We start from the raw sequence: 230,686 nt of genomic DNA on the forward strand, positions 1-230,686 counted from the left end.
CAGCCGGACGCGGTGAGCTCGGCGATCTGCTGCAGCGTCGCGTTGATGTTCGTCGTCGGGGTCGTGGTCATCGACTGGACGGACACCGGAGCGTCGCCGCCCACGAGCACCTTGCCGACCCGGATCTGGCGCGACTTGCGTCGGGGGGCGAGGGTTTCGGGCGACTTGGGCATACCGAGGTTCACAGCGGGCACGTGAGCACTCTACGCGCTCGCTCTGATCAGCCAGCCCCGGTCACACCGGACGTTCAGAGCCGCGAGGCGTCGTCCACCACGGTGATGAGCGGCGCGTACAGCCGCATCACGTCCAGCGCCCGCTCGTGGTCCGCGTCGCTCGCCCCGGCGCACGCGTCCGCCACGACCGTCACGGCCGCTCCGGCGTCCGCCGCCGCCAGGGCGGTCGACAGCACGCAGCAGTCGGTCGAGACGCCCGTCAGCACCAGGTGCGGGTGGTCACCGACGACTGCCTGGAGGCCCGTCCCCCACTTGCCGAACGTCGGCTCGGTCACGACGGGGTCGTTGCGATCCCCTGCCGCACTCGCGAAGGGTTCGGTCAGCGCGTACAGCGGGTCGGCGTCCGGCACGAGGGCGAAGGGCCACTTGCGGTAGTACGGCACCCAGGCGCCCTGCGGGCGCTGGGGCGCGACGAACCGGGTGAACACCGTGCGGCCGGTGAACCGGGGCAGCAGACGTTCGATGCCGGCACCGGCGTGGTCGTACCGCGGGGCGGCCCACGGGGACTCCCCCGTGAAGACCTGCTGCATGTCGATGACGACGAGCCAGGCATCGTCGCGGACGATCGTGCTCACCGCTGTGCTTCCTGGCGCCGGACGGAGCCCCGGGCGAACAGCAGGGTGCCGAGGAACCCGACGACCAGGGCGACCAGCACTCCGAGGTTCGCGTACGCCCAGGCACCGTCGCGTCCGCCGAGCCCGAACGGCTCGAGCAGGTACCCCTGCCACGACAGCCACGCCGGCGACGCCAGCGTCACCAGGCCCCACCCGAGCGCCGTGCCGACCGCGACCAGGGCGATCGCACCCCACCGGACGTCGCCGTACCGGCCGTGACGGTCGTCGAGCTCGCCCTCGGCGTAGGCAGTGCGCCGGAGCAGGACGTCGGCGACGAAGATGCCGGCCCACACCGCGATCGGCACGCCGAGGGTGATGAGGAACGCCTGGAACGGCTTGGCGAAGCCCGTCGCGAAGAAGACGATGTAGATCGAACCCGCGACCATGAACACACCGTCGACCCCGGCGGCGACCGGCCGCGGGATCTTCACGCCGACGCTCAGCAGCGCGAGGCCCGACGAGTAGATGTCGAGCACCGCGCCGCCGACGAGCCCGAGGATCGCGACGAGGGCGAACGGGATGAGGAACCACACCGGCAGGATCGTGGTGAGCGCGCCGATCGGGTCGTCCTGGATCGCGGCGTTCAGGTCTGGTGACGAGCCGGCGAGCAAGACACCGAAGACCACGAGGATCGCTGGTGCCAGCGCTCCACCGAAGGTCGTCCAGCCGACGACTCCCCCGGTGGACGACGAGCGCGGCAGGTACCGCGAGTAGTCGGCCGCGGCGTTCACCCAGCCCAGCCCGAAGCCGGTCATCACGAGCACGAGCGCGCCGATGAACTGCTGGGCACTGCCCGTCGGCATCGCGGCGACCGCGGCGAAGTCGATGGACGGCACCGCGAGCACGACGTAGACGACGGTGAGCACCCCCGTGATGACCGTGATCCAGGTCTGCAGGCGCATGATCACGTCGAAGCCCGCGACGCCGGCCCCGACCACGAGCGCGGCGACCACGACGAGGGCGACGACCTTCGTCAGCACCCCGCCGTCCCAGCCGAGCTCGGTGAAGACCGTCGAGGTCGCGAGGACCGCCAGTGCGGCCAGCGAGGTCTCCCACCCGACGGTGAGGATCCAGCTGAGGAACGAGGGCACCCGGTTGCCACGGACTCCGAAGGCCGCGCGGCTCAGCACCATCGTCGGCGCCGACCCGCGCTTGCCGGCGATCGCGACGATGCCGCACAGCAGGAACGAGAACACCACCCCGATGACCGAGACGACGGTGGCCTGCCAGAACGAGATGCCGAAGCCGACGACGAAGGACCCGTAGGCGATTCCGAGGACGGAGATGTTCGCCGCGAACCACGGCCAGAACAGTCCCCGCGGGGTGCCCTTGCGGTCGGACTCGGCGATGACGTCGAGGCCCTGCCGTTCGACGGTGCGGACCTCGGGCGCGGCGGTGGTGGGCCCGGAGTTCGTGGGCGCTGTGCTCATCCGCTGAGCGTAGCGCCGGAGCGACTACCCGAACAGGTTCACGGGCCGCACGATGTCGGCGTAGATCAGCAGCGCGCTCATCCCCGCCAGCAGCACCACGACGACCATCGTGAGCGGCATCGTCTTCGCCAGGTCGATGGGGCCCGGGTCCGCCTTGCCGACGAGCTTGAAGGATCGTCGCTTGATCGCCTCCCACAGCGCGCCGGCGATGTGCCCGCCGTCGAGCGGCAGCAGCGGCACCATGTTCAGCACGAACAGGCCGATGTTCAACGAGGCCAGCAGCCCGAGGATCGTGTACGCCTTGTCGACCACCGGCACGCCGCTCATCGACGAGACCTCGCCGATCGCGCGGCCGACACCGACGACCGACACGGGGCTGTCCTGCGACCGCTCCTGCGCGCCGAACGCAGCGTTCCAGACGGCCACGAGGCGCTGCGGCAGGTCGATGATGAGGTGCGCCGACGCGGAGATCTGCGCACCCGTCGCGGGCAGGACCTCGGCCGGCGACTGCCGCACGAGCGACTGCCCGATGCTGACGCCGACGACACCGACCCGCTGGGTCTTCGTCGTGCCGTCGTCGTTCGTGACGACCTTGCCCTCGGCGTCGTAGACGTCACGGGTGGCGGTCGTCGGGGTGATCTCGAGCGTCTTCCGGGCGCCGTCGCGCTCGACGACGACCGTGACCTGCTCGCCGGCGGACTCCTGGAAGACCTCGGAGACGCGCGCGATGGTCGGGTCCTGCTCGCCGTTCACCGAGAGCACGACGTCGCCGGACGCGATGCCGGCCTGCTTCGCCGGCGACTCCGGGTCGCCCGAGGTGCACTCGGTCGCCTGGCTGGTCGGCAGGACGCAGTCGACGCTCGACGTGAAGGTCGTGGTCGGTGATCCGAAGCCGCACAGCAGCACGCCGAACAGCACGATGCCGATCACCAGGTTCATCGCGGGGCCCGCGACCATCACGATGATGCGCTTCCAGGGGGTGAGTCGGTAGAAGGCACGGGAGTCGTCGCCGCCCGAGTCCGCGATCTGCTCGGCACTGGCCTGGCGGGCGTCCTGCACGAACGCCCCGTACATGCCGGTGTTCGTGATCGCACTCGGACGGCCGGAGGCACGCGGCTTGAGCATGCCGACCATCGAGATGTACCCGCCGAGCAGGATCGGGCGGATGCCGTACTCGGTCTCGCCCCGCTTGAACGACCACATGGCCTTGCCGAACCCCAGCGAGTACTGCGTCACCTTGACGTTGAACAGCTTCGCGAAGGACAGGTGTCCCAGCTCGTGGAGTCCGATCGAGACCAGCAGGCCGATGATGAAGACGACCACGCCGAGGACGAAGAGCAGGACGGATTCGACGGTCACCGGGAAAGGGTACGGGACGGTTGCCATGACGGAGCCGAGCGCCGTCTGAGAGGCGAGCTGGGCCTCCAGGCCTGTGCGTCACGTCCGCGGTCTGCCGCCTCCGCGTCGGACGGGAGGCGCGACTCGGGTCAGCGGGGCAGCGCGCGGTCCGCCGCGGCGCGGGCCCAGTGCTCCGCCGCCAGCACGCCGTCGAGTGACGGCTCCCCCGCCGTGTGCTCCTCGACGACGCGCTCCACCGTGTCGACGATGTCCAGGAAACCGATCGCGCCGGCGTGGAACGCGGTGACCGCCTGCTCGTTCGCGGCGTTGAACACGGCCGGGAACGTGCCGCCCAGCTCACCCACCCGCTTGGCGAGGGCGACGGCACCGAAGGCGTCCTGGTCGAGCGGCTCGAAGGTCCAGGTGCTCGCCGTGGTCCAGTCGAGCGGCACGCCGACGCCGGGCACCCGGTCCGGCCAGGCGAGACCGAGCGCGATCGGTAGGCGCATGTCCGGCGGCGAGGCCTGGGCGATGGTGGAACCGTCGACGAACTCGACCATCGAGTGCACGATCGACTGCGCGTGCACCGTGACGTCGATGCGGTCGTAGGGCACGCCGAAGAGCAGGTGCGCCTCGATGACCTCGAGGCCCTTGTTGACGAGCGTGGCGGAGTTCGTCGTGACGACGAGTCCCATGTCCCACGTCGGGTGCGCCAGCGCCTGCGCGGGCGTGACGTCGCGGAGGTCCGCACGCGTGCGACCACGGAACGGTCCGCCGCTCGCGGTCAGGACGAGGCGCTGCACCTCGGCATCGGCACCGGAGCGGAGCGCCTGCGCGATCGCCGAGTGCTCGCTGTCCACGGGGACGATCTGGCCCGGCGCTGCAGCCTGCTGCACCAGGGAGCCGCCCACGATGAGGCTCTCCTTGTTGGCGAGCGCCAGCGTCGCGCCGGTCTCGAGTGCCGCGAGCGTCGGTCCGAGGCCGACCGAGCCCGTGATGCCGTTCAGGACGACGTCGGCCTCGACGCTGCGGACGAGCTGCTCGGACTCCTGCGCCCCGAACGCCGTGTCGCGCACACCGAACCGGGCGGCCTGCTCGGCGACCAGGTCGCGGTTGCTGCCGGCGGTCAGGCCGACGACCTCGAACCGGTCGGGGTTGCGGGCGACGACGTCGAGCGCCTGCGTGCCGATCGAGCCGGTGCTGCCGAGGACGACGATGCGGCGCCGCGCCACGGTCAGCCCTTCGCGAGGATGTCGACCACGAAGACGAGGGTGGCGTTCTTCGGGATGCCCGAGCCCTCCTGCGGGTTCGCACCGTAGGCGTCCTCCGGCGTGGCGACGATCAGCACCTGGGAACCGACCTTCTGGCCGACGAGCCCGGTGACGAAGCCCTTGATGAGCGCGCTCTCGGAGACCGTGAAGGTCGTCGGGGCGCCCTTCGACCACGAGGAGTCGAACTCCTTGCCGGTGCTGTAGACGACGCCCTTGTACTGCACGAGGGCGGTGTCGCCGTCGGCGATGGACGCGCCGTCGCCCTGCTTGAGGACCTCGACGGTCGTCTTCGTCGGGGCCTTCACACCGTCGGGGATCGTGATCTCCGGCTCGCCGGACGCCTTGTCCTTGACCGTCGGCAGGCCGGGATCCTGGTCCTGCGGGGTGCCGTTCGCCTTGGTGGGGGTCTGTGCGACGACGTCCGCGACCACGACGATCTCGCCGCCGGTGTTGAATCCGAGCGCCGACGACTGGCCGACCGCGGCGACGCGGTCGCCGACCTTCGAGCAGGCGAGCAGGGCTCCGAAGCCCGAGCCGCCGACGGACAGGACCTGCGGGTTGCCCTCGTCGAAGCCGACGGTGCCGAGCTTCTTGGCGTCGGACGCCTCGTAGACCGTGTACGACACCTGGGCGTAGTCGCCCTCGTCCAGCGACGCGCCCTTGCCCGTCACGAGCTTGGTGGCCTGCGGGGTCTTCGCCGACAGGCCGGCCTCGAACTTGACCGTCGGGGCCTTCGCGCCGCCGAACGAGCCGGTCGCACGGATCGCGTCGGACGACTTGCCCGGGTCTGGGCAGGACGTGATCGCCGAGGCGGTGGCACTGGCGGTCGGGGTCGGCGACGCCGTGGACCCGTCCGAACCGGAGCCGGAGCATGCGGCGAGTCCCAGCACGACGGCGGGGACGAGGGCGATCGGGAGCAGGCGCAGACGCTTCACGGGACCCTAGTCTGCCCCACGTGCCGAAGAGTCCCCTGCCAATGTCGCGGCACGGACGACCGTCTCGGCCTCGTGGTGCACCGGGAAGGCGACGGAGCGTGCGATGAAGCAGAGCTGGCTGGCGGTGGCGTGCGCGGCTTCGGCATCGGCGACGCGGTCGGCCTCGAGGATCGTCACGACCGGGTGCAGGGTCGCCCCGGTGAGCTCGCCCGAGCCGTCGCGGTTCAGGTTCAGCGACGCCGTGGCCGTGTCACGGTAGTCGACGACGGTGAAGCCCTGGGTGACCGCGACGTGCAGGTAGCTGAGCATGTGGCACTGGGCCAACGCCGCGACGACGAGTTCCTCCGGGTTCCAGCGGTCGCGGTCACCGCGGAACGTGGGGTCGGCGGAGCCGGGCACGTCGGGCTTGCCGACCGCCGACACGACGTGGTCACGGCCGTAGTCGCGGTAGCCGGAGGTACCGGTGCCGCGGTCCCCCGTCCAGCTGACGGAGACCTCGTAGGTGTGGTCCTGCACGCGGGTGCCCCTTCGTCGGCGTCGCTGGCGGTCGTCCGCCCTGGCTAGCATGGCGGCATGACGGTGAGCCACGAAGTCCGCACTGATCGCCATCCTCTCACCGCCGACGGGTCGGTCGAACTCGCGGTCCTCGACCGGTCCGGGTTCGACGAGAGCCGGCACATCGGCGCCGGGGTCGTGGTCGACTCCGCGGGAGCCGTGGTCGACTCGGTCGGCGACGCCACCGCCAGCATCTACCCGCGCTCGACGATGAAGCCGTTCCAAGCCCTCGCCGTCCGCCGCGCCGGTGCCCTGTTCTCCGACGAGGAACTCGTCCTCACCACCGCGAGCCACGCCGGCACCGCCGCGCACCAGGCCCTCGCCCTGCACATGCTCGAGTCGTTCGACCACGTCGAGGCCGACCTCGGGTGCCCGCCGGACATGCCCTTCGACCGCGCGACCGGCCGGACGATGGACGGTCCCCGACGCCTGGCGATGAACTGCTCGGGCAAGCACGCCGGCATGCTCGCCGCCTGCCGCGTCAACGGCTGGGACGAGGCGACGTACCTGGACATCGAGCACCCCATGCAGCAGCGTGTCCGCTCGGTGGTCGAGGAGTACACGCACGAGACGGTGGACCTGGTGGGCACCGACGGCTGCGGCGCCCCCGTGTTCCCGCTCACGCTGACCGGACTCGCACGCGGCTTCGCCGGTGTCGTCGCCCGTGCCGACGACGACTCCGCGGCGCTGACCGACGCCGTCCTGGCGCACCCGTGGGCGATCGACGGCGTCGGGCGGGCGAACACCGTCACGATCGAGCGACTGCAGGTCCTGGCGAAGCTCGGTGCCGAGGGCGTCATGGTCATGGGGCTCCCCGGCGGTGCCGCGGTCGCGGTGAAGGTGTTGGACGGATCGCAGCGCGCGGGCACCCTCGCAGCACTGGCCCTGTTGCAGCGGAACGGGTTGGTGGGTGCCGACGGCGTGGCCGAGGTGCTCGCGGCGACCGGTGAGCAGGTGCTCGGCGGTGGTGTGCCGGTCGGCGCGGTCCGGGTCGGCTCCGGCCTGCGCTGAGGCCCTCACCCGACGAGCTCCGGCAGTAGCGGGAGCACCGGTGTGAGCGTGACTCCGCGTCGGTCGGGTGGGCGACGGACGGTGCAGCCGTAGCGGGTGACCTCGACCGCGGCGTCCCAGAGCCGTGGCATCGTGCCGAGGCCCGGCACGAGCACGACCGTGCCGCTCGGACGTCCGGACCGGTCGAGCCGCGCGAGCACCGCCGTTCCGTCAGGCACCGCTGCGCCGTCAGGTACGGCTGCGCCGTCAGGTACCGCCGCGCCGGCGGGCAGCGCCGCGGTCTCGCCGGCGGGGGTCTCGAGTCGGCCGGCCGTGCGGAGGTCGTCGCACGGGTCGGCGGTGGCACGGAGCTGTTCGGCGATCGCCTGGAACACCGCGGCGGCCAGTGCCCCGGTGCCGACGACCACGACGTGACCGGTCGTGTCGGTCTCCCACGGGACACCGTCCGGGCCGTGGCCGAGCAGAAGCCGTCCGGGTGCGCTCGGACGGAGGGGCTCGACCGTCGCTGCGGAGTCGTCGCCGGACAGCGACTCCGGTTCGTGGCGTCCGTCCGCACTGGACCGGTACAGCAGGACGTCGAGCACCGCGCAGCACCCGGCGGCTGCGAACGCCACCGGACGGGACGCGCCGTCGAGGGGCGCGAACACCCCGGCGAGCACGAGCACGACGGCGGTCCCGACCAGGACGCACCGAGCAGCGAACGGGGTCATGCCTCCATCGCACCAGAAGCGCGACGGTGCCGGGGCGGCCCCGACCGATCTGTGGAGAAGGTCGGGACCGCTACTGCACGAGGAAGAACTGCTCGCCGATGTCCACGCGTGCACCGCGCTCCACGCGGTAGCGGCGCCCCGGCTCGCACCGGCGGATCGAACCGTCGATGTGCCGGACGACGGTGCCGTTGCCGGAGAACCGATCGGACACCCACAGGTCGTCGCCGTCACGACCGAGTTCGAGGTGGGTCTTGGAGACCGACTTGCCCGGGTCGTGGACGGTCAGCAGGTCGTCGTAGCGCTCCCCCGGCTGCGGACGCGGCAGACGGCCGAGCAGTCCGGTGCCGTGCACGCCGAAGCGCTCGCCCGTGCTGAAGTGCAGCAGGAACGGCGCGCGCGTCGGGGTCTTCGAGACGATGCGGGTCTCATCGACGTCCTCGTCGAGTTCGTCGTCGTCAGCACGGGCCTCGGGGCGCTCCGACGGCGGGAGCGGGACCTCGGGCGTCATCGCCCCGGGGACCGGTGGCAGCGGCGCGGCGAGCGGGGTCTGCGCCGTCGGAGCCCAGGACCGTTCGGCTCCCTGCGACTCGCCGGACTCTGCCGCATCACCGGGCTCGGCCGGCTCCGTGACCGGTGCCGCGTGTGCGCCGCGGGGATGCCCACCCGGTCGCGATGCCTCGCTGTCCGGCAGGGCCGACTCGTCGTCGGCAGCGCCGTCGTCGGAGGCGCCGTCGTCGGAGACGCCGTCGTCGGTCGCGGCCTCGTCGAGCGTGATCTCGTCGGCAGCGGTCTCACCGGCAGCAGTCTCGTCGACCGGGATCTCGTCGTCCGGCACGGCTGCCGACGACGATCCGCCCGCTCCAGCCGACTCCTCGCCGGAGTGCTCGGTCGCCCAGTCCGGACGCGCCATGGGCAGCGGCACGACCGGCCCGGTGAAGGCGGCGGTCACGGCAGGCCGGACGGCACCGCACTCGCCGCAGAAGATGTCGTCCGGCTCGAGGCGGTTGCCGCAGACGTGGCAGATGGTCGTGGCGTGCATTCCCGGCGTCACGAGGGGTGCGGGCCGCGGCGGTCGGCGGTCGATCAGCGGCTCGACCACGGCGGTGTCCCCTGGCTGTGGCGGGGACACGACGGGCACAGCGGTGGACTGTTCGCCGGCGCCGTTCGGTCCGGGCGCATCCGCGTCGGGCCCCGCGGGGGCAGACGCGTCCTGCGTGGCGTCAGCCGAGGAGGTGTCGGCGTCGCGACCAGACGTGGTCGGGATCGGCGGCACGACGGGTACGTCGGGTTCCGACGGCGCCCCGGGTTCCGCTGCGGCGTCCGGCTCGACTGCGGCGCCTCGACCGACCCACCACGAGGGGCCGCTCGGAGCGGCGGTCGGGGCGGGAGCGACGGGCGGCGCCCACACCGGGGCCGGGGCCTCGTCGGGCGCCGGGGTCGCGGGGCGCTCGTCCACGGGGGCCAAGCGCGTGCGCTCGGGGTCGTCGGCCAGGGCGTCCGCGGGCTCGGACCGATAGGCGTCCGGGTCGAGCGGCGGTTCGTCCTGAACAGGTGCGGCGCCAGGCTGCGCGGCCGCGTTCGACCAGTCGCCGAGGCCCGAACCCGAACCGTGCACGTGCGACGGTGCCTCGCGCGGGGCGAGGTCGTCAGGGCGCTGGACCGGCACGGCAGCCGGGGGCTCGGTGTCGCGGCAGTCGGCACCGGTCAGCCAGGCGCGGGTGGCGGGGTCGAGGGTCGACTCGGGCAGCCACGCGTCGGCGGCCGGATCGGAGCGACGCCCGTGGGCGTCGGGCTGCTGCAGGGGCGGTGGCGGGGCCTGCTCGACGGGGGTCGGAGCGACCGGCCGGCGGCTCGCCCCGGCGGTCACCGCGCGTCCGCACTCACCGCAGAAGATCGCCCCGTCCGGGAGCATCGATCCACAGTGTTCGCATCTGATCACGGTCTGCCTCTGTCCTCACTCGGCCGTCCACGACGCTCGTCAGGCCTCCGGCCATCGTAGTCACCGCGTCTCGCCGAGCCCTGACCGGTCGTCCCGCGCGGTCGATCGGGTCCGCGCAGGGACCGGAGCGACACGGCGGTGCGGAACCGCTCACGCCGCGTCCGACCGGCACGCAGGGTCCCGACGGCGTCGTCCGTCGCCGACCACATCCGGTCGGCAGCGACCTGGTCGACGTCGCTCGGTCCGAACACCGCCCGGTCCGCGAGCGCGGCCAGTCCAGTCCCGCCCTCACCCGGGGCACCGGCGACGGTCTCGCGCCGGGTGGCCGATCCGGCGACGTCGTGCCCGCGGTCGAGGAGCGCGTCGCGGTACTCGTCCCACGCGCCGACGATGCGGCCGCGTGGCGTCGGTGCGCGACGACGCCGACGACGACGGATCCGCTTCAGCAGGACGATCACGCCGAACGGCAGGAGGACGAGCGCGATCAGCCCGAGCGCACCGAGCACCCAGGGCAGTGCCGCCAGCAGGATCTGCAGCCACAGCGGCTGCACGGGCGGCGTGTTCCGGTCGCTCTGCGGCGGCGCCTGCTGGTCCTGGTCCTGCTGGTCGACCGGGGGTGGCGGCACGACGGTCTCGGGGCGGGTCACCGGCTGCGGCGTCTGCTGCTGCTCGTTCGGGATCTCGCGGACGCTCGGGTTCGGGTTGAGCATCACCCATCCCCACTGCGCGGTGTCGACCTCGATACGGGCCGTGACATCCGAGCCGCGGAAGGTGGTGGTGCCCCCACTCGCCGACGCCCCGGCGGACCCGGAGTCGCCGCCGGCGGTGAAGCCCATGACGACCCGGGCCGGGAACCCGAGCTCGTCGGCCATCAGCGCTGCGGCGGCCGCGTACTGCTCCTGGTCGCCGATCATCAGCGGCGACGTCAAGAGCTCCTGGATGCGGTCGGCACCGTGCCCGGAACGACTCATCCGGTCGTCGCCGACGCCGTGGCTGACGTAGCCGTTGCGCTTGAGGGCCTGGATCACCGCGACCAGCTTCGCGCCCGACGACGCATCGGCGTCGGTCGTGGCCTCGACCGTCTCGCGGACGGCGTCCGGCACGTCGCGCACCGTCGGGACCGCTGCGCTCCCGGGGCGGGCCGCCTCGAGCTGCGCGTCAGTCGGCTGGTCCGGCACCACGGCGGTGAGGTCGTACGCGGTGCCGTCACGGACCCCGCCGACCACGGCGCCGGTCTGCGTCGAGCCGTTGTAGAAGAAGGACCCGCGCTCGTCATCGGCGTCGGCACCGGTGAACTCGACGCGCTCCAGGTCGCCCACCGTCGGCAACCAGACCCCGCTGTAGCCGTCGACGGTCACCCCGACGCGCACCCTCGTGCCGGTCACGCCGCGGACGTCGACCGACGTCGGCACGCGCTCGAACGTGCCCGACGCCGAGGAGCCGTCCGACCCGCCGACGCGGTAGACGACGCCGTCGTAGGTGTCGAGCGTCGCGATGCGCACGAACCCGGTCTCCGGCAGTCCGGTGACCCGGAGCTGCGCCGTGTCCGCGGCGCTCCGCTCCTCGTACGCCCGGAACCCGCTGAGCGGGCTGACGTAGTCGCGCGGGTCGAAGGGCTTGACGACGTCGGTCCGGGCGACGGTGCGCTCGTTCCCGGGCGGTGCGACCAGCCCGAGTCCGGTGGCGACGACGGCCGCCGCCACGATCGTGCCCGTGCCGACGAGCGCAGGGCGCACGACGGACCGTGCGATCGGCACCGCCGACCCGATCGTGGTCGCGACGGCGACCGCGCGACGCGCGTGCCGCACCGTCAGCGCCCAGACGAGCGCGATGGCGACGAGCACGACGGCCGTCACGATCGACGTGTCCAGCCGACTCGGCCCGACGACGACCCCGACCGCGAACAGCACCAGTGCCGGGATGCTCGCGAGTTCCTGCCTGGAGGCTCGGGTCGCCACGCTCACGGCCGTCACCGTGGCGACGAGGAGCGTCACGAAGTACGGCACGAGGAGCGCCTCGTACGACCCGACCGGCAGGCTGATGGTCACCAGCTGCTTCCACCCGAGCGCGACACCGGCGAACAGCGCGAGCAAGCCCGGCCCCGTGGGCAGGACCCCGTTGGCCTGGCCGGGCACGGCCGCGGGCACACCGGCGAGCGTGAACGCCGCCACCGTCGCGATCGCCACGACGACGAGCGGCAGACGCAGGACCGCGCCGACGAGGGCGACGAGCGTGCCGAAGACGATCGCGGTCACCGCCGCGACGATCATCGAGTCGTCGCGGTAGACCGGCCACCAGGACACGCTCGCGACCGCGAGCAGGAGCCACACGACGAGGGTCCCGCCGGCGAGACGGAACGGCGCGAGCCGTCGGGCATCGCGCCGATGGGAACGGCGGGTCGACCGGCGAGCACGCTCTGGCGGCGGCGTCGGAGTGGTCACCGGAGCGGCGCTCACGCGGCGGCCGATCGGTGGAGGGCGTGCCGGAGGTCGTCCAGGTACCCGATGGTCATCACGGTCAACCCTGCGACGCGCAGGAACCGCGGCTGCGCTTCGGGCTCGCAGATCACCGCGACGACCTCGACCCCGACCGGGAAGCGCGTCGCCGCGAGCCGGAGTGCCGGCAACCCGATCGTCGAACCGACGACCAGGAACGCCACCGAGATGCCCTCGGTGTCGCTGCCGACGATCCGCGAGACCTCGGCGATGGGCAGGCAGGCATCGGCGAGTCCGACAGAGGCGAAGTCGTCGAGGAGGCGAGTGGGGGTGACGGTCGGCAGGGTCCGTACCGCGTAGACCGCGCGCTTCGCGAACTCCGGAGTGCGCTCGGACACGACGACCGAGACCTCCCGGCCGTCGCGGATCGCGCGGGCACCGAGCGACGCCGCCGCGCTCACCGCGAGCTCGAACTCCTCGTCGTCGCCGAACTCCGACCGGGCGATCCCGAGCGCCACGACCAGGTGCGAGCGGCGCGTGTCCTCGAACTGGCGCACCATCAGGGCGCCCGACTTCGCCGTCGACTTCCAGTGGATGGTTCGGGGGTCGTCACCGGGCATGTACTCGCGGATGGCGTGGAAGGCGATGTCGGCCGGTGACAGGTCGGTGGTCGCCTGCCCCTCGAGGTCGCGCACCAGCCCCGTGCTCGTCGACGGGATCGCGATCGTGCGCGGGTGCACGATGACCTGCTCGCGCGCTGTCCACACGACCTCGCGACGGACGAGACCGACCGGGTCGGCGCGGACACCGGTGACCGGACCCACGTCGAGCACGCCGCGGCGCACGGTCGGCACCGGCACCAGCTGCTCGAACGTGCCGTGCGCGCCGATCGCCGGGATCGCGACGTCGACCAGACCCGGACCGACCGGCACCTCGACCGTCGTCGGCACCGAGGGCAGGCGCGTCGGGTTCTCCGCGGTGACCACCACACCGGCCTCGTCGCCGACCGCCACCCGGTGCTGCGGCAGGCGCATCCGGATCACCAGACGAGTCCGGCCGATGAGCGCGATCGCCGCCACGACGACCAGCACCGCCCCCGCGAACCCGACGACGACGATCTCGCGCAGGCCGAACCGGTAGCCGGCGACGAACGCGACGAGCGTGAGCGCGGCGACCGTCCAACCGAGCCCGGTGACGACGGACGAGACCTCGCCCCAGGAACGCTTGACGAGCCTCCAGACCGTCGCCCAGATCCGGACGATCCCGACGACCGCATCCGCGGCGACGCCTTCGCGGTCACCGACGATCCGCGAGCGGACGTTGGTCAGGCCGGCGACCGTCCCCGTGCGCTCGTACGCCGTCGTCCCGCGACGCGACCGCGTCGAGGACGGACGGCGCGAGCGCGTGGAGACGGGCCGGCGGTCCGTCACGTCGTGACTCGGTCGGCGGGCGGCGGCGTCTCCACCAGCAGCTGCGCGATGACGCTCGGCGCGCTGACACCGTCGAACTCCGCCTCGGCGTCGAGCACCAGGCGGTGCGCCAGCACAGGCACGGCGAGGGCCTTGACGTCGTCCGGGGTGACGTAGTGGCGGCCGCTCAGCGCAGCGAGCACACGTGCCGACCGGATGAGACCCATGGCGCCGCGGACACTGACGCCGAGGCGGACCTCGCTGGCCGAACGCGTCGCGTCGACCAGCCGTGCGACGTAGTCGGCGATGACGGCGTCGACGTGCATCGTGCGCGCCAGCGCGGCCATCTCGGTGATCGTCGCCGCGGGCACCACGCTCGCGAGCGGCACCGATGCCGACGGCGCCGACGAGGTCTCGAGGATCTTCACCGTGGCGGCGTGGTCGGGGTAGCCGATCGAGGTCTTCATGAGGAAGCGGTCGAGCTGCGCCTCGGGCAGGCGGTACGTGCCGGCCTGCTCGATCGGGTTCTGCGTCGCGATGACCATGAACGGGGCCGCCAGGCGGTGGCTCACGCCGTCGACGGTGATCGCCGACTCCTCCATCGCCTCGAGCAGGGCCGACTGCGTCTTCGGGCTCGCACGGTTGATCTCGTCGGCGAGGACGATGTTGGCGAAGACCGGGCCGCGGTGGAAGTCGAACTCCTGGGTGCGCTGGTCGTAGACGCTGATGCCGGTGATGTCGCCGGGCAGCAGGTCGGGGGTGAACTGGATGCGGTTCGTCGTCCCCTGCACGCTCTGCGCCATCGCCCGCGCCAGGCTCGTCTTGCCCGTGCCGGGGACGTCCTCGAGCAGCAGGTGCCCCTCGCTGAGCATCGCCGTCACCGCGAGGCGGATCACGAACGTCTTCCCGAGGAGCACCTGCTCGACGTTGGTCACGATGCGGCCTGCGACGTCGGCGAACCAGGTGGCCTGCTCCGGGGTCATGCTCATGCGTGGTCGTTCCTCGTTCTCGGGGATGGCGGTGTGTGCAGCGTACGGTCCGCGGGCCGCGGAACCGGGTCAGCCGGGCGCGGGTTCCGGATCGGGCTCACCCGGAACGGGCTGCGACGGCTCGGGGTCGGGTGCCGGCGCCGCTGCGATCCGTGCGCTCGGCGGGTTCGGGTCCTTGTGTCCATCGACGATCGCGGCGACGTACACGAGGCCGGAACTGATGGAGCTGTCAATCACGGGGAGATTCTGGGGGTCGTAGTCGGCCGCGGTCCCACAGTCGAGCGAACCAAGCAACGTGCGTGTGCAGATTGTGACGCTGTAGGCCGTCGGCTGGACACCGGCGTTCTGCGGCGCCGCGCTCACCGTCACCTGGGTGCCAGCGGTCATCGAATCCGGCAGCGTTGCCCGCGTCTGGACCGGACGGAGCCCGTTGACCGTGGTGCCGTCTCCGCAGAAGTTCGAGGTGCCGTCGGCACACGCCACCACGGTCACGTTCACCGCAGAGCCGAAGGCCACGCCGCTCACCCACGAACCGTTGGCGCCGAACGACACGAGGCCGCCGCCGTTCACCGAGTACGCGTAGTGGTCGATCGATCCGTTCGGGCTCGCCTGGGCGCGCGGGTTGCGGATCCGGATCGCGTAGGTGCCGTCGTCATCGCTGAACTTCTCCACGGCGATGTCGGCGGACGCGGTACCCGGTGCCGCGTAGCCCTGGACGGACGCCGCACGGCTCGGCGTGCAGAACAGCCCGTTGTCGGCCAGTGCGACGTACTGGAAGTTCCCGTTCGAGCTCAACGTGTCCGTCGCGCTGCTGCCGTCCCACTTCTTGTCCGAGCCCGTCGTCGTGCAGCCGCCCGGGATGTCGACGCCGGGCGGGTAGCGGACGATCGTGAGCGTGCGACCGCTGCCGGCCCAGTCGCTCTCGGACGCGCTCAGCGCGACCGTCGTCTTCCCCGGGGACTGGTCCCGCGTCGCGTTCAGGGTGGGGGCTGCGGGCGTCCCGACGGCCGTGCCCGTGGCCGACCCCGAGTTCCACTGCACGACCGTGCCGTTGCGGTCGGCGTCGTTCCGGGCCGAGATCGTCACCTTGTACTGCGCGGCGCTCTGGGCTCCGGTGAACGAGGTGCTCGTCGCCGTGCCGGTGTGCCGGGTGCCGGACAGACCCGGCCCCTCGATGGTCACGATGTAGTCGTCGACCGCGCTCCCCCGGTTCGGAGCAGCCACGGCGTTCCACTTGACGTCGAGCTGGTTCGGCGTCGACCTGCTCGGCGTCACGGTGATGCCCTTCGGCGGTGCCGGCACGAAGTCCGCGCTGATCGGGGCGGAGCGGCCCGACGGCTTCGAGTCGCCGATGGCGTTGGTGGCGATGACCTGGAACCGGTAGGACGCCTTCGGGTCGAGCCCGGTCAGGGTGCACACCGTCGCGGTGCCGCAGTTCTTCGACACGCCGTCGGTGCCGGTGACGCGGTACCCGGTGATCGGCGAGTTGTTGCCCTGCGGGGTGGACCAGGTCAGCGTGGCCTGCCCGCCGTCGTAGGACCCGGTACGGGTCGGTGTCCCGGGAGCGTCGGGGACGTCCTGCACCGAGATCGTCACGTCGCCCCACACGTACCGGTCCGGGTCGTTCGTCGCGTCGGCGACCTGGTACTGCAGGTGGGCGTCCACGGGCTTGGCGCTGTCGGACACGCGGACCTGCAGGCGGGTGCGGTCGGCGCTCGGCGTCACGGAGACACCGCTCGGCAGCCCGCCGGACAGACCGCGGATGTTCACGACGCGCAGCCGCTGCCCGGGGAACGGGTTCGTCGGCTGGTCGTTGGTCAGGACGTCGATGGTGGTCGTCGCGCCGCGCTTGGTGATCGAGCGGTCGGCGCCGGGTTGCACGAGCGGCCGGGTCGAGGCCACCACCCCGACGGTGACGGTGCCGGCACGACCGGCGTTCGCGTCGTCCTGCACGCCGATGCCGATCGACGCCGTGGTGTTCTTCTTCGCGGTGTCGGCGACCGTGATGGTCAGCTGCTGCTTGGAGATCGTCGCGGTGGTGCCGGCCGTGGGACGACCGACGACGGAGTAGCGCAGCTCCGGCAGGTCCTTCGGGTACGGGTAGTCGGTGAGCTTCGTCAGGTCGACGGTGCGGGTCTCGCCCGGCTGCATCTCGACCGCCGAGCCGGTGAACGCCGGCGGCTGGTTCGACCGTGGCGTCACGGTGACCGGCAGCACGAGGGTCGCCACGCGGCCCTTCCCGCCGTTGGCGGCGGACCCGTCCGTGACCTCGAACGAGATGGACGCGTTGCCGTAGTAGAGCTTCGACGACGTGAACTGCAGCGTCGACGAGTCCACGACCAGGCTCTGGCCGTTCGCGTGCGTCGCCTTCACCGTGCCGCGGTCCGTGATCGTCGCCGTCTCGCCGTTCGCGGTGACGACGTAGTCCTCGAGCGGGATCCGGACGGTGGCTTCGCTCTTCACGGTGACGGCGCCGGCCGAGCGGTTGATCTGCGGCAGGGCGTCGTCGAACCCGGGCACGTTGATGAAGCCGTAGGACACGATGTCGGGGTGGTCGACCCGTGCGACCGAGAACGGGATCACCTGGGACTCGTCGGTGAGCCGGACCGTGATCCGTCCGTCGTCGGTGAGCCGTGCGGTGTCGCCGTAGCCGTCGACGACCCCGACCTGCAGATCGGCGGCGGTGCCCTCGGCGAAGAAGACGTTGTCGAGCACGTCGACGGTCACGCTCTCACGCCGCAGGATGTCCTGCAGGTCCAGGGTGGTGTCGTCCACCTCGGGACGGAGGGGCTGCGCGTCCGGGTCGACGGTGACGGTGAGGAACGCGGTGCTCGACCCCCCGCTGGCGTTCGCGACCGTGTAGAGCACGGCGTAGTCGCCCGACCTCGCGGCCTTCGGGGGTGTCACCCGGATCTGCTGCTTCCGCAGGATCTTCGCCGACACGTCGTCGGCGGTGGGCTCGGCCGCCGACACGGTGAGCTGGCCGCCCTCGGGGTCGGAGTCGTTCTGCAGCACCCGCACGGTCACTGAGCCGCCGGGTCGGATCGTCACGTGGTCGGCCTCGGCGACGGGGTTCGACGCCTGCTCGGCCCGTGGCGCGATGCCCACGCGAACGGTGCCGGTGGCGCGTGCGCCGAGGGCGTCGACCACCGTGTAGGTGAACTCGTCGGTGCCGGCTGAGTAGTCGCCCGCCTCGTAGGTCAGTGCGTCGGAGGCCACGTCGGTGACCGAGCCCTTGTCGGGGTTGGATCCGACGCCGACGAGCTGCACGGAGTCGCCGTCCGGGTCGATCCCGTTCAGCGGCACCGTGATCCGCACCGACGAGCCGGCCACGACCCGGGCGGTGACCGTCTGCGGCACCGGCGGGTTGTTCGTCGCTGCGTCCCGCTCGCGCACCGAGATCGAGACGGCCGCGTCGGCGTACTGGCCGTCCGGACCCGCGACGCGGTAGACGGCCGTGTAGTTGCCGGGGGTCTTCGGCGCGAGGTAGCGCAGGTGGTCGCCCGAGGCGAACAGCAGACCGCCGTCGCCGGGCACGTTCTGCACGAGTTCGGGCTCGAGGGTCAGGGGTTCGCCCTCGGGCTGGGTGTCGTTGTCGAGCACGTCGATGTTCGCGACGTCACCGACCCGGACGGTGGCGCTGTCGGGCTGGGCCACGGGCGGCTGGATCCGGTCGGGCTTGGGGATCTCGACGACGGTGATCGTGCCGGTGGACGACGCCAGGCCGTTCGTCTCGGTGTAGCCGAACGACACCGGCCCGTCGAGCGGTGCGGTCAGCGTGACGCGCACGGTGTGCTGGTCGAGGATGCTCGCCTGCACGCCACTCCCCCGGACCGGACCGTCGAGGGCGGTGACGAGCAGCACGCCGCCCGCGGGGTCGATGTCGGTCGCGGTGACGTCGGTGTCCTTGGTCGACAGCGTGTTGACGAAGACCGTCTTCGGGGTCGTGATGGGGGCGGTCGAGGCGTCCGGGGGCGCGAGCACCGTGACGCGGACGATGCCGCTCGACGTCTTCACGCCGTCGGTCACGGTGTACTCGAGCTGGTGGTCGCCGGCGCTCGCGCCCTGCACCCGGAAGGTGCCCGCGTCGTAGCTCGGGGTGACCGTCAGGCCCGACGCCGACGACACGCTCGTCAGGGTCACGGTGCCGTTGCCGCCGCGGACGTGGTCGAGCGGTTCCACGGTGAAGGCCTTGCCGGCGTAGCCCTGCACCGGGAACGGGTCGGCACGCAGGGGCACGCTGCCCTGCTTCGCGACGTGGACGGTCACCGAACCGCGGCCGTCGGCACGTCCGTCGCTCACGACGAGCTGCACGGCGCGGTCGCCGGTCCGTCCGCTGTCCGCCCGGAAGTCCAGCAGGCCGTCCGGTGTGGTGGACACCCGGTCGCCGTCGGAGGCGGTCGCGGACTTCAGGTAGACCGGGTCACCGTCGGGGTCGACCCAGTCGCCGAGCACGCTGCTGACGACGTGTCCGTTCTGCACCACGTCCGCCGAGGTGTCGCGCACCTGCCGCGGGGCTTCGTTCTGCGACTCCGGCCGGACGCTCACCCGGACGGTCGCGGTGTCCGATCCGCCGTTGCCGTCGGTGATCGTGTAGGGGAAGGTCACCGTGCCGCTCGCCCGCGACGACAGCGTGACCTGCAGTCGTTGACCGTCCCCGACGATCGCCACGCGACCCGCCGACTCCGGGAAGGACCCGACCTCGCTCACGATGATCGGGTCGCCGTTCGGGTCGTAGTCGTTCAGCAGGACCGGGAGGCTCGTGGTGCGTCCGGGACGAGCGCCCAGGTCGTCGTCGACCGCCACCGGCGGCTTCTGGTCCTTGTCGACCTCGGGGTCGTCGTCGGAGACCTGCTCCTGCTGCTGCTCGTCGTCCTGCTTGATGAGGTCGGCCCAGTTGTCGATGAGCTGGCCGCTGCGGTCGATCGCCCAGGACCGCCCGCTCGCGGGGTCGTTCGCGACGATCGTCTGCCCGTTGTGCAGGATCTGCAGCGTGCTGGTCCCGCCGGTGCTCGCGAGCCGCTGGAGCGCGTTGCCGTCGCAGGTGTCGATCGCCTGACCACCGGCCCACGCCGCGTAGGTGCAGCTCCCGTCGACGTACGGTCGCGCCGCACGGCCGGACACCTGGAGGGCCGTGGCGTCGACGGAGCCCGAGGCGCTCACGCGCACGAGCCCGGCGGTCCCGGCGACGGTGACGTCCGACGAGGTGTCGGACGATCGCTGGAGCGCGGGCGACGCCCCCACCCGGTCTCCGAGCTCGACCGTGCGGCCGTCGATCGACAGGGCACCGCTGGTGCGGTCGAGCACGGCCAGGTGCCCGTCGAAGGTCGCCACCTGGAAGTCGTCGGTGCGGTCCATGTCGACCTTCCACCGCTGGTCGACGGAGAGCGTCGACCCGACGTCGACGAGCGACGCGGTGCCGGTCTTCGCCGAGTACACGGCGACGTGTCCGTCCGAGGCGTCGAACACGGTGTCCGCCCCGAGCGTCAGGTCGGCCTTGGTCGAGGCGTCGAACTCGGTCAGGTCCGCAGCGGGCGTCGCCCAGAGCTCGCCGGTGTCCTGGTTGCCGATCACCGCCGTGTCGCCCGCGAAGAAGACCTGGGGTGTCCCGGCGGGCAGCGTCACGGCATCGCCGACGGTGGCGTCGGCGACGTCGACCTTCGCGACGGTCCCCTTGGTCTGGTCGACGCTGTAGACCATGGACCCGCGCTGCAGCACGGACAGGTCGTCGCTCGCGGTCTCGACGGCGGTGTTCAGCTGGAGGACCCCGGTGTTGGCCCGGCCGACCGCTCCGTACTCCGCAGAGGGCACCCAGACGGTGCCGTCGCCGAGGTCGACGCGCTGCGTGTGGTACCCGGTCGAGACGATCGCCGTGGTCGCGACGACCGCGGCGACCAGGACGGAGACCCCGGTGGTGACGGCGGCGGAACGGTGCTTCGCGACGAGCGCGCGGATCACCCGGCGCTCCCGACGGTCGCGCACTTCTGCGCGCTCGCGGCGCCGGTCTTGCCGTCACGGTTCACCGCGACCGCGATGCACTCCTCGTCACCGCGTTGGCCGGAGACGACGAACGTGGTGCCGGTCTGCTGGCTGGACGACCCGTTCGACGAGATGACGTACGTGTCGCCGCTCCGCAGCCCGGGGTCCGCCCACGAGAAGGACACCGACTCCGCCGAGGTCTGCGCGCGGACGTCGGCGACCACGGGGATGGCCCCGGCGCCGAGTCGCCCGACGACGACCACGGTGGCGATGGCCAGGGCCGCGACCACGACGACGGTCAGGGACGTCGCCCAGACGAGCGTCGAACGGGTGCGGCGACGCGCACGCGTGACCGACCCGGTGCGGTGGACCGTCCCGACGCTCTGCGAGCCGCCGGCGACCACCCCGCCCTGGACCGCACGACGCGTTCGGCGCCGGGCACCGACCCGTGACGGCGGCTGGAGCTCGCGGATCATGGTCCGGTCGCCCTCGGGCGCCGGGGTCGCGACGGCCCAGGCCTCGACCGCGACGTCGGCGGCGGTCTGCGGGATCCCGAGCTCGGCCTCGACCTGCTGGAACCCGCGCACCAGTTCGAGCACGGTCGTCGGCCGCGACGGCACCTTGCGGGACAGCGCGGTGGCGAGCAGACGTTCGAGCGACGGCGGCACGTCGGTGCGACCGGTCGGCTTGACGCCGCCCTTGTCGATCCGGGCCATCAGGTCGCTCGCACCGTTCTTGCCGCCGCGGACCTCGAAGGGGCTGCGGCCGGCGAGCAGCGAGTACACGGTGGCGGCGAGGGAGTAGACCTCGGACTGGATCGTGCCGCGGGACTCGTCGATGAGCACCTCGGGCGCCGACCACGGGATCGACATGCCGACGGGCTCGTCCGGGTCGGTCCCGCCGATGGTGGCCGCGATCCCGAAGTCGGACAGGACGGGGTTGCCGTACGCCGTGAGCAGGATGTTCGACGGTTTGATGTCGCGGTGGAGCACGCCTTCGCGGTGCGCGGTCTCGAGGGCGGACCCGATCCGGATTCCGATCGAGAGCACCTCGGACACCGGGATCGGCTCACGCCGGTAGCGCTCGCTGAGCGACGAGGAGCAGAGCTCCATCACCAGGTACGGACGGCCGTCCGCCGCGACGCTCGCCTGGAACACGGTCAGGATGGACGGGTGGGTGCTGAGCCGGGCCATCAGGTTGGCCTCGGCCTGGAACATCTGTCGGACGCGGTCGTCGACGACCTCGTCGAGCAGGACCTTCACCGCGACCTGACGGCGCGGCATGTCCTGCTCGTACAGGAAGACGTCGGCGAAGCCACCGGAGCCGAGGACGTGCACGGGGCTGAACCCGCCGATCACCGGCGGGTTGGACGGCAGGCGTCGAGCCATCGTCGTCTCCTCCCCGGCCGAGCGGCCAACTCTCTCGTCGTGGCACAGTCATTGTACGAAGCGCCGATGACCGTCGATCCGCCCACCGACCGCCTGTGGACGGGTGCACTCCCCCAGTTCGGGGGGTCCTGACAGTGGTCAGTGCCGCGGGAGCGTGTCCTCGAGGTCGCCGTCGTCGGGCGCGGCATCGACCTGGAGCACGACGACGGTGACGTTGTCCCGACCGCCGGCGACGACCGCGTCGCCGACCAGGCGTTCGGCGAGCTCCTGCGCGCCGGCTTCCCGCGCGGCGATGCGGGCGATGCCGGCGTCGCCGAGTTCCTTCGTCAGTCCGTCGGAGCAGACGATGTAGCGGTCACCCGCGCGGAGCGGCAGCGTCCACCAGTCCGGTGCCGGTGGCTCGCCGAACCCGACCGCGCGGGTGATGACGTTGCTGTCCGGGTGCTGCTCGGCGTCCTCGGCGCGCAGCAGGCCGGCGTCCACCATCTCCTGCACCACGGAGTGGTCCACGGTGACGCGTCGCAAGACGCCGTCCTCGATGCGGTAGGTCCGGGAGTCGCCGACGTTGAAGACGAGTGCGGCGGGCTGGCCGAGCGACGCGACCAGTGCGATGCCGGTGACGGTCGTCCCGGCGCCGATCGCGTTGCCACCGGCTGCGCGTTCGATGTCGGCGGTGGCGAGCAGCAGCGCCCGCTGTATGCCCTGCCGCGAGGTGAAGGACTCCTGCGTCACCTGCTCGAGCCGACGCACGACGGCGTCGCTCGCGCGGTCACCGGCGAGGTGACCGCCCATGCCGTCGGCGACGACGAAGAAGGGCGCCCCGACGATGTAGCTGTCCTCGTTGTGGTCACGCCGACGACCGACGTCGGTCGCGGCTCCCCACGAGAGCGTCAGGGTGGCACCGTCGGCACCGGGGACGTCGATGGCGTGCGCAGTCGCTGCTCGGCCGAGTTCGGTCACGTTTCAGGATCGCTCTCTGGGGGGTCGGGGCGTGCCGGGTGCTGTCTGGTCGGTGGGCCACGGGGGAACCGGTGGGAACCCGTCCGCCGTCGGTGCGACCCGGAGGTACGGCGACAGGACCTCGATGGCGTTGCCGTCACCGACCTCGACTACCGTACCCGTCAGTGCGACGATCGACGCACCCGATGCCATGCGGTACACCGGCGCGCCGGCCGGTCGGACGACGGTGCCGTTCGTGGACCGGAGGTCCTGCACGACCACGGCTTCGCCCTCGGCGTGGATGCGGACGTGCGAGGACGACACCTGCCCGTTGGCGGAGCGCACCGTCACGAGTTCCGGTTCGGGGCCGCTGGTGATCCGCGGCAGCGACGGGCGCCGCCCGATGATCACCGGGTGGTCCAGTCGGAAGGTGCGGTCGCCGATGCGGACGGACGGCACACGCGCCGCGGGCGCGGCAGGGACGGACGGGAGGCCCGGCACGGCTCCGACGGGCACGCTCGGTCCGGCGGTGCTCCGGACACGGGCGCGGACGATCGTGTCCTCCGGGTCGGCTCCGTCGACGGCCGGCTCGCCGTCGGGCGCCGACGGCTCCGTGCGCGGCCGGATGACGGTGTCGCCGAACAGGTCGTCGACACGGTCGCCGCCGCCCGTACCGTGGGGTCGACGGATGACGGTGTCGTCGATGTCGTCGTCGCGCAACCGGAGCCCTTCGGATGTGGTCCCATCCACCGTAGACGATCCGGTCGACCCGTCACACCGTGTCGTCCGACGTGCGGGTGACCGGGGCCGGGGCCGGGGCCGGGGCCGGGGCCGGGGCCGGGGCCGGTCACGATCGGCGCCGGTCACGAGCGGCGCCGGTCACGACGGGGGTCACTCCACGTCGGGGAGCTACCGGCCAGCACGGAGCGCAGGACCAGGCCGGCGAGCGGGTCGTCTGCGCAGGTCTCGAGGGCGTAGCGCGCACGGGTCTCTGCTCGGGCCGACGACCCGAGCGCCCACGCGCACCAGGCTCCGAGCGCGAGCGCACCGGCGGCCCCAACCGCGCTGTCCCCCAGCCGGTCCTCGGCGCGCCAGACCCGCCACGCCTCGGCACACCGGTCGCCAGCCGTCCGCACACGGTCGCGGTCCGGTCCGGGCCCGAGACCCAGTAGCGCTGGCGGCACGGGGCCGTCGGACGGGTCGAACCCGCGGACCGACCGTGGATCCGGCAGATCGCGTGCCACCAGGAACGGCACGAGGGCCAGACGTGTCGCGAGGGCACCACACGCCGTGACGATCGCGATCGCCCCGGTCCTGGTGCAGGGGCCAGCGCCGGGCGCGACCAGCGATGCCGCGGCCGCGGGCAGTGTGACCGCCGCCGCGATCTCGCGAGGGAAACGGACTGCGGTCTGGTCGGGGGAACGTACCGTCGAGGGGATCATGCACGCCATCGAAGCGTGATCCGGGCCTCCCGGCAGGCACGAGCCGACCACCTGTGGACAGCACCGCCCCGGCCCGACCTGTGGAGGACGGACCGGGGCGATGGTCAGACGGTGACGGGTTCGAGGCTCTCGGCGACCAGGTCCCACCCGGAGTCGCTGCGCTCGACGACGACACCGTTGGCCGCGGCCCAGTCGACCAGCTCGTCCATGGTCGCGACGACCGCTCCGGTGCGCGCGAGCAGCGCGACCAACCGCCCCTTCGCGGTCTTGTTCCAGTGGTTCAACGCTCGCCGTCGACCGGAGCCGTCGACGCTCACGACGCGCGGGGCGACGGAGTCCGGGACGGGACCGAGCTGGCGGTAGCCCTCCGACCGGAGGTCGAGGACCAGGCCGTCTGCCCGCTCGTCCAGGACCCGGGCCGAGACCGCCGGCCAGTGCGACGCGAGCCGGAGGTTCCCGAGCCGGGAGTCGTGCGACAGCCGGTACGCCGGGATCGGGTCGCCCGCGCCGATCGGACCGAACATCGCCGACTGCACGACCACGTGGTCGAACCACCACGACCGCATCGAGTCGTCGGCCGTCTGCGCACCGAGCGGGTCGTAGAGCACCCCCGTGTAGCGCTCGATCGCCGGCATCGTGCCCGACGTGTCGAGCTCGAGGTTCCGGAACCGTTCGGCGATCGACTTCGGGCCGAGCTTGAGAGCCGTCCTGGCTGAGGACTCCTCGGAACTGACAGAGCGGGCCGCGGTGATCACCGCGGCCCGCTCATCGGCCAGTTCCGGGAACGAGAGTGCACGCAGATCGAGCGTGCGGCTCGTGTCCCCACCCTCCCGCTTCGTCTCCGAAGGCGGGAGGAGGACGGTCAGTCCGGTCAGGACGCCAGCGCGGCCTGCCGCGCGACGATCGTCACCGTGTCGTGCTCCACCGACAGGAAGCCGTCTTCGGCGTCGACCGCGACGGTCGACCCGTCGGCCCGCGTGATGCGGACCTGACCCTGCGCGAGGATCGCGAGCATCGGCTCGTGTCCCGCGAGGATACCGATCTGGCCCTCTGTCGTGCGTGCGACGACCATGGTGGTGTCGCCCGACCAGACCTCACGGTCGGCCGAGACGACGCTCACGCTGAGACCCGCCATGTCAGCGGTTCTCCTTCTGGATCTGTGCCCACTTCTCTTCCACGTCGTTGATGCCACCGACGTTGAAGAACGCCTGCGTCGCAACGTGGTCGAACTCGCCGTCGGCGATGGCGCGGAAGGACTCGATGGTGTCCTTGAGCGGCACCGTGGAGCCCTCGACGCCCGTGAACTTCTTCGCCATGTACGTGTTCTGCGAGAGGAACTGCTGGATACGACGAGCGCGCTCGACCGTGATCTTGTCCTCTTCGGAGAGCTCGTCGACACCGAGGATGGCGATGATCTCCTGCAGTTCCTTGTTCTTCTGGAGGATCTGCTTGACGCGCGTGGCCGTCTCGTAGTGGTCGGCGCCCAGGTACCGCGGGTCCATGATCCGCGACGTCGAGGTCAGCGGGTCGATCGCGGGGTAGAGACCCTGCGACGCGATCTCACGCGAGAGCTCGGTGGTCGCGTCGAGGTGCGCGAACGTGGTGGCCGGAGCCGGGTCGGTGTAGTCGTCAGCCGGCACGTAGATCGCCTGCAGCGAGGTGATCGAGTGACCACGCGTCGAGGTGATGCGCTCCTGGAGCACACCCATCTCGTCGGCGAGGTTGGGCTGGTAGCCCACGGCGGACGGCATGCGACCGAGCAGCGTCGAGACCTCGGAGCCGGCCTGCGTGAAGCGGAAGATGTTGTCGATGAAGAGGAGCACGTCCTGCTTCTGGACATCGCGGAAGTACTCCGCCATCGTCAGCGCCGACAGGGCCACGCGGAGACGCGTTCCCGGCGGCTCGTCCATCTGGCCGAACACGAGGGCCGTCTTGTCGAAGACCCCCGCCTCTTCCATCTCACCGATGAGGTCGTTGCCCTCACGGGTGCGCTCACCGACACCGGCGAACACCGACACACCGCCGTGGTCCTGCGCGACGCGCTGGATCATCTCCTGGATGAGGACGGTCTTGCCGACGCCCGCACCACCGAAGAGGCCGATCTTGCCACCCTGCACGTACGGGGTGAGGAGGTCGATGGACTTGATGCCGGTCTCGAACATCGAGGTCTTCGACTCGAGCTGGTCGAAGGCCGGGGCCTTGCGGTGGATCGGCCAGCGCTCGGTGATCTCGAGCTTCTCGTCCGTGTTGAGCACGTTCCCGAGGACGTCGAACACCTTGCCCTTGGTGACGTCGCCGACGGGGACCGAGATCGGAGCGCCCGAGTCACGGACCTCCTGGCCACGGACCAGGCCGTCGGTCGGCTTCAGGGAGATGGCACGGACCAGGTCGTCACCCAGGTGCTGGGCGACCTCGAGGCCGATCTCCTGCGACGAGTCACCGATGGTGATGGTCGTGAACAGGAGGTTGTACATCTCCGGGATTGCGTCGTGGGGGAACTCGATGTCGACGACGGGACCCGTGACACGGGCGATCCGGCCGACACCGGGCGCCGACGACGTCTCGACCGCGGTGGTTGCGGTGTCGGTCATGGCTGGTGCCTTCCTGAGGGTGGGTATCTGTCCGCGAACGACGCGGACTACTTCTTCTTCGACGAGAGGGCGTCGGCGCCGCCGACGATCTCGGAGATCTGCTGCGTGATCTCCGCCTGACGCGCGTTGTTCGCGAGTCGGGTGAAGTCACGGATCAGCGAGTCCGCGTTGTCGCTGGCCGCCTTCATCGCCTTCTGACGGGCGGCGTGCTCGGAAGCAGCCGACTGCAGCATGGCGTTGAAGATGCGGCTCTCGATGTAGACCGGGAGCAGCGAGTCGAGCACCGCATCGGCGTCCGGCTCGAACTCGTAGAGCGGCAGGGGCTCGTTGCCTTCGGGCTCCTCGACCCCTTCGACGACCTCCAGGGGCAGCAGGCGAACGACCTGCGGCTCCTGCGTCGCCAGGCTGAGGAACCGGTTGAACACGATGTGGATCTCGTCCACGCCGCCCTCTGCGGTGTCCTGGAGGAACTTCGCCACGACGGCGTCGCCGATCTCCTTGGCCGTCGAGAACTCCGGCTGGTCGGTGTTGCCGACCCACTGCTGCTCCGACGCGCGCTCACGGAACGCGAAGTACCCGACGGACTTGCGACCGACCAGGTAGTAGACGACGTCCTTGCCCTCGCTGCGGAGCAGGGAGGCGAGCTCCTCGCCCTGCTTGAGGACGTTCGTGCTGAACGCACCGTTCAGGCCGCGGTCCGAGGTGAAGAGCACCACGGCCGCACGGGTCGAGGACTCCGGCTCGGTGGTCAGCACGTGGTCGACGTTCGAGAACGTCGCCACGGCCGACACCGCACGCGTCACGGCTCGCGAGTACGGGCCGGACGCAGCCATGCGGGCCTGCGCCTTCTGGATCCGCGACGCCGAGATCAGTTCCATCGCGCGAGTGACCTTCTTCGTGGTCTTCGCGGACTTGATTCGCTGTCGGTAGACCCGGACCTGCGCTGCCATCTAGCGACGACCCTTGACGATCTGCTCCTGGTCGACGTCCTCGGCGTCTGCCGCGTCGAACTGCTCGGAGCCGAGGGTCTTGCCGTCGCTCGTCTGGAAGCTCTTCGAGAACTCGTCGATCTGCTTCGACATCTCGGCGACGGTCTCGTCGCTGAGCTGGTTCGTCTCGCGCAGGGTCGTGAGGACCTCGGAGTTGCGACGCAGGTGGTCGAGCAGTTCGGACTCGAAGCGCAGCACGTCCGGCACCGGAACGGTGTCGAGCTTGCCGTTGGTGCCGGCCCAGATCGACACGACCTGCTCCTCGACCGGGTACGGCGAGTACTGCGGCTGCTTGAGGAGCTCGGTCAGGCGGGCACCACGGTCCAGCTGACGACGCGACGCCTGGTCGAGGTCGGACGCGAACATCGCGAACGCCTCGAGGGAGCGGTACTGCGCCAGCTCGAGCTTCAGCGTGCCGGAGACCTTCTTGATCGACTTCACCTGGGCGTCACCACCGACGCGGGACACCGAGATGCCCACGTCGACGGCCGGACGCTGGTTCGCGTTGAAGAGGTCCGACTGCAGGAAGATCTGGCCGTCGGTGATCGAGATGACGTTGGTCGGGATGTACGCCGAGACGTCGTTCGCCTTGGTCTCGATGATCGGGAGACCCGTCATCGAACCGGCGCCGAGCTCGTCGGACAGCTTCGCACAACGCTCCAGCAGACGGGAGTGCAGGTAGAAGACGTCACCCGGGTACGCCTCGCGCCCCGGCGGACGACGCAGGAGGAGCGACACGGCGCGGTAGGCCTCGGCCTGCTTCGACAGGTCGTCGAAGATGATGAGGACGTGCTTGCCGGAGTACATCCAGTGCTGGCCGATGGCCGAACCGGTGTACGGGGCGAGGTACTTGAAGCCGGCCGGGTCGGACGCGGGAGCGGCGACGATGGTGGTGTACTCCATCGCACCGGCGTCCTCGAGCGCGCCCTTGACGGAGGCGATCGTGGAGCCCTTCTGGCCGATGGCGACGTAGATGCAGCGGACCTGCTTGTCCTCGTCGCCGGACTCCCAGTTGGCCTTCTGGTTGATGATCGTGTCGATCGCGATGGCCGTCTTGCCGGTCTGGCGGTCGCCGATGATCAGCTGACGCTGACCACGGCCGACGGGGATCATCGCGTCGATGGCCTTGATGCCGGTCTGCAGCGGCTCGTGCACCGACTTGCGGGACATGACGCCGGGAGCCTGGAGCTCGAGGGCACGACGTCCTTCGGCTGCGATCTCGCCGAGGCCGTCGATCGGGGCGCCGAGGGGGTCGACGACGCGGCCGAGGAAGCCGTCACCGACGGGGGCCGAGAGGACCTCACCGGTACGCGTGACTTCCATGCCTTCTTCGATGCCGGCGAACTCGCCGAGCACGATCGCGCCGATCTCGTCTTCGTCGAGGTTCTGGGCCAGGCCGAGCGTGCCGTCCGCGAAGCGGATGAGCTCGTTGGCCATGACGCCGGGGAGGCCCTCGACGTGCGCGATGCCGTCACCGGCGTCGGTGACGTGCCCGACCTCGGCCGTGGAGGCCTTCGTCGGCTCGTAGTTCGAGACGAAGTCCTTCAGGGCATCACGGATCTCATCGGGGCTGATGGTGATGTCTGCCATGGGATTTTCCTTGTGGTTTTCCGGGGCCCTTCGGCTCCGAGAGGGTGACGCTGCCGGACTCGGCAGTTCCCGTTGTGGACTTGGGAGGAGCGGCTTCGACCGTACGCCTAGCCGGCGAGCTGGAGCCGGAGCTCCGAGAGCCGCGTGGACACGGTGCCGTCGATGACGTCGCCGCCGATCTGCACCCGGACCCCGCCGACGACCGTGGGGTCGACGACCTGGTTGATGCTGATGTCCTTGCCGTAGCGCTCGGCCAGACCGCGTGCAACGCGTGCCGACTGGGCGGTCGTGAGTGCCGTGGCGGTGACCACGGTCGCGACGAGCTTGCCGTCCTGCTCGGCCACGATGCGCGAGGCATCGCGGACGAGTTCACCGATGCGGCGGCCGCGAGGCTGCTGCACGAGCGCGGAGACGATGGTCACGGTCTGCTGCGACGCCTTCGGGCCGAGGAGCCGCTCGACGAGCGCGCCCTTCTGCGCCGGGCTGCCGAGCTTCGTGCCGAGTGCCAGCTCGAGGCCGGCGTCCGAACGGACGGCGGTCTCGAAGGCGAACAACTCGGACTCGATCGGCGAGCCCGGACCCGCGGTGGCGGCGACGGCGCGGATGCCCGCGTCCTCGATGCCTGCGAGCAGATCCTGCTGCGAGGACCAGCGCGAGCCGGCCACCGCGGTCAGGACCGCGCGCGTCGCGTTCGACTGACCGGCGAAGACGCGGTCGATGAGGACCTTCTTGCCGGCCGGGTCGGCCGTCGGGTCGGACAGCAGCCCGAGCAGCTGCGGCGCACCGGCGATCGCACGCCCGGAGGCGAGGATCTCGGCACCCGCGGCCAGGTCGGCGCTCGAACCGAGGTCCGAGAGCACCGCCCTGGTGGACGCGAGTGCTTCTCTGGTAGCGCTGCGCATGCTCAGTGCTCCCCCGTCTTCGTGGCCTGCGAGGCCTCGAGGTCGGCGAGGAAGCGGTCGACGACTGCCGACGACTTGGCGTCGTCCTTGAGCGATTCGCCGATCACGCCGGACGCGAGGTCGAGGGCAAGGGTGCCCACCTCGGACCGGAGGGACTGGACGGCGCTCTGGCGCTCGGCTTCGATCTGCGCCTGGGCGTTGGCCGTGATGCGTGCTGCATCGGCCGCTGCCTGCTCGCGGACCTCGTTGCCGATCGCCGTGGCGTCGGCGCGGGCCTGCTCGCGGATGCGGGACGCCTCGGAGCGGGCGTCGGCGAGCTGCTTGTTGTACTCGTCGAGCGCAGCAGCGGCCTGCTCCTGAGCAGCCTCTGCCTTCTTGATGCCACCCTCGATGGCCTCAGTGCGCTCATCGAGCATCTTCGTGATGCGCGGCGTGACGACACGCCACATCACCACGAGGATGATGAGGAAGGCCACCGCGGACCACACGATGTCGTACACCGGCGGAATGAGGGGGTTGTGCGTCTCCTCCGCCGCGATGATGAGTGCGTTGTGCATCGAGGAACCTTAGTTGGTGAAGATGAAGTACGTGGCGATGCCGATGAAGGCCAGGGCCTCGGTGAAGGCGATACCGATGTACATGAGGGTCGTCAGGCGGCCCTGGAGCTCGGGCTGGCGGGCGACGGACTCGATCGTCTTGCCGACGACGATGCCGACACCGATGGCCGGGCCGATCGCAGCGAGGCCGTAGCCAACCGTCGCGATGTTGCCGTTGATCTCCGCGAGAACGGTCGTTGCGTCCACGTGTTTTCCTTTCGAGGTGCGGGTCCGACGGTCGCCGGTCCCGTAGGGGGTCAGTGAGGAATCAGTGCTCGTCAGCCAGCGCCAGCTGGATGTAGACGGCGGTGAGGAGCATGAAGACGTAGGCCTGCAGCAGCGCGACGAGGATCTCGAAGAAGCTGAACGCGATGCCGAACGCGAGGGTCCCGACGCCGAAGGCCTTGAAGCCGAGCGAAGCGTCGAAGAAGAAGAACTGCGTGGCCGAGAAGAACAGGACGAGCAGCAGGTGCCCGACGACCATGTTCATCAGGAGTCGCAGCGTCAGCGTGACCGGACGGAGCACGAAGGTCGAGACGAGCTCGATCGGCGTCACGATGATGTAGAGGAACCACGGCACCCCGGGCGGGAAGAGCGAGTTCCGGAGGAACGTGCCCGGGTGCTTGCGGAGACCCGCGTAGATGAACGCGACGTAGGCGACGATCGCGAGGATCATCGGCATCGCGATGCGACTGGTGCCGGCGAGGTTCATGCCCGGGATCAGACCGGTCAGGTTCATGAACAGCACGCCGAAGAAGATCGTCGCCAGGAGCGGCAGGAATCGCTTGCCGTCCTTCTCTCCGAGGTTGTCGAAGGTGTTGCGACGAACGACGTCGAACGCGTACTCGATGAACGCCTGACCGCGGTTCGGGACGAGCTTCAGCGCGCGGGTTCCCACGAAGGCGAACACCAGGAGCACGGCGACGGCGAAGAAGCGGATGAGGACGACCCGATCGATCTCGAACGGCGTCCCGGCGAAGAAGATCGCATCCGGGAAGAACTCGTTGATCGACGGACCATGGAACTCGGCGGCCTTGCTGCTCCCCGCCGCAACGGTGTCAACCGCAGCAGAGAGGGACAGGGGAAGAGCGTGGGATAGCAGCGCTGTCTCCTGTGTCGGCGCGCGCACATCATGGCACGCGATGGTGGACGTTGTGGAGGCTTGCCCGCTCCGAGCGAAAGGCTCCGGTGGCGGACTCCGAGAAGCCTATCAGGTGCGAGAGGCTTCCCGGCTTCTCAGTTGCGGGGGGTCGGGTTCTCAGCGTCCGCGGAGCCACCGGCCCCGTCGCCGGGCAGCTGCACGCCGATCGGGATGCGGGCCTTCGCCACCGCGACGACGTCGATGACCAGGGACCCGACGACACCCGCGATGATCACGATCGCGAGCACCGGGAAGTCCACCCAGGTGCGGTCCTTCAGCGCCACGAGCAGCACGATGAAGACGATGAACTTGAGCAGCCAGGTGCCCATCACGATGCCGAAGAAGGCACCCGAGATCATCTGTCCCTTGGAGACGCGCAGCGCGACGAGGACACTGACGGCGGTCAGCCCGAGGAACACGACGCTGAGCACGGCACCGAGCAGGCCGCCGACGAGCCCGGGAGTGTCGGCGACGAGCAGTCCCACGACTCCCCCGACGATCGCCAGGGCGACGGCGAGGACCGCTCCCCAGGTGATGATGCGGCGGAACACCGGCCGGACGTGGTCGAGCGCGTTCGGTGCGGTCACGTGATGTCTCCTGGGATCGTGCGGTCGTTGGCGGCCCGGTCGAGCGGGTCGAGGCTGGCGTCCACCACGGCGGCGGAGCGGTTGGCGGTCTGGGCGGCGATCTCGGTCCGCTTCCGGCCGAGCGGCGCGAACGTGGCGACCGCGCACACGGTGAAGCCGACCGCGACGAAGGTGACCACCCAGTACCAGTCGACGAACAGGAACAGCAGGCACCCGACCGCGACGGTGGCGGTCCACGCGTAGAAGATCAGCACGGCGTGGAAGTGCGAGTGCCCCATGTCGAGCAGGCGGTGGTGCAGGTGCTTGCGGTCGGCCGAGAACGGGGACTTCCCGGCACTGAGCCGCCTGGTGACCGCCAGGCCGAAGTCGAGGATCGGCACGATCAGGATCGCGAAGGGCAGCAGGATCGGGATGAAGGCCGGCAGCAGTGCCTGGCGTGTCTGCACCGCTGCCGGATCGATGTTGCCCGTGACGGACACCGCGCTCGTGGCCATCAGGAAGCCGACGAGCAGGGCTCCGGCGTCACCCATGAAGAGCTTCGCGGGGTGCCAGTTGAGGATGAGGAACCCGAAGCAGGACCCGACGAGCACCGCCGTCAGCAGGGACGGCAGGTTGAAGAAGAACTCGGTCTGCACGACCACGCGGTTGATGAAGAACGTGTAGAGGAAGAACACTCCGCCGGCGATGATCGCGACCCCCGCGACCAAACCGTCGAGTCCGTCGATGAAGTTCACCGCGTTCATCACGAGCACCACCGCCAGCACCGTGAAGATCAGGCTCATGTACGACGAGCCGACCCCCAGGGTGTTCCCGATCGGCAGCGACACGATGGCCACGCCCTGCCAGGCGAGGATGCCCGCGGCGATGATCTGCCCCGCGAGCTTCGTCATCCAGTCGAGGTCCCAGATGTCGTCCGCGACCCCGAGGACCACGATGATCGTCGCTCCCCCGAGCACCGCCAACACGCGGCCCGGCTCGGAGAACACCAGCCGGAAGTAGTCGGTCCCCGCGATCGAGGGGAACAGGAACCACGCCGCCAGCAGCGACACGATGACGCCGATGTACATCGCGATCCCGCCGAGGCGCGGCGTGGGCGTGCGGTGCACGTCCCGCTCGCGGACCTGGGGGTACCACTTGTACTTCAGCCCGAGCTTCCAGACGAGCACGCTGACCAGGAAGCTCACGACCGCGGCGATCGCCCCCGCCAGCAGGTAGTACTTCATCCGACGAGGTCGGCTCCGACGACCCGGGTGATCTCGTCGTCGGAGATCACCCCGTGCCGGACGATGCGGAGCTTCCCGCCGTCCGACAGCCCCGTCGCGTCGACGATCGTCGACCCGGTCGAGGCCTCGAAGCCCTCGTGCTCCCCGATGGCGCCACCGTCCAGGTACACCGCGACGCTGTCCCCGAGCATCCGCTCGGCGGCGTCGACGTCCATCGCGGCCGGGTCACCGGTCGAGTTCGCGGAGGAGACCGCGAGCGGACCCACTTCTTGCAGGAGCTCGAGCGCGATCCGCGAGTCCGGCATCCGCAGGGCGACCGTGCCCCGCGTCTCGCCGAGGTCCCAGTCGAGCGACGGCTGTGCACGCAGGATCAGGGTCAGCCCGCCGGGCCAGAACTCGGCGACGAGGTCGCGCACCTGCTGCGGCACGTCGCTCGCGAGCGCGTCGAGCGTCGGCGGGCCGGGGATGAGCACCGGCGGCGGCGACTGCCGCGTCCGGCCCTTCGCGTCGAGCAGCCGTTGGACGGCGGCCGCGTTGAAGGCGTCCGCGGCGAGGCCGTAGACGGTGTCGGTGGGGACGACGACGAGGTCTCCGCGCCCGAGGGCGGCACGTGCGAGCCGCATCCCGGTCAGGAGCCCGTCGGAGTCGGTGCAGTCGTATCGGGATGCCATGACTCGACGATGATAGTGCGACACAATGGAGGACATCGTGAACGAGACCCCTGCGCCCCACCTCCTGTTCCTCTTCGACATGGACGACGTCCTGGTCCGGTACGACTGGCAGGTGCGGATGGCCGCACTCTCCGAGTTCACCGGACACGAGTTCGCGGAGCTCCGCCGGCGCTGGTGGGACTGCGGCCACGAGATGCGTGCCGAGGCCGGTGGCTTCGCCGACGGTGACGAGTACCTCGCCGCGTTCGAGCGGGCCATGGAGTGCGACGTCCCCGAGTCCGAGTGGGCGCGGATCCGCGGTGCTGCCATGACCGAGCTGCCCGAGCGCATCGAGGCCGTCCGCATCGCGAGCGAGCACGGGCGTGTCGGCCTGCTCACGAACAACGGGCCGCTCGCCGGTCGGTGGATCCACCAGTGGGCCCCCTCGCTGCCCGGGCTGTTCGGCGAGCACCTGGACACGTCGAGCAACTTCGGCGCCCGCAAGCCCGAGCCCGAGGTCTTCCTCCGCGCGGTCGAGCACCACGGCGTGCCCGCCGAGCGCACGTTTTTCGCCGACGACATGCCCGAGAACATCGCGGGCGCCCGGAGCGTCGGCATCCACGCCGTCCTGGTCGAGCGCGACACCGATCTGCGCGAGCACGTCCGCGCCTTCGTCGCGCAGCAGCGCGAGGCCGCCCCCGTCGCCTGACCGACACACCGACCGGGAGGCCCGTGGTGCGTCCGACTACCGCGTCGCGGTGGTCGTGCGGTCGCGTCCCGTCAGGTCGACGTGCGTCTCCGGGGTCCGGAACCCCCGGCGCGCGAGCACGTCGCGGACGCCGGCGCCCTGCGGCTCGGCGTGCTCGATGACGAGCACCCCGCCGGGCACGAGCAGCCGCCACGCCGTCTCGGCCAGGGCACGCACGGCGTCGAGGCCGTCCGGTCCGCCGTACAACGCCATCGCGGGGTCGTGGTCGCGCACCTCGGGATCGATCGGGACCGCGTCGTCCGGCACGTACGGCGGGTTCGACACCACGACGGACACCGTGCCGTCCAGTTCGGGCAGCGCGTCGGCCAGGTCACCCTCGACGAGTCGCACCGTGCCGCCGTGGGCATCGACGTTCCGACGGGTCCAGGGCAGTGCCTCGGGCGAGGCCTCGACCGCGTAGACCACGGCGTTCGGCACCTCGGTGTCCATCGCGATGGCGATCGCACCACTGCCCGAACCGAGGTCGACCGCGATCGGCGCCGGCACCGCGACCGTCCGGAGCGCGTCGATGCCGAACTGCACGACGCCCTCGGTCTCGGGCCGCGGCACGAACACGCCGGGCCCGACCGCCAGGGTCAGCGCGCGGAAGTACGCCTGCCCGGTGATGTGCTGCAGGGGTTCGCGGGTGCTCCGACGCGCGATCGCGTGCCGGAAGCGCTCGACGTGCTCAGCCGCGATGGCGCCACCGGTCATCGCGCGGGCCTGCACGGCGCCGCGCGACGTGTCGGTCGCCCACGCGAGCAGCAGCTCCGCGTCGACCTGGGGTGTCGGGACGCCGGACGCGACGAGCGCCGCGGCCGCCTGCTCGAGCAGGCGATCCGCGGCGTACGTGACGGGCGTGTCGGCGGTGATCGGTGCCTCCAGGGCTACGCGTCCTGGTCGCCGATGGCGGCCAGACGTGCCTCTTCGTCCGCCTGGATGGCGGACTGGACGACGGGCTCGAGCGCACCGTTCATGACGCGGTCGAGGTCGTACGCCTTGTAGCCGGTGCGGTGGTCCGCGATCCGGTTCTCCGGGAAGTTGTACGTCCGGATGCGCTCCGAACGGTCCATCCCGCGGATCTGCGACTTGCGCGCGTCCGAAGCGATCGCGTCGAGCTCCTCCTGCTGCCGCGCGAGGATGCGTGCGCGGAGCACGCGCATGCCGGCCTCACGGTTCTGCAGCTGCGACTTCTCGTTCTGCATCGCCACCGTGATGCCCGTGGGCAGGTGGGTGATGCGGACCGCGGAGTCCGTCGTGTTGACGGACTGGCCGCCGGGACCGGACGACCGGTAGACGTCGATCTTGAGGTCGTTCTGGTTGATCGCGACCTCCTCCGGCTCGTCGACCTCGGGGAACACCAGCACGCCGGTCGTCGAGGTGTGGATGCGCCCCTGCGACTCGGTCTGCGGCACGCGCTGCACGCGGTGCACGCCGCCCTCGTACTTCAGGTGCGCCCAGACGCCCTGCGACGGGTCGGTGGTGTTCGACTTGATCGCGACCTGGACGTCCTTGTAGCCGCCCAGGTCGGACTCGGTGCGCTCGAGGAGCTCGACCTTCCAGCCCTTGGTCTCGGCGTAGTGCGAGTACATGCGCAGGAGGTCGGCCGCGAACAGCGCCGATTCCTCGCCGCCCTCGCCGCCCTTGATCTCCATGATCACGTCGCGTCCGTCGTCGGGGTCGCGCGGGATGAGCAGCCGGCGGAGACGCTCCTGACGCTCCGCCAACTGCTCCTCGAGCCCGGGGACCTCGTCGGCGAACGCCGAGTCCTCGCGCGCGAGTTCCTGGGCGGCGGCGAGGTCGTCCCCCGCCGCCTGCCAGGACTCGTACGCGGACTTGATCTGGTTGAGCTCGGCGTAGCGCCGGTTCACCTTCTTCGCCCGGGCCGCATCGGCGTGGAGCGCGGGGTCCGACAGCTGCTGCGTCAGGTCCTCGTGTTCCGCCAGCAGCCCTGCCACCGACTCGAACACGCGTTACTCCTGGTGACCGTTGTGGTGGGCGCCGCCGGTCGTCGGGACCGACTTCTGCACCTGCACCAGGAACTCGACGTTCGACTGCGTCTCCTTGAGGTTCCGCAGCACGATCTCGAGGGCCTGCTGCGGGTCGAGCCCGGCGAGGGCCCGACGCAGACGCCAGGTGATCTTGACCTCGTCGGCGGAGAGCAGCTGCTCCTCGCGACGGGTGCCGGAGGCGTTGACGTCGACGGCCGGGAAGATCCGCTTGTCCGCCAGGTGACGGTTGAGGCGGAGCTCCATGTTGCCGGTGCCCTTGAACTCCTCGAAGATGACCTCGTCCATCTTGGAACCGGTCTCGACGAGCGCGGTGGCGAGGATGGTCAGCGAGCCGCCGTCCTCGATGTTGCGCGCCGCACCGAAGAAGCGCTTCGGCGGGTAGAGCGCCGCCGAGTCGACGCCGCCGGAGAGCACGCGGCCCGACGCCGGGGTCGACAGGTTGTACGCACGGCCCAGACGGGTGATCGAGTCGAGCAGGAGCACGACGTCGTGGCCGAGCTCCACCAGGCGCTTCGCGCGCTCGATGGCGAGCTCGGCGACCGTGGTGTGGTCCTCTGCCGGACGGTCGAAGGTCGAGGCGATGACCTCGCCCTTCACCGTGCGCTGCATGTCGGTGACCTCTTCGGGCCGCTCGTCGACCAGGACGACCATGAGGTGCGCCTCGGGGTTGTTCTTCGCGACCGCATTGGCGATGGCCTGCAGCACGACGGTCTTGCCGGCCTTGGGCGGCGAGACGATCAGGCCGCGCTGGCCCTTGCCGATCGGCGACACGAGGTCGATGATGCGGGTGCTCAGCTTGCCGGGCTCCGTCTCGAGGCGCAGGCGCTCGTTCGGGTACAGCGGGGTGAGGTCGGAGAAGTCGACGCGGGCCGCTGCCTCTTCGGCGGTCTGGCCGTTGACCGAGTCGACGGTCACGAGCGCGTTGTACTTCTGACGGCTCTGCTGCTCGTTGTCACGGGGCTGCTTGATCGAGCCGACGACGGCGTCGCCCTTGCGCAGGTGGTACTTCTTCACCTGGCCGAGCGAGACGTAGACGTCGTTCGGTCCGGGCAGGTAGCCCGTGGTGCGGACGAACGCGTAGTTGTCGAGGACGTCGAGGATGCCCGCGATCGGGATCAGGACGTCGTCCTCGGTGACCTCGGGCTCGAAGTCGTCGTTCTGGCCGCCACGGCCGCGCTTGCGGTCCCGCTGGCGACGGCTGCGGCCACCCTCGGAGTCGTCGGCGTTCTGCTGGGCCTGCTGGCCCTGCTTCTGCTGACCGTTCTGCTTCTGCTGGTTGGCCGCCTGCTGCTTCTGCTCGGCGCGGTCGTCCTGCTTCTGGTCGCGCTGCTTGGCGTCGTTCTGCTTGGCGTCGTTCTGCTTGGCGTCGGCCTGCTTCTGCTGGTCGCCGCCGTTCTGCTTCTGCTGGCCGCCCTGCTGGTGCTGCTGGCCGTCCTGCTGCGGCTGCTGGTCAGCGTTCTGCTCGCCGTTCTCGGCGTTCTGCCCACGGCCACGACCGCGACCACGGCTGCGACGGCCGCGACGCGAACCGCTCTCGCCCTGCTGGTCGTTCTGGTCGTTCTGCTCGCCGGAGTCGGCGGCAGCGGACTGGTCCTGCGACGCACCCTCGGTGCTCTGCTGGTCGTTCCGCGCCTGCTGGTCGTCCTGCGCAGGTGCCGAGGTCGGCGTCTGCTGGTCGGCCGACTCGTTCGGCTGCTGGGCCTGCTGGTCGGAACCGCGCTGGCCACGGCCGCGACGCTGCCCACCGGTCTGCGTCTGGGCGGCTTCCTGGGCGTCCTTCTCGGCACGCACCTGGTCGAGGCCCGCGAGCAGGTCCTCGGTGCCGGTGTGGCCGGCGTTGGTGTGCTCGGCGGCCGAGGTCGGGCCGGCGTTCACGGTGCCCCCGGACGACGCACGACGCGAACGGCGGGCACGCGACGGCGCGGCCGGCTCGGACTCGACGGCGGGGGCCTCGGGGTCGGCGACCGGAGCGGTCGGCGCCTCGGCTGCGGGTTCCGGCAGCGTCGGCTGCTCGGTCACCGGGGCCGTGACGGGGGTCGCGGCGGGCGCTGCCGCGGCGGGCGCTGCCGCGGCGGGGGCGTCGTCCGTCACGGGGCGCTTGTCCTCGATCGAGGCGATGAGGTCGCCCTTGCGGAGCTTGGAGAGCCCGGTGATGCCGAGCGAAGAGGCGATGCGCTGGAGTTCCGGCAGTCGGAGGGCGCGCAGGTCGCTGGGGATCTCCACCTGGGCGGAGTTGTTGTCGGTCAAGGTCGGTGTTTCCTTTCGAACCGCAGAACGCGGAGAGTTTCCACCGTCCCGGATGCACGGGTATGCATCGACCGCCGTTCAGACGACGGACCGGGATTCGGTGATCAGAAAGAGAGTGCCCCCGCGCACCGGACCCTGCGCTGCGTCGGAGCTGGCCACGGGATGGACCCCATGGCACGAGCAGTCCGGGCGACTACGCGGGTTCGGCTTCGAGCGCCGAGTGCGCCACCACTGTAGCACCACCGAGATCGACGGCCAGCATGAGCGCCCGCCAGTCGGATTCCCCGTGCCGGGCGACGAGATCCGCGGCGGTGAGCCGTTGCGCCGGGTCGCTGCCGAGCACGAGCAGGCTCGGTCCCGCCCCGGACACGACGGCCGCGAGCCCGTGCTGACGGAGCAGTCCGATCAGTGCGTCGGTCTCCGGCATCGCGCTGGCCCGGTAGGCCTGGTGCAGACGGTCCTCGGTCGCGGCGAGCAGGAGCTCGGGGCTCTGGATGAGCGCGGCGACGAGCAGTGCGGAGCGGGAGACGTTGAACGCGGCGTCGGCGTGCGGGACGTTCTCGGGCTGCAGGGAGCGGGCCAGCTTCGTCGACAGCGTGGACGTCGGCACGAACACGACCGGTGCGACACCGCGGTGCACCAGGAGCCGCTTGTAGGCGGGTCCTTCGGCCGTCATCCACGCGATGGTGAGACCACCGAACAGCGCGGGGGCGACGTTGTCCGGGTGCCCCTCCATCTCGGTGGCCAGGCTGAGCAGCGTCGAGGCGTCCAGGTCGACGACGCCCTCGAGCAGCCCGCGGGCCGCCATCAGGCCGGCGACGATCGCGGCCGCCGAGGAACCGAGTCCACGGCCGTGCGGGATCGCGTTCGTGGCGTGCAGTTCGAGGCCGGGCTGGTCGACGCCGGCGTGCTCGAGACCGCGGCGGACGGCGCGCACGACCAGGTTCGTGTCGTCGGTGGCGACCTCGCCCGCACCGACGCCCTGCACCGTGACGGTGGCGCCGGGTTCCGGGCGGACCCGGACGACGACCTCGTCGTACAGCGAGAGCGCGAGGCCGAGCGAGTCGAACCCCGGGCCGAGGTTCGCGGACGTCGCCGGCACGCGGACGCGCACGGCCCGTCCGGCGGGCACAGCGTGGACCGCCCGTCCGGCCGGTACACCGCTGTGGGCGGTGACGCCCTCCCCCGGTCCGGACGAGCGGTCGAGGCTCACTGCGCCGAGACCAGTCCGAGCACGTCCGCGATCGACTTGGTGTCGACCGGCACGCTCGTCGGGGTGACCTCGCTGCCGTCCTCGGTACGAAGGGCCCACTGCGGGTCCTTCAGGCCGTGGCCGGTGACGGTGATGACGACCTTCGCGCCCTTCGGCACGATGCCGGCGTCGGCGCGCTCGAGCAGCCCGGCGACACCGATCGCCGACGCGGGCTCGACGAAGACGCCGACCTCGGCCGACAGGATGTGGTGCGCGGCGAGGATGGCCTCGTCCGAGATGGCGCCGAAGTAGCCATCGGTCTCGTCGCGGGCCTCGAGGGCGAACTGCCACGAGGCCGGGTTGCCGATGCGGATCGCCGACGCGATGGTGTCCGGGTTCTTGACGACCTCGCCGCGGACGATCGGCGCGGAGCCGGCGGCCTGGAAGCCGAACATGCGCGGGAGCTTCGTCGTGCGGCCCGCGGCCACGTCCTCGCGGTAGCCGCGCGAGTACGCGGTGTAGTTGCCCGCGTTGCCGACCGGCAGGAAGTGGAAGTCCGGGGCGTCGCCGAGCACGTCGACGACCTCGAACGCGGCGGTCTTCTGGCCCTCGATGCGGTCGTTGTTGACCGAGTTGACGAGGTGCACCGGGTAGTTCGCCGCCAGGTCGCGGGCGATGTCGAGGCAGTCGTCGAAGTTGCCCTGGACCTGCAGCAGCTGCGCGTCGTGCGCGACGGCCTGGCTGAGCTTGCCCATGGCGATCTTGCCCTCGGGCACGAGCACCGCGGCGGTGATGCCGGCGTGCGTGGCGTACGCGGCGGCCGAGGCGCTCGTGTTGCCGGTCGAGGCGCAGATGACGGCCTTCGCACCGTGCTCGACGGCCTTCGAGATCGCCATCGTCATGCCGCGGTCCTTGAAGGACCCGGTCGGGTTCATGCCCTCGAACTTGACGTAGACCTCGGCGCCGGTGCGCTCGGAGAGCCGACGAGCCGGGATGAGGGGCGTACCGCCCTCACCGAGCGTGACGATCGGCGTCGCCTCGGTCACGTCGAGTCGGTCGGCGTACTCGCGCAGGACTCCCTGCCACTGGTGGGCCATCAGGCTTCTCTCTCTGTCCGGTGGGTCGGTCTGGTTTCGGTTCGGGGTCGGCCTGGAGGCCCGTGGTGCGTCAGGCGCCGACGAAGCGCAGGACGCTGGTCACGTCCAGGACCACGTCCTCGCCGCGGAGCGTGCGGACGGTGTCCGCCAGGTCGGCTTCGCGCGCCAGGTGCGTGCCGATGACGAGCGCGGCAGTCCCCTCGGAGGCGCCCGCGGTGGTCTGTTCGACGGTCTCGACGCTCACACCGTGCTTCGCGAGCACGCCGGCGACCGTCGACAGCACGCCGGGGGCGTCCGTGACGTGCAAGGTGATCTGGTAGCGCGTGCGGACGGTGCCGATCGGGAAGACGGGCAGGTCCGACTGGGTCGACTCCGCGACGCCCGGGCCGCCGATGACGTGCCGACGTGCGGCGGACACGAGGTCACCGAGCACGGCGGAGGCCGTCTCGACGCCACCGGCACCGGCACCGTAGAACATGAGGTCGCCAGCTGCTTCGGCCTCGACGAACACCGCGTTCTTCGCACCGTGCACGCTCGCCAGGGGGTGCGACTCCGGCACGAGGGCCGGGTACACCCGGGCGCTGACGCCCTCGCGGCCGTCCTCGTCGGTCAGTCGCTCGGCGGTCGCCAGGATCTTCACGACGTAGCCGGCCTTGCGCGCGGCACGGACCTGCTCGATCGTGACCGACGTGATGCCCTCGCGGTGCACCGCAGCCAGCGGCACCGAGGTGTGGAACGCCAGCGAGGCCAGGATCGCGGCCTTCTGCGCGGCGTCGTAGCCCTCGATGTCGGCGGTCGGGTCGGCCTCGGCGTACCCGAGGTCGGTCGCGGTGGCCAGGGCGTCCTCGAACGTGCTCCCCTGCCGGTCCATCAGGTCGAGGATGAAGTTCGTGGTGCCGTTGACGATGCCCATGATCCGCTCGATGCGGTCACCGGCGAGCGAGTCGTGCAGCGGTCGGATGATCGGGATCGCACCGGCGACGGCGGCCTCGTAGTACAGCTGCGCGCCGACCTGCTCGGCCACCGCGAAGAGCTCCGGACCGTGGGTCGCCAGGAGCGCCTTGTTGCCCGTGACGACGTCCGCGCCGGACTGCAGCGCCTGCAGCACGAGCGTGCGCGCCGGCTCGATGCCACCGATCAGCTCGACGACGATGTCGGCACCGAGGATGAGCGATCCGGCATCGGTCGTGTACAGCTCACGGGGCAGGTCGACGTCCCGCGGGGCGTCGACGTCGCGCACGGCGATCCCGACGAGTTCGAGGCCGGCACCCGCGCGGGAGGCGAGTTCGTCGGCGTGCTCGAGCAGGAGCCGGGCGACCTGGGACCCGACCGAGCCGGCCCCGAGCAGCGCGACGCGGACGTTGCGGTATTCGATCATCTGGTGTGGTTCCTGTCGGTGGGGGTGAGCCCTGTTCATCGGGTCAGTGGCCGGTGCCGGCGTGGGGTACGGGCACGACCCCGGTGTCACGGGCGAGGAGGTCGTCGATCGACTCGCCCCGCACGAGGATACGGGCTGCGCCGTCCGCCACGGCGACGACCGGCGGGCGGCCCACGTGGTTGTAGTTGCTCGACAGCGCCCAGCAGTACGCACCGGTGGCCGCGACGGCGAGCAGGTCACCGCGCTGGACGTCTCCGGGCAGGTACTCGTCGTTGACCACGATGTCCCCGCTCTCGCAGTGCTTCCCGACGACGCGGGTGAGCACGGCCGGCGACTCGGACGTCCGGGCGAGCCGGGCGGTGTAGTCCGCGCCGTACAGGGCCGGGCGGGCGTTGTCGCTCATGCCGCCGTCGACGGACACGTACGTGCGCGTCGCGTGACCCGCGTCGTCGCCGGTCTCGAGCGTGACGGGCTTGATCGTCCCGACGCGGTAGAGCGTGATGCCCGCCGGGCCGACGATGTAGCGACCGGGCTCGACCGCGACCTCGGGCACGGGGATGTTCCGCTCGGCACAGGCCTCGGCGATGATCGCGGCGAGGGCATCGGCGACGTCCTCGGGCGCGAAGGCGGAATCGGCCTCGGTGTAGTCGATGCCCCAGCCGCCGCCGAGGTTCAGCTCGGGCACCGGACCGGTCTCGACCAGGGTCGCGTGCACGTCCATCAGGCGCCGGGCGGCCTCACGGAACCCGGACTCGTCGAAGATCTGCGAACCGATGTGCGAGTGCAGTCCGACGAACACGAGCGACGACTCGGCGCGCACCGCCTCGGCCGCGGCCACGGCCTCGGTGAGCGGGATGCCGAACTTCTGGTCCTCGCGCGCGGTGGCCAGGTACTCGTGGGTGGACGCGTGCACACCGCTGTTGATCCGGATGCGCACGCGCTGCACGACCCCGGCGTCCGCCGCGGCACGGGCGACACGCTGGACCTCTTCGTGGCTGTCGAGCACGATCGTGCCCACGCCGACCTCGACCGCGCGGGCGATCTCGGCGTCGGACTTGTCGTTGCCGTGGAAGCCGAGCATCGCCGGGTCGATGCCGGCGGTCAGGGCGACCGCGAGCTCCCCGCCGGTGCAGACGTCGACGCGCAGGTCGGCCTCGGCCATCCACGCCACGACCTGGGTCGTCAGGAACGCCTTGCCGGCGTAGTAGACGTGGGCGCGGGTGCCGATGCCCTCGAACGCCTCGGTGAACGCGTTGCGCACGCGGACCGCACGGGACTGCACGTCGCGCTCGTCGACGACGTAGAGCGGGGTGCCGTACTGCCGGACCAGGTCCGTCGCGGTGACACCGCCGATGGCCAGGTCGCCGTCGTCGGTCCGCGTCGCGGACGCGGGCCAGATCCGGTCCACCAGCTCGGAGGCGTCCGTCGGGAACCGCAGTCGCGGCGGTGCAAGGGGGTTCTCGCTCACGGGACCCGATCCTACCGACGCTGGACGGGCCTCCCGGCCGCGTTACGCAGCCACGGGATCAGCCGCAGCTGCCGACCGTCTGCAGACCCTCCTCGTTGAGCGGCAGCGCGTCCGCGGTGACGCGGACCGTCGCGTCGGCCTTCGAGACGTCGAGCGAGCGCACGCGGAGCGATTCGGGCAGGAACTGCGCTGTGCAGACCTGCACCGGCACGTTCGTGACGCCGGGGATCGAGTCCACCTTGAGGCCGAGGTCCGAGTTGGTGATCCGCACGCTCTTCGGGGTGATCGTGATGCCGCGGCCGTCGTCCTGCGCGACCACGTCGCCCTTCGCCGCGTAGGTGATGTCGTAGCCGAGCACCGCGGTGGAGCCGGACAGCTCGACGCCGCCGTCCACCAGGGAGAGCCGGTCGAACAGCGGGCTGTACTTCGACAGGTCCTTCACGCTCGACGACGCCAGCGTGACGGTGCCGTCGACGTCGCGCACGTCGCCCTTGCCGTCCACGGGGACGTCCCGCGCGGTGACGTCGGCGGCGAGCGGGATGCCGTCGACGGTGAGCTTCGACGAGGAGATCTCGACCCGGTCGAGCGTGCCGCCGATGAGCTGCGGGATGACGATGCCGTCGGCGTGCGCCTCGACCTGGCCCGTGGTGCCGTCGGGCAGCGACTGCTCGACCTGCTGCGCGATGATGCGGTCGACGACCCCGCGGAGCACGAACTCGGCGATCACGACGAGGGCGGCGAGCACGACGACGACCACGATCAGGACGACGGGCCAACGGCGGCGCTTGCGGGGGCGTTCGGTGGCGGCGGACATGCCTCCCACCCTGCCAGGTGGTCCCGTCAGCCCGCCTGGAGGCGCGGGGCGGCGGTCTTCCACACCGTGGAACGGACACAGCACCGCGGGATTCCGCGGTGCTGTGTCCGGAACCTGGTTCCGGGGGGGGCGGGCGCTCCGCTACATGCGGGACGGAGCGCTCACGCCGAGCAGGCCGAGGCCGTTGCGGACGACCTGGCCGGTGGCGTCGTTCAGCCACAGGCGCGTGCGGTGCAGGTCGGTGACGGGCTCGTCACCGAGCGGGGTCACGCGGCAGGCGTCGTACCAGCGGTGGTACAGGCCCGCGAGCTGCTCGATGTACCGGGCGATGCGGTGCGGCTCACGGAGCTCTGCGGCGTGGCGCACCACGCGCGGGTACTCGGCCAGGGCACCGAGCAGCGCGCCCTCGGAGTCGTGCGTCAACAGCGAGGCGTCGAACGCGGACCGGTCGACCCCGGCGGCCTCGGCGTTGCGGGCCACCGACTGGGTGCGCGCGTGGGCGTACTGCACGTAGAAGACGGGGTTGTCGTTCGTCCGCTTCGTGAGCAGGTCGAGGTCGATGTCGATCGCGGTGTCGCTGGCGAACCGGACGAGCGAGTACCGGCCGGCGTCGACCCCGACGGCGTCGACGAGGTCCTCCATCGTGACGATGGTGCCGTTGCGCTTCGACATGCGCATCGGCTCGCCGTCCTTGAGCAGGTTGACCATCTGCCCGATCAGGATCTCGAGGTTCGTGCCCGGCTCGTCACCGAACGCCGCGCACATCGCCATCATCCGGCCGACGTAGCCGTGGTGGTCCGCGCCGAGCATGATCAGGTTGCGCTCGAAGCCGCGCTCGCGCTTGTCGAGGTAGTACGCCAGGTCGCCGGCGATGTACGCGGGTTCGCCGTCGGACTTGATGACCACGCGGTCGCGGTCGTCGCCGAAGTCGGTCGTGCGGAGCCACTCGGCACCCTCGGCCTCGTACATCACGCCGGCCGAACGCAGACGGGCGATGGCGCGCTCGACGGCCTTCGACTCGTGCAGGGCGTTCTCGTGGAAGTAGACGTCGAAGTCCACACCGAAGTCGTGCAGCGACGACTTGATGTCCGCGAACATGAAGTCCACGCCCTCACGTCGGAAGACCTCCTGCGCCTCGTCGCGCGGCAGGTCCTTGACGTCGGTCGACGGGTCGAGCGTCGCGATCACACGCGCAGCGATCTCGGAGATGTACGCGCCGCCGTAGCCGTCCTCCGGCGTGGGCTCACCGAGCGCCGACGCGACGAGCGAGCGGGCGAAGCGGTCGATCTGCGCGCCGTGGTCGTTGAAGTAGTACTCGCGGGTGACGAGGCCGCCCTGCGCCTGGAACACGCGGGCCAGGCTGTCGCCCACCGCGGCCCAGCGCACGCCGCCCATGTGGATCGGGCCGGTCGGGTTCGCCGACACGAACTCCAGGTTGATCCGGACGCCGTCGTACAGGTCGCCGCGCCCGAAGGACTCGCCGCCCTCGACGATCGTGCGCGCGATCTCGCCGGCCGCCGCCGCCTCGAGCGTGATGTTGATGAACCCCGGGCCGGCGACGTCGACCGAGGCCACGCCGTCGAGCTCGGTCAGCTCACCGGCGATCTCCGTCGCGAGCTCGCGCGGGTTCGTGCCGATGCGCTTCGCGAGCTGCATGGCGGCGTTCGAGGCCCAGTCGCCGTGCGCGCGGTTCTTCGGCCGCTCGAGCACCACGTGGGAGTCCCCGATCGTCACGGTCTCGGACGCGCCTCGTCGCTCGACGATCCCGGTCAGGATCGACAGGTACGCGGCGGAGAGTTCGGCAGGAGTCACGGCGGACGAGTCTACCGGGACACCCAGGTGCACGCCGGACGATGGGCCATCATGTCGGCATGACCACCCGAAGCCGTGCCCGGGCGTGCTCCGTCGCCGTCGTCACCGCCGCAGCAGCACTCGCCCTGTCGGCCTGCTCGAGCGGCGGCGACAGCGACCCGACGCCCAGCGCGACCCCGGTCGGTACGGCGGTGGCCCAGACGTGCGCTGAGCTCCTGCCGGCCGAGGCCCTGTCGGTGTACGGCACGACCTTCGCGCTCGACGACTCCTTCACCCCGGCGAAGGGCTCCCCCGCCGCCACCATCGCGAAGCAGCGGGGTCGTGTCTGCCAGTTCGTCGCCACCGACGACGACACCGAGACGATCACCCTCGCCGTCGCCCACCTGCCTGAGAAGTCGCTCACCAACCTGAAGGACGCCCTGTACGACCGGGGCGGCTCGGTCCCCACCTACCGCGTCGAGGGCTACTTCGCGCTGAACGACGGCGTCGGCCGCGCGGACGCCTTCGCGGACCCGTACTGGATCACCACGCAGTCGACGCTGTTCACCGAGCCCGGCGGTGCACAGCCCGTCGTCGACGCGGTCCGCGCCGCGCTGCAGCCGACGGCGTCGGCGACGGCGACGCCGGCCGGCTGACGCGGGCACGCACGGCGCCGGGTCCGCCATAAGGCGCGAGGTTGCACGCGTGGTGCGCGCCTACAGCGCCGCACGGAACACGCAACCTCGCACCAGCCCGCAACGCACGCACCGTGCGGACGGGAGGCCCGAGGCGGGCCCGCACCGCGCCTCCCGTCCAGCGGCGGGCACGCACGGCGCCGGGTCCGCCATCCGGTGCGAGGTTGCACACGTGGTGCGCGCCTACAGCGCCGCACGGAACACGCAACCTCGCACGGGCCCGCAACGGACGCACCGTGCGGACAGGAGGCCCGCGGCGGGCCCGCACCGCGCCTCCCGTCCGCCCTGCAGTCGCGTCCCCTGCGCGACACGCGCTGTCCGGGACCGCGCGCCGGACCTGCTACGGTTGTTGCACCCCTTGGCCCCCATAGCTCAGGGGATAGAGCACTGCCCTCCGGAGGCAGGGGCGGAGGTTCGAATCCTCCTGGGGGCACCAGAACAACGCCGCAGGGCCGCGTGACGCAGACCACGCGACGGGCGCGGACGGGGTGGTCACCGGGGCTCCGCTCGCACCGCGAACAGGTTCCCGAACGGGTCGAGCAGCTGGCAGAGCCGCTCCCCTGTGAACACCGTCTTCGGCCCCCGGTGCGCGACGGCACCGTTCGCGACCCAGTCCTCGACGACGGCGTCGACGTCCGGCACCGTCCAGTACGGGACCGTGCCCGAGGGCCCCGGTGTGTTCAGCTCGTCGGCCCGGTGCAGCGTGAAGCGGACGCTCCGAGTACCGCACGTCGCGGTCGATGCGGGTCGGATACGGGGCGCCAGGCCGCGCGACGACGGTCGGGTCCGCCCGGTAGCGTGCCGGCATGACGATGACGTTCCCCGAGCCCGAGGTCCACGCACTCCGAGGCGGGCCGACGCTCGGGTGGGGCGTGATCGGCCCCGGGGAGATCGCGAACGACTTCACCGCCACGATGCACGCGAACTCCGACCAGCGCGTCGTCGCCGTGGGGTCCCGCTCCCCCGGGCGTGCCGCCGCCTTCGCCGCCCGCCACGGCGTCGCCGGGGTGCACGGCTCGTACGAGGCCCTCGTCGCGGACCCCACCGTCGACGTCGTCTACGTCGCCTCCCCGCACCCGCAGCACCTCGGGCACGCGCTGCTCGCGATCGCCGCGGGCAAGCACGTCCTCGTCGAGAAGCCGATGACGACCTCGGCCGCGGACACCCGCACCCTCGCCGAGGCCGCACGGGCCGAGGGCGTCCTGGCGATGGAGGCGATGTGGACCCGGTACCTGCCCGGCTCCACGGTGATCGCCCGTCTGCTCGCGGACGGCGCCCTCGGCGACGTCCGGCTCGCGACCGTGGACGTCGGCTGGCCGCACGACCCGGACCCGGCCGACCGCATGTTCGACCCCGCCGCCGGCGGCGGCGCACTCCTCGATGCCGGTGTCTACGGGCACTGGTTCGCACGGTTCGCCGCCGGCGCCCCGGTGACCAGCAGCACGACGGGAGCGGTCTCGGATCGCGGGGTCGACCTCCAGTCCGTCACCGTGTCGACGGCGGACGGTGGCGCACAGGCCGTGGTGGCCACGTCGATGACGGCGTGGACGCCGGGGCTGGCGGCCATCGCGGGCAGCCGGGCCACCGTGCGGTACACCGACCACTTCGTGTTCCCGGCGTCGTTCGCGGTGCACCACCGGGGTGGGGAGGACCGCTGGTCGGAGCCGACCGGGCTGCGGGGTCGACAGGGGCTCGTCTGGCAGGCGGCGGCGCTCGCCCGGTACGTGGCGGACGGCCGGACGGAGTCGCCGGTGCACTCGCTCGACGACTCGATCGGGATCGCGCGGGCGCTCGACGCGGCGCGTGCGGACCTCGGCACAGGGGCCGTGGCGTCTGTTTCCGAGCGCGACACCTCGACCCCCTAGGATCACGGGCCGGTCGACCACCCGGCCGGGAAGAGGGAACCGATGACCACCGGCACCGGGAACGCGCAGCTCGAACTCGCCCGCGGCGGGGACGCCCCCGCGCCACGGACGCTGTTCGACGTCCTCGCGGCGACCGCGGCCACCCACCCGACCGCCACCGCGCTCGAGGACCCCGCCGGCACCGTCGACTACGCCGCGCTGCTCGACCTGGTGCGCGCACAGGCCGACGACCTCGCCCGTCGCGGTGTCCGACGGGGCGACCGGGTCGGCGTGCGGATCCCCTCCGGCGGACGCGACCTGTACCTGTCGATCCTCGCCGTCCTCTCCGCCGGAGCCGCGTACGTGCCCGTCGACGCCGACGACCCCGAGGAACGCGCGACCCTGGTGTTCGGCGAGGCCGGCGTCGTGGGCGTCATCGGAGCCGGCGGCGTCCTGCGCGACCGCGACGGCGGCGAACTGCCCGTGACGGACCCTGCGGCGAGCGCCGCACTCCCCCACGAGGACGACGATGCGTGGATCATCTTCACGTCCGGGTCCACGGGTGTGCCGAAGGGCGTGGCGGTCACCCACCGCAGTGCTGCAGCGTTCGTGGACGCCGAGGCGCGGATGTTCCTGCAGTCGGCGCCGATCGGTCCGGGCGACCGGGTGCTGGCGGGGCTGAGTGTGGCGTTCGACGCGTCGTGCGAGGAGATGTGGTTGGCGTGGGGGCACGGTGCCGCGTTGGTGCCGGCGCCACGGTCGTTGGTGCGGACGGGGGTGGACCTGGGGCCGTGGCTCATCGCGCACACGATCACGGTGGTGTCGACGGTGCCGACGCTCGCGGCGCTGTGGCCGGACGACGCGTTGGAGCAGGTGCGGCTGGTGATCTTCGGTGGTGAGGCGTGCCCGCCGGAGCTGGCGGCGCGCATCGCGAGTCGTGACCGTGAGGTGTGGAACACGTACGGGCCGACCGAGGCGACGGTGGTGGCGTGCGGGTCCCTGCTCGACGGGAGCCAGCCGATCCGGATCGGGCTGCCGCTGGACGGGTGGGACCTGGCGGTGGTGGACGCTGCCGGGCAGCGGGTGGAGCCCGGTGGGGTCGGTGAGCTCGTGATCGGTGGTGTCGGGTTGGGTCGGTACCTGGACCCGGCGAAGGACGCGGAGAAGTACGCGCCGTTCCCGGAGCTCGGGTGGGCGCGGGCGTACCGGAGCGGTGACCTGGTGCGGTACGACCCCGAGGGACTCGTGTTCCAGGGACGTGCGGACGACCAGGTGAAGCTCGGGGGCCGACGGATCGAGCTCGGTGAGATCGACGCGGCCCTGCAGGCGCTCGACGACGTGGCGGGTGGTGCGGCGGTGGTGCAGCGGACCCCTGCGGGGAACCAGGTGCTGGTCGGGTACGTGGCCCCGGTCGCGGGGGCCACGGTCGACGTCGCTGCGGCGAACGCCCGGTTGCGGCAGGAGCTGCCCGCTGCGCTCGTGCCGCTCGTCGCGGTGGTGGACGCGCTGCCGACGCGGACGTCGGGCAAGGTCGACCGTGCCGCCCTGCCGTGGCCGTTGCCCGGGGCGACCGACGCCGCGATGCTGCCGGACACCGTCGCCTGGATCGCGGAGCGGTGGGCGGCGATCCTCGGGGTGCCGGTGTCGAGCGTCGACGACGACTTCTTCGCGCACGGCGGCGGGTCGTTGACGGCGGCGCAGCTCGTCTCGGCGATCCGCGAGCGGTTCCCGACGACGACGGTGGCGGACGTGTACGACCACCCGCGCATCGGTGCGCTGGCGGCCGCGCTGGACGAGTCCGGTCCGGTCGCGGCGGCGTCGCGCGACGTGACCCCGGTCCCGCCGGCGACGGGGCTCGCGATGACGGTGCTCGGGCTGCCGGTGCAGGTGCTGCGCGGGCTGCGGGTCCTGACGTGGACGGCGTCGGTCGCGGCGGTGCTGCACGCGACCACGCTGCCGTTCCTGCCGGTGCTCCCCTGGCCGGCACTCGTGCTCGCGTTGGTGGTGTTCGTGACGCCGATCGGCAAGATGGCGGTGACGGTCGTGCTCGCCCGGCTGCTGCTCGTCGGGGTGCGGCCAGGCGACCACCCCCGTGGCGGTTCGGTGCACCTGCGGGTCTGGCTGGCGGAGCGGATCGCCGAGGCGGTCGACGGCCCCTCGACCGCCGGGGCGCCGTGGATCAGCTACTACGCCCGTGCGCTGGGGGCGCGGATCGGCGCCGACGTCGACCTGCACACGCTCCCGCCGGTGACCGGGATGCTCACGATCGGCAAGCGTGCGTCGATCGAGCCGGAGGTCGACCTCGCGGGGCACTGGGTGGACGGCGACGTGTTCCGACTGGGTCGGGTCCGCGTCGAGGACGACGCGGTCGTGCACAGCCGCACCACGCTGCTGCCCGGTGCGCACGTGGGCGCGGGCGCCGAGGTCGAGGCCGGTTCGGCCGTCGCCGGCCGGGTGCCCGCCGGGGAACGCTGGGCGGGTTCGCCCGCCGAACGCGTCGGCTCGGCCAGGCACGACCGGGAGGCCCGTCCCCCGTCGCGTCGACGCTGGCTGCTGGCGTACGGGGCCGGCTCCGTGGCCGTGGCCGGGTTGCCGGTGATCGGTGTCGCGGTCGGACTGCTGGTCGCCGCCGCCCTGGTCGGGCGCGCGCCGACGCTCGGTGACGCCGTCCTGCGCGCCCTCGCGACGGTGCCGCTCGCGACCGTGGTCGCCGGGGCCGTGTACGCCCTGCTCGTGGTGGGGTCGGTGCGGCTCCTGGGCATCGGCTTGCACGAGGGACGCCACCCCGTTCGCTCGCGGATCGGCTGGCAGGCGTGGTCGACGGAGCGGGTGCTCGACGCGGCCCGTACGCTGCTGTTCCCGCTGTACGCCTCGCTCGTGACGCCGGTGTGGCTGCGGCTGCTCGGAGCGAAGGTCGGCCGGAACACGGAGATCTCCACGGTCCTGCTCATCCCCGCGCTGACGCAGATCGCGTCCGGGGCGTTCCTGGCCGACGACACCATGGTCGCGACGTACGAGCTCGGCGGGGGCCGGGTGCGGATCGGCCGGTCGAAGGTGGGCCGTCGGGCCTTCCTCGGCAACAGCGGGATGACGGGCGCCGGACGCTCCGTTCCGCGCGAGGCCCTGGTGGCGGTCCTGTCCGCCGTGCCGAAGAAGGCCAAGCGCGGGTCGTCGTGGCTCGGCTCGCCCCCGGTGCGGCTCCGCCGTGCGGCGACGCAGTTCGACGAGGAGCGCACCTTCCGTCCGCCGGTGCGGCTCAAGGTCGCCCGCGGCTGCTGGGAGCTGCTGCGGCTCGTGGCGCCGATGGTGTCCGCGGGCGTCGCCCTCGGCGTGGCCGGCACGCTGCTCGCCCTGTGGTCCGCGGTCGGTGTCGGGTGGACGGTGCTGCTCGCCGGGCCGGTGCTGATCGTCGCCGGCGCCGTCGCCGCGGTGGTGTCGACGATCGCGAAGTGGGTCTTCGTCGGCCGGATCACCGCCCGCGAGCACCCGCTGTGGTCGTCGTTCGTCTGGCGCAACGAGGTGCAGGACACCTTCGTCGAGACGGTCGCCCGGCCGTGGTTCGCCGAGCAGGCCACCGGCACCCCGGCCCTGGCGGCGTGGCTGCGGAGCCTCGGTGCGACGATCGGCCGCGGCACCTGGCTCGAGACCTACTGGCTCCCCGAGGCCGACCTCGTGACGATCGGCGCCGGCGCCTCGGTGGCGCGCGGGACCGTCGTGCAGACCCACCTGTTCCACGACCGCGTGATGCAGCTCGACACCGTCCGCCTCGACGCCGGGGCGACCCTCGGCCCGCACAGCGTCGTCCTGCCCGCCGCGGGCATCGGCACGGGCGCGACGGTGGGTCCGGCCTCGCTCGTGATGCGCGGCGAGCATGTGCCCACCGGGTCGCGTTGGTCCGGCAACCCCATCGCTCCGTGGACAGCCGAACCGGTCACCGTGGCGGACTGACCGGCGCCATGGGGTTGACTGAGACCGTGCCGAACACCTCCGCTGCCGACCCGTACACCCCGCACAGCGGCGACCGACGCTGGAGCGCCGAGCACTACGACCTCCGCCTCGACTACCGCGTCGCCACGAACCGCCTCGACGGCACCGCGACGATCACCGCGCGCGCCCTCGAGCCGCTGGACAAGATCGTGGTCGACCTGCACGGCCTGAGCGTCGAGCGCGCCGACGTCGACGGTGCCCGCGCGAAGAAGATGTCGAACGCCGTGCACAAGGTCACCGTCACCCCGGCGTCCCCGATCGCGGCCGGCACGACGTTCACCGTGCACCTGAAGTACCGCGGCAACCCGCGCCCCGTGCGCAGCGCCTGGGGTCAGGTCGGGTGGGAGGAGCTCACCGACGGCGTCATCGTCGCGGCCCAGCCGACCGGGGCACCCTCGTGGTTCCCGTGCAACGACCGACCGGACGACAAGGCGACCTACCGGTTCGAGATCGCCGCCGAGGCCGCGTACGACGTGCTGGCGAACGGCGAACTGCTCGGCAAGGAACGCGACCGGATCGGCACCCGCTGGACCTACGCCACCACCGAGCCGATGGCGACGTACCTGGCGACGGTGCAGATCGGCCGGTACCGCACGACGAGGCTCCGCGGCGCCGTCGTCCCCGTCACCCTGCACCACCCCGCCGACCTGGCGACCGCCGCGAAGACCGACTTCGGTCAGGTGCCGGAGATGCTCGCGCTGTTCTCCGACCGCTTCGGCCCGTACCCGTTCGCGGCGTACGGCGTCGTGGTCACCGACGACGAGCTCGAGATCCCGCTCGAAGCCCACGGGCTGGCGGTGTTCGGCCGCAACCACGTCGACGGCGAGCACGGCACCGACCGGCTCATCGCGCACGAGCTCGCACACCAGTGGTTCGGCAACTCGGTGACGGTCGCGCGCTGGCAGGACATCTGGCTGCACGAGGGGTTCGCCTGCTACGCCGAGTGGCTCTGGTCCGAGGAACGCGGTGGCGACACCGCCGACGCGCTCGCGGTGGAGTACCGGCAGGGCCTGCTCGACCAGCCCGAAGACCTCGTCGTCGGGGACCCCGGTGCGAAGGACATGTTCGACGACCGCGTCTACAAGCGCGGCGCCCTCGCCCTGCACGCCGTCCGCCGCACGTTCGGCGACGACGCGTTCTTCACCGGGCTGCGCAGCATCACCGAGCGGCACCGGCACGGTTCGGTGACGGTGCCCGACGTGCTCGGGGCGTTCGCGGACGCCGCCGGCCGTCCCGTCGCGGACGTCCGTGCGGTCACCGGCCCGTGGATCGACCAGGCGTCGGTTCCCGCGCTGCCCGCGCCGCGCGTCGACTAGCGGGCTCCGCTGCCCGGTCGGTGAGCGGGCTCCGCCGCCCGGTCGGCGAGTGGGCTCCGCCGCCCGGTCGGCTAGCCCGCCAGTTCGCTGTCGGCCGGGTCGCAGCTGACCTCGGACCACACCGCGTCGAGCGACAGTCCGACCACACCCGCGACGGACGCGATGGTCGAGAACGCCGGCGTCGCGATGCGCCCGGTCTCGATCTTCCGGAGCGTCTCGGGCGAGATCCCGGCAGCGAGGGCGGTGTCGACGATCGACCGTGGACCACGGGCACGACGGAGCAGCGCACCGAGGCGGCGGCCGCGCGCGACCTCGTCGGGGCTGAGCGGGAGACGAACCATGCCCACATAGTAATACCGGTATGATCATCCGCGTGATCGAGATCCTGACGCCCGCCGAGGTCGACACGGCCCGCGCCACCGGAGCCCTCGTGGGCACCATCCTGCAGACCCTGCGCGAACGGACCCGCGTCGGCACGAACCTGCTCGAGATCGACCGGTGGGCGAAGCGGATGATCGAGGACGCCGGTGCCGACTCCTGCTACGTCGACTACGCACCCTCGTTCGGCCGCGGTCCGTTCGGCCACCACATCTGCACCGCCGTGAACGACGCCGTGCTGCACGGGCTGCCGCACGACCGGGCCCTGGCCGACGGCGACCTGCTCACCCTCGACCTCGCGGTGTCCCTCGACGGCATCGCCGCCGACGCCGCCGTCAGCTTCGTCGTCGGGACCCCGCGCGACGAGGACCTCGCCCTCATCGACGCCACCGAGCGCGCCCTCGCCGCCGGGATCGCCGCTGCCGGACCCGGTGCGCGCACCGGGGACCTGTCGCACGCCATCGGCACCGTGCTCGAGGCCGCGGGCTACCCGGTCAACGTCGAGTTCGGCGGCCACGGCATCGGTTCGACCATGCACCAGGACCCGCACGTGTCGAACACCGGCCGCGCGGGTCGCGGCTACACGCTCCGGCCGGGGCTCCTGCTCGCGCTCGAGCCATGGGTGATGGCCGACACCGACGCGCTCGTCACCGACCCCGACGGCTGGACGCTGCGCAGCGCCACCGGAGCCCGGACGGCCCACACCGAGCACACCATCGCGATCACCGAGGACGGCGCAGCAGTGCTCACGCTCCCCCGCTGACCGTCCCCTCGACCACGACGGGCAGCCCGCCGGCCGCGACGACGAGCACCAGGTCGGCTGCCGGTCGGAGGACCGTGACGGCGTGGTCGACCCCCTCGAAGCGCGCGGACGCGGCCGCGACGTCGACGTCCACCGCGCTCGGGTCGACGCGCAGGCCCCGGCCGTCGCGCTTCAGCACGGCCTCCTTCGCCGCCCAGCAGGCCGCGAGCAGGCCGACGTCACCCGCCGAGCGATCGCGTTCACCGGACGTGAAGGCGTCGAGCGGCGCCGCGGCGACGCGAGACACGCGCTCGACGTCGACGCCGACCGAGCCGGGAGCGACCGCGATGGCGACTGCCCCGGTCGTGCGCGACAGGCTGACGCCGTAGCCGGTGCCGCGCACCGTGGCCCACGGACGACCGTGGTCGGTCCCGCCGCAGTGCGGGCAGACGCGCCCCGCGCGCACCTCGGCCGTCTCGGAACCGGACGCCGACGCGACGGCGGCGATCAGGGCCTCCCCGTCGGCAGCGCGGTCCGGACCGGGCGCGCACAGCGTCACGACGACGGTCTGGAGGCCCGACTCACCCACGCACGCAGCCTACGGTGCGCGGATGGCCGGTCCAGAGCCGTGTCGCTACGCGTGCGTGAGCGCGATGAGTGCGACGTTCATGGTGCTGTAGAGACCCTCGGATCGGGTCGCCTGGCGGACGCGTCCGCGCAGCACCTCGTAGCGGCCGTCGTGCTCGCGCACGAAGCCGATCACGCCGGTCGCCGGCGTCGACACGCGGTGGTAGCCGTCCTCGAGCGGGACGACCTCGGTACTCGTGGTGCGCTCCATTGCTGTTCCCTTCCGTTCGTCGTCGAACAGTGCCGTCAGCATACCCCGGCTCGGGGGACAAGACACCCATGGATCGGCTTGTCCACAGGGTTCACCGGGAGTCTGTCCGTGCGCTCCGGGGCCTGGATAGACTCCGGGCGACGGCGCACACAGGGCGCGGTTCGGTGCGGTGTCGACGGCGCCGACCGGTGACGGACGGAGGACGGATGCGAACGGTCCAGCACGGATCGGGCACAGGCGGGTCGAGCACGGAACGGGGGACAGCGCGGCTCTGGGGTCGCGTCACGGCAGCGGTCGTGGCGATGCTGATCGTCCTGGCTCCGGCAGCGACCGCGCAGGCCACGGCACCCGTCGACCTGGGTGGGGCGTACGTCCTCGACGAAGCCGACGCCCTCAGTTCGTCGCAGCAGGCGCAGGTCGAACAGGCGGTGCAGGACCTGTACGCCGAGACCCAGACGCAGCTGTACGTGGTGTTCGTGCCGACGTTCACCGATCCGACGGACCACACCGCATGGGGCTCCGCGGTCATGGACCGGAACCAGATCGACACGGACGGCATCCTCCTGTCCGTCGCGGTCGACGAGCGCAACTACGACGTCCAGCAGACCAACGAGACCGCCATCTCCGAGTCCGACGTGCAGAGCGCCGTGAACGACGCACTGCTCCCCGAGCTGAAGCAGGGCGACTGGTCCGGCGCGGCCGTCGCGTTCGCGAACGGCCTGACCGACACCCAGGCGCCGCCGGACCTGACCTGGCTCTGGATCCTGCTGCTCGTCATCGTCGTCGGCCTGGTGGTCGTCGTGATCGTCATCCGCACCCGCAACAAGCGCAGGACCGCCGCGGCCACCAAGGCGCAGCAGGAGTCCCTCGCCGACCTCGAACGCACCGCGGGCGGAGCGCTCGTCACCATCGACGACGAACTCCGCACCGCCGAGCAGGAGGTCGGGTTCGCCACGGCGCAGTTCGGTCCCGACGCCGCGAAGCCCTTCGCCGACGCCGTCGCCGCCGCACAGCAGGCCGTACGGAAGGCCTTCACGTTCCGGCAGCAGCTCGACGACGAGATCCCCGACTCCCCCCAGCAGCGTGCCGACTGGGCGAACCAGATCATCGCGATCTGCCAGCAGGCGCACGCCTCGATCGAGGAGCAGACCGAGGCCTTCGACCAACTCCGGTCGCTCGAGGACGGCGTCGAGGACGCTGCGGTCGCACTGGCCCAGGCAGTGGCGGCCGCCCCGGCTTCGGTCGGCGCGGCAGCAGCAGCCCTCGACCGCGTCCGGTCGCGGTACACCGGCCGAACCCTCGCCACCGTGTCCGACAACGTCGACCAGGCCCACCAGGTCCTCGCCTACGCCACCGAGCGCTCGAACGCGGCCACCGCGGCGATCGCCGCGGGCGACAAGGGCGAGGCCGTGGTCGCAGTGCGTGACGCCCAGCACGCACTGGCGCAGGTGCAACAGCTCACGAACAGCGCGATCGCCGCCGAGGGGTCGTTCGCCGAGGCAACGGCGCGCGCCGAGGCGATGCGCATCGACATCGAGGGCGACGTCGCGGCGGCCCGGACGTTCACGGTCGGCGGTCCCGACCTCGCCGCCGCCGTCACACGGGCGCAGACCGTGCTCCGACAGGGCCTCGACCCGAAGGACCCGGTCGCCGCGGTCGACGCCCTCACCAAGGCGAACACCGAGATCGACCAGGCCATCGCCGCAGCCCGCGGTGCCGAGGAGCAGCAGCGCCGGGCGTCCCGAGCGCTCGACGACGCCCTGCGCGACGCCCGGAACCGGATCAGCCAGGCGCGGGAGTACATCTCGCTGCACCGCGGCGGCATCGGGCCGACCGCCCGCACCCGGTTGTCCGAGGCCGAGCGCGCCCTCGACGACGCCGTGCAGCTCGCCACGACCGATCCCGGACAGGCCCTGCAGGCCGCACGCGCCGCAGAGCAGTACGCGGCCGCCGCGATGGACGCCGCCAACGGCGACATGGGCGGCTGGGGCGGCGGTGGCGGCGGCTTCGGCGGTGGCGGCGGCAACGGGGCACAACTCGGCGGCCTCGTCACCGGCATCGTGCTCGGCGGCCTGCTCGGCGGCCGCGGCGGCAGCTTCGGCGGCGGTTCCTTCGGGGGCGGCGGCGGGGGCTTCGGCGGGGGCGGCGGCTTCGGTGGTGGGGGCGGCGGAGGCGGCGGAGGCGGGTTCTCCGGCGGCGGCCGCTTCTGACCCCGCCCCAGCCGACGAACAGACAACACACCCGACAGACCAGACACACCACGTCAGACCTTCCAGGAAAGGGAACAGCAATGGCAAAGCAGACGATCTTCGGCCGCATCTCCACCCTCGTGCGGGCGAACATCAACCAGCTCATCGACGATGCCGAGGACCCGCAGAAGATGCTGGACCAGCTCGTGCGCGACTACACGAACAACATCGCCGACGCGAAGACGGCGATCGCGCAGACCATCGGCAACGTCCGTCTGCTCGAGCAGGACCACGAAGAGGACAAGCGGGCCTCGACCGAGTGGGGCCAGAAGGCGGCCAACGCGTCCTCCGCCGCGGACAAGTACCGCGCCGAGGGCAAGACGGCCGAGGCGGACAAGTTCGACAACCTCGCCAAGATCGCGATCGGCAAGCAGATCGCCGCCGAGCAGGAGGTCAAGGACGCCGAGCCGAACCTCGCCTCGCAGAACGAAGCGGTGGAGAAGCTCAAGACCGGGCTCGCCGGCATGGAGCAGAAGCTCGAGGAACTCCGGGCGAAGCGCGACAACCTCGTCGCCCGCTCCAAGACGGCCGAAGCGCAGTCCAAGGTCAACGACGCGCTCGGCAACATCGACGTGCTCGACCCGACGAGCGACCTCGGTCGCTTCGAGGAGAAGGTCCGTCGTGAAGAAGCGAAGGTCCTCGGGCAGCAGGAGCTGCAGTCGTCGAGCCTCGACGCCCAGTTCGAGAGCCTCGAGGACGTGGGCAAGGACGCCGAGGTCGAAGCACGACTCGCCGCGCTGAAGTCCGGCGGCTCGTCGAGCCTCTGACCTTCCCGGACGACGCCGGACCCCACCTGACAGACTGAGACGATGCAGTTCCTCGTGGTCGGTCAGTGGCAGGGTTCGGCGTCGTCGCGCGCGATGCGCCTCGGGGACGGAGCGACCGCGATCGCGGCCGACCTCCCCCGAGCGTCCACCACCGTGGTCGACGTCCCCACCGGTGCCGGCGACCGCCTCGAGACGGCCGTCGCCCGCTACACCTCCGTGCTCGCCGTCGCCGACCGCGTGGCAGAGGAGACCGGCGTCGCGAGCGAACCGGTCCTCGTGGTCGGCGGGGACGGTGCGAGCGTCCTCGGCGCGACCGTGGGCCTCGGCCCCGACACCGCGTTCGTGCGGATCGCGGGGTCCAGCGGGTACCGGCCGCTCAACCGCGCGCAACCCGTCGCCGCCGAGACCGCAGCCCTGCGGATCCTCGTCGACCGCGCCGACGAGCTGTTCCCCGCCCTGCCCGTGCTCCCCGCCTCGTCGGTCGTGGTCGCAGGGGTCCGGGGTCTCGACGACGCCGAGGAAGCAGCGCTCGACCGTGCCGGGATCGCCCGGCTCGACGTCGACGCCGCCACCCCGGACGCCCTCGCCGCCGCCGTCGACGCGACCGGAGCCACGTCGGTGTTCGTGCACGTCGACCTCGACGTCCTCGACCCGTCCGAGGTCGACGGCCTGCTCGAACCCGTGCCGTTCGGACTCGACGGCGCCGGTCTGGTCGAGCGGATCCAGGCCGCGACCCGCGGCCGGCGCCTGGCCGGCGCCGCGCTCACCGGATTCGCTCCCGTCGACCCGGACCGTGCAGTGGACGACCTCGGCGTGATCCTGCGCGTCGTCGGGGCGTTGACCAGCGCCTCCCGGGTGGCCTGAGAACCGACCCGGCGCGCCGGGCGCACCCCATGCCGGTCCGCGTACGCTCGGGCCCATGACGGACTACGACCTCATCGTGATCGGCGCCGGCGCAGTCGGCGAGAACGTGGCGGACTACGCCCACAAGCGCGGCCTGGCGGTCGCGATCGTGGAGTCCGAACTGGTCGGCGGCGAGTGCTCCTACTGGGCGTGCATGCCGTCGAAGGCACTGTTGCGCAGCGGCCACGCCCTGGCCGCGGCGAAGCGCCTGGACGGTGCGAAGCAGGCCGTCACCGGCGAACTCGACGCGGCCCACGTGCTCGCGCGCCGCAACTCGTTCACCTCGGACTGGAAGGACGACGGCCAGGTCTCCTGGCTCGAGTCCGCCGACATCGCCCTGATCCGCGGCCACGCCCGCATCACCGGCGAGAAGACGATCGAGGTCGGCGGCGAGACGCACACGGCCCGCGCCGCCGTCGCGGTCGTGACCGGGTCGCTGCACGCGCTCCCCGACGTGCCGGGACTCGCCGACGCGAAGCCGTGGGGCACCCGCGAGGGCACCAGCGCCCAGCAGGTTCCCGAGAGCCTGCTCGTGATCGGCGGCGGCGTCGCCGGCTCCGAGCTCGCCACCGCCTGGGCGTCGCTCGGTGCGAAGGTCACCCTCGTCGCCCGCCACGGGCTGCTCGGCGGCATGGAGCCGTTCGCCGGCGAGCTCGTCACCGACGCGCTCCGCGAACTCGGCGTCGACGTCCGCACCGGTGTGAGCCCCGTGCGGGTCGACCGCGACGAGCACGGGCTCGTCACCACCACACTCGACGACGACACCACCGTCATCACGAGCGAGGTCCTGGCCGCCACCGGCCGCACCCCGCACACCGCCGACCTGGGGCTCGAGTCCGTCGGGCTCACCGCCGGTGACTGGCTCGAGGTCGACGACACCATGCTCGTTCACGGCACCGACTGGCTGTACGCCGTCGGCGACGCCAACCACCGTGCGCTCCTCACCCACCAGGGCAAGTACCAGGCCCGCGCAGCCGGCGAGGCCATCGCGGCCCGGTACCAGGGCACGCCGCTGCACACCGAGCCGTGGGGTGCCCACGTCGCGACGGCAGACCACGCCGCGGTCCCCCAGGTCACCTTCACCGACCCCGAGGTCGCGAGCGTCGGCCTGACCGAGCGTGCCGCCCGCGAGCAGGGGCTGAACGTCCGTGCCGTGGAGTACGACCTCGGCGGGGTCGCGGGGTCCGCACTGCAGGCCGACGGGTACACCGGGCGGGCCAAGATGGTCGTCGACGAAGACCGCGGGGTCGTCGTCGGGGTCACCTTCGTCGGCCAAGACGTCGCCGAGATGCTGCACGCGGCGACGATCGCGGTCGTCGGCGAGGTCCCGGTCGACCGCCTCTGGCACGCGGTGCCGGCCTACCCGACGATGAACGAGATCTGGCTCCGCCTGCTCGAGACCTACGGTCGCCCGGAGTAGGGGTGCGCAACCCGCTCCTGGACTCCCCGGTGTCCCGCGCGGGCTGGCTGTTCGCGACCGCGGTCGGCCTCGCGGTGGGCCTGCCGCTGTCGACCGGGCCCGTCCGGGTCGTCGACGGGTTGATCGTCTGCACGGGGCTGCCGCGGTGGGTGTTCCGCCGCGGTGGCACCTGCGTGGGCTCGGTCTACCTGACCCGCGACAACGACGGGCCCAGGGTGCTCCGGCACGAGCGGGTGCACGTCGCGCAGTGGCGGCGGTACGGCATGCTCATGCCCGTGCTGTACGCCGCCGCCGGCCGTGATCCACTCCGCAACCGCTTCGAGGTCGAGGCCGGTCTGGAGGACGGCGGCTACCGCTGAGCCCCTGCGTCGGCGAGGGCGACGGCTCCCCCTGCCGCCGAGGTTCCACGACATGCCGCGTGCGTCCCGCCGAGGTTCCACGGGCGACTCGTGGGCGCGGTGAGATGCCGAGATTTCGGAACCTCGGGGAACCGGACCGGGCGTGGCGCGGCGGGACCGGGCGCGGCGGGGCGGGGCGTCGTCAGGCTGCGGCGGGGCGACGCGGGACGATGAGGGGCGTGCCGGTCTCGGGGTCGGGGACGACCACGCACGGCAGACCGAAGACGTCCTCCACCAGGTCGGCGGTGAGCACGGACGACGGCGGCCCCGCGGCCACGATCGACCCCTGGCGCATCGCGATGACGTGGGTGGCGTAGCGCGCCGCCTGGTTCAGGTCGTGCAGCACCGCGACCACCGTCCGACCGGCGGCGTGCAGCGCGGAGGCCAGTTCGAGCACGTCGTACTGGTGGGCGATGTCGAGGAACGTCGTGGGCTCGTCGAGCAGCACGATGTCGGTCTCCTGCGCCAGGACCATCGCGATCCACACCCGTTGCCGCTGCCCGCCGGAGAGCTCGTCGACGCTGCGGTCGGCCAGGTCGAGGGTCTCGGTCTGCTCGAGGGCGGCCTGCACGGCCCGCCGGTCGGACCCGGAGGACGGGTGCAGCAGGTCCTGGTGCGGGAAGCGCCCGCGGGACACCAGGTCGCGGACGGTGATGCCGTCGGGGGCGATCGGCGTCTGCGGGAGCATGCCGACCCGCCGGGCCACGGCCTTCGGTCGGTACGAGTCGATCGGCGCGCCGTCGAGGTACACGGTGCCGGCGCGCGGCTTGAGGGTGCGTGCGAACGACTTCAGCAGCGTCGACTTGCCGCACGCGTTCGGGCCGACGATGACGGTCAGCTCGCCGTCGGGGACGTCCACGTCGAGCGCGTCCACCACGACGCGGTCGTCGTACGCGAGCGTCAGCCCACGCACGCCCAACGCGGTCGTGGGGAGTTCGGCTGCGGCGTTCAGTTCTCGGCCTTGCCGTGCCGCCAGTACCCCATGAACGCGACCTGCTTCCGGTCGATCCCGACGCCGCGCACCAGGTGCCGACGGAGCTCCTTGACGCAGCCGGCCTCCCCCGCGATCCACGCGTACACCGGACGCTCGTCCACCGGCGCGGGGACGTCCCAGAGCACCTGCTCGTCGACGTCGACGTCGGTCAGCTCGACGGCGTCCCCGCAGGCGGGACCGGCGACGGACGCAGGACCGGCGACGGACGCGGAACCGGCCACGACCGTCGACGCCCAGGCGTGCACCTGGTCGGTCATGCGGACGCCGTGCGTCGCGCCGTTCCGGGCGATCCAGCGGACCTCGACCCCGGCGGGCGCGGTCACCGGCAGCCGGTCGGCGTCGGTCGGCACCTCGATGAAGACGTGACCGACGGTCGAGACGTCGAGCGCCTCGAGGATGGCGCAGATGGCCGGGGCGGCGGTCTCGTCCCCGGCGAGCAGGATGCGGTTCGCGTGCCCGGGTGCGAACTCGGCGGCACCGGTCGGCAGGTCCTCGGGCGACTCCGGCACGCGGGGCCCGACGATCCGGAGCTCGTCACCGACGCGGCAGGACGACACCCACCGCGATGCGGGTCCGGCGTCGCCGTGCGCGACGAAGTCGATGTCGAGCTCACGGGCGTCGGGCCGGAACGAGCGGACCGTGTACGTGCGCAGCGGGTTCCGTTCCGCGTCCGGCAGGGCACGCCAGGCGGCGTACCAGTCCTCGTCCTCCGGCAGTTCGGAGAAGCCCACGCCGTCCAGCGGCAGCACGACCTTGATCCGTTGGTCGAGCCCGACCGAGGAGAAGTCCGCCAGCGCATCGCCCGTCAGCGTCACCCGGACGAAGTGCGGGGTGAGGGACGTGACCGCTGCCACACGGACGGAGAAGACGCGGTACCGGGTTGCCACGGATCCGAGTATGGCATGCCTTACCTAACGTCTCCAGAGCCCGCGGACGGTGCGAAGATCGCTTCCGTGCCCGATGCCCCCGACGACGAATTCGCAGACCTGGCCGCCCTCGCCCGCGCGAGCGGCGTGACGGAGCCGCTCCGCGCCTCCAGGCAGGTGGTCCGCACCCACGACGGACAGGAGACGTCCGCCATCCGGTGGGGAGACCGGGAGGCCCGGATCACCTACCTGCACGGCCTCGGCATCGACGCCCACAGCTTCGACCAGACCGCGCTCGCCGTCGGCGAGCCGGCGGTCGCCCTCGACCTGCCGGGGCACGGCCGGTCGTCGTGGCGGGACGACGCGGACTACGGGGCGTCCGTGACGGCGCCGACCGTGCTCGCCGCGCTCGACGCCCTGCAGGTCCCGCCGGGGATCGTCGTCGGGCACTCCCTCGGCGCGATCCTGTCGGCACGGCTCGCGGCCACGGCACCGGAGCGGGTCACCGGGCTCGTGCTCGTCGACATGTCGCCGGACTTCGCGCAGCGGGCGGTCGACCGGATCGCCCGGGCACTCGAGGCCGAAGAGCCCTTCGCGACGTTGGACCAGGTCGTCGACCGGGCGATCGAGGCACGCGTCGGCGACGACCGGCACGTGCTGCTCCGCGAGGCCCGCCACACCACGCGGCTCGGCGACGACGGCGCGCTCGTCCGGCGGCACCACTTCCCGCACCTGCCCGCCGGCCGCACGTCGTCGGTGGGGCGCTTCGCCGACGCCTGGCCCGACCTCGAGGCACTGCGGGTGCCGATCCTGCTCGTCCGCGGCGACCGCGGGTACGTCTCACCGAAGCTGCACGCCGCGTTCGCCGAGCGCCTGCCGGACGCCGAGATCGTGACGGTCACCGCACGGCACGCGGTGCAGAACCAGGCGCCGCTCGAACTCGCTGCGGCGATCCGGGCATGGGCGGGACGTCACGGTTTGTTGCACCGGATCGATGAACCGTCGCGGGACCGTACCGGCCCCCGGTAACCTCGTGCGAGCGCGAGCTGTGACCATCGCCTCGCGTCCGGAAGGAACCCACACCCCATGAGTCCGCTCCTGCACCGCCGTACCGCCCGGGCTGCGCGCACCACGCGCATCGGACGTGCTGCCCTCGCCGCCACCGCGGTCGCCGTCGTCTCCGCCCTCGCGCTGACCGGCTGCTCCGGCTCGTCGAACGAGAACGGCGGCGCCGACGCCACCGTGCGCGTCGGCCTGGTGCTGGAACCGACCAGCCTCGACATCCGCACGCAGTCCGGTGCAGCGCTCGACCAGGTGCTCATCGACAACGTGTACCAGGGCCTCGTCGGCCGGACCGCCGACGGCGACATCCGCGACGTGCTGGCCTCCGAGCACGAGGTCTCCGACGACGGCCTGACCTACACGTTCACGCTGCGCGACGGCATCACGTTCCAGGACGGCAAGGACGTCACCGCGGCCGACGTCGTGTGGTCGCTGGAGCAGGTCAAGTCGAACGAGACCTACGTGGACTCCGCCAAGCTCGCCGGCGTCACCTCGATCACCTCCCCGTCGACCGGTGTGGTCCAGCTCGAGCTGGCGAAGCCCGACTCGGACCTGCTCTGGAACCTGACCGGCCGCTCCGGACTGGTGCTCGAGAAGGCCGCGACGAACGACCTGTCGGACACCGCCAACGGCACCGGCCCCTACGAGGTCGCGAGCTGGAAGCAGGGCGACTCGCTCACCTTCGAGCGCAACGACGACTACTGGGGCGCGAAGGCGAAGGTCGCGAAGATCGTCTTCCGGTACATCACCGACCCGTCGACGGCCGTCAACGCGATGGCGAACGGGGACCTCGACGTCCTCAACCCGGTCGACGGCACGCTGAAGAGCCAGCTCCAGGGGAACGCCGACATCGCGCTGCACAGCGGCAAGACGACGGACAAGTACACGCTGGCGTTCAACGACCGCAAGGAACCGTTCACCGACAAGCGGGTGCGCCAGGCGATCCGGCAGGCGATCGACCCGAAGGCGCTCATCAAGGCCATCGGCGGCACGGGCGTCGAGCAGGGCGGTCCGATCCCGGAACTCGACCCCGGGTACGAGGACCTGACCGACATCGACGCGTACGACCCCGACAACGCGAAGCGGCTCCTCGCCGCTGCCGGGCAACAGGACCTCGAGCTCACGCTGACGTACGCGAACGTCTACCCGGCGACCATCGGCGACGTCCTGAAGTCGCAGCTCGCCGACGTCGGGATCACCCTGACCGTCAAGCGCGTCGACTTCGCGACCTGGCTGTCCTCGGTGTTCCAGGCACCGAAGTCGGGCGAGCGTGACTTCGACCTGTCGATGGTCGACCACGTCGAGGCCCGCGACTTCGGCAACTGGGCGAACCCCGACTACTACTTCGGCTACGACAACGCCGAGGTGCAGTCGCTCTACGCCGAGTCGATCGCGGCGACCGACGAGGCCACCAAGACCGAGGCCCTGCGCAAGGCCGCGAAGATCGTGAGCGAGGACGCCGCCGGCGAGTGGCTCTACACGGCCACCGAGATCACCGCGGTGCGGACCGGCGTCACGGGCTTCCCCGTCGACGGCGGCAACTCGAGGCTCGACCTGTCGAAGCTCGCCGTCAAGTGAGCCGAACCGCTGCCGGAGCTCCGAGCACGTGACCCGGTTCCTGGTCGGCAGGCTGCTGCTGCTCGTCGTCGGGCTGCTCGTCGCGAGCGTCATCATCTTCGCGACCCTGCGGGTGCTGCCCGGCGACGTCGCACAGGTCGTCGCCGGCACCCAGTCGACCCCGGCGCAGGTCGAGCAGCTCCGGCAGCAGCTCGGCCTCGACCGGCCCGTCGTGGTGCAGTACCTCGACTGGATCGGCGGGGTGTTCCGCGGCGACCTCGGTCGGTCCCTCGTGACGAACGGGCAGGTCGCGCCGGAGATCGCGCAGAAACTGGCGATCACCCTGCCGCTCGCGGGCATGTCGCTCGCGACCGCGCTCGTGATCGGCGTCCCCCTCGGGGTCGTCGCCGCGGTGCTCCGCCGTCGGCCGGGCGGCGCCGTCATCGGGTTCGTCGCGCAGGCCGTCGCCGCCGTCCCGGTCGTCTGGGCAGGCATGCTGCTCGTCGCCCTGTTCGCCGTCACGCTGCACTGGCTGCCGACGCAGGGCTTCCCGCTCGACGGCTGGTCCGAGCCGGGCCGGGCGTTCGCCTCGCTCGTGCTCCCCGCCCTGACCATCGGTGCGGTCGAGGGTGCCGTCATCCTGCGCTTCACCCGGTCGGCGACCCTGTCGGTGCTCGACGCGGACCACGTCCGCACCGCTGCCGCGATCGGCCTCACCCGCACGCAGGCACTGCTCCGGCACGGGCTGCCGTCGGTCGCCCTCACGGTGCTCGCCGTGCTCGGGGTGCAGATCGCCGGGCTGCTGGTCGGGGCCGTCGTCGTCGAGCAGCTGTTCTCGCTGCCCGGTGTCGGGCGCATGCTCGTGACCGACGTCGGCCGCCGCGACATCACCAAGGTGCAGTCCGAGCTCCTCGTGCTCACCGGACTGGTGCTGCTCGTCGGGTTCGCCGTCGACGTCGTGCACCGCACCCTCGACCCGCGCCAACGCGAGGTGTCCGGGTGATCCGCCGCCTGCTGTCCCGCCCCACCGGGGTCTTCGCCGTCGTCGTGCTCGGTCTGCTCGTGGTCCTCGCCGCGGTGTCGCTCGTGTGGACGCCGCAGGACCCGTTCCGCGCCGATCCGTTCCACCAGTGGGAGGGTCCGAGCGCCGCGCACTGGTTCGGCACCGACGCCGCCGGCCGCGACATCGCGAGCTACCTGCTCGCCGGCACCCGCACCACCGTGCTCGTCGCCGTCGGGGCCGGGGTGATCGCCAGCGTCGTCGGCATCGTCCTGACCGCGATCGGGTCGCTCACCGCCCGCTGGGTGCGCGAGGGCACGGCCGTCCTGCTCGACATCCTCGTGGCGTTCCCGACCCTGCTGACCGCGATGCTCCTGACCGCGGTGTTCGGCGGGTCGCTCGGGGTCGTCATCGTCAGCGTCGGGCTGTCCTTCGGGGTGACGATCGCCCGGGTCGCCCGCGGCGAGATCCGCCGCATCGCCCGCAGCGACTACGTCACCGCGGCCCGCGCCTCCGGTGTCGGTGGTGCCGGGGTGCTGTTCCGCCACCTGGTGCCGAACGCCGCGCCGCTGTTCACCGTGCAGCTCTCGCTCGCGATGGCCACCGCGGTCCTCGCCGAGGCCGGGCTGTCGTACCTGGGCTACGGCGCCGGGTCGGACACGGCGTCGTGGGGCAGCCTGCTGTCCGACCTCCAGACCTACATCGGGGTGCACCCGTGGAGCGCCACCTGGCCCGGAGCCGCGATCGCGCTGGTCGTCGCCGCGCTCTCCCTGCTCGGCGACGCGATCCGCGACGCCACCGACCCGCGTCTGACGACGAACGACCGCGCAGCGGGCGGCGACCGCCGCCCGGACGCGGCCACGACCACCCCCGGGGTGACCGCATGACCGACCGCAGCCACAGCCGCAGCGACACCGGCACCGGCGGGCTCGAGGTGGTGGGGCTCTCCGTCCGCATCACGGGGCGGACGATCCTGGACGACGTGACGTTCACCGTGCCTCCCGGCGAACGCGTCGGCGTGATCGGCGCATCCGGATCCGGCAAGTCGATGACCTCGCTCGCCCTGATGGGGCTGGAGCCCACCGGGGCGACCGTCACCGGCAGCATCCGCCTGGACGGCACCGAACTCGTCGGCCTGCCCGACCGGCAGCGCGCACGGCACCGCGGGTCCGGCATCGGCATGGTCTTCCAGGAGCCCGGCACCGCCCTCGACCCGCTGCGCCGCGTCGGCACGCAGATCGCCGAGCCCCTGCGGCTGCACCGAGGACTCGACCGGCGGGCGGCGCGTGCGGCGGCGACCGCGCTGGCGGCGGACGTCGGACTGCCGGACCCGGAGTCGCTGCTGCGCCAGTACCCGCACCAGCTGTCCGGCGGGCAGCGCCAGCGGATCTGCATCGCGATGGCGATGGCCGGGCAGCCCGCGTACCTGGTCGCCGACGAGCCGACGACGGCGCTCGACGTCACGACCGAGGCGCGGATCCTCGACCTCTTCGAAGGGCTGTCGGCCGGCATGGTCTTCGTCACGCACGACCTGGCGGTGCTCGCCCGGATCGCCGACACGGCCGTCGTGCTCGACGCCGGCCGGGTCGTCGAGCAGGGCTCGGTCGCGTCGCTGCTCGCGGCGCCGCAGCACCCCGCGACCGTCGCGCTCGTCGATGCCGCGCGCGCCACCGCCCGTCGTACCCGTCCGTCCGGAGGCTCCGCATGACCGCCGTCCTCGACGGAGTCGGGCTGCACCGCACCTACCGACTCCCCCGCCGCGGGCCCTTCGAACCCGGCCCCGTGCGCACCGCCGTCGACGGCGTCGACCTGACGGTCGCCCCCGGCCAACGGCTCGGGATCGTCGGGGAGTCGGGATCCGGCAAGTCGACCCTGGTGCGGCTGCTCGCCGGCCTGGAGGCACCTTCCGCGGGTTCCGTGACCGCCTCCGGTCGTCCGGTGGTGGCGACCGGGTCCGCGGGTGCGATGCGCTGGTTCCGTCGCGAGACCGGGGTGGTGTTCCAGGACCCGTACGCGTCGCTCGACCCGCGGATGCGCGTCGGCGCGATCATCCGCGAACCGTTGCGGGCGCTCCGGGTGGAGGGTTCGCACGCCGCGCTCGTCCGGGACGTCCTCGAACGGGTCGACCTGCCGGCGGACGCCGTCGACCGCTACCCGCACGAGTTCTCCGGCGGCCAGCGGCAGCGCATCGCCATCGCGCGGGCGGTGGTGCACGGTCCGCGGATCCTGTTCGGGGACGAACCGATGAGCGCGCTCGACGTGGTGGTGCGCGCACGGGTCATCGACCTGTTCCGCTCGCTCGCCGACGACCTCGGGCTGACGCTGGTGCTGGTGTCGCACGACATCGGCGTGGTGCAGCGGCTGTGCGACACCGTCGCGGTGATGTCGGCGGGGCGCATCGTGGAGCACGGGCCGGTCGGGCTGCTCGACGCGCCGGTGCACCCGGTGACGCGGGCGCTGGTCGAGGCCGCGCCGACCCTGCCGTAGCGCGGGCGGCGGCGCGGTCAGGCGGTCCAGGCCGCCGGGTGCCGCCGCTGCCACCGCAGCCGACGCTCGAGCTGGGCCCCGATCGCGAGCAGGACCCGCTCGCCCCCTGGCCGCCCGATCAACTGGACGCCCATCGGCAGGCCGCCACCGTCCGGGTGGTCGTCGGCGGTGACCCCGACGGGCAGGGTGATCGCCGGCAGCCCCGCCACGTTCGCCATCGAGGTCCACGGCGAGTAGGCGCACTGGCGGCGGAAGTCCTCGTCCGGCTCGTCGCCGTACCAGCCGAGCGGCCGCGGGGTCAGCGCGAGCGTCGGTGACAGCACGGCGTCGAACCGGTCGAACGCGCCGATCAGCGTCGCCGAGAACGTGTCGAGCGTGGTCATCGCGTCGAGCACCTGGGTGCCGGTGAGCCGCCGTCCCCGTTCCACGAGCCACGCCACCAGGGGCGTCAGCGCGGTCAGGTCGATGCCGGGGACCATCGGCAGCCGCGCCGCGGAGCTCTCCCAGGCCACCCGGAACGCGTCGGCGTACGGCGCCCGGGGCATCTGCACGTCCTCCACGCCGTGCCCCACCTCGCCGAGCACCCGCACCGCGGTCTCGACGGCAGCGCGCGCCGCGGGGTCGACCACCACGTCGACGGTGTCGTCCCACGGCGAGCCGTCGAGCAGTCCGACGACGAAGCGCCCCTCGCCGCGGACGGCCGCCGCGGTGAACGGGCCGTCGCCCACGTCCGGCGTGACCAGCGCGTACGGTGCCGGTTCCGCCAGCCCGGTGGGCGCCACGAGCGCGTCGAGCAGCATCCCGGCGTCCGCGACCGACCGGGTCAGCGGCCCGGCGACGGACAGTCCACCGACGCCGGAGCGACCGGGCATCGATGGCACCCGCCCACGGCTCGGCTTGAGGCCGACGAGTCCCGTCGCGGCGGCCGGGATCCGGACCGATCCCCCACCGTCGGACCCGACGGCCGCCGGCAGCAGTCCGGCCGCGACGGCGACCGCCGCGCCGCTCGACGACCCGCCGGGCGCACGGCTCGTGTCGTACGGGTTCCGCGTCACCCCGAACCGGGTCTCCGACGACGAGGACATCCCGAACTCGGGCGACGTCGTCTTGCCGAGGCTCACCGTGCCGGCCGCGTCGAGCGCGGCGACCAGCGGGTGGTCGGCCCCGGCGGGGCGCTCCGGCAGGCTCGCGGTGCCGCTGCGCGTGGTGACCCCGGCGCGGTCGTACAGGTCCTTGTCGGCGGACGGGAGGCCCCACAACGGTCTGGACGTCGGCACCAGGTGGCCGAGACGGTCGGCTCTCGTGCGCGCTGCATCGGCCGTGACCGTCACGAACGCGCCGAGGGCGGGGTCGAGGCGCTCGATGCGGGCGAGGTAGTGCTCGGTCACCTCGAGCGCGGTCGCCTCCCCCCGGCGGATCCAGTCCCAGAGTTCCTGTGCGGCGAGGTGGTGGAGTTCGAACACGGTTCCCGAGCCTAGGCGGCGTCGGTGCTGGTCGTGCGTCAGTCCTGCTCGTACCGGTAGAAGCCGCGGCCGGTCTTCACGCCCAGGTCGCCGGCCTCGACGTACTGACGGAGCAGCTGCCGCGGACCCTCGGGCAGGTGCGGGTCCTCGGCCGCGTAGTGCTCCTCGATGTCCAGGACGACGTCGAGCCCCACCTGGTCCATCATCCGGAACGGACCGGCGGGCGACCCGGTGTTCACCGCGAACATGGCGTCGACGTCCTCGGGCGTGGAGACCCCGTCGGCGACCACCGCCAGCGACTCGCGTTTGACGGCCGCCCAGATGCGGTTGAAGATGAACCCGGTCGACTCCCTGCGTGCGACGAACGGGCGGACGCCGTAGGTCGGCAGGACCTCGAGCAGCAGGTCGACGACCGCGGGGTCGGTCTCGCCGTCGCTCATCAGGTCGACGGCGTTCTGCGCCGGCGGCATGTAGAAGTGCATGTTCAGCACACGCTCCGGGTGCTCGACCTCGTCGATCATCAGTCGGCTCGCGTACGACGACGAGTTGCTCGCCAGGATCGTGTCCGCCCCGACGGCGCGGTCGAGCTGGCCGAACACCGTGGTCTTGAGGTCGATGCGCTCCGGGATCGCCTCGACGACGAGCCACGCACCGGCGACGGCCTCGTCCAGGTCGTCGAACGCGCGGACGGTGCCGACCGCGCCCCCGTCCCGCGCGGCGGCGAGTGCCGGGAGCTCGCGCTCGACGTACTCGACGGCGGCCGTGCGGACCGGTTCGGCGAGGTCGTACACGCGGGACTCGCCGCCGGCGCTGGCGAACATGAGCGCGATGCGCCGGCCGAGGGTCCCACCGCCGATCACGGTGACGGGTCGGTTGCGGATGTCGGTCGGCAGGGGGAAGCCCATGGTGTCCTTCGTTCTCGGGTGTACGTTCGATACACAACGTACTCAGTACGGATCGTACTGCAACCGACAAGGAGTTCCCATGCAGGCCTCGGACGTCCTCCGCCACGCCACCACGCCCCTCACCGCGCCGGTGTTCCCGCTGCGACCGACGCGCTTCACCGACCGCGAGTACTTCAACGTCGTGTACCGGACCGACCCCGACGCCCTCCGTGCCGTCGTGCCGGAGCCGCTGCGGGTCGAGGCACCCCTGGTCCGGTTCGAGGTCATGAAGATGGGCGACGTCGACGGGTACGGCCCGTACGTCGAGTCCGGTCAGGCGATCCAGGTCACCCTCGACGGCGAGGTCGGCGAGTACCTGCACGCCATGTACCTCGACAACTCCGCCGCGATGCTCGCCGGTCGCGAACTGAGCGCCTACCCGAAGGTGCTCGGGACCCCGGGCTTGCGGGTCGACCAGGGCGCCCTCGTCGGCACGCTCGACCGCGGTTCCGAACGGGTGGCGACGGCGACCATGGCGTACCAGTGGGAGCCGATGGACCCGGTCGAGGCCGCGGCGCAGATCACGGTGCCGACCTGGATGGTGAAGCTCGTCCCCGACGTGACGACCCTGGGGTTGCGGGCCGCCGACCTCGTGCGGACCGAGATCACCGACATCGTCGTGAAGGGGGCCTGGACCGGGTCCGCCCGACTGCAACTGTTCGAGCACGCCCTCGCGCCGATGGCGGACCTGCCGGTGCTCGAGGTCGTCAGCGCCTCACACGTCCTGACCGACCTGACGCTCGCGCCGGTACGGTCCGTGCACGACTACCTGGCGGACCCGCGCCGGTCGGACGACGCCTCCTAGGATGAACCGGTGTCCCCACGAGTGAGCGACGACCCCGCCGCACGCGCCCGACCCGTCCGGCGGCGCAGCAGCACCCGTGCGGAGCTCGTCCGCGCCGCCGAGGCGCTGTTCGACGAGACCGGCTCGGCCTCGGCCAGCGTCGAGGCGATCGTCGCGCGTGCGGGCTTCACGCGCGGGGCCTTCTACTCGAACTTCGCGACGACCGACGAGCTCTTCTTCGCGGTGTACGAAGCGCAGGAGGCCGTGGTCATCGAGCGGCTCGAGGACGGCTTCCGGGCAGCGCTCGACGCGACCGACCAGCAGTCCGTCGACGCGATCGTCTCCGGGGTCCTCGGTGGCCTGCCACCCGAGGGCAAGTGGTACGCGATCCGCTCGGTCCTGCTGTCGCGGGCACGCCACGAGCCCGAGCTCCGGGCACTGCTCCGCACGCACACCGACGCCTTCCACGCCGCGCTCGAACCGCTGCTCGTCGAGTCGGTCACGGCGCAGGGCCGACGCCTCACCGTCGCGCCGGACGTCTTCACCCGTGCGGTCGTCGCCGCGCACGTCGGCGCGGTCAGCCAGACGGTGCTCTACGACGACGCGGCGACCATCCGCGTCGCGGCGGTGCGGGGTGCGCTCCTCGGGCTCAGCGAGCCGACGCACTGAACCCGGGCAGGAGTCCGACCGGCAGCCGGCCCGCGCGACGCGGGGCGGGCCTCCCGGCCGGACCGTGACGGCGGACGGTCAGACGCCCAGGTGGGCGGCGAGCACGTCGCGGACGCTCGTCCAGCCGTGCGGACCGTAGCGGTCGTCGTCGACGTGGTGCAGTTCGGCCTCGCCGCTGAACATGCTCACGAAGTACTGCATGCCCTGCCACGCCGGGAACGGTTCGGCGTCGTCCTTCGACAGCCGCCGGCCGACCCGGGCCATCGCCGACAGCGTGCCGGTCGTGCCCGCCCACTGCAGCCGGAACGGCGTGCCGGTCAGCCGTGACATCGTGTCGGCGATCGAGCGTGCCGTGACGCGGTCCCCCGCGACCTCGACCACACGGGGTGCGTCCGCGTCGAGTGCGACGAGCGCCGTCACGCGCGCGACGTCGTCCTTCGTGGTGAAGTCGAGGACCTGGTCGGCCGACGACCAGTAGAGGACCCGCCGGCGGTCGAACAGGATCATCGGCGCCTGACCGGTGAGCATGTCCGTGAACGCCCCGTTCAGCACGGACGTCGCACGGATCGGAGCGGCGTCGAGGGCGGCGGCGAACTCGCGGCGGAGCTCGAAGTTGCGGTTCGAGCCGGGGGTGATCGACCGGTAGTCGGCGGCGTAGTCCGAGGGGATGAACCGCGGGACGCCGGCCTCGACCGCGGCGTCGAGCAGGGCGCGCTGCGCGTCGACGATCACGGCGCGGGTGCCGCTCACCGCGGAGACGACGACGTCGACCCCGGCGAGCGCCGCCACCAGGGCCGGTCGGTCCGTGTAGGCGGCGGTGACCACGTCGATGCGGTCGTCGTCGGCGAAGCGGCGCTGTGCTGCGTCGCTGCTCGGGCGGGTCAGGACGCGGACGCGGGTGTCGTGCTGCAGGAGCTCGTGCACGATGCGTCCGCCGAGGTCTCCGGTGGCGCCGGCGACGAGGACGGTGGTGGTCATGGCCGCCACGCTACGGGTGCGTGGGTGCGGCGGGCACAGGTGCGGTGGCGGCGGCGCGGTGGCCCTATCCTGCGGAGGTGGACACGACTCTCCCCTCCGGCACGACGAAGCGCCGGATCGAGCTCCGGCTCGCTCGCCCCCTGCTCACCTGGTTCGCCCACCCCACCGTCACGATCGACGGGGTCGGGCACCCGGCGCAGTGGGGCACCGGCACGTGGGCGGTCGCGGACGACGGCCGCACCGTGATCGGCGTGTACCTGTTCAACCGGGCGTGGCGCTTCGGCGCCGCGACGCTGCACGTCGGCGACGCCGCCGTGCTCGAGTACCACGCTGGCCTGTTCCCTCTCGGCGCGGGCAGGCTGACGCCGGTGCCGGGCCGAGACTCGCGCTGAACGACACTCCTCGCGGCGCGGGACCCGAGGAGTGTCGCTGAGCCCGAGACCCGGGCCCGGCCGTCGGTGCTACTCGTGCTCGATGTCGGAGAACAGGCCGGTGAACGTGGCGCCCGTCCCGCCGAGCCGCTCGAAGAACGCGCCGGCCTCGGCGGTCGCCACCGCGTCGGACGCGTCCCCGTACGACGCGAAGTACAGGTCGAGGGTGCGGTGGGCCGGGGTCGGGGTGCCGTCCTCCTTCGGCCAGACCTTCGCCGCCTCGAGCCGCTGCAGGCCCGGCAGCTTCGCGGCGAGGGACTCGAGCTCCACGTAGGACTGCTCGAACGCGGACGGGTCGGCCGGGTTGTCGATGATCAGGGTGATCTTCGTGGTCATGGTGTGCTCCTGGAGGTGTCGGTGGGACGGCGAGACGGTGCAGCGCCCACTCCACTCCGTTCTGCGCACCGCTGCCCGGGATCGGCTACTCGAACATCTCGGCGAGGAGCGCGTGCGGGTCACCGTCGACGACGTGTGCCGAGGGCGGCTCCGGCCAGTGCGTCGTGCCGTCGTCCGGCCAGCACGGCACGACGTGGAAGTGCAGGTGCCGCACGCTCTGCCCGGCATCGGCGCCGGAGGCCTGCAGCACGACGGTCCCGGTGGCGCCGAGCGCACCCCGCATCGCCCGTGCGACCCGCTGCACGAGCGCGGTGGTCGCAGCCAGCGCGACCGGGGCGGCACCGAGCAGGTCGTCGGCGTGCTCGACCGGCGCGACCAGGGTGTGCCCGGGTGCGAGCGCGGACCCGGGCAGCGGCGCGAACGCCACGGCGTGCTCCTCGCGCTCGACCCAGACGGCCGGTTCGTCGCCGGCGATGATCGCGCAGAAGACGCAGGGTTCCATCCGACCAGTGTGCTGCACCCGGAGCCCCGGGCGCTCCGTGGGCGGTGCCGTGCGCGCGCCGCCACGTGGGACGATTGGCGCATGACCGCCACGCTCGTCGCCAAGGGCCTGTCCGGCGGGTACGCCGCACGCACGCTGTTCGACTCCCTCGACCTCACGGTGGCGCCGGGCGACGTGATCGGTGTCGTCGGCGTGAACGGCGCCGGCAAGTCCACGCTGCTCCGGCTGCTGGCTGGCGTCGACGAGCCCCTGGCCGGCACGGTGTCGCTCGCACCGACCGACGCGTTCGTCGGCTGGCTCCCCCAGGAGCACGAACGGATCGCCGGCGAGACCGTCGCCGGCTACATCGCCCGCCGGACCGGCTCGGCCGAGGCGACCGAGGCCATGGACGCCGCGGCTGCCGCCCTGGGCGACCCGGACGCCGGGGACGCCGCCGCTGACCGCTACTCGACGGCGCTCGACCGCTGGCTCGCCGCGGGCGCCGCCGACCTCGAGGACCGCATCCCCGCCGTCCTGGCCGACCTCGGCCTCGAGACCGGAGCCGGTGACGACGGCGTCGGACCGGACTCGCTCATGACCGCACTGTCCGGTGGGCAGGCCGCCCGGGTCGGGCTGGCGGCGCTGCTGCTGTCGCGGTTCGACATCGTCCTGCTCGACGAGCCCACCAACGACCTCGACCTCGACGGGCTGGACCGGCTCGAAGGGTTCGTCCGGGGCCTGCGCGGCGGCGTCGTGCTCGTCAGCCACGACCGGGAGTTCCTGGCGCGCTCGGTGACGAGCGTCCTCGAGCTCGACCTGGCGCAGTCGTCCAACCGGCTGTTCGGCGGCGGGTACGACTCGTTCCTCGAGGAACGCGAGATCGCCCGGCAGCACAAGCGCGACGCGTACGACGACTACGCCGCGACCAAGGCCGACCTGGTCTCCCGTGCCCGGACGCAGCGCGAGTGGTCGAGCCAGGGCGTGCGCAACGCGATGAAGAAGGCCCCCGACAACGACAAGATCCGCCGCAAGGCCGCCTCGGAGTCGAGCGAGAAGCAGGCGCAGAAGGTGCGCCAGATGGAGTCCCGCATCGCGCGGCTCGACGAGGTCGAGGAACCACGCAAGGAGTGGCAGCTCGAGTTCACGATCGGCAGCGCACCGCGGTCGTCCGCGGTCGTGGCAACGCTGTCCGACGCGACCTTCACGCAGGGCGACTTCACCCTCGGTCCGGTGTCGCTGCAGGTCGACGGCGGCGACCGCATCGGGATCACCGGACCGAACGGCGCCGGCAAGTCCACGCTGCTGCGTGCGCTGCTCGGCAAGCAGGTGCCGACGACCGGAACGGCCTCGCTCGGATCGAGCGTCGCCGTCGGCGAGGTCGACCAGGCCCGCGCGGCCTTCACCGGCGACCAGTCCCTCGCCGCCGCCTTCGAGGCGATCGTCCCCGAGTACACGACCGCCGACGTCCGGACGCTGCTGGCGAAGTTCGGGTTGAAGGCGGACCACGTCGGGCGTCCCGCGTCGGCGCTCTCCCCCGGCGAACGGACCCGCGCCGGACTCGCGCTGCTCCAGGCCCGCGGGGTGAACGTGCTCGTGCTCGACGAGCCGACCAACCACCTCGACCTGGTGGCGATCGAGCAGCTCGAGCAGGCGCTGGAGTCCTACGACGGCACCCTGCTGCTCGTCACGCACGACCGGCGCATGCTGGAGACCGTCCGCCTCGACCGGCAGTGGCACGTCGACGCCGGCCGGGTCACCGAACGCTGACCGACACCACGAGCACACACCCAGACGACGAGCGCACGCTGGACCAGGAGCACAGGGGGATGCCGATGCGACGCAGGAGCTGGATCGCCGTGGCCGCGGGCGCCGCTGCGGTCGCCGTCGCGGCCGTCGTCGTCGGGGTGACCGCCGACCGGCCGGACGCCGACCCGACCCACGTCGCACGGGCCACCCCGACCGCGACGCCGACGCCGACCCCCACCCCGACGCTCGCGGCCGTCCCCCGAGCGCCGTCGGCCGCCACCCTCGCCGCCCTGCCGTTGGCGTTCCACGACGGCGTCGTCCCCGAACTCCTCGACGGCGGGGACGTCCGCCCCGCGGACACCTGGCAGATCGCCACCCCGCGGCACCACCTCGTGGCCCTGTACGCCAACCCGTCGAGCCGCGCGCGTCCGGTGGCGACGCTCTCGCACCGGGTCTCGACGATCGACCTGCCCGCCGCCACCGCGGTCTGGGGCAGGTCTCCGGGTGTCGACGGCGGCATGCTCCTCGTCTCGACCCCCGCCCGGAACCGCACCCCGGGCGACGGCGGCGACCCGGACGCGCCGAGTGCCACGTTCGCCTGGGCGCGGGCCGCTGACTTCACGGTCACCGACACCGACCGGATGATCCGCGTCGACGTCGCCCGGAGCACGGTCTCCGTCGTCACCCGGAGCGGTGACGTCACCTCCACCGAGGCGGCTCGGCTCGGTACTCCCGAGGACCCCACGCCGACCGACACCGCCACCTACGTCGAGGCGGCGTACGTGGACACCCGCGTGACCTACACGCAGGGCAACCCGATCATCCTGACCGGGGCGCACTCCTCACGGATCCCGTCGTACGGCGGCAACGCGGCCCTGACGGCGTTGCACTACTACCCCGACCCGACCGGCAGCTCGCACGGGTGCGTGCGGATCTCAGCGGAGATGACCCGCACCCTCGCCGCACTGCCGGTCGGCACCCCGATCCGGTTCAGCTAGCGGCCGACGCCGAGCCCGAGCCGCTCGACGACCTCGGCGCTCTCCTCGTCCGGAGTGCGGTCGGCGGCGATCGTCAGGTGCGCCTCGTCGTCCTGGGGCGGCTCGAGCGTCGCGAGCTGGGACTGCAGCAGCGACGTCGGCATGAAGTGCCCCGAACGCTGCGACATCCGCTGTTCGATGAGCGCACCGTCACCCGCCACGTGCACGAACACCACCCCGGGTGCCCGCAGCACGTCCCGGTAGGACCGCTTCAGCGCCGAGCAGGTCACGACACCGTGCGTGCCGGCGTCGAGGTGCCCGCGGATCCAGCCGGCGACGACGTCGAGCCACGGCCAGCGGTCCTCGTCGGTGAGCGGTGTGCCGGCGTGCATCTTGTCGACGTTCGCCTGCGGGTGCATCGCATCGCCCTCGGCGAAGTCCCACCCGAGTTGCTCAGCGACCATCGCCGCGACGGTCGACTTGCCCGAACCGGAGACCCCCATGACGACCAGGACGCGCGCATCCAGAGCGGAGTCGCCGCTCATCGGATGAACACCCCGGCCAGCAGGACCCCGAGCAGACCGAGCACCGAGATGAGGCACTCGAGCACCGTCCACGTCTTGAAGGTCTGCCCCACGGTGGTGTTGAGGTAGCCCTTGACGAGCCAGAACCCGGCGTCGTTCACGTGCGAAAGGAACACCGACCCGGCACCGATCGCCAGCACGAGCAACGAGGTCATCGGCGAGGACAGGTCCGCCGCGATCGGCGCCATGATGCCCGCCGCGGTGACGGTGGCGACCGTGGCCGACCCGGTCGCGACGCGCACCAGTGCCGACACGACCCAGGCGACGAGGAGCACCGAGATGCCGGAGTCCTTCACGGCGTCCGCGATCACCCCGCCGATGCCCGTGTCGATGAGCACCTGCTTGAAGCCACCGCCGGCACCGACGATGAGCAGCACGCCGGCGACCGGGGGCAGCGCGCTCTCGAGCGACTTCGCCACGGCGGACCGGTCCATGCCGCCGCCGATCGCGAAGAAGACCATCGCGTAGATCGCGGCGATGCCGATCGCGATCATCGGCGACCCGAGGAAGTCGAGCAGGCTCACCCACGAGCCGGCGGCATCGGGCATCGTGGCCTCGCGGATCGCCTGGGCGAGCATGAGGACGACGGGCAGCAGGATGCCGACGAGCGCGACGGTGAAGGACGGGCTGCGCGGCTCGCTGATGACGCGCGTGAAGTCGCTCTTGCCGTTGGGCAGGGACGCGGTGTCCTGCGTGGCGGGGCCGCGCCGGGCCTCCCGTCCGCCCGAAGCGGGGTCCTGCGGACCGGACGCCGACCCGGAGTCCGAACCACGCGACCCGAACAGGTCGGGGGCCGGGATGTCGACCCAGCGTGCCGCGAACTGCGCGAAGACCGGACCGGCGAGCACGATCACCGGGATCGCCAGAACGATGCCGAAGGCGAGCGTGGTGCCGAGGTTCGCGCCGACGGTCGAGATGGCGACGAGCGGGCCGGGGTGCGGCGGGACGAACGCGTGCATCGTCGACAGGCCGACCAGGGCGGGCACGGCGATCTTCATGATCGGCACGGAGCTGCGCTTCGCGACCAGCACGATGATCGGGATGAGGAGCACGAGGCCGACCTCGAAGAACATCGGCAGGCCGATCAGCGCACCGATCAGTGCCATCGTCCACGGCAGCGCGGCCTTCGACGACCTGCGGACGAGGGTGTCGACCACGCGGTCGGCAGCGCCGGAGTCGACGAGCATCTTGCCGAACATCGACCCGAGGCCCACCAGGATGCCGACGCTCGTCATCGTCGCGCCGAAGCCGTTGCCGAAGCTCGTGACCGCCTTGTCGGGCGCGAGCCCCGCGCCGATGCCGACGCCCAGGGCACCGATCACGAGCGCGATGAACGGGTGCACCTTGAGCCAGGTGATGAGCGCGATGATCACGACGATGCCGACGAGGGCCGCGATGATCAGCTGCGGGATCGGACCGGACGGGTCGACCGTCTCGGTGCCGCCACCCTCGGCGGCGAGGACCGCGCCGACGGGGTGCGCGAGCGCGTGGACTGGAGCGTGAGGCATCGGTGCCCCTTCCTGGAGCCGCTGCCGCGCGGCTCCGTCGCCTTCGTGTCGAGGGTGGCTGGCGCTGCACGAGCCGACCCTCAATAATCTGATTAATCAGACTATACGACGATCCGCCGCGCGCCATCCGCCCTCGGACGCAGTCTGCCGTTTCGATGGGACCGACGTCACGCCGACCGCGCGACACGTACTGCATGGAGGAATGATGCCCCCCGCACGCGGACTGCACGCCCACGTGCTCGACACCCTCGGGCAGCGCATCGTCGACGGCGCGCTGGAGCCCGGCACGGTGGTCCGCCCCGAACTCGTGGCGGACGAGTTCGGCGTGTCCCGGTCGGTCGTCCGCGAGGCGCTCCGCGTCCTGCAGTCCCTCGGACTCGTCGAGCCCCGGCAGCGCGTGGGCACGCAGGTGCTCGGCATCGGGTCGTGGGAGCTGCTCGCGCCGACGGTCATCCGGTGGCGCGGCGCATCGCCCGCCTACTTCGTGCAGCAGCGGGAACTGCTCGAGCTGCGGCTCGGCGTCGAACCCGTCGCGGCGTCGCTCACCGCCGGCGGCTCCGGGGCGTCCGCCGTCCTCGACGCCGCGCAGGACATGCTCGCCGCCTGCGCGCGCGAGGACAGCCGCGCGTACCTCGAGGCCGACGTCCGCTTCCACCGCGCCCTGCTCACCGGGTCCGGCAACGCCGTCTTCGCGCACTTTGCCGGCACCGTCGAGGCGCTGCTGCGCACCCGCACCTCGGAGTCGCGCGACACCATCACGCGCTGGACGCGCGAGGCCGCCCTCCGGCACGAGGCCGTCGGACACGCGCTGGTCGCGGGCGACGGTGCCGCTGCCGCAGCCGCGACGACGGCGCTCGTCGGTGTCACGCGCGACGAGTTCATCGCCGAGGCCCCGCAGGGTTGACGGGGTGTGCGGGGGCGGGCGAGGGGCGGCGCGCCGTGCGCTGACCGTCGAGGTTCCACAACACGCGCGATCGCACGCCGAGATGCGCAGATCTCGGAACCTCGGCGCGGCCCGAGACACGACCGAACGACGGACGACCGCCCGACTACTTCCGGGCGAAGAGGCGCGGACCGCGCAACCGCAGGCGCATGGTCACCGTGCCGAGCCACCGGTCGTACTTGTAGCCGACCTTGCCCATCCGACCGACCTCCTCGAAGCCGAGCCGCTCGTGCAGGCGGATCGAGGCCTCGGCCTGCCGGTCGGCGATCACCGCGACGACCTCGCGGACCCCGGCGGACCGGCACTCGTCGAGCAGCGCCTCCATGAGTGCACGCCCGAGCCCCTTGCCGCCGGACGCCGCTCCCAGGTAGATCGAGTCCTCGACCACGCGGTTCGACCGGTCGCGCGGGTTCCAGGCGTCGACCAGCGCGTAACCGAGGATCTGCCCGGCGGGGTTCTCCGCGACCAGGAAGGGCAGCTTGCGCTTCCGGATGTCGTCGTAGCGCTGCTTCCAGCGGGCGAAGGTGAACGCCGACGGGTCGAAGGTCACCGACGAGTTGCGGACGTAGTGCGTGTGGATCTCACGCACGTCGGGCAGGTCGCTCACCTCGGCGGCACGGATCCGGTACTCGAACGCGGTCTCGCTCGCCGGACGGGCACGCAGGTGTCGCGGCAGGACCCGCCGTCGCTGGTATTCCTCCTCGAGCACGTGCCGAGCCTAGTGAGCGCGGCGCGTCAGCGCCCGGCCAGCGACCAGTCGACCGGCGTGGCGCCCTGCTCCTCGAGCAGCGCGTTGACCTGCGAGAACGGACGGCTGCCGAAGAAGCCCCGCGAGGCGCTCAACGGGCTCGGGTGGGCCGACGCAACCACCGGGGTGTCACCGAGCAGCGGTCGGACGGACGCGGCCTGCGCGCCCCAGAGCACTGCGACGAGCGGGGTCCCCCGGCCGACCAGTGCGCGGACGGCCTGGTCGGTGACGGCCTCCCAGCCCTTGCCGCGGTGGCTGCCGGCATCGCCCGCGCGGACCGTGAGCACCCGGTTGAGCAACAGGACGCCCTGGTCCGACCACGCACGCAGGTCACCGTGCGCGGGTGGGGTCACGCCGACGTCGGCGCTGAGCTCCTTGTAGATGTTCGCCAGACTGCGCGGCACCGGGCGGACGGCGGGGTCGACGGCGAACGACAGTCCGATCGGGTGGCCGGGCGTCGGGTAGGGGTCCTGCCCGACGACGAGCACCTTGACGGCGTCGAAGGGCGTGGTGAAGGCCCGGAGCACGTCGGCGCCGGCGGGCAGGTACGGGCGGCCGGCTGCCGTCTCGTCGCGGAGCCACGCACCCATGCGGTGAACGTCGTCCTCGACCGGAGCGAGCGCAGAGGCCCAGCCGGGGTCGACCAGGTCGGCGAGCGGTCGTGGTTCCACGACGGCTACGCGCCCATCGTGGCGACGGCCACGGACTCCTCGCCGGCCATGACGCGCCAGACGCTGCCGGTGCCCCGGACCTCGAGCGCGCCCTCGCCGACGACGAGTGCGGTGTCCTCGTCGATCGCCAGGCCGGCGGTGACGAACTCGGCCTCGGCGCTGGCGATGAGACGGGCGAGCGTGCCGGCCTGCACAGCGTGGACGTCGATGGTCAGGTCGACCAGGCCGAGGCCCTCGCGGAGCTCGACCTCGTCGAGGCCCTCGGAGGCTTCCTCGGGGCAGATCTCGACGCCGCCGATGCGCCAGCCGCCGACGAGCGCGCGGTCGGCGGCGATCATCGCGCCCGCGGAGTAGCCCAGGTAGGGCAGGCCGTCGGCGACGAGCAACCGGAGTTGGTCGACGAGCGGGGCGATCGCGCCGAGGTAGTCGGGCGTGACGCCGCCACCGACGACGAGCGCGTCGACGTCGCTCAGCACGGTCGTGTCGAACACCTGGCCGGCCGCGACCTCGGTCACGACGACCTCGGCCGCGCGGGCACCACCGAGCACCTCGGCGATGTCGGCGGTCGACGACGGGCTGCCGCCGTCGGGGCCGGCGACGGAGAGCAGGGCGATGCGCGGGACCGTCCGGCCGACGGCAGCCGACCGTGCGGTGGCCTCGGCGAGGAAGGGCGCTGCGGCGTCCGAGGCGGCGAAGCGTCCGCCGCCGACGAGGTGGATGCTCACGACTCGGCCGTCACCGGTGCGAGGGCGCTCCACGGGAACGTGATCCAGCCGTCGACGCGCCGCCAGACGTGGTCGGGCTCGAGGACGGTGCCGGGCTTCGAGTACAGGCACGCGCTGCGGACGTCGGCACCGGCGTTCCGGATGATGTCGACCACCAGGCGCAGGGTCCGACCGGAGTCCGACACGTCGTCGACGACGAGCACGCGCTTGCCGGCCAGGCTCGGGGCGTCGAGCGCGGGTGCGAGCACGACGGGCTCGTCCAGGCGCTGCTCGACGTCGGTGTAGAACTCGACGTTGATCGAGCCGCACTCCTTGGTGCCGAGCGCGTACGCCACGGCACCGGCGATGATCAGCCCGCCACGGGCGACGGCGACGACGACCTCGGGCTCGAAGCCGGAGGACAGCACGTCCTTCGCGAGCAGGCGTGCGGCGTCACCGAACTCCAACCATCCGAGCACCTCGGGCCCGCTCGTCACGGTCACGGTCGACTGAGCCGGCGCCGTGGGCTCGGGTTCGCTGCTGATCGGCATCCGACCACGGTACCGGCAGGGACCCCGCGCCCGCGACCCGTGGTCACCGCCCGGGCGCTGCGCAGCGGATCAGCGCGGGCGCTGGGCAGGGGATCAGCGCGGCGGCTCAGCGCGGCGGCTCAGCGCGGCGTGAGCGTTCCGCGCGCGAGCTTGTGCTGCGCCGACTGCGCGACCGGCCGGATCGTGACCAGGTCGAGGTTCACGTGCGCCGGCAGCTCCACCGCGTGCACGATCGCCTCGGCGACGTCGTCGGCCACGAGCGGGCCCGGAACGTCGTCGTAGACCGCCGCGGCCTTCTGCTCGTCGCCGCGGAACCGGGTGAGCGCGAACTCGTCGGTCTTCACCAGTCCGGGAGCGATCTCGACGACGCGGATCGGTTCGCCGTTCAGCTCGAGCCGGAGCGCGCCGACCAGGGCGTGCTCGGCGAACTTCGCGGCGTTGTAGCCGCCACCGTTCTCGTACGCCACGAACCCGGCCGTGCTCGTCACCGTGACGATGTCGGCTCCACCGGTCGCACGGGCACGGACCCGCAGGTGCGGCAGCAGCGCGGCGACGACACGCTTCGTGCCGATCACGTTGACCTCGAACATGGCACGCCAGTCGTCGACGTCCGACTCCTCGACGCTGGCCGAGCCGAACGCGCCACCCGCGTTGTTCACCAGGACGTCGGCGCCGCCGAGCTCGGCGACGCGGGCGGCGAGCGCCTCGACGTCGGCAGCGCTCGTGATGTCCGCCACCAGGACCTCGGCACCGGTCTCCGCGGCGAGCTCCTCGAGCTTCGCCGCACGGCGGGCGACGGCCAGCACGTCCCAGCCCCGCGACCGGAACAGCCGGACGGTGGCCGCCCCGATGCCCGAGCTCGCTCCGGTGACGACTGCGCGCCGTGCTGCCATGTGATCTGCCTCCTGGGTCGGTGACGGGGCGACTGATCGCCCCGGTCCTGGACGGCTGCTCGCCCAGGACCCCAACCGTACCGACCCTCCCAGGTCACGATCCGGTAACGTGACCGACGATGACGACGGATGCCGCCCCTCCCGCACCCTCGGCCCCGGCGACGCAGCTCGAACCCGGCCGGGCACCGCGCCGTATCCCCATGTGGGACACCGCGCGGTTCGTCGCCGTGACGCTCGTGGTGATCGGTCACGCGATCCAGCGCCAGACGACGGCGAGCGAGCACGCCCTGGCGCTCTACACGTTCATCTACGCGTTCCACATGCCCGCGTTCGGTGTGATCAGCGGGTACTTCTCGTCGGCGGACACCCCGACGGCGAAGCGCATGCGCCGCACGATCACCGACATCGTCGTGCCGTACATCATCATGCAGACGATCTGGACCGTGGTGCAGGGCATCGTCGAGGGCGGCAAGGACTTCAACCCGACGCAGCCGACCTGGACCCTGTGGTTCCTGCTGGCCCTCGGCATCTTCAAGCTGATCCTGCCGTACCTCGCGCAGCTGCGGTGGCCGTTGTTCTGGGCCGTCGTGTTCAGCATCGGCGTCGGCTACTTCGACAACGTGGACTCGACGCTCTCGCTGTCCCGTGCCATCAGCCTGCTGCCGTTCTTCCTGCTCGGGTGGCAGGTCAAGCAGTGGGGGCTCTTCGACCGCTGGTACGAGGCCTCGCGTCGCGTGGTGGTCCGGGTCCGGGTCGCCGCGGCCGTGGTGTTCGCCGCCTGGGCGGTGTCGTGCGCGGTGTGGATCCCGCAGTTCAAGGAGTTCGACCTGCACCACTGGTTCTTCTACGACGACTCGTACTCGGGTCTCGGCGAGGACGCCTGGTGGGCCGGAGCCGTCCGCTTCGGCCTGATGCTGCTGGCGTCGCTGCTGACCGCGTCGTTCCTGGTGCTCATCCCCCGCCGGAACATCTGGCTCACGCAGTTCGGTGCGGCGACGATGTACGTCTACCTGCTGCACACGTTCGTCCTCTACCCGATCCGCGAGTCCGGCGTGCTCGCCGGCCCGCACTCCGCGTGGCCGTTCGTGCTGCTGATGGTCGCGATCGCCTGCGCGGTCAGCCTCTTCCTGGCCCAGCCCTTCGTGCGGCGCGGGATGCGCTGGCTGCTGGAACCGAACGTCGGCTGGCTGTTCCGTCGCGACGCGTGACCCCTTCCCCCTTCCTCGCACGGTGCGCGGCACGCCGGCGAACGGTGCGAGGTTCCGTCCGTGGTGCAGGGGACCCAGGCGTGCACCGAGTCCGGAACCTCGCACCACAGGTGACCTCGCACGGTGCGACATGCGTCGCGCTGCGCTGGACGGGAGGCCCGTGGCGCGTCCGGCGTGCGCGTTACGTCCCGAGGCGGGTGCGCTGGTACCAGCGCGACCACCTGCGTACCGTGAGTGCCGACGCACAGCAGCGCCGCGCCTCCAGGCCGAGCGCAAGGCGACCCGACGACCAGCCGCACCGGACAGGAGCACCAAGATGACCGAGCACGACGCCGCGCAGTGGCGGTTCGAGACCACCCAGGTCCACGCCGGCGCACAGCCGGACCCGACCACGGGCGCCCGAGCCACCCCGATCTACAAGACGACCTCGTACGTCTTCGCGAACTCGGACGAGGCCCGCGACCTGTTCGCCCTCGCCAAGCCGGGCAACATCTACTCCCGGATCATGAACCCGACGAACGACGTCGTGGAGCAGCGCATCGCGGCGCTCGAGGGCGGCAGCGGCGCACTCCTCGTGGCGTCCGGTCAGGCGGCGGAGACGTACGCCGTGCTGAACATCGCGGGGGCGGGCGACCACATCGTGTCGTCGTCGTCGATCTACGGCGGCACGTACAACCTGTTCAAGTACACGCTGGCGAAGCTCGGCATCGAGACGACGTTCGTCGAGGACCAGGACGACCTCGAGGAGTGGCGGCGCGCCGTCCGCCCGAACACGAAGCTGTTCTTCGCCGAGACCATCGGCAACCCGAAGATCAACGTCCTCGACATCACCGGCGTCAGCGACGTCGCGCACGAGTCCGGCGTTCCGCTGATCGTCGACAACACCATCGCGACGCCGTACCTGATCCGTCCGTTCGAGCACGGGGCCGACATCGTCGTGCACTCGGCGACGAAGTTCCTCGGCGGCCACGGCACCGTCATCGGCGGCATCATCGTCGACGGCGGCAAGTTCGCCTGGTCGCAGCACCCGGACAAGTTCCCGGAGTTCAACACGCCCGACCCGTCGTACCACGGTGCGGTCTTCGCGGAGGCGGTCGGCAACGAGCTCGCCTACATCGTGAAGGCGCGCGTGCAGCTGCTGCGCGACCTCGGGGCGTCGAACTCGGCGGACACGGCGTTCGCGCTGCTGCAGGGCATCGAGACCCTGTCGCTCCGCATCGAGCGCCACGTGTCGAACGCGCAGGAGATCGCCGAGTGGCTCGACCGACACCCGGACGTCGCCACCGTCGCCTACGCCGGCCTGCCGACGTCGCCCTGGTACGCCGCGGCGAACCGGTACGCGCCGAAGGGCGTCGGCGCCGTGCTGTCGTTCGAGCTCAAGGGCGGCGTGCCGGCGGGCAAGGCGTTCGTCGACAACCTGCAGCTGTTCTCGCACCTGGCGAACATCGGTGACGTGCGCTCGCTCGTGATCCACCCGGCGTCGACCACCCACTCGCAGCTCACGCCCGAGCAGCAGCTCACCACCGGGGTCACGCCGGGCCTGGTGCGGCTGTCCGTCGGCATCGAGAACATCGAGGACCTGAAGGCCGACCTCGAGGCCGGGCTCGCCGCGGCGCGTGCGGTGTCGCAGGAGGGGCAGCGCGCGTAGCGTTCGCCCGCCCGGGGACCCCGACTCGGAACGACAAGGTCGACGTCGCACGACGTCGACCTTGTCGTCTGCCCGCCCGTGCAACAGTTGCCGGCGCGGCGGTGCGACTTCCTCGATGTCGTACGGCGTCGATGTTGTCGCGCCCACCCGCGGCCGGAGACCCGGCCGCGGGGCGGACGTGACGTAACACGGCGGCGGCGAGCCGCGCCTCCCGGCAGACTGGACGCACCATGGACTGGCAGACGACCCCCGAGGACTCCGTGCCGTCCACGCTGGTGCCCGGCGCCGAACTCGGCACCCTCGGCAAGCCGCCCGTCACGGGCGCCTGGCGCCCCGGCGACCACCCGGGTGCGCGGCACTTCGTGTCCCTCGGCGAGCAGTGGGTGCGCGGCGGGCGCCTGCCGGCCGTGCGCGTCGCCTACGAGACGTGGGGCACGCTCAACCCGGCACGCGACAACGCCGTCCTGCTCTTCCACGCCCTGACCGGCGACTCGCACGTCGCCGGCGCTCCCGGTCCGGGACACCGCACCGCCGGCTGGTGGGGCGACGTCGTCGGCCCCGGCCTGGCGATCGACACCGACGAGTGGTTCGTGATCGCACCGAACATGCTCGGCGGCTGCCAGGGCACGACCGGGCCGTCGTCGGTGTCCCCCACCGGCGTCGAGTGGGGCTCGCGCTTCCCGTTCGTCACCGTCCGCGACCAGGTCGAGGTGCAGCGCCAGCTCGCCGACCGACTCGGCATCGACGTGTTCGCGGCCGTCGTCGGCGGGTCGATGGGCGGGATGCACGCCCTCGAGTTCGCGGTGTCGCACCCCGCGCGCGTCCAGCGGTTGGCGGTGCTGGCGTCGACGGCGCAGACCACGGCGGACCAGATCGCGGCCAACTCGCTGCAGCGCTCGGCGATCCAGATGGACCCGGCGTTCGCCGGCGGCGACTACTACGAAGCCCACGCCGGCGAGGGCCCGCACCGCGGGCTGGCGCTCGCGCGGCGGATGGCGCTGATGACCTACCGGGCGTCCGACGAGCTGAACGGCCGGTTCGCCCGGTCCTGGCAGAGCGACGTCTCACCGCTCGGCGACGACGGGCGGTTCTCGGTGGAGAGCTACCTCGACTTCCACGGCAACAAGTTCACCCGGCGTTTCGACGCATCGTCGTACATCACACTCACGCACGCGATGGACTCGCACGACGTCGGCGCGGGCCGGGGTGGTGTCGCGGCGGCGCTCGAACTCGTGACGGCGCGCACGCTCGTCGTGGGGATCTCGAGCGACCGGCTGTTCCCGATCGAGGACCAGCACCGGATCGCCGCCGGGGTCCCGGACACGGTCGACGGGGACACGGCCGCCGTGATCGAGAGCGAGTTCGGGCACGACGGGTTCCTCATCGAGCACGAGCAGGTCGGCGCGCACCTGCGGCGGTTGCTCGACGACTGAGCGCGGCGCGCGCGGCACGGCGCGCCGAACACCCCCCAACGGGTGTCGCCCGTGGTTGGATGGCTGCGAGCCCGGACTGAACGAGGCTCGGTTTCCCCGCACCACCCGTCACACCAGCTCGTCACCAACCAGGACATCGATGGACTTCATCGCACAGGAACGCGACCGCTTGCTGCGGGCGACGACCCGTGTCGTGGGCATCGTCTGCGCGCTCGTCAGCGTCGTCGGCGTGGTCTCCGCCGCCGCGGTCCCCGCTCTGCCGCTCGTGGGCGCCCTGCTCTGCATCGCCGCGATGGTGGCCTCGTTCGTGTTCTTCGGACGCAGCGGCACCGTGTGGTGGACCGCCGCGATCCTCGTGACGGGGCTCGCGTCGCTCGCGATCCTGTTCTCCGGGGCGGACGAGTCGGTCCGCCCGCTCGTCGCCAGTGCCGTCATGACACTCGCCGGCGGTTCGCTGTCCGCACCGTTGATGGCGCAGCGCGGGCAGCCGGTCGGCCTCGGGCTCACGATCGCCGCCGGTGGTGTCGTCGTGGTCGTGATGGTCTGGGCGACCGGCGGGTTCCTGTCGACGCCCGTCAGCGGCGCCCTGCTCGGCTGGGTGCTCATCGCGGTCGTGGCCGTCTGGATCTCGCGCAGCATCCCCCGCGTCGCGCGACGGATCTACAGCATCGGCACCGCGCACCGCGCCGAACGCCAGGCGAGCGAGACCGAGGCGCAGCGGCGGCAGGGCGCTCGGCTGCTGCACGACACGGTCCTCGCGACGCTCACGCTCCTCGCCCACTCGGGCGTCGGGGTCTCCGAGCAGGCGATGCGCGAGCAGGCCGCCGAGGACGCCCGACTCCTGCGCCACCTGCGACTCGGCGCGACCCCGCAGCCGTCGCAGTCCGGCGACTACTCGCTCACCCGCGAAGAGGAGTCGCCGCTCGGCCAGACCCTCGAGTCGGTGAAGCAGCGCTTCGGCCGGATGGGCCTCGAGGTCAGTTGGCACGGCACCGGCCAGGTGCTCCTGCCGTCGCACGTGCTCGACGCCTTCCTGCTGGCGCTCGGCGAGTGCCTCGAGAACGTCCGCCGGCACGCCGGTGTCGGCGAGGCGCACGTCACGATCGTCCACGACAACGACATGGTGCGCGCCATGGTCACGGACTCCGGGGTCGGGTTCGACCTGACCACCGTCAGCGCCGAACGACTCGGCTTCAAGGAGAGCGTCGTGAGCCGTCTGCGCGAGGTCGGCGGCGACGCCAAGCTCTTCTCCGCGCCGGGTTCCGGCACCACCGTCGTCCTGGAGGCACCGCGATGACCCGGGTCCCCGAGGACACCATCAGCCGGGGCCTGCCCGGCGAGTCCAGCGGCCAGCAGCCGCCCCGGACCCGCCGCGAGGCGCGCGAGCGCTACCGCACCAGCGAACGTCGGCAGGCCCGCGGACTCCCCTCGACCTCGACGGGCGCACGGTCGCTCCGCCAGGCCGCCAAGCCCGGCGCCTCGCTCGGTGCCGGCTACCTCGGCCTCGGCGCCGCGGTGCTCACCGCGATCGAGGCCGTCTCCGGCATCGTCTACTTCCTGGTCCGCTGGCCCGACTTCTCCGACCCGTGGTTGCCCGCCGCGGCGTGGGCGCTCTACCTCGTCGCCGCGGTCGGTGTCGGCCTGAGCGTGCTGACCTACGGCGAGCGGTTGACCGGACTGGCCTTCGTGCTGATCTGCGTCGTGCTCGCGTGCGTGGTGACCCTCGACTTCATCGGGATCTGGCCCGAGCACGACATCGCGCACACGGCGTCGGCGTCGATCGCCGCGGGCTTCGCGCTGCTGCCGATCGCCACGCTCCGGCCCGCCCGCGAGGTCGCCGCCGCCATCGCGGTGCTCGGCCTGGCGTTCATCGGCATGAGCATCGCATCGACCCCGATCTCGAACGACACGCTGCCCGGCATCGTGTCCCTGCTCGCCCTGGTCGTCGTGCCGCCGTCGATCGCCCTGTACGTCGTGCAGCGGTTCCGGCAGCTCGTGCAGCGGGAACTCGACCGCGTGCTCGTGCAGAGCAACGTGCAGGCGCCGCAGTTCGCGGTCGGCATGCTCGCCTCGGACGAGCTGGCCCGGCTCGACCTGGCCGCCGAGAAGCTGCTCGACGCCGTCGCGAACGGCACCGATCCCCTGCCACTGTCGGACGCCTCGAGTTCCGTCGCGGCCTCGCTCGCGACCGAGCTCCGGCTGCACCTCATCGAGGGCCGACGTGAGACCTGGCTCTACCACGCGATCACGGAGTCCGACCACCTCGGCCGCTCGGTGAGCGTCGCCGACCCCGGCGCGCTGGCCGGCCACCTCACCCCCGCCCAGCGTGACGGACTGCTGCAGGCCCTGTGGCAGATGGTCGGCGACGGCCGCACCGCCACCCCCGGCCTGCCGGTCGTCTCGGTCACGCTCGGGCCCGTCGGGTCCGACGGCCACCCCGTCACCGACGAGCGGATGGACGTGCCGGTGGTGATCGAGTCCCGCGGTGTCCAACGCCGCAGCCTCGGCCCGACCGCGTGGAGCGCCCTGCAGCGCATCGGTCCGTACACCGAGACGGTCCGCGACGGCGCGCTCCACATCGTCGCGCACTGCGTCGTGGACCGACATCCGTCGATGTAGCTGCCGGACACCCGGACAGCCTGCCCGTGCCACGTGCCCCGCCCTCCTAGGATCGGGCACGACCTGCCCCCGAGAAAGGACGCCCGCATGGCGACTCCAGAGGAACCCATCCGACTCGCACTCGTCGACGACCACAGGATGCTCCTCGGCGCGCTCACGGAGTGGATCCGGAACGCCGCCGACGACATCACCCTGGTCGCCGCGGTCACGACCTGGCCCGAGCTCCTGACGAGCCCGGCGTTCCCGGTGGACGTGGTGCTGCTCGACCTGGACCTCAAGGACTCCATCCCGGTGTCGCTGAAGATCTCGACGCTCAAGACCGCCGGGGTGAAGACGGTCGTGATGAGCACGTACTCGGAGCCGAACGTCGTGCGCGAGGCGCTGGGGGCCGGAGCCCTCGGCTACCTGGTGAAGAGCGAGGACGCGGACATGATCGTCGAGGCGATCCGCTCCGCCCAGCGCGGTGAACAGTACGTCTCCGCCGAGCTCGACCTGGCGATCAACAGCGGTGACGTCGGCGGCGTGCCGAAGCTCAGCGCCCAGGAGCGTCGCGTCATGGCCCTGTACGGCGGCGGCGAGCCCGTCAAAAGCGTCGCTTACCAGCTCGGCATCTCCGAGGAGACCGCGAAGAGCTACCTCAAGCGCATCCGCGAGAAGTACCGCGTCGCCGGGTTCGACGTCGGCACGAAGGTCGCGCTCCGGAAGCGTGCGATCACCGACGGCATCATCGTGCAGGACGGCGGGCCGCTGGGCCTGTAGCGCGCGGCGCACGTGCGGCGGTCTACCGCACCCCACATCGGACGGGAGGCCCGTGGCGGCGTCGCCACGGGCCTCCCGTCCGGTGCGTGGGCGCACCCACTGCGCGTGTCCGGCGATCGGGGCCGACCTGCGGTCTGTCCCGCCACAGCGACACTGTGCCGCCGAAGCCGACGGTCCCATCCGGCAAAGCGACAGTCTGCCGTGAACAGTTCGCGGCAGACTGTCGCTTTCGCGAACCGCTCTGGCGTCGCCTGCGCGCGGTCAGTGGATGGGGACGGGCGCGGTGATCGGGCCGGTACTGGGCGACGGCGAGCGGAGTGCGGCACGGCGCGTGGTGCGACGCTCGACCGAGTAGCTGACCATCGTGACGAGGACGCCGAGCAGCGCGAGGACGATGCCGAGCCAGCCCGGTGCGACGAACCCGAACCCGGCCGCGATGACCGCGCCGCCGAGTGCCGCGCCGAGCGAGTTGCCGATGTTGAACGCCGAGTGGTTGAGCGCCGCGGCGATCGTCCGGGCGTCGCCGGCGACGTCCATCAACCGGGACTGCACCGCCGGCGGGATCGCCGACGAGGTCGCCCCCAGCAGGAAGGCGCCGAGGAGCATGCCCCAGAGCCACTGCGCGGTCAGCACCGTGAGCAGCAGGGCGCCGATGAGCGAGAACATGCCGAAGTAGATCGTGCGCTTCACGCTGTGGTCGGCGAGGTGTCCGCCCAGCACACCACCGACCACCATGCCGATGCCGACGACCACCAGGACGATCGGCACGAACGACTCGGGCATGCCGGTGACGTGCTGCACGAGCGGCGAGATGTACGAGTAGACGGCGAAGAAGCCACCGAACCCGACCGCGCCGAGGCCCATCACGATCCAGACCTGCGGCACACGGAAGGCGCGGAGCTCCCGGCCGATCGTCGCGTGCTCGTCACGGGCGCTCTTCGGCACGAAGGCCGCGACGGCGAGGAAGGTCAGCGCGAAGAGCGCGGCGACCACGCCGTAGGCGATCCGCCAGCCGGCGAGCTGGCCGACCCAGGTGATCGCGGGGACGCCGACGACGTTCGCGACCGACAGACCGAGCAGCACCATCGCGATGCCCTTGCCGCGCTTGCCCGGGCCCATCATGTCGCCGGCGACGATCGAGGCGATGCCGAAGTAGGCGCCGTGCGGCAGGCCGGCCACGAAGCGGGCGACGAGCACCAGGCCGAACGACGGCAGCAGTGCGCTCGCGATCGTCGCGAGGACGAACCCGACGAGCAGCACGAGGATCAGGCCCTTGCGCGGAAACTTCGCGGACATCGCCGCGATGGTGGGAGCACCGACCACGACGCCGAGCGCGTAGGCGCTGACGAGCCAGCCCGCGTGCGCGATGCCGGCATCCGGGTCGAGGCCGTACTGCTGCGGCAGCAGCGCCTGCGCGATGTTCGGCAGGAGGCCCATCGCGACGAACTCCGTCGACCCGATGGCGAAGCCGCCGAGGGCGAGCGAGATGAGCGCGGCGGTGCGACGCGCAGGCGTGAGCTGTGACATGGGGCCTGTTCTCGGACGACGTCCTGCACGGGCGGCGTCGGATCGGGGTGTCGGCTGGACGGTGTCGGCGGGGGCGATCCGCGATCGTCGCGGTCCACGTGCTGATCGGCAGCGCGGCCACGCCCGAACGGGGTGCCGATCCGGGTTCAGCAGCGAACGGGACGGTCCGGGTGGCGACGACCATCCGGTCCGAGCAGTGTAGACCGCTCCAAAGGCCGAACGGAAGTCGCCGTGCGCGGACCGTCGAGGTGGCTCAGGCCGCCTGACGCTCCGTGTGGGCGGGACGCGTCGACGCAGAAGCGAGTTCGGGCAGCTCGTCACGGTGCGTCCAGCCGACGCCGCACTCGGCGCACGTGGCCCAGGCGTTCTCGCCCTGTTCGTCCGTGTCGATGACGACCGTTCGCAGGTCGCAGTCAGGGCACCAGCCGTCGTGGGTCATCACGCGCTCCTCGTCGTCTCGGGGCCACCGGATGTGGCTCGATACGGGCCATGAGACACCCGACCACCGACATCCGCGGGAGGGCGACGGCGTGTCGCGCGGGCCCCCGTTGTTCAATGAGCACATGTCCCTCGCCGCCACCGTGCTCGCCTCGTGCCGCGCCGGCGCGCCGGTGAACTGCGAGGACGCCACCGACCCGATGGGCATGGTCATCGTGCTCATCGCGGTGCTCGCCGGGATCGCGCTGCTCACCGTGCTCGTGGTGCTCGGGCCGGACCCCCGCCGACGGACCCGGGCACGGCGGCGCGAAAAGCGCTGAGCGCGAGCGCCGAGCGAGAGCGAGGGCGAGGGCGAGGGCGCTACTCGCCCAGTGCCGCCTCGAGCCGTTCGAGCTTGCCGTCGATCTCCCCGGTGTGCCCCGGTCGGATGTCGGCCTTGAGCACGAGCGACACCCGCGTGCCGTAGGCGCCGACGGCCTCGGTGGCGCGCTTGACGACGTCCATGACCTCGTCCCACTCCCCCTCGAGCTCGGTGAACATCGACGACGTGCGGTTCGGCAGGCCGCTCTCGCGGACCACCCGCACGGCTGCGGCGACGGCGTCGTGCACGGAGCCGTCCGCCTGTTCGGAGGGACCACCGGATGGAGCAACGGAGAAGGCGACGATCATGCGTCCATCCTGCCCGCGCCCCGGCCCATCCGCACCAGCTCGACCACGGTCCACGCCAGGATCGCCACCTCGAGCACGTTCCGCAGCGTCAGCACCACGAGCATCCACGGCTGCAGGGTGAGCACCTGGTCGTAGTACGCCGGGTAGATCAGCTGGGTCAGCACAGCGGTGGGCAGCGCGGCGATCGCGATCGGCACGAACCGGCGCACACTCGGCGTCCCGGCGGCCAGTCCCCACACGATCGGCACGGCGAGCCACCCGATGTACTGCGGCGACCCGACCTTGTTGGTGGCGATGAGCGCGGCGACGAACAGCAGCGCGAGGACCGGCGCGAGCTCGGCACGACGGGCACCGCGGCGTGCGGCCCACAGCGCGAGGACGACACCGGCGACGACCACGAGGGCCATCAGCGGCGTCGAGAGCGCGGCCGCTGCGTGCGTGCCGGCGCCGGAGACCTCGAACGTCAGGATCTGCTGGTTGTAGAACACGGCAGCGCCGGGAGCCCCGAACGCCGCCGCCCACATGAACGGCGTCGCGAGGGGCGACTCGATCTGCAGCGCACGCCCGGTCTGCTCACCGATGAACGACAGCAGGTACGGCGCTCCGCCCCAGAGCACGTCGACGAGCACGATGAGCGCGCTGAGCACGAGCGCCCCCGACAGCACGCCGCGGCGGTGCCCCTTCCGCAGGAGTAGCAGCACGGCGACGAGCGCGGCCGGCCAGACCTTCGTCCAGGCACCGGCGGTGAACAGCGCCGAGGCGACCGCCGGCCGCGAGGCGACGAACGCCACCCCGACCAGGGCGAAAACGGTCGCCACGGTGTCGATGCGCCCGAGGGCGATCGGGCCGAGCGCGAGCAGGAAGGCGAGCCACCACCACACGACCCGCACGCCACGCGACGACGAGCCGCCCGCACGCGAGCCGAACGCGCCGCGCGCCCGGAACCGCCACAGGAACGCACACGCCACGGCGTCGAGCAGGACCATCAGCAGCAGCCACCCTGAGCCGATCGACGCGATGCCGCCGAGCGCCGCGGCGGCCATCGGCACGATCGCCAGGATCGGGTAGACCCACTCGCCGTCGATGCCGACCCAGAAGTCCGCGCTCCGCCCGGTCTCGATCCACCGGCTGTACGTGATGGTGACGTCGCCGAGCGGCAGGTTCGCCGAGACGGCCGTCAGCCACCACAGCGCCGCGTGCACGGCGGCGAACGCCACCACGAACCCGACGCGTTCGATCCACGGGTTCCCGGTCCTCAGCACCGAACGAGCGTACCGGCAGCGGGCGTACCGGCAGCGAGCACACGGACAGCGAGCACACCCGAACCGGCTGAGAATCCCAGGCTCCCCCAACCATGACGTGTCACCGTCTTGCTCGTGACCTCCGAAACCCCGCGCAAGCGCCGCAAGGCCGTCATCTGGATCTCCGTCATCGCCGCCGTCGTCGTGCTCGGCGTCATCGGGGCGATCGTCGCGACGAACGTCTACACGAGCAACGAGAACGCGAAGGCGTCCGCGGCACCGTCCGTGGCCGCCAGCCGACAGGCCTCCACCCTCGACGACTCGGACCTGTCCGGCGACTGGACGGTCGGCGGCGACTCCGAGGCCGGCTACCGCCTGCACGAGGTCCTGAACGGCTCCGACGTCACCGTCACGGGCCGCACCGACAGCGTCTCCGGCAGCGCCACCGTCGACGGCACGAGCATCACGAAGGCGACCATCACCGTGCAGGTCGCGGACATCGCCACCGACTCCGACCAGCGCGACTCGTACTTCCGCGACTCCGCGATGGACACCTCCGCCTTCCCCGAGGCCACGTTCGAACTCACCGAGCCGATCGCCGACGCGGTCCCGAGCGGCTCGGACACGACGACGGTCACCGCGACCGGCAAGCTCACGCTGCACGGCGTCACGAAGGACGTCACCGCCGACCTGCAGGTCGGCCTGAACGGCGACGGCGTCGACATCTCCGGCTCGATCCCGGTCACGTTCTCGGACTACGGCGTGCAGGCGCCGAGCCTCGGCTTCGTGAAGGTCGACGATTCCGGCACGGTCGAGTTCCTGGTGCACGCGACACCCGCGAGCTGACGTCCGCGACGCGCGTCACGCCCGTGACGTGCGCGACAGGCGGACGGGAGGCCCGGTGCCAGCTGGCACCGGGCCTCCCGGCCGTCTCCGCTCGCGTCTGCAACTGGCGACACGATCGATGTCGCACGACGTCGACCGTGTCGTCATCCCGCGCCCGCAACCATGCACGTAGGCAAGGAACGACGAACTCGATGTCGTACGACATCGACGCTGTCGCCACCGCGCGCGTGCAACCCCCGGCGCACGCACGGAACGACGTCCTCGTCGTCACGCGGCGTCTGCAACAGGCGACATCACCGACGTCGTACGACGTCGAGGATGTCGCACCGACCGCTACCCGCGCGCGTCGCCGTCGACGACGAGGTCCCGCACGACACCCGGCAGCTCGGCGATCAGCCCGGCCATCGGGAACGGGCCGCCGCCGGACGCCCGCCGCGCCGCGAGGCCGTGCACGACCGCAGCCGACGCGGCCAGGTGCGCGAGGTCCGACGGCGTCAGCGACGATCCGGCTGCCTCGACGGACCCCTGCCGCGCTGCCACGAGCGCCCCGAGGACCCCGCCCAGCACGTCCCCGGCACCGGCCGCAGCGAGCCACGGCGTCGCCGAGGACGCCACGAGCCGCACCGACCCGTCCGGGCTGACCACGTGCGTCCGCTCGCCCTTGAGCAGCACGACACTGCCGGTCTGCTCGGCCGCCCGGAGCGCTGCTGCGGGCGGATCCTGCTCGACCGAATCGCGAGAGACGCCGAGCAACGACGCGAGCTCCCCCGCGTGCGGGGTGAGGACGGCGAGCGGGCCGAGGTCGACGAGCGGGATCGCGCCCGCGTCGACCACGACCGGGACGCCGTCGTCGGAAGCGTGCCGGAACCCCGAGGCGGTCGTGTCGTCCAGGTCACCGAGCGACGACGCCGAGATGCCCGAGCCGACGAGCCAGGCCTGCACGCGTCCCACGCCGGAAACGGCCTCGGGGCGGCGGGTGAGCACGTGGTCGGTGGCGCGCGACGGTCCGACGTAGCGGACCATGCCGACGCCGGTGTGCACGGCGGCGTCGACCCCGAGCACCGCGGCGCCCGGGTACTGGTCGGAGCCGGTCGCGATGCCGAGGACCCCGCGGCGGTACTTGGTGGACTCCCCCGTCGGCGCGGTGACCCACGCGGCGGCATCGGACGGCTGGACGGGCACGAAGTCGTTCACCGGCCCCACGTTACGGTGGAGCGCATGAGCCTGTTCCTGCCTGGTCGCGTGGTGGTCTTCGACTACGGCGAGGTGATCAGCAGGACGCCGCACGCGTCGCGTGACGCACTCGTCGAGCTGACGGGGGTGCCGGCCGACGAACTGTTCCCCGTCTACCAGGAGCTCCGCCACGACCTGGACCGCGGGGACCTCTCCGTCGTGGCGTACTGGCGGGCGATCGGCGAGCGCGTCGGACGCAGCTGGAGCATCACGGACATCCACCGGTTCTGGGCCGTCGACTTCACCGGGTGGTTCGAGGTCGAACCGGAGACCCTGGCGATCGTCGAGGAGCTGCACGACGCGGGCACCCGGGTAGCGCTGCTGTCGAACGCCGGTTTCGACTTCGGTGACCCGTACCGACGCTCCCCGATGGGCTCGCTGTTCGAGACCGTCGTGGTGAGCGCCGAGGAGCACGTCCTGAAGCCCGCCGCATCCATCTACCGCGACACCTGCGCGCGTCTGGGAATCGAGCCGCAGCAGATGGTGTTCGTGGACAACAGGGCCGAGAACGCCACCGGCGCGGAAGCGATCGGGGCGGTCGGCCACCACTACACGTCGTCGGCGTCACTGCGGTCGTTCCTGACGGAACTCGCGGCCGAGCCGGCGCCCGTCCCCTGAGGAGTCCCGCGTGACGCACGCCCTGTTCGAGCCGATCACCATCCGTGACCTGACGGTCCGCAACCGCATCTGGGTCTCCCCGATGTGCCAGTACTCGGCCGAGGAGCAGGACGGCATGCCGACCCCGTGGCACCTCGTCCACCTGGGCGGCTTCGCCAAGGGCGGGGCCGGCGCGGTCGTCGTCGAGGCCACCGGCGTGGTGCCGGAGGGCCGGATCAGCCCGCAGGACCTCGGGCTCTGGAACGACCAGCAGCGCGATGCCTTCAAGCCGATCGTCGACTTCCTGCACGCGCAGGGTGCCGCCGCCGGTGTCCAGCTCGCACACGCCGGCCGCAAGGCGTCGACGTTCCGTCCGTGGGAGTCCGAGCACGGGTCGGTCCCCGCCGAGCAGGGCGGCTGGTCGACGGTCGGCCCGTCCGCCGTGGCCTTCGACGGGTACGCCGTGCCGCGCGAGCTCGAGACCGAGGACATCCGGGTCGTCGCCCTGGCGTTCGCGCAGTCCGCTCGCCGTGCCGTCGAGGCCGGGTTCGACCTGGTCGAGATCCACGCAGCCCACGGGTACCTGCTGCACCAGTTCCTCTCGCCGCTCAGCAACCACCGCACCGACCAGTACGGCGGATCGCTCGAGAACCGTGCCCGGGCGCTGCTCGAGGTCGTCGACGCCGTCCGTGCCGAGGTCGGCGAGGGCTTCCCGATCGTCGTCCGGTTCTCGGCGACCGACTGGGTGGACGGTGGGGTCACGCTCGACGAGACCACGCAGGTCGCCCGGTGGGCTGCGGAGCACGGCGCGGACCTGGCCGACGTCTCGACCGGCGGCAACGCCGCGAGCGCACTGATCCCGGTCGGCCCCGGCTACCAGGTGCCGCACGCCGCGGCGATCAAGCGCGACGCCGGCATCGGCACCATCGCGGTCGGCATGATCTCCGAGGGCTTCCAGGCCGAGCAGATCGTCGCGACCGGGCAGGCCGACGTCGTGATGGTCGGCCGCGAGTTCCTGCGCGACCCGGGCTTCCCGCTGCGTGTGGCCGTCGAGCTCGGCGTGACCGTCGACTACGAGCCGCAGCAGTACCACCGCGCCCGCGTCACGGCGTAGGGACCGGCGGTTCTGTACGGATTCACGGCTCCGGACCCCGGCAGGCAGTACGATTGGCAGCACTGTGGACGATCCCCCGAATAGTTCTTCGCCTCACTCATCCGCCGCTCACTCGGTGAGCTGCACATCATCCCCGTGCGCGGACGGGGGTGAATCATGAGTCCGATCGACATCGTCATGCTCGTCGGCGGCATCCTGCTGACGCTCGGCACCGGCGTCTTCGTCGCGTCCGAGTTCGCGCTCGTCAACCTCGACCGCGCCGACGTCGAAGCGCGTCGCGACCGCGGTGAGCCGGGCCTGGCACCCGTCATCGGGGCGTTGAAGGTCACCTCGACGCACCTGTCCAGTGCGCAGCTCGGCATCACGCTGACCACGCTGCTCACCGGGTACCTGCTCGAGCCGTCGATCGCGAAGCTGCTCGAGGCGCCGTTCCTGGCGATGAACCTGCCGGAGGGCATCGTCGAGACGGTCGGCTCGATCATCGCGCTCGTCATCGCGACCCTGTTGTCGATGATCCTCGGTGAGCTCGTGCCGAAGAACTTCGCCCTCGCGCTGCCGCTGCAGACCGCGAAGCTCGTCGTGCCCCTGCAGATCGCCTTCACGACCGTGTTCAAGCCGGCCGTCGCGGTGCTGAACGGCACCGCGAACGCCGTGCTCCGGTCGATCGGGATCGAGCCACAAGAGGAACTGTCCGGTGCTCGCAGCGCCGAGGAGCTCACCTCGCTGCTCCGGCGGTCGGCGTCCGAGGGGTCGCTCGAGCAGGACACCGCGACCCTGCTCGAACGGACGATCTCGTTCTCCGAGCTGAGCGCCAGCGACGTGATGACCCCGCGCCCGCGGCTCTCCACCATCCGGGTGTCCGAGTCCGCGCAGGACGTCATCGCCCTCGCCCGCAAGACCGGCTTCAGCCGCTTCCCCGTCATCGAGGAGGACGCGGACGACGTCGTCGGCATCGTGCACGTCAAGCAGGCGGTCGCCGTCCCCCGCGAGAAGCGCGCGGAGGTCCCCGTCGGGGCCCTCATGACCGACGCCGAACGCGTGCCCGAGACGATGCCGGGCGACACCCTGCTCGCCGAGGTCCGCGGCCGTGGCTACCAGATGGTCATCGTGGTCGACGAGTACGGCGGCACCGCCGGGGTCGTCACGCTCGAGGACCTGATCGAGGAGATCGTCGGCGAGGTCTCCGACGAGCACGACCGCGCGCGCATCGACGTGGTCCGCTCCCGCGACTGGTTGACCTTCCCCGGTCTCCTGCGTCCCGACGAGCTCGAGGACCGCGCCGGCGTGAAGGTGCCGGAGGACGGCCCGTACGAGACCGTCGGCGGCTTCCTCATGTCGACGCTCGGCCGCCTGCCCGTCGTCGGTGACGAGGTCCCGCTCGACGGCGGCGTGTTCCGCGTCGAACGCCTCGACGGCCGGCGGATCGACCGCATCCGCTGGACCCCGACACCCCCGCCGACGGACACCGCGGCGACCGCCATCATCATCCCGGCCACGAAGACCACCACGAAGGGCAGCACCCGATGAGCTCCGACTGGTGGGGGATCTTCTGGCTCTTCGTGCTGCTGCTCGGCAACGCGTACTTCGTCGCCGCCGAGTTCGCCGTCATCTCCGCCCGCCGCTCGCAGATCGAACCGCGGGCAGAAGAAGGCTCCAAGGCCGCGCAGATGACCCTGTGGGCGATGGAGCACGCCACCCGCATGCTCGCGACCACGCAGCTCGGCATCACGGTCTGCTCGTTGCTCATCCTGAACGTCTCCGAGCCGGCGATCCACCACCTGCTCGAGGTCCCGCTGCACCTGACCGGCTGGAGCGTCGAGGTCATCGGCACCGTGGCGTTCGTGATCACGCTGCTGCTCGTCTCGTTCCTGCACGTGGTGTTCGGCGAGATGGTCCCGAAGAACATCTCGTTCTCGATGCCGGACCGCGCCGCCCTGCTGCTCGTGCCGACGCTCTGGTACATCGGCCACGGCCTGCACTGGGTGATCGTCGGCCTGAACGAGGTCGCGAACGCCGTGCTGCGGCTGTTCCGCGTCGAGCCCAAGGACGAAGCGGTCAGCGCCTTCACGGTCGAAGAGGTGCAGACCATCGTGGAGCAGTCACGCCGCGAGGGCACCCTGACCGACGACGGCAAGCTCGCGCTGGCGTTCGAGTTCACCGAGAAGAAGGTCCGCGACGTCGCCGTGCCGATGGCCGAGCTCGTCACCCTGCCCGAGGACGCCACCCCGGCGGACGTCGAGCGCGCGGTGGCGCAGCGTGGGTTCTCGCGGTACGTGCTCGTCGGCGAGGACGGCTCCCCCACGGGCTACGTGCACGTGAAGGACGTCATCGACCTGCGGCCGGACGAGTTCGACGACCCGGTGCCGCCGAAGCGCATCCGGCAGCTCATCTCGCTCTACACGGAGATGGACCTCGAGGACGCCCTGGCCACCATGCGAGCTGCTGGCCGCCACGTGGCTCGCGCGTTCGACGCCGAAGGCCGGACCCTCGGTGTGCTCTTCCTCGAGGACATCCTCGAGGAGCTCGTCGGCGAGGTCGAGGACGCAACCCGACGCCGGTAGACGCGGGAACAGACGGACGGGAGGCACGGTGCCAGCTGGCACCGTGCCTCCGGTCGATCGTGTGGCCACGTTCACCGCCGCGAAAGCGACAGATCCCTGCGAACGTTCCACAGGGATCTGTCGCTTTCGCGGTGCTGGCGGCCAGCCGCTACCAGCTGACGGGGAGCGGCTTGCCCTCTTCGTAGCCGGCGGCGGACTGGATGCCGACCAGGGCGCGCTCCGAGAACTCGGCGAGCGACGCGGCACCGGCGTAGGTGGCGGAGCTGCGGACGCCCGTGGTGATCATGTCGAGCAGGTCCTCGACGCTCGGGCGCTCTGGGTCGAGGTAGATCGTCGACGACGAGATCCCCTCGGCGAACAGCTCCTTGCGGGCCCGCTCGTACGGGTCGAGCCGCTCGAAGCGCTCGCGGACGGCCTTGGCGGACGCCATCCCCCAGCTCTCCTTGTAGGCCTTGCCGGCGGCGTCGCGGCGGAGCACGCCCGGCGCCTCGAGCGTGCCGGCGAACCACGAGCCGATCATCACGGCCGAGGCGCCGGCCGCGAGGGCGAGGGCGACGTCGCGCGGGTACCGCACCCCGCCGTCGGCCCACACGTGCGCACCGAGTGACCGCGCCGCCGCCGCGGTCTCGAGGACGGCGGAGAACTGCGGCCGACCGACCGCCGTCATCATGCGCGTGGTGCACATGGCGCCGGGTCCGACACCGACCTTGATGATGTCCGCACCCGCGTCGACGAGGTGGGCGACGGCGTCGGCGGTGACGACGTTGCCGGCGACGAGCGGGATGCCGAGCCGCAGTGCGGCGACGGTGCGGAGCGCGCGGAGCATGCCCTCCTGGTGTCCGTGGGCCGTGTCGAGGACCAGGACGTCGACCCCGGCGGCGGCGAGGGCCTGCGCCTTGGCGGCGACGTCGCCGTTGATGCCGATCGCGGCCGCGACACGCAGGCGACCCGAGGCGTCGACGGCGGGGGTGTAGATGTCGGAGCGGATGGCGCTCGTCCGGCTCGTGGTGCCGACCACCTTGCCGTGCCGGACGACGGGCGCGAAGTCGACCTCGGCGCCGCTCAGCACGTCGTAGACGTGGCGGGGCGTACCGGCGTCCTCGGCGTCGATCGCGGTCGAGGCGCCGTGCAGCAGGTCGCCGAGCGTCGCGTCGGGACCGGCGTCGCCGAGCCGGCTCGCGGGGACGCAGCCGAGGTACTCCCCGGCGGCGTCACGGACCACCACGCCACGACCGGCGACGGGCAGCAGCTGCTCCAGTGCCTCGGCGACGGTGGTGGACGAGCCCATGTCGTAGGCGGTGTCGTAGTCGACCGGCTGGTCCTTCACCCAGCGGATCGCGGCGTCGAGGTCCTGCAGGTGCATGTCCTGCGGCAGGACGCCGAGGCCACCGCGCCGGGCCAGGGTCGCGGCGAGGCGCGGACCCGTGACCGAGTTCATGTTGGCGCTCACGATCGGGATCGTCGCACCGCTGCCGTCGTTGGACGCCAGGTCGACGTCGAAGCGGCTCGTCACACCGGAACGGCTCGGGACGAGGAAGACGTCGGAGTAGGTCAGGTCGTGCGTCGGCCGCGTCTCGTAGAACCTCATGGGCCCCACTGTACGGCTCCGCCCGGGGGCCGGACCGGGCCCCGACTCGCGCCGAGGCTGACACGGAACGGACATGTGCGAGCGGCTAGGCTTGGCACCTGTGCGGGGCAGGGTTGCGCCGCACGACACACACGAGCATCTATCGACGGAGAGTGGGCGATCGGCTGTGTCGAGCCATCTGACCGGAACGGACGAGACCGCGGGCGAATTCGGGGCGAACGAGTGGCTCGTCGACGAGCTCTACGAGCAGTTCGTCGCGGACAAGGAGTCGGTCGACAAGTCCTGGTGGCCGGTCCTCGAGAGCTACCACCGCACGCAGGTCGGCGGCGCTCCGGCAGCTGACACCGCCCCCGCCGCTCCCGCCGCGGCCGAGACCACCACCACGGAGCCGTCCGCCGCAGCGCCCGCTCCGGCCGGTGGTCCGATCCAGGCGAAGACCACGTCGCGCCAGCCGACGCCACCGCCGATCCCGGCCGAGGCGAACGACGCCGCCGACGACCACGAGGAGACCCACGAGGACGTGGCGACCCCGCTCCGGGGCATGGCGAAGACCCTGGCGTCGAACATGGACGCCTCGCTCACCGTCCCCACCGCGACGAGCGTCCGGACGATCCCGGCGAAGCTGATGATCGACAACCGGATCGTCATCAACAACCACCTGCGCCGTGCCCGCGGCGGCAAGATCTCCTTCACCCACCTGATCGGGTGGGCGATGGTGCAGGCGCTCAAGGACTTCCCGAGCCAGAACGTGTTCTACGAGGAGCGCGACGGCAAGCCGTTCGTCGTCGCCCCGGCGCACGTGAACCTCGGCATCGCGATCGACGTCCCGAAGAAGGACGGCACCCGGTCGCTGCTCGTCCCGAGCATCAAGCGCGCGGAGACCCTGACCTTCGGCCAGTTCCTGTCGGCGTACGAGGACCTGGTGAAGCGGGCCCGCGACAACAAGCTGACGCCGGCCGACTTCCAGGGCACGACGATCTCGCTCACGAACCCGGGCGGCATCGGGACCGTGCACTCGGTCCCCCGCCTGACCAAGGGGCAGGGCGCCATCATCGGTGCCGGCGCCCTCGAGTACCCGGCGCAGTTCCAGGGATCGGCGTCGAAGACCCTGGTCGAGCTCGGCATCGGCAAGACCATCACCCTGACGAGCACCTACGACCACCGGGTCATCCAGGGCGCCGGGTCGGGCGAGTACCTCAAGCACGTGCACGAGCGCCTCATCGGCGAGCACGGCTTCTACGACGGCATCTTCGCCGCGCTCCGGATCCCGTACAAGCCGATCCAGTGGGCGAACGACATCAACGTCGACCTGGCGCACCGCGTCAACAAGACCGCTCGCGTGCAGGAGCTCATCAACAGCTACCGCGTCCGCGGGCACCTGATGGCCGACATCGACCCGCTCGAGTACCGCCAGCGCACACACCCCGACCTCGAGATCGAGAGCCACGGGCTGACCTTCTGGGACCTCGACCGCGAGTTCGTCACCGGCGGGCTGGCCGGCACGACGAGCGCTCCGCTGCGCGACGTGCTCGGGATCCTGCGCGACGCGTACTGCCGCACGGTCGGCATCGAGTACATGCACATCCAGGACCCGGAGCAGCGCCGCTGGGTGCAGGAACGCATCGAGGTCCCCTACTCCAAGCCGTCGAAGGACGAGCAGCTCCGTGTCCTCGGCAAGCTCAACGAGGCCGAGGCGTTCGAGACCTTCCTGCAGACGAAGTACGTCGGACAGAAGCGCTTCTCGCTCGAGGGCGGCGAGTCCACCATCGCGTTCCTCGACACCCTCATCCAGCACGCCGCTGCCGTGGGCCTCGCCGAGGTCGCGATCGGCATGGCCCACCGCGGTCGCCTGAACGTGCTGACGAACATCGCCGGCAAGACGTACGGCCAGATCTTCCGTGAGTTCGAGGGGTCGTCCCTGCCGGGGTCGGTGTCCGGCCAGGGCTCCGGCGACGTGAAGTACCACGTGGGCACCGAGGGGCTCTTCCGCACCTCGGACGGCTCGAGCATCCCCGTGACGATCGCGGCGAACCCGTCCCACCTCGAGGCCGTCGACGGCGTGCTCGAGGGCATCGTCCGCGCCAAGCAGGACAAGCAGGGCCCCGGTTCGACGAACGTCCTGCCGGTCCTCGTCCACGGCGACGCGGCGATGGCCGGTCAGGGCGTGGTGGTCGAGACGCTGCAGATGTCGCAGCTGCGCGGCTACCGCACCGGCGGCACCGTGCACCTGGTCATCAACAACCAGGTCGGCTTCACCACCCCGCCGGAGTCGGCACGCAGCTCGGTGTACTCCACCGACGTCGCCAAGACGATCCAGGCGCCGATCTTCCACGTCAACGGCGACGACCCCGAGGCCGTCGCACGCGTCGCCGACCTGGCGTTCGAGTACCGCGAGGCGTTCCACCGCGACGTCGTCATCGACCTCATCTGCTACCGCCGCCGCGGACACAACGAGGGTGACGACCCCTCGATGACCCAGCCGCTCATGTACAACCTCATCGAGGCGAAGCGCTCCGTCCGCACCCTGTACACCGAGGCCCTCGTCGGCCGCGGTGACATCACGCAGGAAGAGTACGACGAGGCGCACCGCGACTTCCAGGACCGCCTGGAGCGTGCCTTCGCCGAGACGCACGAGGCGCAGACCGGCACCATCCCGGTCATCCAGGTCGACGACGACGGCGCCGTGCAGGGGCTCGAACGTCCGGCGGCGCAGCAGGACGACTCCGAGGTCGAGGTCCGCGACACCGCGGTCTCCGAAGAACTCGTCCGCTCCATCGGGGACGCCCACAGCAACCCGCCCGCCGGCTTCTCGATCCACCCGAAGCTGCAGCAGCTGCTGTCGAAGCGCACCGAGATGACCCGCAACGGCGGCGTCGACTGGGCGATGGCCGAGCTCATGGCGATCGGCTCGCTGCTGGTCGAGGGCAAGCCCGTCCGGTTCGCCGGCCAGGACGCCCGGCGCGGTACCTTCGTCCAGCGCCAGGCGGTGTTCCACGACCGGTCGAACGGCCAGGAGTGGCTGCCGCTGTCGAACCTCTCCGAGGGTCAGGCCCGCTTCACCATCTACGACTCGCTCCTCAGCGAGTACGCGGCGATGGCGTTCGAGTACGGCTACTCGGTGGAGCGCCCCGAGGCACTCGTGCTGTGGGAAGCGCAGTTCGGTGACTTCGCGAACGGCGCCCAGACCGTCATCGACGAGTTCATCTCGTCCGCCGAGCAGAAGTGGGGGCAGCGCTCCGGCCTGGTCCTGCTGCTGCCGCACGGCTACGAGGGCCAGGGACCGGACCACTCCTCCGCCCGCATCGAGCGCTACCTGCAGCTGTGCGCCGAGGACAACATGGTCGTCGCCCGTCCCTCCACCCCGGCGTCCTACTTCCACCTGCTGCGTCGTCAGGCGTGGGCGCGTCCGCAGAAGCCGCTGATCGTCTTCTCGCCGAAGGCCATGCTCCGGCTGCGGCAGGCGACGAGTGCGGTCGAGGCCTTCACCGACGGCACCTTCGAAGAGGTCATCGACGACGACCGGGTGACGGACAAGGCAGCGGTGCGTCGCGTGGTGCTGCACTCCGGCAAGGTGCACCACGACCTGCGCGCCGAGGTCGACAAGCGCGGGGTCACCGACGTCGCCCTCGTCCGACTGGAGCAGCTCGCGCCGCTCCCCCTCGAGCGCATCCTCGAGGTGCTCGCGGGCTACCCGGACGCCGACGTCGTGTGGGCGCAGGAAGAGCCCGAGAACCAGGGCGCCTGGCCCTTCGTCTGCATGAACCTGTCACCGCACCTCGACGGTCGACCGCTGTCGGTCGCCGCCCGTGCCGCGAGTGCCGCGCCGGCCACCGGTTCGTCGAAGCGCTCCGCGCAGGAGGCCACCGAGGTCATCGAGAAGGCACTCGGCTAGACCCCACGCCGGGGTGCGCTACGCGATCTTCGTGTAGCGCACCCCGGCGTCGTGGTACCCGCGCTTCTGGTAGAACCGGTGCGCGCTGTCCGTCGCGGCCGCACTGACGGCGCTCAGGCGACGCGCGCCCTGCTCCACCGCCCATGCTTCGAAGGTGGCGATGAGCGCCGAACCGGTGCCGAGCCTCCTGGCCGTGTCGTCGACCACCAGCAGCAGGAGCTGCGCCGTCGGCTCGTCGCTCGCGTACGCCCAGGTGACCTGCGCGCCGGCGACCGCCACCGGGCGGCCGCCCTCGCCACGCACCACCCAGGTGCGGTGTCCGGCCTCGGGCGTGAGCCGTTCGAGGCGCGCGCGCATCGCCGCGTCGTCGACCTCGTGGCCGAGCAGGCGGACGAGGGCGGCGACGTCGGAGACGTCCGTGTCGGACCAGGTGGTGATCGACTCGACGAGGAGGGTCATGCTGGCGACCCTACCCGGGCGCCGCGCTGTGTTGCGACGGGGTGTCATCGCAACTGATATTCATATATGCTGCTGTCATATCACCCGCCGGGTGGTTCCGACCGACAGGACAGCCATGCACATCACCTCACGCCACGGCCGCACCGCCGCCTGGATCGCCTTCCCCCTCGCCGTCGTCGCCAGCGGCGCGCTCATCGCCACGGCCTCGTACGCCGCGTTCTCCGACACGACCGACAACGCGGGCAACGCCTGGCGCACCGGTGCCGTGTCGCTCACCGACGACGACGAGGGTGCAGCACTGTTCGACACCGACACGCTCGTCCCCGGCGAGGGCGGATCGAACTGCATCACCGTCACCGCCGAGACGACGAACCCGACGACCGTCAAGCTCTACACGGACGAGCAGTCCGACCTCGACGCGCTCGCGCAGCACCTCGACATGAAGGTGGAGCGGGGCGCACTCGGAACCGCCGGTGACTGCAGCACGTTCACGGCCGAGTCCACCGTCCACGACGGCACGCTCGCCGGTCTGATGGCGCTCGACTCCTTCGGCACGGGTGTCGACGACTGGCAGCCGACGGTCGGCACGGCCAGTGCCACGTACCGGTTCACCTACGACCTCGACACGGAGACCCCGAACACCGCGCAGGAGTCCGAAGCCGGCACCACGTTCGTCTGGGAAGCACAGACCGACTGACGCGCCTCCGTCCGAAACCGACCGACGCCGGCCGAACCCGACCGCACACGACCCGAGGAGCAGCCGATGCCGAACCGCACCGCGACCCGACCCTGCGTCGGGGACGCCCCGCGGCTGCTCTTCGCGGTCGCCGCGCGGACCGTGCTCTGGTCCGTGCTGTTGGTCGCGGTCTGGGCTGCCCTGCCCGCGGCGTTCGGGTGGCAGGTCACCACCGTCGCGTCCGACTCGATGGCACCCGGCATCCGGGCCGGTGACGTCGTGGCGGCGATGCCCGTCGATGCCGAGGCCGTCACGCCCGGCCGGGTCCTGCTCGTCGACGACCCCGACCACGAGGAGCGGCTCCGGCTGCACCGCCTCGAACGCATCGAGCGAAACGGGGGACTCCGGCTCCGCGGCGACGCCAACGCCGAGGCCGACCGGACCCCGGTCGCCCCGACGGCCGTCCACGGTGTCGGCGTCCTCCGCTTCCCCGGCATCGGCCTGCCCACGGTGTGGATCCGGTCAGGAGCGTGGACCTCGGTGGCGCTCGCAGCCGCCGTCGTCGCAGTCCTCGCCGTCCTGGCACGGGCCGACCGGGACATCGTGGCCGGCCGGCCGTGCCGACGGTGCGGGACGCCACGGTGGGACCTGCACACTCGAGCGTTGACCCCGGTCGGTGTGGTGCGGCCGACGTCGACCTCGTTGCCGATCGTCGCCGCGCTGGCTGCCACGACGATCGTCCTCAGCACGATGGCGGCGGCGGGGTTCAGCGGCACCACGAACTCCGCCTCGTCGCTCCGGAGCCAGACGTTCGGGTGCTTCCACGACCCCGCACCCGGTGCAGTGCTCGCGTGGGACTTCGCCGACAAGGGTGACCGGCTCGTGACCGACTCGAGTGGGACCGGTGCCGACGGGCAGTTCATCGGCGACGGGACCCGGACGATCGGGAGCTGCGCGGACAACCCCCACGCGGCGTTCGGGACCACCGGGAGCGCCGAGACGTGGGCCGTCACCGACACCGCCGTGAGCGCCCCGAACGCGTTCACGCTCGAGGTGTGGTTCCGGACCACCGACACGGACGGCGGTCGCCTGTTCGGGTTCGGATCCGACCGGAACGCCGCGTCCACGTACCGTGACCGGCACCTCTACCTCGACGCCGGCGGACGCCTCCGGTTCGGCGTCGAGGGCTCGGGCAACCAGTTCAAGTTCACCCTCGGCTCGTCCGCCGTGGTCACCGACGGCGAGTGGCACCACGTGGTCGCGACGTTCCAACCACGGTCGATGACCCTCTGGCTCGACGGGGTGCAGCAGGACGCCCGGACCGACGCCGTGTCACTCCGACAGTACGACGGGCACTGGCGAGCGGGCCGGCAGACGTTGGCCGGATGGCCGAACGCCGGTGGGTACGCGTTCACCGGCGACGTCGACACGGTCCGCGTGTACGACGACGTGCTGGACGCCTCGACGATCGCAGCGCACCACGCCGCCGGACGCTGAGCCCGCGGCTTCGTCAGTGGGTGGACTGCTCCAGCCGGATGCGCGCGAGGATCTCGCCACGCAGTTCTTCCGGAGCGGTCTCCTTGCACGCGCGGCGCACGGTCTCGATCAGGACGACGCCGACGCGGTGTTCGGTCGTGCAGTCCTCGCAGTCGTCCATGTGCTCACGGATGTCCGCCGCGTCCTCGCGGCAGAGCTCCCCGTGCAGGAACTCCTCGAGCTCGGCCTTCGCCTTGGAGCAGTCGCAGCCGCTCATCGTGCTTCCTTCCCATCGACGCGACCCTCGGTCGCGGCAGTCTTCCGGCCTCGTCCGCGCATCGTCGCCGTCGACGCTGCGTCCGGGACGATGCCGGTCTCACGGGCGTGGTCCGCCAGGAGCCCCCGGAGGAGCCGGCGACCACGGTGCAGACGGCTCATGACCGTCCCCACGGGGGTCTTCATGATGTCGGCGATCTCCTGGTACGAGAAGCCCTCGACATCAGCGAAGTACACGGCCATCCGGAAGTCCTCCGGGATGGCCTGCAGGGCGTCCTTGACCGCAGAGGACGGCAGGTGGTCGATCGCGTCGGCCTCGGCGGACCGTGCGGAGATCGACTGGGTGACGCTCTCCGCGCCGCCCAGCTGCCAGTCCTCGAGCTCGTCGATGGTGCCCTGGTACGGGTTCCGCTGGTTCTTGCGGTACGTGTTGATGAACGTGTTCGTCAGGATCCGGTACAGCCAGGCCTTCAGGTTCGTGCCCTGCTTGAACTGACGGAACGCGGCGAACGCCTTGACGAACGTCTCCTGCACGAGGTCCGAGGCGTCGGCCGGGTTGCGGGTCATCCGCATCGCCGCGCCGTACAGCTGGTCCATGAAGGGCAGCGCCTGGGTCTCGAAGAGGGCGCGGAGCTCGTCGGCCGGCACCGTCTTGGCGTCGACGAACGACGCCTCGTCTTCCGCCTCGACCGCGTCGAGCTGCTCCTCGGTCTCCTCGACCAGGTCGTGCGGTGCTGCCTGCGGCTCGTCGGTCGTCATCGCGGGCCAGTCTAGAGCGAGCGACGTGGACACGCCGGGCAGGCGCGTCCGCGATGGTGCGAGTGCTGTCGCCAAGGGTCCTCCCGATCGTTTCAGTAGTCTTGTGAACCGATGGCAGACACGACGCATTCCCGGAGCGGTGCACAGCCCGCCGCGGACCCGGCCCCCTGGATCGCCCCGCTCGCGCGCGGCCCCCTGCGCGGCGACGTCGCGCTGCCCGGCTCGAAGTCGCTGACGAACCGCGAGCTCGTGCTCGCCGCCCTCGCGGACGGCCCCTCCGTCATCCGCCTGCCGCTGCACTCCCGCGACTCGGCGCTCATGATCGCGGGGCTCCGGCAGCTCGGCGTCGGGATCGACGAGGTCGAACCGGCACCGGGCGAGCAGCCGAACCCGTACGGCCCGGACCTCCGGATCACCCCGGCGCCGATGCACGGCGACGTGCGCGTCGACTGCGGGCTCGCCGGCACCGTGATGCGGTTCCTGCCGCCCCTCGCTGCCCTGGCCGTCGGCCCCGTGGTCATCGACGGCGACCCCTACGCCCGCAAGCGTCCGATGCACGCGATCATCCGGGCGCTCGTCGACCTCGGCGTCGACGTCACCGACGACGGCGACGGCTCGATGCCGTTCGCGTTCACCGGCACCGGCTCGGTCCGGGGTGGCGCCCTGTCGATCGATGCGTCGGCGTCGTCCCAGTTCGTCTCGGGCCTGCTGCTCTCCGCGCCGCGCTTCGACGAGGGCCTGCACCTCACCCACGTGGGCGAACGACTGCCGAGCCTGCCGCACATCGAGATGACCGTCGCCGCGCTCCGTGCCCGCGGCGTGACCGTCGACGAGCCCGCGGTCGGCGAGTGGGTCGTCCACCCCGGCCCGATCGGCGCGCGCGACGTCACGATCGAGCCCGACCTGTCGAACGCCGCACCGTTCGCGGTCGCCGCGCTCGTCGCGGGCGGCACCGTCCGCATCCGCACCTGGCCGCGCGCGACCACGCAGGTCGGCGCCGACCTCGAGACGCTCCTGCCCCTGTGGGGCGCGACCGTGGCCCGAGACGGTGACGACCTGGTCGTCGACGGCGGCGTCGGGATCCGGGGCGGGGCCTCCTTGCCGGGTCTCGACCTGGACCTCAGCCGCGGCGGCGAGCTCGCACCGGCGCTCGTCGCGCTGGCGGCACTGGCCGGCGAGCCGACCGAGATCACCGGGATCGGCCACCTGCGTGGGCACGAGACGGATCGCCTCGCCGCGCTCGCGGCGGACGTGAACCGATCGGGAGGCTCGGTGCACGAACTCGACGACGGCCTGCGGATCGAGCCTGCCGCGCTCCACGGCGGCGACTGGGCCGCGTACGACGACCACCGGATGGCGACGGCCGGCGCCATCGTGGGGCTCGTCGTCGACGGCGTCGCCGTCGACGACATCGGGTCGACGGCGAAGACCCTGCCGCAGTTCCCCGAGCTGTGGGCGGCGATGGTCGCCTCCTCCGGCTCGCTCGACTCGGTTCCGGGAGTCTGAGCGCATGAGCTGGTGGGACGACGTCGACGGTGACGACTCCGACGCGGACGAGCCGTACGGACAGTACGACGAGTCGAGCGTGCGGGTGCGTCCGAACCCGAAGGGCAACCGACCCCGCACGAAGACGCGGCCGACCTACGACGACGCACCCGTCGGCTGGGTGACGAACGTCGACCGCGGGCGGTTCGGCGTGCTGGTGGGGACGGGCTCCGGCTCCGGCTCCGGTGACGAGCACGTCATCACGGCGACGAAGGCCCGCGAGCTCGGCAAGAAGTCCGTCGTCACCGGCGACCACGTGTCGCTCGTCGGCGACGTCTCCGGCGACCCCGGGTCACTGGCGCGCATCGTGAAGGTCGCCGAGCGCACCACGCTGCTCCGTCGCAGTGCGGACGACTCCGACGAGGTCGAGCGCGTCATCGTGGCGAACGCCGACCAGATGCTCATCGTCGTCGCGGCCGCCGACCCGGAGCCCCGCACCCGGCTCATCGACCGGTACCTGGTGGCCGCGTTCGACGCCGGCCTCGACCCGATCCTCTGCATCACGAAGACCGACCTCGCCGCCCCTGCCCCGTTCCTGGCGCACTTCGCGTGCCTGGACCTGCGGATCGTGACGAGCCGGTCCGACGACGTGCCGTTCGAGGCGCTGCACGACCTGCTCGACGACAAGGTCACCGTGACCGTCGGGCACTCGGGCGTCGGCAAGTCGACGCTCGTGAACGCCCTGACCGGGTCGACGCGGGCGATCGGTGTCGTGAACTCGGTGACGGGTCGCGGGCGGCACACCTCGTCGTCGTCGATCGCGCTGCGGGTGCGGGACGGCGGCTGGATCATCGACACCCCCGGCGTGCGGTCGTTCGGCCTCGGGCACGTCGACCCGGCGAACGTCTTCCGCGCGTTCGCCTCGCACGCGATCCCGGTGCGGCCCGCGCGGGACGGCATCCCGTTGGCGCAGGCGCACGACTGGGAGATCGTCGACCGGGTGCAGGACGGCGAGCTCGGGCCGACGGGTGTCGAACGGCTCGACTCGTTCCGCGCACTGCTGACCGGCATGGGCGCGTCCGACCCCGGCCTGGAGTAGCCCGGCGCGCCCGTCCCGTCCCGTCCCGCCGCGCCCGTGCCGTCCCGTCGAGGTTCCGAAATCTGCACATCTCGGCGGCGTCACGGGCCGTTCGTGGAACCTCGGCGAACAGCGCGCGGCGTGTTGTGGAACCTCGGCGGAGTGGGCTCGGGCGTGTCACTCCGCCCGACCCCGCGTCGACACGTGTGCAGCAGTGTTGTACAGTGGACCCTCGTGTCTGAAGTTGCAAAGTACAACTTTGCGCCGACCCCCGCCGTCGACGCCCCGTCCTCGAGCACGACAACGACGTCGCACGCGCACCACTCCCCCACGCACAAGTCCCCCAGGGCCCCGAAGCCGCAGCGCACCGACAGCGTCCTGCGCCCCGCCGGCCTCGGACGGGTGCTCCTGACCTTCGCCACGCACATCCTCGTGCCGCTCTTCCTGGCCGCCGGCATGGGACTCGCCTACCTCGGCGCCTTCCACGCACCCGCGCCGAAGGAGCTGCCGGTCGGCATCGTCGGGCAGTCCGCCGCGACCCAGGTGTTCGCCCAGACCGTCACCGACGAGTCCGACGGCGCGCTCGTCGCCCACGTCGTCGCCTCGACCAAGGACGCCGAGCGGCAGATCCGCGACCGCGACCTCGCCGCCGTGTACGCCCCGACCACCACGGGCGCGACGCTCTACGTCTCGACGGCTGCGTCGGAGACGACCGCTTCCGCCGCGCAGAAGGTCTTCCTGCCGATCGCGTACGAGCAGCACGTGCCGTTCCGGGTGGTCGACGTCGTCCCGACGGGCGAGCAGGACAGCACCGGGCAGGGGCTGTTCTTCCTGCTCGTCGCGCTGAGCGTCGGCGGCTACGCATCGGCCATCGCCGTGGCGTCCGTCGCGACGAAGCTCCGCGCGGTGTGGACCGCGGTGGTCGGGCTCGCCACCGCCGGGGTCGTCGCCGGCATCGGGATCATCGTCGCCGGACCGATCTACGGCGTCATCACCACGCACCACTGGCAGGTGTTCCTGTTCGCCTGGCTGTACGACGCGATCATCGTCGCGATCGGCGTGGGCCTGCACCCGGTGCTCGGGCGGTGGACCACTCCGGTGCTCACGATGCTGTTCGTGATGCTCAACTTCACGTCGTCCGGCGGGATCTTCCAGGCGTCGTTCGTGCCCGGGTTCTTCTCCGCGCTCCACTCCTTCTGGAGCGGCGCCGCGTGGCTGCAGGCAGCGCAGGACCTGCAGTACTTCCCGGACGCCTCCCTCGGCCGGTCGTCCCTGGTCCTCGCACTCTGGCTCGCCGCGGCGGTCCTGCTCTGCGTGGTCGTGCACGGGCTCGTCGCCCGCCGCACGCGCATCGCCCGCGAGCGCGAGGTCACCCGGCTCGAGGAGGAAGAGGTCGTCGCCGCGTAGCCCCGCTACGCTCGACCCGTGGACCTCAGCGCCGACCTGGACTTCGCCCGCTCGCTCGCCGACATCGCCGACACGATCAGCCTCGAGCGGTTCCGCGCCGCCGACCTGCACGTGTCGAAGAAGGCCGACAGCACGCACGTCACCGATGCCGACCAGGCCGTCGAGCACGCCCTGCGCGAGCGGATCGCGACGGAACGGCCCGACGACGCGTTCCTCGGCGAGGAGACGACGGCGGACACCGGCGCCGAGGCGACGAGCGAGGGCCACCGCCAGTGGGTCGTCGACCCGATCGACGGCACCGCGAACTACCTGCGCGGCGTGCCGGTGTGGGCGACGCTCATCGCCCTGGCGGTCGACGGTCGCCCCGTGCTCGGCGTGGTGAGCGCCCCCGCGCTCGGCAAGCGCTGGTGGGCGGCGGAGGGGCTCGGCGCGCACTCGTTCGACGGCGCGCTCCGCGTGTCCGGCGTCGCGGACCTGTCCGACGCGAGCCTGAGCTACAACAGCATCCAGCAGTGGGACGACGACGACCGGCTCGACGCGCTCGTCGACCTGTCGCGCAGGGTCTGGCGCACGCGCGCCTACGGCGACATGTGGTCGTACATGCTGGTCGCCGAGGGCGTCATCGACATCGCGGGCGAACCCGACCTGAAGCCGTGGGACATCGCCGCCCTCGTCCCCATCGTGGAGGAGGCGGGCGGACGTTTCACCTCGCTCGACGGCGACCCTGGAGCCTGGCACGGCAGCGCGCTCGCGACGAACGGCCTGGTGCACGATGCCGTCGTCGAGGTCATCCGCCGCTAGCGCGACGCAGAACGACACCGTCGACGTCGGACGACGTCGACGGTGTCGTTCCGAGTCGATCAGGCCGCCGCGGCCTCGCGCCGAGCCGCACGCCGCCGCACCACCAGGTCCCCGACGGCCAGCACGAGTGCGAGCGCCATCAGCGACACCGTGAACGTCGTGCCGCTCCGGAATGCGTCGTGGTACGCGTCGAGCCGACTCCCCCCGGACCCGTCGCCAACGGCAGCGGAACCCCGCACGATCCCGTAGAAGATGCTCGTCGCCACCGCGGTGCCGATCGCGGTCCCGACGCGCTGCCCGAGCTGCTGCATGGACCCGGCGACGCCGGACTGCTCGACGGGGATCTCGGCCAGGGTGAGCGTCTGGTTCGGCGACACCACGAACCCGCCGCCGAGCCCGCCGACCAGGAACGCCCCGGCCATCGCCCACGGCGTGACCTCCGGCGGGGTCAGGACCGCGGCGAGCATGAGCAGCACGAAGCCGACCACGACCATGAACAGCCCGAACACCACCAGTGCCCGCCCGACCCGGTCGACGATCCGACCGCCGATGTACGACCCGACGGCACTCGTGGCCGCGAACGGGATGCTCACCATGCCGGCGAACAGCGGGGAGAGTCCGAGGCCTTCCTGCAGGAAGAGCGTCACCATCAGGAAGGACGCCGGGATCGCCGCGAAGTAGACGGCGACGATCGACAGCCCAATGCGGTACGACGACAGCCGGAACAGCTCGAAGTGCACCACCGGCGACTTGCCCTGCCGCTTGTACCGGACTTCCCAGAGCACGAACAGTCCGAGGAACACCACGAACCCGACGAGCCACAGCCACCGCGCGCCGGAGTCACCAGCACCCGTGGTGAGCACGAACGGCAGCATCAGCGTGATGATCGCGGCGCCGAGCAGCAGGATGCCGACGATGTCGAGCTCGCGGTCCTTCGCCTGTCCCTGCGCTCCCTTGGGCAGGAGCTTCACCGCGAAGAACAGGGCGACGAGGCCGAGCGGCACGTTCATCCAGAACAGCAGGCGCCACCCGTTCTCCTCACCGCCGATCGCGATGAGCCCACCGCCGATGGTCGGGCCGAGCGCGGTGGAGATGCCGATCATGGCGCCGAACAGCCCGAAGGCCCGTCCGCGTTCCGGCCCGCGGAACAGCTGCTGCACGAGCCCGATCACCTGCGGCATCTGCGTGCCCGCGGCGAAGCCCTGCAGGATCCGCGTGACCATGAGCACCTCGATGGTCGGTGCCACGGCACAGAGCAGGCTCGACACGGTGAACGCGACGAGCCCGACGATGAACAGGGCGCGGCGGCTCTTCAGGTCGCCGAGCCGACCGGCGGGCACGAGGGCGAGACCGAACGCCAGGGCGTACCCCGCCACGATGAGCTGGAGCGACGAGCTGGTGGCGTGGAGGGACTGCTCGATCGACGGCAGTCCGACGTTGACCTTCGACAGGTCGAGGATGGTCAGGGCCGCCACGGCGACGCACACGGCGAAGGCCCTCCAACGCGTGCGGTCGTCGAGGCGGGCGTCGGTCGGGTCAGCGCTGGACATCACCATCGTTCGTACACCGACCGGCCTCCGGGCGGGCGAGACCCACCCCCGGGCGGGTGACACCCCCTCGTCGTGGCCCCCCGGACTGGGGGCACCGTTGCCGGATACGGGGTGCGCGGGGCGGCTCAGATGGCCAGTACCTGAGTTATCGTGCTCATGCGGAAGGTCACGCGCTGACCCGGATTCCCTAGATCCGAGTACATGAGCGCAGACCGACCGTGTTCGTCCGAAGACCCTAACCCGAGGGGTGATACAGACGATGACATCATCGTTCCCGAGCGGAACCGAGTGCACCCTCACTCGTCGACCGCATCCAATCCACGACAGCTCCGGCGCGCGCGCAGTCGCCGCCTCCCGTCCGCACTCCGACACGGCCACCCACCGTGCAGCAGTCCGGTCCGCCTCACGGCGCCCCGTCGCAGCGAACGCAGCGTTCGCCGACGACCTCTCCGCAGGATCCGCTTCCGGGCCCGGAGGCCGGTGAGTCATGGCACTCACCGGTCGACGTCTCGAGGTCGACCGGATCGCGACCCTCGCTGTACTCCCTCGGGAGTCCGCGATGGTCGTGGTCGGCGACCCTGGTTCCGGACGCAGCAGCGTCCTCGACGCGGTCTCGAACCGCGTTTCCCTCCCCGTCGTGCGGGTCGGTGTCAACGGGAGTGAATCCCGTTGGCCCCTGGCCGGCGTGACCTCCCTGTTCACCGCGCTCGACGACCCCCGTGCGACGGCCCACATCGCCCATCTCCTGCAGACGGGCGAGACGGCGGTCCCCGTGACCGCCGGACTGGCGGCGGCGCACGACTTCCTCGACGCCGTGCACGCGCTCACCCTGCCGCCGACGCTCGTGCTGATCGACGACCTCGACCGCATGGACGTCGAGAGCCAGGAGCTCATCGCGTTCCTCGCCGGCCGACTCGCGGGCACCGCCCTGCGCGTCGTGGCGACGGTCCGTTCGGTGCCGTCGGACGGTCCGCTCGCGGCCCTGCCGGCGCTCCGCATCGAGCCGCTGCCGTCCGACGAGGCACTGATCCTCGCCCGGTCGATGGCACCGGAAGAGGCGAACGACGGCGTCCTCGCCGTCCTCGCCGCGGAGACCGGTGGCAACCCCGGCGCACTCCGCGAACAGCTCGCGGTGCTCAGCCGCGAGCAGCTCACCGGTGCGGAGCCGATCGTGCTCCCGCTCCGACCCACTCCGACGACCGAGGCCCTCGCGGCGCTCGCACTCGGGTCCGCCGCGGGACGAGATCTGGACGTCCTCGCGAAGCTCGCCCTGGTGCCGGTCGCGAAGACCACGGCCTGGGACCGGGACGAGCTGGACGACCTGGTCGGAGCAGGCCTCGCCACCGTGCGGGGTCAGAGCGTGACGGTCCGCGACCCCCTGGTCCGGTCCGCGCTGTACTGGCGGATGCCCGCCCGTGACCGCCGCGCGGCGCACGCCGCGCTGGCCACGGCGAGCGCCGAGTCCGACCCGCGGGCCGCCGCGTGGCACCGGAGCTTCGTCGACGACGTCCCCGACGTGGTCGCGCTGCTCAGCGCCGCACGGTCCTACGTGGTGGACGGCAACGTGCACGCCGCGATCGCCCTCACCGAGCGTGCCCTGCACGTCGGTGGCGGCACCGAGGACGAGCTCGTCGCGCTGCTCGGGGTCGCCGAGGCCCTGCTCGGCAACCGGATGCTCGGTTACGCCGCGCGCTACCTCGCCGCGCTCCGTCCGTTCCGGACGACTGCGCACGAGGTCCGCCGGCTGCGCCTGCAGTACTCGGCGCAGTACCTCAGTGGCGACGCCGTGCACGCGGACGAGCTCCTCGTGTCGGTGGACGCGACCGAGCCGGCCGACGTGGACGCGATCGCCGGGCTGATGGCCATGGTGGCGTGCTTCCGTGCCGAGGCGTGGGAGCTCGACCAAGCGAGGGACCTCCTGCACCGTGTGGAGCCCCTCGAGGCGTCGGCGTCTCCGCACACGCTGGAGATCACGACGACCGCGCGGGAGCTCATCGCCGCGATCGACGGCACCCTGCCGGCGGACACCGACCTGCACGACGGACTCGCGACGTCGGTGCTGCTGGCGATGTCCGACCCGGCCCTGCTGCTCCTCGCCCACGCGCTGAGCATCGCCGAGCGGTACCGGAGCGCGCGTCGGGTGTTCGCACTCGTGCTCGCCCGGGGCCCGCAGACGGCACCGGTGTGGATCGAGGCAGCTCGCTACCTGACCGCCGAGAACGAGGTGCGCTCCGGGAACTTCCGGCAGGCGCTCCGCGCGATCGACGTGTGGGAGGCCGGTTCCTCGGTGGTCGAGCGGCTCCGTGAGCCGTCGCGGGCCATCGCGATCGCCTGGCGGCACTTCGCCGAGGGGCGTTCCGCCGAAGCCCTGGCGGTCGTGGACCGGTGCCTCGAGCACCGTTCGACGAGCCGCCTGTGGGGTGCGACGGCGAAGCTGCACGCGCTCCGCGGTCGGGTCCTGCTGCTCGACGGCAGACTGGAGGAGGCAGCCGCCGCACTCGAAGCGGCGGACGCCATCGGCCGGTCCCTGCGGAACCCCGCGGTGCTCCGGCACCTCGGCGACCTGGTCGAGGCGTACGCGCGCCTCGGACGGATCGACGACGCCCGCACCATCACGGCGCGACTCGCTGCGGACCACCACGCCCGACCGGGTCGTTGGGGTGCGCTCGTGCTGGCGAGGAGCCTCGCGCTCGTCGCCGACGACACCACCCGGGACACGGCCCGTCGCCGCGCGCTGGAGCTGTTCCAGCCGCACGACTCGCAGTTCGAACGGGCACGGACGTTCGCGGCCCTCGCGGTCGTCGGCAACCCCGCCGAGCGTCCGCGTCTGGGCGCAGCAGCGGCCGCGGCGTACGAGGCGGCCGGCATGCGCCGTCCCCTCGTCACCCCCGCACCGGCAGCGGCCATGCCGCCGTTCGGCACGGGGTCGTCGCTCCGGTCCGCACCGGTGCTGTCCGCGTCGATGCCGGGGACGCCCCGGAGCGCTCCGGACGCCTCCGCGGTGCTCACCTCGCTCACGGCCGAGGAACGCGCCGTGGTGCAGAAGGTGACGGAGGGCTACCGCAACCGCGAGATCGCGTCGTCGCTGTTCATGTCGCAGCGCACGGTGGAGCTGCGGCTCACGCAGATCTACCGCAAGGTGGGCGCGCGGTCGCGCTCCCACCTGGTCGCGCTGCTCACGTAGTCGACGCGACCACGAGGCGGACGGGAGGCCCGGTACCAGCTGGTACCGGGCCTCCCGTCCGCCTTTTCCTTGTCCAGAACGCGGCGTGCGTTGCGCGCGCACGTTGCGGGAGTCCGCACGCGACCGCACCGCGGCGTCCCCCGCACGCGGGGAACCGCAAGAGCAGTCGACGACTGTTGCCGTGGCGGCGTCGCCGGGTGAGGCTTCTCATGCACCGACCGCCGTGCCCCTCCCCAGGGGCCAGACCGCGGTACCCCGTCCGGTACCCGAACCTCGTGGCCCACCCGCTCCGTCGTCCGTCCTCGCCTGATCCGAGGACGGGCGCCGGTCAGGACCGCGAGGACCCGGACGCGCGGCAGACCCGACGGCGGTCGGTGCCGAACCCCGCTCCACTCCCCCACCCCGTTCCCCCGAAGGGACAGCCGATGTGCGGCATCATCGCGGCCCGCGTGTCTGACGACGCGACGCCCTACCTGCTCGACGGACTCGAGCGACTCGAGTACCGCGGCTACGACTCCGCCGGCATCGCCGTCCGGACCGCCACCGGGAGCACCGAGACGATCCGTTCGGTGTCCCGTGTCGGCGACCTGCGCACTCTCGTCGCCGCCCGGTCCGGCGACGCCCTGACCGGTGTCGGCATCGGCCACACCCGCTGGGCGACGCACGGCGCCGTGCGCGAGGCGAACGCCCACCCGCACGCCGACTGCTCGCGCCGGATCAGCATCGTGCACAACGGCATCATCGAGAACGCCGACCGCCTGCGCGACATGCTCGAGGCGCAGGGGCACCGGTTCCGTTCCGAGGTCGACTCCGAGGTCATCGCGCACCTCGTCGAGCGCGCCCTGGCCGTCGACCCGGACCTGATGCTCGCCGTGCAGATCGCGACCGCGCAGCTCGAGGGGTCGTGGGCGATCGTCGTCCTCGACGCCCGCGACGGCCGGATGGTCGTGGCCGCGGACCGCTCCCCGCTCGTCGTCGCCCGGTCCGCCCGCGGCGACTTCGTGGCGAGCGACATCGGTGCGATCGCCGAGTGGTGCGAGACCTTCGTCGCGCTCCGCGACGGTGACGTCGTCGAGCTCGGCGAGGCCTGGACCTGGTCGTCGAACGGGATCACGGTGCCCGTGCCGTTCCCCACCCCCTCGCCGTTCGCCGCGACCGCGCTGGACCTCGGCGACCACCCGGACCACATGGCGAAGGAGATCGGCGAGCAGGCCGACGTCGTCAGCACGATCCTGGACCGGATCGCCCGGCGCACCGCGGACGGCAGCATGTGGGTCGGCCTCGGGCTGCCCGCCTTCGAACGCCTGGCGATCGTCGCCTGCGGGACCTCGCTCAACGCCGGCCAGGTGATCGCCACCGCCCTGCGCGGCATCGGCGGCGTGCCGACCGACATCGTCGTCGCCAGCGAGGCCGACCAGGCCGTCCTCGGCCCGGACACCCTGGTCGTCGCGATCAGCCAGTCCGGCGAGACCGCCGACGTCCTCCGTGCGCTCGACCGGTTCGAGGACCGCCACCCGGTGCTCGCGTTGACGAACAACATGCACTCCTCGCTGGCCCGTCGCGCCGACGCCGTGCTCGACTGCCACGCCGGCCCGGAGATCGGTGTCGCCGCGACGAAGACGTTCACGGCGCAGGTCGTCGTCGGTGTCGCCGCGGTGATCTCCGCGCTCGTCGCGTCCGGCCGCATCGAGGTCGCACGCGCCCACGCGCTCGTCGACGAACTCCTCGACCTGCCGGCACGCATCGAGCACGCCACCCAGGTGTCCGCCGACCGGATGCCGCTCCTGGTGTCGAGCGTGAAGGAGGCCACCGGCTTCCTGTTCCTCGGCCGCGGTGCCGGCCTGCCGTACGCCGCCGAGGGCGCGCTCAAGCTCAAGGAGCTCAGCTACCGCTGGGCCGAGGCCTACCCGGCCGGCGAACTGAAGCACGGGCCGCTCGCACTCGTCGACGAGGGCACGCCCGTCGTCGTGGTCGACCACGGCGAGCCGAAGATCCAGTCCGCGATCGCCGAGGTCCGCGCCCGCGGCGGCTTCGTCATCACCATCGGCGGCGAGGGGTCGGACATCCCGGCGCTCGGCAGCCGCGGCACCGGCGGACTCGCCTGGGGCGCCATGGCCGCGCCGTGGGGCCCGCTCGAGGCCGTCGTGCCGCTGCAGATGCTCGCCCGCGAACTCGCGCTGCAGCTCGGCTGCGACGTCGACAAGCCGCGCAACCTGGCGAAGTCGGTGACGGTCGAGTGATGCGCGGCCGGATGAACCACCTGACGACGTTCCTGGTCGTGCTCACCGCGTTCGCGATCGCCATGACGACGGTGCTCGTCGTCGTGGTGGCGGGGCCGACCGCCCTGGGCTGACGGGCACGGTTGGGCTGGGTCTCGGGCAGTTCGCGGGACACGGCTGCGATGCTGGTCCCTTGACCACCGCAGCCCCGCCCCTCGTGTTCGTCGCGCTCGTCGTCGGCGCGCTCCTGCCGTTCCTGCCGCTCATCGGACGCGTCGCCCGGATCGCCGCGACCATCGCCCACGAGGTCGGGCACTGCGTCGTCGTCGTCCCGTTCGGTGGCCGCATCCAGCGCATCGACCTGCATCCGGACGGCTCCGGCGAGGCCTGGGTCCAGCTCGGCCGGGTGCCCGGCGGCATCCGCTGGCTCGTCCGGATCCTCAACCTCTACGCCGGGTACAGCGGGCCGCTCTGGGCCGGGGTGCTCCTGGTGACCGGGGTGCTGCACGGCTCGCGATGGCTGCCCGTCGCGGTGCTCGGTGTGATCGGGCTCGTGGCGCTGGTGTTCGTGCGGAACTGGTTCGGGCTGCTCGTCGTGCTCGGGTTCGACGTCCTGGCGCTGTGGGTGGCACTGCGTCCGTCCGAGACCACGGTGCTCGTGGTCGCCGCCGTCGGGGCGTTCTTCGTCGTCGACGGACTGCGGTCCGTCGTGCAGGTCGCACGGTGGCTGCTCACCGGTGCCCGCGTGCAGACGGACTTCCACATCGCCGCAGCCGAGATGCGGGTGCCGGCCGGGGTCTGGTTCGTGCTGTTCGTACTGGTGAACGGCCTGGCGGTGTGGCTCGCACGGGTCCCACTGCTCGAGGTCTGGGACACCGTGGTCGCGGGCGTGCGCGCACTCTTCTGACGAGGGGCGCTGGTCGACCCGGAACGACGCCCTCGATGTCGTACGACGTCGACCTCGTCGTTCCGCGTCGTCGCCACCCACCGCGTCGTCGTCATCACACCTGGGAGGATGGTGCGGTGCTGCTCGACACCGTCACCACCGCCCTCGCCACCGCTGACGATCGGCACCGCGATGCGTTCGCCGCGTTCGTCGCCGCCGGAGGGGATGCCTCACTGTGGCGTGACGGCGGCCCGGAGCACCTCACCGCGTCGTGCTTCGTGTTCTCGCCCGACCTGGCCCGGGTGCTGCTCTGCCTGCACCGCAAGGGCGGCTTCTGGGTGCAGTTCGGCGGGCACCTCGAGCCGTCGGATGCCTCGTTGGCCGACGCCGCTCGTCGCGAGGCCCGCGAGGAGTCCGGCATCACCGACCTCGAGCTCGTCGACGGCCGCATCGCGGACCTGGACCGGCACGAGCTCGGCGGCGGGTTCGCCTGCGCGGCGCACTGGGACGTCGGCTTCGTCGCCCTCGCCGACCCGTCGGTGGTGACGGCCGTCAGCGATGAGAGCGACGACGTCCGCTGGTTCGCGCTCGATGCGCTGCCGGCCGAGATCCCGCCGGGGCTGCCCGGCCGGCTGTCGGCGGCCATCGCATCGGTCGGTCACCGCGGCTGACGGGCGCTGGTCGACCCGGAACGACGTCCTCGATGTCGTACGACGTCGACCTCGTCGTTCCGCATCGGGACCGGCGCCGCGTCCCCGCCCTGCGTAACGGAACGCCGCAAACGACTGTCCGCACGGCGAAGGCTGCGAGGCTACCGCCAGACGACTCCCGGAGGTGTCCCATGGCGAACGACGATCACGGTTTCTCGACCGAACAGGTGCACGGCGGCTTCGTGCCCGATGCCGGGCACGGCGCACGGATCCCCGCCATCCACATGTCCTCCGGCTTCCTCTTCGACGACTTCGACCAGGCGCGCGACCGCTTCGCCGGCACCGAGGACGGCTACACCTACACCCGCCTCGGCAACCCGACGAACGCCGACGTCGAGCGCCGCGTCGCCCTGCTCGAGCGCGGCGTCGAGGCGATCCTGGTCGGCAGCGGACAGGCGGCAGCCACCATCGCGTTCCTCGGGCTCCTGCAGGCCGGCGACCACGTCCTCGCCGCCCGCAGCATCTACGAGGGCACCAAGGGGCTCCTCGTGCAGAACCTCGGCCGCCTCGGCATCGAGGTCGACTTCGTCGCCGACCAGCGCGACCTCGACGAGTGGGCGCGCCTGGTCCGCCCGAACACCAAGGCGTTCTTCGCCGAGACGATCCCGAACCCGAAGAACGACGTCCTCGACATCACCGGCGTCGCCGACACCGCCCACCGTGCCGGGGTCCCCCTGATCGTCGACAACACCCTGGCGACGCCGTACCTGGTCCGGCCGGTCGAGCACGGCGCCGACATCGTCATCCACTCGGCGTCGAAGTTCCTCTCCGGTCACGGCGCGGGACTGGGCGGCGTGGTCGTCGACGGCGGCACGTTCGACTGGTCCGCCTCCCCCGAGCGCTGGCAGCACCTCACCAGCCCGGAGCGGTCGCTCGGCGGCGAGAGCTACGTCGAGCGCTACGGCAACCGCGCGTTCGTCGTCTTCGCGCGCGACGTCGTCGCCTCGCGCATCGGCCCCACCCCGTCGCCGTTCAACGCGTTCCTGATCCGCCAGGGCATCGAGACGCTGAGCCTGCGCGTGGAACGCCACAGCGCGAACGCGCTGGCGGTGGCGCAGTGGTTGGAAGCACAGCCGGAGGTGACGAGCGTCGACCACGCGGGTCTGGCCTCCAGTCCGTTCCACGACCTCGCCCAGCGCTACCTGCCGCGTGGTGCCGGCTCCGTCTTCGCCTTCACGCTGGCGGGCGGCGAAGCCGCCGCGCACACCTTCATCGACAGCGTCCAGCTCTTCAGCCGGATGACCCACCTGGGTGACGTCCGCTCGCTGATCCTGCACCCCGCGACGACGACCCACGCCGGCAAGACCGCCGCGGAGCGCGCCGACCAGGGCATCGACGACGGCCTGATCCGACTGTCGGTCGGCATCGAGGACGTCGCGGACCTGCTCCGCGACCTGGGACGCGGGTTCGCCGCGTTGCGTTCCGCAGACGGCAGCGTTGGCCTGGAGGCCCGTGGCGCGTCCGACGCGGAGCGTGCGTCCCTGGAACACTCGGTCCCGGGCACGCGCGTGATCTCCGAGGAGCTCTAGACGATGGCACGACCGCAACACTTCGGGTACTTCTTCTCGCGCGGATTCGGCCCGCAGGCCTGGGGGCGCTCGGACTGGGACTGGGGCCACGACTGGACCAAGCCCGACCTGTACCAGCAGTCCGTCCGCACGCTCGAGCAGGCCGGCATGGACCTGGTCATCGCCGAGGACGCCATCTCCCTCGGCAACCCGTCGACGCTCGACCTGCGCATCCGCCAGGCGTACGGCGGCCCGAAACACGACCCGCTGCTGCTCGCGCCGTACCTGTTCGCCGCGACCTCGCACATCGGCATCGCGCCGACCGTGAACGCCGGGTTCACCCCGCCGTACCTGGCGGCGCGACAGTTCGCCACGTTGGCGCACCTGTCGTCGGAACGCCTCGGCATCAACGTCGTGACCGACGTCGGCAGTGCCCGGCACGCCGGTCTGCCACCGCTGCCGCACGACCAGGCGTACGACCGTGCCGAGGAGTGGCTCACGCTGCTCCGCCGACTCTGGCACTCGTGGGGGCCCGACGGACACGTCGGGGATCCCTCGGACTGGCACTTCGCCGACGGCGACGAACTCGACGCGTTCCACCACGAGGGCGCGTACTTCACCGCCGACGGCCCGCTCAACGCCCTGCCGCTCGACTCCGACCCGGTGGTCGTCTCCCCCGGAGGCTCCGGTCGCGGCCTCGCGTTCGCCGGCACCCACTCCGACGTGCAGCTCGCGCTCGCACCGCTGTCCGCCGCCGCGGTGTCGGACTACCGCGACCGCGTGATCAGCGCAGCGCAGGCCGCCGGACGCACCGCCGCCGACCTGCGGATCCTGTTCGTCCTCAAGCCCGAGATCGTGTCGTCGCCCGACGAGGCCGATCGGATCGTCGAGGCGTCCCGGCACCCGTCCGACGACGACCTCCGGACCGCGGCGATCGCGTGGTCGAGCGACTCCGAGACCGACCTGCTCGCGCTCGACCTCGACGCGCCCTTGCCGGACCGTACCTTCGGCGACCACGTGTCCGCCGGCACGATCCGCGGACTGCTCGGCGACACCCCGGACGCTCCCCTGCGCTCGCTCCTGGAGCGCAAGGCCCGCAAGGGGCGGGTGTCCTCGCGCGAGGGCTTCGTCGGGACCGCCGACGAGTTCGCGGACTTCATCGAGGAGCTCGGGTCGGACGCCGACAACGACGGCATCATCTTCTCGGGTGACCTGCACCCGGCGCAGATCCACCGGATGCTCGGCGACCTGGTGCCGGTGCTCCGACGCCGTGGGCTCCTGCGGCGGGAGTACGGCGCCGGGGGCATCCGGGCGAACCTGTTCGATTTCTGACGTCCACCGTTCGGTGCGCATCCGCTGCCCAGACGGTCGATGTGCCGACATGTCCCCCGGAGGGAGGCTTGCAGCACAACGACGAACGAAAGGTCGCCCCCATGCGTCTCTCCCACACCCTCATCGCCACGACCGCCGCGGCACTCGCCGTCGCCGGTGTCACCGCCGGCGCGTCGATCACCGTCGGTGACCGGACGTCCGCCGCGGCGCAGACCGCCTCGGTGCAGACCGCCGCGTCCGTCAGCGGCAAGGCCGTCGTCGAATCGAAGCGTCTCGGCTCCACCGAGGCGATGCAGGCCGCTTCGGCAGCGCTCGCGGCGGCGCAGGAGGACGGCGCCGGCTTCGTCAGCGTCTCGGTCGTCGACCGCAACGGACAGCTCCAGGCGTTCGTCCGCGGTGAGAACGCGGCGTCGCACACGATCAAGGCCTCCCGTGAGAAGGCGTACACGGCCGCCGCGTTCGGTGCGGCCACCTCGGAGCTCGCGAAGCGTGCCACGGGCGACAACGCGGGCCTGAGGGACCTGCCCGGCACCCTGTTCCTCGGCGGTGGCGTGTCCGTCAAGGACGGCGACGCCTCGATCGGCGGCATCGGCGTCGGCGGCGCCCCGTCCGGTGACCAGGACGAGCAGTACGCGCAGGCCGGCCTCGACGCGATCTCGAAGTGACGCCTGCTCACTGACCCCGGGGTCCGGACCTCATCGGCAGCGGAGCGACCACGTGGTCGCTCCGCTGCCGTCGTTCGTCGCGTCGCGTCGCATCACGTCGCGTCGCGTCGCGTCACATCACGTCGCGTCACATCACGTCAGTGCGATGATCCCGCGGCGCGTGGCCTCCGCCACCGCACCCGCTCGCCCGTCCACGCCGAGTTTGGCGAACACCCGGATCAGGTGGGTCTTGACGGTCGACTCGCTCATGAACAGCTGCTCGGCGATGACGCGGTTCGTCAGCCCCTCGCCGAGGAGCTCCAGCACGTCGAGTTCCCGCGGCGTCAGGGTCTCGTCCGGACGACGTCCACGGTCGAGCATGCGTTCTGCGACCGCCGCGGCGTAGACCGCGGTGCCGGTCGCCGCGGCCGTGATGCCCGCCGACAGCTCGTCAGCCGAGGCGTCCTTGAGCAGGTACCCGGTCGCGCCCGCATCGAGTGCGCGCATGATGGCCACGTCGGTGCCCGTCGCGGTGAACACCAGCACGCGGGTGCGCTGCACGAGCTCGGGCAGCAGGTCACCGCCGTTCCGCGAACCGAGCCCCAGGTCGAGCACCACGACGTCCGCCGACGTCGCCTCCACCAGGGACACGACGGCGTCCGGATCGCCGGTCGAGCCGACGACCTCGATGCCGGGGTAGGTCCCCAGGACGGCCGCGACACCGGTCCGGAGCATCGGGTGGTCGTCGACGAGCACGACGCGGATCATCGTTCCGCCACCGGCACCGTCGCGGTCAGGACGGTTCCGTGGTCGTCCGATCGGACGTCGAGCGCTCCCCCGACGGCCGCGAGCCGACGTCGCATGATCGCGAGGCCGTGCCCGCCGTCCGGGCCCGCCACGACCTCGGCCTCCACGTCGAAGCCGACTCCGTCGTCGGAGACCACGATCACGACGGAATCCGCCCCGTACCGGAGCTCGAGTGTGATCGTCGTCGCGTCCGCGTGCCGCTCGGCGTTGCCGAGTGCCCCCTGGGCCGTCCGGAGCAGCGCGAGCGCCCGCAACGGTGAGAGCGGCTGCGGTTCCCCCGTCGTCGACCAGCCCGCACCGACCCGTGCGGCAGCCTCCGCCGAATCGCTCGCGAGGTCGACCTCGTCGTCCGACCCGGACCCCAGGTCGTCGACCAGCGTGCGGGTCTGCGCGACAGCGGAGCGCAGCGCACGGCGGGCGTCCCGAGCGAGCCCGTCGTCCCCGGACCGTTCGGCGGCCTCGGTGAGCAGGAGCACCCCGGCGACGGACTGCAGGACCGTGTCGTGCAGTTCGGCGGCGACGTGCTGCCGTTCCCCGAGAGCACTCGCCCGCCGCTCGCTGTCCACGAGTCGAGCCCGGGTCGCGACGAGCTGACGGACCGACGTGGAACGCTCACGGAGCGCCGACCGTGACAGGACGATCGCCGCCAGGAAGACCAGCCCGGCGAGCAGGCAACCGGCCACGAGCCCGGGGTCCTGGCTCCCGGTCAGCCGCGGCACCGAGGCCGCTGCAGCGACGATGGCCGCGCCGCTCGCCAGGGTCGCCGGCACCACGCGCACGGTCGTCTGCAGCAGGACCACGAGCGGCACCACGCTCCACGCGGCACTCGGGGCGACGAGGACGAGGACGACCGCGACGAGCGCGAGCGTCACCGCGGCCGGCTCGCGAACCCGTGCCCGCCGCGACAGGACCGCGGTCGCCGCTGAACCCGCCGTCAGGAGCACGCCGAGCACGACCACTCTCAGGTGGCCCGGGTCGCCGGCGTGGACGGCGTGGTACCGGAGGGTCCCGATCGCGGTGACGATCGCGAGCGCAGCAGCGGCGAGTGCGCCCGAGTGACGCTCGACGGCACGGAGCAGCCTTCGCCGGCGCTCGGTGGGTGGGACCTGGGGCACGGCACCATGGTAGAGACCGCGGGCCGCTGGTCTGCTGGGGTCGCTCCCCGCGCAGGCCAGGGAGCGGGCCGTCTCCCCCACGTTCGTCTCCTCGACCTCGTGCCGGTGCTCCGGATCCGCGGACTCCTGCGGCGGGCGTACGGCGCCGGGGCATCCGGGCGAACCTGCTCGACCTCTGGCGGAGTCACCGGACGAGAGTTCATTGCATCACATCTGATATTCTGATGTGATGCAGCACAAGGGTCTTCGCCTCGACGTCCAGGGACTCCGCGGTGTGGCCGTCGCGTTGGTGGTCATCGAACACGCGAAACTCGCCCTGCCCGGTGGGTTCGTCGGGGTCGACGTGTTCTTCGTCATCTCCGGGTTCGTCATCACCTCGATGGTCGTCAGGGACCTCGCCAGTGATGCGGGCTTCTCACTCCGCAGGTTCTCCATCCGACGAGCCAATCGCCTCCTGCCGGCCGCGGGTGTCGTCCTCGCCGTCACCGCGATCGGCACCGCCCTCCTGCTCTCGCCCTTCGGCACACAACAGCAGTCGGCCGGCACGGGGGTCGCGGCCGCACTGGGGATGTCCAACATCGCGCTGTACTTCATCTCGGCGGACTACTTCAGCGAACACGTGCAGTCGAACCCCTTCCTGCACACCTGGTCCCTCGGTGTCGAGGAACAGTTCTACGTCCTGTTCCCGCTCCTGCTCTGCGTCGCGTGGCGAGTGGGACGATCTCGACGGAGCACGCTGTTCTGGTGCATCACAGTGGTCGCCGTCGTCTCGTTCTCGGCCTCGCTGGTGTTCTCCTTCTCGGCGGTGCTGCCCGGCATCGCCAACCCGTCGCAGTTCGCGTTCTACATGACACCGACGCGAGCGTGGGAGTTCGCCGTCGGCGCCGCGCTCGCGCTGTGGCCTGCACGAGCGCGGTGGCACGCGTTGCGCCCGGTCGCCGTCGCCCTCGGACTGATCCTCATCGCGGCTTCGGCCGTCTGGATCGAGCCGGGCGGCGCGTACCCCGGCACCGCGGCACTCCTGCCCGTCACAGGGACTGCCCTCGTGCTCGCCGGCGGAGCACGTCACAATCCGGTGTCCGGACTGCTCGCGCAACGCCCGCTCGCGTGGCTCGGTGACGTCTCGTACTCGCTCTACCTCTGGCACTGGCCGCTGCTCGTCTTCGCGTGGCGCCTCTGGCCCGGCCAGCAGGGCTCAGTCCTCGGCGCCATCGCCCTCGCACTCGCACTGGCTGCGCTCACCCACCGATTCGTCGAGACCCCGTTCCGTGGCCGCGCGGTCACGTCGACGCGCCGCTCGCTGCGCGCACCGGTGATCGCAGTCGTGGCCGGCAGCACTGCGAGCGTCCTCGTCCTCGGGGGCGCACTCACGTCGTGGGGCGATCCGAAGCTCGCGAGCGCCGCTGACCAGCTGCTGGCCCGACCGATCAGCTACAACGAGTGCCTGTCGACCACTCCGGTCTCTCAGCGTGACCTCGGCCCGTGCACCTGGGGGCCCGCCGACGGCCGACCGGTGTACCTGCTCGGCGACTCGAACGCCCAACAGTTCACCGAGGCCGCGAGATCGGCAGCTGTCGGCGAGGACCGACGGCTCGTCGTCGCGACCTGGGGCGGATGTCCCTTCCTCGACATCGGACTGCAGCGCGCCTCCGACGCATCGAAGGGCGCCGAGTGCGCACGCTACGTCGAGGACACCACATCGTGGTTGCGGTCACAGCCGCGCGGCACGGTCCTCATCGCCGCGTCCAGTGAGATGGTGCTGGCCGCCGATGACACGTTCCGGGCCGGCGACGGCTCGGTGGCGCGCACGACGGCGGCCAAGTCGGCTGTCTGGGCGGAACGCCTGGCCCAGCGGATCGAGGATCTCCAGCGCTCAGGGTTCGACGTCGTCCTCATCAGGACGCTGCCGCACTTCCCGGGTGCGCAACGCGATTGGTGGCACCCGGTCGAGTGCCAGAACGCCGTGGCGTTCACGGACCCGGCTGCGTGCGGGATCACCATCAGTGAGAGATCGGTGCGCGATCGCCAGCACGCCATCCGTACCGCGGAGACCGAGGCCATCCGGACGACCGGGGCAGGCCAGATCGACCTGCTCGCGGACATCTGTCGCGATGACGTCTGTTCCACGTTCCGCAACGGAACCTGGCTGTACCGCGACGGCCTGCACATCTCCCCGGAGTACAGCGGGATGCTGGCGCCCTTGTTCCGGCCGGCACTCGCGATCGAGTGACCAGCCGCCAGCGCCGCATCGAACTCACAACGGCGGCGCCTTCCTGGGCGTGGTGCAGTGGTGCGAACTCCATCGGCGGGTCCGCGACTGCAGCAGGACGCCAACTGCGACCTGGACGTTGACGAACGGGTCACATGACGGTGCTTCGGCGGCTTCGAGCAGGTCTCGGGAGGACTCGGCTCCTGTGCCGAGGGAGCGTGCGGGTTCAAGCACGCAAGGAGGAGCGCGGATCAGGGCACGGCCAGATCGCCGTTCTGGGAGCAGCCGACCTTGGCCTGCTGCCGAGACGGTGGGGCGTTGCGGCGAGGCTGAGTCCGGCGTGGTGGTTGCGGTCGGTCTCGTCTGAGCGCATCGCGACCCCGCGCCGCGCCCGCAGCCAGGCGCGGTTCGCTCTGGACGGTTACCTCTTGTCGGCCACCACGCCTCCGGGCGGGTCCGTGGCCGTCCCAGTCCGACCGGCACACGCACGTCCTCCAACGTCGGGACCGCGGGCAGCACCGACGCATGGCGGGTTCGGAGGTGTCGCCTCGGGGTCGTCGAAGTCGACGAGGCGAGCCCCATCGATCGAGCGCGAGCTCACGACCCGATGGGCGATCCCGTACTAGCGCGCAGCGATGCCCACCAGCAGCGGCGGCCCACCTGAAGCCAGCACCGCGCTGCCGCCTTCGGCGACGACGGGCCGCTGCGTGGATCGCTCGATGAACGGCTGACCGAGCAGCGCGAGGGCCACCCATCCGGAGGCGTCGTACTCCCAGATGCCCGACAGGACGATCGGCGTCAGGGTCGCGATGACCACTCCGAGACGAAGGTCCCGGGCACTGTCCGGGAGCTCTGCCAGTCGGTCGCGTTGCGAGAGAACGAGGAAAGCGAAGAACACGACCAGTCCCACCAACCCGAGGGTGGATCCGGTCTCGAGGATCGTGTTGTGCGAAGCGAGTTGATCCGGTGTGGCCGACCGCACGGCGCCGAGCCCGGAGCCGAGTATCCAGTCCTGGTCCCACAGCTGGCGTGCGACAGGCCAGATGTCGAGCCTGCCGGACAAGCCGCCCCGCCCACGCTCACCGAAGTCGACGAGTTCGAGCACCCGGTCGAGCCAGCCCGCACTGACGGACACCGACCAGACCACGACGACCACTGTGAGCGCACGGAGGGAGCCCCCGAGCCACCGGATGACGAGCCAAGCTGCCAGACACAGGATCGCGAGGAGAGCACTCCGCGTACCCGTTGCGAGGACGCCCGACACGAGGAACACCAGAAGCGTGATGGTGAGGACTCGTACGATCGGTTGCTGAACCAGAGACGAACGCCACAGGAGCACCACGAGAGCGATCGACGCGACGAGTCCGTACGCGACGTGATTGACGTTGAGGACTCCGGCTTGCGTCACGCGGTCCCCGTCCAGCTCCGCCTCACCGTTCGCGACGAGCTGCCAGGCAGTCATCGCCAACGCGACGAAGTTGCCGCTCACGTACGCGACGAAGACGACGAAGAGGTTCACCCCCCGATCGATCGCGGCCCGCACGGCCACGAACATCAGTGCAGACGACACGAGCGTGAGTGCGTTCACCAGGTACCGTTCCGGCGCAACGCTCCACAACTGGGAGTACCCGATCCAGATGACGAAGAGCCCGAGGAGCACCTCGGTCCAACCGAGCCTGAGCCGTCGCGGGTTGCTCAGGATGAGCGTCACGATGGCGACGACCGGGCCGTACCGGAGAACGAGGTTCGGCTCGATGGCGCTCGCGAAGGCGAGGACTGCCGCACCGATGCCGGCGAGACGCGTCATGAGCGATGGCGATCGCTCGATCGACGGCGGCCTCGTTCGCGATGTCATAACACCTAGTATTCTACATGCGGAACGGCACCGCAACCCTGCCGCCGTCGGATCGAGTACGCCTCATCGACGCTGCTCGTCGCTCCGCTTCTTCTTGCCCGGCTTCTTCTTGTCGTGGTCCTTCTTGTCCGACTTCTTCTTGTCCGACTTCTTCTTGTCCGACTTCTTCTTCCCGTCGTCCTTCTTCTTGCCGTCGTCCTTCTTCTCGGACGACTTCTTCTGGTCCTTCTTCTTGGACGACTTTTCCTTGTCGTCGTCCTTCTGCTGCTCCGGCTGCAACCGGGCCGAGGGCAACGGCAGGACCGGCGCCTGCTCCGGCGACGCGACCCCGTCGATCGGCTCGACGACCACGGCGGACCCCGTGTCGAGCTCGACGTCGACCGCGTGCTCTTCGAGTACCGGCGCGAGCGCGTCGGTCACCCGCTCCACGGTGAGCACGGCGTCGTCCTCGGCGAGCCGCAGCAGCGCCTGCGCCGTGCGGACCCGGGTGGTCGTCTTCCGGGCGAGCACGTCGGCCCGAGCCCCTTCGAGGAACGTGCGGAGGGTGCGCTCGACGACCGACCGGCCGCGCGGTGCAGCGCGGTCGAGGCGGTCCAGCTCACCGGCCACTCCGGCGACGTCGTCGGCCACGTGCTCGTGCCGCACGGACTCGATCAGGGCGGCGATCGCGGCGGCACCCCGCTCGACGGCGGCCGAGCGCTGGTCGAGCACGACGAGCATCTCGACGACCGACCCGTACGTGACGGTCTCGAGGCGAACCGGTTCGGCACCCCGGCCACGGACGACCAGGCGGGCGTCGGGTGTGGGCAGCCAGGCGGCGAGGGCCGCGACCGTGGCGACGGACCCGACGATCCGCTCGTAGTCGGCGAGTACCACTCGCTCCTGCTCGCGCAGACGGACTCGGATCGCGATCTCCTGCACCACGTGGGGGCCTTCCGTTCGGGGTCGACGCGGGCGTGTCCCTGCGCCTGCACCGGATCGTAGTCCTGCGAGGTGGCCGAACAGCGAACGCCCCGGCATCGTCCAGGGACGGTGACGGGGCGTTCGGTCAACGGTGACAGCGACTGGACGACCGGCGAATGGTGGAGATGGGGGGAATCGAACCCCCGTCCATCGCTGCAATTCGACGTCTTCTACGGGCGTATCCGGATAGTTCGTTCTGCTCGGCCCCGTCCTTTGCTACCGGCTTCTAGGACGACGGGCCCAGTCTCAGTGCAAGTCCCGCACGGCCCTGAGGCGCAACCGTGCAGCAAGTCCTCTGGATGACGCCGGGATCAGGTTAGGGGACGGTCACCTGGCCGACGGACTTCATGTGCTGGGCTGCTTACGCAGCGAGAGCGAAGTCAGTGCGCTTGGAATTGGCACTTGTTGTTTTCCACGGATCGTTCACGAGATAACCGTGGGTCCTCGGCCCGCTTCCCGTCGGCACACAGGCAATGTCGAAACCGATCATCCCCATGCGGGCCGGACGTGCGAGCCGCTGTCACGCTGTTGAGTTGTGTTGCCACTGCTCCGATCGGAGCAGTCCCTCAGTCTAGCTGACCGAGGTGGGAGGCCGCTACTCGCCGACCCGGTTCTTCGTGCGCATGGCCCGCTCGGCTTCACGCTTGTCGGTCTTCTCACGCAGGGCCTGACGCTTGTCGAACTCGCGCTTGCCCTTCGCGACGGCGATCTCGATCTTCGCTCGGCCGTCGTGGAAGTAGATCTGCAACGGCACCAGCGTGTAGCCACCCTGGGCCGTCTTGTGCGAGATCTTCACGATCTGCTGCTTGTGGAGGAGCAGCTTGCGCTTGCGCCGAGGTGCGTGGTTGTTCCAGGTGCCCTCGGTGTACTCGGGGATGTGCACGGCATCGATCCAGGCTTCCCCGCGGTCGATGTAGGCGTAGCCGTCGACAAGCGAGGCACGACCCATACGCAGGGACTTCACCTCGGTGCCGGACAGGACCATGCCGGCCTCGTACGTGTCCTCGATGAGGTAGTCGTGTCGGGCGCGACGGTTCGTCGCGACGATCTTCTCACCGCGTTCCTTCGCCATGACGACTCCTCTCGTACCGGGCACTGCATTGCGCAGCCCTACAGACTACCCAACAGCGGAGGCCCTCCGCACCTTCCCGGCGCGCCGGGTCAGACCTTGAGGTAGCGGCGGATGGCGATCGACGCCGACACCGCGGCGAGCAGCACCCCGATGACGATCACCGACGGCACCACGATGGCCGCGTCCCCCATGCCGATGAAGGCCGTGCCGGTGAAGCGCTCGGCCAGGAAGTTCCGGACGAAGAACCACACCACCGCGGTGATGGCACCACCAGCCAGGACGGCTCCGATGGCGGCGGCGATCACCCCCTCGAGCACGAACGGCGTCTGGATGAACCGGTTCGACGCACCGACGAGTCGCATGATGCCGAGCTCCCGCCTGCGACTGAACGCGGACAACCGGATCGTGGTCGCGATGAGGAGCACGGCGGCGACGAGCATGAGCGCCGCGATGCCGATCGCCGTGTACGACGACGCATTCAGCAGGTTGAAGATGGGTTGCAGGTAGCCGCGTTGGTCGACGACGCTCTGCACGCCGGCGACCTTCGACAGGCTCTCGACGAGGACGTCGGCCTGCGACGGGTTCTTCAGGTTCACCCAGAAGGTCTCGTTGAGGTACTCGGGCTTGACGAACTCGGTCGCCGCGGAGTCCTTGAACTGCTCCTTGAAGCGGGTGAACGCCTGGTCCTGGTCCTCGTAGTACGTCTTCTCGATGTACGGCTTGAGGGTGGACGAGTCGAGCTGGGCCTGGACCTGCTTCCGCTGGTCCTCGGTCGCCTTCGCGCCCGTGCAGTTGCCGGTGGTGTCGGTGTCGGTGCACAGGTAGACGGCGACCTGGGCCCGGTCGTACCAGTACCCCTTCATCTGGTTGATCTGCATCTGCAGCAGGATCGCGGTGCCCACGAAGGTGAGCGAGATGAAGGTCACCAGGACGACGGAGACGACCATCGACGCGTTGCGCCGCAGGCCCGAGCCGACCTCGGACATGACGAGTCCGAGCCTCATCGGATGAGCCCCGGGATGGTCTGGATGCCGGTGGTGTTCGACACGGTGCCGCGCTGGATCGGGACCGCCTGGGTCTGGTAGCCGCCGGACTGCTCGTCGCGCAGGACGGTGCCGTTCGACAGCTCGATGACCCGACGCTGCATCTGGTTCACGATGCTGGCGTCGTGCGTCGCCATGAGCACGGTGGTGCCTCCCTGGTTGATGCGTTCGAGGAGCGCCATGATGCCGGCGGACGTGGTGGGGTCCAGGTTGCCGGTGGGCTCGTCGGCCAGCAGGATCGCCGGCTTGTTGACGACGGCGCGGGCGATCGCGACACGCTGCTGCTCACCACCGGAGAGCTCGTGCGGCATGCGCGTTGCCTTGCCCGCGAGACCGACGAGCTTCAGCACGTCGGTGACGGCCTCGCTGATGAAGCCCTTGCTCTTGCCGATCACCTGCAGCGAGAACGCGACGTTGTCGAACACGTTCTTGTTCGGCAGGAGTCGGAAGTCCTGGAAGACGACGCCGAGGTTCCGTCGGAAGTACGGGACCTTCCGCGACGCCAGCGAGCCGAGGCGCTGCCCGAGCACGTGGATCTGACCGCGGGAGGGCTTCTCCTCCTTGAGCACGAGGCGCAGGAAGCTGGACTTGCCGGAACCCGAGGCGCCCACGAGGAACACGAACTCGCCCTTGAGGATCTCGAGGGTGAGGTTGTCGAGCGCCGGACTCGGGTTGCCCGAGTAGACCTTGGTGACCTGGTCGAATTTGATCATGACCGGATCAGGGTAGGTCGCCCCGCTTGGAAAGCAAGCGAGGCGCGCGGCTCACGAACCCCTACGCGTCGACCGATTGCTTGCGCCAGCGGATGCCGGCGTTGATGAAGCCGTCCAGGTCGCCGTCGAACACGGCTGAGGGGTTGTTCACCTCGTGCTCGCTCCGCAGGTCCTTGACCATCTGGTACGGCGCCAGCACGTACGACCGGATCTGGTCGCCCCAGCTCGCCGTGATGTTGCCGGCGAGCTCCTTCTTCTTCGCGTTCTCCTCTTCCTTCTTCAGGAGGAGCAGGCGCGACTGCAGCACGCGCATGGCGGCCGCACGGTTCTGGATCTGCGACTTCTCGTTCTGCATCGAGACGACGGTGCCGGTCGGGATGTGCGTCAGGCGCACCGCGGAGTCGGTCGTGTTGACGGACTGCCCACCGGGGCCCGACGAGCGGAAGACGTCGACACGGATGTCGTTCTCGGGGATGTCGATGACCATCGTCTCCGGCATGAGCGGGATGACTTCGACCGCGGCGAACGAGGTCTGGCGCTTGCCCGCGGCACCGAACGGCGACATGCGGACGAGGCGGTGCGTGCCGGCCTCGATCGACAGGGTGCCGAACGCGTGCGGGGCGTCGACCTCGAAGGTGGCGGACTTGATGCCCGCTTCCTCGGCGTAGGAGGTCTCCATGACGGTGGTCTTGAAGCCGTGCTGTTCGGCGTACCGGAGGTACATGCGCATGAGCATCTCGGCGAAGTCCGCGGCGTCGACGCCACCGGCCCCGGCACGGATGGTGATCACGGCGGGGCGGTCGTCGTACTCGCCGTCGAGGAGCGTCTGCACCTCGAGGTCGCCCATCGTCTTCTGGATCGCCTTGAGCTCGGCGACGGCTTCGTCGGCCGAGTCCTGGTCGTCGCCCTCGTTCGCCATCTCGACGAGCACCTCGAGGTCGTCGATGCGTCGCTCGGTGTCGGTGATCTTCTTCAGCTCCGACTGGCGGTGCGAGAGGGCGCTCGTCACCTGCTGCGCGTGCTCGACGTCGTCCCAGAGGTCCTGGGCGCCCGCCTGCTCGCTGAGGTCGGCGATCTCACGCTGCAGGCGGTCGACGTCGACCACCGAGCGGATGTTGCCGAAGGTCTCTCGGAGGGCGGAGAGCTGCTCGGTGAAGTCCAGTTCGACCATGGTCACCGATCCTACCGGCGCGAGCCCGCAACGGCGGACCGGGAGGCCCGGCGCCGGTCCGCCCCGCTGGTCGCGGTCCTCCCCGACCCACCTGCCACGACACCGCTCGCGGACATCCGGCGAGCGCACGAGGCTACTGGACAGGTCTTGTACATGTACGCTCAGAGCATGCCAGTCACATCGAAGCGACGTCTCGTCGCCGACGCGCTCCGCGAGGAGATCGCGACGGGGCGGTACCGGGCCGGCGAGCGCCTGCCGGGCGAGAACGACCTGGCCGTGCGCTTCGCCGTGAGTCGCGGCACGGTCCGAGCGGCGCTCGCCGACCTCGCCGACGACGAGTACATCGCCACCCGCGGCGGGATCGGCTCGGTCGTCACGTTCGACGGGGCGTCCCTCGACCCCCGCGGCGGCTGGGCGCGGTCCATCGCCGCATCGGGGACCGAGGTGTCGACGCGGACCCTGCGCATCGAGCGGTTCGACGACGCGGCACTCCAGGCCGAGGTCGATGCCGCCGGTGCGACGTTCGTCGCGATCGACCGGCTCCGTGTGGTCGTCGGTGGCAGCCCGGTGTCGCTGGAGCGCAGCGTCGTGCCGCACCTGGGACGCCTGGCGGCCGCGACCACCGACGGGCTCGTCGACGGCTCCCTCACGGCCACGATCGGCGAGACCGGCCTGGTACCGGCGAGCGCCGAGCAGTGGATCGACGTCGTCCCCCTCGACATCGACGACGCGGCGTTGCTCGACCGTGCCGCGGGCACGCCGTTCCTCCGCAGCCGCCGCGTCACACGCACGGCCGAAGGCGCGTTCGTCGAGCGCGTCGACAGCCTGCTCGATCCAGACCGGTTCCGACTGCACATGCGGTTCGGGACGACACGATGACCCCCGGACAGGACTCCGTGAACCACCCTCGCCTCCGCTCCCACGCCCGCGCCGCCCTGACCGGCCTGGCCATCGGCGACGCCCTCGGCATGCCGACCCAGTCGATGTCCCGCGCGCAGATCCTCGCCGACCACGGAGCCATCACCGGATTCGCCGACGCCGGACCGCACCAGCGGATCGCCACCGGCATGCCGGCCGGCACGATCACCGACGACACCGAACAGGCCCTGATGCTCGCCGAGCTGCTGCTCGAGGGCGACGGACGACTGGACCCCGTCCGCTTCGCCGAGGCACTCATCGCCTGGGAGCGCGGGATGGAGGCGAAGGGCTCGCTCGACCTGCTCGGCCCGAGCACGAAGACCGCCGTGCAGCGGATCCTCGACGGCGTCCCTGCGTCCGAGGCGGGCTCGACCGGCACGACGAACGGAGCCGCGATGCGGATCGCACCGGTCGGTGTCGCCGTGCCGTCGAGCGACCTGGTCAGCTTGGTCGACGCCGTCCAGGACGCCAGCCGCGTCACCCACGACACCGGACTCGGCATCGCAGGAGCGAGCGCGATCGCCGGGGCAGTGAGCGCTGGCCTGGACGGGGCGACCCGGTCCGGAGCGCTCGACGCCGCGGTCGCCGCCGCCACGATCGGCGCCGAGCGCGGCCACTGGGTCGCCGGCGCGGACATCGCTGCGAGGACGACGTGGGCGCGTGAGCACCTGCCGACCGTGCCCGCGTCCGCGCAGATCGACACCATCACGCGGCTCATCGGCACGAGCGTGGCCAGCCAGGAGTCCGTCGTCGCCGCACTCGCCCTCGTCGCCCTCGACCTCGACCCGTGGCAGACGCTCTGCTCGGCGGCATCACTCGGCGGCGACACCGACACGATCGCCGCGATGGCCGGTGCGGTGCTCGGCGCCGTCCACGGGCCGGATGCCTGGCCTGCCGATGCCGTCGCCACCGTGACCACCGTCAACGACCTCCGGCTCGACCGGGTCGTCGATGGTCTCCTCAGCCTCCGCACGGGCACCTGACCCGCCCTCACCCTCCTCCTCCCCCACGCTGTGGCGTCGGCCCGACAGGCCGGTGCCCGGTTTCGCGCACCACCCTTCCGACGACGTAAGAGGAACCGAACCATGTCCGAGACGCCCACCACCCTCAGCAGCGGCACGCTGACGACGATCGAGCAGCGGGGCATCGAGCCCGTTCCCCACGACGAACGGACCGGTACGCCCGGCGCGCTGTTCTGGGTCTGGTTCGCCGCCAACATCTCCATCCTCGGCCTCCCCCTCGGTGCGACCCTGGTCGCGTTCCAGGGCTTGACCATCTGGCAGGCGTTGCTCGTCGCGGTGATCGGCGCCGCCGGGTCCTTCGCGGTCGTCGGGGTGATCTCCATCGCCGGCCGTCGCGGCGGTGCTCCGGGCCTGACACTCAGCCGAGCGGTGTTCGGCGTCCGCGGCAACATCGGACCGACGTTCGTGTCGCTGCTGTCACGGCTCGGTTGGGAGACGGTGAACACCACCACGGCGGCGTTCGTGCTGCTGTCGCTGTTCACGATCCTGTTCGGTACGGGCGGTGACGCGAAGGCGAACCCGGTGTTGACGATCGTCGCGATCCTGGTGTTCGTCATCGCCACGGTGCTCGTCTCCGGCCTCGGGCACGCGTTCATCGTCGCCGTCCAGAAGTGGGCGACGTGGGTGTTCGGCGCGCTCAACGTGTTCGTCGCGGTCTTCCTCGTGCTGCGCGTCGACTGGGACGTCGTGGGGTCCCAGCCCGCGGGTCCGGTCGCCGCGATGGTGATCGGCATCGGCACCATCGCCGCCGGCACCGGCATCGGTTGGGCCACGGCCGGGGCGGACATCGCTCGCTACACCCGCACCTCGTCGAAGGCCGGCGCCCTGATCGCGTCGAGTGCTGCCGGTGCGGGCATCCCGCTCGTCGTCCTGGTCGGTCTCGGCGCGCTCGTGTCCGCCGGTGACCCGACGCTGGCGCAGGCGGGCGACCCGGTCGCGGCGATCCGCGACCTGTTGCCGAGCTGGATGGCGATCCCGTACCTCATCGCGGCGTTCGGCGGCCTCCTGCTGTCGAACCACCTGTCCGTGTACTCGGCGAGCCTCACCACGCTGACCCTCGGCATCAAGGTCCCGCGCGTGTGGGCGGTCGCGGTCGACGTGGTCGTCACCACACTCGGCGCGATGTACTTCATGCTCGTCGCCGACGGCTTCTACGCACCCTTCATCACGTTCATCTCCGTCCTCGCCGTCCCGATCACCGCATGGCTCGGCGTCTTCATCGCCGACATGGTGCGTCGGCGCTGGTACGACCCGGCCGCGCTCCTCGACCTGCGCGCTGGCGGCCGGTACTGGTACCGCGGCGGCGTCGCCTGGGGTGCCCTCGCCGCCTGGATCGTCGCGATCGTGATCGGGTTCCTGTTCACCGAGGTGCAGGTCGGTGACGCGGACCCCGTCTTCGTCGGCGCGTTCTCCGGGACCTGGATCGGTGCGAACGGACTCGGCTGGGTCATCACGTTCATCGTCGCTGCCGCGGTCTACCTGCTGACCGGCGGAGCGCGCGGCCGGCTCACCGAGCACGAGACGGCCACCACCGCGGATGCCGAGGCGCGCGCCTGATGCCCCGCCTCGTCTCGGTCGGCAACGTCATCGTCGACATCGTCATGCGCATCGACGCGATCCCGGATCCGGGCGGCGACGTCATCGCCTCCGCGTCGGAGATCACCGCGGGCGGCGGCCTGAACACGATGGTCGCCGCCGTCCGCGACGGGCTCGACGTCGCGTTCGGGGGCCAGTACGGCAGTGGGCCCTTCGGCGACGTGGTGCGTCGCGCTCTCGCCGCGTCCGGCGTGGACGTCCTGCAACCCGGTCTCGACGACGTCGACAGCGGGTACTGCGTCGCACTCGTGGACGCCTCGACGGAGCGGACCTTCGTCACGAGCGTCGGCGCGGAGGGCCAGCTCGACCGCGCCGACCTCGACCGGATCGCCCTCGTCGCCGACGACACGGTGTTCGTGTCCGGCTACGGCCTCGCGCACGCCGTCAACGGACGGGCGATCGCCGATTGGCTCGGGACGGTGCCCGACTCCGTCCGCGTCGTCCTGGACCCGTCGCCGCTCGTCGACACGCTGCCCCCGGCGGTGCTCGGCCCCGTCACGGCGCGTGCGGACGTGGTCAGCGCCAACGGACGGGAGGCACGGCTCATGGCTCCCACGTCCGCGGGACTCCCCGAGGCGGTCGCCACGATCGCCGCGGCCGCCCGCGGCACCGCCCTGGTCCGCGACGGGCCAGTCGGCTGCTGGGTCGTCGAGCCCGGTGTCTCCCCCGTGCTGGTCCCCGGGTTCCCGGTCGCGGCGGTGGACTCGAACGGTGCAGGAGACGCCCACGGCGGGGTGCTCGTCGCGGCGTTGTCCCGAGGGGCGTCGCTCGTTGACGCCGTGCGACGGGCGAACGCCGCCGCGGCCCTCGCCGTCACCAGGAACGGTCCGGCGACAGCGCCGACCGCAGCGGAGACGGACGCGCTCCTCGCCCGGTTCTCCTGACACGTCGAGACGTGTTCCTCGGGGCGACGGTGCGCTCGATCGGCTCCCCCGGACTCGTGCGCTCGGGGGCAGACGGCGGGTCGCTCGGCGGTCAGCGCCCGAGCAGCGGCTCCCGCGACGCCATCCCAGCAGCCCCGGCGCGCGCGACCGCGTCCGGCAACGCCGCCAGGAACGCGTCGACGTCGGCATCGGTCGAGGTGTGCCCGAGCGTGATCCGGAGCGCGCCGCGGGCGTCCTGCTCCGACAGGCCCATCGCGAGCAGCACGTGCGACGCCTCGGGCACACCGGCCTGGCACGCCGACCCGGTCGACACCGCGACACCGGCCGCGTCCAGCACGAACAGCAGCGAGTCGCCCTCGCAGCCTGGGAAGGTGAAGTGCGCGTTGCCCGGCAGGCGGTCGTCGGGGTCCCCCATCAGCACGGCGGACGGCACGGCCGCTCGAACACCGGCGACGAGCCGGTCGCGCAGGGCGACGAGCGACGGGTGCGGCATCGGCTCGGCGGCGACCATCGTGGCAGCGACCCCGAACGCTGCGGCAGCGGGGGCGTCCTGCGTGCCGCTCCGGACCTGCCGCTGCTGCCCGCCGCCGTGGATGAGGGGCTCGACGGTGGCCTTCCGCCCGAGCACCAGCGCACCGATGCCGACCGGTCCGCCGACCTTGTGCGCGGAGACGCTCAGGGCGTCGAGGCCGGACGCGGCGAACGACACCGGCACCTGGCCGTAGGCGGCGACGGCGTCGCTGTGCACGGGCACCCCGGCGGCGTGCGCGAGGTCCACGATCCGGGACACGGGCTGGATGGTGCCCACCTCGTTGTTCGCCCACAGGAACGTGACCAGGGCGACGTCGTCGGCGGAGGCGAGTCGTGCCTCCAGTCCGGCGAGGTCGACGCGACCCTGCGCGTCCAACGGGACCACGTCGATGACGGCGCCCTCGTGCGCCTCCAACCAGGTCAGCGTGTCGACGGTGGCGTGGTGCTCGCCGCCGGGGACCACGATGCGGGGCCGGGCGCGGTCGCGCTGGCGCGCCCAGAAGAGGCCCTTCACGGCGAGGTTGATGCTCTCGGTGCCGCCGGAGGTGAACACGACCTCGACGGTGTCCGCGTCGAGCGACCGGGCGACGGCGGCGCGACCGTCCTCGAGCAGCATCTTCGCGCGCTGCCCGGCGCTGTGGATCGAGGACGGGTTGCCGACGGTTCCGAGCGCGTCGGTGAACGCGGCGAGCGCCTCCGGCAGGATCGGCGTCGTCGCGGCGTGGTCGAGGTAGACCGGCATGTGCACCCCCTGGAACGAGCGATGTCCAGGATACGCGCCGGTCCTCGTACCCTTGTCGGGTGCACGAGACAGCGATCGACCACACCCCGGGGTTCGACCTCGGGGCCGACGTCCCGCGGTTCTCCCTGCGGTCCGCCACCGCCACGGCCGTCGTCGTGGTCGTCGAGCGAGCGGACGGGCAGTCGGCCCGGTACCCGCTCGAGCGGCTGCCGGCGACCGACGTGTGGGCGGCCGAGACGCCCGGCGTCGTCCCCGGTGACCGGTACCACCTGCTCGTCGACGGCCCCGTCGGTCCGCGGAACGAGTTCGACCCGACACGGCCCCTGCTCGATCCGTACGCCCGCGGCATCGCCCCGACCGGCGCGCACGAGAGCGGACCCGACGCCGGGGCCGGGCCCGGACCCGCCACCGGGACCAGCACGTCCCGCTGGACGAGTGTCGTCGTGGACGACGCCTTCGACTGGGGCGGCGTCGTCAAGCCGTTGGTCCCGCTCGACCGTGCCGTCGTCTACGAGGCGAACGTCCGCACCCTGACCGCCGCGAACCCCCACCTGCCGGAGCACCTGCGCGGCACGTACGCCGGGGTGGCGCACGAGAGCACCATCGCGCACCTGCACCGGATCGGTGTCACGACGCTCGAGCTCCTGCCGGTGCAGGCCTTCGACACCGAGAACTGGCTGCGGGACGCCGGCCGCGAGAACGCCTGGGGCTACAACACGCTCGGGTTCTTCGCGCCGCACGCCGCCCACGCCTCGGCACCGGCCCGGGCCGAGGGCGCGTCCGCGGTCCTGCGCGAGTTCAAGGGCATGGTCCGGCTGCTGCACGAGGCGGGTATCCAGGTGGTGCTCGACGTCGTCTACAACCACACGGCGGAGGAAGGGCTCGGCGGACCCACCACGAGCCTGCGCGGCATCGACGGCGCGAACCGGTACCGGTGGACCCAGGCGCAGCCGCCGTTGCAGGACACCTACTACGACACCACGGGCTGCGGGAACACCCTCGACACGTCGGTGGAGGCCACCGCCGACCTGATCGTCGACAGCCTGGTGTACTGGGCCCGCGAGGTGCAGGTCGACGGCTTCCGCTTCGACCTCATGGCGGCTCTTGCCCGCGACGCCCACCACGTGTTCGACCCGCAGCACCCACTGCTCGAACGGATCCGGAACCACCCCGACCTGCAGGACACCCTGGTCATCGCCGAACCGTGGGACGTCGGCCCCGACGGCTGGAAGACCGGCTCGTTCGGCGCGGCGGGCGCCCGGACCAGCGAGTGGAACGACGGGTTCCGGAACACCGTGCGGCAGTTCTGGCTCACCGACATCGCCGAGGAACGCCGCAACGGCATGCCCCACACGGGCATCGGTGCGCTCGCCGGCGCCCTGACCGGGTCGCGTCACGTCTTCGGTGCCGAGCGCGGCCCGCTGGCGAGCGTCAACTTCGTGACGGCCCACGACGGGTTCACCCTGCTCGACCTGGTGTCGTACGACGGCAAGCACAACGCGGCGAACGGCGAGGACAACCGCGACGGCTCGAACGACAACCGTTCGTTCAACCACGGCATCGAGGGCGACACGGCCGATCGCGGCGTCCGGGCGGCGCGCGGCCGTTCGATGCGGAACCTCGCCGCGACGCTGCTGCTCTCGGCCGGCGTGCCGATGCTCACCGCGGGCGACGAACGGAGCCGGACGCAGCACGGCAACAACAACGCGTACGTGGTGTCCGACGACCTCACCCCCGTGGACTGGTCCGACGACGAGGACGCCGAGGCGATGACCGAGGCCGTCGCCGCCCTCGCGCGGTTCCGCGCAGCGCACCCGGCGCTGCGGCCGACACGGTTCGGCGTCGAGGGGCAGGAGACCCCCGGGGCCTCGCGGATGTCCTGGTACGGGCCGGACGGCCACCCGATGACCGTCGAGGGCTGGGACCAGCCGGTGCACCGCGTCCTGCAGTACTTCGCCGAGTCGACGCCGGATCACGAACCGTACGACCGCGTCCTGGTCGTCGTGCACGGCAGCGGGCGCACGCGCGACCTGACGCTGCCGGTCCGCGAGGACGTGCTCGGCTACCGGCTCGCGTGGTCGAGCGAGAAGCACCGCGACCACGAGCGGCTCCGCCCCGCCGGTCAGGTGTTCACCGCGTACGGCCCCGGCATCCACCTGTTCGAGGTGGCGTAGCGCCGCGCGTTCGGGCGCTCGCGCGCTCGCGCGCTGCGCCCCGTCAACGTCATCGCGCCCCGGAGAGTCGGGGCGCGATGACCACGGCGGGGCGCAGCGTGGTCCCGATCGACGGTCGGACGGGAGGCCCGTGGCGGCCCCGTCCCGCGCCTCCCGTCCGTCCCTCCACCGGCACGAGCGACCGTCGAGCTGTCCACACGACACGCGTTCCGGGGAACGTCCGGGCGGCTTCCGGGTAGGTTCGGCACGTGGCCACCGCAGACCGACCCCGCCGACCGAAGATCGGGCGCATCCCGATCACCGAACTCGCTCCGAGGACGCCGAACGGGTTCCCCGGCAAGGCGTTCGACGGCGAGGTGATCACGTTCGGTGCGACCGTCTTCCGAGAAGGACACGGCATCATCGGCGCCGACCTCGTGCTCGAACGACCGGACGGGGGCACCAGGACCGTCCCACTGGCCCTCGGCGCGCCCGGGACCGACCGCTACGAGGCGACCGTCCAGGTCGACCACGTCGGTGTCTGGACCTGGCACGTCGAGTCGTACTCCGACGACTGGGCGACGTGGCTGCACGCCGCACGGCTGAAGATCGCCGCCGGTGTGGACACCGAGGCGACGCTGCTCGACGGCGCCCTGCTGCTCGACCGGCTGGCCGACGAGACCGACTCCCCCGCCGCCACCCGCGCAGCCGCGACGGTGCGCGACACCGACCTCGACCCGGCCGAGCGCCTGGCCGCCGTCGACGACCCGCGCATCGTGGCCGAGGTCGAGGAGGCCCCGCTCACCTCGCTCCGCACGCACTCCCCGACGCAGCTGCTCGACGTCGAACGCGCCCGCGCGGGCGTCGGCGCCTGGTACGAGTTCTTCCCCCGCAGCGAAGGCGCGAAGAAGAACCCCGACGGCTCCTGGAAGAGCGGCGACTTCCGCACCGCGGCCCGCCGTCTGCCCGCCGTCGCCCGGATGGGCTTCGACGTGGTGTACCTGCCGCCGATCCACCCGATCGGCACCACCGCGCGCAAGGGCCCGAACAACACGCTCACCCCCGGCCCGAACGACCCCGGCAGCCCCTGGGCGATCGGCTCCCCCGAGGGCGGGCACGACGCGATCCACCCCGACCTCGGCACCGAGGACGACTTCCGCGACTTCGTCGAGACCGCGAAGAACACCGGCATGGAGGTCGCGCTCGACTTCGCGCTGCAGTGCTCCCCCGACCACCCCTGGGTCACCGAGCACCCGGACTGGTTCACGCAGCGCGCCGACGGCTCGATCGCCACGGCGGAGAACCCGCCGAAGCGCTACCAGGACATCTACCCGATCCAGTTCGACTCCGACCCCGAGGGCCTGGTCACCGAGGTCCTGCGTGTGCTCCGGCACTGGATCGACTTCGGCATCCGGATCTTCCGGGTCGACAACCCGCACACGAAGCCGCTCTGGTTCTGGGAGCGCGTCATCCGCGAGGTCCGCGACGAGCACCCCGACACCGTGTTCCTGGCCGAGGCGTTCACCCGCCCGGCGATGATGCGGGCGCTCGCCGAGGTGGGGTTCCAGCAGTCGTACTCGTACTTCACGTGGCGGAACACGAAGGAGGAGATCGAGTCCTACTTCGAGGAGCTGTCGCACGAGACGAGCGACTACCTGCGCCCGAACCTGTTCGTGAACACGCCGGACATCCTCACCGAGTACCTGCAGTTCGGCGGCCGCGCCGGCTACAAGGTGCGTGCAGCGCTCGCCGCGACCGGTGCCCCGACGTGGGGCATGTACTCCGGGTACGAGCTGTTCGAGGACGTCGCCCGACCGGGCTCGGAAGAGAACATCGACAACGAGAAGTACGAGTACAAGCCGCGTGACTTCGCGCTCGCCGAGGCCGAGGGCGCGTCCCTCGCCCCGTACGTGACGATGCTCAACCGGCTCCGTGCCGCGCACCCCGCGCTCCGCCAGCTGCGGAACCTGCACGTCCACGCCGCGGACGACCCCGCGACCGTCGTGTACTCGAAGCACCTGCCCGGCGAGTTCATCCGCTCCGGGCACGCCGACACCGTGATCGTCGTCGCGAACGTCGACCCGCACTCGGCGCGCGAGACCACCGTGCACCTGGACCTCGCTGCGCTCGGCCTGCCGGCCGACAGCCGGTTCGACGTCCGCGACGTCGTGACCGGGCAGCGCTGGGTCTGGGGCTCGTCGAACTACGTCCGCCTGGACGCGTTCCAGGAACCCGTGCACCTGCTCGTCGTGGAAGGACTGCACCGATGACGAACGACCCGACCGCACCCCAGCCGCCGCCCCGCCGGGGCCCCGCCGTCCCGCCGGTACCGCCCCCGCCGCCACCCGTGCCGGCGCGGACACCGTCCGACGCGTCGCCGGAGCCGCGCTACGAGCCGCGGGTCTCCGCCCCCGACGAGGACCTGCCCGGCGCGCCCGCCGCGCCGCGCGAGGCACCCGACCGCGGGGTCGACGAGTCCGCCACCCTGGTGGGACACCCTGCCGACGCCACGCACCCGCGGGTGCCGTCCGTCGACGCCGCCCCGCAGCCGGGAGGCCCGTCCACCGTCGCCCCGTCGGGCGCCCTGCCGTCGCCGCCGGCCGCGGAGCCCGCCCCGGCCGACGGGACCGGCCCCCGTCCGGCACCGCTCGAACAGTGGCTCCGCCAGCAGGTCGCCGAGGGTCGCTGGTCACAGCCCCACGACGTGCTCGGCCCACACGCCGTCGACGGCGGCACGAGCGTCCGCGTGGTGCGTCACCTGGCGCAGGCGGTCCGCCTCGTCCGGCTCGACGGCGACGACGTCGAACTGACGCACGAGGGCGACGGCCTCTGGGCCGGTGCCACCGCCGAGGAGCTCGGTCGCTACCGGGTCGAGGCCGACTACGACTTCGACGAGTCGTCCGAGGACGACGACGCCACCTGGACCACGGACGACGCGTACCGGTTCGCCCCGACGCTCGGCGAGCTCGACCTGCACCTGTTCGGTGAGGGCCGCGACGAGCAGCTCTGGCACCACCTCGGGGCGCACGTCCGCACCATCGACGGGGTCGACGGCGTCGCGTTCGCCGTGTGGGCGCCCCGCGCCACCGCCGTCCGCGTGATCGGCGACTTCGAGGGCTGGGAGGGCCGCACCACCGCGATGCGCCGCCTGAGCGACCTCGGCGTCTGGGAGCTGTTCTGGCCCGGCGCGGTCGCCGGGCAGCGGTACAAGTTCCAGATCCTGACCGACTCCGGCTGGGTCGAGCGCGCGGACCCGTTCGCCCGCGAGGCCGAGATCGCGCCGGCGACCGCTTCGGTCATCACCGAGTCGAGCTACACGTGGTCCGACGGCGACCGCGCCTGGATGGAGCGGCGCGCGGAGACGACCACGCACGACCAGCCGATGAGCGTCTACGAGGTGCACCTCGGCTCCTGGCGCCCCGGTCTGTCGTACCGCGAGGTCGCGGACCAGCTCATCGGGCACGTGCAGTACACGGGCTTCACCCACGTGGAGTTCCTGCCGCTCGCCGAGCACCCGTTCGGCGGCTCGTGGGGCTACCAGGTCACCGGCTACTACGCCCCGACCGCGCGCTACGGCTCCCCCGACGACCTGCGGTACCTGATCGACCGCCTGCACTCCGCCGGCATCGGCGTGATCATGGACTGGGTCCCCGGGCACTTCCCGAAGGACGAGTGGGCCCTCGGACGCTTCGACGGCCACGCGCTGTTCGAGCACCCGGACCCCCGTCGCGGCGAGCAGCTCGACTGGGGCACCTACGTGTTCGACTTCGGGCAGCCGCAGGTCCGGAACTTCCTGGTCGCGAACGCCCTGTACTGGCTCGAGGAGTTCCACATCGACGGCCTGCGCGTCGACGCCGTGGCCTCGATCCTGTACCTCGACTACTCCCGCACCGACTGGCTGCCGAACATCCACGGCGGGCGGGAGAACCTCGACGCCGTCGCGTTCCTGCAGGAGACGAACGCCACCGCGTACAAGCGCTACCCCGGCATCGTCATGATCGCCGAGGAGAGCACCTCGTGGCCCGGCGTGACCCAGCCGACCAGCGCCGGGGGGCTCGGGTTCGGCCAGAAGTGGAACATGGGCTGGATGCACGACTCGCTCGAGTACGTGCAACGTGACCCGGCGTACCGCAGCTACCACCACGACGAGATCACCTTCTCGCTCGTGTACGCCTTCAGCGAGCAGTTCACCCTGCCGATCAGCCACGACGAGGTCGTGCACGGCAAGGGCTCCCTGTACGGCAAGATGCCCGGCGACGAGTGGCAGAAGCTCGCGAACGTCCGCGCGTACCTGGCGTTCATGTGGGCACACCCCGGCAAGCAGCTGCTGTTCATGGGCCAGGAGTTCGCCCAGCCCGCGGAGTGGTCCGAGGCGAAGGGGCTCGACTGGTGGCTCCTCGACCAGCCAGGGCACCGCGGCGTGCAGGACCTCGTCGCCGAGCTGAACCGGGTCTACAAGGACACGCCCGCGCTCTGGACGCACGACAGCACAGCCGACGGCTTCGAGTGGATCGAGGGTGGCGACGCACCGCACTCGACGCTCGGGTTCCTGCGCAAGGACGGCGACGACCGGCTGGCGGTGTTCGTGAACTTCTCGGGCGTGCCCGTCGAACGCCGCTTCGGGCTGCCGCAGGCCGGTGCGTGGCACGAGGTGCTCAACACCGACGCCGCCGAGTACGGCGGCTCCGGTGTCGGCAACCTCGGGGTCGTCACGGCCGAGGACACCCCGTGGGCCGGCCGCCCCGCCTCGGCGCACCTGGTGGTGCCGCCACTCGGCGCGGTCTGGCTGCAGCTCGCCCGCTAGCTGCGGCCCGCGTCCTGGACGCGACCGACAGACGGACGGGAGGCCCGGTGCCAGCTGGCACCGGGCCTCCCGTCCGTCTCGTGCCGGGTCTAGTACAGGGCGCTCGCCAGGCGACGGCGCGCCGCGACCACGCGCGGGTCGTCAGTCCCGATGAGCTCGAAGTACTCGACGAGCCGGACGCGCAGCGCCTCACGGTCCTCGCCGAACACCGTCGGCACCAGGTCGAGCAGCCGCCCGAAGGCGTCCTCGACGTGCCCACCGGAGATGTCGAGGTCGGCGACCGCGAGTTGCGCCTGGACGTCCTGCGGACCCGCACCGGCAGCAGCACGGATGTCCTCGGCGGTGTGGCCGTTCAGTCGATCCAGGAGCGACACCTGTGCGAGCCCCGCGACGGCCATCTGGTCGTGCGGGTCCTGCAGGATCGCGGTCTTGTACTCGGCGATCGCCGTGGCGTAGTCGCCCTGCTCGATCGCGTCGTAGGCCGCCTGGTGGTGCGGCGGGAGCTCTTCCGGCTCCGGCTCACCCTGCTCGGCGGTGTCCTCGGGCGCGCCGGCACCGTCCACGGTGACGCGACCGGAGACGCCGTTCTGCTCGGCTGCCTGGAGGACCTGCTCGTAGACGTCGCGGACCTGCGCCTCGGGCAGCGCCCCGACGAAGAGCCCGAGCGGGCGCCCGCCGATCAGCGCGGCCACGGTCGGGATCGACTGTGCCTGGAACGCCTGCACGAGCTGCGGGTTCGTGTCGGCGTCGACCTTGGCGAGCAGCACGCGCCCGCCGTACTCGGCGGTCAGCTGCTCGAGGATCGGTGAGAGCTGCTTGCACGGCCCGCACCACTCCGCCCAGATATCGACGATCACCGGCACCACGGACGACAGCTGCAGGACGTCCTGGAACGTGTCGTCGGTGACGTCGAGCACGAGCGACGGGACGGTCAGGTCGGCGCCGGACTCGGTGCCCGGGGCGGCGGCGCCAGTCGGGCTGCCCGCCTGCGCCGGAGCGCCGGCGGGCGGCTGGGGCAGCCGCTGTGCGCGCTCGACGAGGGACGACAGGTCCACGGCTCCGCGGAGCCCGGACGGGGTCGGGGGGATGTTGCTCATTGCACCTCACTCGCTGCGGTCAGGCCCTGCGTGAACCCGAGCAGGACCACTTTGTCATCCGAGGCGACCGGCGGCACGTAGAAGAGCAGCTGGACGCCGTACGTGGCGCTGATGCCCTTCTTGCTCGTGTCCACCCCGGACAGCGCCTTGACGGCGCCCTCGGTGTTGACCTCGGCGCCGGAGGCGGTCGGGGTCACCTTCTCGATCTCGTTGAGGTCGGCGGAGACGATCGCGCCGGCGTCGTCGGTCGCGATCGCGACGGCGGAGTCCGCCGGGGCCTCGGACGAGTACTCGATCTTCGCCGTGTCCGGCAGGGACTTCGCCTTCTTGTCCTTGTACGCCTTGCCGATGGTGGTGCGGAGACCGTCCCCCTCGGTGGCGAACAGGTCGGCGTACTCGCTCTTCGAGTCCTTCGACAGGATGTCGCCGTAGGCGGTCGCGACCTGGTCCGGGGCGATCGCGAGCAGCTTCGACTGCGGGGCCAGCAGCGCGGCGCCGATGGACGTCGGGGCGAGGCTCGGGATCTTCGCGTCGGCCTCGAGCGAGACGTCGTACGCGACCTTGTACGGGTCGCGCGCGGTGTCCTGCACGAGCGTCAGGGCCTGCGGTGCCGACTTGGCGTCGCAGTCCTCGGCGACGATCGCGAAGACCGTGCGCGGCCAGGTGTCGGTCTGCTGCGGCAACGCGACGCAGACCTGACCGGCAGAGATCGCCGGCGGCGCCTTGGCCTCGGAGTCCTTGCCGCGGATCGAGTAGTTCGCGAGGCGCAGGTCGAGCGCCGCCCCGGTGAAGCGGGTCTTCGCCAGGTCGCGGTCGCGGGCACCGTCGGACTGCTTCGCCACCTCGGCGATCCGCTCGACGACCCGGGTGATCTGCTGCTTGGTCGCCGCCGTCGGCTCGGTCGTCTCGGCCGCGCCGGTCGCGCTGGCCGTCGGGGTCGGGGTCGCGAGCGAGGGGTCTCCGCCCTGCGGCCAGTAGTCGGACGAGCAGCCGGCCAGGGCGAGCGTCCCGACGAGCACCACGGGGACCGCGATGAAAGCACGCGACCCGCGGCGGCCCCTGGTCGGGACCTGGGCACCGGCCGCAGCGGCCCGGCGCGAGGCCCGGACGCGTGGCGGCCGGGTGCCGCCACTGCGACGACGGGGCCCACGCCCGCGGCGCTGGTGCAGGAACGCGAGGACCAGCAGGACGATGCCGCCGAGGGCGAAGACGCCACCGGCGACCAGCAGCGGCCCGACGGACGGGGTCGCGGTGTCCTGCGGCCAGGTCACCGAGACGTCGCTCGGCGCGGCGGCGGTGCCGTCGCTGACGATGAGCACGGAGACGTCCTGCGGCAGACGGACGGTGAACTGTCCGGATCCGTCGTACTCCTGGTACCAGAGGTCGCTGCCCTTCGGCGACGGGACGGACGCCTCGGAGCCGGTGGTCTTGCCGACGAGCTTCGCGCTCTCGGCGTCGAACCGGAGCGTGGTGTGCTCGGCGTCACCGACCCACGCGTCGACGTCGGCCGTCTTGCCGTACGCCGCGAAGACCTTGCCGGATCCGGAGACGTTGATGCGCTGGTAGCCGGGGTTCGCGTTGAGCGTCGACCCGGGGATCACCGTGACCGGAGCGGAGCTGGTGGTCGAGCTGTCCGCGACGAGCGAGGACGGCGGAGCGAACACGGTCCGCTGTCCCACCGCCAGCGCGACGAGCAGCAGGCCGATGACGAAACTGACGATCGCCAGGACGAATCGCACGAACACTCTCCCTACCGCGCCGGGGTGGGGATGTCGGCGCGCGAATCAGCGACTCAGGATAGCGAGCATGGCTGAGCAGCGCATCCATCCGGGCTGTCGCGGGACTCAGACGACCCCGTCGGGCCACCACTACAATCGACCGCGGGCCGGATCGGGCCCTCCGCCGAGCACCCAGGAGCGACACGTGGCGAACGACGAGGCCGAGTTCGGGACCGAGCTGCGCGGGTACCGCCGCGACGACGTCGACCGCGCACTGAACGACCTGCGCCGCGAGCTCATCAAGTCGAACACCGACCGCGCCGACGCGGCGAAGGAGATCCGCCTCCTGCAGTCCCGCGTCTCCGAGCTCCAGGGCGAGCTCGACGAGGCCGGTACCCCCACCTACAGCGGGCTGGGCACGCGGCTCGAGTCCACCCTGCGCGTGGCAGAGGAGCAGTCCACCCGACTGATCAGCCAGGCGGACATCGACGCGCAGCGCCTGCGTGCGTCGAGCCGTGCCGAGGCCGACCGCACCGTGCGCGAGGCGCAGGAGGAAGCCCGCGACACCCTCGAGGACGCCCGCACCCGCTCCACCAACGAACTCACCCGTGCGCGTGCCGAGGCCGCCGACACCGTCGAGCGTGCCCGCGCCGAGGCCGGCCTGCTCACCCAGGACGCCCGCAACGAGGCCGCTGCCATCCGCGGCGCCGCCGTGACCGAGGCCGCAGAGGTCCGCTCCGTCGCCATCCGCGAGACGAACGCCCTGCGCGCCCAGGTCGAGCACGAGGTCGCCGAGCTGCGCGAGATCGCCCAGCGCGAGTCGGCCGACTCCCGTACGGCAGCGGCCGACCTCGACCGCGAGACCGAGCACCGCCGCTCGGTGTTCGAGGCCGACCACGCCCGCCGCGTCGCGGACCTCGACCACGAAGAGGCCACCCGCCGCGAGGCACTCGAGCGCGAGGTCACCGAGGGGCGCGCCGCGTGGCACCGCGAGCGCGACGAGCAGCAGCAGGCGCACGCCCTGGCGATCGAGACCGGTCGCGCCGAGCTGCAGGCCGAGGTCGACCGCCGCCGCGCCGAGATCGACGGTGAGTTCGAAGACCGCCGCCGCGTCGTGGACGAGGAACTCGCGGCCGCCCGCGCCGAGTGGGACCGGGAGCTCGCCTCGGCGCGCACGGCCCTCGCGCAGGAAGCCGAGGCGGTGCGAGCGCAGTTGCGTGTCGACGAGGAGCAGACGCGCATCGAGAACGAGCGGCTCGTGCAGGAGACCGCCGACCGGATCGCCCGCGAGCTCGAGGAGCACGACACCCGCATCGCCCGGGAGCGTGCCGAGGCCGAGGCCGCCGCCGAGCGCGCGGACCGCGAGCACGAGAACGCCCTCGCCGCCCGCCGCGAACGCGAGCACGCCGAGGTCGACACCGAGATCGCCGACCGTCGCTCCGCCGAACTCGACGCGCTCGAGGCGGAGCGCACCGCCCTCCGTCAGGAGATCGACACGGCCCGCGCCGACCTGGCGAAGGAACGAGACGAGGCCCGCGCCGAGATCGCCCGCGAGCGCGACGAGGCCCGCACGACCCTCGAGTCCGAGCTCGCCTCGCGCCGGGACGACGCCGAGCAGGACTACCTGCAGAAGCACCACGAGACCGTCACGGAGACGCAGAAGTACCTCGACGAGGCGAACCTGCAGCTCGCCGAGGCCACCCGCCGTGCCACCGAGGCACGGGAGCGCGCCGAGCGGCTCCAGCAGGAAGCAGACGACCTCGAACGCACCAGCACCGCCGAGGCGCAGGAGCACGCCCGCACCATCGTCGCCGACGCCCAGGACCGCGTGCACCGGATGGTCTCGGACGCCGAGGAGCGCACCGCCGCCATCACCGCCGAGGCCGAGGACCGCCTGTCGGCGATCCGCACCGAGCGCGAAGCGGTGGCGGGGTACCTCGAGAACCTGCGCGGCGTGCTGACGCACGCGACCGGCCTGCTCGGGACCGCTCCGGGCGGCGCGTCCGAGACCACCGACGACGAGGACGCCGCCGGGCGCTGACCCCTCAGACGGGCCAGTGCGTCGGCAACGGCGCGCTGCCCGGGACGACGAGGTCGGCGATCGCGTCCAGCACGATCCGGACGTACCGCTCCCCCACCCACAGGTGCTTCGCGCCCTCGACCGGGACGACCCGGACGTTCGGGGCGACGGCGAACCGGGCGATCGCCTGGTCGGGCTGCAGGAAGTCGTCGTGCTCGGGCACCAGGGCCACCACCGGGACGTCCACGGCCGCCCATCGCGCGAGCTCGTCGTCCGTGGTGCGGTGCAGCGGCGGGGAGAGCAGCACGACGCCTGCGACCGTTCCGGCCTCGACGTGTTCCAGCGCGTGCTTGAGGATCACCTCGGTGCCGAACGACCACCCCACCAGCCACGGCGTCGGCAGGCCGCGGCCGACGACCTCGGCGACGCCGGAGCGCAGGTCGAACCCCTCGGAGACACCCTCGCCGAACATACCCTCGGACGTGCCTCGTGGCGACGTCACCGACCGGAAGTTGAAGCGCAGGACCGCGATGTCGGCCAGGGCCGGCAGGCGTGCCGCGGCCTTCTTGAGCACGTGCGAGTCCATGAAGCCGTGCGCGGTCGGCAGCGGGTGCAGCGTCACGATGGTGCCCCGTGCCGGCCGGGTGTCGGGTTCGGCGAGCTCACCGACCAGCGTGAGGTGGTCGTCGGTGACGAGTTCGACGTCGGTACGTCTGGCCGGCAGTTGCGTGGCGGAGCGGATCTCGCCGTCGTCGTCGGTCATGCGATGCTCCAGCAGTGGTTGTGCCAGTGTCGACGTGATGCCAGGTCGGCGGCGTCGCCGAGCACCCCGTCGGAGCGCCAGACCACCACGTGCGCGGTACCGGGCAGCACAGTGCCGCCGCACCCGGGGCAGACGTACTCCTTCTGCGCCGAGGCCGCGGAGACCGGCTGGACGAGGTACTCGCGCCCGCGACGCACCTCGGTGCGCTTCCACGCACTCATCAGCCGGTCGAGGCCGGTGTCCTCGTCAGGCTCGACGTCGCGACCGCGGGGACGCCGCGGCCGGTTGCTGCGCGGCACCCCAGTTGCCGATCAGTACCAGTTGTTCGCCTGGCTGTGGCCCCAGGCGCCGCACGGGGTGCCGTAGACCCCGGAGATGTAGTTGAGACCCCACGTGATCTGCGTCGCGGGGTTGGTCTGCCAGTCGGCGCCGGCGGTTGCCATCTTGCTGCCCGGGAGCGCCTGCGGGATGCCGTACGCACCACTGGGGTTGTAGGCGTTCACCCGCCAGCCGGACTCCTTGTTCCACAGCGAGACGAGGCAGTTGTACTGGTCGGTCCCCCAGCCGCGGGCGGTGACCAGCTGCAGGGCGATGGCCTGCGCGCTGCCCGCGTCGGGCGTCGCGGCCACGGCTGCGAGGGTGTTCGCAGCGGAGACGCTCTCGGTCTCGGTCGCCGCGGCGTCGGCCGTCTCGTCGGTGGTGGCGTCGTCGGCTGCTTCCTCGACGACGGGCTTGACGACCTTGGGGGCCGGGACGGTCACGCCGTAGCCGTCGCGGTCTGCGGCGGCTTCGCCGTAGGTGCCGTGCGCGGTGTACTGCTGCGGGGCCTGCGGCGTCTTGACGAGCACCGGGGTGTCGACCGCGGCCTGTGCGACGTCGGCCTGGAGCGGGTTGAACAGCGACGCGCCCACGAAGAGGAAGACCCCGACGAACGAGAAGGCCGGGACCGACGAACGCTTCCGTGCGAAGGCGTTGACCGCGGCGGCAGCGCCCTGGGTCGACTGCTGCGCGGTCGCGGTCCGCTGCTTCGCGGCACGCGGTTCGACGCGGGCAGCGGGCGCCTCGTGCGCGAACGCGGCGACGCGTTCGTCGGACACGCGGTTCGCTGCGACCGACTTCGGCGTCGCGACCGGGCCGGTCTCCGGCAGGACCTGCGGGTTCGCCTGGAGCACCGACGTGTCCGCCGTACGGGTTCGGTTCAGTGCCGCGCGGCGCTCACCCGAAGCCTGGAGGCTCAGGTGCTCGCGGAGATCGCGGTCGGAGCTGTGGTCTGCCGTGTGCCTGCCCATGAGTAGGACCAGGGTAACGGAACGATCACGGAAAGCGAAGCACCTGGGGACAGCGCGTCGTCAGCGGACGGCGAGCATGACCTCGACGACGGCGTCGAGCAGCGCGTCGACCTGGGCCTCGCGGTAGCCGCCGTGCTTCGGACGGAACACGATGGACCGCACCTCGGTGAGGCTCAGCGGCTTGCCCTCGCGGAAGTATCCCCCGAGTCGGGCGGCGAAGGCGTCGACGTCCTTCGGGTGGTAGCCGGTGCCGAGGATGCTCACCCGGTTGAACCGCTGACCGTCCGGACGTTCGAGGCGGGCCACGACGTCGGAGGCCTTCGTGCGGGCCTCGGCGTACCAGGCCTTCTGGCCGGCGTCGCCGATCTCCCGCTCGCGTTCACGTGCGGCGAAGGCGTCCTCGAGCCGCTCCAGTGCTGCGTCGACGTGCGAGGTGGAGTACCCGCCCTTCCGCATCGAGAACGCGGTGGCGCGGATCTTCGCGGCCTCGATGCCGGGGGCGCTGTCGTCGGCGGAGTACGCGCGACGGGCGTCCTCGAGGAAACGCTCGACTTCGTCGACGTCGTATCCGAGGGCGGAGCGGGCTGCGGTCGGGAAGGTGGTGGCCACGGCGTCATTCTGCCAGTCCCGACCCGTTGCACAACCTGGACGCGCTGAGGGCGGCGCTCAGGCTGCCCGACGGGGTCGATCGATGTCGGTCAGTGGTTGACGATCAGGTACAGCACGTACGCGACCGCAGCCGACGGCAGGATGCTGTCGATGCGGTCGAGGAGTCCGCCGTGCCCGGGCAGGAAGGACGAGATGTCCTTGATGCCGAGGTCGCGCTTGATCATCGACTCGGTGAGGTCGCCCAACGTGGCCGACCCGGAGATGAGGACCCCGAGCACGACGCCGGTCCACCACGGCAGTCCGAGCATGAGCCAGGCGACCAGGATGCCGACGACGATGCTCGCCGCGACCGACCCCGCGAAGCCCTCCCAGGTCTTCTTCGGGCTGATCCGTGGCGCCATCGGGTGCTTGCCGAGGTTGAGCCCGGTCGCGTAGGCACCGGTGTCGACGGCGACGACGACCAGGATGAAGCCGATCACCCAGAGGTTGCCCTGCGGCTGTGCGGAGAGCAGCACCACGCAGGCGCCGAGCAGCGAGATGTACGCCTGCACGAACAGCCCGTTGGTGAGGTCGCGGAACACGTTGCCGGCCGACGGCTTCTGCCGCGACACCGCGACCTCGACCAACCGCCACAGGCTGATCAGGACGATGCCGCCGAGCAGCGTGAAGAGTGCCGCGATCTGGCCGAGCAGGAACGCCGCCGGCACGATCGCGATCGCGACGGCGACACTCGGGATCCGCGGGACGTCACGGCCCGCGAAGCGCATGGCGCTCGTGAGCTCGTAGACGCCCACGCCGAGCAGGAACGCGGCCACGACCATGAACGACGGCGTCCAGATGAGGAGCGTGCCGAGCATGACGACGGCGAACGCGAGCGCGATGCCGATCGCCGCCGGCAGGTTGCGCCCGGTCCGTGCGGTCAGGGCCTCGTTGCGCGCGCCGAAGTCCGCCTTGCGCTGCCGGAGCTGCGCCTCGAAGTCGGTGCGGGCCGCTCGGGCACGCGCATCGAAGTCCTGGCGGAGCCCCTTCTTCACGGGCCCGGTCTGCTCGGGTCCGTGCTCTGCTGTGGGGCGTTCACCGCCCTGTTCCGGGCGGCGCATCAGACCTCGAGGAGTTCGGCTTCCTTCTTCTTCAGCGAGTCGTCGATCTGGTCGACGTGCTTCTTCGTCAGGACCTCGAGGTCCTTGTCGCCGCGCGAGATCTCGTCGTCGGAGATCTCGCCCTTGAGTGCGTCGAGGTCGTCCTTGGCCTTGCGGCGGATGTTGCGGATGACGACCTTGTGGTCCTCACCCTTCGTCCGCACGAGCTTCACGAACTCCTTGCGGCGGTCCTTGGTGAGCTCCGGGATCGTCACGCGGACGATGTCACCGTCGTTCGTCGGGCTGGCGCCGAGGTTCGGGAACGTCGCGATGGCGCGCTCGATCTCCTTGAGCGCCGTCTTGTCGTACGGCGTCACGATGAGCGTGCGCGCCTCGGGCGTCTGCAGCGACGCGAGCTGCGCGAGCGGCGTCGGCGTGCCGTAGTACTCGACCGGGATCTTCTGGAAGAGCGCCGCGTTGATGCGGCCGGTGCGGACGGTCGAGAAGTCGTCCTTGGCGACCTCGACAGCCTTCGCCATCTTCTCGGTGGCTTCGGTCAGGACATCACTGATCACGGTGTTACTCCTTCGGTACTGGCGTCGAGTCTAGTCAGCGGTGCGGGTCAGTTGCTGACCACGGTGCCGATACGCTCCCCGCGGATGGCGGCCTGGACGTTGCCGTCGCCCTCCATGCCGAAGACGTGCATGGGCATGCCGTTGTCCATGCAGAGGGAGAACGCGGTGGCGTCGACCACCTTGAGGCCCTTCAGGAGCGCGTCCTGGTAGGTCACGTGGTGCAGCTTCTCGGCGGTGGCGTCCTTCTTCGGGTCCGCCGTGTAGACGCCGTCGACACCGTTCTTGGCGACGAGGACCTCGTCGGCCTTGATCTCGAGTGCCCGCTGCGCCGCGACCGTGTCGGTCGAGAAGTAGGGCAGGCCCGCCCCGGCGCCGAAGATGACGACACGGCCCTTCTCGAGGTGCCGCTCGGCGCGCCGCGGGATGTACGGCTCGGCGACCTGGGTCATCGCGATGGCGGACTGCACGCGCGTCGCGGCACCGGCCTGCTCGAGGAAGTCCTGCAGCGCGAGCGCGTTCATCACGGTGCCGAGCATGCCCATGTAGTCGGCACGGCCGCGGTCCATCCCGCGCTGCGAGAGCTCGGCGCCGCGGAAGAAGTTGCCCCCACCGACGACGATCGCGATCTCGACCTCGCGCGCGGCGACGGCGATCTCCTTGGCGATGGTCCCGATCACGTCGGGGTTCACGCCGAGCGATCCGGCACCGAAGGCCTCTCCTGACAGCTTCAGCAGTACGCGGCGTCGTCCGGTCTTCTCGTCGGTCATCTGGTCGCACCCTTCGTCGTGGTCTCGTGGAAATGTACTCGCGGATGTGTCGCGGGTGTGTCGCGCCCGGAGGCGCGAAAAACGGGGCCAGGAACCTGGTTGGTTCCTGACCCCGTCACGGGTTCGTTACGCGCCGACCTTGACGCGGGCGAAGCCCTGGATCGTGATGCCGGCGTTCTCGGCGGCCTTCGCGACGGAGATCTTGTTGTCCTTCGCGTAGTCCTGGTCGAGGAGCGACACCTGCTTGATGTAGGCGTTCACCCGGCCCTCGACGATCTTCGGGAGCGCAGCCTCGGGCTTGCCCTCCTCGCGCGTGATCGCCTCGACGGTCGCACGCTCCTTGGCGATCTCGTCGGCCGGGACCTCGTCGCGGGTCAGGTACGTCGGGTTCGCGAACGCGACGTGCTGGGCGATCGAGCGGGCCTCGGCAGCGTTGTCACCCTCGTACGCGATGACGACGGCGATCTGCGGCGGCAGGTCCTGGCTGGTCTTGTGCAGGTAGATCTCGAAGGCCGAGCCCTCGACACGGCGGACCGTGCGGACCTCGAGCTTCTCGCCCAGCGCGGCGGCCGACTCGTTGACGACCTCGAGGACGGTCTTGCCGTCCAGCGGGGCGGCGTTCGCGGCGGCGACGTCGGCTGCACCGGCAGCCGCGACGGCGCCGAGCACCTTGTCGGCGAGGGTCGTGAACTTCTCGTTCTTCGCGACGAAGTCGGTCTCGCTCGCGAGCTCGACGACCGTGGCGGCGCCGTTCTCGGAGGTCGCGACGACGACACCCTCGGAGGTGGCACGGTCGTCGCGCTTGGCGACGGCCTTCGCACCCTTGATGCGGAGCAGCTCGACGGCCTTGTCGTAGTCGCCGTCGGCCTCGACGAGCGCGTTCTTCGCGTCCATCATGCCGGCGCCGAGGTCCTCGCGGAGCTTCTTCACGTCAGCAGCGGTGAAGTTTGCCATTGACTGGAGTCCTTTCTGGACTGTACGTGTGTGGAGAGTGGTGACGCAGGCGCCGGACCCGATCGGGCCCGGCGCCTGCGACAGGTCACTCGGCGGGGGTGGTCTCCGCGGCTGCCTCGGCCTCGGCCGTCGGCTCCGCGTTCTTCGCGTCGTCGGCGATCGGCTCGCCGATCTCCTTCGCGGCGACCTGCGCGTCGGCGTTGTTCTCCTCGACGGTCGCACCCTCGGGAGCGGCGTCGGCGGACGGCGTCGCGGCGTCGCCACCGAGGAGCTCCTGCTCCCACTCCGCGAGGGGCTCTGCGGCCTCTTCGTCGTCGCCACCGTTGTGGCGGGTCTTCAGGCCCTCGGCCGCAGCGTCGGCGACGATGCGGGTGAGGAGACCGACGGAGCGGATCGCGTCGTCGTTGCCCGGGATCGGGTACGTGATCTCGTCGGGGTCGCAGTTGGTGTCGAGGATGCCGATGATCGGGATCCCGAGCTTCTGCGCCTCGTCGACGGCGAGGTGCTCCTTCTTGGTGTCGACGATCCAGAGCGCGCTCGGGGTCCGCGTGAGGTTGCGGATACCACCGAGGGTCTTGTGGAGCTTGTCCAGCTCGCGCTTCTTGATGAGGAGCTCCTTCTTGGTGAAGCCCTTCGTCGTGTCGTCGAAGTCGATCTCCTCGAGCTCCTTCATGCGCGCGAGGCGCTTGGAGACCGTCTGGAAGTTCGTGAGCAGACCGCCGAGCCAACGCTGGTTGACGTACGGCTGGCCGACGCGGGTCGCCTGCTCGGCGATGGAGCCCTGCGCCTGCTTCTTGGTGCCCACGAAGAGGATCGTGCCACCGTGCGCGACCGTCTCCTTGACGAAGTCGTACGCGCGGTCGATGAAGGCCAGCGACTGCTGCAGGTCGATGATGTGGATGCCCGAGCGCTCGGCGAGGATGAAGCGCTTCACCTTCGGGTTCCACCGACGGGTCTGGTGTCCGAAGTGGACGCCGCTGTCGAGCAGCTGGCGGATGGTGACGACGGCCATGTGCCGTCCTCCTTCTGTGTTCTCGGGGCACAGCTGCGCTGTGCCCCTGTTGCGGTTGTGTCGAGCACGACCGGAGGTCGTGATCCCTGGCGTCCTGACACGCGACCGCCCGCTCGTGAGAGCGGGACCGATGGTCGGGTGCCGGTCGAAGACGGCGAACCGTTGACGACCCTGTGGACACGCGAAGTCAGCGCGCATCAGCGCACTGCTGGAGAAATGCTAGCAGACAGGAGGCCCGGATCACGCGCGCCGACCGGCTGACGTGATCCGGGCCTCCTGTCCGGTGTTCTGGGTCCGTCAGGACTTCGCGTTCACCGTATCGCCCTCGGCCGAGATGCCCATCTCCTCGAGCGAGCGGCCCTTGGTCTCGGGGATCTTCGCGATGACGAAGAAGAACGAGATCAGCGCGAACAGCGCGTAGATGCCGTACGTGACCGTCAGGTTGAAGCCGGACAGCACCGGGAACGTGATGGTGACGATGAAGTTCGCGACCCAGTTGGCGGCCGAACCGATACCGAGCGCCGTGGCGCGGATGCGGTTCGGGAACATCTCGCCGAGCAGCACCCACATGAGCGGACCCCACGTCGCACCGAACGACACGACGAACAGGTTCGCGAAGATGAGGGCGATGACACCCCACGAGCCGGGCAGGCTCGGGTTGCCGTCCACGATCGTCGACTGCGAGAACGCGATCGCGACCATCGCCAGCGAGATGAACATGCCCGCGGAACCGGTCACCAGGAGGGGCTTCCGCCCGACCTTGTCGACCAGGAAGATCGCGATGAAGGTCACGGCGACGTTCACCACCGAGGTGATCGTCGAGATGAGGAACGAGTCGCTCTCCTTGAACCCGACGGCCTGCCAGAGCGTCGTCGAGTAGTAGAAGATCACGTTGATGCCGACGAACTGCTGCAGCACGGCCAGGATGATGCCGACCCAGACGATGGGCTGCAGGCCGAAGCGGTTGCCCCGGATGGAGCCCTTCTTCTCGTTGGCTTCCTTCTTGATGCCGTCCTGGATCTCCTCCAGGCTCGTGTTGACGGTCTCGCGCGGGACGATCTTGGTCATGACCTCCCGTGCGTCCTCGGTCCGGCCCTTGGCGAGCAGGTACCGCGGCGACTCCGGCAGCGTGATCGCCAGGATGCCGTAGACGACCGACGGGATCACGCCGACCAGGAACATCCAGCGCCAGGCCGGCAACCCGAGGACGACCTCGGAGGCGCCACCGGCGGTCACGGCGAAGAACTGGTCGGACAGCAGCGCGGCGAAGATACCGAGCGTGATGGCGAGCTGCTGGAACGAGGCCAGCCGCCCGCGGATGGCCTTCGGGGAGACCTCGGAGATGTACGCCGGCGCGATGACCGATGCGGTCCCGATGCCGAGGCCGCCGACGAGGCGCCACAGGACGAAGTCCCACGTGGCGAACGCGAAGCCGGAGCCGATCGAGCTCACCAGGAACAGGACAGCGGCCCAGAACATCACCCGGGTGCGGCCCCAGCGGTCCGCGAGGCGACCGGCGAAGTAGGCGCCGAACGCACAGCCGATGAGGGCGGACGCGACCGCGAAGCCGCTCGCCGCCTCGGACAGGCCGAACTCGCCCTTGATGGCCTCGACGGCGCCGTTGATGACCGACGAGTCGAAACCGAAGAGGAAACCGCCCACCGCTGCTGCGATGGCGAACGCGGTGACCTTCCCCTTGAACGCACGGTCCTCGCCGTGCCCGGTGGCTGTGTTGGACACGATGCTCCTGGGTTCTGCCGGCCGTGCTGCTTGTGGGCACGGTGCCCCGGCGGTCGGCTCGTTCGCCGTCCGTGCGGCGTTGCGTGGTCCGGAGCGGCCCCGACTGTACTCCTCGTGGGGGATGTGGTCATAACCGGGTGCGGGGTGCGGGGTGCGGGTGCGGTGTCGTGGTGTCGGCTCGACTCGGAACGACACCCTCGACGTCGTGCGACATCGAGGACGTCGTTCGTTGCGGTCGTGCTGTCCCTCCACAGGCCGGGAGGCCCGCCCCACCATCCACGGGCCGGCCCACCTCGCTCGCGTGGCCGGCCTGGGCCGGACAGAGTGGCGGCATGCTCGTGTTCCCCGGCTCCGGTGCTCGGCTCCCCGCGGTCGCGGGCGTCGTGGCGAAGGCGTTCAGGATGCTCGGGGCGCTCGGTCTGCTCGGCCTGCTCGGTCTGCTCGGCCTGCTCGGGCTGCTCGGCCTGGTCGGGGTGCTCACCGCTTCGTCGGCCACACCGACGCCGGTGCCGGATGGCCTGCTCGACCAGCGGGACCGTACGGCGGCGACTCGCGCTGCCGAACCGTGGGTCTGGCCGACCGGCACACGGGTGGTCGAGCGCGGGTGGGAGCCCCCGTCCGACGACTACGCCGCCGGTCACCGCGGGATCGACGTCCCTGCGCCGATCGGCACGCTGGCGGATGCGGTCGACGACGGCACGGTGGCGTTCGCCGGACCTGTCGGCGGCCGCAGCGTCGTGACCATCGACCACGGCGGTGGGCTCGTCAGCACCCTCGACTCGGTGCAGCCGCTCGTCGCCGCAGGGGACGACGTCCGACAGGGCGATCCGGTCGGGCGGGTGTCCGTCGGGCACTGCCCGGCCACTGCCCCGTGCCTGCACCTCGGCGCGAGGGTGGACGGCCGCTACGTGGACCCGGTGCCGTACCTGCCGCCGGCGGAGTGGCCCGTCCTGCTGCCGGAGTCTGCCTGGCCCGGGTGAGCGTCGGCGCGAAGCGCTGATCGATGTGACTCGGACGGGGCGGGTACGACGGGCGCGTGGTGACCCGATCGGGCGGGCACGCCGCTTGCGCCGGCCCCGTTCCTGCAGGCGTGGCGGTCGCGCAAGTGGCGCCGGTCGCGCCGGTGGCACCGGCAGCGCCGGTCGCGCCGGTGGCACCGGTGGCACCGGTCGAACCGGTCCTGCCAGTTCCGCCGGTCGCGTTCCTGCAAGCGCACCGGTCGCGTGTCAGGCGCGCGGGTGGGCCGTCCGGTAGACCTCGCGCAGCCGCGCCGAGGACACGTGCGTGTAGATCTGCGTCGTCCCGAGGCTCGCGTGCCCGAGCAGTTCCTGCACCGCACGCAGGTCCGCTCCCCCGTCGAGCAGGTGCGTCGCCGCAGTGTGCCGGAAGGTGTGTGGTCCGCTCGGCCCCTCACCGGGCAGGTCGTCGAGCAGTCGAGCGACCACGCGGTACGCGCTGCGCACCCCGAGCCGACCGCCCTGGTCGCCGAGGAACAGAGCGGTGCTCGGAACATCGGCCCGCTCCGCGAGGGTCGGACGCCCTCGCGACGTCCACGCCTCGAGCGCGTCGCGAGCCGGGACGCCGAACGGGACGACCCGCTCCTTCCCGCCCTTCCCGAGCACCCGGACCGTGAGCCGCCCGCGATCGACGTCCGCGACGTCGATGCCGACGAGTTCGCTCACCCGGATCGCCGCGGCGTACAGCAACTCCACGAGCGCGAGGTCCCGCAGCGCCCCCGGATCGTCGGTCGCCGCACGGACCGCGAGGCTGTCGAGCATCCCGCGGACCTGGTCGGCCGACACCACCCGCGGCAGGTGCGAACCACCCTTCGGCGCACGGAGCCGCACACCGGCGTCCGTCGCGGTCACTCCGGTCTCGCTCGCCCACCGGGTGAACGCCCGCACCGACGACGACCGGCGGGCGATCGTCGACCGGGCAAGCCCCCGCTGGTCGGCTTCCCACAACCAGTCACGGAGGAGTTCGAGGTCGACCCCGTCGATGCCGACGACACCACGCCGCGCGGCGAACTCGATGAACTGCTCGAGGTCGTTCGCGTACGCGCGCAGCGTCTGTTCGCTGAGGCCCCTGGCGTGTCGAGCGTTCCCGAGGAACGTGTCGACCGCTGCCACGAGTCGCCCGTCCGTCTGCTCCGCTCGGTCCACCACGTCGTCAGCGTACGGCTGGCCGACGTCATGCGCGGCCCCACCCGCCGCTGCTGTGCGCCACGAGCCCCTGCAGCTGCGCGAGCGCGAGTGCATCCGCCACCTCGGCTCCGGACAGCCCGGACCGACGAGCGATCTCGACCTCTGGCAGGGCACGACGGCCGAGCGCGTCGAGGACGCGGACGACCTCCGGATCACGCTGGACCGACACGAGGGGCTGGTCCGGCACCGCGGATGCACCGGACGCGGTCGCCGGGCGCAGCGCGGTGATCGGGTCCCCGGGGTGCACGACGAGTTGTGCCCGGCCCTGCGCCACGAGCCGGTGGCACCCGACCGACGCCGAGGACGCGAACGCCCCCGGCACGGCGAACACCGGGCGGCCGAGTTGGCCGGCGTGGTGCGCGGTGTTGAGCGCGCCGGATCGCGCGCCGGCCTCCACGACGACCGTGGCGTCCGCGAGGGCGGCGATCAACCGGTTCCGTGCCAGGAAGCGCCACCGGGTCGGCCGTGTCCCCGGCGCCGACTCGGCCAGCAGCGCCCCCTGCCGAGCGACGTTGCGGAGCAGCTGGACGTTGCCAGCGGGGTAGAGCTGGTCGATGCCCCCGGCGAGGACCGCAACCGTCGGCGCGCCGGCGGCGATCGCGACGCGGTGTGCGACGGCGTCGATGCCGTACGCACCACCGCTGGTGATCGTGCAACCGGCGTCCGCCGCGGTCGAGGTGATCTCGGCGGCGGCCTCGGCCCCGGCGACGGTGTTCGCCCGCGATCCGACCACGGCCAGTGCGGGTGCACCGTCGCCGACGCTCGTGGTGGCGCTGCGCGTCCAGAGCACGAGCGGGGCGTGCGGGCCGAGATCGTCGAGCGCCGTCGGCCATCCGGGAGCACCGGGAACGAGCAGTCGGGCACCGACGCTCTCGGCCGCGGCGACGACGTCGGCCACGTCGGACCGGGCAAGCCGCGGTCGCCATCGGTCGATCGCCGTGCGCAGGACACCGGCGAAGACGTCGGCGTCCTCCGCCCCGGGCACACCGGCCTCGACGCAGTCGGCGAGCAGCTCGTCGAACGCACCATCCGCCGCCGACAGGACCGAGCCCAGGGCACGCTGCGGACCGAAGGCAGCCATCAGCTCGCCCGCGACGGAGTCCCCCGGCTCCACGATCACGGACCACGCGACCCGGGCTGCGGTCTCCACCGGATCCGACGTGTCGTCGGCTCCGAGAATCCGCCGGATCGCGACGAGGAGTTCGCCGCCGTGTCCGGACCCCACGCCGTTCACAGCGCGCTCCGCAGGGCGAGGGCGCCCCGGACGTGAGTCCTGGTCGGACGGTCGACCGCATCGAGGTCGGCGAGCGTCCAGGCGAGCCGCATCACCCGGTCCCAGCCCCGCATGGTCAGGGTGCCGAGGTCGAGCGCCCGGTCGAGCTCGGTGGTCGAACCCGGTTCGATCCGATCGTCCGCCCGCAGCCACGCTCCGGTGACCTCGGCGTTCTTCGTCCATCCGGTCCCTCGGAGGCGTGCAGCCATCCGTGCCCGGGCAGCAGCGACCCCGGCGCGGGCCTCGGCCGTCGTCGGAGCGTTCCCGTCCGCACCGCGCATCTTCCCCGTCGTCACCCGGGGGACGAGCACCCGGATGTCCATCCGGTCGAGCAGCGGTCCGGACATGCGGCCGAGGTAGCGCCGGACCGCACTCGGCGGACACTCGCACGGCTGGCCGTGCGGACCACCGGCGTTCCCGCACGGGCAGGGGTTGGCGGCGAGCACGACCTGGCACCGCGCCGGGAACTCGGCGGCCCCCGCTGCGCGGTGGATCGTGATCCGCCCCGACTCGAGCGGCTGCCGGAGCGCATCGAGCACCGCCCGGGGGAACTCCGGCGCTTCGTCGAGGAACAGGATGCCGCCGGTCGCCCGCGACACCGCTCCCGGTCGCAGCACACCGGAGCCTCCCCCGATCAGCGAGATCGCCGACGCCGAGTGGTGCGGGGCTTCCCACGGAGGCTTCGTGCTCCACGATGCCGAACCGAGTCCGGCGACGGACCGGACGGCCGCGACCTCCAGCGCGGTCGCGTCGTCGAGGTCGGGCAGGAGTCCGGGGAGCCGCTCGGCGAGCATCGTCTTGCCGGCACCGGGCGGACCGAGCAGGAGGGCGTGGTGTCCGCCGGCCGCGGCGGCGATGACGGCGCGCACCCCGATCGGGTTGCCGACGACGTCCGACAACTCGGCCACCGGGCGTTCGACCGTCGGCACCGGCACCGGCAGCACCGCGTCGACCTCGACCGGCGGCAACAGCGCTCCGGCGTCGATCGCGGCCGCCCGGAGCGAGTCGACTCCGGTGGTGCGCACGCCGTCGACCACGCGTGCTTCGGGCAAGTTGCCGATCGGCAGCACGACCCGGTCGGCTCCGGCGTCTCGCGCGGCCAGCAGCATCGGGATGACCCCGGCGACCGGTCGGACCCGGCCGTCCAGGCCGAGCTCACCGATGTAGACGATGCGCTCGCTGACGTCGGGGGCGAGCCCGGCCCCGGCGAGCACCGCCATGGCGATCGCCAGGTCGAACCCGGAACCGCGCTTCGGGATCGCCGCGGGCGTCAGGTTCACCGTGATCCGGCGTGCCGGCAGTGGACACCCGGCGTTCGCAGCAGCGGCTCGGACCCGCTCGCGCGCCTCGCCGAGCGAGGTGTCGGGCAGTCCGATGATGCTGAACGCGGGCAGCTGGCTGGTCAGGTGGGCCTCGACCTCGATCCGGCGGCCGGTCACCCCGAGCAGGGCGACGGCCGCAGCACGACCGATGCCCGTCACAGCACACCCGCCAGGTGTTCCACGGCGGTCCGGGGCCCGTCGACGTGCACCGCGACGACGTCGATGCGGACGGCGCGTGCATGCACTTCGGGATGAGCGTCGAACCACTCGGGGACGAGTCGCCGCATCCGGGCGCGCTTCGTCACCGTGATCGCCTCGAACGGATGTCCCGTCGCCGTCCCGGATCGTGTCTTCACCTCGATGAACGCGAGCGTGCAGGAATCCCACGCGACGATGTCGATCTCGCCGCGGGCACACCGCCAGTTCCGTTCGAGGACCCGGAATCCCCGGCTTTGCAACCATGCCACCGCCCGGTCTTCACCGAACCGCCCCAAGCGACCGTTGCGGAGTGTTCGTCCGGGCGGATCCTGCACCTTCTGTTCCATGTCGTTGCCTCCGCGACAACGATCGCGCGGCCGGCCGCGGCGGACAGCGCAGACGGTGGATCTGTGGAATCAGGTGCGGACGATCCGCTTTGGGGAGGAATGACGAAGGACCCGGGTGATCGCGATCACCCGGGTCCTTCGTCAGCAGCGGATCAGTGTGCGGCTGCGTACGCTTCCTGCACCTGGGTCGAGATACGACCACGGGTCGAGACCTCGTAGCCGTTCTCCTTCGCCCATTCGCGGATCTTGCCGAGCTCTTCCGAGTTCCCGCGCTTCGGGGCCGACTTCGGAGCCGTGCCACCGGTACGACGACCGGAGACCTTGCGCGCTGCTGCGATGTAGTCGGAGATCGCTTCACGGAACTTGTCGACGTTGTCGTTCGTCAGGTCGATCTCGTACGACGATCCGTCGAAACCGAATTCGACCGTGCGTCCTTCACCGGTGGTGATGGGGGAATCGTCGAGGTCGTCGACGAGCTGGACGGTGACCTTCTGTGCCATGCGCGGCTCCTGTTCATTGGACGGGAAATCCCGATCAGAATACCGCGTGGAATTGCCGCACGTCACCGATCACCGGCGATTCACCGAATGCACCGGAAATGAAGATCACTCGTCGAGTGCGAGTTCCTTCGGGAGTTCGAGTTCTCGCGACGTCAGTTCTTCGACATTCACGTCCTTGAACGTGAGGACGCGCACGCCCTTCACGAACCGGTCGGAACGGTAGACGTCCCACACCCAGACGTCGTTCATCGTCAGTTCGAAGTAGAAATCGTGCTCGGTGTCCCGGCGCACGAGTTCGACCTCGTTCGCCAGGTAGAAACGTCGCTCCGTCTCGACCACGTAGCGGAACTGCGACACGACGTCGCGGTACTCGCGGTACAGGGCCAGCTCGACCTCGCGGTCGTAGTCGTCGAATTCGTCCTCATCCATTGCGCCCACAGTCTACGGCGACAGCAGCAGCAGCGCGCGACCTCGGCACTTGCCCCCACCTGAGCTCATCGAGGTTCCACAACACGCCGCCTGCGTTCCACCGAGGTTCCACGGCCGCGCGGGAGGTGCGCCGAGATGCCGAGATTTCGGAACCTCACGGGTGCGGGCGGGAGCAGCCGTCAGCCGACGAGCGCGTCGAAGCCGTCCAGCGAGACGCTCGAGGCCTGGTGCAACCACGACTTCCGGTGCAGGGCGTGCGCCCCGACCGTGCGGATGGCGTCGTAGTGCGCGGTCGAGCCGTAGCCCTTGTTCGACGCCCAGGCGTAGTGGGGCGCCTCGTCGTGGGCCGCGATCATCAGGGCGTCCCGTGCGACCTTCGCCACGATCGACGCCGCGGCGACCGATGCGCAGTCGCGGTCGGCCTTGACCTGCACGACGACCTCGAGCGGGTCCGTGGGTGGCCGGAGGGACGCCGGGACGGCTCGGGTGAGCCAGTCGAAGGACCCGTCCAGCACGACCACGGCGCCGTCGAGCGACAGGCCTCCGGCGACCAGCGACTCGAGCGCCTGCGCTCCCGCGGCACCGAGCGCCGGGACGATCCCCTGCCGGTCGACGTACTCGGCGGACGCCATGCCGACGGCGGTGCGCGCCCACCGTGTGACGACGGGGACCAGGTCCGTCCGGCGGGCAGCCGACAGGAGCTTCGAGTCAGCCAGGCCCTGCGGGACCCGTCCGACGTCGATCGTCACGGCCGCGACGCCCACGCCCACGGGGCCGGCGATCGCGCCGCGTCCGACCTCGTCCATCCCGATGACCGTGACACGGCCGGCGCCGAGCAGGCGCTTCTCGACACGCAGGGACGGGCGGACGGCGGTCACTGGTCGCGCTCCTCCACCCCGGCGAACACCTCGGGGTGGTCGTCGAGCCACGTCCAGCGGCTCGTCGGCCAGGAGATCACGAAGGCGCGGCCGGTCACGTCGGACAGCGGCACGAACCCCTTCGACGGGGTGTCCCCGTTGTAGCGGGAGTCCTTGGAGTCGTTGCGGTTGTCGCCCATCACCCAGATGGTGCCCTTCGGCACGGTGACGGAGAAGTCGGTCGCCGATGCGGGAGCGCCGGCCGGCAGCTTGAGGTACGGCTCCTTGATGGGGACGCCGTTCACGGACATCTGCCCGAGGTCGTTGCAGCAGGAGACCTTGTCACCCGGCAGGCCGATCACGCGTTTGATGAGGTGGTCGTCGCTGTCGCCGGTCCCGAGACCGATCTGCGTCAGCACCCAGTCGATGGCCTTGGCGGGCTGCGTGTCGGGCGTCACGCTCGGCACCTCGGACCCGGCGAGCCATCCGCCCGGGTCCTTGAACACGACGACGTCGCCGCGCTTGAGCGCCACGGCACCCGGGACGAGTTCGTTGACGATCACGCGGTCGTTGATCTGCAGCGTGTTCTCCATCGACGCCGACGGGATGTAGAACGAACGGATCAGGAACGTCTTGACCAGGAACGACACCAGCAGTGCCGCGATGAAGATGATGACGAGGTCGCGGAGGAATGTGAGGATCCCGTTGCGCTGTTTCTCGGGCCGGGGCCTGCGCCCGGATTCCTCTGTCGTGTCCGTCATTTCCGCTCTCGTTCACACCGCGTCCGCCCGGGTTCAGCGGGCGCAAAGGGAAAGCCCCCCGTCGATGCACAACCGTACATCGGCGAGGGGCCAGCAGCGGCGTCCGGCTCGCGGACGCTCACTGTGAAGGCGATCAGGCGTCGCGCTTCTCCTTGATCTTGCGGCGGGCCGCCTTGCCGCGGAGCTCGCGCAGGTAGTAGAGCTTCGCGCGACGAACGTCACCCTTGGTGACGATCTCGATGTGGTCGATGATCGGCGAGTGCACCGGGAACCAGCGCTCGACGCCGACCTGGAAGCTCACCTTGCGGACCTTGAAGGTCTCGCCGACGCCGTGGCCCTGACGGCCGATGACGACACCCTGGAAGACCTGGATACGCGAGCGCGTGCCTTCGACGATGTTCACGTGCACCTTGATGGTGTCTCCGGCGCGGAAGTCCGGGACGTCGGTCCGCAGCGATGCTGCGTCGACGTTGTCGAGGAGCTGGCTCATGGCTGTTCTACTCTCTGCGGACGCACACGGGTCGCCGCGGATCGATGTCTGATGAAGTGGTGGTGCGTGCCCGGTGTCGGCGACTCCCCCGTGGCAGAGTCCAGCCAGGGCACAGCCATCCATACTGCCACACGGAACGCCGGGGGCAAAACAGCGAGGATGGACCCATGATCGAACTGCGCACCCCCACCGAACTCGACGGCCTGCGGGTCGCCGGTCGGTTCGTGGCCGACGTCCTCGACGAGCTGCTCGACACCGTCGACGTCGGCGTGAACCTGCTCGAGCTCGACCGCGTCGCCGCGCGGATGATCGCCGACCGGGGCGCCGAGAGCTGCTACGTCGACTACCACCCCTCGTTCGGCAGGTCGCCGTTCGGCAAGAACCTCTGCACCTCGGTGAACGACGCCGCGCTGCACGGTCTGCCCTTCGACCACGTGCTGCAGGACGGTGACCTCGTCAGCCTCGACTTCGCGGCGAGCGTTGACGGCTGGGTGGCGGACTCCGCCGTGTCCGTGCAGGTCGGGACGCCCCGCGACGAGGACCAGGCACTCATCGCCACCGTCGAGCGCGCACTGGCCGCCGGTGTCGCGCAGGCGGCGCCGGGCAACAAGCTCGGCGACGTGTCGCACGCGATCGGACACGTGGCGAAGCAGGCCGGCTACGGCGTCAACCTGCAGTTCGGCGGACACGGCGTCGGTCGGACCATGCACGGCGACCCGCACGTGCCGAACGACGGACGTCCGGGCCGCGGCCTGAAGCTCAGGCCCGGCCTGGTGGTCGCCATCGAGCCGTGGCTCATGCAGGGCACCGACGAGCTGTACCAGGACGACGACGGCTGGACCCTCCGGAGCGTCGACGGCTCACGTGCAGCGCACGTCGAGCACACGGTGGCGGTCACCGAGGCCGGACCCGAGGTCCTGACCCTGCGTCGCGCCCAGCGCGCCGACCCGACCGCCTGACGGGCTGGCGCGGCCCGCTCAGCGGTGACGCGCCAGCGTCACGCGGGCCGCGCCGACCGAGCCTGCGAGGGAGGACGGTGCAGGCCCGCCCCGCGCCTCCAGTCCGTCACGGGTCGCGACCAGTACCCCAAAGCGACAGATCTCGGCTGCGCCCGCCGTCATGTGCGCGACGGCGACAGTTGCCCGCGGACGTTCCACGGCAGACTGTCGCTTTCGCGAAAGCGACAACCGGCAACCGGCGACCGGCAAGCCCGGCGACCGGCCCGGGGCAGGAAGGCGCTACGCGTCGGGCAGCAGGTCGGGCCGGACGCGACGCGTCCGCTCCACCTGCTGCTCGTGCCGCCAGGCACCGACCCGCGCGTGGTGCCCGCTGAGCAGCACGTCGGGGACGTCGAAGCCGCGCCACGAGGCGGGCTTCGTGTACGAGGGGTACTCGAGCAGACCGTCCTCGTGGGACTCCTCGACCAGGGACTCGGGGTTGCCGACGACGCCGGGGACGAGTCGGCCGACGGCCTCGATCATGGCCATCGCCGCGACCTCGCCGCCGTTGAGAACGTAGTCGCCGAGCGAGAGCTCGACGACCGAGCAGCGTGACGCCGCCCACTCGAAGACGCGGGCGTCGATGCCCTCGTAGCGCCCGCAGGCGAACACGAGGTGGTCGGACGTCGACGCGAGCGAGCGCGCGATCGACTGCGTGAAGGGCGTGCCGGCGGGGGTCGGGACCACCAGGGTCGACGAGCCGTCCGGCCGGAGCAGCGCGTCCAGTGCCTGCGCCCACGGCTCCGGCTTCATCACCATGCCGGCGCCGCCGCCGTACGGGGTGTCGTCGACGGTGCGGTGCCGGTCGGTCGTCCACGAGCGCAGGTCGTGCACGTGCAGGTCGAGGATGTTCTGCTGCCGGGCCTTGCCGAGCAGGGACACGTCCAGCACGGAGAAGAACTCCGGGAAGATCGTGACGATGTCGATCCGCACGGCAGCTAGTCCGTGACCGTCTCGGGCCGCGAGGTGTCCTCGGGGTCCTCGAACAGGCCCTGCGGCGGTGTGACCGTGACGGTGCCCGCCGCGATGTCGACCGCCGGCACGATGGCCGCGACGAACGGCACGAGGACCTCGCCGCGGGACGGGGTGTCGATCGCGAGCAGGTCCTGCGCCGGCATGTGGTCCACGCGGGCGACGGTGCCGACCTCGACGCCGTCGCGCAGGACCTTCAGCCCGACGAGCTGGTGGTCGTACCAGGCGTCGTCCTCGCCGGTCTCGGCGTCGGCGTCCTGCTCCACCCAGAGGATGATGCGCGCCAGGGACTCGGCCGCGGTGCGGTCGTCGATCCCGGCGAAGAACGCGACGGGGTGACCGTTGTACCAGCGGAGTTCGTCCAGCTCGAGGGTCTTGCCCGACCACGGTGAGTCGTCGGGGACCTGGAGCGTGAACGTGGCACCGGGGGTGAACCGACGATCCGGGTCGTCGGTGTAGAGCTCGAGCTTGATGCCGCCCTTGAGCCCGTGTGCCTTCGTGATGCGACCCACCCGGAGCTGGGTCGTCTCCCTAGGAATCGGTGTCGACCACGTCGACCCGCACCCGCTTGCCGTCGGCCAGGGCCGAGACGAGGGTGCGGAGTGCCTTGGCGGTCCGCCCGGCACGTCCGATCACGCGGCCGAGGTCCTCGGGGTGCACGCGCACCTCGAGGACCTCGCCCCGCGGGGAGGTGGAGCTGGCGACGCGCACGTCGTCAGGGTGATCGACGATCCCCTTGACGAGGTGCGTCAGCGCGGATTCGAGCAAGGACTACGCCTCGGTCGTCTCGTCGGCGGTCTCGGCGTCGTCGGCCTTGGCGGCGGGAGCCGTCTTCTCCGACTTCGGCTTGAGGACGGCCTTCTTCGAGGAGTCGACCTGGAAGGCCGGCTTCGGCTCGGCGACCTTGACCTTGGACGCGGTGTCCTTCTCGCCCTTGAACTTGGCCCAGTCGCCGGTCAGCTTGAGGAGGGCCGCGACCTGCTCGGTCGGCTGCGCGCCGACGCCGAGCCAGTAGAGCGCACGCTCGGACTCGATCTTGATGACCGAGGGCTCCTCGGTCGGGTGGTACTGACCGATCTCCTCGAGGACACGACCATCGCGCTTGGTGCGCGAGTCGGCGACGACGATGCGGTAGTAGGGCGCACGGATCTTACCGAGACGCTTCAGACGGATCTTGACAGCCACAATTGCTCCTGTTTGCTTACGTTGTGGTTGAACCGGAACCGCGGGCGTGGGGGCACACACGGTGAAAGCTCGAGAGAGATCGCTCACAGCTGGATAGAGGGTCGAGCTGCGGCGATTCGACCGTTCATTCTTACAGATTCCCGGCCGCGATGCGAGCCGACGCGCTACGGCGCGAGTCGCCGGACCGCTTCGAGGGCCTCGGACGTTGCGCGGACCGCGTCCACGCTCCGTGCGTCGCGAGCGCCGCCGACGACGGCGAACGGCACACCGGCGGCCTGGAGGCCCGTCACGAGTCCGCCGGGCACGTCGCCATCGGTGTCGATCGCGCGTTCCTGCCCGGCGCAGACCACGACGCTGTCCGCCGGGATCGCGCGCTCCTCGCCGTGCTCGTCGCGGATCCAGAGGGCGCCGGGCTCGATGCGCAGGTACTCCTGCACGCCGCCCACCATGTGCACCCCGGCGTCACGGAGGCGACCGATGGCGACCCAGCGCGAGGTGATCCCGACGCCCTGGCCGAACTTGCCCGAGCGGCGGAGCACGGTGACGTCGGAGCCCGGCCGGATAGTGCGTGCCGCAGCGGGCAGTCGCTGGGGCACGTCGCCGACGAGTGCACCGGAGACGTCGAGGTCCCAACGGGCCGCGAACTCGGTGGCCCGGACGGCCTCGTCGGGCGACTCGGTCAGGAACGCCGCGGTGTCGACGCCGATGCCACCGCCGCCGATGATCGCGACGGTGCCGGCCGGCACGCCCTCGCGGAGTGCCCGCTCGTACGACAGGACGTGCGGCAGGTCGCTGCCGGGGACGTCGACGTCCCGCGGGACCACCCCGGCTGCGAGGACGACGGCGTCGCTGCCGGCGAGGTCGGCGGCCGTCGCCGGACGCCCGAGGTGCACGGTGGCACCGCGCTCGTCGAGCTCGGCGCGGGCGGCCCGGACCGTCGCGGCGTAGTCCTCCTTGCCGGGGACGAGGGCGGCGAGGCCGAACTGGCCGCCGAGCCGGTCGGCGGCCTCCCACACGGTGACGTGGTGGCCGCGTCGGGCGGCGTCGACGGCGGCGGCGAGGCCGGCCGGTCCTCCGCCGACGACGTCGACGCGCTTCGGGTCGGTGGTCGGACGCGCGGGGAACGCGACCTCGCGGGCGGCGCGCGGGTTGACCAGGCAGGAGACCGGCGCGCCGATGATCGAGCGGTCGAGGCACGCCTGGTTGCAGCCGATGCACGTGTTCACCAGGGCGAACCGGCCCGCGAGCGAGCGGTTCACGAGGGCCGGGTCGGCGAGGAACGGTCGGGCCAGGGCGACGGCGTCGATTGTCCCGTCGGCGAGGACGGTCTCGCCGTCGCGCAGGTCGGTCATCCGGTTCGAGGCGATCACGCGGACGTCTGGGTACGACGACGCGCGCACGACCCCGGCGATGCGCGCGGCGTAGTCGAGCCAGGCACCGTGCGGTACCGCGGCCTGCACGGTCGGGGTGCGGGACTCGTGCCAGCCGATCCCCACCGAGATGCCGTCGAGCCCGAGCGGCAGCAGGTCGTGCACGAGGGCGTCGACGTCGTCATCGGTCGAGGACCCGGGCATCAGGTCGGCGCCGGAGAGCCGGATCGTCACGGCGAGTCCGGGCACCGCGGTGCGCACCGCGCGGACCACCTCGATCGTGAAGCGCCGGCGACGGACGGCGTCACCGCCCCACTCGTCGTCGCGCAGGTTCGTCAGCGGCGACTGGAACTGGTTGATCAGGTAGCCCTCGGACGCCATGATCTCGACACCGTCGAACCCGATGTCGCGTGCGGACCGGGCCGCGGCGGCGAAGTCCTCGATGGTGCGCTCGACCTCGGCAGCGGTCAGTGCCGTCGGCACCACGCCGCGGGCGGCCGCCCACGGCAGGGCCGTCGGTGCCACCACCCGCTGGGGCTCCCCGTGCCGGTCGACCATCCCCGCGGCGAGCGCGTAGCGACCGGCGTGGAAGAGCTGGGCGAGGATCGTGGAGCCCTCCTCGTGCACGGCGTCGACCGCCGTACGGAACCGCTCGTCCGCTCCCCCGACGCCGAACACGGCGAAGTCGGGGCCGCCCCGGGCCTCGTCGTTCACCGCGATGCCGCCCGTGATGATGCACGCCGCGCCACCGGCCGCCCGTTCGCGGTAGAACGCCGCCATGCCGGCCCCGCCGTCGTCGTGCACCTCGAGGCCGGTGTGCATCGACCCCATCACCACCCGGTTGGCCAGGTGCAGGGGGCCGAGGGTCCAGGGTGACGCGACGGTCCGGAGGGAGTCCGGCACGACGGGGGCGGAAGCGACGCTGCTCATGCGCCTATTCTGCGGTGTCCGCGCCCGCGGCGTCGGCCGGCAGCACCGCGTCGCGGAGCGGCGACGTCGTGTCCGCCCAGAACGGCGGCGCGATCACGGTCAGCCCGCCGTCGACCGACAGCACCTGCCCGGTGATGTACCCGGCCTTGTCCGACAGCAGGAAGTCGACGGCGTCCGCCATGTCGTCGGCGGTGCCGGGGCGCTGCAGCGGGAGCTTCTCGAACACGGAGTCGATCGGCGCCTGCCCGGGGACCTTCGTGTAGAAGTACTCGAGCGAGTCGGTGTCGATGAGGCCGCCGTTCACCGCGTTGACGGTGATCTGACGCGGCCCGAACTCGACCGCCATGTACTTCATGTACGACTCGCTCATGGCCTTGGCGGCACCGAGTGCGGCGTAGGTCGGGAACGCCCGGAGTGATCCGTACGAGGTCACGACGACGATGCGGCCACCCCGGTCCATCAGCTCGGCAGCGCGTTGCGCCCCGAGCACGAACGAGCGGGCGTTTGTGGCGTAGCTGCGGTCCAGGTGGTGCAGCTTGAGCTCCTTGACCGGCTTGAACGCGCTGGCGGCAGCGTTCGCGACGAAGTGGTCGAGGCGGCCGTAGGTGTCGCGCACCAGGTCGAACAGGGCGTCGATCGACTCCGGCTGCTCGATGTCGACCTGCGCGGTGATGCCGTCGCCGCCGGCGGCCTTGACGTCGGCCAGCGACTCCTCGGCCAGGTCGGCGTTGCCCTTGTACGTCACCACGACGGTGACGCCGCGCTGGCCGAGCTTCTGCGCGAGCAGGCGGCCGATGCCGCGCGAAGCGCCCGTGATCAGTGCGATGGGTGCGTTGATGGTGTCGGTCACTGCGGTCCTCTACGTGCGTGGGGAAGGACGGGAGGCGCGGGGCGGGCCCGCCACGGGCCTCCCGTCCGGTGGGCGGTGGTGGTCTAGAACCCGGCCGTGCCGGTGACGACGGCGCGGCCGACGACCAGCTTCTGGATCTCGTTGGTGCCCTCTTCGAAGCGCTGCGCGCGCGCGTCGCGGTAGACGCGCTCGATCGCGTTGCGCTTCCAGTAGCCCTGGCCGCCGTGCACCTGCAGGGCCTTGTCGGTGACGCGGGCGAGCATGTCGACGGCGACCATCTTCGAGGCGCTGGACAGCGTGCCGGCGTCGGGACGGTCCTCTTCGTAGGCGCGTGCGGCCTCGAGCACCAGGGCGCGGGCGGCGGCGATGTCGGCGTAGTTCTCGGCCAGGTAGAACTGGATCGCCTGGCGGCTGGAGAGCTGCTTGCCGAAGGTCTCGCGCTTGTTGGCGTACTCGACGGCGAGCTCGTTCGCCCGCTCGGCGAGGCCGACGGCGCTCATCGCGACGGACACACGACTCGGCAGCAGGAAGCCGCCGAGCGCGACCTCGAGCCCCTGGCCCTCGGCGCCGAGCAGCGCACTGGCCGGCACGGGCACGTCGGTGAAGCGCAGGATCGCGTGGTCGGTGCCGCGGATGCCCATGGTGTCGGAGTCGTCGATCACCTCGGCACCCGGCAGCCCGCTGTTCGGCATGAGGAACGCGACCGTGCCGTCCTGACCGGTGGTGCCCTCGAGGCGGGCGGCGATGAGCCAGTAGTCGGCCTTGACGCCGAACGTGATGAGGTGCTTCTCGCCGTTCATCACGTAGGTGTCGCCCTCGCGGCGGACGGTGGTCCGGATGTCCGCGCCGGTGCCCGCGGTGGCCTCGGTCAGGGTGAACGCGACGAGCGTGTCGCCGGCGACGGACGGCTTGACGACCTGCTCGATCTGCTCCGGCGTCGCGTAGGGGGCCATCGCGCGCCACGTCCCGTTGATGACGTGCACGAGCATGCGGATCGACGCGTGCGAACGCGACACGATCTCCATGATCTCCAGGTAGCGCGAGAACGGGATGGCCCGTCCGCCGAGCTCGGTCGGCGCGGCGAGGCTGAGCCACCCGTTCGCCTTGAGCTCCTGGAAGAGCTCGGGGGCGACCTGGCCGGTGCGCTCGATCTCCTCGGCCCACTCCTCACCACGGCCGCGGACCCACTCGGTGACCTCGGCCTTGAGCTGCTGGAAGGCGGCTTCGTCGAAGCCGGTGCTCGTCTGCTCGACGATCGTCATCGTGTCTCGTTCTCCTTCGTCGCGACGAGCGCGGCCGCCTGCTCGCGCAGGATGTTCTTCTGGACCTTGCCGACCGCGTTGCGCGGCAGTTCGTCGATGTACTCGAGCCGCTCCGGCCAGTAGTACTTGCTCACGCCCGCCTTGTCGAGTGCCTGCTGCATCGACCGGAAGTCGAGCTGCTCGGCGCCGGCGGCCGGCACGACGAACGCGCAGGCACGCTCACCGAGTCGGGCGTCCGGCATGGCGACGATCGCCACGTCGGTGACCAGCGGGTGCTGGTAGAGCAGGTTCTCGATCTCGACGACCGGGATCTTCTCGCCACCGCGGTTGATGACGTCCTTGACCCGACCGGTGATCGACAGGAAGCCGTTCGCGTCGACCTTCGCCAGGTCGCCGGTCCGGTACCAGCCGTCCTCGGTGAAGACGTCGTCGGTCAGGTCCTGGCGGTCGAGGTACCCGTCGAACATGGTCGGCGAGTGCAGCTCGAAGTCGCCCTCGGTGTCGGCGGGCAGCTCGTGGCCCTCGTCGTCGACGATCCGGATGCGGATGCCCGGCAACGCACGGCCGTCGTGCCCGTACGCGGCAGCCGGGTCGTCGCTCGGACTGGACAGGGCGCCGAGGCAGGTCTCGCTCGTGCCGAACGCGCCGAGGATCGCCGTGCCGAGCACCGTCGCGGCCCGCTGGGCGAGCGCCCGCGGCACGGCGGCACCGGTCGGCACGAAGATCCGCAGCGACTCGGGCTGGGCGGCACCGGCCTCGACCAGGTCGACGAGGTCGGTCAGGAACGGGGTCGCGCACTGCACGAACGACGCCTTCGCGACGCCGAACGCCTGCTCGAGCGCGACCGTGCCGTCCCACACAGGCTGGATGACCTGCGGCGCACCGAGCCGGAACGCCAGCAGCATGCCGTACAGGAACCCGGTCTGGTGTGCGAGCGGCGACGGGATGTAGATCCGGTCCGCGCTCGTCAGGCCGGACTGCGCGACGTGCATCGCCGTGGCCAGACCGAGGGTGCGGTGGGGGTGCTGCACGCCCTTCGGCTCCCCCGTCGTACCGCTCGTGAACAGCAGCTGGCAGACGTCGTCGGGGCCCGGCGCACGCGACGTGATCTCGTCGACGTCCACGTGCACCGCGTCGAGCGCGTTGTCGAAGTACCGCCAGTGCCAGTCGCTCGCCGCCACCCGGTCCAGGGCGTCGGCGGGCAGCGGCGGCTGGTTCGTCGGGGCGTCGACCTGCCCGCGCGCCTCGGACCGGAGCACGATGACGTGCTCGACCGACAGCCGGCGCTGCTGGGCCTTCGCCTCGTCGATGACGTCGAGGAGCTCGAGCGCCGGACGGCGCTTGCGGAAGAGGTTCGGCAGGAACACCACCCGCGCACGCGACCGGGCGAGCGTCATCGTCGTCTCGCGCGGACCGAACACCGGCATGATCGGCGTCGCGACGGCGCCGATCTGGATCGCCCCGAGCGTGATGGACACGAACTCGCGCCAGTTCGGCAGCTGCATGGCGACCGACTCGCCCGTGCGGACCCCGAGTTCGAGCAGGAGCGCGGAGACCTTGTCGGCCTCGTCCTGCAGCTCGCGCCACGTGGTGTTCACGGGGGCTGCTCCCCCGACCTCGATGACGGCGAGGCCGTCGGGGTCACTGGTGGCGAGCGCACGGACCTTCTCGCTCAGCACCAGGGGGGCGGCGTCGATGCCGGCGAGCTCGGGCGGTTCCGGGCTCGTGGGCGCGACCGGCTGCTGCTCGCCGAGGTCGGTGCGCTCGGCGTCGGCGCGTTCGCCATCGGTGCGCTCGCCGAGGTCGGTGCGTGCATCGGCCATCTCGGCGGCCTCGGCCGCGTCGGCCCGGTCGTCGCGGGCGATCTGCGCGGCGAGGGCGTCGCCGACCTCCATGTCGAGGCCGACGGAGTTCATCGCCTCGAGGAACGTCGGGTACGAGATCCGGTAGGCCCGCGGGTAGGTCAGCCCCGAGGTGCCGCGCGCCTTCGAGGCGGCGACGGCGAGCGACATGAGCACGCGGTGGTCGTTGAACGACGACATCTGCGCGCCGTGCAGTCCCTCGGCGCCGACACCGGTGACGCGGAGCTCGTCGGCACCCTGCTCGGCCCGACCACCCATGCGGTTGAGCTGCAGCATCGCCGCGACGCGGTCGGACTCCTTCAACCGGATGTGCGCGACGTTCCAGAGCCGGGTGGTGCCCTCGGCGAAGGTGGCCATCGTCGACAGGACCGGCAGCAGGTCGGGGATCGGCTGGCAGTCGATGTCGAGCGGTCGGAGCGGGGAGCCGTCGTGCTCGATGCGCACGAACCCGGTCTCGTCGTCGATCCGCATCGGGACGCCCATCGCCGTCGCGAGGTCGAGGAACTCGCTCTCCGGGTGGTCGGTCTCGGCGGTGGTGAAGGCCGTCATGCCGCGCAGGAGCAGGTTCGACTCGCGGATGCCCGCGGCGGCGATGCCGAACGCGGCGGAACCGATGTCCGGCGGGATGACGTAGTCGTGCGGGGTGGCCTGCTGGTTCGCCGGGATCCGGTACTCGAGCCAGTCGTCGGAGACCTCGACGGTCAGTCCGAACTGCCGCATCATGCGCACGGTGAGCTCGACGTAGGGCTGCTCGTTCAGCCGGCCGCCGGTGATGTGGATCCGGGTCTCCTGCTCGGCGAACGGGGCCACCAGCAGCAGGCCGGAGACCCACTGCGACAGCGTGCCGGCGATCGTGACGTCGCCGCCGCGGGGGCGCTTCGGCTGCACGGTGACGGGCGGGCAGTCGTTCGTCGCCTCGAGCTCGATGCCCATCTGGGTCAGCGACGTCAGCAGCGCCTTGATGGGCCGCCGCTGGAAGTACTTCATGCCCGCGAGCGTCATCGGCTTGTCGGCGAGTGACGCCAGACCCGTCATGAAGTAGAGCGTGGTGCCGGACGACCCCATGTTCAGGATGCCGTCGGCACCGCGGGACCCGTGGTCCACGACGTCAGTGGCCTCGTACCGGCCGCCGAGCCCGGTGACGTGGTACTCGTTCCCGCGACGCTTGACGTCGACGCCGAGGGCACGGAGCGTGCCGACGGTCCACTCGACCTGGCGGGTGGCGCTGATGCCGGAGACGATGCTCGTGCCCTTCGCCAGCGACGCGAGCACCAGGGCGCGGTGCGCGTGGTACTTCGAGACGGGGACGTCGAGCTCCCCGACGAGTGGTGCGGACGTGCCGCGCACGACCAACTGCATGTGTACCTCTTCCTGGGTGATCCCTTCCAAAGTACGCCCGGTGTGGAACTACTGTGAATCGGATCCGCACGACCCGAACGGTGCTTCGTTGTGCGTGTCCGACAACCTTCCGGGCAGGATGTACAGCATGGACATCCGCTTCACCGAGTCCCCTCCGTCGACCATCGGCGTCGAGTGGGAACTCCCGCTGGTCGATCTGTCGACCGGCGACCTCACGCCCCGTGCCCCTGCCGTCATCGCGGCCGTGCACGAACGGATCGGCGACCGCGAGCGGGTGACCGAGGAACTCCTGACGAACACGGTCGAGGTCGTCTCCAGCGTGCACTCCCGGGTCGGCGACGCCACGAGCGAGCTGTCGGGCATCATCGGCGAGGTCATCGACGCCGCCGAGCCGCTCGACGCCCAGGTCATGTGCTCCGGGACGCATCCGTTCGCGGTGTGGGACCAGCAGGAGATCACCCCGGACAGCGAGCACTACACGACCCTCATCGACCGGACGCGCTGGTGGGGGCGGCAGATGCTCATCTGGGGCGTCCACGTGCACGTCGGCATCGACGACCGCGACAAGGCCCTGCCGATCCTCGGCGCGATGCTCGCGTACGTCCCGCACCTGCAGGCCTTCACGGCGTCCAGCCCGTTCTGGGCCGGCATCGACACCGGCTACGCCTCGAACCGCGCGCTGATGTTCCAGCAACTCCCCACCGGTGGACTGCCGCCGGCGCTCGGGGCCTGGGCGAACTTCGAAGAGGTGGTGAGCGACCTCACCCACACCGGCGTCATCGACAGCGTGAAGGACCTGCGCTGGGACATCCGCCCGTCGCCGAAGTGGGGCACGCTCGAGAACCGGGTGTCGGACGGCATCTCGACCCTGCACGAGGTCGGTGCCGTGACGGCACTCGTGCAGTGCCTGGTCACCACGATGTCCGACCGGCTCGACGCCGGCGAGACCCTGCCGACGATGCAGCCCTGGTTCATCCGCGAGAACAAGTGGCGCGCCGCCCGCTACGGCATGGAGGCCGAGATCATCACGAACGCCGCCGGCGACGAGCGGCTCGTGACCGACGAGGTGCACGACCTGGTGCAGCGACTCGACCCGGTGGCCGAACGGCTCGGTTGCCAGCAGGAGTTGCACCACCTGGACACGATGATCGCGAACGGGGCGTCGTACCAGCGGCAGCTCCGGGTCGCGCAGGAGCACGGCGGGGACCTGCGCGAGGTCGTCCGCCACCTGGTGACGGAGTTCCGCGAGTCACTCTGACCTCGAGGCCTCCCCCGCACCTGATCGAATCGGGCGTACCTGGTCGTTTCTTTCGACCAGGTACGCCCGATTCCGTCTTCCACCGCGCGTGCGATGGGAAGGACTAGCGCCCCAGGAACTTCTGCAGGCTCGCGAGCTCTTCCTCGGTCGGCGCCTTGCCGCCCTTGGCGGCCCCGCCGAGGCCGAGGCCGGAGCCCTTCGGCGCCTGCTGCGGAGCAGCGGCCGCACCGGCGGCGATCGCTGCGCGCTTGGCCGGGTTGCCGACCTTCGACTTCTTCTTGCCGCCCTGCTGCTGCTTCTTGCCGCCGTGCATGCCCGGGATCGGACCCATGCCCGGCATCTGCGGCACACCACCGCGGGCGACGGTCTTCATCATCTTGGCGGCCTGCTCGAAGCGGTTCACGAGGGCGTTGACCTCGGTGACCGTGGAGCCGGCACCCTTGGCGATACGCAGACGACGCGAGCCGTTCAGGAGCTTCGGCAGTTCGCGCTCCTTCGGCGTCATCGACTGGATGATCGCTTCGGTACGGACGATCTCGCGCTCGTCGAAGTTGTCGAGCGCCTCGCGCATGCCCTTGGCACCCGGGAGCATGCCGAGCATGCCCTTGATCGAGCCGGCCTTGCGGAGCTGCTGCATCTGCTGCAGGAAGTCGTTCAGCGTGAACGAGTCGGACGCGATCTTCTCGGCGACCGCACGGGCTTCTTCTTCGTCGAACGCCGACTGGGCCTGCTCGATGAGCGACATGATGTCGCCGAGGTCGAGGATGCGGCTCGCCATGCGGTCCGGGTGGAACGGCTCGAAGTCGTCGAGGCCTTCGCCGGTGGACGCGAACATGATCGGACGGCCGGTGACACTGGCGACCGACAGGGCCGCACCACCGCGGGCGTCGCCGTCGAGCTTCGACAGGACGACACCGGTGAAGTCGACGCCTTCCTGGAACGCGCGCGCCGTGACGACGGCGTCCTGACCGATCATCGCGTCGATGACGAACAGGACCTCGTCGGGGTCGACGGCCTTGCGGATGTTCGCGGCCTGCTTCATCAGCTCGGCGTCGACACCGAGACGACCGGCGGTGTCCACGATGACGGTGTCGTACTGCTGGTCGACGGCGGCCTTGATGGCGTTCTTGGCGACCTTGACCGGGTCACCGACGCCGTTGCCGGGCTCCGGTGCGAAGACGTGCACGCCGGCCTGTTCACCGACGACCTGCAGCTGCTGGACGGCGTTCGGACGCTGGAGGTCCGCCGCGACGAGCATCGGGGTGTGGCCGTCCTTCTTGAGCCACTTGCCGAGCTTGCCGGCGAGGGTGGTCTTACCGGCACCCTGCAGACCCGCGAGCATGATGACCGTCGGCGGCTTCTTCGCGAACTCGAGACGTCGCTGCTGACCGCCCAGGATGCCGACGAGTTCCTCGTTGACGATCTGGACGACCTGCTGCGCCGGGTTCAGCGCGCGGTTGACCTCGTCGGAGAGGGCGCGTTCGCGCACTGCTGCGGTGAACGCCTTGACGACCTCGAGCGCGACGTCGGCGTCGAGGAGCGCCCGCCGGATCTCGCGGACGGTGCCGTCGACGTCGGACGGAGTCAGCCGACCCTTGCTCCGCAGATTGCGGAAGGTCTCGGTCAGCCGATCGGAGAGTGAGCCGAATTGCGCCATGATCCGTCGATTCTACAAGGCTCGGAGCGCGGGTCCCGGTCGGTCAGCGCAGCAGCACGCCGGGCGTGAGCTCGACCGGGGTGTCCAGCCCGACGTCGAGGACCACCGGCGCGGTCGACGGCAGGCGGTCAGCGGTCGGGAACCAGCGCCGCTCCGGCGACACCAGGATGACGAGGCCGTCGACGTCACCGACCGCGGCGAAGCCCTCGCCTGCTGGGTTGGCGTAGGGCTCGAGTCCGGCGCGGCGCAGCGTCTCGACGGCACCGAGGACGTCGGGCACGGCGATGCCGACCTCGCTGACCGAGACGAGCGGAACGGCGGACGCGGACGCGGGTGCGGGTGCGGGTGCGGCGGATGCGGGTGCAGACGCTGGCGCCGCGGGCGCAGACGCGGCGAGGTCCCGCCGCTCGATCAGCTCGAGCAGCTGCTGGCCCGGACCCTCGAAGTACACCGATCGCGAGTTCCAGTTCGGCGGGCCCTCGAACTCGTCACGGCCGTCGCCGTCGACCAGCACCGTCGCGATCCCGGCACGTCGAGCGAGCGGGTGGCGAGCTGTGCCTGGCGGATGTCCATGTCCGCCATCCGAAGCCCTCAACCACGGTTCAGGTCAAGGTCGTCCTTGTTGTTGTACTCCGTCCAGAAACCGTCGTAGGCTCCCTCACATGCCGGAACTCGAGATCGTGCGGCCTGCCGGGCTGCTCGACTACGCCGAGGGAATCGCGCTGCAGCGGGACCTCCACGCCGACGTCGTCGCCGGCCGCTCCCCCGGGGTCCTCGTGCTGTGCGAGCACCCGTCCGTGTACACCGCCGGCCGCCGTACCGAGCCGTCCGACCTGCCGACGAACGGTGCCCCGGTGGTCGACGTGGACCGCGGCGGGCGCATCACCTGGCACGGCCCCGGGCAGCTCGTCGCCTACCCGATCGTCCGACTGGCCACACCGATCGACGTCGTGGCGTGGGTGCGCGACCTCGAGCAGGTCATCATCGACGCGGCGGCGACCGTCGGGGTGGATGCGCGGCGGATCGACGGCCGGAGCGGCGCCTGGGTCCGCGGAGCGGACCGTACTCCACCCGCCAAGGTCGGCGCCATCGGCCTGCACGTCGCCGAGGGCGTGACGACCCACGGCATCGCGATCAACTGCACGAACACCCTCGACGCCTACTCCGCGATCATCCCGTGCGGGATCGCCGACGCCGGTGTCACCACCCTGAGCGCCGCCGCGGGCCGACCGGTCACCGTCGACGAACTCGCCCGCGCGGTCGCACGCCGCATCCAGGACGCCGTCGACGGCATGCGCCGCGGCGAGCGCATCGCTCGACAGGAGACCCTCGTATGACCCTCGCCCCCGAAGGCCGCCGGATGCTCCGCGTCGAGGCCCGCAACGCCGAGACCCCGATCGAGACGAAGCCCGGGTGGATCAAGACCCGCGCCACCCAGGGCCCGGAGTTCCGCGAGCTGTCCGCCCTGGTCAAGGACAAGCAGCTGCACACCGTCTGCCAGGAGGCCGGCTGCCCGAACATCTTCGAGTGCTGGGAGGACCGCGAGGCCACCTTCCTCATCGGCGGCTCGCAGTGCACCCGCCGGTGCGACTTCTGCCAGATCGACACCGGCAAGCCCGAGCCGCTCGACCGCGACGAGCCCCGACGGGTCGCCGACTCGGTCGTGTCGATGGGCCTGAAGTACGCCACCGTGACCGGCGTCGCTCGCGACGACCTGCCCGACGGGGGCGCCTGGCTCTACGCCGAGACCATCCGCCAGATCCACGAGCACTCCCCCGGCACCGGCGTCGAGATCCTGGTGCCGGACTTCAACGGTCGCCCGGACCAGCTCGGCCAGGTGTTCGACGCCCGCCCCGAGGTCTTCGCCCACAACGTCGAGACCGTGCCGCGGATCTTCAAGCGCATCCGGCCGGCGTTCACGTTCGAACGCTCCCTCGACGTCATCACGCAGGGCCGCGACGCCGGACTCGTCACGAAGTCGAACCTCATCCTCGGCATGGGCGAGGAGCGCATCGAGATCGAGGACGCCCTGCAGCGCCTCTACGACGCCGGCACGGACATCATCACGCTCACCCAGTACCTCCGCCCGTCGCCGAGGCACCTGCCGGTGGCGCGCTGGGTCAGCCCTGCGGAGTTCGTCGCCCTGCGTGAGGTCGCCGAGGAGATGGGCTTCGCGGGAGTGCTCGCCGGCCCGCTCGTCCGGTCCTCGTACCGCGCCGGACGCCTGTGGGCACGGGCCACGGTCGCGCGCGGCGGCTCGCTTCCCGAGCACCTCTCCCACCTGCTGGACGCGGCACCGGGTCGCCAGGCGGTCTGAAGCCGCTGACCCCTTCGCGAAAGCGACAGATCTCCGCTGACAGTTCGCGGCAATCTGTCGCGTTCGCGGCACTGGTCGCGACCACGGACAGACGGGAGGCACAGTGCCAGCTGGCACCGTGCCTCCCGTCCGTTCATCCGCCCGTTCAGGGCGTCCGGTGCGCTATGCGCGCCCGCGGATGCTCCTGAGGAGCCAGCCGATGACGGCCAGGATGATGAGGACGATCCCGACCCACAGCAGGAACTTCAGCGCACCGACGAAGATGCCGCTGAAGAGCAGGACGAGGCCGACGATGATCGCGATGATCAGGAGTGCTGGCATTGAGGGGCTCCTTCCGGTGTACCTGGACGATCCCTGTACTGCGGAGACAGTACCCGGAATCAGCCGACGAGGTTCTGCACGAACACGTGCGGGGTGAAACCGGTCAGGTCGTTGATGCCCTCGCCTTGCCCGATGAGCTTGATCGGGATGCCCGTCTTCTCCTGCACGCTGAGGACGAACCCGGCCTTCGCGGAGCCGTCGAGCTTGGTGATGACGAGGCCCGTGACCCCGGCGCCCTCGATGAACGCCTGCGCCTGGGCCAGGCCGTTCTGCCCGGTCGTGGCGTCGAGGACGAGCAGCACCTCGCTGATCTCGGTCTGCTTCTCGACGACGCGCTTGATCTTCGTGAGCTCGTCCATCAGGCCCGCCTTCGTGTGCAGGCGGCCGGCGGTGTCGATGACCACGATCTCGGTGTTGTCGCGGATCGCCTTCTCGACGGTCTGGTACGCCACCGAGGCCGGGTCCTGCCCGGGCTGCGAGGGGCGGACGACGTCGACGCCGGCACGCTCGGCCCAGGTCGCGACCTGCTCGACTGCCGCGGCGCGGAAGGTGTCGGCCGCACCGACGAGGACCGTGCGGTCGTAGGTCTTCAGGAACTTGGCGAACTTGCCGATCGTCGTGGTCTTGCCGACGCCGTTCACACCGACGACGAGCACGACGGCCGGTCGGGCGCTGAGCTTGAGCGTGGTGTCGAGCTTCGACAGCCGTTCCTCGAGCACCTCGCGCAGCATGCGCTGCAGGTCGGCCGGGTCGGTCGTGCCGTAGCGGTCGACGCGCGCGTGCAGGTCCTCGATGATCGCCTCGGAGATGTCCGGGCCGAAGTCGGCGCCGATGAGCGCGGTCTCGAGGTCCTCCCACGTGGTCTCGTCGATCGTCTTGCGCTGGAAGAGGCCGCGCAGCCGTGTGGACAGTGACCAGGAACTCGCCATGCTCCCAGCTTAGAGCGCGGCGCATGTCTGCTGTGCCCGGTATGCTCGGTCTCACGAAGGGGAGTATTCCCTCTCGGTGACCCCGTCAGTACGGCCCGGAACGATCCGGACCCGGGGCGCCGGTCGTGCAGCACCGGTTCCGGTGCCGTGCGGCGGAAGAGACCTTCAGGCCTCGGCGTACCCGCACATCAGCGGCACGCCCTACCTGAAGGAAACCGTGGACGTCCCACTCTTCGTCTGGCTCCTCACCATCGCAGGCATCCTCGCCCTGCTGGTGTTCGACTTCTACTCGCACGTGCGCACCCCGCACGTGCCGCACATCCGCGAATCCGCGTTCTGGTCCGTGTTCTACATCGGGCTCGCGATCCTGTTCGGGTTCGGCATCCTGGTCTTCGGCGGCGGACAGGCCGGCGGTGAGTACTTCGCCGGGTGGCTGACCGAGAAGGCGCTGTCGGTCGACAACCTGTTCGTCTTCCTCATCATCATGACGAGCTTCGCGGTGCCGAAGGAGTTCCAGCAGAAGGTCCTGCTGGTCGGTGTCGCGATCGCCCTGGTCGCGCGCGGCATCTTCATCGCCCTCGGTGTCACGATCATCGAGAACTTCTCGTGGGTGTTCTACCTGTTCGGCGCGCTGCTGTTCTGGCTCGCCTGGTCGCAGGCCCGCAGCGGCAACGACCACGGCGGCGACGAGGGCGACTCGCGCCTGATCCGCATCCTCAAGCGCATCATCCCGACCTCGGACCACTACGACGGCGATCGCCTGACCACCAAGGTCGACGGCAAGCGCCTGTTCACCCCGATGCTGCTCGTCATGGTCGCGATCGGTCTGACCGACGTCCTCTTCGCGCTCGACTCGATCCCCGCGATCTTCGGGCTCACCCAGGACGCCTTCATCGTGTTCACCGCGAACGCGTTCTCGCTGCTCGGGCTGCGCCAGCTGTACTTCCTGATCGCCGGCCTGCTGGAGCGTCTGATCTACCTGGGCCAGGGCCTGGCGGTCATCCTCGGCTTCATCGGTGTGAAGCTCGTCTTCCACGCCATGCACGTCAACGAGCTGCCGTTCATCAACGGCGGCGAGCACATCGAGTGGGCGCCCGAGATCCCGATCTGGTTCTCGCTGGGCTTCATCATGCTGACCATCGCGGTCGCGACGACCGCCTCGCTGGTCGTCTCGAAGAAGCGCCAGGAGCGCGGGCTCACCCCGACGGGCGAGCCGAAGGAGTCGGTCGCGGCCGACGCGGAGTAAGCGTCACGCCCTGGACGGGCGGCAACACGGACGGGAGGCACGGTGCCAGCTGGCACCGTGCCTCCCGTCCGTCCGTGGTCGCGACCAGAGCCGCGAAAGCGACAGATCTCGTCGCGGACCCACGATCCTCTCCATGAAAGCGACAGACTGCCGCGAACTGTTGGCGGAGAACTGTCGCTTTCGCGGCGCGGGACCGCAACCAGCTGGCCCGCTACGCGACCGCGTCGGCGGGCTCGCGCTTCTGCACCCGCTGGCCGACGACGGCGGACACGCCGTCCTGTCGCATCGACACCCCGTACAGGGCGTCCGCGATCTCCATCGTGCGCTTCTGGTGCGTGATGACGATGAGCTGCGACGACTCGCGGAGCCGCTCGAACACCGTCAGCAGCCGACCGAGGTTCGCGTCGTCGAGGGCGGCCTCGACCTCGTCCATGATGTAGAACGGCGACGGCCGCGCGGTGAAGATCGCGACGAGGAGCGCCACCGCTGCCAGGGACCGCTCGCCGCCGGACAGCAGCGTCAGTCGGTCGATCTTCTTGCCGGCGGGCTTCACCTGCACGTCGATCCCGGTGCCGAGCAGGTCGGTCGGGTCGGTCAGGTTGATGGAGCCCGAGCCGCCCGGGAACAGGATCGGGAAGATGACGTCGAAGGCGTCCTTCGTGTCGTTGAAGGCCGACTCGAAGATCGTCTGCATCTTCGTGTCGAGCTCGTCGATGATCGTCATCAGGTCGGTGCGGGTCTTCTGCAGGTCCTCGAGCTGCTCGGCGAGGAAGGCGTGCCGCTGCTCCAGGGCCTGGAACTCCTCGAGGGCGAGCGGGTTCACCTTGCCGAGCCGGCCGAGGTCGCGCTCGGCGGCCTGCAGGCGGCGCTCCTGCTCGGCGCGGACGTAGGGCACGGTCTCGACGTCGTCGGGGTCGACCTCGTCGGTGACGTCGAACTCGGGCAGGGCGGGGCCGCCGGGCAACGTCGATTCGGCGTCGACGAGCGCGACGGTGTCGTCCCCGGGGCTGGTGTCGAGGTCGGCGTCGGCATCGACGTCGACGTCCTCTCCGGGTGGGTCGAGGGGCTGCTCGGACGCTTCAGCAGCCGCTGCGCGCTCGGCGTCGCGGTGCTTCCGCGCGAGGACCCGCGGGTCCACCAGCACGTCGACCGGCACCGGCACGGTCGGCCCGTACTCGGCGACGAGCACGGCCTCGGTCAGCCCGAGGTCGCTCAGGGCGCGGTCGAGGACACCCGACACGTGCAGCTTCTTCTCGTAGATCTCCATCTCGAGCGAGTGCACGCCGTCGGTGATGGTCTGCAACCGGTCGCGGAGTTCGCGCTCCTCGTTCCGGATCGCCTGCAGCTCGGTGTTGCGCTTGGACCGCTCGGACTCCTCGGTCGCGAGCTGCACGCGCGCCTCGGCAAGGGAACGGTCGACGGCACCGAGCACACCCGGCAGGTCGGCGAGCACGGCTTCGGCGGTCTCGATCTGCCCGCGACGGATGACCCCACGACGAGCTGCCTCCTCCGCCGCCGCACGCTCGGCCTCGAGCTGGCGTTCGAGCTGGTCGGCACGGTGTCGTTCGGCGCGGACGCGCTCGCGCACGGTCTGCACCTGGATGCGCTGCTCGACCTCGGCGGCACGTGCGGCCTCGAGCGCGTCCTGCAGCCCCGGACGCTCGGAGGCGTCGACGACGGGCCGCTCCTGCTCGGTGAACGCCCGGTGCGCCGCCTCGGCCTCCGCCAGGGCGGCGTCGACGGCCTCGACCGCACCGTCGGTCTCGGCGAGGGCGGCACGCAGGCGCTCCACCTCGGCCGCCGCGTTCTCGGCCTTCGCCCGCGTCGAGGCGCTCGCCCGGTCGTACTCGGCCGTCGCCTTGGCGTGCGCGCGGGACGCCGCGTCGGCCTCGTCCGCGCGGCGGCGTGCGTCCTCGACGGCGGTGCGTGCGGCCTGGAGGCCCGTGGCCGCGTCCTCGGCGTCCGTCGCGATGGCGTCGCGTCGCGTCACGGCGTCGTCGCGCTCCGCGACGAGCTCGATCCGCGAGGTCACGCGCTCTCCGCCGCCGGTGACGCGGACGGCGCGGACGAGGTCACCGGACCGGGTGACCACCGTCGCCTGCGGGGCGGCGGCGAGCACGGCCTCCAGGTCGACCGTGTCCGCGTGCTCGTCGCGGTCCTCGTCGGCGCGCTCGGCGGCGTCCGCGATCAGGGTGTTCCGCAGGATCGCGGCGAGGGCGGGCGGGCCCTGCACCACGTCGACCGCTCGACGGACGCCCGCGGGCAACCGCTCCGGCAGGTCGGTGGGGCCGTCCTGCGCGTCCGCGACGACGACGTCGATGCGGCCGATGTCCGCGGACCTGGCGTGCGCGACCGCGTCGAGCGCGACGGTCCGGTCGTCGGCGAGGACGGCGTCGGCGAGGCCGTCGAGGGCGATCGCGACGGCGCCCTCGAACCCGGGCGTCACCGTCAGCGCATCCGCGAGACGACCGACGATGCCCGCGCGTCCGGCGTCGATGAGCGCCTGGGAACCGTCGCGGACGTCGATCGACATGCCGAGCGCCGCGACCCGGGCGTCGAGGGCGTCCCGCTCCCGCTCGAGGGCGTGCAGGCGGTCGCGCTGCTCGTCGCGGGCTGCCTGCGCGGCCTCCAGTTGCCCACGAGCCGCCTGGAGCGTGGTGGCGAGGGCTTCGTCGTCGACGCCCTCGGACGGATCGGTGCCGAGCTCGGCGAGGGCTGCGGTCGCCCGCTCGGCGCGTTCGCCGGCCTCGGCGAGGGCTCGCTGTCGACGCTCGCGGTCCGCCACCGTGGACCCGCGCTTCGACCGGGCGACGTCGACGGCGTTCGCGAGCCGCTGCGCCTCGAGGTCGTGCTGCGACACGCGTGCGGCCTGCGCGGCGATGCGTTCGTCGAGGGCGTCGAGCGCGTCACGGGCGTCCTGCACCGCGCGGGCGGTCTCGGCGGAGCCGCCCTGCATCTGGTCGGCGCGGGCCGCGAGCCGGTCGGCCTCGGCGCGGACACCGGCCACGCGCTCCGGGGTGATCGAGGGTCCCTGCTGCGGGGCGTCGGCCTGCTGCGCCAGGAACATCAGCCGCTGGTTCGCCAGGCTGGACAGCCCGCGCAGCCGCTCCTGCACGCTCTCCAGGCGGTGCACCACCGTCCGGGCGCGGTCGACGTCGTCGCCGACCATGCTCTGCTCGACGTGCTGCTGGCGGACCCGGGTCTGGTCGAGCCGTTCGGTCAGGACGATGCGCTCGGACTTGCGCCCCGCCTCGACCTCCTGGTGGTCGTGCAGTTCGCGGCGCAGCCGGACCACGTCGTCGGCGAGGATGCGGGCCTTGGCGTCCCGCGCGACGGCGGCGACGGACTGCGCCTTGCGAGCGACCTCGGCCTGGCGTCCGAGCGGCTTCAGCTGGCGGCGGATCTCACCGGCGAGGTCGGACAGGCGGGTCAGGTTCGTCTGCATCGCGTCGAGCTTGCGGAGGGTCTTCTCCTTGCGGCGACGGTGCTTCAGGATGCCGGCGGCTTCCTCGATGAAGCCCCGGCGGTCCTCCGGGGTGGCGTGCAGGACCTTGTCGAGCTGCCCCTGCCCGACGATCACGTGCATCTCGCGGCCGAGGCCCGTGTCGCTCAGCAGCTCCTGCACGTCGAGCAGTCGGCAGTTCTCGCCGTTGATGGCGTACTCACTGCCGCCGTTCCGGAACAGCGTGCGGGCGATCGTCACCTCGGAGTACTCGATCGGCAGCAGACCGTCGGAGTTGTCGATCGTCAGCAGCACCTGGGCGCGACCGAGCGGACCACGGGTCGAGGTCCCCGCGAAGATGACGTCCTCCATCTTGCCGCCGCGCAGGGTCTTCGCCCCCTGCTCCCCCATCACCCAGGCCAGGGCGTCGACGACGTTGGACTTGCCGGATCCGTTCGGGCCGACGATGCACGTGACGCCCGGCTCGAACGCGAACGTCGTCGGCTGCGCGAAGGACTTGAACCCCTTGATGGTCAGGCTCTTCAAGTACATGCGGTCTCCGGGTGTGCTCACGCGTGCTGCGGCGGCGCCGCTGCTGGGCTGTGCTGCTGGGCGTCAGGCTAACGCGTCCGGGCACGGGGGCGCGGTTGGCACACGGGACAGATGTGGCTCGACCGGTTCATGAAGGCCTCGCGCACGATCGTCGTGCCGCAGCGGGGGCAGGGCTTCCCCTGCTGGCCGTACACGTTCAGCCGCTGCGAGAAGTACCCGGACTGCCCGTTGACGTTGACGTACTGGGCGTCGAAGCTCGTCCCGCCGTCCTCGAGCGCGCGACCGAGGACACTGCGCACCTCGTGCAGCAGGCGTGCGAGGTCGGCACGGGTCAACCGCTCGGCCGACCGGTCGTAGTGCAGCTTCGCGGCCCAGAGGGACTCGTCGGCGTAGATGTTCCCGATGCCGCTCACGACGCCCTGGTCGAGCAGGACCCGCTTGATGCCGCTCGAGCGCTTCCGGGCGATCGCGGTGAAGCGGTCGTCGTCGAACGCGGGGTCGAGCGGGTCGCGAGCGATGTGCGACACCTGCTGCGGCACGCTCCGGCGCCACACCGCATCGGGGTCGGACGCGTCGACGTGTCCGGCGAACCCGGCCGGGGCGCCGTCCACCGTCGGCACCATCGCGTCGATCGCCATCGAGCCGAAGGTGCGCTGGTCGACGAACTCGAGCTCCACCGCGGGCTCGGCGGTGCCGACGCGATCGGTGCCGACGGGTTGCACGTCGATACGGATCCGTCGGTGCTTCGCCGCCGGTCGACCGCGGCCGAGCAGGATCTGGCCGCTCATGCCGAGGTGGGCGACGAGTGCCTCCGGCCGGTCGCCCTCGTGCTCCGGCTGCAACGGCATCCAGAGGAACTTGCCCCGACGGACCGCGGCGGCGATGGTGCGGCCGGTCAGGCGGTCGGCGAAGTCCTCGGCCGGGCCGTCGTGGCGGGTGAGTGCCCGCTCGTCCACGACGTCGACGTGCAGCACCCGCGCGCCACTGACCGCGGGTTCGAGGCCGGCGCGGACGACCTCGACCTCGGGGAGTTCGGGCACGTCGTCAGGCCGCTCGGCCGGACAGCCGGGTCCAGGCGTCGAGCGCCGCGGACATCTCCGCGGCCTTCTTGCTCGATCCGGTCCCGACGGCGATGTCCTCGCCCTGCAGGACGACGGTCGCGCTGAAGGTCTTGTCGTGGTCCGGGCCGGTCTCGGTGACGCGGTACGCCGGGTTGCCGAGCGACAGGCTCGACGCGAGCTCCTGCAGGCTCGTCTTCGGGTCCATGGCGGCGCCGAAGCGGTCCGGGTCGATCATCAGCGGTTCGACCAGGCGGAGCACCAGGTCGGTCGCCGGGTCGGGGCCCGCGGACAGGTAGGTGGCGCCGATGACGGCCTCGACGGTGTCGGCGAGGATCGACGACTTGTCGCGGCCGCCGGTCTGCTCCTCGCCCTTGCCGAGGCGCAGGTACTGGCCGAGCCCGATCATGCGGGCGATCTCGGCCAGCGCGACCGTCGACACGAGGCTGGCGCGACGCTTCGCGAGGTCACCCTCGTCGAGATCGGGGAAGGACCGGTAGAGCTTCACGGTCACGGCCTGGCCGAGGATCGAGTCGCCGAGGAACTCGAGGCGCTCGTTGTGCTTGATGCCCCCGTGCTCGTAGGCGTACGAACGGTGGGTCAGGGCGAGCTGGAGCAGCTCGAGGTCGATGTCGACCCCGAGCTGGCCCTGCAGACGAACGACGTCCGGCCCCACGGGGCGGGACCCCGTGGCGCCGGACGTCGTCGTCATGCGTTCGGTCCGATCAGACGTCGGCGACCTTGCGGCCCTTGTACTCCATGTACAGGGGGGTGCCGGCCGAGTCCTCGACGACCTTCGCGCGGTGCGGGAGGCTGTAGGTGACCTGACCGTTCTCGATCGTCTTGACGAGCTGGATCGGCGTGGCCTTCCACTGCGAACGACGGGCGTGCGTGTTCGCACGGGACTGCTTGCGCTTGGGAACGGCCATGGTGAATCTCTTTCGGTTGGTCGGTGGTCGGAACGGGGGCTGGCGGTGTCGGGGCCTACTCGGCCTCGGCCCGCTCCTCGCCCTCGGTGGTCTTCGTGTCGGTGGTGTCGCCGTGGGCGGCACGCTCGGCAGCTTCGAGCTGGATTCCGGTCAGGGCTGCCCAGCGCGGGTCCAGGGTCTCGTGAACGGGCTGCTCATCGAGGTCGGCCAGTCGCTCGCCCGTCACCGGGTCGAGGCCTGGGCAGTCCGGTCGGCAGACCGGCTGGAACGGCAGCGCCAGCACCACCGCATCTCGAACGACCTGTTCGCAGTCCACGTGGTCATCACGAACGAAGAAGTCGAAATCCTCCGAGGCATCATACGCGAACAGCTCGGCGAAATCGACCTCGACGGGCTCGCTGATGTCGATGAGGCAGCGCGAGCACTCCCCCGTCGCGTCGGCCGAAGCGTGACCGGACACGAGGACACCCTCGTGCAGGCCCTCGAGCCGTAGGTCGATGTGCAGCGGAGCACCTTCGCGCACCGCGATGACACCGGCACCCAGCGCGTCCGGCACCGCGATGTCGAGCGAGTGCTCGCGCATCTCGCCCGGACGGTGCGCCAGGTCGCGCACGCGCAGGGCGTAGGGGCTGTTCACGTGGGAAGACACGATCGTCAACCCTAGCGTGAACGCGGCCGAGAGTCGAGGCGGGCGGGGGTGTGTCCGCGCGTCGGACGGCTGGGCATCCACTCGGCGCGCAGCTCCGACGGTTCCGGCTCGGCTCAGCGTGCGGCGAGGGCCGTGGCCACGGCCTTCGGGACGTAGGGGGTGACGTCGCCGCCGAGCGACGAGACCTGGCGGATGAGCGAGCTCGACACGTGGGAGCGCGAGGCGTCGGGCAGCAGGAACACGGTCTCGACGTCGGCGAGGTGCCGGTTCATGATGGCCATCGGGGTCTCGTACGCGACGTCCTCGCCGGACCGCACGCCCTTGACGAGCACCTTCGCCCCGACCTGCCGGCAGTAGTCGACGAGGAGCCCGGAGGTCCACTCCCCGACACGGACGGTGCCCGGCGTGCCGACCTCGACCAGGGACTCCTCGATGAGGCGGACGCGGTCGACCGCCTCGAACATCGCGGGCTTCTTGTCCGGGTTGTGCACCACGAGCACGTGCACCTCGTCGAACAGCCCGGCAGCGCGGCCGATGACGTCGAGGTGCCCGAGCGTGACGGGGTCGAAGGAACCGGGGACCACCGCGATCTGTGCCATGGCAGCGACGATACCGGTCCGGGCCGGGGCGTCCGGGCCCGGGTCAGTTCTTGCCGAGGAACGCCGCGTCGGACTCGTCGAGACGCCGCGCCAGGGCCTCGCGCAGGGCCGGGGCCCCCTCGAGCTCGGGATCGGGCTCGAGGACGCGTTCGGCTTCGCCCCGGGCGTCCACGATGAGGTCGGCGTGCTCGACCACCCGGAGCAGGTTGAGCGAGGACCGCCCACCGGACTGTCGCTCGCCGAGCACATCGCCCTCGCGCCGCAGCTCGAGGTCGACCCGTGCCAGCTCGAAGCCGTCGTCGGACGCGGACACCGCGTCGACGCGCTCGCGGGAGGTCGTCTCGAGCTCGGCGGTGGTGACGAGCAGGCAGACGCCCGCCCACTGCCCACGGCCGATGCGGCCGCGCAGCTGGTGCAGCTGGGAGACGCCGAAGCGATCGGCGTCGAGCACGGCCATCATCGCGGCGTTCGGCACGTCGACACCGACCTCGATGACGGTCGTCGCGACGAGGACGTCCAGGTCGCCGGCAGCGAAGGACGTCATCACGCGGTCCTTCTCCTCCGCCGTCATCCGGCCGTGCAGCACCGCGATCCGCCGGCCGTCGAGCACGGGCATCGTGCGCATCCGCTCGGCGGTGGCGAGCACGGTCGCCGGGGCGCGCTTCGGGGCGTCGTCCTCGGACTCGGTGGGCGCGGGCTCGCCGTCGTCCTCGGCGTGGGCGTCGTCGATGGCGGGGCAGACCACGAAGGCCTGGCGCCCCTTGTCGAGCTCCTCGGCCATCCGCGACCAGATGCGGGACTCCCACCCGGGGTGCTCCGCGAGCGGGACCGTGAAGGTCTCGACGCCGGCCCGGCCGGAGGGCAGCCCCGTGATCGTCGAGACGTCGAGGTCGCCGAACACCGTCATCGCGACGGTGCGTGGGATCGGGGTGGCGGTGAGCACCAGGACGTGCGGCGGGGTGGCGCCCTTGGTCCGGAGCGCTTCGCGCTGCTCGACGCCGAAGCGGTGCTGCTCGTCGACCACCACGAGCCCGAGCTCGGCGAAGTCGACGCGGTCGCCGAGCAACGCGTGGGTGCCGACCACGAGGCGCGAACTGCCCGATGCGGCGGCGAGCAGTGCCCGCCGGCGTTCGTCGGTGGACTGTGACCCGGTCAGGATCACCGGACGGAGTTCGGCCGCGAGGTCCGGTCCGAGGAACTTCACGATGGACCGGAGGTGCTGCGCGGCCAGGACCTCGGTCGGGGCGATGAGGGCGGACTGCCCACCGGACTCGGCCACCGTGAGCATCGCGCGGATGGCCACGAGGGTCTTGCCGGAACCGACCTCGCCCTGCACCAGGCGGTGCATCGGCCACGTGCGGGCGATGTCGGTGTCGATCTCGGCACCGACGGCGCGCTGGTCGTCGGTCAGGGTGAACGGCAGGGTGGCGTCGAAGCGCTCGAGGATGCCGCCGGGGGCCGCCACCCGCGGGGTCGCCGCGGTGCGTCGGGCGCGGATCCGGCGCTGCACCAGGGCGGTCTGCAGCACGAACGCCTCGCGGTAGCGCAGGGCGTCCTGCGCGCGCTTGAAGTCGGCGACCTTCTCGGGGCGGTGCAGCAGCTCGAGCGCCCGGCGGAACGGGACGAGGTCGAGCCGGCTGCGCGCCGAGGCCGGCACCGGGTCGGGCAGGTCCGGCAGGGTGTCGAGGACGATGCCCATCGACTTCGCGATCTGCCACGAGGTGAGGGACGCCGTCGCCGGGTAGATCGGGATCGGCTGGCGCGACCACCGGATCGCCTCGTCCGAGCCGGGGTCGGCCGTGGCGCGGGGGTCGTCGGGGTCGAAGAGCTCGTAGTCCGGGTGGGCGAGCTGGCGGGCACCGCGGTAGTCACTGACCTTGCCGGAGAAGATGCCGCGGGCACCGGGCACGAGGTCCTTCGTGCGCCAGCCCTGGTTGAAGAACGTCAGGGTGAGCAGCCCCTTGCCGTCCCCGATCTTGGCTTCGAGGATCGATCCGCGCCGGGCACGCATCGTGCGTTCGCGGACGTCGACCACCTCGGCGACGATCGTGACCGGCTCGCCGATCGCCAGCGAGTCGAGCGCCGTCAGCGCCCCGCGCTCGGCGTAGCGACGGGGTGCGTGCTCGAGGAACTCACCCACCGTGCGGTGGCCGAAGGCCTTCTCGATCGCGGACGCGGTCCGACCACCGAGCACGTTCGCGAGCCGCGCGTCGAGGGGCGCCGGACCGAGGTCGGGCGCGGCCGGCGCAGCGGGGGTTCCGGTGGTGACCACGGACACCACGGTACCGGGCACGACCGACGTGCCACGTGCCTCCCGTCCGGCCTGTGGACAGCACCGCCGGCCGCTACGGTGGCTGCATGACCCGCATCATCGCCGGCGCCGCCGGCAACACGACGCTCCGGGTGCCGAAGTCCGGCACCCGGCCGACGAGCGATCGGGTGCGCGAGGCACTGTTCTCGTCGCTCGAGGCCCGCGGGCTCGTCGACGACACGTCCGTCGCGGACCTCTACGCCGGTACCGGTGCCCTCGGGCTCGAGGCGGCGTCGCGCGGTGCGGTCGAGGTCGTGCTGGTCGACCGCGCGTCGGCGGCGGCGCAGGCGTGCCGGGCGAACGCGAAGGCCGTGCAGCAGCGGATCCCCGGGGTGCGGATCGACGTGCAGCCGCAGCCCGTGCTCGGGTACCTGCGCGGGACGGTGCGCACGTTCGACCTGGTCTTCATCGACCCGCCGTACGACGTGACCGAACACGAGATCGCCGAGGTGCTCGAGACCCTGGTGCCGCGGTTGACCGCCGGTGCCGTGGTGGTCGTCGAGCGGAGCAAGCGCTCCCCCGAGCCGACGTGGCCCGCGGGGCTCGAGCCGTTCAGCAAGCGCAGCTACGGCGAGACCGTGGCGTGGGAGGCAGTGACCCCCGCCGGCTGAGCTGCGCAGACGACTCGGAACGACACCATCGACGTCGCACGACGACGATCCTGTCGTTCCGGGTCGACAACCGAGCCGGGCGAGTCAGCCGGCGGCGCCGTCCCAGTCGGCGTAGGGGTCCCAGCCGGTCGTCGGCACCGGGGCCCCGGCGCGGAGCAGGTCGGCGTCGCCGCGCTCCCGCACGACCCCGATGCGGCGGAAGCCACCCGGCAGCGCAGCGTCGGCGGGGAAGGTCGCGAGCAGGCCGTGGTCCTCGCCGCCGTGCAGTGCCACCTCGTCGAGGTCGACCTCGAGCGACAGGGTCACCCTGCTGGCTCGGGCGAGCCGCCCGGCGTCGATCGCCAGGCCGTCGGACAGGTCGAGCATCGCGGTCGCCCCGGCCACAGCGGCACGGGGTCCGTCCGCGATCGGCGGCACCGGACGGCGCTGACGGTCGACGTCGGGATCGGCGTCCGCACCACTCGCCACCGTCGCGGCACGGTCCGGCTCACCCTGGTGGTCGACGCCGTCGCGGAAGAGCCGTGCGAGACCGCGAGCGGCGCGACCGAGCTCACCGGACACCGCTACGACGTCGCCCGCACGGGCGCCCGACCGGAGCACCGGAGCGCGACCGCCGAGGTCGCCGAACGCCGTCACCGCCACCGTGAACGTCGCCGAGGTGGACAGGTCGCCGCCGACCACGCCGCAGCCGGGTGCGAGGGCGTCGACGGCGAGGCGGAAGCCGTCCGCGATGCCCTCGAGCACCGCCACCGGGGTCTCCTGGGGCGCCGCGAGGGCGATCACGAGACCGCTCGGCGCCGCACCCATCGCCGCGACGTCGGAGAGGTTCGTCGCGGCGGCCTTCCATCCGACGTCCTCGGGCGAGGACCACGCCCACCGGAAGTCCGGGCCGTGCACCATCATGTCCGTCGTCACGACGAACCGGCCGTCCGGAGCGGCCACGACCGCGCAGTCGTCGCCGGGCCCCAGGATCGGCGACCCGGTCGGCAGACGGCTCGTGATGCGGTCGAGGACGGCCAGTTCGCCGAGCTCCCCCACGGTCGGTCCGGCCCAGGCGTCGTACGTCGCGTCCACACGAGAACGGTAGCCTGGACCGCGATGGACACCGCGCGCCGCACCCCTCGAACCCTCGCGATCGCGGGGGTCGTGATCGCCCTCGCCGCCGGGCTGACCGGGTGCACGAACGCCGTCGGCATGCGCGCGGCACCGTCCGCGAACGCAGCAGCCTGCGCGGCGGCGCAGGTGCGGTTGCCGGCGACCGTCGACTCCACCTACGACCTGCGGAACACCAACGCGCAGTCCACCGCGGCCTGGGGCGACCCCGAGGCCGCGCTGTACCACTGCGGCGTGGCCGTCCCGACGGTGTCCGACCTGCCCTGCGTCACGCTCGGCTCGGTCGACTGGATCCGCGACGACCGCGGGAAGCAGATCGTCTACACGACGTTCGGCCGGTCCCCCGCCGTGCAGGTGGTCGTCGACACGTCGAAGACCGGCAGCGCGGTGCTGCAGGACCTCGCGACCGCGGTTTCGACGCTGCCGGAGGACGGCCACAAGTGCCTCGACCCGTCCGACGTGCAGGGCTGACGCGGGCCGACCCCGTCGGACGTCAGCGGACCGCGGCCCGCCCCAGTTCGATGAGCTCGGTGACCAGCTCGCCGTAGGACACACCCGACGCCGCCCAGCAGCGCGGGTACATCGACAGCGGGGTGAACCCGGGCATGGTGTTGACCTCGTTGACGACGAAGCCGTCGTCGGTCAGGAAGCAGTCGACACGGGCCAGCCCCGAACCGCCGATGGCCTCGAACGCACGGGCACCGATCGACCGGATCTCGTCGGTCTGCGCCTCGGTGAGCGGCGCCGGGCACAGCAGCGACTCGTCGCCACCGAGGTACTTCGACGCGAAGTCGTAGAAGCCGTCCTCGGCCACGACGATCTCGCCCGGCAGACTCGTGCGCGGCACGCCGTCGCGGCCCTCGAGCACGGCGACCTCGACCTCGCGACCGACGACGCGGGGCTCGACGATCACCTTGGAGTCGTGCTCGAACGCCAGGTCCATCGCGGCACCGACCCCCTCGGGGCCGTCGACGCGCGAGACGCCCATGCTCGAACCGGCACGGGCGGGCTTCACGAACAGCGGCCAGCCGTGCGCCGCGATCGCCTCGGCGACGTCGACCGGGTCGGCCGCCCACTCACGGCGGAGCACCGTCGTCCACGGAGCGACCCGCAGACCGGCGTGTTCGAGGACGGCCTTCGCGACGTGCTTGTCCATCGCCAGTGCGCTGGCGAGCACGCCGTCACCGACGTACGGCAGACCGGCGATCTCGAGCAGGCCCTGGATCGTGCCGTCCTCGCCGAACGGGCCGTGCAGGATCGGGAACACCACGTCGACGGCGACGGTCGTGACCGAGCCGTCCGGGTGCGAGACGACGAGTTCGTTCGTCGCCGGCGAGGTCGGGAACGCCACGCGCGTGCCGTTGTCGGGAACGGTCGGCAGCGCGCCGTCGCGGATCGCCCACTGCGAGGGGTCGTCGGACTGCAGCGTGAACGCGCCGTCCTTCGTGATGCCGATCGGCACGATCTCGTACTCGGTGCGGTCGACGACGTCCATGATGCCGCCGGCGGTCACGCAGCTGATCTCGTGCTCGCTCGAGCGTCCGCCGAACAGGACGGCGACGGTGGTCGTGGGAACGTCGGTTCCCTCGGGGATCGTGGGCACGGGAGTCCCTTCGTGACTCGGTGCGGGACCGGTCACTCGCCCTGCGGCTCGTCGGTCTCGGTGAGGTGCGGCGCGATGTTGCGCGGATCGAGCCTACCGGCGAGGACCTCGCCGACCTGGCTGACGATGGGCATGTCGACGCCGTTCGCGGCGGCGAGCTCGAGGATCGGCGCGACGGACGCCAGGCCCTCGGCGGTCTGGTTCATCTGCCGGACGACCTCGTCGAAGCGGTACCCCTGCCCGAGCAGGCGCCCGGCGGTGTTGTTCCGGGACAGCGGCGACTGACAGGTGGCGATGAGGTCGCCGAGGCCCGCGAGGCCGGACAGGGTCGACGGCTGCGCGCCGAGCGACACCGCGAACTCGGTCATCTCGGCGAGCCCGCGCGTGATGATCGACGCCTTGGTGTTCTCGCCGTAGCCGACGCCGTCGACGATGCCGATCGCCACGGCGATGAGGTTCTTCAGCACGCCGCCGAACTCGGTGCCGATGACGTCGGTGTTGATGAACGACCGGAAGTACGGGTTGGTCGCGACGGCGGCGACGGCGGTCGCGGTCTCCACGCTCGACGACGACACCACGGCGGCGGTCGGCTGCCGACGGGCGATCTCGAGCGCCAGGTTCGGCCCGCTCGCCACGGCGATGCGGTCCTGGTCGATGCCGAGCCCCTGGAGCAGGACCTCGCTCATCCGCAGGCCGGTGCTCTTCTCGACGCCCTTCATCAGGCTGACCACGGGCACACCGGACGGCAGGAGCTCACGGATGGCGTCGAGGTTCGAGCGCAGGGTCTGCGACGGCACCGACACGTACACCTGGGTGGCGCCGTCGAGGACCTGCTCGAGCGACGTCGACGCGGTCAGGGTGCGGGGCAGGTTGATGCCGGGCAGGTAGTCGGAGTTCCGCTTCGTCTCGGTGATCTCGCGGGCGACCTCGGGCCGACGGGCCCACACCACGGTGGAGGCGCCGCCCTCGGCGAGCACCTTCGCGAACGTGGTGCCCCAGCTGCCGGCGCCGATGACGGCGACACGGGGCTTGTCGGTCGACTGCATCACCACCCGGATCGCGGCGGTGTCGAAGGCCCCCGGCGCTGCTGCGACGGGGTCGGGACGATCGTCGTGCGGGCGGAGGTCACTCAAACCGGCCGGTCTCCTTCTGGTTGTTCGCCGCCGGGTCCCAGCGGGTGGTCGGGGCCTGCTCGCCGCGGAGCTGCTCGAGCAGGGCGGTGATGTGCTGCATGAGCACCTCGGTGGCCTCGACGAGCATCTGCTGGTCGATCGGCCGGCCGCGGTAGGCGGACAGGTCGACGGGGTCGCCGACGATGACGTCCACGCGCGAACGCGGGAACAGGCGGAGCTTGTTCGAGTACCGCGCCATGATGCCCTGCGTGCCCCAGTGGGCCATCGGGATCAGCGGCACGTCGTTCTCCAGCGCGATGCGGACGGCACCGGTCTTGCCGCGCATCGGCCACAGGTCGGGGTCGCGGGTGAGCGTGCCCTCGGGGTAGACGATGATCGCCCCACCCTGTTCGATGAGCGACCGACCGCCGCCGAGCGGATCGCTCAACCGGGTGCGGCCGGAGCGCTCGACCGGGATCTGCCCCATGCCGGACATCAGCTTGCCGAACACGGGCACCTTGAACAACGACGCCTTCGCCAGGAACCGCGGCGCACGCCGGCTCAGGTACACGGCGGTGCCGACGACCAGCGGGTCGATGTTCGTGAAGTGGTTCGGCGCGAGCACGAACGCACCGTCCGCCGGCAGCCGGTTGGGGCCGTACCAGTGGTAGTTCGACGAGAACCGGAACGTCGGGATGACGATCGAGGCCACGATGCGGAATGCGGGGTTGAGCTCCCTGCGCTTCCACCGCCGTCCACGCACCGGCAAGCCGGTCGCGACCTGCGTACCGGACGCACCCCGGGCCTCCAGACCGTCGGTCGGACGCGACGGGCCGTCATCCGGACGCGACGGACCGTCACCCGGCTGCGGAACCGACACCGCGACTAACCCGCGAAGTCGAAGTCGGCGCCCAGCTTCCGCAGCTTCGGGATGAAGTGCTCGTAGCCGCGGCTGATGATGCCGACGTTGGTGATGTGGGACTCGCCGTCGGCGGTCAGCGCCGCGATCAGGTGGCTGAAGCCACCGCGCAGGTCGGGGACCCGGACGTTCGCCGCGTGCAGCGTGGTGGGGCCGGTGATGACGGCGGCCTGCTCGAACGGGCGACGGGCGACACGGCGGTCGTGCCCGGGCAGCCCCTCCTTGTGGACGACGATGTCGGCGCCCATCTCGTTCAGCGCGTCGGTGAAGCCGAAGCGGTTCTCGTACACGGTCTCGTGCACGATGCTCTGCCCCTCGGCCTGGGTCAGTGCGACGACGAGCGGCTGCTGCCAGTCGGTCATGAAGCCGGGGTGCACGTCGGTCTCGATGACGACGGGCTTGAGGGTGTCGCGCTCCCGGTAGAACCGGATGCCGTCCTCCTGCACGTCGAAGCCGCCGCCGACCTTGCGGAAGACGTTGAGGAACGTCATGAGCTCCTGCTGGTTCGCCCCCTCGACGAAGATGTCGCCGTCGGTGGCGAGCGCGGCGGAGGCCCAGCTGGCGGCCTCGTTGCGGTCGTTGATCGCACGGTGCGTGTAGCCACGGAGCGACTCGACACCCTCGATGAAGATCACGCGGTTCGGCTCGACGGACACGATCGCGCCCATCTTCTGCAGGATCGCGATGAGGTCCATGATCTCGGGCTCGATCGCCGCGTTCCGCAGTTCCGTGACGCCGGTCGCCAGGACGGACGACAGCAGGACCTGCTCGGTCGCGCCGACGCTCGGGTACGGCAGCTCGATGGACGCGCCCTTCAGCCCGTCCGGGGCCGTCAGGTGGATGCCGTTGACCTGCTTGTCGACGACCGCACCCATGGCGCGGAGCGCGTCGAGGTGGAAGTCGATCGGGCGGTCGCCGATGCGGCAGCCACCGAGGTCGGGGATGAACGCCTCGCCGAGCTTGTGCAGCAGCGGGCCGCAGAACAGGATCGGGATACGGCTCGAGCCGGCGTGGGCGTCGATCTCGGCGAAGTGCGCCGACTCGACGTTGGACGGGTCGAGGATGAGTTCGCCTCGTGCAGGATCGGTGATGCGCACGCCGTGCACCTCGAGCAGGCCGCGCACGACCTTGACGTCGGAGATGTCCGGGACGTCCTTGAGGATCGACGGGGTGTCACCGAGCAGCGACGCCACCATGGCCTTGGTCGCGAGGTTCTTCGCCCCACGGACCTCGATGCGCCCCACGAGCGGCTTGCCCCCGCGGATGACGATCTCGTCCGACTTGAGGCCCACGCGCGCCCCTGCGGCTGCTGCGTCCTGTACGAGAGAGTTCACTACTTCACCGGCAATGTCTTCGGCCGCCAACTGGAGCGGCGGGATTCGAACTCCGTGATCGAGGTCTCGTCACGGAGGGTGAGCCCGATGTCGTCGAGCCCTTCCATCAACCGCCAACGAGTGTAAGCGTCGATCTCGAAGGGGACGTCCACATCCCCGAGCGACACGCGCTGCGCCACCAGGTCGACCGTCGCCTCGATCCCCGGGTTCGCCTCGATGGCGGCCCACAGGCGCTCGACTTCCGATTCGGTCACGATCGCGGTGACCAGGCCCTGCTTGCCCGCGTTGCCCTTGAAGATGTCGGCGAAGCGGGGCGAGACGACGACCGCGAAGCCGAAGTCGCGGAGTGCCCATACCGCGTGCTCGCGCGACGAACCGGTGCCGAAGTCCGGGCCCGCCACGAGCACCTTCGCGCCCTGGAACTCGGGCTGGTTCAGCACGAACGCGGGGTCCTGCCGCCAGCCGGAGAACAGGGCGTCCTCGAAGCCGGTCTTCGTGACGCGCTTGAGGTAGACCGCGGGGATGATCTGGTCGGTGTCGACGTTCGACCGCTTGAGCGGGGCGGCGATGCCGGTGACGGTGGTGATCTTGTCCATCAGAAGGTCCCCTCGGTGGTCGTGCTGGTCGCGGCGGCGATCTCGTCGTCGGTCGCCAGGTCCCACGGGCTGGACAGCGTGCCGCGGATCGCGGTGGCGGCGGCGACGAGCGGCGACACCAGGTGGGTGCGGCCGCCCTTGCCCTGGCGCCCCTCGAAGTTGCGGTTCGAGGTGCTGGCGCAGCGCTCCCCCGGCGCGAGCTGGTCGGGGTTCATGCCGAGGCACATCGAGCACCCGGCGAACCGCCACTCGGCCCCGAACTCCTTGATCACGACGTCGAGCCCCTCGGCCTCGGCCTCGAGCCGCACGCGTGCGGACCCCGGCACGACCATGACGCGGACGCCGGGGGCCTTCTCGCGCCCGGCGATGATCGACGCGAAGGCCCGCAGGTCCTCGATCCGCGAGTTCGTGCACGAACCCATGAACACCGCGTCGACGGCGATGTCCTTCATCGGGGTGCCGGCGGCGATGTCCATGTACTCCAGCGCCCGCTGCGCCGCGGCCTGGTCGTTCGGGTCGCTGTAGCTCGCGGGGTCCGGCACGCGCTCGGACAGCGAGACGCCCTGGCCGGGGTTCGTGCCCCAGGTGACGAAGGGCTCGAGCTCGTCGGCGTCGATGAAGACCTCGGCGTCGAAGACGGCGTCGTCGTCGGTCGCCAGGGTGTCCCAGTACGCGACGGCGTCGTCCCAGTCCTGACCGGTCGGCGCGTGGTCGCGGCCCTGCACGTAGTCGTAGGTGGTCTGGTCGGGCGCGACCATGCCGGCGCGGGCTCCCGCCTCGATCGACATGTTGCAGATGGTCATCCGGCCCTCCATCGAGAGCGCGCGGATCGCGGAGCCGCGGTACTCGAGCACGTAGCCCTGCCCGCCGCCGGTCCCGATCTTCGCGATGACCGCCAGGATGATGTCCTTCGCGGTGACGCCCGGGCGCAGCGTTCCCTCGACCGTGATCGCCATCGTCTTGAAGGGCTTCAGCGGCAGGGTCTGCGTGGCCAGGACGTGCTCGACCTCGGAGGTGCCGATGCCGAACGCCATCGCCCCGAACGCGCCGTGGGTGCTCGTGTGCGAGTCGCCGCAGACGACCGTGATGCCGGGCATCGTCAGGCCGAGCTGCGGACCGACGACGTGCACGATGCCCTGCTCCTTGTCGCCGAGCGAGTGCAGGCGGACGCCGAACTCCGCGCAGTTGCGGCGCAGGGTCTCGATCTGGGTGCGGCTCGTCGGGTCCGCGATGGGGCGGTCGATGGCGAGCGTCGGGGTGTTGTGGTCCTCGGTCGCGATCGTCAGGTCGAGGCGGCGCACGGGGCGGCCGGCCTGGCGCAGACCGTCGAACGCCTGCGGACTCGTGACCTCGTGCACGAGGTGGAGGTCGATGTAGAGGAGGTCCGGCTTGCCGTCCTCGCCCTTGACCACGACGTGGTCGTCCCACACCTTCTCGGCGAGCGTCCTACCCATGAGCTCGACTCCCTCGTTCTCGTCGTCCGGCGCCGCTGGTGCGGCGCTGCGGTCACCGCTGACGCGGCGCGATCCGCCGACTCTACCAGGTTGGTATACCAACGAGGGCCGCGGTCGTCACGTGGTGCGGCGGTCGACCGGGAGGCCCGTGGCGACTCCCCGACACCCGTCGCGGTGGGAAGATGGTCGGGACATGACGACACCTGCGCACTCGACCCGGACGATCAACCTCGAGGGCGCAGCACGCGCAGCGATCGCAGGTGGCGCCCCCTTGGCACTGCTCATCGCCCTCGGGATGCCGGGCTACGCCGCGTTCGCGATGTTCGCCGGTTTCACCGCGATCTTCGGGGCGACCGAGCCGTACCGGCAACGGGCCGTGACCACCGGCGTGGCGGGTGCCCTGCAGACGCTGTGCATGTTCGCCGGCATCGGCGTCGCCCTGGTCGGCTCCCCGCTGTGGTTGCAGGCGACGGGGCTCGTCGTGGTGATCGTCGTCGCGGTCTGCACCCTGTCGACGCTCCGGACGATCCCCGCGCAGCCGATCTTCCCGGTGTTCGCGTTCGTGGTCTCCGCACTCGTGCCGTTGCGCCCCGCCGACGTCCCCCTCGTGGCCACCATCATCGTCTGCTCGGTCGTCTGGGCGTGGCTCGTCGCGATGTCCGGGTCCGTCCTGCGGCGGGTCCTGCACCCGCGCGCCCCGCACCGGTTCCGACCGCTCGCACCCCGCAAGGAGCGCAACCTCGGCATCCTCCGCACGGCTGCGCTGTGGGAGACCGTGGCACTCAACGTCGTGGGGTCGCTCGTCGCCGGAGCGGTGGCGTCGACCATCCCGTGGCTCGGGCACCCGTACTGGGCCGTCATCGCGGTGGTGTCGACCCTGCCCGCGCTCCGTCAGCGGCACACCGTGGTCCGGGCGTTCCAGCGCTTCATCGGCACGATCGGCGGCACCGTCATCGCCGTCGGGGTCCTGCTGCTCGAGCCGTCGGCGTGGTGGATCGTCGTCATCGCCGTCGTGGGGCAGTTCTTCGCGGAGATCTTCGTGGCGCGGAACTACGCCGTCTGCCTGCTGTTCCTGACCCCGCTCGCCCTCGCCGTGTCGTGGCTCAGCCTGCCCGAGGCGCCGGAGCTGCTCGCGCTCGACCGCGTCGCGCAGACCACCCTCGGCGCGCTCGTCAGCGTCGGCCTGCTGGTCGTGGGGCGCGCGATCGAGCGGCGGCGCGGCCGGGCCCTCGGCGCGACGAGCGCGATCCGGACCGTCTGACGCGGGTCGTTCCGGCATACCTGGTCGAATCGGGCGTACCGGATCGTTCCTTTCGACCAGGAACGCCCGATTCCGCCTGCCATCGCGCGCGACAGGGGAAGGAACGGCCGCGGACGACGGACGGGAGGTCCGTGGCGGGGCTGCCACGGGCCTCCCGTCCGTCGTGTGGTCGTAACCACCGCGTCCTGCGATAGCGACAGATCGCTGCGGAAAAACCGCGGAATTCTGCCGCTTTCGTCGACTGGACGGACCCGCGTTCCGCGGACCTGTCGCTTTCGCGAGGCCGATCAAGCGGCAACGTCAGTCGCGGGGCTGGATGTTCCAGGCGTCGATGACCGGGCGGCCGTGCTCGTAGCCGAGGACGCTGACCGATGCGGTCCCGAGCTTCAGCACGGCACCGTCCTGCGGCGCGAGCCGGATCCACGCGGCGCCGAGAGCCCGCAGCACGTGGCCGTGCGCGATGAAGACGGCGTCCTGCCCCTCGGCGAGCACCGGACGAGCGCGGTTCAGGATGCGCTCGACGCGGACCCGGACCTCGGCGGCGTTCTCACCGGGCGTGTCACCGGCGGGCACTCCGTCGGTCCAGAGGTCCCAGGGCCCGTGGCGCAGCACCTTGATCTGCGGGGTGGTGAGTCCCTCGTAGGCGCCGTAGTCCCACTCGTACAGGTCCTCGTCGAGCTCGGGGTCGACGCCGATCAGGTGCGCGGTGTCACGCGCACGCTGCAGCGGACTCGACAGGGCCAGCGCGAACGAACGGTCGGCGAGGTACCGGCCGGCCCGCTTCGCCTGCTCGACACCGTTCTCCGTCAGCGGGATGTCGGTGCGGCCGGTGTGCTGCCCGCTCTTCGACCACTCCGTCTCTCCGTGACGGACGAGGACGAGTTCGCCGGGGCGTTCCGAGGTCATGAGTTCCTTCCGATCCAGAGGCCGAGCGCGGCTGCGCCGACCGAGACGACGAGCATCCCGAGGCCGTACAGGACGGCGAGCCGGGGCTTGCCGGATCGGAGGAGCTGGACGGTCTCGACGCTCGCCGTCGAGAACGTCGTGTACCCACCCATCATGCCCGTCCCGAGCACCGCGACCGCCGGGAGCGGGATCGTGCCGGCCTGCCCGAGGCCGGTGAGCAGGCCGAGCACGAGCGATCCGGACACGTTGATGAGCACGGTCCCGAGCGGGAACCCGGCAGTCCGCGAGCGGGACGTGCGGGTCTTGACGAGTCCGTCCAGCAGGAAGCGGAGCGCGGCACCGACTCCCCCGCCGACGGCGACGAGCAGCAGGTCGAGCGGGTTCACGACGCGCCCCCGTCCCGGCCGGTCGACGGTGGTCGGAGCCGCCCGGCAAGCCAGATCCCGAGCGCGACGGCGGCGAGCCCGAGGACGACCGACAGCAGTGCGTACCCGGTGCCCGCACCCCATCGACCGACGTCGAGCAGCTGCGCGGTGTCGTCGGCGAGGGTGCTGTACGTCGTGAACCCGCCGAGGACGCCCGTGCCGACGAACAGCCGGAGCGAGCGGCGGCGTCCGACGTCGGGGCCGCGGTGCGCGAGGGCGTCGAGCAGGAACCCGAGGCAGCAGGCACCGACGACGTTGATCACGAGGATCACCCAGCTGATGCCGTCGTGGGCGGGGAACGCGTCGGCCAGCACGGCCCGGACGGCGGTGCCGATCGCCCCACCGAGCGCGACGAGGCCGAGGAAGCCCCAGCGGAGGTGCGGTGGCCGTTCGTCGGTCATGGTGCTCCTATCGCCGAGCACGCCGGATCGTCTCCGCGCGTGCGGTGTTCTCGGGATAGGGACCGTTGGCGGCTGGTGCGCGGTTGGGTCCGGCAGGCCCCACTGCCGGGTCTGACGACCCGATCAGCGTACCGCGTCAGCCGGCGACGGCGGCGATCGCCTCGACCTCGACGAGCTGGTCGTCGTAGCCGAGGACGGTCACGCCGAGCAGCGTGCTCGGCACGTCGTGGTCCCCCATCGCGGCGCGGACGACGTCCCAGGCAGCAACGAGGTCCTGCTGCTCGGTCGTGGCCACGAGCACCCGCGTCTGCACGAGGTCGTCGATGCCCGCGCCGGCGGCCGCGAGCGCGGTCCGCAGGTTCGCGACACACTGCGCGGCCTGCCCGGCGACGTCCCCGACGGCGACCGTCGCGCCGTCCTCGTCGAGTGGACACGCCCCCGCCAGGAACACCAACCGTGTACCGGCGGGGACGGTTGCGGCGTAGGCGTACTCCGCGACGTCGCTGAGGGCTGCGGACCGGATGAGCTGGACGGCGCTGGACACGGCCTCAGCCTGGCACACGACGACGAAACCCCCGGCGAGCCGGAGCTCGTCGGGGGTTTCGTGTGCTGGTGACCCCAGCGGGATTCGAACCCGCGTTACCGCCGTGAGAGGGCAGCGTACTAGGCCGCTATACGATGGGGCCGCGGCTGTTGTCGGACTCGGAGCATGTCACCTGTGGTGACCCCAGCGGGATTCGAACCCGCGTTACCGCCGTGAGAGGGCAGCGTACTAGGCCGCTATACGATGGGGCCGTTCCGACAACTCGACAAGTATTGCACAAGCCGCGCATCGCACCAAAACGAGGCGTGTCGCCCGGGTGTGCCGCCATGCCGCGCCCGGCATACGGCGCTCGGTACGGGTGCGTCGGTCGCGCGGCCGTGGACGCGACCGCCCATCGGACGGGAGGCGCGGGGCGGGCCCGCCACGGGCCTCCCGTCCGACCGCGCGCACGTCCGGAGCCGCGCTTCGTGAGCAGGAATGGTCGCGTCAGTCGGGTCCACCCGACCATTTCTGCTCACGAAGCGACCACGGCGCGTCCGGCGCGGTCAGATGGTGAGCGACTCCCCCGGCCGCAGGATCTCGAGCGAACCGTGCGGGGCGAGCGCCTCGCGCAGCCGCCCGGTGTGCATGCCGTAGCCGATGTCGGAGAGCGTGGCCTCGTGGATCGGGTAGGCGCGGGCCGGTGCGAGCGCGGCGACGTAGTCCATCATCTCGGCGACCTTGAGCCACGGGGCGCCGACCGGTGCGGCGAGGACCTCGACGGGGACGCCCGGGTCGGTGTAGGAGTCGCCGGGGTGGAAGAGCCTGCCGTTCACGAGCACGCCGGTGTTGTCGACGATCGGCACCGAGGAGTGGATGATCTGGTGCCGGGTGCCGTGGAAGTCGAGCGCGAACGGGCCGACGGTGCGGTGGTCCCCGTCGGTGACGACCTCGACCGCGATGCCGGAGTCGGCGAGCGCCGCGCGGACGCCCTCGGGGCCGAACACGACGGCGTCGGGGTTCCGGTCGAGGATCCGGTGCAGCTGCTCCGGCGTGACGTGGTCGGGGTGCTCGTGCGTGACGACGATCGCGAGGACCCCGGTCGCGTCGACGGGGCGGGTGAAGTCGCCCGGGTCGAGCACCAGGCGGGCGTCGCCGTCCGACAGGATCTGGCAGGCGTGTTCGAGCTTCGTGACCTCCATGCGGGCGACGCTACCCGCGGCTGGCCGGGCGGGCTCGGGGCGGCGTCGACTCGGAACGACCTTCCTGTTGTCGTACGACATCGGGATCGTCGTTCCGAGTCGATCCAGCCCACGCCCCGCCACGCCTCACCCCGGCGGCGGCCCCGTCGTCCCCCGCACCACCAGGTGCGCCGGCGCCGCGACGATCGCTCCGGCAGCGCCGCCCTCGACCTCGGCGAGCACCGCTCGCGCCGCTGCCCGCCCCTGCGCCTCCGGGTCCTGCGCCACGGTCGTCAGCCCGACGGTCGCGCCGTACTCGTGGCCGTCGATCCCGATCACAGAGACGTCGGCCGGCACCGAGAGTCCGGCCTGCGCCGCAGCGAGGAGCACCCCGAGCGCCATCTCGTCCGAGGCGCACACCACGGCAGTCGGGCGATCGAGCCTGGCACCGGCACCGGCACCGGCACCGGCACCAGCGTGCCCGCCGAACAGCGCGTTCCCCGCCGCCAGTCCACCGGCGAACGAGAACCGTCCGTCGAGCAGCCACCGGTCCGGCACCGCGTGTCCGGCGGCCCGCATCGCGTCCACGAAGCCGTCCCGCCGCAGGTGCGGCACCGCGACGTTCATGCCGGCCTCGTCCTGCCCGCCGACGTAGGCGACGCGTCGGTGCCCGAGGCCGCACAGGTGGTCGACCGCGATCCGGGTGACGGCTCGGTCGTCGACCCCGATGTTCCGCAGGCCCGGTGCGGGTCCACCGATGACGATCATCGGGTGCCGGGTGAGTTCGAGCTCGGCGCGCTCGGTCGCGTCGAGCACCAGGGACAGCAGGACGAGGGCGTCGACGCGGTGCCGCAGCATCGACCGTCGGAACGCCCGGTCGCGGTCGCCGCCCGGCCCGCCCAGGTTGTAGAGCACGAGGTCGTACCCGGCCCGCCGGAGTTCTGCGTCGACGCCGCCGAGTGCCTTGACGTAGAACCACCGGTCGATCACCGGGACGACGACGCCCACGGCGCGCTGCCGCCCGGTGGCGAGGCCGGCCGCCGCCGAGCTCGGGACGTACCCGAGCTCGTCGGCGACCCGACGGACCTCGTCGATCGTGGTCTCCGCCACGTTCTCCATGCCGCGCAGCGCCCGCGACACCGTGGACTTCGACAGTCCCGTGACGGTCGCGATCTCCTGGATCCCCATCGATGCGACCCGGGAGGCCCGTCAGCCGTCCGTACGGTGCGGAACGCCCGCCGGACGGTCGGCTGCAGTGCCGGGGGTGGCGTGCACGACGGCCGCTGCGGCCGGGCGTGCGCCGTGCGGCGCTCGACGACCCGCTGGTGCGAGCTCGTCCCACCCGCTGTGCTGGTGCACCCGCCCGTCCGCGGAGGGCCGCGGCCGACGACGGGCGTCGTCGCCGCGCGCAGCTCGGACGGGGGCGATGGCGGGCGTGGCACCGACACCGTCGACCTCGGCGTGCCGGCGGAGCACCCGCACCCGCCACCGGTCGAGCGCCACGACCCCGAGCACGCACACCAGCAGGGTGAGCGCCCAGCCGAGTGCCGGGCGACCGGTGACCTCGCAGAACACCGTGGCGCCGAGGAACAGGATGCCGAACATGCCGACGAAGCCGATCGCCTCTTCGATCCGGGCCGTGGGCCGGGTGGGTCCGCGCTGTGCCATGGTCGTCAGCCCTTCACGCCGCCGGCGGTGAGGCCGGCCACGATGCGTCGTTGGAAGATGAGCACGAGGACCACGAGCGGGATCGTGACGATGGTGCCTGCGGCCATGACCGCCGTGTACGGCTCCTGGTGCGGCTGCGACCCGGCGAACGAGGCGATCGCCACGGTCACCGGCTGCGTCGCGTCGCTCGAGAGCTGCGAGGAGATCAGGTACTCGTTCCAGCTCGAGATGAACGCCAGGATCGCCGTCGTGAACACCGCGGGGGCGGCGAGCGGCAGGATGATCCGCCGGAACGCCTGCACCCGGGTACACCCGTCGATGCGCGCTGCTTCCTCGAGGTCCCACGGCATCTCGCGGAAGAACGACGCGAGCGTGTAGACCGTCAGCGGCAGCACGAACGAGATGCTCGGCAGGATCAGCGCCTGGTACGACCCCATCCACCCGATGTCCGTGAAGAGCTGGAACAGCGGGGAGATGAGCGCGACCCCCGGGAACATCGACGCCGCCAGGATCGCGCCGGCGATCAGGGACTTGCCGCCGAACTCGAGTCGGGCGAGCGCGTACGCCGCCGTGGTGCCGACGAGCAGGGCGATGATCGTCACGACGCCGCCGATGAGCAGACTGTTGGCGAGCGCCTGCCCGAGGTGGTTGCCGAGCGACGTGGAGAACGCCGTCGCGTAGTTGTCGAGCGTGACGTGCGTCGGCCACGGGGTGGCGTCGAACGTGAACCCGACGTCGCGGAAGCTCGTCACCACCATCCAGTAGAACGGCAGGAGGCACCACACGGCGATGACGATCGCCTGCACGGCCGTGCGGATGCGGGGGCCGGTGTCGCGGCGGACTCGGACGTCGGCGCGGTCGACGGCGCGGTCGCGTGCTGCTGCGGTGGACCGGGGTCGGTCTGCTGCGAGGGTCACTTGAGTTCACCCTTCTGCTGGGCGGCCTGCGTCTGCACGACGTTGGCGCCGAGGAACCGGACGAAGACGAACGCCACGATGAAGATCACCAGGAAGGTGATGGTCGACAGGGCCGACGCGGAGTTGAAGCCCTGCCGGATCTGTTCGACGACCAGGATCGACAGGGTCGTGGTGGCGTTGCCGGAACCACCGCCGCCGCCGGTCAGGATCTGTGGCAGGTCGTACATGCGCAGCGCGTCGAGCACGCGGAACAGGATCGCGACCATCAGCGCGGGCTTGATCAGCGGGAGCGTGATGAGCACGAAGCGCTGGAACGTCGACGCGCCGTCCATCTTGCCGGCCTCGTAGACCTCCTCCGGGATCAGCTGCAGCCCCGCCAGGATGAGCAGCGCCATGAACGGCGTGGTCTTCCAGGTGTCGGCGATGATGACCGCCCACCGGGACGCCCACTCGCCGCTCGTCCACAGGATCTGCTGCCCGAGCACGTGGTTCAGGACACCGTTCGCGTCGAAGATGAAGTACCAGAGCTTCGCGGTGACGGCGGTGGGGATCGCCCACGGCACCAGGATCGCGGCACGGACGAGCGCGCGGCCCTTGAAGTTGCGGTTCATGATGATCGCCATCCAGACGCCGATGGCCGTCTCGAAGGCCACGGTGACGACCGTGAAGAAGAACGTGTTGCCCATCGACACCCAGAACTGGGAGCCGAGGCTGCCGGGCGGGCAGGTGACGTTGCCGCACTGCTGGCCGAGCCAGTGCGCGTAGTTCGTGATGCCGGCGAAACCGCCTTCCACGAACAGCTGCGTGGTCTTGTCGAGGCCCTGGTCGAGCTGGAACGACTGGATGATCGCGCTGACGACCGGGTAGCCGATGACGATCGCGAGGAGCAGGATCGTCGGGCCGATGAGGTACACGGCCCACCGGCCGTGCTCGGCGTTGAGTCCGCCCTTGCGCCGTTGGCGCTTCGGTTCCATGCCCGTCGGGTTGGGGATGGCTGCGGGGATCTCGGTTGCTGCTGACACGTGTCGGCCTCCTTGCCGGGGGTGTCGGAACGCAAGTAGGGGCGGACTGGAGGCACGTGCCGGGATGGCACCGTGCCTCCAGTCCGATGCGGCGTACGCCGCGTGTCGCTAGCTGCTGGTCGCCGACTTGAGGGCGTCCTGCATGTCCTTCAGGGCTTCGTCGACCGACTTCGATCCCTTGAGCGCCGCGTAGGTGTTGTCCTGGATCGCCTTCGTCACCGCCGGGTAGAACGGCGTGACCGGGCGCGGCTCCGCCGACTCGATCGACTTGAGCAGCGTCGGCAGGTAGGGCAGCTTCGCCGTCAGCTCGGAGTCGGTGTAGAGGTCACCGACGACCGGGGCGAGCGACCCCTGCGTCGCGAAGAACTTCTGCGTGTCGTTCGAGATGAGGAACTCGAGGAAGTCGTGCGCCGTCGCCTTGTGCTTCGAGTACACGCTGATCGCGGCGTTGTGCCCGCCGAGCGTCGAGGCACCGACGCCGTCCGCGCCCGGGATGGGTGCGACGCCGAAGGTGTCCTTGACCTTGCTCGAACCGTCGGTCTTCGCCAGGTTGTAGACGTACGGCCAGTTGCGCAGGAACAGCAGCTTGCCGGCTTCGAACGCGGTGCGGCCCTGCTCCTCCTGGTACGTGATCGCCTCGGCCGGGATGTTCCCGTCCTTGAACGCGTCGACCAGGTTCTGCAGGCCGGCCTTGGCGTCGGCGGTGTCGACGTCCGGGTCCCCGCTCTTGCCGAGCACCGAACCGCCGGAGCCGTTGATGGCCTCGGAGGCGTTCACCGTCAGGCCCTCGTACTTCGCGAACTGCCCGGCGTAGCAGCCGATGCCCTTGTCCTTCGCGATCTGGCAGTCGTCCATCATGTCGCTCCACGTCGTCGGGGGCGTCTTGACGAGGTCCTTGCGGTAGTAGAGCAGCGCGCCGTCCGAGGTCTGCGGGGCGGCGTAGAGGGTGTCGTTGTACGTCGCGGTCTTCACCGTGGCCGGCAGCAGCTTCGAGGTGTCGATCTCCATGTCACCGGTCAGCGGCGTCAGCCAGCTCTTCGCGGCGAACTCGGCGGTCCAAACGACGTCCACGTCGACGACGTCGTAGTTCGCGTCCTTGGCCTGGAAGTGCTGCACGAGGTCGTCGTGCTGCTGGTCGGCCTGGTCGGACTGCTCCTTGAAGGTGACCTTCTCGTCGGGGTGGGCCTTGTTCCACTTCGCGATCAGCGGGCGGACCACGTTCGAGTTGTCCTTGCCCTGCACGTAGGTGATCGGTCCGCGGCTGTCCTGGCCGCTCTTGGCGTCGTCCGAGCCGGCGCCGGAGCTCCCGCTCGAGCAGCCGGTGAGCACGAGGCCGATGACGGCGACCCCGGCAACGGATGCGAACCGCACCCTGGAGCGTGTTGTCTTCACAGCGTTGTCTCCTCATTGAGATCACCAGGGGGCATCGATCGGGTTCGACGACACTGCCCTGGAGCAGGCGCCGCTGCCTGCTGGTGGAGGAAGCTACGCCCGCCCTCGGGGTTCCGCAACCGGTTGCATCGGTTCCGTGACCTGAGCGTGACCTTGGAAGTCCCGGAGACTTCCTGGGTGAGCGCTCACCCTCGTTCGAGGGGCCCCTGCACGCCACTGCGGAACTCCGCATGAACCCCGCCACTGGGGACCCGCGCCGTTGTCCGTACCGACGGCTCCACGTAGCGTCCACGACATGGCCACCCTCCACACCGCCGACACCGTGCCCGCACCGCGCCGTGTCATCGGCGTCGACCTCGACGCCCCGCTCCCCCGCCTCGTCGCCGACGAGACCGGCGAGTCCGCCATGGTGATCGGCTACCGCGGCGGCCACCCCACCGGCACCCTCGACGTACTGCTCACCGACGACCCGGCCGACGCGGCCCGCGCCCTCGAGGCGCTGCAGGAGACCGTCCTGGCCGACGTCCCCGCGGTGTCGGACGACGACCTGCCGACCATCTCGGTCGTCGTGTCCACCGTCGTCGACCGCGTCGAGGACCTCGGCAAGCTGCTCGACGTCCTCGAGCACCTCGACTACCCGCGGCACGAGGTCATCCTCGTCGACAACCGCGTCCGCGTCCCCGCCGGCGACGCCCTGCCCGCGATGCTCGCCGGACGGAACGTCCGCCTGGTCGAGGAGCGCCGCCCCGGCCTGTCCGCCGGCCGGAACGCCGGCGTCGCCGCCGCGACCGGGGACGTCATCGCCTTCACGGACGACGACGTGCGCGTCGACCCGCAGTGGCTCCGCGCCATCGGATCCCGGTTCGTCAGCGAGCCCGGCCTCGACGCCGTCACCGGCGTCATCCTGCCGAGCGAACTCACCACGCCCGCGCAGATCTGGTACGAGGCGTACTACGGCGGGTTCAGCGCCGAGCGCACCTTCTCGCCCGTCACGATCGTCCCAGACGACGTGCAGGGCACCATGCGGCACGCCCGCGTCACCGCGGTCACCCCGTCCGGCGAGGTCCTCAAGCACTTCGCCGTCTACGGCATCGGCGCGTACGGCGCCGGCGCGAACATGGCATACCGCCGCACCCTGATCGAGGCCGTCGGCGGCTTCGACCACACCCTCGGTGCCGGCTCCCCCGCCCGCGGCGGCGAGGACCTGGCGATGTTCATCGAGACGCTGTGGCGCGGCGGGAAGATCGGCTTCGAGCCGCGCGCGGTCGTGCACCACCGGCACCGCCAGACCATCGAGGACCTGCACAAGCAGCTGCACGGCAACGGCGTCGGGTTCACCGCGCTGATGTTCGCGCTCGCCGCGAAGGACAAGCGGCACGTCGCCGTCCTGGCCCGCCTGATGCCGCTCGCCGCGAAGGTCAAGTCGAAGCAGATGCTGTCCCGCCTGGCCGGGCGCCGGGACGCCGCGACCGACGTCACCAACGACGCCTCGACCACGCGCATCCCGAAGACCCTGGCGTACCACGAGCTGCGCGGGTTCCCCGCCGGCCCGGCCGCCTGGTTCCGCAGCCGACGCCGCTGGCGCGACGTCGAGGCCGGCCGCTTCCGGCCGTAGACGCACCACCCGACGGACGGGAGGCCCGTGGCAGCGTCGCCACGGGCCTCCCGTCCGTCCGTTGCGCACGCAACAAGCGACACTCGCGTTGTCGTACGACGTCGAGGATGTCGCACCCACGCGCACGCAACCGTTGCACGCGCAACAGGCGACACCCGCGTCGTCGCACGACATCGACGACGTCGCCCCCACGCGCACGCAACCATTGCACGCGCAACAGGCGACACCCGCGTCGTCGCACGACATCGAGGATGTCGCCCCCACGCGCACGCAACCATTGCACGCGCAACAAACGACACCCGCGTCGTCGGACGACGTCGAGGATGTCGCCCCCACGCGCACGCAACCGTTGCACGCGCAACAGGCGACACCCGCGTCGTCGCACGACATCGACGACGTCGCACCCACGCGCCCGCAACCGTTGCACGCGCAACAAGCGACAACCACGTCGTCGCACGACGTCCGCGTTGTCGCAGACCGGGTGCGGCGAGCGCGCCCGCCCGCGCCTCAGCGCGCGGTGAGCCGCCCGGCCACGTACCGCCACGGCCCGCCCAGCGCGGCCGTCAGCTCGGCGCGCTTGAGCCCGCGCGTCGCGGCGGTGAACTCGGCGTCGACGGGCCAGCCGCCGCTCGCGTCGACGGGGCGCTCGTCGGCACCCTGCCCGAGCGCACCGAGCCGGCGGAGCGCGCCGGCCGCACGCCGCAACACCGCGAACGCCGTCGAGGGCCGCAGCACGAGCTTCGTCACCCAGGCGCCGAGCCCGGTGCCGTAGCCGATCGCCTGCGAGCGCAACGCGGCACGGTCCTTGCGGTGCTCGTGCCAGACGACGGCCGAGGGTTCCACGGCGAGCGCCCCACCGGCGAGCAGGACGCGGGTGAACAGGTCGGGGTCCTCACCGGCTCGCGCACGGGTGCCGGGTCCGAGGGCGACGTCGAAGCCGCCGAGCTGCCGGACGGCGTCGCGGCGCACGGACATGTTCGCGCCGGTGCCGAACGCGCCGACGGTGAAGGGGAACAGGGGCTCGTCGACGGGCGGGGCGGACGTGCGGTACACCCGGCGCTCGAGGTTCCGCGCCCAGGTCACCCGCTCGTCGAAGAAGCGCTGTGTGGGGGTGCGGAGCTCGCCGCTGGGGACGAGTCCGGTGACGCACCAGACGTCGGCGTCGCGCTCGTAGGCGGCGGCGATGGCGGCCATCCAGTGGCGGTCGACGACGACGTCGTCGTCGATGAACGCGACGATGCCGCCGGTGGCGCGGGCGAGTCCGGCGTTGCGGGCCCGGGAGACGCCGGCACGTGCCTCGAGGACGTAGTGCACGCGCGGGTCGTCGACGGCGGCCACGACGTCGCGGGTGCCGCTGGTGACGGGGGCGTTGTCGACGACGAACAGCTCGAAGTCGTCGTACGCGGAGTCGAGGACGGAGCGCACGGCGCGGGCGAGGGCCACGGGCCGCTCACGGGTGCCGATGACGACGGAGACGCGTGCGCCGTCCGCAGGGGCGTCGACCGGGAGGCCCGGGGCCGGCAACCGACGCAGGGCCGGTCCCAGCTCGGCCGGGTCCACCGCCCCGCGGTCGTCGACGCGCACGTCGACGAACCCGGCGACGTCGCGGCCGTCGCGCACCATGAGGCGGGCGCGGCGGAAGCCGCCGGCGCCGGCGAGGTGCACGGTGTCGGCGGCGAGCGCTGCGGACCGGTCGACGGCGCCGACCCAGGCAGCTCCGACCCAGGTGGGGGCGTCGGGCGAGGGCATCGCGGGGTCGAGTGTGAGGGCTCGTTCCGCGGTGGTGGTGTGGTCGGTCATGTTCGTCCCGTCGGGCCGGTCTGGTCGGGTGGACGTGGCAATGCTCCGCGCGCGTCGACAGGGGGTCAACCGCGATGCTCGGAGGATGCGGGGAGGCTGCGGTTTGCCGCCACTAGACTCGCGGGAGACGCCGGTCGACCCGCCGGTGCGACCCCGGTCCCCGCCGGACACGAGGAGGACGCATGCCGCTGGCCCGCACGATGGACCGGCTCGGCCTGACCAGGCGTCCACGCCCGACGCTGCGACTGGTGCCGGACCCCGACGCGTCCGACCTCGTCGTGGTGCACCTCGACGCCGACGACGCCGCGTGCGGCACCTGCGGGCACGCCCAGGCGGCGCACGAGCACTACCGTCCGGGCACGGACTGCGCGCTCTGCGACTGCCCGAAGTTCCGCCGCGCCCGCTGACCCGATCCCCCTCGATCGGGGGGCGCCTGCGGGAAACCGCCGTTCCCCCGCAGGTGGTCCCGACCGCCCTTGTCGGTGTTCGCGGGCCCGCTTAGCGTCGCGGACATGGCCATCACTCCCACGCCGCTCGCGTGCATCGTCCTCGCCCACGAGGACCCGACGCACGTCCGTCGGCTCGTGGCGGCGCTCGACCCGTTCCCGGTGTTCCTGCACTGCGACGCGAGCACCGACGACGACGCGTTCGAGGCGATGACCGCCGGCCTGCCCGAACGGGTGCACGTGCTGCCGCGGATGCGCACCGGGTGGGCGAAGTGGGAGAACGTCGCGGCCGAGGTCGCCGGCTACCGCGCCGCCCTGTCCGGGACCGACGCCACGCACGTGGCCCTGCTGACCGGCAGCGACTACCCGTTGGCCGACGCCGAGGAGATCTCGACGCTCCTGGCGGCGAACCCCGGCCGGTCGTTCGTCGAGGCGAAGCCGCTGCCGCACCCCGCCTGGGGTCGGGACGGCGGTCGGTCCCGCGTGCGGTTCCGGCACTGGGCGTGGCGGAAGCACATGCTGCGCCTGCCGATCCCCCGACGCGTCCCGCGTGACGTCGTGTTCGGCGGCGGCTCGCAGCTCAAGGTCCTGGCCCGGCACCACGCGCAGGGCGTCGTCGACGTGTTCGACCAGCGCCCCGACCTGGTGGCGTTCTGGGAGCGCGTGTGGATCGGTGACGAGACCTTCGTGCCGTCGGTCCTGCTGACCCCGGAGTTCACCCCGGACTTCGCGGACGCCCACGCGGCGCAGCCGCTCTGGTGGATCGGGTGGGACGGCACGAAGCAGAAGAGCCCGCCGTGGCTCGGCATCGAGGACGCCGGCCGGTTGCTGGAGCGTCGTACGTCGGCCGACCAGTCGACCCCGTACGTGTTCGCCCGCAAGTTCTCGACGTCGCGCAGCACCGACCTGCTCGACGTGGTCGACGCGACGTTCGGGCTCCGGACGTCCGCCGACGACCAGCCGGTGGTGGTGGCGCAGTGACCGTCCCCCAGACCCGACGCGAGGCCCGTGCGGCCGAGGCCGCTGCGCTGGCGGCGCAGCCAGACGACGACGAGCTCGAGGCGTCCGTGCAACCGGCGGCCCCCGGCGCGCTGTCCACCGACACCGACTCGATCGCCGTCGCACGCGGCTCGTCGGTGCTGTTCGGCCGTGGCCTGCTCTACGTGGTCGTCTGGTCGATGCAGCTCGTCGTGAGCTCGCTGATCTCCCCCGTGCTCGCGCACCTGATGCCGCCGGCCGAGTTCGGCGTGCTGGCGTCGGCGATCGCGCTGTACCAGGCCCTGGTGGTCGTGGCCGTCTGCGGCATCGACCAGGCGTCGGTGCTGCAGCGCGCCGAGGACGGCGACGACCGGCGTGCCCGCGGTCTGGTGTTCGTCGGCATGGTCACCGCGGTCACCGTCACCGTGTTCGCCCTGGTGTCGATCCCGCTCTGGGGCGACGCCGCGGGCTTCGTCGACCAGCACCCGCTGCTGCTGGTCGCCGTGCTCTGGACCGGACCCGCCGCGATCGTGCAGCTGTCCCTCGCGCTGCTCGTCGCCCAGGACCGCATCCGCGTGTTCGCCGTCACGAGCCTGCTGTCGTCCGTCGGCGGGTCGATCATCGGCCTCGGGCTGCTCGCCGCCGTGCACGCCGACGCCACCACGTACGCGTGGGGCGGGGTCGTGGCGCAGGGCGCCGCGATGGTGATCGGCATCGTCGCCACGAAGCCGCGGTTCCGCGGTCTGTTCGACCACCGCACCACGGTCCGGGCGTTCAAGCTCGGTGTCCCGATCGCGCTCGGCAGCCTGTCGTACTTCGTCCTGAACGCCGGTGACCGGCTCGTCGTGCAGCGCCTCCTCGGTGCCGACGAGGTCGCCCGCTACCAGATCGCCTACGTCGTCGGCTCCGCGGTCATCCTGCTGCTGACCTTCACGAACCAGGCCTGGGCGCCGCACTTCGCCGCCCTCCGCGACGCCGTGGCCCGCCGCCGGCTCGCGATGCACGCCCGCGACGAGCTCTACATGCTGCTCGCGCCCGTGCTCGTCGCGGTCACCCTCGTGTCGCCGGTGGCGCTGCCGATCCTGGCGCCGGCGTCGTACCGCGTCGAGTCCCTCACCGTCGTCGTCTTCGTGGTCGCGCTGACCGCGTTCCCGGTGGTCGCGAGCGGTGCGACCGGCCGGCTCCTGCTGGTCGAGCGCCGCGGGGTGACGGTCGGCGTCATCGGTGCCGTCGCCGGCGTCGTGAACATCGCGGCGAACCTGGTGCTGGTGCCCCTGACCGGCATCGTCGGCGCGGGCATCGCCACGGTCATCGCCTACGGCATCCTCGCGGCGCTGCAGCAGGCCGCCCTGCCGGACCGCCGCGAGTGGCGCGGTCCCCGACGCAGGGTGCTGCTGGCCATCGCGATCGCGATCGTCGTCGCCGCGGCCTCGCTCCTCCCGCCGCAGGACCTGGCCTGGAACATCGTCCGCGTCGTCGGCGTCGCCGCGTGCCTGCCCTGGTTCTTCCGTCGCCTGAAACTCGCTCGCGGAGGATCCGCATGACCCGTCCCACCACCCGTCCGCTGCGTGTCGTCGTCGCCACCAACGGACTCGCCATCACCGGCGGCGTCGAACGGTGCGTCGTCGAGGACGTCGGCGAGCTCGTCGCGGCCGGCCACGACGTCGAGGTGTGGCACCGAGCCGGCGCGGACGGCGACCCGGACGCGGGCCGCGCGGTGTTCGACCAGCTGGGCGTCCGACTGCGTCATGCCCGCGACTACCGCTTCGGCATCCGCTCCGCCCCGACGGACGTGCTGCGCTTCGTCCGCGAGGGCCTGCGCCTCCGCCGGTCGCGTCCTGACGTCCTGTGGCTGAACCGTCCGGAGTTCCTGCCGTGGGGCCGCGTCGTGTCGTTCGTGTCCGGCGTCCCCCTGGCCGTGCACCTGCACCACGCCCCGAACTACCGTCGCCTCGGCCCGTTCGCGGGGGGCCGGACCCGGTACCTCGCGGTCTCCGCAGCGATGGCACGTGCCTGGACCGCCGTCGGTGCTCCCCCGGACCGGGTCGACGTGGTCCCGAACGGCGTCGACACCACGGCGTTCCCCGCCGCCACCGCTGCGAGCACGCGAAGCGCGCGCACGGTGCTCGGCCTCGACCAGGACCGCCCCGTGGTGCTGTACTACGGTCGGCTCACGCGGTCGAAGGGCGTGCTGGCCCTCCTGGAGGCATGGGGGCGCGTCCACGCGTCGGCCCGCGTCCTCGTCGGGCCCGGCACACCGCCCGCCCCGGCTCCGGTGCTCGTCCTGGCCGGTGCGCTGTACCCGGAGGACGCCCCCGCCGTGCACCGCGCGATCGCCGCGCTGCCCGACGGCTCCGTCGTCGTGGTGCCCGAGCGGGACGACGTCGTCCCGTTGCTGCACGCCGCGGACGTCGTGGTGGCACCCTCCATCGAGCCCGAGGGGTTCGGCCGCGTGGTCGTCGAGGCGATGTCCACCGGACGCCCCGTCGTCGCGGCGGCGTCCGGCGGCACGGCCGAGATCCTGAGCGGCGAGTGGGCACGCTTCACCGTCGATCCGACCGAGACCGCAGCGCTGGCCGACACGGTCGTCGAGGCGTTGCACGCCGCCGAGGCCGAACCGGGGCTGGCGGACCGGTGCCGTGCCTGGGTGCGGGACCGGTACGGCCGGGAGCGACACGTCGCGGCGCTGCTCCGGGCGCTCGAGGCGCACGCGAAGCACTGACGAACGACGACGACGACCGAGCGGTGCCGACGACCACGTCGGCACCGCTCGGTCGTTCGGGACCGCTCAGTCGTCCGGGACCGTCGTCGCGGTGTCGTCCGGCAGCGACGCGCTCGGCTCGGCACCGTCCGCCGGCACGTCGATCGTCATCCAGTCGATGAGGAGCGACCCGGCGGCATCCGCCGGCGGGTTCCCGGCGTTCGACCCGGCCTGCACCACCAGGTGCATCCGAGCCGTCGGGATGTTCTCCGTCGTGGTGCCGACGACCTCGTCGTCGACCAGGAACGACATCCGGTCGGCGGTCCACTCGATCGTGTAGGTGTGCCAGTCCTTCAGCGACGCCTCGGTCTGCTGGTGGATGCACTTCTCGGCGGGGTCCGCCAGGCAGTGCACGTTGAGCCACGCAGGGGCGCCGAGCGCTCCCTCGGGGAAGTCGATCTCGCCGTCCGACCAGAGGTTCTCGTCGCTCCAGAGCAGCACGGCCACGCCGTAGCCGTCGACCTCGTCGCTCCGCATCCGGATGCTGTACCGGCCGGCGGTCTGCCCGCCCCACTGGCCGTCGACGAGCGGCACGACACCGCCCGCCAGCGGCACCCCGGCGCGGGTGGTGCGCAGCCGCACGTCGAGTACGCCGTCGTGCGTCGACAGGGTGGACGCCT

208 protein-coding genes, 3 tRNA genes and 1 other RNA gene (2 of these 212 cut by a window edge) are annotated in these 230,686 nt (G+C 71.5%); 76 read left to right on the plus strand and 136 right to left on the minus strand.

All coding sequences use genetic code 11. The annotated features are described in order from the left end of the window. The 7 genes from ispG to ACVKXF_RS09940 form a co-directional block, all read right to left on the minus strand. Positions 1-173, minus strand: partial view of a flavodoxin-dependent (E)-4-hydroxy-3-methylbut-2-enyl-diphosphate synthase gene (gene ispG / locus ACVKXF_RS09910; protein ID WP_111083888.1) — the start only. Its footprint begins 961 nt before the window's first position; only the first 173 of its 1,134 coding nucleotides appear in the window; its start codon is at positions 171-173; the stop codon falls past the left edge of the window. A 74-nt stretch (positions 174-247) separates the two neighbouring features. Continuing rightward, on the minus strand, positions 248-808 hold the full coding sequence (locus tag ACVKXF_RS09915; RefSeq protein WP_456795599.1) for a cysteine hydrolase family protein: 561 nt from the start codon (positions 806-808) through the stop codon (positions 248-250). Further along, the gene (locus tag ACVKXF_RS09920) at positions 805-2,277 is read right to left on the minus strand and encodes a purine-cytosine permease family protein (RefSeq protein ID WP_456795600.1); all 1,473 of its coding nucleotides are present in this window, start codon (positions 2,275-2,277) and stop codon (positions 805-807) included. Before ACVKXF_RS09920 ends, ACVKXF_RS09915 begins: the two co-directional genes overlap by 4 nt. Before the next feature lie 24 nt (positions 2,278-2,301). Continuing rightward, positions 2,302-3,636 carry a M50 family metallopeptidase gene (locus ACVKXF_RS09925; protein ID WP_185021336.1) on the minus strand — a complete coding sequence of 445 codons (1,335 nt, stop codon included), beginning with the start codon at positions 3,634-3,636 and terminating at the stop codon, positions 2,302-2,304. Positions 3,637-3,764: 128 nt separating this feature from the next. Continuing rightward, positions 3,765-4,847, minus strand: a complete 1,083-nt coding sequence (dxr, locus tag ACVKXF_RS09930; RefSeq protein WP_456795601.1) for a 1-deoxy-D-xylulose-5-phosphate reductoisomerase — start codon at positions 4,845-4,847, stop codon at positions 3,765-3,767. 2 nt (positions 4,848-4,849) lie between these two features. Continuing rightward, positions 4,850-5,821 (minus strand): FKBP-type peptidyl-prolyl cis-trans isomerase, encoded by a 972-nt coding sequence (locus ACVKXF_RS09935; protein ID WP_222657829.1) that lies wholly within the window; start codon positions 5,819-5,821, stop codon positions 4,850-4,852. A gap of 6 nt (positions 5,822-5,827) precedes the next feature. Further along, positions 5,828-6,337 carry an OsmC family protein gene (locus ACVKXF_RS09940; protein ID WP_456795602.1) on the minus strand — a complete coding sequence of 170 codons (510 nt, stop codon included), beginning with the start codon at positions 6,335-6,337 and terminating at the stop codon, positions 5,828-5,830. Positions 6,338-6,394: 57 nt separating this feature from the next. Between ACVKXF_RS09940 and ACVKXF_RS09945 the strand changes: the two genes are divergently transcribed. Continuing rightward, a complete protein-coding gene (locus ACVKXF_RS09945; RefSeq protein ID WP_340197604.1) occupies positions 6,395-7,387 on the plus strand; it encodes an asparaginase in 993 nt (330 codons plus the stop codon). A gap of 5 nt (positions 7,388-7,392) precedes the next feature. Here the strand turns inward: ACVKXF_RS09945 and ACVKXF_RS09950 are convergent, their stop codons facing one another. The 9 genes from ACVKXF_RS09950 to ACVKXF_RS09990 form a co-directional block, all read right to left on the minus strand. Then, on the minus strand, positions 7,393-8,097 hold the full coding sequence (locus ACVKXF_RS09950) for a hypothetical protein (protein ID WP_456795603.1): 705 nt from the start codon (positions 8,095-8,097) through the stop codon (positions 7,393-7,395). A 70-nt stretch (positions 8,098-8,167) separates the two neighbouring features. After that, entirely contained in the window at positions 8,168-10,036 is a 1,869-nt protein-coding gene (locus ACVKXF_RS09955; RefSeq protein WP_456795604.1) for a zinc-ribbon domain-containing protein, read from the minus strand. After that, on the minus strand, positions 10,033-12,477 hold the full coding sequence (locus tag ACVKXF_RS09960) for a DUF3488 domain-containing protein (protein WP_456795605.1): 2,445 nt from the start codon (positions 12,475-12,477) through the stop codon (positions 10,033-10,035). The genes ACVKXF_RS09955 and ACVKXF_RS09960 overlap by 4 nt, the downstream gene beginning before the upstream one ends. Before the next feature lie 11 nt (positions 12,478-12,488). After that, entirely contained in the window at positions 12,489-13,901 is a 1,413-nt protein-coding gene (locus ACVKXF_RS09965; protein ID WP_456795606.1) for a DUF58 domain-containing protein, read from the minus strand. Then, positions 13,898-14,869 (minus strand): AAA family ATPase, encoded by a 972-nt coding sequence (locus ACVKXF_RS09970; RefSeq protein WP_456795607.1) that lies wholly within the window; start codon positions 14,867-14,869, stop codon positions 13,898-13,900. Before ACVKXF_RS09970 ends, ACVKXF_RS09965 begins: the two co-directional genes overlap by 4 nt. 69 nt (positions 14,870-14,938) lie before the next feature. Next, entirely contained in the window at positions 14,939-20,827 is a 5,889-nt protein-coding gene (locus tag ACVKXF_RS09975; RefSeq protein ID WP_456795608.1) for an Ig-like domain-containing protein, read from the minus strand. Further along, on the minus strand, positions 20,824-22,236 hold the full coding sequence (locus tag ACVKXF_RS09980) for a serine/threonine-protein kinase (protein WP_456795609.1): 1,413 nt from the start codon (positions 22,234-22,236) through the stop codon (positions 20,824-20,826). The genes ACVKXF_RS09975 and ACVKXF_RS09980 overlap by 4 nt, the downstream gene beginning before the upstream one ends. 138 nt (positions 22,237-22,374) lie before the next feature. Beyond that, positions 22,375-23,196 (minus strand): PP2C family protein-serine/threonine phosphatase, encoded by an 822-nt coding sequence (locus tag ACVKXF_RS09985; RefSeq protein WP_123312402.1) that lies wholly within the window; start codon positions 23,194-23,196, stop codon positions 22,375-22,377. Positions 23,197-23,199: 3 nt separating this feature from the next. After that, entirely contained in the window at positions 23,200-23,895 is a 696-nt protein-coding gene (locus ACVKXF_RS09990; RefSeq protein WP_456795610.1) for an FHA domain-containing protein, read from the minus strand. 570 nt (positions 23,896-24,465) lie between these two features. Here ACVKXF_RS09990 and ACVKXF_RS09995 point away from each other — a divergent pair. Further along, entirely contained in the window at positions 24,466-24,636 is a 171-nt protein-coding gene (locus tag ACVKXF_RS09995) for a hypothetical protein (protein ID WP_456795611.1), read from the plus strand. An 85-nt stretch (positions 24,637-24,721) separates the two neighbouring features. Here ACVKXF_RS09995 and ACVKXF_RS10000 read toward each other — a convergent pair whose 3' ends face one another. From ACVKXF_RS10000 to ACVKXF_RS10055, 12 genes are all read right to left on the minus strand, one after another. After that, on the minus strand, positions 24,722-25,492 hold the full coding sequence (locus ACVKXF_RS10000) for a YaaA family protein (RefSeq protein WP_456795715.1): 771 nt from the start codon (positions 25,490-25,492) through the stop codon (positions 24,722-24,724). Continuing rightward, positions 25,489-25,752, minus strand: coding sequence for a F0F1 ATP synthase subunit epsilon (locus ACVKXF_RS10005; RefSeq protein WP_027465776.1), 264 nt, complete (start codon positions 25,750-25,752; stop codon positions 25,489-25,491). The genes ACVKXF_RS10000 and ACVKXF_RS10005 overlap by 4 nt, the downstream gene beginning before the upstream one ends. A gap of 1 nt (position 25,753) precedes the next feature. Then, a complete protein-coding gene (gene atpD / locus ACVKXF_RS10010; protein WP_065959250.1) occupies positions 25,754-27,208 on the minus strand; it encodes a F0F1 ATP synthase subunit beta in 1,455 nt (484 codons plus the stop codon). Between the two features lie 47 nt (positions 27,209-27,255). Next, complete coding sequence (locus ACVKXF_RS10015) at positions 27,256-28,158, minus strand: F0F1 ATP synthase subunit gamma (protein WP_123312398.1); 903 nt, start codon at positions 28,156-28,158, stop codon at positions 27,256-27,258. Next, positions 28,159-29,787, minus strand: coding sequence for a F0F1 ATP synthase subunit alpha (atpA, locus tag ACVKXF_RS10020; RefSeq protein ID WP_123312397.1), 1,629 nt, complete (start codon positions 29,785-29,787; stop codon positions 28,159-28,161). It lies immediately after the preceding gene. A 107-nt stretch (positions 29,788-29,894) separates the two neighbouring features. Further along, positions 29,895-30,689: a F0F1 ATP synthase subunit delta gene (locus tag ACVKXF_RS10025; RefSeq protein WP_222657839.1), complete on the minus strand. Its 795-nt coding sequence runs from the start codon at positions 30,687-30,689 to the stop codon at positions 29,895-29,897. Between the two features lie 2 nt (positions 30,690-30,691). Beyond that, on the minus strand, positions 30,692-31,246 hold the full coding sequence (locus tag ACVKXF_RS10030; RefSeq protein ID WP_123312395.1) for a F0F1 ATP synthase subunit B: 555 nt from the start codon (positions 31,244-31,246) through the stop codon (positions 30,692-30,694). Between the two features lie 9 nt (positions 31,247-31,255). Continuing rightward, a complete protein-coding gene (atpE, locus tag ACVKXF_RS10035) occupies positions 31,256-31,492 on the minus strand; it encodes an ATP synthase F0 subunit C (RefSeq protein WP_027465781.1) in 237 nt (78 codons plus the stop codon). 61 nt (positions 31,493-31,553) lie between these two features. Further along, positions 31,554-32,414, minus strand: coding sequence for a F0F1 ATP synthase subunit A (atpB, locus tag ACVKXF_RS10040; RefSeq protein ID WP_333925860.1), 861 nt, complete (start codon positions 32,412-32,414; stop codon positions 31,554-31,556). Positions 32,415-32,521: 107 nt separating this feature from the next. Beyond that, positions 32,522-33,013, minus strand: coding sequence for a hypothetical protein (locus tag ACVKXF_RS10045; protein WP_222657841.1), 492 nt, complete (start codon positions 33,011-33,013; stop codon positions 32,522-32,524). Next, positions 33,010-34,236 carry an MraY family glycosyltransferase gene (locus tag ACVKXF_RS10050; RefSeq protein WP_123312394.1) on the minus strand — a complete coding sequence of 409 codons (1,227 nt, stop codon included), beginning with the start codon at positions 34,234-34,236 and terminating at the stop codon, positions 33,010-33,012. Before ACVKXF_RS10050 ends, ACVKXF_RS10045 begins: the two co-directional genes overlap by 4 nt. Then, the gene (locus ACVKXF_RS10055; protein ID WP_456795612.1) at positions 34,233-34,907 is read right to left on the minus strand and encodes an L-threonylcarbamoyladenylate synthase; all 675 of its coding nucleotides are present in this window, start codon (positions 34,905-34,907) and stop codon (positions 34,233-34,235) included. Before ACVKXF_RS10055 ends, ACVKXF_RS10050 begins: the two co-directional genes overlap by 4 nt. Before the next feature lie 37 nt (positions 34,908-34,944). Between ACVKXF_RS10055 and ACVKXF_RS10060 the strand changes: the two genes are divergently transcribed. Next, positions 34,945-35,595 (plus strand): HAD family hydrolase, encoded by a 651-nt coding sequence (locus ACVKXF_RS10060; RefSeq protein WP_456795613.1) that lies wholly within the window; start codon positions 34,945-34,947, stop codon positions 35,593-35,595. A 36-nt stretch (positions 35,596-35,631) separates the two neighbouring features. On the opposite strand, the gene prmC is transcribed toward ACVKXF_RS10060, so the two are convergent. The 9 genes from prmC to argS form a co-directional block, all read right to left on the minus strand. Further along, on the minus strand, positions 35,632-36,507 hold the full coding sequence (gene prmC / locus ACVKXF_RS10065; RefSeq protein ID WP_456795716.1) for a peptide chain release factor N(5)-glutamine methyltransferase: 876 nt from the start codon (positions 36,505-36,507) through the stop codon (positions 35,632-35,634). Between the two features lie 14 nt (positions 36,508-36,521). Further along, positions 36,522-37,604 (minus strand): peptide chain release factor 1, encoded by a 1,083-nt coding sequence (prfA, locus tag ACVKXF_RS10070; RefSeq protein ID WP_111083862.1) that lies wholly within the window; start codon positions 37,602-37,604, stop codon positions 36,522-36,524. A gap of 3 nt (positions 37,605-37,607) precedes the next feature. Continuing rightward, entirely contained in the window at positions 37,608-39,893 is a 2,286-nt protein-coding gene (gene rho / locus ACVKXF_RS10075) for a transcription termination factor Rho (RefSeq protein ID WP_456795614.1), read from the minus strand. A 193-nt stretch (positions 39,894-40,086) separates the two neighbouring features. Beyond that, positions 40,087-41,025, minus strand: a complete 939-nt coding sequence (gene thrB / locus ACVKXF_RS10080) for a homoserine kinase (RefSeq protein ID WP_111084152.1) — start codon at positions 41,023-41,025, stop codon at positions 40,087-40,089. A gap of 77 nt (positions 41,026-41,102) precedes the next feature. Further along, the gene (gene thrC, locus ACVKXF_RS10085; protein ID WP_222657846.1) at positions 41,103-42,182 is read right to left on the minus strand and encodes a threonine synthase; all 1,080 of its coding nucleotides are present in this window, start codon (positions 42,180-42,182) and stop codon (positions 41,103-41,105) included. Between the two features lie 70 nt (positions 42,183-42,252). Beyond that, a complete protein-coding gene (locus ACVKXF_RS10090) occupies positions 42,253-43,560 on the minus strand; it encodes a homoserine dehydrogenase (protein ID WP_111083859.1) in 1,308 nt (435 codons plus the stop codon). A 43-nt stretch (positions 43,561-43,603) separates the two neighbouring features. After that, positions 43,604-45,028, minus strand: coding sequence for a diaminopimelate decarboxylase (gene lysA / locus ACVKXF_RS10095; RefSeq protein ID WP_456795615.1), 1,425 nt, complete (start codon positions 45,026-45,028; stop codon positions 43,604-43,606). Positions 45,029-45,086: 58 nt separating this feature from the next. After that, the gene (locus ACVKXF_RS10100; RefSeq protein WP_340197591.1) at positions 45,087-45,842 is read right to left on the minus strand and encodes an LmeA family phospholipid-binding protein; all 756 of its coding nucleotides are present in this window, start codon (positions 45,840-45,842) and stop codon (positions 45,087-45,089) included. A 141-nt stretch (positions 45,843-45,983) separates the two neighbouring features. Beyond that, positions 45,984-47,654 (minus strand): arginine--tRNA ligase, encoded by a 1,671-nt coding sequence (argS, locus tag ACVKXF_RS10105; protein ID WP_340196393.1) that lies wholly within the window; start codon positions 47,652-47,654, stop codon positions 45,984-45,986. A gap of 59 nt (positions 47,655-47,713) precedes the next feature. Between argS and ACVKXF_RS10110 the strand changes: the two genes are divergently transcribed. Together ACVKXF_RS10110 and ACVKXF_RS10115 are read left to right on the plus strand one after the other, a co-directional pair. Further along, entirely contained in the window at positions 47,714-48,289 is a 576-nt protein-coding gene (locus ACVKXF_RS10110) for a hypothetical protein (protein ID WP_456795616.1), read from the plus strand. 400 nt (positions 48,290-48,689) lie between these two features. Continuing rightward, positions 48,690-48,764 (plus strand) — tRNA-Arg (locus ACVKXF_RS10115). A 56-nt stretch (positions 48,765-48,820) separates the two neighbouring features. On the opposite strand, the gene ACVKXF_RS10120 is transcribed toward ACVKXF_RS10115, so the two are convergent. Beyond that, positions 48,821-48,970, minus strand: a complete 150-nt coding sequence (locus ACVKXF_RS10120; RefSeq protein ID WP_456795617.1) for a VOC family protein — start codon at positions 48,968-48,970, stop codon at positions 48,821-48,823. Positions 48,971-49,134: 164 nt separating this feature from the next. On the opposite strand from ACVKXF_RS10120, the gene ACVKXF_RS10125 reads away from it, so the two are divergent. From ACVKXF_RS10125 to ACVKXF_RS10135, 3 genes are read left to right on the plus strand one after another with little or no spacing between them, the layout of a single operon-like run. Continuing rightward, positions 49,135-50,193 carry a Gfo/Idh/MocA family protein gene (locus ACVKXF_RS10125; RefSeq protein WP_456795618.1) on the plus strand — a complete coding sequence of 353 codons (1,059 nt, stop codon included), beginning with the start codon at positions 49,135-49,137 and terminating at the stop codon, positions 50,191-50,193. Positions 50,194-50,235: 42 nt separating this feature from the next. Further along, a complete protein-coding gene (locus ACVKXF_RS10130) occupies positions 50,236-54,120 on the plus strand; it encodes a Pls/PosA family non-ribosomal peptide synthetase (protein WP_456795619.1) in 3,885 nt (1,294 codons plus the stop codon). A 26-nt stretch (positions 54,121-54,146) separates the two neighbouring features. Further along, a complete protein-coding gene (locus ACVKXF_RS10135) occupies positions 54,147-55,475 on the plus strand; it encodes a M1 family metallopeptidase (RefSeq protein ID WP_456795620.1) in 1,329 nt (442 codons plus the stop codon). A gap of 71 nt (positions 55,476-55,546) precedes the next feature. On the opposite strand, the gene ACVKXF_RS10140 is transcribed toward ACVKXF_RS10135, so the two are convergent. Continuing rightward, positions 55,547-55,816: a helix-turn-helix domain-containing protein gene (locus tag ACVKXF_RS10140; protein ID WP_456795621.1), complete on the minus strand. Its 270-nt coding sequence runs from the start codon at positions 55,814-55,816 to the stop codon at positions 55,547-55,549. Between the two features lie 32 nt (positions 55,817-55,848). Here ACVKXF_RS10140 and map (ACVKXF_RS10145) point away from each other — a divergent pair, with 32 nt between their 5' ends. Further along, positions 55,849-56,616 (plus strand): type I methionyl aminopeptidase, encoded by a 768-nt coding sequence (gene map / locus ACVKXF_RS10145; RefSeq protein WP_456795622.1) that lies wholly within the window; start codon positions 55,849-55,851, stop codon positions 56,614-56,616. On the opposite strand, the gene ACVKXF_RS10150 is transcribed toward map (ACVKXF_RS10145), so the two are convergent. Together ACVKXF_RS10150 and ACVKXF_RS10155 are read right to left on the minus strand one after the other, a co-directional pair. Next, on the minus strand, positions 56,600-57,184 hold the full coding sequence (locus ACVKXF_RS10150) for a 4'-phosphopantetheinyl transferase family protein (protein WP_456795623.1): 585 nt from the start codon (positions 57,182-57,184) through the stop codon (positions 56,600-56,602). The two genes, map (ACVKXF_RS10145) and ACVKXF_RS10150, sit on opposite strands and share 17 nt — an antisense overlap. Positions 57,185-57,229: 45 nt before the next feature. Further along, complete coding sequence (locus tag ACVKXF_RS10155; protein ID WP_071255966.1) at positions 57,230-57,433, minus strand: hypothetical protein; 204 nt, start codon at positions 57,431-57,433, stop codon at positions 57,230-57,232. Between the two features lie 302 nt (positions 57,434-57,735). On the opposite strand from ACVKXF_RS10155, the gene ACVKXF_RS10160 reads away from it, so the two are divergent. The 5 genes from ACVKXF_RS10160 to ACVKXF_RS10180 all read left to right on the plus strand — a co-directional run bounded on the left by ACVKXF_RS10160 (position 57,736) and on the right by ACVKXF_RS10180 (position 63,131). Next, positions 57,736-59,643 carry a TPM domain-containing protein gene (locus ACVKXF_RS10160; RefSeq protein WP_456795717.1) on the plus strand — a complete coding sequence of 636 codons (1,908 nt, stop codon included), beginning with the start codon at positions 57,736-57,738 and terminating at the stop codon, positions 59,641-59,643. A gap of 80 nt (positions 59,644-59,723) precedes the next feature. Beyond that, positions 59,724-60,449, plus strand: a complete 726-nt coding sequence (locus tag ACVKXF_RS10165) for a PspA/IM30 family protein (RefSeq protein WP_123312378.1) — start codon at positions 59,724-59,726, stop codon at positions 60,447-60,449. A 42-nt stretch (positions 60,450-60,491) separates the two neighbouring features. After that, positions 60,492-61,313: an arginase family protein gene (locus ACVKXF_RS10170; protein ID WP_123312377.1), complete on the plus strand. Its 822-nt coding sequence runs from the start codon at positions 60,492-60,494 to the stop codon at positions 61,311-61,313. Between the two features lie 55 nt (positions 61,314-61,368). After that, a complete protein-coding gene (locus ACVKXF_RS10175) occupies positions 61,369-62,772 on the plus strand; it encodes a dihydrolipoyl dehydrogenase family protein (RefSeq protein ID WP_123312376.1) in 1,404 nt (467 codons plus the stop codon). Positions 62,773-62,774: 2 nt separating this feature from the next. Beyond that, a complete protein-coding gene (locus ACVKXF_RS10180) occupies positions 62,775-63,131 on the plus strand; it encodes a Fe-S oxidoreductase (protein WP_123312375.1) in 357 nt (118 codons plus the stop codon). A 181-nt stretch (positions 63,132-63,312) separates the two neighbouring features. On the opposite strand, the gene ACVKXF_RS10185 is transcribed toward ACVKXF_RS10180, so the two are convergent. Continuing rightward, complete coding sequence (locus ACVKXF_RS10185) at positions 63,313-64,089, minus strand: ABC transporter ATP-binding protein (protein ID WP_456795624.1); 777 nt, start codon at positions 64,087-64,089, stop codon at positions 63,313-63,315. Between the two features lie 29 nt (positions 64,090-64,118). Continuing rightward, positions 64,119-65,051, minus strand: coding sequence for a siderophore-interacting protein (locus tag ACVKXF_RS10190; RefSeq protein ID WP_260233012.1), 933 nt, complete (start codon positions 65,049-65,051; stop codon positions 64,119-64,121). Positions 65,052-65,117: 66 nt separating this feature from the next. Here ACVKXF_RS10190 and ACVKXF_RS10195 point away from each other — a divergent pair, with 66 nt between their 5' ends. From ACVKXF_RS10195 to ACVKXF_RS10220, 6 genes are read left to right on the plus strand one after another with little or no spacing between them, the layout of a single operon-like run. Beyond that, positions 65,118-66,059 (plus strand): alpha/beta fold hydrolase, encoded by a 942-nt coding sequence (locus tag ACVKXF_RS10195; RefSeq protein ID WP_456795625.1) that lies wholly within the window; start codon positions 65,118-65,120, stop codon positions 66,057-66,059. 57 nt (positions 66,060-66,116) lie between these two features. Continuing rightward, the gene (locus ACVKXF_RS10200) at positions 66,117-67,670 is read left to right on the plus strand and encodes an ABC transporter substrate-binding protein (protein WP_123312372.1); all 1,554 of its coding nucleotides are present in this window, start codon (positions 66,117-66,119) and stop codon (positions 67,668-67,670) included. A gap of 28 nt (positions 67,671-67,698) precedes the next feature. Next, positions 67,699-68,652: an ABC transporter permease gene (locus tag ACVKXF_RS10205; protein ID WP_123312371.1), complete on the plus strand. Its 954-nt coding sequence runs from the start codon at positions 67,699-67,701 to the stop codon at positions 68,650-68,652. Beyond that, positions 68,649-69,536: an ABC transporter permease gene (locus ACVKXF_RS10210; RefSeq protein ID WP_396288656.1), complete on the plus strand. Its 888-nt coding sequence runs from the start codon at positions 68,649-68,651 to the stop codon at positions 69,534-69,536. Before ACVKXF_RS10205 ends, ACVKXF_RS10210 begins: the two co-directional genes overlap by 4 nt. Beyond that, positions 69,533-70,357 carry an ABC transporter ATP-binding protein gene (locus ACVKXF_RS10215; protein ID WP_396288658.1) on the plus strand — a complete coding sequence of 275 codons (825 nt, stop codon included), beginning with the start codon at positions 69,533-69,535 and terminating at the stop codon, positions 70,355-70,357. Before ACVKXF_RS10210 ends, ACVKXF_RS10215 begins: the two co-directional genes overlap by 4 nt. Then, entirely contained in the window at positions 70,354-71,136 is a 783-nt protein-coding gene (locus tag ACVKXF_RS10220; RefSeq protein WP_456795626.1) for an ABC transporter ATP-binding protein, read from the plus strand. Before ACVKXF_RS10215 ends, ACVKXF_RS10220 begins: the two co-directional genes overlap by 4 nt. Before the next feature lie 17 nt (positions 71,137-71,153). Here ACVKXF_RS10220 and ACVKXF_RS10225 read toward each other — a convergent pair whose 3' ends face one another. Further along, the gene (locus tag ACVKXF_RS10225) at positions 71,154-72,599 is read right to left on the minus strand and encodes an amidase (protein ID WP_456795627.1); all 1,446 of its coding nucleotides are present in this window, start codon (positions 72,597-72,599) and stop codon (positions 71,154-71,156) included. A 38-nt stretch (positions 72,600-72,637) separates the two neighbouring features. Continuing rightward, positions 72,638-73,504: a 3-hydroxyacyl-CoA dehydrogenase family protein gene (locus tag ACVKXF_RS10230; protein WP_456795628.1), complete on the minus strand. Its 867-nt coding sequence runs from the start codon at positions 73,502-73,504 to the stop codon at positions 72,638-72,640. Positions 73,505-73,583: 79 nt separating this feature from the next. On the opposite strand from ACVKXF_RS10230, the gene ACVKXF_RS10235 reads away from it, so the two are divergent. Together ACVKXF_RS10235 and ACVKXF_RS10240 are read left to right on the plus strand one after the other, a co-directional pair. Beyond that, on the plus strand, positions 73,584-74,348 hold the full coding sequence (locus ACVKXF_RS10235; RefSeq protein ID WP_456795629.1) for an acetoacetate decarboxylase: 765 nt from the start codon (positions 73,584-73,586) through the stop codon (positions 74,346-74,348). A gap of 9 nt (positions 74,349-74,357) precedes the next feature. After that, positions 74,358-74,996: a TetR/AcrR family transcriptional regulator gene (locus ACVKXF_RS10240; RefSeq protein WP_456795630.1), complete on the plus strand. Its 639-nt coding sequence runs from the start codon at positions 74,358-74,360 to the stop codon at positions 74,994-74,996. A gap of 78 nt (positions 74,997-75,074) precedes the next feature. On the opposite strand, the gene ACVKXF_RS10245 is transcribed toward ACVKXF_RS10240, so the two are convergent. Further along, entirely contained in the window at positions 75,075-75,974 is a 900-nt protein-coding gene (locus ACVKXF_RS10245) for an NmrA family NAD(P)-binding protein (protein ID WP_456795631.1), read from the minus strand. A gap of 77 nt (positions 75,975-76,051) precedes the next feature. On the opposite strand from ACVKXF_RS10245, the gene ACVKXF_RS10250 reads away from it, so the two are divergent. Continuing rightward, entirely contained in the window at positions 76,052-76,366 is a 315-nt protein-coding gene (locus ACVKXF_RS10250; RefSeq protein WP_456795632.1) for a hypothetical protein, read from the plus strand. 69 nt (positions 76,367-76,435) lie between these two features. Here the strand turns inward: ACVKXF_RS10250 and ACVKXF_RS10255 are convergent, their stop codons facing one another. Continuing rightward, positions 76,436-76,741, minus strand: a complete 306-nt coding sequence (locus ACVKXF_RS10255; RefSeq protein ID WP_123312361.1) for an EthD domain-containing protein — start codon at positions 76,739-76,741, stop codon at positions 76,436-76,438. 85 nt (positions 76,742-76,826) lie between these two features. Further along, entirely contained in the window at positions 76,827-77,243 is a 417-nt protein-coding gene (locus ACVKXF_RS10260; RefSeq protein ID WP_456795633.1) for an HIT family protein, read from the minus strand. Between the two features lie 81 nt (positions 77,244-77,324). On the opposite strand from ACVKXF_RS10260, the gene ACVKXF_RS10265 reads away from it, so the two are divergent. Both ACVKXF_RS10265 and ACVKXF_RS10270 read left to right on the plus strand, forming a co-directional pair. Further along, a complete protein-coding gene (locus ACVKXF_RS10265; protein ID WP_456795634.1) occupies positions 77,325-78,989 on the plus strand; it encodes an ABC-F family ATP-binding cassette domain-containing protein in 1,665 nt (554 codons plus the stop codon). 65 nt (positions 78,990-79,054) lie between these two features. Next, positions 79,055-79,966 (plus strand): L,D-transpeptidase, encoded by a 912-nt coding sequence (locus ACVKXF_RS10270; protein WP_456795635.1) that lies wholly within the window; start codon positions 79,055-79,057, stop codon positions 79,964-79,966. Here ACVKXF_RS10270 and ACVKXF_RS10275 read toward each other — a convergent pair. Both ACVKXF_RS10275 and ACVKXF_RS10280 read right to left on the minus strand, forming a co-directional pair. Next, the gene (locus tag ACVKXF_RS10275) at positions 79,963-80,490 is read right to left on the minus strand and encodes a gluconokinase (protein ID WP_456795636.1); all 528 of its coding nucleotides are present in this window, start codon (positions 80,488-80,490) and stop codon (positions 79,963-79,965) included. The two genes, ACVKXF_RS10270 and ACVKXF_RS10275, sit on opposite strands and share 4 nt — an antisense overlap. Beyond that, positions 80,487-82,037 (minus strand): GntP family permease, encoded by a 1,551-nt coding sequence (locus ACVKXF_RS10280; RefSeq protein WP_340196382.1) that lies wholly within the window; start codon positions 82,035-82,037, stop codon positions 80,487-80,489. Before ACVKXF_RS10280 ends, ACVKXF_RS10275 begins: the two co-directional genes overlap by 4 nt. Positions 82,038-82,242: 205 nt before the next feature. Between ACVKXF_RS10280 and ACVKXF_RS10285 the strand changes: the two genes are divergently transcribed. Next, entirely contained in the window at positions 82,243-82,941 is a 699-nt protein-coding gene (locus ACVKXF_RS10285) for a FadR/GntR family transcriptional regulator (RefSeq protein ID WP_456795637.1), read from the plus strand. Between the two features lie 145 nt (positions 82,942-83,086). Here the strand turns inward: ACVKXF_RS10285 and ACVKXF_RS10290 are convergent, their stop codons facing one another. From ACVKXF_RS10290 to ACVKXF_RS10310, 5 genes are all read right to left on the minus strand, one after another. Further along, positions 83,087-83,689 (minus strand): GNAT family N-acetyltransferase, encoded by a 603-nt coding sequence (locus tag ACVKXF_RS10290; RefSeq protein WP_123312354.1) that lies wholly within the window; start codon positions 83,687-83,689, stop codon positions 83,087-83,089. Between the two features lie 26 nt (positions 83,690-83,715). Further along, positions 83,716-84,399 carry a uracil-DNA glycosylase gene (locus tag ACVKXF_RS10295; protein ID WP_456795638.1) on the minus strand — a complete coding sequence of 228 codons (684 nt, stop codon included), beginning with the start codon at positions 84,397-84,399 and terminating at the stop codon, positions 83,716-83,718. 5 nt (positions 84,400-84,404) lie between these two features. Then, entirely contained in the window at positions 84,405-85,124 is a 720-nt protein-coding gene (locus tag ACVKXF_RS10300; RefSeq protein ID WP_340196334.1) for a Type 1 glutamine amidotransferase-like domain-containing protein, read from the minus strand. Then, complete coding sequence (locus tag ACVKXF_RS10305) at positions 85,121-85,654, minus strand: phosphoribosyltransferase (protein WP_173168683.1); 534 nt, start codon at positions 85,652-85,654, stop codon at positions 85,121-85,123. The genes ACVKXF_RS10300 and ACVKXF_RS10305 overlap by 4 nt, the downstream gene beginning before the upstream one ends. 119 nt (positions 85,655-85,773) lie before the next feature. Further along, positions 85,774-86,547 (minus strand): SDR family oxidoreductase, encoded by a 774-nt coding sequence (locus ACVKXF_RS10310; protein ID WP_456795639.1) that lies wholly within the window; start codon positions 86,545-86,547, stop codon positions 85,774-85,776. Between the two features lie 119 nt (positions 86,548-86,666). Between ACVKXF_RS10310 and ACVKXF_RS10315 the strand changes: the two genes are divergently transcribed. From ACVKXF_RS10315 to ACVKXF_RS10340, 6 genes are all read left to right on the plus strand, one after another. Then, complete coding sequence (locus ACVKXF_RS10315) at positions 86,667-87,755, plus strand: acyltransferase family protein (protein ID WP_456795640.1); 1,089 nt, start codon at positions 86,667-86,669, stop codon at positions 87,753-87,755. A 316-nt stretch (positions 87,756-88,071) separates the two neighbouring features. Further along, positions 88,072-89,403 (plus strand): bifunctional o-acetylhomoserine/o-acetylserine sulfhydrylase, encoded by a 1,332-nt coding sequence (locus ACVKXF_RS10320; RefSeq protein ID WP_123312349.1) that lies wholly within the window; start codon positions 88,072-88,074, stop codon positions 89,401-89,403. A 230-nt stretch (positions 89,404-89,633) separates the two neighbouring features. Then, on the plus strand, positions 89,634-90,836 hold the full coding sequence (metX, locus tag ACVKXF_RS10325) for a homoserine O-acetyltransferase MetX (RefSeq protein ID WP_340196337.1): 1,203 nt from the start codon (positions 89,634-89,636) through the stop codon (positions 90,834-90,836). Between the two features lie 139 nt (positions 90,837-90,975). Further along, complete coding sequence (locus ACVKXF_RS10330) at positions 90,976-92,133, plus strand: sensor histidine kinase (protein WP_456795641.1); 1,158 nt, start codon at positions 90,976-90,978, stop codon at positions 92,131-92,133. After that, the gene (locus ACVKXF_RS10335; RefSeq protein WP_456795642.1) at positions 92,130-93,455 is read left to right on the plus strand and encodes a hypothetical protein; all 1,326 of its coding nucleotides are present in this window, start codon (positions 92,130-92,132) and stop codon (positions 93,453-93,455) included. The genes ACVKXF_RS10330 and ACVKXF_RS10335 overlap by 4 nt, the downstream gene beginning before the upstream one ends. 87 nt (positions 93,456-93,542) lie before the next feature. Next, entirely contained in the window at positions 93,543-94,214 is a 672-nt protein-coding gene (locus ACVKXF_RS10340; RefSeq protein ID WP_123312345.1) for a response regulator transcription factor, read from the plus strand. 261 nt (positions 94,215-94,475) lie between these two features. On the opposite strand, the gene ACVKXF_RS10345 is transcribed toward ACVKXF_RS10340, so the two are convergent. Continuing rightward, entirely contained in the window at positions 94,476-95,741 is a 1,266-nt protein-coding gene (locus ACVKXF_RS10345) for an MFS transporter (protein WP_222657888.1), read from the minus strand. A 253-nt stretch (positions 95,742-95,994) separates the two neighbouring features. Next, a complete protein-coding gene (locus tag ACVKXF_RS10350) occupies positions 95,995-96,180 on the minus strand; it encodes a hypothetical protein (RefSeq protein ID WP_456795643.1) in 186 nt (61 codons plus the stop codon). A 124-nt stretch (positions 96,181-96,304) separates the two neighbouring features. Here ACVKXF_RS10350 and ACVKXF_RS10355 point away from each other — a divergent pair, with 124 nt between their 5' ends. Further along, positions 96,305-96,499, plus strand: coding sequence for a hypothetical protein (locus tag ACVKXF_RS10355; RefSeq protein WP_456795644.1), 195 nt, complete (start codon positions 96,305-96,307; stop codon positions 96,497-96,499). A 40-nt stretch (positions 96,500-96,539) separates the two neighbouring features. Here ACVKXF_RS10355 and ACVKXF_RS10360 read toward each other — a convergent pair whose 3' ends face one another. Then, complete coding sequence (locus ACVKXF_RS10360; protein WP_123312342.1) at positions 96,540-96,848, minus strand: thiamine-binding protein; 309 nt, start codon at positions 96,846-96,848, stop codon at positions 96,540-96,542. Then, entirely contained in the window at positions 96,845-98,110 is a 1,266-nt protein-coding gene (locus ACVKXF_RS10365; protein ID WP_456795645.1) for a glycosyltransferase 87 family protein, read from the minus strand. The genes ACVKXF_RS10360 and ACVKXF_RS10365 overlap by 4 nt, the downstream gene beginning before the upstream one ends. 114 nt (positions 98,111-98,224) lie before the next feature. On the opposite strand from ACVKXF_RS10365, the gene ACVKXF_RS10370 reads away from it, so the two are divergent. Then, positions 98,225-98,935: a YceI family protein gene (locus ACVKXF_RS10370; protein WP_456795646.1), complete on the plus strand. Its 711-nt coding sequence runs from the start codon at positions 98,225-98,227 to the stop codon at positions 98,933-98,935. A gap of 333 nt (positions 98,936-99,268) precedes the next feature. Here ACVKXF_RS10370 and ACVKXF_RS10375 read toward each other — a convergent pair whose 3' ends face one another. After that, positions 99,269-100,129, minus strand: a complete 861-nt coding sequence (locus ACVKXF_RS10375) for an ADP-dependent NAD(P)H-hydrate dehydratase (RefSeq protein WP_456795647.1) — start codon at positions 100,127-100,129, stop codon at positions 99,269-99,271. A 24-nt stretch (positions 100,130-100,153) separates the two neighbouring features. On the opposite strand from ACVKXF_RS10375, the gene ACVKXF_RS10380 reads away from it, so the two are divergent. From ACVKXF_RS10380 to ACVKXF_RS10395, 4 genes are all read left to right on the plus strand, one after another. Next, positions 100,154-100,786, plus strand: coding sequence for an HAD family hydrolase (locus ACVKXF_RS10380; RefSeq protein ID WP_340196345.1), 633 nt, complete (start codon positions 100,154-100,156; stop codon positions 100,784-100,786). A gap of 10 nt (positions 100,787-100,796) precedes the next feature. Then, positions 100,797-101,879 carry an NADH:flavin oxidoreductase/NADH oxidase gene (locus tag ACVKXF_RS10385; protein WP_456795648.1) on the plus strand — a complete coding sequence of 361 codons (1,083 nt, stop codon included), beginning with the start codon at positions 100,797-100,799 and terminating at the stop codon, positions 101,877-101,879. Positions 101,880-102,035: 156 nt separating this feature from the next. Next, a complete protein-coding gene (locus ACVKXF_RS10390; protein ID WP_396288702.1) occupies positions 102,036-103,406 on the plus strand; it encodes a hemolysin family protein in 1,371 nt (456 codons plus the stop codon). After that, positions 103,403-104,440, plus strand: coding sequence for a hemolysin family protein (locus ACVKXF_RS10395; RefSeq protein WP_456795649.1), 1,038 nt, complete (start codon positions 103,403-103,405; stop codon positions 104,438-104,440). Before ACVKXF_RS10390 ends, ACVKXF_RS10395 begins: the two co-directional genes overlap by 4 nt. Positions 104,441-104,588: 148 nt before the next feature. Here the strand turns inward: ACVKXF_RS10395 and guaB1 are convergent, their stop codons facing one another. Continuing rightward, complete coding sequence (gene guaB1 / locus ACVKXF_RS10400; RefSeq protein WP_123312335.1) at positions 104,589-106,028, minus strand: GMP reductase; 1,440 nt, start codon at positions 106,026-106,028, stop codon at positions 104,589-104,591. Positions 106,029-106,194: 166 nt separating this feature from the next. Here guaB1 and ACVKXF_RS10405 point away from each other — a divergent pair, with 166 nt between their 5' ends. Continuing rightward, positions 106,195-109,920: a multifunctional oxoglutarate decarboxylase/oxoglutarate dehydrogenase thiamine pyrophosphate-binding subunit/dihydrolipoyllysine-residue succinyltransferase subunit gene (locus tag ACVKXF_RS10405; protein ID WP_396288706.1), complete on the plus strand. Its 3,726-nt coding sequence runs from the start codon at positions 106,195-106,197 to the stop codon at positions 109,918-109,920. 18 nt (positions 109,921-109,938) lie between these two features. Here the strand turns inward: ACVKXF_RS10405 and ACVKXF_RS10410 are convergent, their stop codons facing one another. Further along, complete coding sequence (locus tag ACVKXF_RS10410; RefSeq protein ID WP_456795650.1) at positions 109,939-110,379, minus strand: GNAT family N-acetyltransferase; 441 nt, start codon at positions 110,377-110,379, stop codon at positions 109,939-109,941. A 115-nt stretch (positions 110,380-110,494) separates the two neighbouring features. Between ACVKXF_RS10410 and ACVKXF_RS10415 the strand changes: the two genes are divergently transcribed. Next, positions 110,495-111,076, plus strand: coding sequence for a hypothetical protein (locus ACVKXF_RS10415; protein ID WP_456795651.1), 582 nt, complete (start codon positions 110,495-110,497; stop codon positions 111,074-111,076). 66 nt (positions 111,077-111,142) lie between these two features. Further along, on the plus strand, positions 111,143-112,552 hold the full coding sequence (locus ACVKXF_RS10420) for a LamG-like jellyroll fold domain-containing protein (protein ID WP_456795652.1): 1,410 nt from the start codon (positions 111,143-111,145) through the stop codon (positions 112,550-112,552). Positions 112,553-112,565: 13 nt separating this feature from the next. Here ACVKXF_RS10420 and ACVKXF_RS10425 read toward each other — a convergent pair whose 3' ends face one another. Continuing rightward, positions 112,566-112,808 (minus strand): zf-HC2 domain-containing protein, encoded by a 243-nt coding sequence (locus ACVKXF_RS10425; protein ID WP_111086426.1) that lies wholly within the window; start codon positions 112,806-112,808, stop codon positions 112,566-112,568. Continuing rightward, on the minus strand, positions 112,805-113,566 hold the full coding sequence (locus ACVKXF_RS10430; protein WP_340196352.1) for a sigma-70 family RNA polymerase sigma factor: 762 nt from the start codon (positions 113,564-113,566) through the stop codon (positions 112,805-112,807). The genes ACVKXF_RS10425 and ACVKXF_RS10430 overlap by 4 nt, the downstream gene beginning before the upstream one ends. Before the next feature lie 111 nt (positions 113,567-113,677). On the opposite strand from ACVKXF_RS10430, the gene aroA (ACVKXF_RS10435) reads away from it, so the two are divergent. The 4 genes from aroA (ACVKXF_RS10435) (at position 113,678) to hisN (ending at position 118,337) form a co-directional block, all read left to right on the plus strand. Further along, positions 113,678-115,072, plus strand: a complete 1,395-nt coding sequence (gene aroA / locus ACVKXF_RS10435) for a 3-phosphoshikimate 1-carboxyvinyltransferase (RefSeq protein ID WP_456795653.1) — start codon at positions 113,678-113,680, stop codon at positions 115,070-115,072. 4 nt (positions 115,073-115,076) lie between these two features. Beyond that, on the plus strand, positions 115,077-116,150 hold the full coding sequence (rsgA, locus tag ACVKXF_RS10440; protein ID WP_456795654.1) for a ribosome small subunit-dependent GTPase A: 1,074 nt from the start codon (positions 115,077-115,079) through the stop codon (positions 116,148-116,150). A 213-nt stretch (positions 116,151-116,363) separates the two neighbouring features. Continuing rightward, positions 116,364-117,536 carry an ABC transporter permease gene (locus ACVKXF_RS10445; protein WP_148061746.1) on the plus strand — a complete coding sequence of 391 codons (1,173 nt, stop codon included), beginning with the start codon at positions 116,364-116,366 and terminating at the stop codon, positions 117,534-117,536. Between the two features lie 18 nt (positions 117,537-117,554). Then, on the plus strand, positions 117,555-118,337 hold the full coding sequence (gene hisN / locus ACVKXF_RS10450) for a histidinol-phosphatase (RefSeq protein WP_123312329.1): 783 nt from the start codon (positions 117,555-117,557) through the stop codon (positions 118,335-118,337). A gap of 59 nt (positions 118,338-118,396) precedes the next feature. Here the strand turns inward: hisN and ACVKXF_RS10455 are convergent, their stop codons facing one another. Continuing rightward, the gene (locus ACVKXF_RS10455) at positions 118,397-119,887 is read right to left on the minus strand and encodes an MFS transporter (RefSeq protein ID WP_456795655.1); all 1,491 of its coding nucleotides are present in this window, start codon (positions 119,885-119,887) and stop codon (positions 118,397-118,399) included. Positions 119,888-120,374: 487 nt separating this feature from the next. Here ACVKXF_RS10455 and ACVKXF_RS10460 point away from each other — a divergent pair, with 487 nt between their 5' ends. The 8 genes from ACVKXF_RS10460 to ACVKXF_RS10495 all read left to right on the plus strand — a co-directional run bounded on the left by ACVKXF_RS10460 (position 120,375) and on the right by ACVKXF_RS10495 (position 130,391). Further along, positions 120,375-123,071, plus strand: a complete 2,697-nt coding sequence (locus ACVKXF_RS10460) for a LuxR C-terminal-related transcriptional regulator (protein WP_456795656.1) — start codon at positions 120,375-120,377, stop codon at positions 123,069-123,071. A gap of 425 nt (positions 123,072-123,496) precedes the next feature. Next, entirely contained in the window at positions 123,497-125,311 is a 1,815-nt protein-coding gene (gene glmS / locus ACVKXF_RS10465; RefSeq protein ID WP_396288713.1) for a glutamine--fructose-6-phosphate transaminase (isomerizing), read from the plus strand. Continuing rightward, positions 125,311-125,424, plus strand: coding sequence for a Rax2 family protein (locus tag ACVKXF_RS10470; protein ID WP_260233009.1), 114 nt, complete (start codon positions 125,311-125,313; stop codon positions 125,422-125,424). Before glmS ends, ACVKXF_RS10470 begins: the two co-directional genes overlap by 1 nt. A 59-nt stretch (positions 125,425-125,483) precedes the next feature. After that, complete coding sequence (locus ACVKXF_RS10475; protein ID WP_456795657.1) at positions 125,484-126,197, plus strand: M50 family metallopeptidase; 714 nt, start codon at positions 125,484-125,486, stop codon at positions 126,195-126,197. A 116-nt stretch (positions 126,198-126,313) separates the two neighbouring features. After that, on the plus strand, positions 126,314-126,847 hold the full coding sequence (locus tag ACVKXF_RS10480; protein ID WP_340197503.1) for an NUDIX hydrolase: 534 nt from the start codon (positions 126,314-126,316) through the stop codon (positions 126,845-126,847). Between the two features lie 170 nt (positions 126,848-127,017). After that, a complete protein-coding gene (locus ACVKXF_RS10485) occupies positions 127,018-128,415 on the plus strand; it encodes an O-acetylhomoserine aminocarboxypropyltransferase/cysteine synthase family protein (protein WP_456795658.1) in 1,398 nt (465 codons plus the stop codon). 3 nt (positions 128,416-128,418) lie between these two features. Then, positions 128,419-129,726 (plus strand): LLM class flavin-dependent oxidoreductase, encoded by a 1,308-nt coding sequence (locus ACVKXF_RS10490; RefSeq protein ID WP_456795659.1) that lies wholly within the window; start codon positions 128,419-128,421, stop codon positions 129,724-129,726. Positions 129,727-129,827: 101 nt separating this feature from the next. Then, positions 129,828-130,391, plus strand: coding sequence for a GlcG/HbpS family heme-binding protein (locus ACVKXF_RS10495; RefSeq protein ID WP_123312321.1), 564 nt, complete (start codon positions 129,828-129,830; stop codon positions 130,389-130,391). Positions 130,392-130,523: 132 nt separating this feature from the next. On the opposite strand, the gene ACVKXF_RS10500 is transcribed toward ACVKXF_RS10495, so the two are convergent. Further along, positions 130,524-131,138: a response regulator gene (locus tag ACVKXF_RS10500; protein ID WP_456795660.1), complete on the minus strand. Its 615-nt coding sequence runs from the start codon at positions 131,136-131,138 to the stop codon at positions 130,524-130,526. Beyond that, complete coding sequence (locus ACVKXF_RS10505; RefSeq protein WP_456795661.1) at positions 131,135-132,292, minus strand: sensor histidine kinase; 1,158 nt, start codon at positions 132,290-132,292, stop codon at positions 131,135-131,137. The genes ACVKXF_RS10500 and ACVKXF_RS10505 overlap by 4 nt, the downstream gene beginning before the upstream one ends. A 229-nt stretch (positions 132,293-132,521) precedes the next feature. On the opposite strand from ACVKXF_RS10505, the gene ACVKXF_RS10510 reads away from it, so the two are divergent. Beyond that, a complete protein-coding gene (locus ACVKXF_RS10510) occupies positions 132,522-134,522 on the plus strand; it encodes an acyltransferase family protein (RefSeq protein WP_456795662.1) in 2,001 nt (666 codons plus the stop codon). A gap of 601 nt (positions 134,523-135,123) precedes the next feature. On the opposite strand, the gene ACVKXF_RS10515 is transcribed toward ACVKXF_RS10510, so the two are convergent. From ACVKXF_RS10515 to prfB, 7 genes are all read right to left on the minus strand, one after another. Further along, positions 135,124-136,308, minus strand: a complete 1,185-nt coding sequence (locus ACVKXF_RS10515) for an O-antigen ligase family protein (protein WP_456795663.1) — start codon at positions 136,306-136,308, stop codon at positions 135,124-135,126. 111 nt (positions 136,309-136,419) lie between these two features. Then, a complete protein-coding gene (locus ACVKXF_RS10520) occupies positions 136,420-137,280 on the minus strand; it encodes a hypothetical protein (protein ID WP_456795664.1) in 861 nt (286 codons plus the stop codon). A gap of 156 nt (positions 137,281-137,436) precedes the next feature. Continuing rightward, positions 137,437-137,813: a transfer-messenger RNA gene (gene ssrA / locus ACVKXF_RS10525) on the minus strand. 101 nt (positions 137,814-137,914) lie between these two features. Further along, positions 137,915-138,391, minus strand: coding sequence for an SsrA-binding protein SmpB (smpB, locus tag ACVKXF_RS10530; RefSeq protein ID WP_123312316.1), 477 nt, complete (start codon positions 138,389-138,391; stop codon positions 137,915-137,917). Positions 138,392-138,480: 89 nt separating this feature from the next. Then, complete coding sequence (ftsX, locus tag ACVKXF_RS10535) at positions 138,481-139,395, minus strand: permease-like cell division protein FtsX (protein ID WP_123312315.1); 915 nt, start codon at positions 139,393-139,395, stop codon at positions 138,481-138,483. Further along, on the minus strand, positions 139,392-140,147 hold the full coding sequence (ftsE, locus tag ACVKXF_RS10540) for a cell division ATP-binding protein FtsE (protein WP_111086441.1): 756 nt from the start codon (positions 140,145-140,147) through the stop codon (positions 139,392-139,394). Before ftsE ends, ftsX begins: the two co-directional genes overlap by 4 nt. Positions 140,148-140,208: 61 nt before the next feature. Next, positions 140,209-141,318 carry a peptide chain release factor 2 gene (gene prfB, locus ACVKXF_RS10545; RefSeq protein ID WP_111086442.1) on the minus strand — a complete coding sequence of 370 codons (1,110 nt, stop codon included), beginning with the start codon at positions 141,316-141,318 and terminating at the stop codon, positions 140,209-140,211. A 168-nt stretch (positions 141,319-141,486) separates the two neighbouring features. Between prfB and ACVKXF_RS10550 the strand changes: the two genes are divergently transcribed. The 4 genes from ACVKXF_RS10550 (at position 141,487) to ACVKXF_RS10565 (ending at position 145,738) form a co-directional block, all read left to right on the plus strand. Beyond that, positions 141,487-142,197, plus strand: a complete 711-nt coding sequence (locus ACVKXF_RS10550) for a GntR family transcriptional regulator (RefSeq protein ID WP_456795665.1) — start codon at positions 141,487-141,489, stop codon at positions 142,195-142,197. Further along, complete coding sequence (locus ACVKXF_RS10555) at positions 142,194-143,219, plus strand: ADP-ribosylglycohydrolase family protein (protein ID WP_456795666.1); 1,026 nt, start codon at positions 142,194-142,196, stop codon at positions 143,217-143,219. Before ACVKXF_RS10550 ends, ACVKXF_RS10555 begins: the two co-directional genes overlap by 4 nt. A gap of 102 nt (positions 143,220-143,321) precedes the next feature. Next, the gene (locus ACVKXF_RS10560) at positions 143,322-144,815 is read left to right on the plus strand and encodes a purine-cytosine permease family protein (RefSeq protein ID WP_456795667.1); all 1,494 of its coding nucleotides are present in this window, start codon (positions 143,322-143,324) and stop codon (positions 144,813-144,815) included. After that, on the plus strand, positions 144,815-145,738 hold the full coding sequence (locus ACVKXF_RS10565) for a PfkB family carbohydrate kinase (RefSeq protein ID WP_456795668.1): 924 nt from the start codon (positions 144,815-144,817) through the stop codon (positions 145,736-145,738). The genes ACVKXF_RS10560 and ACVKXF_RS10565 overlap by 1 nt, the downstream gene beginning before the upstream one ends. A gap of 91 nt (positions 145,739-145,829) precedes the next feature. Here the strand turns inward: ACVKXF_RS10565 and ACVKXF_RS10570 are convergent, their stop codons facing one another. Then, positions 145,830-147,011 carry a cysteine desulfurase family protein gene (locus ACVKXF_RS10570; RefSeq protein WP_456795669.1) on the minus strand — a complete coding sequence of 394 codons (1,182 nt, stop codon included), beginning with the start codon at positions 147,009-147,011 and terminating at the stop codon, positions 145,830-145,832. A gap of 59 nt (positions 147,012-147,070) precedes the next feature. On the opposite strand from ACVKXF_RS10570, the gene ACVKXF_RS10575 reads away from it, so the two are divergent. The 3 genes from ACVKXF_RS10575 to glgB all read left to right on the plus strand — a co-directional run bounded on the left by ACVKXF_RS10575 (position 147,071) and on the right by glgB (position 153,968). Beyond that, positions 147,071-149,185 carry a glycogen debranching protein gene (locus ACVKXF_RS10575; RefSeq protein ID WP_456795670.1) on the plus strand — a complete coding sequence of 705 codons (2,115 nt, stop codon included), beginning with the start codon at positions 147,071-147,073 and terminating at the stop codon, positions 149,183-149,185. A 248-nt stretch (positions 149,186-149,433) separates the two neighbouring features. Next, a complete protein-coding gene (locus ACVKXF_RS10580; RefSeq protein ID WP_456795671.1) occupies positions 149,434-151,434 on the plus strand; it encodes a maltotransferase domain-containing protein in 2,001 nt (666 codons plus the stop codon). Continuing rightward, positions 151,431-153,968, plus strand: coding sequence for a 1,4-alpha-glucan branching protein GlgB (glgB, locus tag ACVKXF_RS10585; RefSeq protein WP_456795672.1), 2,538 nt, complete (start codon positions 151,431-151,433; stop codon positions 153,966-153,968). The genes ACVKXF_RS10580 and glgB overlap by 4 nt, the downstream gene beginning before the upstream one ends. A gap of 89 nt (positions 153,969-154,057) precedes the next feature. On the opposite strand, the gene ACVKXF_RS10590 is transcribed toward glgB, so the two are convergent. Together ACVKXF_RS10590 and ACVKXF_RS10595 are read right to left on the minus strand one after the other, a co-directional pair. Then, positions 154,058-155,065 carry a tetratricopeptide repeat protein gene (locus ACVKXF_RS10590; RefSeq protein ID WP_456795673.1) on the minus strand — a complete coding sequence of 336 codons (1,008 nt, stop codon included), beginning with the start codon at positions 155,063-155,065 and terminating at the stop codon, positions 154,058-154,060. Then, positions 155,062-156,804: a hypothetical protein gene (locus ACVKXF_RS10595; protein WP_456795674.1), complete on the minus strand. Its 1,743-nt coding sequence runs from the start codon at positions 156,802-156,804 to the stop codon at positions 155,062-155,064. Before ACVKXF_RS10595 ends, ACVKXF_RS10590 begins: the two co-directional genes overlap by 4 nt. A 184-nt stretch (positions 156,805-156,988) precedes the next feature. On the opposite strand from ACVKXF_RS10595, the gene ACVKXF_RS10600 reads away from it, so the two are divergent. Then, entirely contained in the window at positions 156,989-158,824 is a 1,836-nt protein-coding gene (locus ACVKXF_RS10600; protein ID WP_456795675.1) for a hypothetical protein, read from the plus strand. A 4-nt stretch (positions 158,825-158,828) separates the two neighbouring features. On the opposite strand, the gene ACVKXF_RS10605 is transcribed toward ACVKXF_RS10600, so the two are convergent. From ACVKXF_RS10605 to ACVKXF_RS10650, 10 genes are all read right to left on the minus strand, one after another. Next, complete coding sequence (locus ACVKXF_RS10605) at positions 158,829-159,566, minus strand: alpha/beta hydrolase (RefSeq protein WP_456795676.1); 738 nt, start codon at positions 159,564-159,566, stop codon at positions 158,829-158,831. Beyond that, on the minus strand, positions 159,563-159,865 hold the full coding sequence (locus ACVKXF_RS10610; protein ID WP_260233004.1) for a hypothetical protein: 303 nt from the start codon (positions 159,863-159,865) through the stop codon (positions 159,563-159,565). Before ACVKXF_RS10610 ends, ACVKXF_RS10605 begins: the two co-directional genes overlap by 4 nt. Before the next feature lie 12 nt (positions 159,866-159,877). Beyond that, positions 159,878-160,855, minus strand: coding sequence for an aggregation-promoting factor C-terminal-like domain-containing protein (locus ACVKXF_RS10615; RefSeq protein WP_456795677.1), 978 nt, complete (start codon positions 160,853-160,855; stop codon positions 159,878-159,880). Positions 160,856-160,915: 60 nt separating this feature from the next. Then, positions 160,916-161,464, minus strand: a complete 549-nt coding sequence (locus ACVKXF_RS10620; protein WP_123312303.1) for a DivIVA domain-containing protein — start codon at positions 161,462-161,464, stop codon at positions 160,916-160,918. A gap of 89 nt (positions 161,465-161,553) precedes the next feature. Then, positions 161,554-162,498, minus strand: coding sequence for a phosphatidate cytidylyltransferase (locus ACVKXF_RS10625; protein WP_340196886.1), 945 nt, complete (start codon positions 162,496-162,498; stop codon positions 161,554-161,556). Positions 162,499-162,563: 65 nt separating this feature from the next. Continuing rightward, positions 162,564-163,118 (minus strand): ribosome recycling factor, encoded by a 555-nt coding sequence (frr, locus tag ACVKXF_RS10630; protein ID WP_123312302.1) that lies wholly within the window; start codon positions 163,116-163,118, stop codon positions 162,564-162,566. A 47-nt stretch (positions 163,119-163,165) separates the two neighbouring features. Next, positions 163,166-163,885 (minus strand): UMP kinase, encoded by a 720-nt coding sequence (pyrH, locus tag ACVKXF_RS10635; RefSeq protein WP_071406376.1) that lies wholly within the window; start codon positions 163,883-163,885, stop codon positions 163,166-163,168. A gap of 126 nt (positions 163,886-164,011) precedes the next feature. Continuing rightward, entirely contained in the window at positions 164,012-164,839 is an 828-nt protein-coding gene (tsf, locus tag ACVKXF_RS10640) for a translation elongation factor Ts (protein ID WP_123312301.1), read from the minus strand. 85 nt (positions 164,840-164,924) lie between these two features. Further along, positions 164,925-165,851 carry a 30S ribosomal protein S2 gene (gene rpsB, locus ACVKXF_RS10645; RefSeq protein ID WP_111086086.1) on the minus strand — a complete coding sequence of 309 codons (927 nt, stop codon included), beginning with the start codon at positions 165,849-165,851 and terminating at the stop codon, positions 164,925-164,927. A gap of 297 nt (positions 165,852-166,148) precedes the next feature. Further along, entirely contained in the window at positions 166,149-167,591 is a 1,443-nt protein-coding gene (locus ACVKXF_RS10650; RefSeq protein WP_260233003.1) for a sugar porter family MFS transporter, read from the minus strand. A 332-nt stretch (positions 167,592-167,923) separates the two neighbouring features. On the opposite strand from ACVKXF_RS10650, the gene ACVKXF_RS10655 reads away from it, so the two are divergent. Continuing rightward, a complete protein-coding gene (locus tag ACVKXF_RS10655; RefSeq protein WP_456795678.1) occupies positions 167,924-168,571 on the plus strand; it encodes a M23 family metallopeptidase in 648 nt (215 codons plus the stop codon). Positions 168,572-168,817: 246 nt separating this feature from the next. On the opposite strand, the gene ACVKXF_RS10660 is transcribed toward ACVKXF_RS10655, so the two are convergent. From ACVKXF_RS10660 to rplS, 9 genes are all read right to left on the minus strand, one after another. Further along, on the minus strand, positions 168,818-169,756 hold the full coding sequence (locus ACVKXF_RS10660; protein ID WP_456795679.1) for a tyrosine recombinase XerC: 939 nt from the start codon (positions 169,754-169,756) through the stop codon (positions 168,818-168,820). Between the two features lie 25 nt (positions 169,757-169,781). Further along, on the minus strand, positions 169,782-171,029 hold the full coding sequence (dprA, locus tag ACVKXF_RS10665) for a DNA-processing protein DprA (protein WP_456795680.1): 1,248 nt from the start codon (positions 171,027-171,029) through the stop codon (positions 169,782-169,784). Then, positions 171,026-172,549, minus strand: a complete 1,524-nt coding sequence (locus ACVKXF_RS10670) for a YifB family Mg chelatase-like AAA ATPase (protein WP_396288758.1) — start codon at positions 172,547-172,549, stop codon at positions 171,026-171,028. The genes dprA and ACVKXF_RS10670 overlap by 4 nt, the downstream gene beginning before the upstream one ends. Further along, positions 172,546-172,935, minus strand: coding sequence for a YraN family protein (locus ACVKXF_RS10675; protein WP_456795681.1), 390 nt, complete (start codon positions 172,933-172,935; stop codon positions 172,546-172,548). The genes ACVKXF_RS10670 and ACVKXF_RS10675 overlap by 4 nt, the downstream gene beginning before the upstream one ends. A gap of 152 nt (positions 172,936-173,087) precedes the next feature. Next, entirely contained in the window at positions 173,088-173,435 is a 348-nt protein-coding gene (locus ACVKXF_RS10680; protein ID WP_123312293.1) for a histone-like nucleoid-structuring protein Lsr2, read from the minus strand. A gap of 105 nt (positions 173,436-173,540) precedes the next feature. Then, positions 173,541-173,864: a DUF2469 family protein gene (locus tag ACVKXF_RS10685; protein WP_111086072.1), complete on the minus strand. Its 324-nt coding sequence runs from the start codon at positions 173,862-173,864 to the stop codon at positions 173,541-173,543. Between the two features lie 179 nt (positions 173,865-174,043). Beyond that, positions 174,044-174,742 (minus strand): ribonuclease HII, encoded by a 699-nt coding sequence (locus ACVKXF_RS10690; protein ID WP_123312292.1) that lies wholly within the window; start codon positions 174,740-174,742, stop codon positions 174,044-174,046. After that, positions 174,739-175,482, minus strand: a complete 744-nt coding sequence (gene lepB, locus ACVKXF_RS10695; RefSeq protein ID WP_123312291.1) for a signal peptidase I — start codon at positions 175,480-175,482, stop codon at positions 174,739-174,741. The genes ACVKXF_RS10690 and lepB overlap by 4 nt, the downstream gene beginning before the upstream one ends. Before the next feature lie 133 nt (positions 175,483-175,615). Then, on the minus strand, positions 175,616-175,972 hold the full coding sequence (rplS, locus tag ACVKXF_RS10700; protein WP_123312290.1) for a 50S ribosomal protein L19: 357 nt from the start codon (positions 175,970-175,972) through the stop codon (positions 175,616-175,618). Between the two features lie 167 nt (positions 175,973-176,139). On the opposite strand from rplS, the gene map (ACVKXF_RS10705) reads away from it, so the two are divergent. Continuing rightward, positions 176,140-176,931, plus strand: a complete 792-nt coding sequence (gene map / locus ACVKXF_RS10705; protein ID WP_123312289.1) for a type I methionyl aminopeptidase — start codon at positions 176,140-176,142, stop codon at positions 176,929-176,931. 279 nt (positions 176,932-177,210) lie between these two features. On the opposite strand, the gene trmD is transcribed toward map (ACVKXF_RS10705), so the two are convergent. From trmD to aroA (ACVKXF_RS10745), 8 genes are all read right to left on the minus strand, one after another. After that, complete coding sequence (gene trmD / locus ACVKXF_RS10710) at positions 177,211-177,903, minus strand: tRNA (guanosine(37)-N1)-methyltransferase TrmD (RefSeq protein WP_123312288.1); 693 nt, start codon at positions 177,901-177,903, stop codon at positions 177,211-177,213. Between the two features lie 5 nt (positions 177,904-177,908). After that, positions 177,909-178,454, minus strand: coding sequence for a ribosome maturation factor RimM (gene rimM / locus ACVKXF_RS10715; protein ID WP_311316880.1), 546 nt, complete (start codon positions 178,452-178,454; stop codon positions 177,909-177,911). A 19-nt stretch (positions 178,455-178,473) separates the two neighbouring features. After that, on the minus strand, positions 178,474-178,710 hold the full coding sequence (locus ACVKXF_RS10720) for an RNA-binding protein (RefSeq protein WP_111086067.1): 237 nt from the start codon (positions 178,708-178,710) through the stop codon (positions 178,474-178,476). 3 nt (positions 178,711-178,713) lie between these two features. Continuing rightward, on the minus strand, positions 178,714-179,127 hold the full coding sequence (gene rpsP / locus ACVKXF_RS10725) for a 30S ribosomal protein S16 (protein ID WP_123312287.1): 414 nt from the start codon (positions 179,125-179,127) through the stop codon (positions 178,714-178,716). Positions 179,128-179,291: 164 nt separating this feature from the next. After that, positions 179,292-181,427: an oxidoreductase gene (locus ACVKXF_RS10730; RefSeq protein ID WP_456795682.1), complete on the minus strand. Its 2,136-nt coding sequence runs from the start codon at positions 181,425-181,427 to the stop codon at positions 179,292-179,294. Positions 181,428-181,431: 4 nt separating this feature from the next. Then, positions 181,432-182,277, minus strand: coding sequence for an SDR family oxidoreductase (locus ACVKXF_RS10735; RefSeq protein ID WP_456795683.1), 846 nt, complete (start codon positions 182,275-182,277; stop codon positions 181,432-181,434). A gap of 83 nt (positions 182,278-182,360) precedes the next feature. Continuing rightward, complete coding sequence (locus ACVKXF_RS10740) at positions 182,361-183,539, minus strand: acyl-CoA dehydrogenase family protein (protein ID WP_123312284.1); 1,179 nt, start codon at positions 183,537-183,539, stop codon at positions 182,361-182,363. Then, positions 183,536-186,760 (minus strand): 3-phosphoshikimate 1-carboxyvinyltransferase, encoded by a 3,225-nt coding sequence (aroA, locus tag ACVKXF_RS10745; protein ID WP_456795684.1) that lies wholly within the window; start codon positions 186,758-186,760, stop codon positions 183,536-183,538. Before aroA (ACVKXF_RS10745) ends, ACVKXF_RS10740 begins: the two co-directional genes overlap by 4 nt. A gap of 118 nt (positions 186,761-186,878) precedes the next feature. Here aroA (ACVKXF_RS10745) and ACVKXF_RS10750 point away from each other — a divergent pair, with 118 nt between their 5' ends. Then, positions 186,879-188,018, plus strand: coding sequence for a glutamate--cysteine ligase (locus ACVKXF_RS10750; RefSeq protein WP_185021391.1), 1,140 nt, complete (start codon positions 186,879-186,881; stop codon positions 188,016-188,018). A 103-nt stretch (positions 188,019-188,121) separates the two neighbouring features. On the opposite strand, the gene ffh is transcribed toward ACVKXF_RS10750, so the two are convergent. Further along, positions 188,122-189,675, minus strand: coding sequence for a signal recognition particle protein (gene ffh / locus ACVKXF_RS10755; RefSeq protein ID WP_123312281.1), 1,554 nt, complete (start codon positions 189,673-189,675; stop codon positions 188,122-188,124). Positions 189,676-189,718: 43 nt separating this feature from the next. Then, positions 189,719-190,189: a hypothetical protein gene (locus tag ACVKXF_RS10760; RefSeq protein WP_456795685.1), complete on the minus strand. Its 471-nt coding sequence runs from the start codon at positions 190,187-190,189 to the stop codon at positions 189,719-189,721. Positions 190,190-190,337: 148 nt separating this feature from the next. Here ACVKXF_RS10760 and lipB point away from each other — a divergent pair, with 148 nt between their 5' ends. Further along, positions 190,338-191,012 carry a lipoyl(octanoyl) transferase LipB gene (gene lipB, locus ACVKXF_RS10765; RefSeq protein WP_123312279.1) on the plus strand — a complete coding sequence of 225 codons (675 nt, stop codon included), beginning with the start codon at positions 190,338-190,340 and terminating at the stop codon, positions 191,010-191,012. After that, a complete protein-coding gene (lipA, locus tag ACVKXF_RS10770; protein WP_456795686.1) occupies positions 191,009-191,992 on the plus strand; it encodes a lipoyl synthase in 984 nt (327 codons plus the stop codon). The genes lipB and lipA overlap by 4 nt, the downstream gene beginning before the upstream one ends. A 162-nt stretch (positions 191,993-192,154) precedes the next feature. On the opposite strand, the gene ACVKXF_RS10775 is transcribed toward lipA, so the two are convergent. Both ACVKXF_RS10775 and ftsY read right to left on the minus strand, forming a co-directional pair. Beyond that, positions 192,155-192,313, minus strand: coding sequence for a DUF4175 domain-containing protein (locus ACVKXF_RS10775; protein WP_139199230.1), 159 nt, complete (start codon positions 192,311-192,313; stop codon positions 192,155-192,157). 59 nt (positions 192,314-192,372) lie between these two features. Further along, positions 192,373-193,242: a signal recognition particle-docking protein FtsY gene (ftsY, locus tag ACVKXF_RS10780; RefSeq protein WP_222657936.1), complete on the minus strand. Its 870-nt coding sequence runs from the start codon at positions 193,240-193,242 to the stop codon at positions 192,373-192,375. Between the two features lie 217 nt (positions 193,243-193,459). Between ftsY and ACVKXF_RS10785 the strand changes: the two genes are divergently transcribed. Then, complete coding sequence (locus ACVKXF_RS10785; RefSeq protein ID WP_123312276.1) at positions 193,460-194,488, plus strand: TerC family protein; 1,029 nt, start codon at positions 193,460-193,462, stop codon at positions 194,486-194,488. A gap of 211 nt (positions 194,489-194,699) precedes the next feature. Here the strand turns inward: ACVKXF_RS10785 and ACVKXF_RS10790 are convergent, their stop codons facing one another. The 7 genes from ACVKXF_RS10790 to ACVKXF_RS10820 form a co-directional block, all read right to left on the minus strand. Then, positions 194,700-198,482 carry an AAA family ATPase gene (locus tag ACVKXF_RS10790; protein WP_456795718.1) on the minus strand — a complete coding sequence of 1,261 codons (3,783 nt, stop codon included), beginning with the start codon at positions 198,480-198,482 and terminating at the stop codon, positions 194,700-194,702. Between the two features lie 68 nt (positions 198,483-198,550). Next, entirely contained in the window at positions 198,551-199,522 is a 972-nt protein-coding gene (gene mutM / locus ACVKXF_RS10795; protein ID WP_456795687.1) for a bifunctional DNA-formamidopyrimidine glycosylase/DNA-(apurinic or apyrimidinic site) lyase, read from the minus strand. Between the two features lie 4 nt (positions 199,523-199,526). Beyond that, the gene (rnc, locus tag ACVKXF_RS10800; RefSeq protein ID WP_260233002.1) at positions 199,527-200,252 is read right to left on the minus strand and encodes a ribonuclease III; all 726 of its coding nucleotides are present in this window, start codon (positions 200,250-200,252) and stop codon (positions 199,527-199,529) included. Positions 200,253-200,265: 13 nt separating this feature from the next. Then, complete coding sequence (gene rpmF, locus ACVKXF_RS10805) at positions 200,266-200,469, minus strand: 50S ribosomal protein L32 (RefSeq protein WP_017888273.1); 204 nt, start codon at positions 200,467-200,469, stop codon at positions 200,266-200,268. A gap of 55 nt (positions 200,470-200,524) precedes the next feature. After that, entirely contained in the window at positions 200,525-201,106 is a 582-nt protein-coding gene (locus ACVKXF_RS10810) for a YceD family protein (protein ID WP_222661379.1), read from the minus strand. A gap of 125 nt (positions 201,107-201,231) precedes the next feature. Further along, positions 201,232-201,717 (minus strand): pantetheine-phosphate adenylyltransferase, encoded by a 486-nt coding sequence (coaD, locus tag ACVKXF_RS10815; protein WP_123312272.1) that lies wholly within the window; start codon positions 201,715-201,717, stop codon positions 201,232-201,234. 43 nt (positions 201,718-201,760) lie between these two features. Next, the gene (locus tag ACVKXF_RS10820) at positions 201,761-203,989 is read right to left on the minus strand and encodes an ATP-dependent DNA helicase RecG (RefSeq protein WP_456795688.1); all 2,229 of its coding nucleotides are present in this window, start codon (positions 203,987-203,989) and stop codon (positions 201,761-201,763) included. Between the two features lie 86 nt (positions 203,990-204,075). Between ACVKXF_RS10820 and ACVKXF_RS10825 the strand changes: the two genes are divergently transcribed. Continuing rightward, a complete protein-coding gene (locus ACVKXF_RS10825; protein ID WP_123313067.1) occupies positions 204,076-204,639 on the plus strand; it encodes an RsmD family RNA methyltransferase in 564 nt (187 codons plus the stop codon). Between the two features lie 84 nt (positions 204,640-204,723). Here ACVKXF_RS10825 and thiL read toward each other — a convergent pair whose 3' ends face one another. Then, on the minus strand, positions 204,724-205,713 hold the full coding sequence (gene thiL / locus ACVKXF_RS10830; RefSeq protein ID WP_456795689.1) for a thiamine-phosphate kinase: 990 nt from the start codon (positions 205,711-205,713) through the stop codon (positions 204,724-204,726). A 24-nt stretch (positions 205,714-205,737) separates the two neighbouring features. On the opposite strand from thiL, the gene ACVKXF_RS10835 reads away from it, so the two are divergent. Next, positions 205,738-206,223, plus strand: coding sequence for a DUF3515 family protein (locus ACVKXF_RS10835; protein ID WP_456795690.1), 486 nt, complete (start codon positions 205,738-205,740; stop codon positions 206,221-206,223). Between the two features lie 22 nt (positions 206,224-206,245). Here ACVKXF_RS10835 and ACVKXF_RS10840 read toward each other — a convergent pair whose 3' ends face one another. The 6 genes from ACVKXF_RS10840 to leuC all read right to left on the minus strand — a co-directional run bounded on the left by ACVKXF_RS10840 (position 206,246) and on the right by leuC (position 212,770). Beyond that, on the minus strand, positions 206,246-207,355 hold the full coding sequence (locus tag ACVKXF_RS10840; protein ID WP_456795691.1) for a D-alanine--D-alanine ligase family protein: 1,110 nt from the start codon (positions 207,353-207,355) through the stop codon (positions 206,246-206,248). Between the two features lie 32 nt (positions 207,356-207,387). Continuing rightward, complete coding sequence (locus tag ACVKXF_RS10845) at positions 207,388-208,401, minus strand: NAD(P)H-dependent glycerol-3-phosphate dehydrogenase (RefSeq protein ID WP_456795719.1); 1,014 nt, start codon at positions 208,399-208,401, stop codon at positions 207,388-207,390. Positions 208,402-208,480: 79 nt separating this feature from the next. Then, positions 208,481-209,179: a lysophospholipid acyltransferase family protein gene (locus ACVKXF_RS10850; RefSeq protein ID WP_456795692.1), complete on the minus strand. Its 699-nt coding sequence runs from the start codon at positions 209,177-209,179 to the stop codon at positions 208,481-208,483. 173 nt (positions 209,180-209,352) lie between these two features. Continuing rightward, positions 209,353-210,720, minus strand: a complete 1,368-nt coding sequence (gene murA / locus ACVKXF_RS10855) for a UDP-N-acetylglucosamine 1-carboxyvinyltransferase (protein ID WP_123312269.1) — start codon at positions 210,718-210,720, stop codon at positions 209,353-209,355. Then, positions 210,720-211,316 (minus strand): 3-isopropylmalate dehydratase small subunit, encoded by a 597-nt coding sequence (leuD, locus tag ACVKXF_RS10860; protein WP_123312268.1) that lies wholly within the window; start codon positions 211,314-211,316, stop codon positions 210,720-210,722. The genes murA and leuD overlap by 1 nt, the downstream gene beginning before the upstream one ends. Continuing rightward, positions 211,316-212,770, minus strand: a complete 1,455-nt coding sequence (gene leuC / locus ACVKXF_RS10865; RefSeq protein WP_456795693.1) for a 3-isopropylmalate dehydratase large subunit — start codon at positions 212,768-212,770, stop codon at positions 211,316-211,318. Before leuC ends, leuD begins: the two co-directional genes overlap by 1 nt. 193 nt (positions 212,771-212,963) lie before the next feature. Between leuC and ACVKXF_RS10870 the strand changes: the two genes are divergently transcribed. After that, positions 212,964-214,031 (plus strand): FUSC family protein, encoded by a 1,068-nt coding sequence (locus tag ACVKXF_RS10870; RefSeq protein WP_340196907.1) that lies wholly within the window; start codon positions 212,964-212,966, stop codon positions 214,029-214,031. A 300-nt stretch (positions 214,032-214,331) separates the two neighbouring features. On the opposite strand, the gene ACVKXF_RS10875 is transcribed toward ACVKXF_RS10870, so the two are convergent. The 12 genes from ACVKXF_RS10875 to ACVKXF_RS10930 form a co-directional block, all read right to left on the minus strand. Beyond that, positions 214,332-214,937: a histidine phosphatase family protein gene (locus ACVKXF_RS10875; RefSeq protein ID WP_123312265.1), complete on the minus strand. Its 606-nt coding sequence runs from the start codon at positions 214,935-214,937 to the stop codon at positions 214,332-214,334. Further along, positions 214,934-215,323 carry a fluoride efflux transporter FluC gene (gene crcB / locus ACVKXF_RS10880; protein ID WP_456795694.1) on the minus strand — a complete coding sequence of 130 codons (390 nt, stop codon included), beginning with the start codon at positions 215,321-215,323 and terminating at the stop codon, positions 214,934-214,936. The genes ACVKXF_RS10875 and crcB overlap by 4 nt, the downstream gene beginning before the upstream one ends. Further along, positions 215,320-215,763 carry a fluoride efflux transporter FluC gene (locus tag ACVKXF_RS10885; RefSeq protein WP_456795695.1) on the minus strand — a complete coding sequence of 148 codons (444 nt, stop codon included), beginning with the start codon at positions 215,761-215,763 and terminating at the stop codon, positions 215,320-215,322. Before ACVKXF_RS10885 ends, crcB begins: the two co-directional genes overlap by 4 nt. 136 nt (positions 215,764-215,899) lie before the next feature. Next, complete coding sequence (locus ACVKXF_RS10890) at positions 215,900-216,307, minus strand: RidA family protein (protein ID WP_123312262.1); 408 nt, start codon at positions 216,305-216,307, stop codon at positions 215,900-215,902. Positions 216,308-216,373: 66 nt separating this feature from the next. Then, positions 216,374-216,449: transfer RNA gene (locus tag ACVKXF_RS10895), tRNA-Glu, on the minus strand. A gap of 33 nt (positions 216,450-216,482) precedes the next feature. Continuing rightward, a tRNA-Glu gene (locus tag ACVKXF_RS10900) sits at positions 216,483-216,558 on the minus strand. Positions 216,559-216,852: 294 nt separating this feature from the next. After that, positions 216,853-217,488 (minus strand): MBL fold metallo-hydrolase, encoded by a 636-nt coding sequence (locus ACVKXF_RS10905; protein ID WP_456795696.1) that lies wholly within the window; start codon positions 217,486-217,488, stop codon positions 216,853-216,855. A gap of 126 nt (positions 217,489-217,614) precedes the next feature. Beyond that, the gene (locus ACVKXF_RS10910) at positions 217,615-218,655 is read right to left on the minus strand and encodes a LacI family DNA-binding transcriptional regulator (RefSeq protein ID WP_456795697.1); all 1,041 of its coding nucleotides are present in this window, start codon (positions 218,653-218,655) and stop codon (positions 217,615-217,617) included. 21 nt (positions 218,656-218,676) lie between these two features. Continuing rightward, on the minus strand, positions 218,677-219,135 hold the full coding sequence (locus ACVKXF_RS10915; RefSeq protein WP_456795698.1) for a hypothetical protein: 459 nt from the start codon (positions 219,133-219,135) through the stop codon (positions 218,677-218,679). 5 nt (positions 219,136-219,140) lie between these two features. Further along, positions 219,141-220,052: a carbohydrate ABC transporter permease gene (locus ACVKXF_RS10920; protein WP_456795699.1), complete on the minus strand. Its 912-nt coding sequence runs from the start codon at positions 220,050-220,052 to the stop codon at positions 219,141-219,143. Then, entirely contained in the window at positions 220,049-221,026 is a 978-nt protein-coding gene (locus tag ACVKXF_RS10925) for a carbohydrate ABC transporter permease (RefSeq protein ID WP_396291127.1), read from the minus strand. Before ACVKXF_RS10925 ends, ACVKXF_RS10920 begins: the two co-directional genes overlap by 4 nt. A 156-nt stretch (positions 221,027-221,182) precedes the next feature. Further along, positions 221,183-222,466: an ABC transporter substrate-binding protein gene (locus ACVKXF_RS10930; RefSeq protein ID WP_456795700.1), complete on the minus strand. Its 1,284-nt coding sequence runs from the start codon at positions 222,464-222,466 to the stop codon at positions 221,183-221,185. Positions 222,467-222,761: 295 nt separating this feature from the next. Between ACVKXF_RS10930 and ACVKXF_RS10935 the strand changes: the two genes are divergently transcribed. Beyond that, entirely contained in the window at positions 222,762-224,081 is a 1,320-nt protein-coding gene (locus tag ACVKXF_RS10935; protein WP_456795701.1) for a glycosyltransferase, read from the plus strand. A 507-nt stretch (positions 224,082-224,588) separates the two neighbouring features. Here the strand turns inward: ACVKXF_RS10935 and ACVKXF_RS10940 are convergent. Next, complete coding sequence (locus tag ACVKXF_RS10940) at positions 224,589-225,881, minus strand: glycosyltransferase family 2 protein (RefSeq protein WP_456795702.1); 1,293 nt, start codon at positions 225,879-225,881, stop codon at positions 224,589-224,591. Between the two features lie 182 nt (positions 225,882-226,063). Between ACVKXF_RS10940 and ACVKXF_RS10945 the strand changes: the two genes are divergently transcribed. From ACVKXF_RS10945 to ACVKXF_RS10960, 4 genes are all read left to right on the plus strand, one after another. Beyond that, positions 226,064-226,288 carry a hypothetical protein gene (locus ACVKXF_RS10945; RefSeq protein WP_123312254.1) on the plus strand — a complete coding sequence of 75 codons (225 nt, stop codon included), beginning with the start codon at positions 226,064-226,066 and terminating at the stop codon, positions 226,286-226,288. Positions 226,289-226,393: 105 nt separating this feature from the next. Further along, positions 226,394-227,308, plus strand: coding sequence for a beta-1,6-N-acetylglucosaminyltransferase (locus ACVKXF_RS10950; protein WP_456795703.1), 915 nt, complete (start codon positions 226,394-226,396; stop codon positions 227,306-227,308). Next, the gene (locus ACVKXF_RS10955) at positions 227,305-228,849 is read left to right on the plus strand and encodes a lipopolysaccharide biosynthesis protein (protein ID WP_456795704.1); all 1,545 of its coding nucleotides are present in this window, start codon (positions 227,305-227,307) and stop codon (positions 228,847-228,849) included. The genes ACVKXF_RS10950 and ACVKXF_RS10955 overlap by 4 nt, the downstream gene beginning before the upstream one ends. After that, positions 228,846-230,027 carry a glycosyltransferase family 4 protein gene (locus ACVKXF_RS10960; protein WP_456795705.1) on the plus strand — a complete coding sequence of 394 codons (1,182 nt, stop codon included), beginning with the start codon at positions 228,846-228,848 and terminating at the stop codon, positions 230,025-230,027. The genes ACVKXF_RS10955 and ACVKXF_RS10960 overlap by 4 nt, the downstream gene beginning before the upstream one ends. 66 nt (positions 230,028-230,093) lie before the next feature. On the opposite strand, the gene ACVKXF_RS10965 is transcribed toward ACVKXF_RS10960, so the two are convergent. Further along, positions 230,094-230,686, minus strand: the 3' portion of a protein-coding gene (locus tag ACVKXF_RS10965) for a glycoside hydrolase family 16 protein (protein ID WP_456795706.1). 415 nt of this gene lie beyond the right edge of the window; the window shows 593 of its 1,008 coding nt (coding positions 416-1,008); its start codon lies off the right edge, out of view; its stop codon occupies positions 230,094-230,096.

The organism is Curtobacterium sp. PvP017, assembly GCF_054060195.1.

Coding starts and splice junctions, on each gene's coding strand:
- ACVKXF_RS09920 (WP_456795600.1), bottom strand. CDS start 2,277: ATGAGCACAGCGCCCACGAACTCCGGGCCCACCACCGCCGCGCCCGAG.
- ACVKXF_RS09945 (WP_340197604.1), top strand. CDS start 6,395: ATGACGGTGAGCCACGAAGTCCGCACTGATCGCCATCCTCTCACCGCC.
- ACVKXF_RS09950 (WP_456795603.1), bottom strand. CDS start 8,097: ATGACCCCGTTCGCTGCTCGGTGCGTCCTGGTCGGGACCGCCGTCGTG.
- ACVKXF_RS09970 (WP_456795607.1), bottom strand. CDS start 14,869: ATGAGCATGACCCCGGAGCAGGCCACCTGGTTCGCCGACGTCGCAGGC.
- ACVKXF_RS09980 (WP_456795609.1), bottom strand. CDS start 22,236: ATGGCTCGACGCCTGCCGTCCAACCCGCCGGTGATCGGCGGGTTCAGC.
- ACVKXF_RS10005 (WP_027465776.1), bottom strand. CDS start 25,752: ATGGCGGGTCTCAGCGTGAGCGTCGTCTCGGCCGACCGTGAGGTCTGG.
- atpD (WP_065959250.1), bottom strand. CDS start 27,208: ATGACCGACACCGCAACCACCGCGGTCGAGACGTCGTCGGCGCCCGGT.
- ACVKXF_RS10015 (WP_123312398.1), bottom strand. CDS start 28,158: ATGGCAGCGCAGGTCCGGGTCTACCGACAGCGAATCAAGTCCGCGAAG.
- atpA (WP_123312397.1), bottom strand. CDS start 29,787: ATGGCAGACATCACCATCAGCCCCGATGAGATCCGTGATGCCCTGAAG.
- ACVKXF_RS10025 (WP_222657839.1), bottom strand. CDS start 30,689: ATGCGCAGCGCTACCAGAGAAGCACTCGCGTCCACCAGGGCGGTGCTC.
- ACVKXF_RS10030 (WP_123312395.1), bottom strand. CDS start 31,246: ATGCACAACGCACTCATCATCGCGGCGGAGGAGACGCACAACCCCCTC.
- ACVKXF_RS10050 (WP_123312394.1), bottom strand. CDS start 34,236: ATGAAGTACTACCTGCTGGCGGGGGCGATCGCCGCGGTCGTGAGCTTC.
- ACVKXF_RS10055 (WP_456795612.1), bottom strand. CDS start 34,907: ATGGCATCCCGATACGACTGCACCGACTCCGACGGGCTCCTGACCGGG.
- thrC (WP_222657846.1), bottom strand. CDS start 42,182: ATGGCCCACCAGTGGCAGGGAGTCCTGCGCGAGTACGCCGACCGACTC.
- ACVKXF_RS10090 (WP_111083859.1), bottom strand. CDS start 43,560: ATGATCGAATACCGCAACGTCCGCGTCGCGCTGCTCGGGGCCGGCTCG.
- ACVKXF_RS10100 (WP_340197591.1), bottom strand. CDS start 45,842: ATGTCCGCCGCCACCGAACGCCCCCGCAAGCGCCGCCGTTGGCCCGTC.
- ACVKXF_RS10110 (WP_456795616.1), top strand. CDS start 47,714: ATGACCACCCGAAGCCGTGCCCGGGCGTGCTCCGTCGCCGTCGTCACC.
- ACVKXF_RS10125 (WP_456795618.1), top strand. CDS start 49,135: ATGACGATGACGTTCCCCGAGCCCGAGGTCCACGCACTCCGAGGCGGG.
- ACVKXF_RS10130 (WP_456795619.1), top strand. CDS start 50,236: ATGACCACCGGCACCGGGAACGCGCAGCTCGAACTCGCCCGCGGCGGG.
- ACVKXF_RS10140 (WP_456795621.1), bottom strand. CDS start 55,816: ATGGTTCGTCTCCCGCTCAGCCCCGACGAGGTCGCGCGCGGCCGCCGC.
- ACVKXF_RS10155 (WP_071255966.1), bottom strand. CDS start 57,433: ATGGAGCGCACCACGAGTACCGAGGTCGTCCCGCTCGAGGACGGCTAC.
- ACVKXF_RS10160 (WP_456795717.1), top strand. CDS start 57,736: ATGCTGATCGTCCTGGCTCCGGCAGCGACCGCGCAGGCCACGGCACCC.
- ACVKXF_RS10165 (WP_123312378.1), top strand. CDS start 59,724: ATGGCAAAGCAGACGATCTTCGGCCGCATCTCCACCCTCGTGCGGGCG.
- ACVKXF_RS10170 (WP_123312377.1), top strand. CDS start 60,492: ATGCAGTTCCTCGTGGTCGGTCAGTGGCAGGGTTCGGCGTCGTCGCGC.
- ACVKXF_RS10175 (WP_123312376.1), top strand. CDS start 61,369: ATGACGGACTACGACCTCATCGTGATCGGCGCCGGCGCAGTCGGCGAG.
- ACVKXF_RS10200 (WP_123312372.1), top strand. CDS start 66,117: ATGAGTCCGCTCCTGCACCGCCGTACCGCCCGGGCTGCGCGCACCACG.
- ACVKXF_RS10215 (WP_396288658.1), top strand. CDS start 69,533: ATGACCGACCGCAGCCACAGCCGCAGCGACACCGGCACCGGCGGGCTC.
- ACVKXF_RS10220 (WP_456795626.1), top strand. CDS start 70,354: ATGACCGCCGTCCTCGACGGAGTCGGGCTGCACCGCACCTACCGACTC.
- ACVKXF_RS10230 (WP_456795628.1), bottom strand. CDS start 73,504: ATGGGCTTCCCCCTGCCGACCGACATCCGCAACCGACCCGTCACCGTG.
- ACVKXF_RS10235 (WP_456795629.1), top strand. CDS start 73,584: ATGCAGGCCTCGGACGTCCTCCGCCACGCCACCACGCCCCTCACCGCG.
- ACVKXF_RS10245 (WP_456795631.1), bottom strand. CDS start 75,974: ATGACCACCACCGTCCTCGTCGCCGGCGCCACCGGAGACCTCGGCGGA.
- ACVKXF_RS10255 (WP_123312361.1), bottom strand. CDS start 76,741: ATGACCACGAAGATCACCCTGATCATCGACAACCCGGCCGACCCGTCC.
- ACVKXF_RS10260 (WP_456795633.1), bottom strand. CDS start 77,243: ATGGAACCCTGCGTCTTCTGCGCGATCATCGCCGGCGACGAACCGGCC.
- ACVKXF_RS10265 (WP_456795634.1), top strand. CDS start 77,325: ATGACCGCCACGCTCGTCGCCAAGGGCCTGTCCGGCGGGTACGCCGCA.
- ACVKXF_RS10270 (WP_456795635.1), top strand. CDS start 79,055: ATGCGACGCAGGAGCTGGATCGCCGTGGCCGCGGGCGCCGCTGCGGTC.
- ACVKXF_RS10275 (WP_456795636.1), bottom strand. CDS start 80,490: ATGAGCGGCGACTCCGCTCTGGATGCGCGCGTCCTGGTCGTCATGGGG.
- ACVKXF_RS10280 (WP_340196382.1), bottom strand. CDS start 82,037: ATGCCTCACGCTCCAGTCCACGCGCTCGCGCACCCCGTCGGCGCGGTC.
- ACVKXF_RS10285 (WP_456795637.1), top strand. CDS start 82,243: ATGCCCCCCGCACGCGGACTGCACGCCCACGTGCTCGACACCCTCGGG.
- ACVKXF_RS10305 (WP_173168683.1), bottom strand. CDS start 85,654: ATGCCGATCAGCAGCGAACCCGAGCCCACGGCGCCGGCTCAGTCGACC.
- ACVKXF_RS10310 (WP_456795639.1), bottom strand. CDS start 86,547: ATGGCAGCACGGCGCGCAGTCGTCACCGGAGCGAGCTCGGGCATCGGG.
- ACVKXF_RS10315 (WP_456795640.1), top strand. CDS start 86,667: ATGACGACGGATGCCGCCCCTCCCGCACCCTCGGCCCCGGCGACGCAG.
- ACVKXF_RS10320 (WP_123312349.1), top strand. CDS start 88,072: ATGACCGAGCACGACGCCGCGCAGTGGCGGTTCGAGACCACCCAGGTC.
- metX (WP_340196337.1), top strand. CDS start 89,634: ATGGACTGGCAGACGACCCCCGAGGACTCCGTGCCGTCCACGCTGGTG.
- ACVKXF_RS10330 (WP_456795641.1), top strand. CDS start 90,976: ATGGACTTCATCGCACAGGAACGCGACCGCTTGCTGCGGGCGACGACC.
- ACVKXF_RS10335 (WP_456795642.1), top strand. CDS start 92,130: ATGACCCGGGTCCCCGAGGACACCATCAGCCGGGGCCTGCCCGGCGAG.
- ACVKXF_RS10340 (WP_123312345.1), top strand. CDS start 93,543: ATGGCGACTCCAGAGGAACCCATCCGACTCGCACTCGTCGACGACCAC.
- ACVKXF_RS10345 (WP_222657888.1), bottom strand. CDS start 95,741: ATGTCACAGCTCACGCCTGCGCGTCGCACCGCCGCGCTCATCTCGCTC.
- ACVKXF_RS10350 (WP_456795643.1), bottom strand. CDS start 96,180: ATGACCCACGACGGCTGGTGCCCTGACTGCGACCTGCGAACGGTCGTC.
- ACVKXF_RS10355 (WP_456795644.1), top strand. CDS start 96,305: ATGTCCCTCGCCGCCACCGTGCTCGCCTCGTGCCGCGCCGGCGCGCCG.
- ACVKXF_RS10360 (WP_123312342.1), bottom strand. CDS start 96,848: ATGATCGTCGCCTTCTCCGTTGCTCCATCCGGTGGTCCCTCCGAACAG.
- ACVKXF_RS10380 (WP_340196345.1), top strand. CDS start 100,154: ATGAGCCTGTTCCTGCCTGGTCGCGTGGTGGTCTTCGACTACGGCGAG.
- ACVKXF_RS10390 (WP_396288702.1), top strand. CDS start 102,036: ATGAGTCCGATCGACATCGTCATGCTCGTCGGCGGCATCCTGCTGACG.
- ACVKXF_RS10395 (WP_456795649.1), top strand. CDS start 103,403: ATGAGCTCCGACTGGTGGGGGATCTTCTGGCTCTTCGTGCTGCTGCTC.
- guaB1 (WP_123312335.1), bottom strand. CDS start 106,028: ATGAGGTTCTACGAGACGCGGCCGACGCACGACCTGACCTACTCCGAC.
- ACVKXF_RS10410 (WP_456795650.1), bottom strand. CDS start 110,379: ATGACCCTCCTCGTCGAGTCGATCACCACCTGGTCCGACACGGACGTC.
- ACVKXF_RS10415 (WP_456795651.1), top strand. CDS start 110,495: ATGCACATCACCTCACGCCACGGCCGCACCGCCGCCTGGATCGCCTTC.
- ACVKXF_RS10420 (WP_456795652.1), top strand. CDS start 111,143: ATGCCGAACCGCACCGCGACCCGACCCTGCGTCGGGGACGCCCCGCGG.
- ACVKXF_RS10425 (WP_111086426.1), bottom strand. CDS start 112,808: ATGAGCGGCTGCGACTGCTCCAAGGCGAAGGCCGAGCTCGAGGAGTTC.
- ACVKXF_RS10430 (WP_340196352.1), bottom strand. CDS start 113,566: ATGACGACCGACGAGCCGCAGGCAGCACCGCACGACCTGGTCGAGGAG.
- aroA (WP_456795653.1), top strand. CDS start 113,678: ATGGCAGACACGACGCATTCCCGGAGCGGTGCACAGCCCGCCGCGGAC.
- rsgA (WP_456795654.1), top strand. CDS start 115,077: ATGAGCTGGTGGGACGACGTCGACGGTGACGACTCCGACGCGGACGAG.
- ACVKXF_RS10455 (WP_456795655.1), bottom strand. CDS start 119,887: ATGTCCAGCGCTGACCCGACCGACGCCCGCCTCGACGACCGCACGCGT.
- ACVKXF_RS10460 (WP_456795656.1), top strand. CDS start 120,375: ATGGCACTCACCGGTCGACGTCTCGAGGTCGACCGGATCGCGACCCTC.
- glmS (WP_396288713.1), top strand. CDS start 123,497: ATGTGCGGCATCATCGCGGCCCGCGTGTCTGACGACGCGACGCCCTAC.
- ACVKXF_RS10470 (WP_260233009.1), top strand. CDS start 125,311: ATGCGCGGCCGGATGAACCACCTGACGACGTTCCTGGTCGTGCTCACC.
- ACVKXF_RS10485 (WP_456795658.1), top strand. CDS start 127,018: ATGGCGAACGACGATCACGGTTTCTCGACCGAACAGGTGCACGGCGGC.
- ACVKXF_RS10490 (WP_456795659.1), top strand. CDS start 128,419: ATGGCACGACCGCAACACTTCGGGTACTTCTTCTCGCGCGGATTCGGC.
- ACVKXF_RS10495 (WP_123312321.1), top strand. CDS start 129,828: ATGCGTCTCTCCCACACCCTCATCGCCACGACCGCCGCGGCACTCGCC.
- ACVKXF_RS10500 (WP_456795660.1), bottom strand. CDS start 131,138: ATGATCCGCGTCGTGCTCGTCGACGACCACCCGATGCTCCGGACCGGT.
- ACVKXF_RS10510 (WP_456795662.1), top strand. CDS start 132,522: ATGCAGCACAAGGGTCTTCGCCTCGACGTCCAGGGACTCCGCGGTGTG.
- ACVKXF_RS10515 (WP_456795663.1), bottom strand. CDS start 136,308: ATGACGCGTCTCGCCGGCATCGGTGCGGCAGTCCTCGCCTTCGCGAGC.
- smpB (WP_123312316.1), bottom strand. CDS start 138,391: ATGGCGAAGGAACGCGGTGAGAAGATCGTCGCGACGAACCGTCGCGCC.
- ftsX (WP_123312315.1), bottom strand. CDS start 139,395: ATGAGGCTCGGACTCGTCATGTCCGAGGTCGGCTCGGGCCTGCGGCGC.
- ftsE (WP_111086441.1), bottom strand. CDS start 140,147: ATGATCAAATTCGACCAGGTCACCAAGGTCTACTCGGGCAACCCGAGT.
- prfB (WP_111086442.1), bottom strand. CDS start 141,318: ATGGTCGAACTGGACTTCACCGAGCAGCTCTCCGCCCTCCGAGAGACC.
- ACVKXF_RS10550 (WP_456795665.1), top strand. CDS start 141,487: ATGCCAGTCACATCGAAGCGACGTCTCGTCGCCGACGCGCTCCGCGAG.
- ACVKXF_RS10555 (WP_456795666.1), top strand. CDS start 142,194: ATGACCCCCGGACAGGACTCCGTGAACCACCCTCGCCTCCGCTCCCAC.
- ACVKXF_RS10560 (WP_456795667.1), top strand. CDS start 143,322: ATGTCCGAGACGCCCACCACCCTCAGCAGCGGCACGCTGACGACGATC.
- ACVKXF_RS10565 (WP_456795668.1), top strand. CDS start 144,815: ATGCCCCGCCTCGTCTCGGTCGGCAACGTCATCGTCGACATCGTCATG.
- ACVKXF_RS10570 (WP_456795669.1), bottom strand. CDS start 147,011: ATGCCGGTCTACCTCGACCACGCCGCGACGACGCCGATCCTGCCGGAG.
- glgB (WP_456795672.1), top strand. CDS start 151,431: ATGACGAACGACCCGACCGCACCCCAGCCGCCGCCCCGCCGGGGCCCC.
- ACVKXF_RS10590 (WP_456795673.1), bottom strand. CDS start 155,065: ATGAGCAACATCCCCCCGACCCCGTCCGGGCTCCGCGGAGCCGTGGAC.
- ACVKXF_RS10605 (WP_456795676.1), bottom strand. CDS start 159,566: ATGACCGACGACGACGGCGAGATCCGCTCCGCCACGCAACTGCCGGCC.
- ACVKXF_RS10615 (WP_456795677.1), bottom strand. CDS start 160,855: ATGGGCAGGCACACGGCAGACCACAGCTCCGACCGCGATCTCCGCGAG.
- pyrH (WP_071406376.1), bottom strand. CDS start 163,885: ATGACCGACGAGAAGACCGGACGACGCCGCGTACTGCTGAAGCTGTCA.
- tsf (WP_123312301.1), bottom strand. CDS start 164,839: ATGGCAAACTTCACCGCTGCTGACGTGAAGAAGCTCCGCGAGGACCTC.
- rpsB (WP_111086086.1), bottom strand. CDS start 165,851: ATGGCCGTCGTCACCATCCGCCAGCTGCTCGACAGCGGCGTCCACTTC.
- ACVKXF_RS10655 (WP_456795678.1), top strand. CDS start 167,924: ATGCTCGTGTTCCCCGGCTCCGGTGCTCGGCTCCCCGCGGTCGCGGGC.
- ACVKXF_RS10675 (WP_456795681.1), bottom strand. CDS start 172,935: ATGGAACAGAAGGTGCAGGATCCGCCCGGACGAACACTCCGCAACGGT.
- ACVKXF_RS10680 (WP_123312293.1), bottom strand. CDS start 173,435: ATGGCACAGAAGGTCACCGTCCAGCTCGTCGACGACCTCGACGATTCC.
- ACVKXF_RS10685 (WP_111086072.1), bottom strand. CDS start 173,864: ATGGATGAGGACGAATTCGACGACTACGACCGCGAGGTCGAGCTGGCC.
- lepB (WP_123312291.1), bottom strand. CDS start 175,482: ATGACGGACACGACAGAGGAATCCGGGCGCAGGCCCCGGCCCGAGAAA.
- rplS (WP_123312290.1), bottom strand. CDS start 175,972: ATGAGCCAGCTCCTCGACAACGTCGACGCAGCATCGCTGCGGACCGAC.
- map (WP_123312289.1), top strand. CDS start 176,140: ATGATCGAACTGCGCACCCCCACCGAACTCGACGGCCTGCGGGTCGCC.
- ACVKXF_RS10730 (WP_456795682.1), bottom strand. CDS start 181,427: ATGAGCAGCGTCGCTTCCGCCCCCGTCGTGCCGGACTCCCTCCGGACC.
- ACVKXF_RS10740 (WP_123312284.1), bottom strand. CDS start 183,539: ATGACGATCGTCGAGCAGACGAGCACCGGCTTCGACGAAGCCGCCTTC.
- aroA (WP_456795684.1), bottom strand. CDS start 186,760: ATGCAGTTGGTCGTGCGCGGCACGTCCGCACCACTCGTCGGGGAGCTC.
- ACVKXF_RS10750 (WP_185021391.1), top strand. CDS start 186,879: ATGTACAGCATGGACATCCGCTTCACCGAGTCCCCTCCGTCGACCATC.
- ffh (WP_123312281.1), bottom strand. CDS start 189,675: ATGGCGCAATTCGGCTCACTCTCCGATCGGCTGACCGAGACCTTCCGC.
- lipB (WP_123312279.1), top strand. CDS start 190,338: ATGCCGGAACTCGAGATCGTGCGGCCTGCCGGGCTGCTCGACTACGCC.
- lipA (WP_456795686.1), top strand. CDS start 191,009: ATGACCCTCGCCCCCGAAGGCCGCCGGATGCTCCGCGTCGAGGCCCGC.
- ACVKXF_RS10775 (WP_139199230.1), bottom strand. CDS start 192,313: ATGCCAGCACTCCTGATCATCGCGATCATCGTCGGCCTCGTCCTGCTC.
- ftsY (WP_222657936.1), bottom strand. CDS start 193,242: ATGGCGAGTTCCTGGTCACTGTCCACACGGCTGCGCGGCCTCTTCCAG.
- ACVKXF_RS10790 (WP_456795718.1), bottom strand. CDS start 198,482: ATGTACTTGAAGAGCCTGACCATCAAGGGGTTCAAGTCCTTCGCGCAG.
- rnc (WP_260233002.1), bottom strand. CDS start 200,252: ATGACGACGACGTCCGGCGCCACGGGGTCCCGCCCCGTGGGGCCGGAC.
- rpmF (WP_017888273.1), bottom strand. CDS start 200,469: ATGGCCGTTCCCAAGCGCAAGCAGTCCCGTGCGAACACGCACGCCCGT.
- coaD (WP_123312272.1), bottom strand. CDS start 201,717: ATGGCACAGATCGCGGTGGTCCCCGGTTCCTTCGACCCCGTCACGCTC.
- ACVKXF_RS10825 (WP_123313067.1), top strand. CDS start 204,076: ATGACCCGCATCATCGCCGGCGCCGCCGGCAACACGACGCTCCGGGTG.
- ACVKXF_RS10835 (WP_456795690.1), top strand. CDS start 205,738: ATGGACACCGCGCGCCGCACCCCTCGAACCCTCGCGATCGCGGGGGTC.
- ACVKXF_RS10845 (WP_456795719.1), bottom strand. CDS start 208,401: ATGCAGTCGACCGACAAGCCCCGTGTCGCCGTCATCGGCGCCGGCAGC.
- leuD (WP_123312268.1), bottom strand. CDS start 211,316: ATGGACAAGATCACCACCGTCACCGGCATCGCCGCCCCGCTCAAGCGG.
- leuC (WP_456795693.1), bottom strand. CDS start 212,770: ATGGGTAGGACGCTCGCCGAGAAGGTGTGGGACGACCACGTCGTGGTC.
- ACVKXF_RS10870 (WP_340196907.1), top strand. CDS start 212,964: ATGACGACACCTGCGCACTCGACCCGGACGATCAACCTCGAGGGCGCA.
- ACVKXF_RS10875 (WP_123312265.1), bottom strand. CDS start 214,937: ATGACCTCGGAACGCCCCGGCGAACTCGTCCTCGTCCGTCACGGAGAG.
- ACVKXF_RS10885 (WP_456795695.1), bottom strand. CDS start 215,763: ATGACCGACGAACGGCCACCGCACCTCCGCTGGGGCTTCCTCGGCCTC.
- ACVKXF_RS10905 (WP_456795696.1), bottom strand. CDS start 217,488: ATGGAGGTCACGAAGCTCGAACACGCCTGCCAGATCCTGTCGGACGGC.
- ACVKXF_RS10910 (WP_456795697.1), bottom strand. CDS start 218,655: ATGGGGATCCAGGAGATCGCGACCGTCACGGGACTGTCGAAGTCCACG.
- ACVKXF_RS10915 (WP_456795698.1), bottom strand. CDS start 219,135: ATGGCACAGCGCGGACCCACCCGGCCCACGGCCCGGATCGAAGAGGCG.
- ACVKXF_RS10925 (WP_396291127.1), bottom strand. CDS start 221,026: ATGGAACCGAAGCGCCAACGGCGCAAGGGCGGACTCAACGCCGAGCAC.
- ACVKXF_RS10935 (WP_456795701.1), top strand. CDS start 222,762: ATGGCCACCCTCCACACCGCCGACACCGTGCCCGCACCGCGCCGTGTC.
- ACVKXF_RS10940 (WP_456795702.1), bottom strand. CDS start 225,881: ATGACCGACCACACCACCACCGCGGAACGAGCCCTCACACTCGACCCC.
- ACVKXF_RS10945 (WP_123312254.1), top strand. CDS start 226,064: ATGCCGCTGGCCCGCACGATGGACCGGCTCGGCCTGACCAGGCGTCCA.
- ACVKXF_RS10950 (WP_456795703.1), top strand. CDS start 226,394: ATGGCCATCACTCCCACGCCGCTCGCGTGCATCGTCCTCGCCCACGAG.
- ACVKXF_RS10960 (WP_456795705.1), top strand. CDS start 228,846: ATGACCCGTCCCACCACCCGTCCGCTGCGTGTCGTCGTCGCCACCAAC.